This is a genomic window from Streptosporangium brasiliense, assembly GCF_030811595.1.
Lineage (GTDB): Bacteria > Actinomycetota > Actinomycetes > Streptosporangiales > Streptosporangiaceae > Streptosporangium > Streptosporangium brasiliense.
This window is the reverse complement of the sequence record NZ_JAUSRB010000002.1, coordinates 4841361-5070917: the sequence shown is the minus strand read 5'-3', so window position 1 is coordinate 5070917 and position 229557 is coordinate 4841361. Positions and strand designations below refer to the sequence as shown.

Below are 229557 nucleotides of genomic sequence, written 5' to 3'. Positions count from 1 at the left end.
TTGCGCTCGCCCTGGACGACGACCAGGCGCTCCAGGACCACGTCGGTGACCGCGTAGGCGGCCTGGATGACCAGCCAGGTGACGCATCCGATCATGGCCAGGCTGAGCATCTGGTCGATCACTCCGCCGACCTGCCCCTCGGCCATGCTCGGCCGGTAGAGCGTGTTGGCGGTCACCACGACCGCCGTGGCGAACCCGGGCCAGGTGCAGCGGCGCACGAGCGGAGCGGCGAGAACCCACTTCTCCCCGATCAACCTCCATCTCAGTGCCCGCCGCACCATCTCCACACACGCGGCGGCGGCCAGCATGGAACCGAGCAGGATGATCCATCTGGACACTGACGGCGTCCCCCTTTGTCGTCCGTTACCAGACGGCGTGCCCGGGGATCCATCGTGTAATCAGAACGCCTCGTCGAAAGTCACATTCCCCTCAACGGCTACCTGATAGGCAGAGACACGCCGTTCGAAGAAGTTGGCCAACTCCTGCACGTCCTGCAACTCCATGAACGCGAACGGGTTGGCGGTGCCGTACCGGACGGGGAGCCGGAGCCGGACCAGGCGCTGGTCGGCCACGTACTCCAGGTACTGCCGCATCTGGCCCACGCTCATCCCGGACAGGCCGTCGCCGCACAGGTCGGCCGCGAAGGCGAGCTCGGCCTCCACCGCCTCCTCGATCATCTGGGTGACCTGCGCGCCGAGCTTGTCGTCGAACAGCTCCGGCTCCTCGGCCCGCACGGTGTCCACCACGCTGAAGGCGAACTCCATGTGCATGGACTCGTCGCGGAAGACCCAGTTCGTCCCGGTGGCCAGGCCGCCCAGCAGGCCCCTGGAGCGGAACCAGTAGACATAGGCGAAGGCGCCGTAGAAGAACAGCCCCTCGATGCACGCGGCGAAGCAGATCAGGTTGAGCAGGAACGCCCGCCGGTCGTCCTGCGACTCCAGCCTGTCGAGCCCGCCGAGCGAGTCGATCCACCGGAAGCAGAACTCGGCCTTGTCCCGGATCGAGGGGATGTGCTCGACCGCGGCGAAGGCCTTGACCCGCTCGTCGTGGTCGGGCAGGTAGGTGTCCAGCAGGGTCAGGTAGAACTGGACGTGCACCGCCTCCTCGAAGAGCTGCCTGCTGAGATACAGGCGCGCCTCGGGCGCGTTGACGTGCTGGTAGAGGTTGAGCACCAGGTTGTTGGCCACGATCGAGTCGCCGGTCGCGAAGAACGCGACGAGGCGGTTGATCAGGTGGCGCTCCTCCGGCGTCATCTTCGCCAGGTCCGCCAGGTCGGAGTTGAGGTCCACCTCCTCGACGGTCCAGGTGTTGCGGATCGCGGCCCGGTAGCGCTCGTAGAACTCCGGGTAGCGCATGGGCCTCAGGGTGAGGTCCATGCCAGGGTCGAGCAGCATCAGGGAGTGCCTTTCGGGGAGGTGGCTACTGGCAGGCTTCGCAGTACTCGGGGTTCTCCAGCGAGCACGCGACGGCCTCCGCGTCGGGCGCGGCCTGGGCCACGGTGGTCTGCGCGATCCGGGTCGCCGGCCGGGAGCGCAGGTAGTAGGTGGTCTTGAGGCCGGACTTCCACGCGTAGGCGTACATCGAGGAGAGCTTGCCGATGGTCGGCGTGGCCATGAACAGGTTCAGCGACTGCGACTGGTCGATGTACGGCGTGCGCGCCGCGGCCAGGTCGATCAGCGCCTTCTGCGGCAGCTCCCAGGCGGTCCGGTAGAGCGCCTTGAGGTCGTCGGGCATGCCGGGGACGTCCTGGACGGAGCCGTCGGCCCGCTTGATCGCGTCCCGGATCTGCGGGGTCCACCGGCCCCGGGCCTGCAGGTCACGGACCAGATAGCGGTTGACCTGGAGGAACTCTCCCGACAGGGTCTCGCGCTTGAAGACGTTGGAGACCTGGGGCTCGATGCACTCGTAGCAGCCCGCGATGGAGGCGATGGTGGCCGTGGGCGCGATCGCGATCATCAACGAGTTGCGGAGGCCGGACTCGGCGATCCGCTCCCTGAGGCGCGTCCACTCCGGCGAGCCGCCGGCCCCGTAGTGGTCGGGGTGGAGCACGCCGCCGGCGGCCCTGGTCTCGTCGTAGGAGGGGTGGCGGCCCCGCTCGACGGCCAGGTCCGCGGAGGTGCCGTAGGCGGCCAGCGCGATCTCCTCGGAGATGCGGGTGGACAGCTCCAGCGCCTGCGGGGAGTCGAACGGCAGCCGCAGCGTGAAGAACACATCCGCCAGGCCCATCACGCCCAGGCCGATCGGCCGCCACTTCCGGTTGGCCGCCTCGGCCTCCGGGGTCGGGTAGAAGCCCAGGTCGATGGTCCGGTCCAGGAACCGCACGGCGGTGCGGACGGTCCGGCGCAGCCGCGGCCAGTCGACGTCCTGGCCGTCCAGGTGGGCGGCGAGATTGATCGAGCCCAGGTTGCAGACGGCCGTCTCGGCGTCGTTGGTGACCTCCAGGATCTCGGTGCAGAGGTTCGACAGGTGGATGACGTTCTCCGGGCGGGCCGTCTGGTTGGAGGTCCGGTTGGCGGCGTCCTTGAAGGTCATCCAGCCGTTGCCGGTCTGGGCCAGGGTGCGCATCATCCGGCCGTACAGGGACCGGGCCGGGATCTGCTTGACGGAGCGGCCCTCGGCCTCGGCGGCCCGGTAGGCCTCGTCGAAGGCGGCGCCGTACAGGTCGGTGAGGTGCGGGACCTCCTTGGGGTCGAACAGCGACCACATGCCGTCGGCCTCGACCCGGCGCATGAACTCGTCGGGGATCCAGTTGGCCAGGTTCAGGTTGTGCGTGCGGCGGGCCTCCTCGCCGGTGTTGTCGCGCAGTTCGAGGAACTCCTCGATGTCGGCGTGCCAGGTCTCCAGGTAGACGCAGGCCGCGCCCTTGCGGCGGCCGCCCTGGTTGACCGCGGCGACGCTGGAGTCCAGCGTGCGCAGCCACGGCACGATGCCGTTGGAGTGGCCGTTGGTGCCCCGGATCAGCGAGCCCCGCGAGCGGACCCGGGTCCAGGAGATGCCGATCCCGCCGGCGTACTTCGACAGCCGCGCGACCTGCCCGTAGCGCTCGTAGATCGCCTCCAGCTCGTCACGGGGCGAGTCGAGCAGGAAGCAGGACGACAGCTGGGGCCTGCGCGAGCCGGAGTTGAACAGGGTGGGCGAGCTCGGCAGGTAGGACAGGGTGGACATGAGCGCGTAGAGCTCGCCGGCCTCCTCCACCGTCTCCGACAGGCCGCAGGCCACCCGGAGGAAGAAGTGCTGCGGGCGCTCCAGGACCTTGCGGGTCTGCGGGTGGCGCAGCAGGTAGCGGTCGTAGACCGTGCGCAGCCCGAAGTATTCGAACCGGCCGTCGGCCGCCCCGTCCACCAGCGCGTCCAGCGCCGCGGCGTTGGCGGCCACGAAGGCGGCCAGCCCGTCCTGGATCAGCCCGGCCGCGTGGGTCGCGGCGACGGACTCGGAGAAGGTCCGGACGCCGTGCCCGGCGGCCTCCTCGGCGATCAGCTCCGCCAGCAGCCCAGCGGCGATCTTGGAGTTCTCCGGGTCGGCGATCACCCGGGCGGCGGCCTCCTCGATGGCCAGCCGGCGGTCGACCGGGCCGTTGCCGGTCTCCTTGGCGACGTCGACCAAGGTCTGTGTCACGTGCTACCCCTCGCGCGCTCGAATTCCCCGTACGGCTCTCGCCGGAAGGGCGCACGCGCAGAGAACGGCCCCGGGCACGCCGGACGCCTCATCACGCGGGCCCTCCCTCGAGGCCCTGAACGATCTCCGTGGTCGGGTCCGCCTCACCCGGCACGCTCCGGGCCGCTCCACGCGTCCCTCGGTGCCCGGCTCGGCTCCCTCTCCACACGTCGCCGGCAGGTCTTCGGACTCACGGGCGTCTGGCGCATGCCTACCGGCCGTCGCTTCCCAGGCAGGTGCGCCCAGTGCTCCATGACGGCTTTCGTTCCCGTTCACCGCTGCGGGGCAGTCCCGGAATCTCACCGGGTTCCCTCTTGCCTCACCCCCAGAGGGGCGAACCAGCAACGAGCAGGATCCTACATGTAGTGCTGCCGGACGCAACTACCCCAACAGCTTGTGCCGATGGTGCTCAGCAGTCCGAGCTCGTCGAGCACTTCCCGGGTCCGGCGCGTCTCCGTGACGAGCCACTGGCGGAAGTCGTCCCCGCTCAGATAGACCCGGTTCCAGCCGTTGGCCGCGCAGATCGCCCGCCAGCGGGACGAGGCGTCGACGCGGTCGCACAGGGCGACGGCCACGTCCCTGTCGTCGGAGCTCATGCCGCGGGGGCCGAGCACGCCGCACCAGTCGGTGTACTCCAGCCGGACGTCCAGCTCCATCAGCGTCGGGGCGTCGATCCCGTCGATCCGCTCGGCGGAGGAGACCACCAGCGGCCGCAGCCGGCCCTCGGCGATCTCGGGCACGAAGGAGCGGGCGGAGCCCAGCAGCGCGGCCACCCTGCCGTCGTGGAGGGCGTGCACGCCCTCGGCCCCGCTGGAGTAGCCGGCGTAGTCCAGCAGCCGGGTGTCCACCCCCAGGCATTTGCCGATCATGCCGTAGAGCACGTGGTCGGAGCCGCCCTCCATCCGGCCGCCCACCGTCAGCCCGGCCGGGTCGCGGCGGAGCACCGCGGCGAGGTTCTCGAAGGTGCGCAGGCGGGAGTTCTCCGGGACGACCAGGGCCGCCCAGTCGCCGACCAGGCGGGCCAGGGGGGTGGTGGACTCCACCACGGAGGCGGTGTTGGCGATCTCCGCGCCGGCCACCATCGGCATCCCGGTGAGCAGCAGCCTGCCCGCGTACGTGAACGGGTCGTGGGCGGCGGCGAACGCCCCCAGCGCGGCGGCGCCCAGGCTGCCCGGGTAGTTGCCCACCTCGACCTTCCGCGCCAGCCCGTCGCCGGTCAGCACCGCGGCCAGCGCGCGGGCGGCCCGGTCCCAGCCCTGCCCGCGGGCGGCGGGCGCGATGACGGTCAGCCGTCCCGCCAGCGGCACGCGGGGGTCCGCCGCCCCGCCGCAGCCACCGCAGCCGCCGGCGACCATGACCCCCAGGGCGAGCGCGAAGAACCGCCTACGGTACATAAGCGCCCCTTCCCCCAGACCCCCCAATACTTCAGGTTACAGACACGTCACTTTGTGTCACACATTGGGGGGTCTTACTGCCATCAGGCAGCTCAAGGGGGCTCTACTCCACCGTGACGCTCTTGGCCAGGTTGCGAGGCTTGTCCACATCCCGCTCCAGCGCCACGGCCGCGTGGTAGGCCAGGAGCTGGAGCGGGATCGACAGCAGGATCGGGTCCAGCTCCGTCTCGTTCCTGGGCACCACGACGCAGTCGTCGGCCAGCTTGGGGTCGGCCGTACGGTGACCGACCATGAGCACCCGACCGCCGCGCGCGCGGATCTCGCCGAGCGTGGTGAGGTTCTTGTCCAGCAGCTCGTCGTCGGGGACGATCGCCACGGTCGGCATCTCCGGGCCGATCAGGGCCAGCGGCCCGTGCTTGAGCTCGCTGGCCGGGTAGGCCTCGGCGTGCACGTAGGAGATCTCCTTGAGCTTCTGCGCGCCCTCGCGGGCCACCGGGTAGCCCCGGACCCGGCCGACGAACATCATGCTCGGCGAGTCGGCGTACTTGCGCGCCAGCTCCTTGATCTGCGGCTCCAGCGCGAGGATCTCCTTGATCTGGCCGGGCAGCCGGCGCAGGCCCTCGCAGATGCGGCGGCCGTCGGCCGGGGACAGGTCGCGCACCCGGCCCAGGTGGAGCGCCAGCAGCGCGAAGGCCACCGCGGTCGAGGTGAACGCCTTGGTGCTGGCCACCGAGACCTCGGGACCGGCGTGCAGGTAGACGCCGCCGTCGCACTCGCGGGCGATGGCGCTGCCGACGGTGTTGACGATGCCGAGCACCCGGCCGCCCTTGCGCTTGAGCTCCTGGACGGCGGCGAGGGTGTCGTAGGTCTCCCCCGACTGGCTGATCGCCACGTACAGGGTGTCGGGCTCCACGACCGGGCTGCGGTAGCGGAACTCGCTGGCCGGCTCGGCGTCGGCCGGGATCCGGGCCAGCTCCTCGATGAGCTGGGCGCCGATCTGGCCCGAGTAGTAGGCAGAGCCACAGCCGATGATCTTCACCCGGCGGAACGACCGGGTCTCGCGCGCGTCCATGTTGAGGCCGCCCAGGTGGGCGATGTGGAAGCGGTCGTCCAGCCGTCCGCGCAGCGTCCGGGCCACGGTGTCGGGCTGCTCGGAGATCTCCTTGAGCAGGTAGTGCTCGTAGCCGCCGGTGTCGTAGTGCCCGGCCTCCCAGTCGACGGTCAGCGGCTCCTTGGCCGTCTCGCGCGCGTCGCTGGCGAAGGTGTGGAAGCCGTCGGCCTTCAGCACCGCCAGCTCCCCGTCCTCCAGGTGGACCACCTGGCGGGTGTAGCGGACCAGCGCGGCCACGTCGGAGGCGGCGAACATCTCCTTCTCGCCGATGCCCAGCACGATCGGGCTGCCGTTGCGGGCCACCACCACCTCGCCGGGCCGCTGGGCGTCGATCACCGCGATGCCGTAGGTGCCGACGATCCGCTTGAGCGCCAGCCGGACCGCCTCCTCCAGCGAGTCGGTCTCCCCGACGGTCCGGGCGATCAGGTGCGCCAGCACCTCGGTGTCGGTCTCGGACAGGAAGACCACACCGTCGGCCTCCAGCTTGGCGCGCAGCTCGTCGGCGTTCTCGATGATGCCGTTGTGCACTACCGCGATGCGCTCGTCGGTGGACAGGTGGGGGTGGGCGTTGACGTCGCTGGGCGCGCCGTGGGTGGCCCAGCGGGTGTGCCCGATGCCCAGGGTGCCCTTGAACCGCGCCGGCACGGCCGCCGCCAGGTCGGCCACCCGGCCCTTGACCTTGCGCATCTTCAGGCCCTTGTTGGAGACCACCACGCCGGCCGAGTCGTAGCCCCGGTACTCAAGGCGCTGCAGGCCCTCCAGCAGGATCGGCGCCGCGTCCTTTGGTCCCACATAAGCCACGATTCCGCACATTTGACCGATCCTTACCCGTAGACGATCCGGCGCAACTGGCGCAGGGAGAGTTCAGGTGCCGCGACACGGCGGGAGGTGATCTCGGCGGCGATCCGGGGGAAGATCTCGTCGTTGACCAGCCCTTTGGCCTTGAGCTCGCCGTGGCGCCGCCGGACGAAGTCCTCGACGGGCTCGGAGAAGTAGGCCAGCACGTCCGCCACCACCCGCGCCGCCTCCCCGGGACCGAGCGCGCTCGTCCGGGTCAGGTGGGTAATCAGATCCTCATGCGGATGCCATGCCGTGGACACAGAGCAGGACCATACGCAGCATCGACGTCCTTCACCAAGTTTTCTGCCCGATTTCGGGCAAGGATCGTCCCGGACGATCTAAAGCCACCCCGATCACGAGACAGTCGGTAACCTCGAATAACTCTTCGTAGTCATGCGGTCGGGAGGAATCACTATGCGCCGTCTGCCGGGGATCACCGTCGTCGCCACCCTCACCGCGCTGGCCCCAGCCGCCGTGACGCCGCCGCCCGCCGTACCGGCTCCGCCCGCCGTACAGACCCCGCCCCTCGTGCCGGTTCCGCCCGCCGTACCGGCTCCAGCCGCCGTGACGCCGGCGCCCGCCGCCGGGGGGCCGGTCCCGGCCGGGCGGGCGTCGGAGGGCAGGCAGGCGGCCTTCGCCCGGGCGGCCCGGACCTACGGGGTGCCGGAGAGCGTGCTGCTCGCGGTCTCCTACCTGGAGTCCCGCTGGGACGCCAACGACGGGCTGCCCAGTGTCTCGGCCGGCTACGGTCCCATGCACCTGGTCGACGTCCGGGCCGATCCGGGACGCCGCGGCCACCGCGGGCAGGACCCGCGCGGCGACGGGGGCCGCCCCCACCCGCCCGTGACCCTCCCGGCCACCGCCGCGGTCCCGCCCCCGGACACCCTGCGCCGGGCGGCGGAGCTGACCGGGATCGCCCCCGCCCGGCTGCGCCGGGATCCGACGGCCAACATCCAGGGCGGCGCTGCCCTGCTGGCCGACCTCCAGCGGCGGGCCGGCGGACCGGCGGGCACCGACCCGGCGGACTGGTACGGCGCGGTGGCCCGCTACCCGGGGACCGCGGACGCCGGGGCGGGGCGCTTCTTCGCCGACGAGGTCTACGCGACGATCCGCGCCGGCGCGGCCCGCGTGACCGACGACGGCGAGCGGATGGTCCTGCCCGCCGTCCCGGGCCTGTCCCCGTGGCCGCCATCCGGCCCGGCCGGGCTGCGCCGCGCGCCGGCGCCCGCGCCCGACTGCCCGCCCACCGTCTCCTGCGAATGGATGCCGGCCGCCTACCAGCGGCTCAGGAAAGGCGGCTACGGCAACCACGACCGCTACGACGGCCCCCGCCGGATCGACTACATCGTCATCCACGACGGGGAGACCAGCTACGACGCCATAACCCGGCTGACCAAGGACCCCACCTACCTGAGCTGGCACTTCACCCTGCGCTCCAGCGACGGCCACATCGCCCAGCACCTGCGGGCCTCCGACATCGGCTGGCACGCGGGGAACTGGTACGTCAACACCCGCTCCATCGGCCTGGAGCACGAGGGCTACCTGGCCAAAGGCGCCTGGTACACCGAGGCGATGTATCTCGCCTCGGCCAAGCTGGTCGCCCACCTCGCGCGCGAATACGGCGTGCCCCTGGACCGCGCGCACATCATCGGCCACGACAACGTGCCGGGCACCACCCCGGCGACCGTGCGCGGCATGCACCAGGACCCCGGCCCCTACTGGGACTGGGGCCACTACTTCGAACTGCTCGGCAGCCCGCTGACCGGCTCCGCCGACCCCGCCGCGCGCTCGGTGCTGATCAAGCCGGACTACGCCCTCAACCAGCCGCGTTTCACCGGCTGCGGCAAGTCCGGCGAGTGTCCCCCGCGGGGCGCCTCCTCGGTCTGGCTGCACAGCCACCCCTCCGAGGAGGCCCCGCTGGTCAAGGACATCGGCAAACATCCGGCGGGCGCCTCCACCTACAGCGTCTACGACCACGCCGCCCGTGCCTCCACCGGTCAGCGCTACGCGCTCGCCGAGCGCAGGGGCGACTGGACGGCGATCTGGTATCTCGGGCAGAAGGCGTGGTTCCACGACCCCGCGGACGCCCGCACGTCCGTCCCCGCCTCCGGCCCGCTGGTGACGCCCAGGCCCGGTCACGCCCCCGTCAAGGTGTACGGCAGGGCCTACCCCGAGGCGTCGGCCTATCCCAGGGGCGTCCCGCGGCAGGAACTGGTCCCGCTGCAGTACTCCTTCCCGGCCGGACAGCTCTACAGCCTGGGCATGACGACCCGCGCCGCCTACCTGCGGGCGGGCACCTTCGACCCGGCCGCGCACCGGATCGTCAGGGGTGAGGCCCGCTACCGCCAGATCCAGTTCGGCCACCGGATCATGTTCGTGCGGGCCGCCGACGTGCAGGTGATCACCAAGGAAGACCTCCGGCAGGGAGCTCGGTTGCGCACATCCGCGTCCCGGAGGCGCTAGAGTTTTCTCGTGCCCCGGAGACGTTTCCGGGGATCACGCGGAAGTGGCTCAGTGGTAGAGCATCACCTTGCCAAGGTGAGGGTCGCGGGTTCGAATCCCGTCTTCCGCTCCGGCAGGTCCTCCGGGATCTGACTGGTGGAGTGGCCGAGAGGCGAGGCAACGGCCTGCAAAGCCGTGTACACGGGTTCAAATCCCGTCTCCACCTCAGTGCACGGACATCGGAGTCTCAAGGATCCGGTAAAGTAGCGCACGTGCCGCCGAGGGGAGACCCGACGCAGACACGCGGAAGTGGCTCAGTGGTAGAGCATCACCTTGCCAAGGTGAGGGTCGCGGGTTCGAATCCCGTCTTCCGCTCTGGTTCGCCCGAGGACGATTAGCTCAGCGGGAGAGCGCTTCCCTGACACGGAAGAGGTCACAGGTTCAATCCCTGTATCGTCCACCATCAAAGGTCCCCAGGTCTCCGGCCTGGGGACCTTTCTGTTCCGGCGTCCTCTCCGGCGGGCGGACCGGCCCGGTCCGGGGCGGCCCGCACACCACGGATCATCACGATCATTCTTTCGGCACACGACACATCGCCGTAAAGAGGCAACATAGAGGGACGCATGACGTGAAACCGGTTAATCGCTATGTTCGTTTGACCGTGTGGTGAAGGGGGCCAGCCTGTGCAGCGCGTGGTGGTCGATCCGGAGGTGCCCGCGGACGTCGCCGACCTCCTCCGGCGGAACGGACCACTGCTCTCCCGTTTCCGGGCCGGGTGGAGCCCGGCGCCGGAGAACGCCTCCCGGCTCCCCTCGGCCGTCGTGGCGCCCCTCGCCGTGACGGGGGGCATGGCGGCGATCGCCACGATCGCCGGCCTGCCGATCGCGTTCCTGCTGATCCTGGCCAGCATCTATCTCGTGGTCCTCACCTGCGTCTACGTCGCCAGGAAGCCCGCCCCGCACGACGCCGTCGAGCGCGTCCTGCACCGGCACGCGCAGTGGTACAAGGGCGGCTACCTGGTCCTGGAGGACTTCGACTATCCCGCCAGAGAGCTGCTGGGCCGGGTCCAGCGGGCCATCGACCACATCCTCGGCTCCCGGGTCAACGCCATGGGCATGCTCGACAGCGTGCGCAACTCGGTGATGCTGCCGGCCGAGGAGTGGGAGATCGCCCGGCTGCTGACCAAACTGTCGGCGCTGCGGGCCAAGCACCGCGGCCTGGCCCGCGGCGGGAGCACGCCGGAGGTGGTGGCCGCGATGGCGCCGCTGGAGCGGGCGCTGGCCGCCAGCGAGGCCGCCGTCGTCGCCCGGGTGGAGGCCCTGGAGCGCTACGCGCGACACGTCTCCGAGGCCGACCGCGCGCTGCGGTCCCAGGGCCAGATCGACGCCCTCCTCGCCCATCTGCCCGAATACGAGCAGCTCGTCGCCGAGACGGGCGCGGCGAGGTTCTCCGCGCCGGAGATCGGAAACCTGAGCGAGGACGCCGCCCAGCTCCGGCGGGCGCTGCGCGACAGCGTCCGCTCCGCCCACGAGGCCTTCCGCTACCTGGACGGGCGACCTGAACAGCTATGAACTGGAGAACATGGGAGACGACGGGCGCCCGTGGCGGGTGATCGTCGATCCGGAGGTGCCCGCTGACGTCGCCGACCTGTTCCACCGGCACTGGCGGGCGCTGTCGCGGATCCGCGCCGGTTGGCGGCCCGAGCCCCGGCCGGGCGGCTCGCGCCCGCTGGTCCGCGCACTGCGGATAGGCGGCGCGATCTCGGCGCTCTCCCTGGTGGGCGTGCTCCTCAGGGACGCCGGAGGGAAGCTCTTCTACGTGTTCGCGCTGATCGTCGTGGTGGTCCTCATCGGCCAGCTGGTCCTGCGCGAGCCGCTGGAGCCGGAGGGCCAGGAAGAGGCCGGCGACGAGCTCTACCAGCAGGCCCGGTGGCACGAGGGCCGCTATCTCCTGCCCGAGGACTTCGACCACGGCGCCGGCCCGCTCCTCGACCGGACCCGTCAGGCGGTCGGCCACATCCTCGGCTCCCGGGTCAACGCCATGGGCATGCTCGACGACGTGCGCAACTCGGTGATGCTGCCGGCGCAGGAGTGGGAGATCGCCCGGCTGCTGGCCAAGCTGTCGGCGCTGCGGACCGAGCACCACGACCTGGCCCACGGCGGGAGCACGCCGGAGGTGGCGGCCGCGATGGCGCCGCTGGAGCGGGCGCTGGCCGCCAGCGAGGCCGCCGTCGTCGCCCGGGTGGAGGCCCTGGAGCGCTACGCGCGACACGTCTCCGAGGCCGACCGCGCACTGCGCGCCCACGACCAGATCGAGCTGCTGCGGGCCCGGCTCCCCCGCTACGAGGAGCTCCTGGCCGAGAGCGGCGCCGACGCGGGGTCCGTGCCGGAGATCGGCCGCCTGGCCGAGGACGCCGACCAACTGGAGCGGGCGCTGCGCGACAGCGTCCGCTCCGCCCACGAGGCCTTCCGGCATCTGGACGGATGACGGCGATCATCCGGAGGTGAGCCGCGCGTCCGCCGGGGGTCCGTCCCCGCCGGGGCGCTCCGCGGCCGCCGAGTGCCGCCGGGCGCGTCCCGCCGTCCGGGCCGGGACCCCTGGCCGCCGCCGCGGGGGTTTCCGGGCCTTGCCACAGCCCCCCAAGGAAGCGAGGATGGCTCACATTCCTTGGAGGTGGCATGCGGATCCGCCTGGACGTCGCTCTCGGTGTGCTGGTGCTGGCCGACGTGCTCCGCGTCTTCCTGCCGTCGCTGATCACGCTGTTCGGCCGGGCGGGCAGCACGCCCGCGGAGATGATGGGCCTGTACGCCGTCTCCTGGTTCCTGGCGGCCTTCCTCGCGGTCCCGCTGGCCCGGTCCGTCCGGCCGCGGCTGCTGGCCACCGGGGCCGGCCTCCTGCTGCTCCTGGCCCGGCTGGCGCTGCAGCCGACCTCCGGCGGCGACGCGCAGCTCTACCTGGCGAGCGCGGGCCTGCTGGCCGGGCTGGTCTGGCTGGTGGCCACCGCGGCGGCCGCCCAGGACGCCCGGCCCGCGATGGCCGGGGTGATCACCGGGCTGGCGGCCGCCACGGTGACCCACGCGGCGCTGGACGGCATCGACCTGATGTGGCGGCCCGGCCCGCTCCCCTGGCTGCCGCTGGCGGCCGAGCTCGCACTGTTCGGGATCTTCCTGCTGCGGCCCCGGCCCGCCGAGGAGGAGCACTCGGGCGCTCCGCGCGCCTGGCTGACGATCGGCCCCGCGCTGCTGCTGTGGGGCCTGTACACGGGCAACACCGCGCACGCCCAGGCCGCGGCCGGCTCCTCCACGCCGCTCGCCGCCGCGGGCGTGGCCGCGGTCGTGGCGGGGTTCGCGGTGGTGTCGGTGGCACCCGCCGCGCAGCCGCTGCTCCGGCGCCCGCTGGTGCCCGCCGTCGCCCTGGCCGCCTCCGCCGTGGCGTTCGCGGCCGGCAGGGCCACGGTGGACGGCGTCCACGGCGTGGCCCCCGGCTGGACGATCGCCGCCCAGATCATCGGCCAGGTCGCGCTGGGGGCCTGCCTGGCGCACGCGGCGGCGACCTCCGGCCCCGACCGCCCGCTCCGGCGCGGCCTGGCCGCGGCCGGGGGCATGCTGCTGTTCGTCGTGCTCGTCTTCGGCTACTACGCCGCCTACGACCTCTACCTGCCCAACCGGTGGGTGCCCGGCTGCGCGGCACTCCTGGTCGCGCTGGGCACGGCCGGCAGCACCGGCCTGCCCCGGGGCTCCTACGGCCGGCGGCTGCCGGCCGCCGTCGCCGCCGCGGCCGCGCTGGTGGCGGCCGTCCCCCTCTGGCAGGGGACCGTGCCGAGATGGGAGCCGCCCGGCGACGGGCTGCGGGTGGCGGCCTACAACATCCGGATGGGGTACGGCCTGCCCGGCAGGCTGTCGCTGGAGCAGCAGGCCGACACCCTCAGGGCGCTGCGACCGCACGTGGTCGTGCTCGGCGAGGCCGACCGGGGCTGGCTGCTCAACGGCGGCCACGACGACGTCCGGTTGATCGCCGAGCGGCTCGGCATGCGCTATCTGTGGGCTCCGGCGGCCGACGAGGTGTGGGGCGACGCGCTCCTGACCGATCTGCCGGTCACCTCGGTCCGCAACCACGTGCTCGTCCAGGGCGGCCCGACCGGGGCGCAGGCACTGGAGGTCGGGTTGAGGTGGCGGAACCGGGACATCACCGTGATCGCCACCCATCTGCAGCCGCCGCCCGGCTGGCGCGAGCTCGACCAGGTGGCACAGCTCGGGCGGATCGTCGAGGACGCCGCGCGGGGAGGCCGCCCCGTGGTCGTGGCCGGCGATCTCAACCTCGAACCCGCCGGCCCCGCCTGGCGGGTGCTCATGAGCTCCGGCCTGACCGACCCCATCGCCCCGGCCAGGCCGTTGTCGACCGTCCCCGGGGTGGGCGTCCCGGCCGAGCAGATCGACCACGTGCTGGTCACCCCGGGCTTCGACGGCAAGGATCAGGCCAATCCGGACGTCCACCACTCCGACCACCGTCCCGTCGCCGTCACCCTGGTCCCGCGGTCGTGATCGGAGCGGCTGGGTAAGGTCTGTCCCATGAGGGAACAACCGGTGCTGCTCTACGACGGCGACTGCGGGTTCTGCACGGCGAGCGTCCGCTTCGCCGAGCGCCGGATCGGGCTGCGGGCCCGTGCCACGCCCTGGCAGCGCGCCGACCTGGCCGCGCTCGGCACCACGCGGGAGCGGGCCGACCGCGAGGTCCTCTGGGTCGAGCGCGGCCGGGTGTACGGCGGCGCGCAGGCGGTCGCCAGGCTCCTGATCGCCGCCGGCCCGCCGTGGAGCCTGCCGGGGCTCCTCCTGCGGATGCCGCCGTTGCGCTGGGCGGCCCAGGGGGTCTACCGGCTCGTCTCGGCCAACCGCCACCGCCTGCCCGGCGGCACCCCGGCCTGCGCCCTCCCGGCGGGCCGGCGATGACGGTCCTGCTCACCGGCTTCGAGCCGTTCGACGGCGCCGCGGTCAACCCCTCGTGGGAGGCCGTCGCGCTGGTGCCCGGGGTGCGGGCCGTACAGCTGCCGTGCGTGTTCGGCCAGGCGCTGGAGCACCTGCGCGCGGCGGTGCTGGAGCACGACCCCACGGTGGTCGTCTGCGTGGGGCAGGCCGGGGGGCGGCCCGACGTCACCGTCGAGCGGGTGGCCGTCAACCTCGACGACGCCCGCATCCCGGACAACGCCGGGCGGCAGCCGATCGACGAGCCGGTGGTGCGCGGCGGCCCCGCCGCCTACTTCGCCACGCTGCCGGTGAAGGCCTGTGTGGCGGCGGCCCGGGCGGCCGGGGTCCCGGCGAGCGTGTCGCAGAGCGCCGGGACGTTCGTGTGCAACCACGTCTTCTACGGCCTCATGCACCTGATCGCCACCGAGCGGCCCAAGGTCCGCGGCGGCTTCGTGCACGTGCCGTACGCCCCGGGGCAGGTGCTCGGCCAGGCCGGGCCGTCCATGCCGGTGGCCGTGGTCGCCGAGGCGCTGACGGCGATCGTGACCGCCGCCGTCTCGGTGGGCGACGATCTCCGCCTGGTCGGCGGGTCGCTGCACTGAGGCGCCCTACAGCGGCACGCCGTAGATCACGCGGCGGCCCGCGAACTCGGTGACGCTCCACAGCGTCCTGCTGTCGCGGACGCAGGTGAGGTCCTCGGGGCCCACCGGATAGGGGCGCTTGGCGAGCGTGTCGCCGACCACGATCAGGGTGCCGTTCTTGGAGGCGCCCGCCGCCTGGCTGAGATACCAGGTGCCCTCGTGGGAGAGCGCGCCCTGGATCTTGGCCGCGGGCAGGCGGTAGGCGTCCAGGGCGGAGGCGACGCCGCCGTCGGCGCGCAGCGAGCCGTCGGACTCCAGCGGCCAGCGGGCCACCCGGCCGGTCGCGCCGGGGGCGTCGACGTACTCGCCGGAGATCAGGGTGTCGGTCGGGGTCGTGCGGTCGATCGCGGCGAAGGAGAACAGGGCTCCTCCGGCCGAGGTCCAGGCGCCGGTCTGCGGCATCACGTAGCGGTAGCCGAAGGCGTTGTGCACCCCGCCCTTCCGGCCGATCGTGGTCTTGTCGTCCCCGTCCACCTCGAAGATGTGCCGGGTGTCGAAGACCCGCATGCCGCGGGTGGTGTCGGCGACGTAGAGCAGGCCGCCGTACCACGCGATGCCGCCGGCGTGGATGTTGATCGGGGCGATGTCGCCGTCGGCGCGGGCCCGCACCAGCAGGACGTGCCGGTAGCGGAGCGTCGCGGTGTCGAGGAAGGACAGGCGCACTCCCCGCTCGGCCCCCGTCTCGGGCTTGTAGTACCAGCTCACCACGTACACGCCCGCGCCGATCCCGGCGTCGGAGGCACAGGTCAGCCCCTGGGGGTACCACTCGCGGACGGCGTTGTCGGACGCCTCGAAGCAGTACCAGTCCACCGGCCGGGGCCTCATCGTCCCGAAGGCCCCGGCGCCGGTGGAGCCCTTCCGGACCGCGACGCGGTTGGCCTTGGCCAGCACGGTGTCGAGGGGCACGCGCTTGAGGTGTTTCTCCAGGGCCCGGACCCCGGCCCCGTAGTCGCCGCCGTCCCGCCTCAACTGGAAGGGCTCCGCCGCTACGGCCGTCATCCCGCTCATGGGGGGGGTTCTCCTTCTCCGGTCACGCCCGGGCGGGCGGATCAAGATGTGGAGTTCATGAGTATGCCGGGATTCGGATCCCTTTTCTGATCATATGGGCCAGGTGTGCACCGGCTCCCCGGTGAGCGACAGCTCCCGGTAGCGGGTCACCATGCGGGCCCGGGCCGCCGGGTCGCCGCCGAGGCCGCCCAGGACCTCGCGCTGCCAGATCGCGCCGGTACGGCGGAGCCTGACCCGCTCCCGGATGATGTCCAGCGTCCAGTCCGCCTCGGCCGGGTCGACGCCCATCCGTTCGAGCCCGGCCCTGGCGACGGGCAGCAGCTCCAGGGCCAGCCGCGCGGCCGGGATCTCCTCTCCCAGCCCCGGCCAGGCCATCGGCGCGTCCAGGCCGTGGATCGCGGCCCGGTAGAAGTTGCGGTAGGCCGCGGCGAAGGGGAACTCCTCCACCGGTCCGGCCGACATGGCCGAGGTGAGCCCCAGCAGGAAGGCGGCGTTGGCCGCCATGTCGGCGGGGGTCGGCCCGGCCGGCAGGGCGCGCATCTCCACCCGCAGGTGGCCGCCGTCCGCCGGGTCGTAGATCGGCCGGTTCCACTGCCAGACCGTGCCCTGGTGCAGCCGGAGCTCGGCCAGCTCCGGCGCCTCCCCCTCCGCCCGCGGGCCCGGCGGGGAGGTCATCGGCAGCACCGGCTCGTAGTCGCGGACACACGTCTCGAACATCTCCTCGGCGCTGCGCACCCATCCGGAGCCGAGGGCCACCCGCCGGTCCCTGCGTTCGGGCCGTTCCACGTCGCGGTCGTCGGCCGACTCCTCGAACAGCGCGATCCTGGTCTCCTCCCACAGCCGCCGGCCCAGGAAGCCCGGCGAGTTGCCGCTGACCGCGAGGACCGGGCCGGTGGCGAGCTGGGCGGCGTTGTAGACGCGGGCGAACTCGGCGGGGGCCGTGCGGAGGTGGACCTGCCAGGAGGTGTTGGCGCTCTCCAGGATCACCCCCTCGACCTCCAGCTCCAGCTCCTCGACCCCTTCGATCCGGACCCGGAACGGTTCGGTGCGCAGCCGCCGCATGCCCCGGGCCAGCGCCCGGTAGCGGCCCTCGTCGCTGAGCGCCTCGTGGGTGAAGTCGAACTCGCTCAGCGAGGGCAGGATGCCGATCGCCAGGGCCCGGCCGCCCTGCGTCGCCGCCGCCGCGTCCACCAGGGCCATCGTCTCGCGCAGCTCCCGGACCAGGGCGCTGAAGGGCCGCCCGGCGATCGGCAGCGGGGTCAGGTTGACCTCCAGGTTGAACCGGCCGAGCTCCGGCACGATCCGGCCGTCGTCGGCGGCGGCGCGCACCTCGTGATTGCGCGGCAGCGGCCGGCCCTCAGGGGTGATGAGGAACATCTCCAGCTCGGCCCCGACAGTCGCGGGCCCGGCACCGAAGCCCGGTCTGGCCAGCAGCTCGCGGAACGCGCCGAGCTGCTCCGCCAGCCGTTCCCCGAAGCGGGCGAAGTCCGCCTCGGAGAATCGGTCCTTGTCGAGTTGCTGACCCATCTCACCATCCGATCCATTGGCCTGCCTGCCCCCTCCCTCTGTCCCCAGCCGAGGGTTCTAATCAGCCCGTGCGTCAAGTGACGGCCCGGACGGCGTATCCGGCGCCCCTTCCCATGACGCTCCTTCCCATGACGCCCCGCGGATGCTGAGATGCTGCGGAGGTCGCCGAGACAGGCGGACCGTGCCGGTCAGAGGAGTGTGCGAGTGCGAGCGGTGGTCTTCGACGCCTTCGGAGCCGATCTGCGGGTCCGGGAGGTGCCCGCCCCCGGGCCGCCGCCCGGCGGGGCGGTGGTCCGGGTGGAGGCGACCGGGCTGTGCCGGAGCGACTGGCACGGCTGGCAGGGCCACGATCCGGACATCCGGGTCCTGCCGCACGTGCCCGGGCACGAGCTGGCCGGGGTCGTGGAGGCCGTGGGGGCGGGGGTCGGCGCCTGGCGGCCCGGCGACCGGGTGACGGTCCCGTTCGTCTGCGCCTGCGGGCGCTGCGCGGCGTGCGCGGCCGGCGACCAGCAGGTCTGCGAGCGCCAGACCCAGCCGGGGTTCACCCACTGGGGCTCCTTCGCCGAATACGTGGCGATCGAGAACGCCGACGTGAACCTGGTGGGGCTGCCGGAGGAGATGGCCTTCACCACCGCCGCGAGCCTGGGCTGCCGCTTCGCCACCGCCTTCCGCGCCGTGGTGACGGTCGGCCGCGTACGGCCCGGCGAGTGGGTGGCGGTGCACGGCTGCGGCGGCGTCGGCCTGTCCGCCGTGATGATCGCCGCCGCCGCGGGCGCCCGGGTGGTCGCCGTGGACGTCTCCCCCCAGGCCCTGGAGCTGGCCCGGCGGTTCGGCGCCACGGCCTGCGTCACCGCGGCCTCGCCCGGCGCCCCCGCCGTCCCGCCGGACGCCCCGGCCGGACGGGCCGGCGGCGCCGCGCCCGCTCCGCCCGCCCGGGACGCCGAGGAGGCCGGCGCCGGGGCCGACGTCGCCGCGCGCGTCCGGGACCTGACCGGCGGCGGGGCCCACGTCTCGGTCGACGCGCTCGGCAGCCCGCGGACGTGCGTGTCGTCGATCGAGAGCCTGCGCCGCCGGGGCCGCCACGTCCAGGTCGGCCTGCTCCCCGGCCTCACCTCGCTCCCGATGAACCGGGTGATCGGCCACGAGCTCGAACTCCTCGGCAGCCACGGCATGGCCGCCCACGCCTACCCGGCGATGCTGGAGATGGTCGCCGGCGGGCTGCTCCGCCCCGACCTGCTGGTCACCCGCACCATCGGCCTCGACGAGGCGGGTCCCGCGCTCGCCGCGCTCGGCTCCGCCCCCGGTGTCACGATGATCGTGCCGTCGAGGTGAGAGCGCGCCCTCCCGGCCTCACCCCCCGGCGGCCGGGGGGACCCGTGGGGGCGCGTGGCCGGCGGACGTCGCGGCGGCGTCCCGCGGGGGCTCCTCCAGGGGGACCCGCAGGGTGTTCAGGACCACGGCGAGCATGTCGTAGTGGGCGACGAGCATGACCAGTTCGATCCGGCCGGGCTCGTCGTAGCGGGCGCACAGGGCCTGCCACGTCCGGTCGGTGAGGTCTCCGGACCGGTGCATCTCCTCGGCCACGTCCAGCACCAGCCGGTCATCGGCTCCCCACTCGTGCCCGTGGCCTCGGACGGCCTCTATCTCGGCCTCGGAGAGCCCCGCCTCCCTGGCCAGCCGTACGTGGTGGGCCCACTCGTAGGCGCTCCCGCGCAGGTGCGCGGTGCGCAGGACGGCCAGCTCCCGGTCGCGGGCGGGCAGCGTGCCGTACAGCAGCGCCGCGCCGAACCCGATCCACGCCTGGAACAGCGCGGGGTGACGGGCCAGTGTGGTGAAGACGTTGTAGGGACCGGTGCCCTCGACCACGCGGGTGAGGAACCCGTCCCACTGCTCGGGGGGCAGGGGCTCGACTCGGGGATTCACAGATCAGAGGTTACTTACTACGATCACGCCTGTGAACGGTCGCTTGGTAGGTAGACGTGTGCTCGTCGTAGGGGCGGGCACCCGGCCGTCCTCCGACCCGGAGGCGCCGGTCGGGAACGGGCGGGCGATCGCGGTCGAGGCCGCCCGGCAGGGCGCCGCGGTGGTCTGCGCGGACGTGGACGAGGACGCGGCCGCCGAGACGGCCGGGTGGATCGGCCGCGAGGGCGGGCGGGCCGAGGTGGTCGCCGTGGACCTCGCCGACGGGGACGCCTGCGAGGCGCTGGCCGGCCGGGCGGGCGCGGTGGACGGCGTCGTGCTCAACGCCGCGATCGGCTCCGGGCTGGCCCTGGCGGGGACCGCCGCCGCCGACTGGGACCGGGTGTTCGCGGTCAACCTGCGCGGCCACTTCCTGGTCTGCAGGGGCGCGCTGCCGCTGCTCGGCCCCGGCTCCTCGATCGTGTTCATCGGCTCGGTGGCCGGGCTGCGGCCGGGCAGCCTGATCCCCGCCTACGACGCCTCCAAGGCAGGGCTGGTGGGCCTGGCCAGGCACGTCGCGCTGGAGGGCGCCGGCCGCGGGGTCCGGGCGAACCTGGTCGCCCCCGGCCTGATCGACACCCCGCTCGGCCGGGACGCGGCCAAGCTCTGGGAGCACCGCGGCCAGGTGATGATCCCGATGGGCCGCCAGGGCACCGCCTGGGAGGTGGCGAAGGTGACGGCCTTCCTGCTGTCGGACGAGGCGAGCTATGTCACCGGCCAGGTCCTCGCCGTGGACGGCGGGCTCACCCTCCTGTAGGCCCGCGGCGTCTTCTGTGTGGACAAACCATGCTTGCGTCCCATAAAAGACGATTAATACGGTGATAACGTCCCTGGGCATGCGTCCAGAAGATCTCGCCCTGCTGCACGTCCCCGGCAGCGTCACCCTTCACGAGGATCTCATCCTCGTCGACGTGGCCCGCCCCGACCTGGAGGCCGACGCCTACCGCGGGGGCCTGTGGCGGCTCCCCCAGGACGGCCCGCCCGTCCAGTTCACCTTCGGCGACCACGACAGCGCCCCCCGGATCTCCCCCGACGGAGCCTGGGTGGCCTTCCTGCGCGCGAGCGGCGGCGGCAGGCCGCAGCTCCACGTGATGCCCACCGGCGGCGGCGAGGCGCGCCCGGTCACCGACCTGCCGCTCGGCGCGGGCGCGCCGGTCTGGGCCCCCGACTCCCGCCGGATCGCCTTCGTCGCCCGGGTCCCCGAGAACGGCCGCTACGGCACCGAGGAGGACGTCAGCGCCGCGGCCGAGGCGCCGCGCCGCATCACCGGGTTCCGCTACCGGCACGACGGCGTCGGCTTCACCCTGGACCGCCGGCCGGCCCTGTTCGTGGTCAACGCCCTGGCCGACATCCCGCAGCCGGTGCAGCTCACCGACGGGCCCTACGACGTCAACTCCCCGAGCTGGACCCTCGACGGCGAGCACGTGCTGGTCTCGGCCGACCGCGACCTGGACGGCGAGTCCCTGCACACCGACCTGTACGCGGTGCCGGCCGCCGGCGGGACGCCGGTCCTGGTGGTGCGCAGCGCCGGATCGGCCGGCCACCCCGTGGCGCTGCCCGGCGGGGAGGTGCTCTACCTCGGCAGCGCCTTCTCCGGCATCCACGCGGTGGCCCGCAACACCGGCCTCTACCGCGCCCCCCTGGTGATCGGCGGCGAGCCGGCGGCCGGGGTGCGGCTGACCGAGGAGGAGTCGGTCGACATCGAGCCGATGACCCCCGTCGCGGTCGAGGACGGCGTCCTGGTCACGGTGCGGGTGCGCGGCGCGGTCGAACTCCGGCTGGTCCCCTCCGGCGTCCAGGACGGCCCGCTGGAGAAGCTCCCCCTCGTCCTGGGCGAGCGGGCGGCCGTCAAGGCGTTCACCTCCTACGGCGGGCAGGTCATCGCGGTGGTGTCCACCCCGGAGAGCCCCGGCGAGGTGGTCACCCCGGACGGGACGCTCACGGACTTCTGCGGGTCGCTGGCCGGGATCCGCCCGCTCCAGGAGATCACCGCCGTCTCCGCCGACGGCTACCCGGTCCACGGCTGGCTGGCCCTGCCGGAGGGCGAGGGGCCGCACCCGGTCCTGCTGAACGTGCACGGCGGCCCGTTCCACCAGCACGGCTGGGGCTTCCTGGACGAGACCCAGGTCTACGCCGCCGCCGGATACGCGGTGGTCCTGCCCAACCCGCGCGGCTCGGCGGGGTACGGCCAGGCCCACGGCCAGTCGGTGATCGGCGCCTTCGGCACCGTGGACGCCGACGACGTGCTGGCCCTGCTGGACGCGGCGCTGGCCCGGCCCGAGTGCGACGGCGAGCGGGTCGGCGTGATGGGCGGCTCCTACGGCGGGTTCATGACGAGCTGGCTGGCCGCCCACCACGGAGCGCGGTTCAGGGCGGCCTGGAGCGAGCGGGCGGTCAACGCCTGGGACTCCTTCACCGGCTCCTCCGACATCGGCTGGTTCTTCGCCGAGGCGTACTGCGGCCCCGACCCCGAGGTCCAGCGCGCGATGAGCCCGCTCCACCACGCCGACCGGATCAACCTGCCGTTCGCGGTGGTCCACTCCGAGGAGGACTGGCGCTGCCCGGTCGAGCAGGCCCAGCGCATGTTCGTCGCGCTGCGCCGCAACGGCGTGCCGGCCGAGTTCCTGCTGTTCCCCGGCGAGGGCCACGAGCTCAGCCGGAGCGGCCGTCCCCGGCACCGCCGCCAGCGTTTCGAGGCCGTCCTCGAATGGTGGGCGCGCCACCTGTCCTGAGCCCGGCGCCGGGCGGCCCGGGCGGGCCGCCCGGCCCGGAGGCGGCCAGGCCGGCACCGCCCGCGCCGTCGGGGCGACCGCCGTCAGGCCAGGCAGGTCAGCGGCCTGCCCCCGTTGAACTCGACCATCTCCAGCAGCGCGGCGCCGAGGTCGATCGGCTCCCCCGGGGGCAGGCCGTCCAGCTCGGCGTAGGCCCGGTGCAGGTTGCCGACGATGCGCTCGGGGTCGAGCAGCCCGGCGTACTCGCCGAGGTCGGCCTCGCGCGCCGCCTGCAGCGGCGACAGGCCGGCCGCCCGGCCGAGCTCGGCGGTGGCCATCACGAACCGCAGGTATCCCTGCACGCGGTCGATGACCTCGGGCCCGCACACCCCGCCGTGGCCGGGCACGATCGTCTCGGCGTTCAGCTCCCTGAGCCGGTCGAGGACCGCGATCGACCCCTGGACCGAGCCCATCATCACGAACGGCGTGCCGCCGTTGAACACCAGGTCGCCGGCGAACAGCAGCGACCGCTCGGGGATCCACACGATCGAGTCGTTGGTCGTGTGCGCCGGGCCGCCGACGTGGCGGACCTCGCAGCGCAGCTCGTCGGAGTGGACGGTCACCCCGTCGGTGTAGGTGAGGAACGGCGGGCAGGCCTCCAGGTCGCCCCAGTCGACCGGGGTCCAGGCCAGGGTGCGGTACTCCGGGATCCCCTCGGCCAGGATCATCTCCCGGGTCCGCTCGTGCCCGACGATCGTCGCCTCGGGGAAGGCGTAGTTGCCGAAGGTGTGGTCACCGTGGTGATGGGTGTTGATCAATGTCGTGACCGGCCGGTCGGTGACCGATCTGATGGCCTCGCGGTAGGCCAGGGTGCGCCGCTCGGTGGAGCAGGAGTCCACGCTGATCACTCCGCGCCGCCCCACCAGGAAGCCGGTGTTGTTGATCCACCAGCTCCCATCGGGCTGGATGTAGGCGTAGACGCCGTCGGCGACCTCCTGGACGCGGGAGGGGGGCAGGGCGTGGTCATGCCGAGATGAGCTCATAGCATGATTGTCGGTTCCCGGACATGAGTCATCACAGTGATCGGCCGATTCCACGACGGAACGGGGCACTCCGACTCCGGCGTGCGCGAAGGCACCCGTGACCCGCCCCCCGGCGTGACGGCCCTGATGATCTCGGACACGGCACCCGCCGAAGGTGTCGCGACGATCCTTCGGCATCCGCTCGACCGGTCACGTTGACGATCTTCATACGTCGGCTTCGAGGAGAGCCTGGACGTGCTCGGGGAAGACGCAGGCGTGCTCGGTGACGGTCCGGGTGAAGGCGGTGGTGAGGGCGTCGGGGCGGGTCCGGGTGTAGGCGGCCAGGGGCCGGCGGATGGCGGGCCGCGGGCGGAGGAGACGACCGTCGAATCCGGCGGGAACGCTGTTGGCGGGGACCAGGGCGGGCCCGAGACCGGCCGCGGCGAGCAGGGGCGCGGCCGCGCTCTGTTCGGTACGGATCGCGGCGCGCGGCTGGAATCCCGCCGCCGCGCACGCCTGGTCGAGAACTTCCGCCAGGCCGTTGCCGGGTGCGTAGTGCACCCAGGCGCAGTCGGCCAGCGCCACCAGGTCGAGATGGGCCTGACCGGTGGCGGCGAGCGGATCGTCGGCGGCGACCACGACGACGAACTCCTCGATGCCGATCTCCCGGATCGGTCCGTCCCAGTGCGCAGGCGGCGGCCCGATGGCCAGGTCGGCCTGCCCGGCGGCCATCGCGGCGGCGAGTTCGTCGGCGTGCCGGTGCTCGAACAGGCGTACCTGGTTGCTCGGATACTGCCGGCGCCAGGCGCGCAGCACGGCGGGCAGGACGCCAAGGGTGATCGAATAGAGCGTCGCGACGTGCAGTTCGGCTGCCTCCAAGCCGCCGGCCTGGCGGGCGGCGGTGCGGGCGCGGTCGGCGTCGGCGAGGGCGGCGCGGGCGTACGGCAACATCGCCCGACCCATCGGAGTCGGCCGGACCGAGCGAGGGAGGCGCTCGAGCAACGTCCCTCCGACGGACTTCTCGAGCGCGCGGATCTGGTGCGACAGCGCGGGCTGGGTGACGTGGAGCAGCTCAGCCGCATGGGTGAAGGAGCCGGCGTCGACCACCGTGATCAGGTACTCGAGCTGCCGCAGCGTTGCCATGAACAAATGTTATCGCAGTAATGAAAAGTAAGCCTTGGACTTATCGACGCGGGTCGAGCAGAGTCGATGTGTCGCCGTTCGAGCGACATATCCCTTTGAAGAACCAAGGAGAACCATCATGGCTGTCACAGATGTTCTTGCCGGGCAGCGGCTGGTGATCGTCGGGGCAGGCTCCCATACCGGCCGCGCCCTCGCCCGGGCGGCTTCAGCCGCGGGTGCCGACCTGGTGCTGGCCGGGCCGGACCCGCGCAAGCTCGAATGGACCGCCGGTGAGCTGGCGGGCCCGGCACAGGTGACGCCGGTCGATCTGACGGACGAGGGCTCCATCGCGAATCTGGCCGCCGAGGTCGGCAATTTCCAGCATCTGGTGTCCACCGCGGCGATGCACGCCAACGGGCCGGTGACGGAGCTCGATCTCCAGGACATCCAGCGGGCGTTCTCCGCGAAGGTGATCGGCCCGCTGCTGCTGGCCAAGCATCTGGCCCCGCGGGTACGCGAGGAGGGCTCGTTCACCTTCTTCTCGGGGGTGGCCGCCTGGCGGCCCGCTCCGGAGCGGACGGTGATGGCCACCACCAACGGGGCGCTGTCGTTCCTGGTGCAGGCGCTGGCCGTGGAGCTGGCGCCGGTGCGGGTGAACGCGATCTCCCCCGGCATCGTCGACACCGGATCCTGGGACCGCATGGGGTCGGAGAAGGCGGCGTTCCTGCGCGGCGTGGCCGAGCGCAACCCCGCCCGCCAGGTCGGAACCGTCGACGACCTGGTGCAGGCGGTCATCTACACGCTGACCAGCCCGTACGTCACCGGCACCGTTCTGCACGTCGACGGCGGCGGCCGTCTCGTCTGACCCACGCGAGGAGAGCACCCACCATGGATCTACAGCTCGACGATGCCGTCGTCATCGTGACAGGAGCCTCCGCGGGCATCGGCAGGGCGGCTGTGGCCCTGCTGGCAGCCGAAGGGGCCACGGTCGTCGGCGTCGCGCGTGACCCGCGAGGGCTGGAGCGGCTCGCGCCCACGGTCGTGGGGATCGCGGCCGACCTCACCGAACCGGAGTCCGCGCGGCGGATCGCCGATGCCGTGCTGGAACGGTACGGCCGCATCGACGGACTGATCAACAACCTCGGCGGTCTTGACGCCCGTACCGGGTTCCTGCAGGTGACCGACGAACAGTGGAAGGCCACCTTCGACCTCAACCTGCACACCGCGGTCCGGATGACCAAGGCCGTCCTGCCCGCCCTGCTGCGCCAGGGCGGCAGTCTGGTGCACGTGACCAGCGAGGCGGCCCGGCTGCCGGACGTGCCGCTGGTGGACTACGCGGCGGCCAAAGCCGCGCTGCTGTCGGTGTCGAAGACCCTGGCCGTCGAGTACGGCCGGGACGGGGTCCGCTCCAACGTCGTCTCCCCGGGGCCGACCCGCACCCGGCTGTGGGACGCTCCGGGCGGATTCGCCGACCAGCTCGCCGAGCAGTTCGGCCTGGACCGCGAGCAGGCGATCGAGCATTTCGTCGGCCAGGTACGGCGGCTGCCCACCGCGCGGCTCGGCACCCCCGAGGATGTCGCCCGCGTCATCGTCTTCCTGCTGTCACCGCTGATGGCGCAGGTCACCGGCGCCGAGTGGGCCGTCGACGGCGGAGCCCTCCGCCAGATCTGACCCCTACCCGTCAGCACCGGATCAGCCGATCCCGAACTCAGACCTCATCTCACTCATCTCGAAGGTGTGTTCACCATGTCCGTTCTCAAGCGTGTCATCGCAGTCGCCGCGACCACGGCCTGCCTCTCCATCGGAGTCGCCGCGGCAGCTCAGGCCGGCGTCTCCGTCTCTCCGCGGCCCCAATCCGCACATTCCGACCAGCGGTGGGCATGGAGCCTGGTCGACCGGTCCCACGGGCTCGTGCGCCCCGAGCACATCACCGTGGATCGCTCCATCGGCACCCGCCGGGCCCGTACCGCCGTGCACCTGGCCCAGCAGCTCTACACCTTCTGGAACACCGGCCAGGCCAAGTATCTGCACGCCGCCGTCAGCCCGAACTTCCGGGACAACACCCTGCCCGAGGGCCGCCCGCAGGGCCCGGCCGGACCGGCGTCCGCCTCCAAGAACTTCCGCGCCGCCGTACCCGACCTGACCTGCGAGCTGTCGGACCTGCTGGTGACCGGCGACAAGATCACCGCACGGCTGGTCTTCCGCGGTCACTTCACCGGCACCTTCGACGGCAAGGAGGGACAGGGCCAGAAGGTGGAGTTCAACGCCATCGACATCCAGCACGTCAGCGGCGATCGCATCGTCGAGGACTGGCACATCGAGGACAACCAGACCCTGATGGCCCAGCTGGACGCGCCCGCGGCACGCTGATGACCCTCGGTCCGGGCTTGTGTGAGGGGGTGCCGTCAGCGCCGGTAGAGGCGGAAGTAGTCGAACTCTGCCGTGGCTCCGGCACCCCCCAGGGAGATGAGCCCGACACGCAGGTCCGTCTCCGCGGGCATCGTCCACACGCCGCCGAAGATCCACGACTTCCCGTCGCGGCTGGTGGCCGCGCGCAGCTCGTGCTCGCCGTTGCGCGGGTCGACGCGGTGGACGAGGCGCAGCCACGTCGTATCGGCGGGCGGCCCGACGATCGTGCCGCCGTAGGCGATCCGACCGGCATAGGGCATCTCCTTGCCGAACTCGGTCTGGCGGGTGTTCCAGATGGCGGCATGCACGAGCTTGGCGTAGAGGTCGTCGCCGCCGTAGGCGATCAGACCGGCCTGCTGGTAGTTGCGGACCGTGTCCGTGCCCAGGTCGATGCGGAGCTTCGTTTCGGCGGTCCAGTTGCCTTCGGGCACCTCGCGTAGGAGCACCGAGGCGGAGTTGTCCTCCCGGTTGAGCTCGGCGGCCTGCGTCGGCCAGCGGAGCGCGCCGCCGCCGAGGCGTCCTTGCGGAGCGCGGACCCAGGTCCATCCCTGTCGCAGGTCCCCGCCGTCGAACTCGTCGCTCCGGGCACGGTCCAGCGGCCCCGGGCGCGGGTCGCGCACGGGCCTGTGCCTCGTGGCCACGCCCGGCGCCCGCTGCGGCTCCTCCGACGCCCACGCCCCGCCCCGGACGGTCGGCCACCCGCCGATCCAATCCAGCCGGTCGATCAGCATCGGCCGCTCGTTGATGCCGAACGGCTCGTCGAGATAGGGATCGTCTCGGTCGATGGCATGGTAGGCCAGCCAGTCCTGCCCGGTCGGGTCGGTCACCACGGCGTTGTGTCCGGTACCCACCCAGCGGTTGCCGTTCGGCGCGATGACGATCGTGCCGCCGGCCCGTGAGGTGTTGAGCGGCATGCCCTCGCGGTCGAGATAGGGCCCTGTGATGGCGCGGGAACGGCCGGCGTAGACGCTGTAGCCGGTGGTCGGGCCCGCGCAACAGTCAGCGGAGGAAGCGAACAGGTACCAGTAGCCGCCGCGGCGCAGGAGGTAGCCGCCCTCGAAGCGGTTGTCGATGGCGATCATGGTGGGGTCGCCCACCGCCCGGCCACCCGTGGCGTCGAGCCGTGTGATGTGGATCCCGCCGTAGTAGGAGCCGTAGACAAGGTATTCGGTCCCGTCGGTGTCGACGGCATGACTGGGATCGAAGGTCCATTTGAAGTCGTCGGGGCCCCCGCCCCTGCGCGGGCCGACGACGGGTGCCCCCGAGTCGGTCCAGGGGCCCGCAGGAGTGGGGGCGGTGGCCATCCCGATCGCGTTGTCGTTGCGCTCCGGAGTGACGGTGGTCTGGGTGACGACGTAGTACAGCCGGTAGCGGCCGTTCACGCGGCGGATGTCGGGCGCCCACAGACTCGCGCCCGCCGCCGTGTCGGCCCACGTGGGCAGGGTCCGGGCGGTGAAGGCGTCGCCGACGTGGCTCCAGGAGACCAGATCACGTGACCGGGAGATCGGCAGGTGGTGAGCACTCCTCTCCCCCTCGCGCAGGGGATCGCTGGTACCGAAGGCGTACCACCAGCCGTCCTCGCCCCGGATGATCGCGGGGTCGGCGAAGGTGTCGGCGAAACCGCCGCTGACCTGATTGGTGTAGGTCCCGCCCCCACTGCCACGTTCCGCCGGGGCGGCTCCCGGGACGCCGCCCGAGGCGCTCTGCCGTAGAGCGGCCGAGGCGGCCTCCCGCGGGGAGGACGCGGCCGGGGCTGCCGCGATGAGGCAGGCCAACCCCGCGCACAGCGCTGTCATGCGTTGGACGATTCCGGCGCGCATTCGGATCCCTCTCGCTAGGGTTCGCCTCTCGCCGACGCTCACCTCGGCATCCAGCCTGGGCGATCTCCATTACCAGCCGTTTGTACAACGTTGCATTCAACGTTGTAAACAGCCGTCGACGTATTCGGTGATGATCGAAGGGGGCCCGGCCGGGATTTGCAGGGCCGCCGTTTGCGGATACGGGTTCCGTCCGTCGACTGCCCCAACCTCAGGCGACACACCCTGATCTCCCCCTGGAAGGGGATCGGGCCGGCACGGCGGCCGGATGGCATGCGGGTGTACGGAAGGAGGCGACTACGGGGTGCACGACCCCTTGCCGTCGGCGACTCGCAGGCTCAGCGTCGTACCGTAGTGCTGGCGCATGCTCTGGCCGGCGGGCGGGTCCTGGGTGCAGACGGTGCGTTCGAGGTGCGAACCGTCGTCGTATCCCTCGGTCACGATGGACTGGCTGCTGACGAGCGGGAAGCCGAGCTGCAGGGCGGCCTGTTTCGCCTCATTGCCGGTCTTGCCGACGAAGTTCGGCACGACGGGCCAGGTGGTGACGCGGCCGTCGGGCGGGCAGGGCATCTGCGGGGGCAGGAAACCGAACTCCACTTTCTTCGCCTGAGCGTCCTCGACCTGCGTGCAGACGATCCAGGTACCGGAGTAGGACTCACCGTCGAACAGATGACCGTCCGGCAGGGCCCTGTAAGCGGTGGTGTAGGTGGGCCAGGAGCGCCCCAGCTCGCCACTGACGGCGTCGAGCGTCTTTCCTTTGAAGGAGGGCAATGCAGGTGACGGACGTTGCGATCGTGCGTCGCTTCCCCCACTCGCCCGGGTGGAGGAGTTGTCCTCGCCCCCGCCCGAGCAGGCTGCCAGGCTGAGCACGGGCACTGTCAATAGAGCGAGAACAAAAGGCCTGACCTCCACCATGTGCTGCTCCCGAGTGTGGTCGGACATACGCGACGATCATGGCCGTCTCCGCGCCGCAAGGCAACCGCGCTGGTGATTGTCCGGGGCGGGAAGGACACCGGCATGTCGGAGCAGGAAGACCCAGCGCACGGGTCGGCGTCACAGGGCGCAAGCAACTCTCTGTGACGACTGTTGAACGATGCGGCCAGGCCCTGTCCGCGTCCGGCCGTCGGCAGACTCCGCGACACCCTGGGCGGCGACCCCGACGCGGTCAACGGCAACACCGTCGAGCTCCACACCCACGTCGTCCACGGCGACCTCCTGCTCCACCCTGTCACCAGCGGCCTCTGGCTTGCGAAACGCCACAGACGACGGCTGGTGGGACCAGCCTTGCCGACAGTCCAAGACGCCGCCGCCCCGGCCCCCGCCTGCCGGCTGTCCTCCGCCTGACCCACCCGTGCCCGACATCACCCCGGCCCGCCGGGACACCTCAGTCGTCGGCCAGTGCGGCGGTGGCGTCGCGGCCGGCGCCGGTGGCGCGGCGCAGGAAGCCGGCCAGCAGGTCCAGCTCGGCTTCCGTGTATTCCGCGCAGATCTCGTCCATCGCGTGGTTCATGCCGGAGTAGAACCGGAACAGCTCCGCGTTACGCTCGGGCAGCGCCCTGATCAGCACGGCGCGGCGATCGGCGGTGTCGCGCTCGCGGGCCACCCACCCCGCCCTCTCCAGCCGGTCCAGGATGCCGGTCAGTGTGGCGGGATGCAGCCCGGCCTGCCGCGCCAAGGCCCTCGGACTGATCGGCCCGCACCTCCCGATGAGGTCGAGGCAGTCAAGATCCACGTCCTTCAGCTCGGCCCGGAGCCACAGGCACCATCGGCCGCCCCCTCGTGGACCTGCTCACCGGCGCGAACGCCAAGGTCCGCGCCGTCACCCGCACCACCGAGCCCACCTCCCTGCCTGCCGCGGCCGAGGTGGTGACCGGCGACCCGGCACAACCCGGCACCCTCGCCCGCCACCTCGACGGGGTCACCGCGCTGTTCCTCCACCCGCGGGCCGCGGGCGACGCGGCGGCGGAGCTCGTCGCGCTGGCCAAGGAGCACGGGGTACGGCGCGTGCTGGCACTGTCGGCCATCAACATCGACGAGCCTCTCGACCACCAGCCGTCGCGTTTCCGCGGCGACCGCAACGAGGAGACGGAGGATGCGGCCGTCGCCGGCGGCCTGGAGTGGACGAGCCTGCGCGCGTCGAGCTTCGCGGTCAACGCCCTGATCAGCTGGAGCGGCCAGATCACGGCGGGCGACGTGGTCCGCGGCCCGTACGCCGGCTTCGCCGAGACGCCGATCCACGAGCACGACATCGCGGCGGTGGCGGCCCACGCCCTGCTGACCGACGACCTGGTGAACCGGCGCACGTACCTGACCGGGCCGCAAGCGCTCACCCACACGGACATGGTGGAGATCATCGGCGAGGCCATCGGCAGGCCGCTGACCTACACGGAGATCCCGCCGGAGGCCGCAGCCCAGGGCCTGATCGCCCGCGGCCTGCCCGAGCCCTTCGTCACGGCGCTCATGGCACGGTACGCCCGGGACCTGGCCAGGCCGACCCGTCCCACGGACGACGTGGAGAAGATCCTCGGCCGTCCGGCTCACACCTTCGCCGCCTGGGCCGAAGAGCACGCATCGGGGTTCAGGGGCTGAAAACCGCGGACAGGGCCGGGGTGCGCCGTTGCGGCGCCCTGCCCTGTTCGGGGAGAAGCCCCCGACCCGGCCGCGCCCTGTTCGGCTTCTTCGCCGCCACGGCCGAACCCGGACGCGAGAACGTCCACGAAGCCACCTTGGAAGGGCTCGACACGGCCGCCCGCAAAGGCAAGCGCGGCGGCCGCCCGCAGGTCATCACCGATGACCTGCTGCACAGCGTGCACCGGGACCCCTCCCCCGGCGCTGACCGTTGTCGGGGTTCGGCCCGCATGGGCCCGAACTACATTCACCATTCACCAGGTGTTGCCGCCGGCCGGGAGCCCGGTGGGCGGCACGCGCCGAATTCCGGGCTGTCGGACAGTCCGGCGACGTCACTTTCGAGGGCGCGCACGGCTCCATCAAGCTCGACGAGGCCGCGACAGCGTCAGTCCTGGGCTCCGGCGTCGATGCTGTCGACGGTCAGGTCCGTCAGTGCCGCGATGGCCGCGGCTACGGTGGCACGCCCCCGGTTCAGCTCCGCGGCGATCGCCTCGGCCGCGCCCAGCACGCCGACGCAGCGGAGCCGGAGGGCTTCCTGCGTGAGCCCGGAGTACGGCCGCAGGGCGGTGGCCATCAGGTCGGTGTAGCCGTCGAGCAGCTCGCGCTCGATCGCCTCCATCTCCTGGCTCCCCTTGAGCGCGGCCGAGACGGCGGTCCACTCCGGCATGTCGGTGGCGCAGGCGAAGTAGGCGGCGCTCAGGACGCGGGCGATCTCGCGGGGGACGGCCGGGGCGTCACGCAGGGCCTCCTCCGAGGCGGCCCGGTGCCGCTCGTCGAGCCGCCGGTAGAGCGCGATCAGCAGGCCGGGGCGGGTGCCGAAGTGGTCGTAGACGACTGGCCTGCTCACTCCGGCGGCCTCCGCCAGGCTGAGCAGCGTGAGGCTGTCGGTGCCGTGGGCGCGCACGATCGCCATGGCGGTGTCGAGCAGCTGCTCCCGCCTGGCCGGCTTGGACAGGCGAGTCGATCCCGTGGCCATCGTCCTCCCTTGCGTCGCCTCCCAGCTTAAGCTACAAAATGTAAGTTACATAATGTAGGTCAGTGAGAGGACATCACCGTGGAGCACTCCGTACTGATCATGGGCGGATCCGGCCAGGCGGGCGTGGGGACCGCAACCCTCCTGCGCCGGTGGCACCCGGAGCTGCCGCTGACGATCGCGGGCCGCGATCTCGGCCGCGCCCGGCGGGTCGCCGACGAGCTCGGCGGCGCGACAGCCGCGACCATCGATCTGCGGCGAGGCGACCTCGGCCTCAAGGAGACCGACGGCTACTCGGCGGTCGTGGCAACGGTGCGGGACAGCCACCTGAACGGACTGCGTTACGCACAGGACCGCGGCCTGCCGTACGTCAGCATCTCCAGCGGCCTGGTCGACATCGGACCCGAGGTTGTCGCCGCCGGCCTGCGAGCCGGCGCGGCACCGATCCTGCTGGCCAGCCACTGGTACGCGGGGCTCGTCGTCCTCGCGGTGCTCGGCCTCGCCAAGGAGTTCGACCGGCTCGACACCGTCGAGGTCAGCGGCGTGCTGGACGGACAGGACAGCGGCGGGCCCGCGGCCACGGCGGACATGGAACGCCTGCTGGCCGCCACCTCAGCGGGGCACGTCCGCCGCGACGGCGTCTTCCACTGGGTCAGCGGCCCCGATGCGGAGGTGGAGGTCACCGCCGTCGACGGCACCGTGCTGCCCGGCCGGATCGTCCCCATCCTCGACGTGCCGAGCCTGGCCCTCGCGACGGGCGCGCCCAACGTCCGCTTCGCGTTCGCGATCGGTGAATCGGCGGGCAGGCGGCGCGGCGGGCCCGCGTCCACGGAGGTCAGGATCGACCTCGAAGGCGTGGACCGCGCGGGCGCGCCACTCAGGACGAGCCGCTACCTCTTCCACCCGGAGGGGCAGCGCCCCCTGACGGCGCTCGGCGTCGCCCTCGGCGTCGAGCGACTGCTCGGCCTGCGCGGCGCCCCCGTGCCGCCCGGCCTCCACACCCCCGAGGCGTTGATCGACCCCGGCTACGCGGCCGAGCGGATGGCGGAGATCGGCACCATCTTCACCGGCGCGCACGGCGATCGCTGACTCCGGCGATCGAGAATCGCGGGCGGCGTGCCCGTGACATCCGTTCCGCAGGGCCATCCGATCAGCCCACGACGCGAACGACTCGCCGTACGCCGGCGCCACGACCAACGCCGACCGCCGGGGCCAGACCGTCGTCATCCGGGGTTGAGGAACAGCGACGACGCCGGCCTGGAGCGCTTCTCCGCCCTGAAGCTCATGACGCCGACACGGCAGGTCCGCCGATCTCGGCATACGGCCGGATGCGCGAGGAAGCACGGCGATCCCCGACGGCGGCCTCGACCGACTGATGACCTACCCGATCAAGAACGAGATGTACGTCCTGGACCCGACCGGCGCCACCCGCTCCGCACCCGATCTCATCATGTTGAACGATAGTACAAGTTGTACTAGCGTTCAACATGATGGGAGCGAAGGGGACATGATGACGCAGCAACAGTTCACGCGGGCAGGGACGCGCCAGTGGGCGGGCCTGGGCCTGCTGGCCCTGCCGACGGTGCTGCTGGGACTGGACGTGACCGTCCTGTACCTGGTGGCGCCGAGCATGGCGGCCGATCTGTCCCCGTCAGCCACCCAACTGCTATGGATCATGGACGCCTACGGGTTCCTCGTCGCCGGGTTCCTCGTCACCATGGGCACGCTGGGTGACCGGATCGGGCGGCGCCGGTTGCTGAAGACCGGGATGATCGCCTTCGCGGCGGCCTCGGTGTTCGCCGCGTTCGCCCCCACGGCCGAGCTGTTGATCCTCGCGCGAGCCCTGCTGGGGGTGGCCGGGGCGACGCTCATGCCCTCCACGCTGTCGCTGATCTCGAACATGTTCCCCGACGCGCGTCAGCGCGCGGTCGCGATCGGGGTCTGGGCCACGATGTTCGCGCTCGGGATGGCCGCCGGGCCGATCGTGGGCGGATCGCTGGTGGACTCCTTCTGGTGGGGAGCGCCGTTCCTGACGGCGGTGCCCGTCGCCCTCGTCGTCCTGGCCGGGGCACGCGCCCTGCTCCCCGAGTACGCGGCCCCGTCCACCGGCCGGCTGGACCTGATCAGCGTGGGCCTGTCCCTGGCAGCGATCCTTCCGGTCATCTACGCCATCAAGCGCATCGCCTCCGACGGTCCCGGCGGCCCGACCCTCGTCTGCGCCGTGGCGGGCGTTCTGGCCGCAATCGTGTTCGTACGCCGCCAACGCCGCCTCCCCGACCCGCTGCTGGACGTGACACTGTTCGGCAACCGGGCCTTCACCGTGGCCTTGAGTGTGCTGCTCATCGGCCTGGTCGGAGTCGGGGGCTCGATGTACCTGGTCACGCAGTACCTCCAGCTCGTCGAAGGGCTCACGCCCTTCGACGCGGGGCTCTGGATGGGACCACCGGCGCTGGCGATGTTCGCCGCCGCCATCGGTGCTCCCCTGGTCGCCCGGCGCTTCCGCCCCGGCTCGGTCATGGGCGCCGCCCTCGGGGCGTCCCTCGCCGGCTACGCGCTGCTCGCCACCGCGGGACTCGACGACGAGGTCCCTGTGGCAGTCGGCTTCGCGTTCGTCTATCTCGGGCTGGGCGCCCTCGCCGCCCTGGGCACCGACATGGTGGTGGGGGCGGTGCCGGCAGCGCGATCCGGGTCGGCGGCGTCGCTCTCCGAGACGGTCCAGGAACTCGGCATCGCCGTCGGCGTCGCCCTGCTCGGCAGTCTCACCACCGCCGTCTACCGCACTCAGATGACGGTGCCCGAAGATCTGACGTCGGAGATCTCCGGCCCCCTCACCGACAGCCTGAACGCGACCGCGGCGATCACCGAGAGCCTTCCGCCCGGGACCGTCAAGGCGGCCCAGCAGGCCTTCACCAGCGGACTCAACATCGCTTCCCTGGTCGCGGGGGTCGCCGTCGCCGCTGCCACGGCGCTGTGCCTCGGGATGCTGCGTCACGTGCCCGCACTCGGGGAGGCGCAGAACCGCGACACCGACGTTTGAACGATGGTCCGACTATCCTGAGGGTCGTGCCGAGGAGCAGCAAGGACGACACCGCCGACGACAGCGAGCACGTCGACGGACGCCGCGCGCGTGGCGAGAAACGACGCGCGGAGATCATCGAGGCCACCCTCGCCGTGGTCACTCGCGACGGCGCGGCCGGCGTCACCCATCGCACGGTCGCCAAGCAGGCCGGCACCACGACGTCCCTGAGCACCTACTACTTCGCGACCCTCGACGACCTGCTCGTCGCCGCCCTCACGACTGTCGCCGACGCCTACACCGCCCGCATCCGCGACATCATCGACAACCCCGGCGACAAGCTCAGCGGCCTGGCCCACCTCATCGCCGAGTCCGCCGGCTCCGGACGTGAACGCGCCCTGGCCGAACGCGAGCTGGCAACCCTGGCCGCCCGCCGCCCCGCACTGCGACCCGTGGCACGACGCTGGCGGGAGAACATCGCCGAACTCGCCACTACGCTGACCGACGACCCTGCGGCCATCGCCGCCCTCGTCGCGGCCTCCGACGGACTGTGCACCGCGATCCTCCTCGACAACGCCCCCACCGAGCCCGATCACATCCAAGCCGTCCTGCAACGAGCCGTCGGTAACTGAGCCGACGGGGACCGTACGGCCCTCGGCCCGGGAACGGCCTGTCGTAAACGGAGCTGTCACCAGGTGAACGCGGCGGTGTTGGCTCTGGTCAGCCGGTAACTGGAAGTCCGACCGATGGGGCCGCTCGGCCGCTCACGTCCTGACCACTGTCAACGACCTGCGCCGTCGCGGCGTGAAGGCCGTCCACTGTGCTGCGACAGGAAACCTTGGGCTTGTGTCATCGAAGCTTGAGCGACCCGTGAAACCGGGCGTTCGGCGCCGCGCTACCGCCAAGGGGGGCTGCTCACCTCGCTGGGACGCCTCATCGCGACATCGGGATCAGCCGGACTCCGCGAGCAGATGCACGACACCGGCCGGGTTCTTGATCCAGTGGGTCCTGGAATCGAGACTCTCCAGGGGCTCGACCTCGTCACACGGGTGGATACCGCTGTCGGCCGGTTTGGCCGCCGCCGCGTCCAGGTCATCGGTGTGCAGCTGCAGCCACAGGTCGGACCGGCTGTAGTTGCCGACACAGTCGAGCCACAGCGTATTGGGGCCGAACCGCACCGAATGAGTTCTCGAGACGGTCGGAGCGTAGGAGACGTCGTCTTCCTTGACGTCGAAGCCCAGAGTGTCGCGGTAGAAGGCCATGGTGGCCTCGTACTGCGCCTTGGGGATCTTCATGGCGATGTTCAGGCCGGCGGTGAATTCAGGCTTGTTCATTGTTGCTCGACTCCTTCGTGCCGGTGGCGTCCAGTGCGAGTTCCAGCGCGGTCAGCCCGTCATCCCACCTGTTGGCGAACCTGGCCAGCCACACCTGGGCGGTGCGGATGGCGGCTGATCGGCAACCGTCGCGCCAGATCCGTGACGGTTGCGGGCCCGGCGCAGCCGACCTCCTCCAGCAGCGCCCCCCGCGTCGGATCGGCGAGCGCCGCGAACACCGCGACGGCCCGCACTTCTGCATCAGGCGGCCGCATCGAGGTAGGTCTCCAGGTCGACGAGCTCGGCGTCCCATCCCTGACTGTTGGCCTTGTGGGCAGCGTGGGCCACATCGGCGGCGGCCTGGGCGGACCCGCTCTCCACCAGGCGCAGCCGGGTACCGCCCGACACCGGCTCCAGGGTGAAGTCCACAAGCGTCTGGGGTGCGTCATCCTCCGGCAGGCCCTCGATTGCCCACCTGAACACGGAACGGTGCGGTGGGTCGACCACCACGATCGTGGCGACGGATTCCTCGTCCAGGTCGTCCCAACGGAAGAACGCGCGCCCACCGGGCCGCAGATCAATGGCCAGACGGATGGATCACTGTCCGTCCGGACGGCCGCACGCGTCGGGGCAACTGCCGGAGAGCGGGGGCGCAGGGTGCTCACCTGCACACCTCCCGGGAGACAGGTGAGCGGGGTGCCCTTCGCCGTCCCGGAGGCAGGCGGACAGCGGGCTTCCGCCACAGAAGGGCTTCACGCCATGCGGAGGATGACCTTGCCGGTGGTGCGGCGGGCGGTCAGGGCGGTGAGGGCGGTTGCGGCCTGGTCGAGAGGGTACTCGGCGCCCACCAAGGGGTGGACGCGTCCCGAGGCGGTCAGGGCGAGCAGGTCGTGGAGCGGCGCGGCGGCACGGCTGTCGGGGAGGCGCAGGTGGGCGCCCAGCCAGTAGCCGCCGACGGTGATGTTGCGCTCGCTGAGGATCCCGGGGTCGACGGGGGTGGGGTCGATCCCGCCGGAAGTGCCGTAGGTGATCAGGCGGCCGAAGGGGGCCAGCGCATGAGGGGCTGCCTCGAAGACGGGGCCGCCGACGGCGTCGAGGATCACGTCGGCGAGGGCGCCGCCGTTGGCTTCGCGGATGCGCTCGGCGTAGCCGTCGGCCTCGCCGGGGATAGCGGCGTCGGCGCCGAGCCGGAGGACCAGGGCACGTTTGTCGGGGGTGGAGGCGGTGCCGATGACCCGTCCGGCGCCGAACTCCTTGGCCAGCTGGATCGCCAGGTGGCCGACGCCTCCGGCTGCGGCGTTGACGACAACGGTTTCGCCGGGGAGGATCCGCGCAGCCGTACGCAGAAGGTGCCAGGCGGTCAAGCCCTGGACCAGGAGGGCGAGCGCGGCGCCCGCGGGGAGGTCTTCGGGGATCTCGACCGGATCCTTCACCAGCACCTTGGTGGCGAAGGCACTGCTGGCGAAGGCGAGCATGCGGCGACCGTCCGGGGCACGGCCGACGACCTCGCCGCCGGGGATGAACGGCAGTTGTGGCGGCAAGTAGGCGCCGCGCAGGCGTTCGGCGTCGGCGAAGTTGAGTCCGGCGGCCTCGACGTCGAGGAGGGTCTGGCCGGGGCCCGGCGCCGGGTCGGGAAGGTAGGCGGGGGTCAGGACATCGGGTCCGCCAAGGCGTTCTGCAACCATTGCTCTCATGCCGTAGACGCTAGGAGCCACACGGTTGCGCAGGTAGCGGGTGGGATTTGTGGATGAGACGGAATGTATGAGGATTTTTCATACGTTGTCGCCCTCGTGGATGACCTGAGTGTGGCCGAGCTGCGCGTGCTGGTGGCGGTGGACGGCGAAGGCAGCGTCTCGGCGGCGGGGGTCCGGCTGGGACTGACGCAGTCGGCGGTCTCGCATGCCCTGCGCGCGGCGGAGAAGAAGATGGGCGCGGTGCTCTTCCAGCGAGGGCGGGGCGGCGCCCGGGCCACGCCGGCCGGTAATGCTGCGGTCGGGCACGCACGGCGCATCTTGCGGCTGATCGAGGTCATGAAGGTCGACACTCATACTGCCGCGCGGGGCGAGGCCACGGGGACGATCCGGGTGGCGGCCTTTCGCAGTGCGGCCTTCCACCTGCTGCCCAGGGTGCTGGTGCGGTTCGGGCAGCGGTATCCGACGGTGACGGTGACCGTGCGAATCGTGCCTGATCTGGGGCGGGGGGTCGCGGGGGAGGTGGCGGACGGGCGCGCCGATGTGGGGGTGGTCTCGCTGCCGGTGTACGTGGACGGGCTGGTGACGAAGGAACTGTACGCGGAGCCGTACCTGCTGGCTTATCCGGAAGGGCATCCGGATCCGCGGTCGCTGCCCATGATCGATTGGCATGAGAACTGCGCGGGTGAGACCCGGCGCTGGCTGGCGCGGCAGGAGTGGATTCCACCCGGCGACATCACCGTCGAGGACGACGGGGTGGTGATGTCGATGGTGGGGCACGGACTCGGTGCGGCGATCGTGCCCAGGCTGTCCACGGTGGGTGCGCCCGCCAAGGTCGCGACGGCCGAGCTCGGCGACGGTGCGCCGCAGCGCCACGTGGGGTATGTGACCACGCCGGAGCTGGCCGGATCGGCGATCATCCGCGATCTGCTCGGCGAGTTGCGAGCGATGAAGGGCGTGGCCGGCCCCGCCGGCGGTTGAACCAGCGAGCGGCCTCAGGAGTGAGCAGCGGGGTGACGACGGCCTGGTCGAGGCGTGAGCGTCATATTGCCGACAAGGGCAGACAACAAGAGCACGAGGGGGGCAGGTCCCCGGGGTCGAGGAACCGGCGGACAGCCGTTGGCACTGAGAAGGATCATAACTGCGGTGAGCTGCGGCTGTTCCTGGCCGCGAAGCTTTCTTAACCCGTTGTCCGGCCCCGACGTCGGCGTGCGGCGCGGATCTCGGCGTCGGCAACCTTGTCGTCGAGCAACGCGTACAGCTGGGTGGTCTCGGTGGAGGCGTGGCCGAGGCGTCGGCGCACGGCCTCGATGGACACGCCGGCGTTGATGAGCTCGGTGGCGTGGGCGTGGCGCAGTCGACGGATGTCGATCTCGATGCGTGCGGCGGCGCAGCAGGTCTGCCGGCGGTGGTGGGCGGCGTCATAGGACAGCGGCCCGGCGGCGCCGTTGATGGAGGCGCGGAACAGTGGCCCGGCGGTGTAGCCGGCGCGAGCCAGGTAGAGCTTGAGCAGGGCGACGTAGCCGCGGTTGTCCAGCAGCCCGACGCCGCCTCGATGACGCGCTCGCGCGAGAGCACCTGCCTGCGCCTTCGTGACCGGGGTGCCGGTGTGGTCATGCCCTCATCCCACCAGGTTTGGTGCGCTGCTCCAACATGGAGTACGGTTCCAACATTGGAGCAATGCTCCAAGAGTATGGCTTCGAGCTTCACGGAGCACGGCCCCCACCCGACGAGCCCCGGCCGGCCCGGGGACTCGCGACTGGAGGAGAACCGACATGCACGACGTGGTGATCGTGGGAGCCGGGCCGGTGGGCCTGTTCCTCGCCGGCGAACTCGCCCTGGCCGACTGCTCGGTCCTGGTACTGGAGAAGAACCCGCAGGCGGCCTCGCCGTTCTGGGCGCTCCCGCTGGGGATGCGGGGCCTGAACGCCGGGTCCGTCGAGGCGTTCTACCGCCGCGGGATGCTCACCGCCCTCCTGGACGCCTCACGCGCCGACGCGCAGCAGGTCGGCGCGCACCCCGACGCGCACGAGGCGCCCGCCCCGCGCGACGTGAGCCACTTCGCGGGCCTGCGCCTGGACGCCGCCGACATCGATACCGGCGCCCTCCCGCCCCGGCTGCCCGGCCCGGCGATGGAAGGATCATGACCAGCCTCGAAGCGGTCACCGGCGTCCTGGAGGAGCGGGCGGTCGCGCTCGGCGCGCGGATCGTGCGCGACGCCCCGCTCGAAGCCGTCGACCAGGACGGCGACGGCGTCCTGGCCCGGGCCGGCGGGCGCGAGTACCGGGCGCGCCGGCTCGTGGGATGCGACGGCGGACGCAGCACGGTGCGCCGCCTGGCGGGCTTCGACTTCGTCGGCACCGAGCCGCTGTTCACCGGCTACGTCGCCCGCGTCGCCTTCGAGGACCCGGACAAGCTGCACCCGGGCTTCAACTCGACGCCGACCGGCATGTACCTGCGCACGCCCTTCGAAGGGCACCTGGGCATGATGGACTTCGACGGCGGCGCCTTCGACCGCTCCCAGCCGCTGACCCGCGACCACCTCCAGACGGTCCTGCGCCGCATCTCCGGCACCGACGTGACGATCAATGAGGTCCACCTCGCCTCCAGCTTCACCGACCGCGCCATGCAGACCAGCACCTACCGCAACGGCCGCGTCCTGCTCGCCGGCGACGCCGCCCACATCCACTCCCCGCTCGGCGGCCAAGGGCTCAACCTCGGCATCGGCGACGCCATGAACCTCGGCTGGAAGCTCGCCGCCACCCTCCACGGCACCGCCCCCGCGAACCTGCTCGACACCTACACCGCCGAACGCCACCCCGTCGGCGCCGCCGTCCTCGACTGGTCGCGCGCCCAGGTCGCCACGATGAACCCCGGCCCCAACACCCCAGCCCTGCGCCGGCTCGTCCACAACCTGCTGCGCACCATCGACGGCACCACCCACGTCTTCCGCACCACCTCCGGGCTCGCCCACCACCACGACCTGGGCGACAACCAGCCGACCGTCGGCTTCACCGCCCCGGACTTCCGCTTCGGCGACGGCACCCACCTCGGAGACCTGCTGCGCGAAGGACAGGGCGTCGCCCTCGACCTCACCGCCGCGCAGAGCCTGCGGGAGACCGCGGCCCACTGGCAGGACCGCATCCGCTACGCCCCCGGCCCGGTCGCCAACGACCTCGGACTCGGTGCCCTGCTGATCCGACCCGACGGCGTTGTGGCCTGGGCCGAGGGCCCCGGCCCCGACCCCGAGGCGTTCCGGCGCGCCGCCACCCGCTGGTTCGGCGCCCCCACCGCCTGAGCGGGCGCGCCCCGGCGGCCGGCGCACCAGCCCGGCGGCGCCCTCACATCAGAGCAGGTCAGGGGTATACCCGTTGGATTTTCCGCGATTACCACCGGGACCCCTCGAAGCGCGCGATGTCCCCCAAGGCGCAGAGCTCCGCGAGGCGTATCGAGGGCTGAGCAGCCTTGAGTGAGGGACGCTTTCGGCGGAAGCCACAGGACCGACCGCCCCTCCCGATGATCGTTTCCGGGCGATCCGCGAGCCGTGGCGATGCGTTGCCGGGATGAATCCGTGACTCGAATCACCGGCCGCCTGCTCCGCAGGATCTTCTCCGACCGGGACGACTACGTGCTGGCCACCAAGGTCTTCTTCCCGATGGGCAAGGATGTCAACGACCGCGGCCTGTCCCGCAAGCACATCCACTCCGCTTCACTCCAGGGCACACCGCCTCACCCACTCGCCGAAGCTCTGACGGTCATCACGCAAGAGCCGATCCGGCGAGGACTTTCATCACAGGGTGAACTACGCCGCGCTCCCGAATGATCAGCGAACAGCGAGGGCCTTCTCGATGAGTGTCACTGTGGCACGAGGATCAGCAACCTCCACGACCAGGCGCACGTAACGCTCATCAACCAATTCGATGACCACAGCCTTGGTCGCATCTCTGACGTCCCAGAACACCCGCTCGCCATCCACACGGAAGGTGCCGGCGGTAATGACTCCGGGGAGGTGCGTCCCGGGGCTCCGAATGCCTTTCGGGTCGTTGATGATTCCCGGGTCTGCAGTCACGCCACGGACGTTCTCCAACGGGATGGTCAACTGGCTCTTGAGTGCCCACAGCTTGTCGAGTCCTTCGATGTCCACGACGAGGCTGTCACCGTTAATGCTGATCCTTGCCATGTTCTACTCCTTGAGGTTGGGGCGTCAGGCCTGGGGAGTGAGTTGATCCACCAAAGCCGTTCTTGCCTGCTTGACGCTGGCTTCAGCCGCTCCCGATCGGGCGCGTAGGTGAAGTCCGAGAAGTGCCGCAGTGACTGCGAAAGCCAGATGCGTTTGCGGCTCGTGGGAGGAGTTCGATCGGATCGCCGCTTCTGCTGCCTGATCGAACCCGGTGAACACTTGGGCGAGCAAATCCGCCACCTCCGCGTCTACGGGTGCGCGTTCAACCGCAGCCAAGAGGAGCAGATCAAGTGCGGGTCTCACGGAGGGCGCGTTCAGCACCTCCGGCGAGACCTCGGTTAGAGCCCTCGCGTCCCTGATGTGATCGACAAGCGGGGCGATCTTGTGATCCAGCGACCACCGCAGAGCCGCCATATACAGCCCCCGCTTACTTCCAAAGGTCTTGTACAGGCTGTTGCGGTGCACTCCTAGGTGAGTTACCAGTTCATCGATGGAGATGCCGTCGTAAGTCCGGCTGCCGAAGAGCTCGGCTGCGGCTTGAACGACGGCGACCTCGTCGAACCCTCTCGGTCGGCCCATGGCAGAAGCGTAAGGGGTTTAGGAACATTCAGTCAAGAACAATCGTTCCTAAGTCTGAATCGCCACCTCAACGCGCCCGAGGCCGGTGATTCTCCGAGCCGGAACGCCTCGGCCGGAGGTGCTCCGGCTCCGGGATGATCGCCGTGCTGCCAGGAGGTCCGTAGGTGACTGAGGTGGAAGCCTGATCGCCCCGTCCGTCATCGACCCGGGACAAGCCGAGCAGACCAAGGCCGCCGGCTCCCCTTCGGGCGGGCCTGCGGCAGACGGGACGATCCGGCAGGGGCAGGTGTGCGTCCGCGCAGAGGTCAGAGGAGCACCTGACTGCCTAGGGGCACGGTCACGGTGGATCACCGCCGAGCACGATCCGGGGTACGTTCGCCTTACGGGGATTCCGGAACTCGCCGACCTCATCTGGCTTGTCGAGGGGGAGCCCGAGCGCCAGCATGGCGATCTTCATTGGCCGGTCGGTCCCCACCCCTTTCATCTCATCCGGGGCACGACAACGGTTCTCCTCTCGATCGACGCCGCAGCAGGCGAGGCGTACATCAGCCTTTACGCAGGCGAGGAAGAGATCACTTCCCTGGGAAGGCCGCGACTGCTGAGGCGGCTCTCCGTCGAGCGGCACAGCCCGGATTCCCTCCCCTGCGGCGTCCCACCGGCCGAGGCGGTGATCTCCGTCAGGGGGCCCGGTCGTAGGGTGGGCCTCCATAGTGGAAACGGGAGGTTTCACCATGGAGTACACGCGTCTGGGTTCCACCGGATTGAAGGTGTCGAGGGTCTGCCTCGGCATGATGAGCTACGGTGACCCCGCCAAGTGGAGCGAGTGGGTCCTCGACGAGGCCACGGCGGAGCCGATCGTGCGCCGCGCGGCCGACGCCGGGGTGACGTTCTTCGACACCGCCGACGTCTACTCGGCCGGTTCCAGCGAGGAGGTCACCGGCCGCCTGCTCCGCAGGATCTTCTCCGACCGGGACGACTACGTGCTGGCCACCAAGGTCTTCTTCCCGATGGGCAAGGGTGTCAACGACCGCGGCCTGTCCCGCAAGCACATCCACTCCGCCGTCGACAACTCGCTGCGCCGTCTCGGCACCGACCACGTGGACCTCTACCAGATCCACCGCTGGGACCCCGAGACGCCGATCGAGGAGACCATGCTGGCCCTGCACGACGTGGTCCGCGCGGGCAAGGCCCGCTACCTCGGCGCCTCCTCGATGAGCGCCTGGCAGTTCGCCAAGGCCCAGCACGTGGCCGAGGTCAACGGCTGGACCAAGTTCGTCACCATGCAGAGCCACTACAACAAGCGGTTCGCTTCATGCGGGAAGTCCGTCCTGGCCGCCTGAACCCGGCCACTTCTTGATCATTATGGCGACGAAGCCTCGTTGAACTGCTGATTCGCCCCAGGGCACACCGCCTCACCCACCGGCCGAAGATCTGACGGCCATCACGCAAGAGCCGATCCGGCGAGGACTTTCATTACAGGGTTAAAGCGGTCCGCCTGCGGCGGCCCGCGCGCGACGGGCGGTCGCTGGCCGCGCTGCGGCTCTTCGGCCGGTCGCAGCTCGCGCCGCCCACGCGCTCCCAAGCCGTCGATACGATGTAGTGCTAGCTATAAGACAATTGGTTGCCTGCTCAAATCCCTTAAGATGTGCAAGCGGCCGTCATTAGCTGTCGGAGTGTCAGGCGGGACGATGGCAGATATGCGTTCTAACTAATCGCGATGACTTGCCATAGACGCCTTTTTCATGCTCCACAGGAAATACATATCAGACAGCTCAATTTCCCGCTTTTCTTCAAAATATTTATGGAAGTGCGGCAATGCGGTTCCCGCCGCCGCCACTCCGCCCGCAATAATCAGCGGCAATGATCCGAGAAGACCTACGGACGTACCGGTCAAGCTCAAGACTGCGCTGCTGCCCGCCTTCAGGGAAAGTACGCGAGTATTGGCCTTTAGTCGCCTTTGGATGTCAGCAAGTGCTGGTTCCACGTATTCACGAACAACAGAGCGCGCAACTTCTTGAGGACTCGCAGATTCGAGCTGCTTAATTTGCTCTTGGATTGCCGTTCGGAGTGCCTTCCTGAATGCCACAAAGTGGGCCTGTTCGTCCTCTCTTAAGCTGATAATGTCCCGAACGGCCATCCCCTCAATAAAGGGAAGCTGTAAATGAAAAGCGACATCATCGACTTTAACTGAGTCTTCAGCCTTTGGGGTGACCCAAGAAGCCGTCACGCTCTTGGCGAGCGGAGCGTTCAGGACCTTGGCATATGCCATATCCGCGACGAGTCCTGTCGAATAGCTCCGGAATACTTGCCCAATCATCTCCTCTTTTGACGGCCTCTTCTTCTTTGCGCGAGTGATCGAACCAAGCGCAGGCTCCGAGAAGAAGGGATGAGTCACCCAGAAGTTCCACACCCCTTTAAACCATCGGGTACTAATTTCTGCCTCTGCCGCTAGACGCTCCACTACCGCATTAGCCGCCTGCTCATCGAGAAGCACATCTAAACCATGCTCGGCCGCATGTTGAGTAAAATGATGATTGCAGTATCCTAGCGGCTTCTCCCGATAGATGAGATATTTTTCTGCGCCTATTTCTCGGAGATATAGAAGAATCTTAACATCTTCTTTTACTTCATGAATAAGCCTAAAATGCTGACTCTTTGGAAGAGTTGATACTCGACGAAGAAATTGGCGAGGAGAGGCGCCTTCTACGATTATGCGATCGAAGTAGTGCCATATGCGAACGAAGGCATCGTTGATACCGCGCTGAACACATTCGAATTCCCCGCAGCTCAATTTGCCGCTTAGATCAAGGCCGCTTCCGGCAACGATTGAGGCGTCGGGAACTGACTTATTCGCCGTCTTATAATTGGGAGCGTCCTTGGCTAGCTCAACCAAACGGGCAATTGGGCCAGGGTAACGGATGAGGCGGTCTATATCCCCTGAACCTTGTACCTCATATTCATCTACCCATTGAGCCAGCCAATAAGGATCTTTGGTTGCAGTCATCCGCACCACACATTGTCTCAACAGAACCGGAGTATTCCTCCATACTCCTCCTGGTTTAGGATACTGGGACAACGACGACCATGTGGGTTTTCCCTTACGAATCTGGCGCCAATCTGCGTAGCCATGCAGTCACGGACCTCACGAAGCGAACGCGAGCCATGTTGCTTCCGGTCTCCCGAAGTAGTGCTCTTGCGGCTGCCGCGAGGCTTCCGCTCCTCGGGCCTGGGGCCCCCTGCGGTGCGGTTTATCTTGCCATCGGATGACGAGGCGGGTCGCCGGTCGGGGTGCTGGTACAGCAGCGGGATACAGCAACATCGCCTCACACGATCACACGCCACCGGCCTGCATCTACCACTTGGGCAGGGCGAGGAAGCCTCTACGTCGTGACTGGCTCCCGTTTGCAAGCAGGATGTCAGGAGATCAAGTACGGCAGCGCTTCGTGCCGTCGCACGGCGGGGCGTGCCCGCCCCCGCCGCGCGGACATCGGGACCGGGCATGCGGCCTGGGGGCCGGTCCCGGCCCGCGCCCGCCCGGCGGGGGCGGGCAGACCCCGCCGCCCGCCGCACCGAGCACCCGCCGTACCGAACCGCACCCGCCGCCCTTGGTACGCGCTGCCGCCGCTGCGACCGCTGGCCCAACCGCTACGCGGCCCCTTCGGGGTGCCTTCGGCATTGCGCCGGCCGTCTCCGCTCTGTGCGTTCAGCAGGCACACCGGATTTACAGGGAAGGACAGGGCTGCCGCCCCGCTTCCGGTGCTCGCGCCTGGCGGCACTGCGCTCCGGGTCGGGTTGCCATCGAATGACAGGATTACGTGGTCACGGTCATTGTTGGTCGGGTGCGGCGGCACGGCTACGGGGGAAGGCCGCACCGCCGCACCGGCTTCGAGGGGTCAGCGGTAGATGAGCTGAACCCAGACCGCGCGGCCTATCTCCGGGTCGTAGTCGGTGCCCCACCCGCTGGACAGGAAGTCCACCCACGCCAGGCCCCGCCCGCTGAGGCTGTCACCATCGACAGGCCGCATTTGGGGAACGTTGACCGTTGAGCCCTTGTCCATCACCTCGACGTGGACCAGGCGCTCCCCCAGGCCGACGCCGACGGTGATGATCTCGTCGGGATGGCCCGAGTCGCTGTGCAGGATCGAGTTGGTGACGACCTCGCTCACCAGGAGCTCCACCGTCTCCAAGACCTCCGCCGATGCCGCGATGTGCGCGCTCAGCACCTTCAGCACCCAGTGGCGCGCGTCTGACGCCGACTGCGGCACCCCATAGAAGTCCCGGTGATCCAGGAATCGGAGCCCGTTCCAGCGCTTGAGCATCGCCTCGAACGCCTCATGGACGGCTTCCCGGCTCACCGCGCCGCCGCCTTGCGGATCGTCTGCGCCGCCCGATGGTCAAGGGCGTCGATCCACTGGTTACGGCCCCGCCCCCACTGATAGATCCAGTCCTCACCGAGCCTGTGGGCGGTCACCCGAACCGGCCGCCGCGTCCCCTGCGCCGTCAGATACGGTTCCTCGGTCGGCGGAAGCTCAAGCTGCGTCGCCAGACCCAGCCCGCGCAGGTCCCACGCCAGCCGGACGAGATGGATGTACCGGTCTTCCTGCAACGTCCCCAAGACGGGGCGCCGCGTGAGAGGGGCCGGTTGCGCCTGGTCAGCCGGTGTCGCCTCATCCTGCGACATGGCTTTAGAGTGATCCACGGATCGCACCTCCAGAGTGCGGTCAAGGACCTGCCGGACGATGGCGTCGTTCCGGCAGGTCCGCCGTTACTGCCCTCGCTAACCTCGCGGGCGATGCGCCTGGCCCGGCTTCTGCAAGATCAGGGGTGGCAGGGTGCGACGTTTCGCGCTGTGCGCGCGTGATGGGGGCATGACCTGAACCTCTCCTGACGGTGACTTGCTACGGGTGGCGGCTGCACGCCAGGAGGAACCGTAAGTTCCTGTCAGGGGCCGGACCCGTACCGCAGTGAGGGTGAAGAACCCGCACTTTTGTGCGGGTCGGTGCGTCACCGCATCAGGCGATGCCCGCTCGCGTGGCCAGGCCCCGGAGTTGCGGTGTACTGGCCCGGTGCTCGCGTTTGAGGAGCTGAGTCAGCAGTTCACGGGTGCGCCCGCCGTAGCGGACGAGTTCGGGAGAGAGCTGTTCGGCCAGGAGGAGCATGTTCACCGACGCGGCGTCCTTGCGCTGGATGGCGTACGCCCGCGCGAGATCCAGATGGACCTGTGCACGACGCCCGACCAGGCCCGGGGCCATGACTTCGACATCGAGTGCTTCCGCCTTCGTGATGGCCTGACGTGCGTCTCCCGACTCCACCGCTGCGGACACCTCGTGAATGGTGACGTTGGTCAGCCCGAAGGCGTTCCAGAAGTCGTTGCGATCCTCGCCGAGGCGTTCGGCGACCTGGCGAGCCTGGGTGAGATAAGCGCCTACGGCCGTCTGGTCATGCTGGGCAGCGGCGGCCGTGACCGCGACCAGGTACAGCGCGCCGAGCATCGACAGCGATCGAGGGTCACTGTGGCGGACGGAGCGGTGTAGAGCGTCTGCCGCGCGGAGCACGAGCCCGAGCGCCGCGTCCGGCTCGCGGAGACGGACGAACACGTAGCCGAGACGATAGGCGCTCACGGCGGCCAGTAACGGTCGTTCGGCCTCTTCGGCTGCGGCCAGCGATCGATCAGCGGCCAGCCAGGCAAGGTCGGGCTCTCCGACGCGCCGCAGCGTGGTCGTGGCGCAGTGGTAGGTCAGCGAACGGAGTGTCTGGTAGGTCCGGCGCCGGTGCGCTGGAGCATGACGGCTGCCGAGTTCGGTCGCCACGATGAGCCCTGGCAGGCGTCTGCCCACCTCGTCATACTGGGTCGCCTGGTAGAGCCGGTTCACCCGGCGGATCTCGTGACGCAGCCAGACGAAGCTCTCCGGCGAGCCTTCCACCTGCCGTGGGTCGATCAGCGAGGACAGGCCGTCGTAACTCATCATGGCGTGACGGATGGCGGATGCTGCCTGATAGTGCATCGTGGTGTCCGTTTTCGCGGTGGTGAGGTCTTCGGCGGCCAAGCCCAGGATCTCACCCAGGGCGTTGATCACGCTGTGGCTGTCCACCTTGCGTTGCCCACGCTCGACCTGACTCAGCCAGCTCTCCGAACGACCGATCAGCCCCGCGAGGACGGCCTGTGACAGGCCACGGCGACGGCGTGCCCGAGCGATCCGCTGACCGATGTCCTTGCGGGCATCCACACCATCACCCCTGTGAGTGTCGTCCCCCGACAACGCTGCGCAGTTCTTGAATGATCTGTTCCCAGGATGGCATGCGGGCATGTGACGGCGCATCGGGATCGAACAGCACCCGGACGCCCATCTCCCGCAGCGTCTCCAGGCTCCGGCCGAAGGCAAGATGCTTGGCCAGTGCGTCCTTCAGTAGAGGCACAGCGACAATGGGGACGCCGAATCCCATCACCTCGCACAGCAGGCCGACCGCGAACGTGTCCGCGAGCCCACCGGCCCACTTGTTGATGGTGTTGAACGTCGCCGGAGCCACCACCACCGCATCGGCCGGAGGCAGCCCCTTCGGCTCACCCGGCATGCGGTACGTGCTGCGGACCCGATCCCCGGTCAGCCGCTCCAACTCGTCGGCATCGACGAAGCGGGCACCCATGGGCGTGGTGACCACGTGCACCTGCCAGCCGTCTGCCTGAGCGAGCATCACCAGGCGGGCGAGGTCAGCCGCCGCCGGAGCAGCACATGCGACCACGTACAGCACTCCGCGCGTCTCCATACCGCGTGATCCTAATCAGAGCCGGGCAGCCGTCGCGGCCGGTCAAGGTGTCGACGAAACCGGCCGTGATGCCGCCGGCCGAATTCGCTCCGCTCGCCCTTCGGGTGCCTTCGGCATTCCGCCGGCCGCACCACTCCGCCCGGGGACACGTCTCTCCGGTCAGCCGGGTTCCGGCTGTTCCTGTTCTCGGGCGATCCGGCGGGCGGTGGTGATGCGTTGCCGGGCGAGTTCGGCCCACAGGGCTTCCCCGTGCCGCAGGCCGTTTCCGGCGTAGCGCCACTGGGACAGGGTGACCGTCTCCTCTCCGTCCGGGGCAGGGAGACCGAGGATCGAGCGGGCTTGCTCGGCGCGGTAGTCAGCGCGTGCCTGCCGCAGCTCCCCCAGGGTGATGGAGTATCGGCGGCTCTTGGTCGAGAAGTGGCCCCGATAGCCGAGCATGTGAGCCCACTGCTTCAGAGGGACGTCCCGGTACTCGGGCAGGCGGCTCAGAGCGAAGCAGGTGAAGATCATGCGCCGGGCATGCTCGGTCACGGCCAGCCCGGCGACGTCTTCCACCCGGCGGATCGGACGGTCCACCGTCCCCGCGGACTCCGCCCCCTTGGTCGCGTACTTGGCGACGTAGGCCGCCACCCGTTGATCGCTGACCTCGTCCAGCTCAGCCGAGATGTACACCGGCCGGACGTCGAGCTGATCACCCCACCGCAGCAGAACCGGAGCAGGAACGTCCGACGCCGGGACGACGACCTGTCCGGCAGCCTCCCGGATCGCCCGATCGAGGAGCGCGACGGTCGCCCAGTCAGGCGGCCGGTCAGCCGGCCCTTCCGGACCGTCGAGGCGGATCACCGCGTGGAAGTGGACCAGGCCGCGCGCCTGGTACTCGGCGACCTTGGCGTACGACAGCCGCAGCGTACGGCGCAGCGCGGCCCGGCTCATGCCGAGCAGCCGGGCGAGAACGGACGGAAGCGCCTGGGTGAAGCGCCGCCACAGCTCCCCCGCGTGGGCGTTCCACAGCACCGCGCCCCGGTAGTCGTAGCAGCTTGCGCAGAGCGGTTGCCCGGCTTGAGGGTCATCACGTTCGTGACGCCTGCCGCACCCTTCCGGCTGCCCGTGCTCGCACACGGGACGGTCCCGCCGGGGACGACACGGCAGGGGCGTGCCGTTCCGCTCTCGGTGGGCATGGACCGCGCCGAAGGACGGAGCGGTGAACGTGGCGAACACGCGGGGATGCCCGCTGACGTCCTCGGGAACACCTTTGCCGCCCCGCAGTCCGGAGATGATCAGGTGATAGGTGTCGTCCCGGTAGGTCTCCGAGCAGGCCGGACACCGGGAGGCACGCCGGTTGCCGCAGGCGGTGAGCAGGAAGCCCGTGGGTTCGTCGGCGGTCCGGTAGACGTCCAGAACCTCCCCCGTCCGGACGTCCACGGTCAGCCGTTCGCCGTGGAGTCGGACGGGTTGGGCGCAGCCGCCGGTGGCGTAGATCATGCGTTGCCACCGGGCGAAGTCGGGCATGGCCGCGCGGTGCAGCGCGGCCAGCATGTCAGGGGCGAGGGAAGGCGCTTGGTTCACGCGGCGTCCCTCCCGCGCACCTCATCGGGTCGGGAACCGGCGTCCTGCGTCTCGGCGACGCTGACGCCGAACACGGTGGCGACGCGTCGCCACTTCTCATCAGTCCAGCGAGGGGACCGTGCCGCTTGTCGTCTGCCCCACTCCCGGGCAGACAGGGGTTCAGGGTTCAGGTGGACTCCTCACCTCATGGGTGGAGCCACCGCCACGCCTGACGGACAGGACGTCGCACGCCGTCGCCAGGGCAGCCCGAAGACAACCGTTGGCGTGTGGTGCGCAGCAGCGAGAGATCAGAATGGAGTGCGGCGAGGAAGTGGATGGCGCGTTCTGTGTGGACACCTACCGCCGGGCCGGGGCCCTCCGACGATCATCAGTGATCATGAGATGTGTCGTGCCCGGATGAAAAATGCGCCTGAGGTGATTCGCCGAGATGTTCGCTGTGTCGTGCCGTGGGGAGGTCGGTGGCTTCTTACGCGATCAGTTCTACATCGGGGTAGACGAGTTCGACCAGCTTCAAGTTCCTCCGTGAGCGTTGTGTGTAGACGTCCGTTGGCGTCCGTGAGTGTCCGTCAGCGTCCGTAGACGTCCGTCCGTCACCGGGAAATCGGCGGCGAAAGAAAGAGGGCTGTCGCCTTTCGGTAAGGCCGACAGCCCTCGGAAGAGGCTGAAGACGTCCAGGACGTCTCGCGCTCAGCCCTCTCGCCAGATGGGCTCCAGGAGGTCCGGGTTGAAGACCCGCTGGCCCTGTCCGGCCGGGTGGACGATCACCGCGTGCAGCGCTTCCCGGATGTAGGTGCGCTTGGTGGAGATGGGGAACCCGCCTTCCTTCTCCGGCAGGTACCAGCGCCGCCGGATCTCCGCCGCGTCCGTACCGGCCCGCGCCTGCCGCAGCTCTGCCGACGCGGCGAAGCCGGCGGCTTCCGCACGGAGTCGGGCGATCTCCTGTTCCAGGCCGGGGGCGAGCTTGAAGAACAGGTCATTGCTGATGTTGCCGGAGTTCCACTGCCGGGTCAGCTCGTCCAGGCGCGACTTCACCTCTTCCAACTCCTCTTCCCTCCCCCAGGAAGACTCCCCCGCCGAGGCGGTGAACGCGGCCTCCTCCAGCTTCGCCAGGACCGCTTCCGAGACGTACTCGTCCACCAGGTCACCGCGCCGGGAGGTTCCGCCGCAACCGCCTTCCGCCTTGCTCAGGCATGTGTAGGCGTGGTGCTTGGCATTCTTCTTACGGTTGGTACGGAGCGGGGCGTTGCAGGGTGTTCCGTCCGGCTTGATCCGGCCGCAGCGGAGGATTCCGGCGAGCAGGTACGTGGGGTCCCGGTAGTCGGGTTGGTGCGGCTTCATGATCTTCATGTCCCGGCCGATGAAGTAGCCCTTCCGGCTGTCGAAGACGGCCCGGATCGCTTCCCACTCCTCATCCGTGAGGATGGTCGCCCACTGTCCGCGTATCGGGTTGCCGTCCGCGTCCCGGACGAGTTCACCGTTCAGCTCCCGCAGGCCGCACATGCGCGGGTTGCGCAGTGCCACCTTCAAGGACTGCACGGTCCAGTCGTTGCCGAGCGAGGTCTTCGCCCCCGCTTCCTGCCACTCGCGGACGATCGAGTGCAGGGAACGGCCGGACAGGAAGTCGCGGGCCGCCTGCCGGATGAGGTCGGCTTCCTTCGTGTCGAGGGTCAGGCGATCCGGCTTCCAGCCGAAGGGGCGCGGGCCGCCGGAGGGCACGCCCAGTTCGGCACGCGACCGGTGCGAGCGTCGCATCCGGCGTTGCATCTTGCGGACCTCCATCCTGGAGATGACCGCGCCGAGCAGGCCCATGCTCTCCACGTCTTCGCTGTAGAGATCCTGAGCGCCCCGTGCGTCGGCGAACACGCGGCCGTCCTGGAAGGTGATCGCTTCCACGAACCGCTCGTAGTCGCCCGGCCGGCGAGCGAGGCGGTCGGCCGCCAGGATGACGATGCCCTGCACCGGCGTGCCGTTCGGCAGTTTTCCGGCGCGCAGCGCGCGTAGCATCGCCTCGAAGTCGTCGCGGACGACTCCCTCTTTGGCCGCCGACTTGTCGTTGTCGGTGAACTCGTGGACGACGGTCCAGCCGTACCGTTCGGCGGTCTTCCGGTTGACCCTGTGCTGGTCCTGCACACCGTGTTCGTCGCGCCTCAGGTCGGCGGAGATACGGGCGTAGGACACGACGGGGACGGGGGGATTCGACGGGCTCATGTGCACCTCCGGCCAACATCATGCCTGAGATGTAGAGCTAGAACCTGCTCTACCGCGAGGAGGAGCGGGAGATGAACCCGCTCTGCGCCGACCAGGGCGTGGGCCTGATCCCGTGGAGCCCGCTGGCCCGCGGCGTGCTCGCCCGGGCCGGCTCGGAGGAGGCCACCACCCGCGCCGGGAGCGACGAGCGCATCGGCACCCTCTACACCGACGCCGACAACGACCGCCAGATCCTCGACCGGGTCGCCCAGGTGGCCCGGGAGCGCCAGGTCCCCCCGGCCCAGGTGGCGCTGTCCTGGGTGCTCCGGCAGCCGGGGGTGTCGGCCCCGATCGTCGGCGCGACGAAGGAGAGGCACGTCGACGACGCCGTCGCCGCGGTGGACCTGGCCCTGACGGACAAGGAGCTCGCCTTCCTCGCCGAGCCGTACCGCCCGCGGGCCGTCGCCCACTGACGCGCCCGGCCCGGTCCCGCGCGCCGGCCCTCCCGGTGGAGGGCCGGCGCCGAGCGGCCGGGAAGTCAGCTCAGCCCAGGACGGTGTCCAGGAGCAGGGAGCCGGCGCCGAGCAGCGCCGCGTCGGGGCCCGAGCGGGTGACGGCGATCTCCAGGTCGCGGGTGGCCAGCGGCAGGCAGCGCTCGTAGACCGCGGCCCGGATCGACGCGATCAGCGGCTCGGCCGTGGACAGGCTGCCGCCGACCACGATGGCGTCGGGGTTGAGGAAGTTCACCAGGACGGTGAGCACCTCGCCGATGAGGCGGCCGGCGTTCCTGACCAGCGCGGTGGCCTCGGGCACCCCGTCGTTGACGGCCGCGACGACGTCGGCGGGCCGCCGTACGGCGATGCCCAGCTCGGTCAGGGCGCCCATCAGCGCCGCCCCGCTCGCGTATGCCTCCAGGCAGTCGGAGTGACCGCAGGAGCACACGACGGAGGAGTCGGAGCTGACCCGGACGTGGCTGATGTCGCCGGCCGCGCCCCTGCCCCGGTGCAGGCGGCCGTCGACGATCACGCCGCACCCTATGCCGCTGCCGGCTTTGAGCACCATGAGGTTGTCGCAGCCGGGCCACGCGCGGGCCTCGCCGACGGCCAGGAGGTTGGCGTCGTTCTCGACGAGCACCGGCAGGTCGTAGTGCGCGCCGAGATGCTCGGCGACGGGGAAGTTGTTCCATCCGGGCATGCGCGAGGGGGACACCACGCGGCCGCTGGCGGGGTCCACGGGGCCGGGGATGCCGGTGGCGATCCCGCGCAGAGGGACGCCGGGCGGGCCGTGGGCCAGCAGCAGCTCGTCGAAGGAGGCCGCCATCCAGTCGAGGGTCGCCTCCGGGCCCAGCGCGATGTCACAGGGGCGCTCCTCGACGACCAGCGGGGTGCCGCTGAGGTCGAGCAGGCCGAGCCGGACGTGATGGGCCCCGAGGTCGGCCACCGCGAGCAGCCCGGCAGTGGGACTGACCCGCAGCCGCCGTGGCCGCCGCCCGCCGCGGGAGGTGCCCGACCCCTCCTCCACGAGTAGCCCGGCCCCGATCAGCTCCTCCACCCGCAGGGAGACGCTTGACGCCGCCAGGCCGGAGAGGCGGGCCAGCTCGGCGCGTGACTCGGCGTGGCCGGTGGCGACGAGACGCATGAGATCGCCCTGGGCTCCCCGCACGAGCAACCTCTCTTTGCCTGACATGAACAGAGGAATACCACGTCTGTACTTACTACGGCAATGTGTTGACTTCGGCCGGAATCATCCATTACGTTCCGCTTTATCTTCGATTTCGAAGGAAGACGGCAATGATTCAGGTGCAAGGGCTGAACAAATGGTTCGGCGATCATCACGTGCTGCGCGACATCGACCTTGAGGTGGCGCAGGGCGAGGTCGTCGTGGTGATCGGCCCCTCCGGGTCGGGCAAGTCCACGCTGTGTCGTTGCCTGAACCGGCTGGAGAGCGCGGGTTCGGGCGACATCCTCATCGACGGCGTCCCCGCCCCGGTCGAGGGCCGCGAGCTGGCCAGGCTCCGGGCCGACGTCGGCATGGTCTTCCAGTCGTTCAACCTCTTCCAGCACAAGACCGTGCTGGAGAACGTCATGCTCGCCCCGGTGAAGGTGCGCGGCGTCGGCCGCGCCGAGGCGGAGCGGACCGCGCGGGAGCTGCTGGCGCGCGTCGGCATCGCCGAGCAGGCCGGCAAGCTCCCCGCGCAGTTGTCGGGCGGCCAGCAGCAGCGGGCGGCCATCGCCCGCGCGCTCGCCATGCGGCCCAAGGTGATGCTCTTCGACGAGCCCACCTCGGCGCTCGACCCCGAGATGGTCGGCGAGGTCCTGGACGTGATGGTCCAGCTCGCCGCCGACGGCATGACCATGGTCGTCGTCACCCACGAGATGGGCTTCGCCCGCCGGGCCGCCGACCGCGTGGTGTTCATGGACGGCGGCCAGATCGTCGAGACGGCCGAGCCGAACGCCTTCTTCGAAGCTCCCCAGACCGACCGGGCCAGGGACTTCCTGGCCAAGGTACTCACTCACTGATCGCAAAGGATGGTGGGCCCGATGGTGTCCATGAAGCGGATGGCCGCTGTCGCCGCCGTGTCGATGATCGGCCTCTCGGCCTGTTCCGGCACGGATTCGGGCAGCCCGGCGGTGCCGGGCGAGGCCAAGGGCGGTGATCTGCTCGCCAAGGCGCCGGTGGCGGCCGCCGCCGACATCCTGCCCGGCTCCACGATGGAGAAGATCAAGCAGCGCGGCGAGCTGATCGTCGGCGGGTCGCTCGACGCCCCGCTGCTGTCGCAGCAGAACCCGACGACCGGCGAGGTCGAGGGGTTCGACGCGGACATGGGCAAGGCTCTCGCCAAGTACATCATCGGCGAGCCCAAGGTGAAGATCGTCAACTCGGCGTCGGAGACCCGTGAGGCGCTGCTGAGCAACGGCACCGTCGACGTCGTCTTCCAGACCTACACGATCACGCCGGAGCGGGCCGAGCAGGTCGCCTTCGCCGGGCCGTACTACTCCTCCGGCCTGACCCTCGCGGTCCGGAAGGGCACCTCGGGCATCGCCAAGCCGGAGGACCTCAACGGCAAGACCGTCATCGCCGGGGCCAACACCCCGGCCATCCCGGCGATCAAGAAGCTCGCGCCGCAGGCGAAGATCGTGACCTTCGGCAGCGACCCCGAGTGCATGCAGGCGCTCAAGCAGGAACGCGGCGACGCCTACGTCCAGGACGAGACGCTCCTGATCGCCAACGCCCAGAAGGACCCCTCGATCCAGGTCGTCGGCCAGCCCTTCACGACCGACCCGTACGGCATCGGCCTCAAGCACGGTGACGACCAGTTCAAGAAGTTCGTCAACGACTGGCTGAAGAAGACCCAGGCCGCCGGTCTCTGGCAGCAGACCTGGAAGAACTCCATCGGCACGGTCGTGCAGGGCGAGGCTCCCGCCCCGCCGCAGATCGGCTCGGTGCCGGGCTCCTGATGTCGGCGATCCTGGATCACCTGCCCGAGTTCTGGCAGGGACTGATCGTGACCCTCCAGCTGACCGCGGCGTCGTTCGCCGGCGCCGCGGTCATGGGGCTCGTGATCACGGCCATGCGGGTCAGCCCGGTCGGCGTGCTGCGCGGGATCGGCACGGCCTACGTGGAGACCTTCCAGAACCTGCCCCTCCTGGTGCTGCTGGTGCTGGCCGTCTTCGGCCTGCCGGAGATCGGGATCAAGGCCGGCCTGCTGGAGACGGCCATCGTGGTCATCGCGCTCTACGAGGCCGCCTACATCGCCGAGGCGCTGCGCTCCGGCGTCAACGCCGTCTCCGCCGGGCAGGGCGAGGCGGCCCGCGCGCTCGGGCTGACCTTCAGCCAGTCCCTGCGCCACGTGATCCTGCCGCAGGCGCTGCGCACGGTGATCCAGCCGCTGGGCAACGTCTTCATCGCGCTGACGATGAACACCTCGCTCGCGGCCGCGGTCGGCGTGGTCGACCTGACCGCCGCGGCCAACCGGGTGAACCTCATGGAGGCCCAGCCCATCCCGATCTTCGTCGGGGCGGGCCTGGCCTACGCGCTGATCGCCGCCTGTGCCGGGTTCGTCACCGGGCGGCTCGAACGACGGCTGGTGATGGTCCGATGAGCAGCCTGCTCTTCGACGAGCCCGGGCCGCGCGCCCGCCGCAGGATCCGGATCGCGACCGTGGTGGGGGCGGTCGCGGTGCTCGCCCTGCTGGCGCTGGCCGTACGCCAGTTCGCCGCCAATGGCCAGCTCGACGCCGACCGCTGGCAGCCGTACGCGACGTGGCCGATGTGGCGCTACCTGCTCGACGGACTGTGGTCCACCGTGCTGGCGGCGGTCGTCTCGGCCGTGCTCGCGATGGCCGCCGGGCTGGCGCTGGCCCTCGGACGGCTGTCGCGGCGCCGGTGGGTGCGCGTGCCCTCCGCCACGTACGTGGAGGTCGTGCGGACCGTCCCGGCGCTGCTGCTGGTCTACGTCGTGCTGTTCGCGCTGCCCCGCTACGGGCTGGACCTGCCTCTGTTCTGGAAGCTCGTGGTGCCGCTGGCGGTGTCGAACGCGGCGGCGTTCGCGGAGATCTTCCGGGCCGGGATCCTGTCCGTCGAGCGCGGCCAGAGCGAGGCGGGTCTGGCCGTCGGGCTCACCCACGGCCAGACCATGCGCATGATCGTGCTCCCGCAGGCGGCCCGGCGTGTGCTGCCCTCGATCGTCAGCCAGTCGGTCGGCCTGCTGAAGGACACCTCGCTGGGCTTCGTGGTCAGCTACGCCGAGCTGCTCTACAGCGGCAAGGTCCTGGCGACCTACAACGGCCTGCTCATCCAGACCTACATCGTCGTCGCGCTGGTCTACCTGGTGGTCAACGCGTCGCTGTCCAAACTCGCCCGCACCCTCGAAGCCCGCCAACCGCGAGCCCGCCAACCGCGAAGGAGACTCTCCCGTGCCTGAACTCGTCCCGCCCGCCGGGGGAGCCTCCGGCTTCGTCCCGCTCGCCGAGGTGGTGCGTTCGGGATTCTCCGAAAGCGTGCACTTCGGCAGCGCGGTCGGCCTCGCGCCCGACGGCGGCACCGCCGTCGCCCGCGGCCTGGTCGGCGCCCCGGTGCTGCCGCGCTCGTCGGCCAAGCCGTTCCAGGCACTGGCGTGCCTGCTGTCCGGCGCCGACCTGCACGGCCCGCGCCTGGCCATCGCCGCCGGCAGCCACACGGGTGAGGATTTCCACGTACGGCTGGTCGCCGAGATGCTCGGCGAGGCGGGGCTGGGCTTCGAGGCCCTCGGCTGCCCCACCGACTGGCCGGAGGACGAGAGCACCCGGCACGGGCTGATCCGCGAGGGCCTGGCGGCCTCGCGCGAGCGGATGAACTGCTCGGGCAAGCACGCCGCGATGCTCACCGCGTCCGTGGCCTCGGGATGGGCCGTCGACTCCTACCTCGACCCCGACCACCCCGTGCAGCGGCGGGTCCGGAGTGTCGTCGAGGAGCTGTCCGGAGAGGAGACGGCCCACGTGGCCGTCGACGGGTGCGGCGCGCCGCTGTTCGGGCTGTCGCTGACCGGGCTGGCGCGGGCCGTGCAGGCCCTGGTCCTGACCGCGCCCGGGACGGCGCCGCGGGCGGTCGCCGACGCGATGCGCGAGTATCCCGAATACGTCGGCGGGACCGGCCACGTCAACACCTCCCTGATGCGGGCGCTGCCCGGGGCGGTGGCCAAGGGCGGGGCCGAGGGCGTGCTCGTCGTCGCGCTCGCCAGCGGGCACGCGGCGGCGGTCAAGGTCATCGACGGCAGCCCGCGGGCCACGACGGCGATCGCGCTGGCCACCCTCCGGGCGGCGGGCGGCGACGTCTCGACGGCCGGGGAGTTCGCGAGTGTTCCGGTGCTGGGCGGGGGCGTCCCGGTCGGCGAGATCCATGTTCTGGGGGAAGAAGAATGAGCCTCACCTACGAGATCTGCATCGACAGCACGGCGGGCGCGCTCGCGGCCGAGCAGGCCGGGGCCGACCGGGTCGAGCTGTGCTCGGCGCTCTTCGAGGGCGGCCTCACCCCGACCCTCGGCACCGTCGAGGCGACCCTCGCCGCGGTCTCGTCGATCCGCGTCCACGTGATCATCCGTCCCCGGGGCGGCGACTTCATCTACGACGAGCACGAGATCGCGGCCATGGAGCGCGACGTGGCCACCTTCCGGGAGGCGGGCGCGCACGGCGTGGTGATCGGGGTGCTGACGCCGGCGGGCGAGGTGGACGTCGAGGTGGCCAAGCGGCTCATCGGCGCGGCCGAGGGGCTCTCGGTCACCTTCCACCGGGCCTTCGACATGACCGCCGACCCGTTCGCCGCCCTCGGCGCGCTCACCTCGCTGGGCGTCGACCGGGTGCTCACCTCCGGTCAGGACACCACCGCGCTGGAGGGCGCGCCGCTGATCGCGTCCCTGGTCGAGCGGGCGGGCGACGATCTGATCATCATGCCCGGCGGCGGCATCACGCCCCGCAACGTGGGCCGGGTGGTGGCGGCGACGGGGGTCAAGGAGATCCACTTCGCCGCCCTCGTGGACGCGCCCAGCCCGGCCGTCCACCGCAACCCCCACCCGTTCATGGGCGGCGAGCTGCGCCAGCCGGAGTACGCCCGGCGGATCACCTCCCCTGGCCTGGTCTCCGAGGTGATCTCCGCCTCCGGGCGCTGAGGCACGGCCACACCGGGGTCCGGCTCCGGCCTCACACCCCGGTGGGCAGGGTCTCCAGCTCTCCCCGGCCCTCCCGCTCCAGGTGCAACGGCCGGAGCGCGGAGGTCCTGGCGATCCAGCACAGGGCGTCGTAACGGTCGCCCATCGTGCTGGGCACGTAGTTGCGCCACTCCCGTACCGGGTCGTAGACCACGCCGATGGCGCGGTGCCCCAGCCGGGCCCTCAGCCAGCGGGCGTCCGGCCGGTCGGCGAAGACGAACAGGGCGCGGTGCTCCGGGCCGGTCCCGGCGCCGCCCAGCAGCCCTTCGAGGGTGTCCGGAGGCGGCGGGGGCACCGGCATGACCTCCATGGGCGCCCCCCACCGCGGGGCGGCGACCACCTCGCCGTGGGCGGTGGCGGAGCCGACCAGCACGACGCCGTCCGCGCCGTGCCGCTCCCTGACGAGCCGGCCGAGGTTGACGATCCCGCCCCGCGCCATGTCTGTGGCCCTGGCATCGCCGATGTGGGTGTTGTGCGCCCACACGACCGCCTTCGCGCCGTCGCCGTGGAAGTGCAGCAGCCGGTCCAGGGTGTCGGCCATGTGGATGTCGCGGACGTTCCACGCCTCCGCCCCGCCGCTGATCATGGACCGGTAGTAGCGGTCGGCGGCCGCCGCGACCTCGGCGTTCTGCCAGATGTTGAGCCGCTCGACCGGGTCGGCGGCCTCGGCGGGCAGCGAGTGCCGTACCCGGCACAGCAGCTCGACCGTCTCCCGCTCGCACCCCTCCGGCACCAGCCGGAGGCTCCGGACGTAGGTCTGGGGGTCCTCGCCGCAGGGCTCGAAGCAGCGGTAGGCCTCCAACGCCGTCTCCACGTAGTCGGGATGATATTCGTGCAGGTAGAGGACGACGGACCGGAGGGAGTCCCACAGGCTGTAGACGTCCAGGCCGTAGAAGCCCACCCGCTCCCCGGTCGGCCGGAGCGCGTTGCGCTCCCGCAGCCACCGGCAGAAGTGCGCGGTCTCCGCGTTGGCCCACATCCAGGTCGGCCAGCGGCGGTAGGCGTCCAGGGCCCGCGTCGGATCCTCCGGGGAGCCGTCGGCCAGCGTGACCGAGCGGTGGACCTGCCAGCAGTCCGGCCAGTCTCCCTCCACCGCCACGAAGGAGAAGCCGCGCTCCTCGACGAGCCGGCGGGTCAGCGCCGCCCGCCAGATGTGGAACTCGTGGGTTCCGTGGCTGGCCTCGCCGGCCAGCACGCACCGGGCGTCGCCGATGCGATCCATGAGGGGGTCGAGGTCGGCCTCCTCCTCCAGCGGGAGGGCCATCCCCCGGATCTCGTCCGTCTCTTCCATGCGACATCCGTTCCAGCGGTCGGCCCGGCGGCCGGGGCGACCGGGTGCGTCCCGGCGGCGCGGGACCGCCGGGACCCCAGGGGCCGCCGGGCGCGGTCCGGGCCTCCTCCGCCGTGGCCGGAGGAGGGGGACCCGCCAGGTCTCCGTGTGGCTTTCGCCCTTCACCGGCCTTCCCTACCCGCCCGTCCATCCGCCTTGTCCCCGCGTTCGCCAACGGATGCTTGACCCTCTCGCTTGTCCCCGCGTTCGCCAACGGATGCTTGACCCTCCCGGGAGGGCGGGTGCGATCACTCGTCCATGACGTACGGGTGGGTGAGGAATTCGAGCGAGTGGCCGTCGGGGTCGTCGACGTACACGCCCCGGCCGCGGTGACGGTGGTTGATCTGCTGGGGCTCGGTATGGCCCGGATCTCCCCAGTGGGGCAGCCCGCGCTCGATGATGCGGGCGTAGATCTCGTCGAACTCCTCCTCCGAGACCAGGAACGCCAGGTGCTGCATGACGATCCGGTCGGCGCGGACGATGGAGTCCGCGTAGTCGACGGTCACGCCGTTGGCGAGCGGGACGGCGGCGAACGGCCCGTAGGCCCGGGGCTCGGGCGCGCCGAGCAGCCCGGTGAGGAAGCGGGCGGAGGCGGAACGGTCGCTGCTGTGCACGATCGTATGGTCGAGCTGCGCTGGCACGGGACCTCCTGGTGACGTCTCGGAAACGACTTGCTCCTACGACGTTACGGCCGGGGCCCGCGTCCGGCATCGGGCCTTCGGCCTACGTCCAACGGCCCCCCGGCGGGACGGCCGGCGCCCGGACCTGGACGCGGCGGCGTGAGCCCGGCCCGGCCGACGGACCCGGCCGGGCCGCCGGGACGGCCGGGAAAACGTCGGTGCGATCTTCTAGGCTGAGCCCCATGGCACGAGCTAATGACGCTGTGGCGGCCGCCCTGGAGGAATACGCCGAGCTGTTCGCGATGACGGGCGGCGACGCCTTCCGGGTGCGCAGCTACCAGAAGGCGGCCAAGGCGATCGCGGGCTTCCCCAACGACATCGCGGCCACGGCCGTGCGGAGCGTGCCGGGGGTGGGCGAGGCGATCGCCAAGAAGGTCGAGGAATACCTCGAAAGGGGGAGCTTCCGCCAGCTCGACGACCTGCGCGGGAAGGTCCCCGGCGGGGTGCGGAGGCTGACCCGGATCGCCTCGCTCGGGCCGAAGAAGGCGGTCTTCCTCTACCAGGAGCTCGGCATCGACTCCCCCGAGGCCCTCGCCGAGGCCATCGGGCAGGGGCGGCTCAAGGGCCTGAAGGGCTTCGGCGCCAAGACCGAGGAGAACCTGCTCAAGGGGATCGAGCAGCTCGAGCGGGACGGCGCCAGGGTGCACACCGGCGTGGCCATGCGCCTGGCCGAGCGGATCGTCGCCTCGCTGGCCGCCGAGCGGATCGCCCACGCCGGATCGCTGCGCCGGATGAAGGACACCATCGGCGACATCGACATCCTCGCCGTCGGCCCGGTGACCCTGATGGACGACTTCAAGGCCATGCCCTACACCGCGGAGGTCATCGCCTCGGGCGAGAAGAAGACCTCGATCCGCACCGTCGAGGGCGTCCAGGTGGACCTGCGCGTGGTCCCGGCCGGCTCGTGGGGCGCCGCGATGCAGTATTTCACCGGGTCCAAGGAGCACAACGTCCACCTGCGCGAGATCGCGGTGAAGAAGGGCTGGAAGCTCTCCGAATACGGCCTGTTCGACGGTGACCGGGTGATCGCGGCCGAGCACGAGGAGGACATCTACCAGGCGCTCGGCATGCCGTGGATCCCGCCGACGCTGCGCGAGGACGGCGGGGAGATCGCCGCCGCGCTCCGGGGCGAGCTGCCCGCCCTCGTCACCGTCGGCGACCTCCGGGGCGACCTGCACACCCACACCGACCTGACCGACGGCATCGCCTCGCTGGAGGACATGGTCGCGGCGGCCGGCGCGCGCGGCTACTCCTACTACGCGGTGACCGACCACGCCCCCGACCTGGCGATGCAGCGGATGACCCTGGACAAGGCCCTGGAGCAGCGCGAGCGGCTGCGCCGGCTCCAGGGAGACCACCCGGGCATGCGGCTGCTGCACGGCTCGGAGCTCAACATCGCCCCCGACGGCTCGGTCGACTGGCCCGCCGAGGTGCTGGCGGGCTTCGACGTGTGCGTGGCGAGCGTGCACTCGCACTTCAGCCAGCCGCGCGAGGAGATGACCCGCCGTTTCATCGCCGCGTGCGAGAACCCGCACGTGCACATCATCGGCCACCCCACCACTCGCAAGATCGGCGGGCGCCCGCCGGTCGACGCCGACTGGGACGCGGTGTTCCGCGCCGCCGCCCGCACCGGCACCGCGATGGAGATCGACTCCTTCCCCGACCGCTCCGACCTGCCCGCCGATCTCGTACGGCTGGCCCGCCACCACGGAGTGAAGTTCTCCATCGACAGCGACGCCCACGCGGTCCCCCACCTGGACAACCAGCGCTTCGGCGTCGGCCTCGCCCAGCGCGCCTGGCTGACCGCCGACGACGTGATCAACACCTGGCCGCTGGATCGGCTGCTAGCCTTTCTGGATCGCTGACAGTCACATGATCCTCACTCCCCCTTCGCAGATTACATGGTTTTTTGGTAGGAAATAGATGTAGGGGAAGGGGAGGCGCCGCATGCCGTACGAGGACCTGAACGACGAGGCCGTTCGCCACCGCACCCGCGCCGGGCAGCTCGCCCGGGGCGGGCGCGACGGGGGTGGGCACGACCGGGGCGGGCGCGACCGGCTCCGGCTCGCGGCCGTCGACGGGGAGCCGGTCCCCGCCGGCGGTGTCACGGGGATCGTCAAGCCGCTGCCGCCGGAGACGTTCATCGGGCACGGGACGAACGCCGAGATGCGCTGGGAGGCGATGCGCGGCGTCGGCTACCACGTCTCCAACGACCGGTTCTTCGTACGCAACCACACCTCGACCCCGATCATCGACGCGGCGACCTGGCGGCTGGAGCTGCACGGCACGGGGCTGCGCAACCCCAGGAGCTTCGGCTACGAGGAGCTGCTCGCGCTGCCCGCGGTGACGCGGGACGCGGCGATCGAGTGCGCGGGCAACGGCCGGAGCTTCTTCGCCACCCAGCAGGGCCAGGAGATCTCCGGCACCCCCTGGCGGCTGGGCGGCATCGGGGTGGCCCGCTGGCGCGGGGTGCCGCTGGCCACGGTGCTGGAGCGCGCCGGGATCACCCCTGACGCCGTCGACGTCATGCCGCGCGGGCTCGACGCCCCCTACGTGGCCGACGGGGTCGACCACGGCCGGGTGCGCCGCCCCATCCCGGTGTCCAAGGCGCTCAAGGACGTGATCCTGGCCTACGAGATGAACGACCGGCCCCTCCCGCCCGACCACGGCCACCCGGTGCGGCTGATCGTCCCCTCCTGGATCGGCCTGGCCTCGATCAAGTGGGTGGGCGACATCGAGGTCTCCACCTCACCGCTGACCTCGCCGTGGAACACCGAGTTCTACCGGATGTTCGGTGCCGCCTACCCGCCCGAGGGCAGCCCCCCGCTGACCACCCAGGGGGTCAGGAGCGCCTTCGAGCTGCCCTGGCACGCCACCCTGGCGGCCGGGCGGCCGTACGTGCTGCACGGACGCTCCTGGTCGGGCAACGGCCGGATCGCCGGGGTGGAGGTGAGCTTCGACGGCGGCGCCACCTGGCACCGCGCCCAGCTGCGCGGCCCGCACGCCGTGCCGGCCTGGACCCGCTGGCACATCACCTGGAACCCCCAGCAGGCCGGCCCGCACACCCTGCTCGCCCGGGCCACCGACGAGACCGGCGTGGTCCAGCCGGCCCGGACCACGCACAACGACTACGGATATCTCTTCGACGCCGTCGTTCATCATCCCGTGATCGTCGTGAACGGATAATCCAGAACCGCCCCGGCGCACCGGCCGCACCGATCACAGGGCAATTCAATACACAACTCTTACTCCTCCGGAAGGGCATTGAATTCTCCCTGCACGGCGCGCGTATCCGGTGATCGGCGGAGGTCCCGCACCGTAATTCACGGCCGGATCATCCGACTTCATCTGAAAGACTCCCAAGGTCGCCCAGACGAAACGAGGTGGTAACCGACCGGAGCGATGATGGCCATCCCCGTCCTTGTCCGCTCTCCATTCGGAGGCTCGATCAATGCGCCAGCTGACCGCACTCGACGCGCAGTTCCTGCACGCCGAATCGGCGACCACCGCGGCTCACGTCGCCGGGGTGGCGATCCTCGACCCGGCCTGGGCTCCCGCGGGCGCCGTCACGCGTGAGGCCCTGATCGAGCTGCTGCGCGGGCGGCTGCATCTCGCCCCGGCGCTGGGCCTGCGCCTGGCCGGCGTGCCGTTCGGCCTGGACCACCCCTACTGGACGGAGGCCGCCGGGCTCGACGTCGCCGACCACGTCTACGAGACGACCCTCCCCCTGCCCGGCAACGAGGCGCAGCTGGCCGAGGCGGTCGCCCGGATCCACGAGCGGCGGCTGGACCGCGGCCGCCCGCTCTGGGAGATGCACCTCATCCAGGGCCTGACCGGCGGCCGGGTGGCCCTCTACGCCAAGGTCCACCACTGCGCCGTCGACGGGGTGTCGGGCGCGGAGACCCTGGCCGCCCTGCTGGACCTCACCCCCGAGCCCCGCGTGGTCGAGCCGCCCGCGTCCCCGGCGGCGACCGCCGCCCCCGGGCCGGCCACGATGCTCGCCGCGGCCGTGACCCGGTCGGTGGCCCACCCGGCCAGAGCGCTGCGCTCGCTGGGCAGGATGGCGGCCGACCTCGACGCGATCCCGCTGGCCGGCGCCCTCCCGGGGGCCCGGGCGGTGGCCGCGGCGGCCCGGATGATCCGGGGCCGGACCGGGGAGCTGCCGGAGCTGCCCTCCCTGTCGGTCCCGCGCACGCCGTTCAACGGCCCGATCAGCGCCGAGCGGCGCTTCTCCTACGGCTCGATCCCGCTGGCCGAGGTCAGACGGATCGCCAAGACCTTCGGGATCAGCGTCAACGACGTGGTCATGACACTGTGCGCGGCGGCGCTGCGCTCCTGGCTGCGCGAGCGGGACGCCCTGCCGGACCAGCCGCTGGTCGCCGCCGTCCCGGTCGCGGTCCGCGCCCCGGGCGTCCAGGAGACGGTCGGCAACCGGCTCTCCGTCATGATCGTCCCGATGCCGACCGACGTCTCCTCCCCTCTCGACCGCCTGCGGATCACGGGGCGGACGATGCGCACGGCCAAGCGGCGCTTCGCCGGCTCCCCCGCGACCTGGCTGAGCGAGCTGCCGTCGATGCTGCCCGCGGCCGTCACCGCGCTGGCGACCTCCACGGTCTTCCGGCTGGCCTCGATCGTGCTGCCGCCGATCAACCTGATCGTCTCGAACGTGCCGGGGCCCCAGCTCCCGCTGTATCTGTGCGGGGCCCGGGTGCTCGCCTACTACCCGATGTCGGTGCTGACCGACGTGAGCGGCGGCGTCAACATCACCTGCTTCTCCTACGACGGCTCACTGAACTTCGGCATCCTCGCCTGCCCCGACCGGGTGGAGGACGTGTGGCGGCTGATGGGGCACCTGCAGGAGGCGATGGACGAGCTGACGGAGCTGGCCGGACCCCGTCCGGCCAGGGAGACGGAGATCGAGGCGGTCCCGGCCTGAGACGGCGGAGGCTCAGCCCAGGGCGTGGGCGATCAGCTCGGCGACCGCGTCGGGGTCGATGTGGTGGCCGGTGAGCTGGCAGAGGCTCTCCTGATAGAGCAGGACCGCGGCGAAGGTGACCGCGGCCACCTCCAGCCGGGCGGCGTCGCCGCGCGCCGTGGGCAGCGCCAGCTCCAGCGCGAACCGGGCCCGCCGGATGATCTCGCCGTTCAGCCGGCCGAGCCGGTCGCGGACCGAGCCGTGCGTGTCGGCCTCCCGGAACAGGATGCGGCGCATCGCCGGGGACGCGCTGAGCGGCAGCCGGCGGGCCAGCCGCGACAGGGCCCCGGCCGCGTCGCCGGGGACCGCCTCCACCTCCGGGGCCTCCTCCACGAGCGTGCGCTCGTCGACCAGGGCGACCAGCACGTCGATCTTCTTCGGGAAGTAATGGAAGACGAGCCCTTTGGGCACCCCGGCCAGCCGGGCGATCTCCGCGGTGGGCGTGGCCTCGTAACCGCCCCCGGCGAACAGCTCCTCCGCGGCGTCGAGAATGCGCGTGCGCGTGCCGGGATCCGAGGCGTCGCGCGGACGCCCGGCCCTGCCGGAGCGCTGTCTGAGGCTGCCCACAGCCCGACCATAGCCCCCGGCCAGGCCCGATTTCCATGCCGCCGGGGGGAGAGCGCCGTACGCGCGCCGCATGCCGCACGCCGTACGGAAGGGTCGGTACGGTCATGTAGTGTTTGAGACGAAATTGTCTCATATGAAACGGAGATGCATGGTGGCCGTGGGCCGCGACCAGATCATCGCCCTGGCGATACAGCACCTGAACGAGGATCCGACCGCCTCCATGGCCCAGATCGCCGAGGCCACCGGGGTCAGCCGCGCCACGCTCCACCGGCACTTCGCCAGCCGGGAGGAGCTGCTGGCCGTCCTCGGCCGCAAGGCGCTCGACAGCTGGGAGCGGGTGCAGCGGCGGGCCGCCATCGAGGAGGCCACCGCCTCCGCCGACCCCGAGCGCGTCACCGCCGCCCTGCGGGACCTGCTCGCCGGCATGGTCGACGACGTGCAGGAGTACGGCTTCGCGCTGACCGAGCACGTGATGACCAAGCTGCCCGGGCTGCGCGAGCGCGCCGACGAGCTGGAGGAGCGCGAGCTCGCGCTCTACCTGGCCGCGCAGCGGGCCGGTGTGCTCCGCCCCGATCTGCCGGTCAGGTGGATCAGCAACACCTCCTACGGCCTCATCATCGCCGTGCGGGAGAGCCTGCGGCGGGGCGACGTCGCGCGCAGGGACATCGAGCGGCTGCTGGTCGAGACCTTCCTGCGAGGGACCGCATGACGCGCGTGTCCGGACGGGGACCGGTGCTCGGCGCGCCGCACCCGCGTCGCTGGGCGGGGCTCGGCGTCCTGTCCGCGAGCCTGCTGCTGGTGGTCATGGACATGACCATCCTCAACGTGGCACTGCCGGCGATCTCCGCCGACCTGAAGCCGGACTCGGTGCAGCTGCTGTGGATGGTGGACGTCTACGCGCTCGTGCTGTCCGGCCTGCTCGTCACGGTCAGCGCGCTGGGCGACCGGTGGGGCCGCAAGAAGATGCTGCTCACCGGATTCGCGATCTTCGGCCTCGCCTCGACCGCGGTGCTGGTGGCCGACAGCCCCGGCGACGTGATCGTCGCACGGGCGTTCCTCGGCGTCGGCGGCGCCATGATCATGCCGTCCACCCTGTCGATGATCCGCACCCTGTTCACCGATCCGCGCGAGCGGGCCACCGCGCTGGGCGTCTGGTCGGCCATGGCCGCGCTCGGCGGCGCGCTGGGCCCGATCCTCGGCGGCGCGTTGCTGGAGAGGTTCAGCTGGCACGCCGCGTTCCTGGTCAACGTCCCGGTGATGGTCGCGGCGGTCGTCGCCGGCCTCCTCCTGCTGCCCGAGTCCCGCGATCCGCGCCCGGGCCGCTGGGACGCGCCGGCCACGGCGCTGTCCATCGTGGGGATGGTCGCCCTGGTGTGGGCGATCAAGCACTTCGGCAAGGAGGGGTTCGGCGATCCCAGCGCGCCGATCTCCCTGGCCGTCGCGGTGGTGACGCTGGTCTGGTTCGTCAGACGCTGCCTCGACCGGCCCGATCCGCTGCTGGACGTCCGCCTGTTCGGCCGCCCCTCCTTCACCGCGGGCACCGTCGCCGCGCTGACCACCTCCGTCGCGATGGCCGGGATGCTGCTGCTGATGGCCCAGTGGATGCAGCTCGTCCAGGGCTACTCACCCCTGGAGACCGGGGTGCGGCTGCTGCCGACCGCGGCCGGCGCGGGGCTGGTCTCGCCGCTGGCCCCTCGCCTGGCCGTCCGGGTCGGCACCAGGACGGTGCTCGCCGGCGGTCTGGCCGTCGCCGGGGCGGGGTTCCTGGTCCTCTTCGCCGCGCCGGCCCCGCTCTCCTACCCGGCCGTGGCCGTGGCGCTCCTGCTGATCGGCGTGGGCATGGGGTCGCTGGCGATCGCCTCGGCGGTCATCATGTCCAGCGCGCCGCCCGAGCGGGCCGGCAGCGCCGCCGCGATCGAGGAGACCAGCTACGAGCTGGGCGGGGCGCTGGGCGTGGCCGTTCTCGGCAGCGTCGCCGCGGCGGTCTACCGCGGCGGGCTCGCGCCGCCCGAGCCGGCCATGGCGGGCGTGACCGGCCGGGCCGCCGAGGTGGCCCGCGAGTCGCTGGGCGGGGCGCTGGAGGTGGCCGGAGGCGCCGGCCGGGCCGGGGCCGAGCTGGCCCGCCAGGCCCAGGCCGCCTTCACCGACTCGCTGGCCGTGACCGGCGCGGCCGGCGGCGGCCTCATGCTGGCCGCCGCCGTCGCGGTGTGGCTGCTCACCCCACGCGACATGGACCTGTCCGGCGGCCACTGACCGTCCCGGCAGCCCCCTGGCCACCCCGTACGGCACGCGCTGCGGGCCGGCCCCGCCGGGCGGGTCCGCCCGGCGGCTCATCCGGCGCCGATCGCGTCGAGCAGCATCGGCAGCGCGCGGCGGAGCTCCCCGTTCCAGTAGGTCATGTTGTGACGCCCGCTGTAGAAATGGGTCTCGACGGGGATGCCCAGCTCCTTGAGCCGGCCGGTGAAGGATCTGGCCGCCCGGTCGGCGAGCTCCTCGGTGATGTCACCGAAGAGCTCGCCCTCTCTCTTACGGCCGTCGCCGGCGGCCACGTAGAGCCGGACCCCGCGGAGCCTGCCCGCCAGGTGGTAGGGGTCGTGGGCCCGCCATATCCCGCGGTCGTCGTGGGGGTCGCCCCAGATGCGCTTCCAGTCGGTGCCGAAGCAGCCCGCGGTGGTGCCGAGCATGACGGCCAGGTCGACTCCCGGCATGAGGGTGTGCACGGCCCCGCTGAAGGAGGCCGCGGCCCGGAAGTTCCCGGTCGCGGCGTAGAGCATCGCCCCCTGACCGCCCATGGAGTATCCGGCGACGGCCCGCTCCCCGCTCGCGGCGTAGCGGCTCTCCAGCAGGGGCAGCAGCTCCTTCAGATGGTAGGTCGCCCACCGGGGCGGACCGCCGTCGCCGCCGTTGTACCAGTCGGAGTAGCTGCCGCACTTGCCTCCGTCCGGCATCACCACGATGACCTGCGCGTCCTCGGTCAGCTCTTCGATGTCCGACTTCGACCATGCCTGGTAGCCGTCCAGTCCCCCGTGGAGCAGCCAGAGCGTCGGCCAGCTCCGGCCGGAGTCCTTGGACCATCCCTCGGGCAGCAGCAGCCGGACCGTGGTGACGCCGTCGAGGGCCGGGGAGCGCAGGGTCAGCTCCATCCTGCGTCCGCCGAGCCGCCGCTCCTTGACCACCTCGGCGCCGCCGGAGGTCTTCAGCGGCTGGGCGGAGGTGGGAGAGGCGGCCGGCGCGGGGGCCGGGTGGCGCAGGTTGACGGCCAGGGCGATCGCGGCGGCCACGAGCAGGACGCAGAGCCCGCCCACGATCACAGCGCCGATGAGGAGTCCGCGTAGCCGTGAACCGGGTGCCATGAGAGCCTCCGACCGTCCTTATTGACGCCGGACATAATAATTGCCCGGCAGCCTGCCGGGATGCCCGCTGAGTGCGCGATTATTCAGCCAATAAGCTGACGGCCATGAGCATTTCTGAGCTGAACCTTTTCCCCCTCTGCCTGGGGGGCAACGTATTCGGCTGGACCGCCGACCGCGACGCCTCGTTCGCCGTCCTGGACGCCTACGCGGAAGCGGGCGGCAACTTCATCGACACCGCCGACGTCTACTCCGAATGGGTCCCCGGGCACTCCGGCGGGGAGTCGGAGACGATCATCGGTGAGTGGATGGCCTCTCGCGGCAACCGCGACCGGGTCGTGGTGGCCACCAAGGTCGGCTCGCTGAGCGGCCGTCGCGGCCTGTCGGCGGCCAACATCCGCGCGGCGGCCGAAGACTCCCTACGCCGCCTGCAGACCGACCACATCGATCTGTACTGGGCGCACATCGACGACGCCGAGACCCCGCTGGAGGAGACCCTCGGCGCGTTCGACTCCCTGATCCGCGAGGGCAAGGTGCGCAACATCGGCGCCTCCAACTACGGCGCCGAGCGGCTGGCCGAGGCTCTGGCGATCTCCGAGCGGGACGGCCTGGCCCGGTACGGGGTGCTGCAGCAGCACTACAACCTGCTGGAGCGCGACTACGAGGGCGCGCTACGCGAGGTGGTCGCCGCGGCGGGGCTGACCAGCACACCGTACTTCGGCCTGGCCCGCGGCTTCCTGACCGGCAAGTATCGGCCCGGGGTCGAGGTGGACAGCCCCCGCGCCGGTCAGGCGTCGGCCTACCTGGCGACCGAACGCGGGCCGCGGGTGCTGGAGGCCCTGAGCAAGGTGGCCGCCGCCCACGACGTCGCCCCGGCCGCCGTCGCGCTCGCCTGGCTGGCCGCCCAGCCCACGGTGGCCGCGCCGATCGCCAGCGCCCGCAGCGTCGAGCAGCTCAAGCCGCTGCTCGCGGTCGCCGGGCTGACCCTGCGGGACGACGAGCTGGCGATGCTGGACGAGGCCTCCCGCTAGCCGCCGCGGTGAGGATCGCCGGCCGGCGCCGCCGTACGGGGTGTCCGGCCGGCGCCGCCGCGTGATGTGGGCCCGGCCGTGGCACGGGTGAGGGGCCCGGCCGTGGCACGGCCGGACCCCTCACCCGCGTCCCCCGGATCGACCGGCCCGGCGCCGGCCGACCCGCTCAGTGCTGGACGGCCTTCTCGGCGCCGATGCCGGTGAGGGAACGGACCTCGATCTCGGCGTACTTTTCGGCGCTGTACTCCTTGCTGAGCCGGGTCCCGATGATCCCGGCCAGGAAGCCGAGCGGGATCGAGACGAGGCCGGGGTTGCTCAGCGGGAACCAGGCGAAGTCCGCGTCCGGGAACAGCGAGGTGGCGCTGCCCGACACGACCGGCGAGAAGATCACCAGGACCAGCGCGGAGACCAGGCCGCCGTAGATGGCCGAGACCGCGCCGGCGGTGTTGAACCGCTTCCAGAACAGGCTGAACAGGATCGCCGGCAGGTTGCCGGAGGCCGCCACCGCGAAGGCCAGCGCGACCAGGAAGGCCACGTTCTGCCCCTGGGCGAGGATACCGAGCCCGATGGCGACCGCGCCGATGACGAAGGAGGAGATCCGGGCGACCAGGATCTCCTCCTTCTCGGTGGCGCCGCCGCGCTTGAACACGTGGGCGTACAGGTCGTGGGCGAAGCTGGAGGAGGAGGCCAGCGTCAGACCGGCGACCACCGCCAGGATCGTGGCGAAGGCGACCGCCGCGATGAGCGCCAGCAGGATCGTGCCGCCGACCTCGCCGAAGATGGCCTGGCCGACCGCCTCGGCGAGCATCGGCGCGGCGGTGTTGCCCGCCTTGTCCTGTGCCGCGATGGCCTTGCCGCCGACCAGCGCCGCGGCGCCGAAGCCCAGCACGAGGGTGAGCAGGTAGAAGGCGCCGATGATGCCGATGCCCCACAGGACCGACTTGCGGGCCTCCTTGGCGGTGGGCACCGTGTAGAAGCGGATCAGGATGTGCGGCAGGCCCGCGGTGCCGAGCACCAGCGCCAGGCCCAGGCTGATCAGGTCGAGCTTGCCCGCCAGACCCTGCGCCTCGGTGCCGTACTTCCCGCCCGGGTTGAGGAACGCGTCGCCCTTGCCGCTCTGCGCGGCGGCCTCGCCGAGCAGAGCCGAGAGGTTGAAGCCGTACTTGCCGAGCACCAGCAGGGTGATCAGGGTCGCGCCGCCCATGAGCAGCACGGCCTTGACGATCTGCACCCAGGTGGTGCCTTTCATCCCGCCGACGACCACGTAGATGATCATGAGCAGGCCGACGCCGACGATGGTGAGCGCCTTGCCGCCGGGCGAGGTGACGCCGAGCAGCAGGCCGACGAGCGCGCCGGCGCCGACCATCTGGGCCAGCAGGTAGAAGATCGACACGACGATGGTGGAGACGCCCGCGGCGGTGCGGACCGGGCGCGGGCTCATCCGGAAGGCCAGGACGTCGGCCATGGTGAACTTGCCGGAGTTGCGCATCAGCTCGGCGACCAGCAGCAGCGCCACCAGCCAGGCGACCAGGAAGCCGATCGAGTAGAGGAAGCCGTCGTATCCGGACAGGGCGATCGTCCCGGCGATGCCCAGGAAGCTCGCGGCCGACATGTAGTCGCCGCCGATCGCCAGGCCGTTCTGGGCGCCGCTGAAGGACCGGCCGCCGGCGTAGTAGTCGGTGGCGCTCTTGGTGTTGCGGCTGGCCCAGAAGGTGATCACCAATGTCCCCGCGACGAAGAGCAGGAACAGGATCGTCGACAGTGTCTGGTGGCTCATACGACCTCTTCCTCCACGGTCTCTTCCTCCACCTCGTGACGGATCTCGTCGGCCACCGGGTCAAGCTTCTTCTCGGCGTATCGGGAGTAGGCCCAGGCGATCAGGAACGTCGACACGAACTGGAGCAGACCGAAGATCAGCGCCACGTTGATGTTGCCCAGCACCTTGGCGCCCATGAAGTCACGCGCCCAGGCGGACAGCACCACGTAGAGCAGGTACCACGCCAGGAACGCCGCGGTCATCGGGAAGGCCCACGACCGGAAGCGCCGCTTCAGCTCCTGGAACCTCGCGTCACCCTGAATCTGTTCGTAGACAGATGAATCATGTTGCCTGGCGGTCACATGACCTCCCATGAATGTGATCTGGATCACGGCCAACGTAGGAGGGACCGTACCCCGGGAGGAGACCCGGGGACGGACTCTTCGCCCAGGTGGCGCCGGGTCGCGGTCAGTTGGGCATGACTTGCGGTGAAAGGTCCATCCGGTGCGGTGAACGGTCCACCGGTCCAGGACGGCCTCCGTCGAGAACGGCGTGTCGCCGGGGTTCCGTGGGCGGGCTGGGGGGATGGTCTACCCATGGTCCATCGAGGGTGAAAGGGGACACCATGGAGGAGGAACTGGCCAGGTTGACGGGCCTGCTGTACGAGATGGGGCTGCTCAAGCGTTACCGGCGCACGGGGTGGCTGGTCGCGGGCGTGCGAGACCCCGAGAGCATCGCCGACCACTCCTTCCGGGCGGCCGTCATCGCGACCGTGATCGCGGCGATGGAGGGCGGCGACCCCGAGCGCGCGGCGTTCATGAGCCTGTTCCACGACTCCCAGGAGACGCGGATCACCGACATCCCCTACCTCGCCAAGCGCTACCTCAAGACGGCCTCCAACGAGGAGGTCACCGCCGACCAGACGCGCGGCGTCCCCTCGGCCGTCGCCGAGGTCATCGGCGGCGCGGTCGGCGAGTACGAGGAGAAGACCAGCCTCGAAGCCCGCTGCGCCCGCGACGCCGACAAGCTGGAATGCCTCATCCAGGCCGTCGAGTATCGGGAGCAGGGTCACCGGACCGTCCAGCCGTGGATCGACAGCTCGCTCGCCGCCCTGCAGACGGCCTCGGCGAAACGCCTCGCGGAGGAGGCGCTCCGTACCGGCCCGCTGGAATGGGTGACGCACGTCCTCAACGGAGACCCGGGCGCCTGAGCCGCGCGCGGCGACAGGCACGGACCGCCGGCGCCGCGGACGGCCGCTCCGCATCGGGCCGGATCCGGCGCCTGTCCGGGAGCGCGGGACCCCTCGTCCTCCCTTCCGGTGCCTGTCCGGGAGCGCAGGCCCCGGTGCCTGTCCGGAGCGCAGGCCCCCTCCTCCCTTCCGGTGCCGCCGCCGTCTCCGGCGGCGGTCCGGGCCAGGAGGGGCGGTCCGGGCCGGGAGGGGCGGTCCGGGGGCTAGGAGGGGCGGTCCGGGGGCTAGGAGAGCAGACGGCCCCAGTTCGGCAGGGAGGCGGTCATGCCCGCCGTTCTCAGGCTGTGCCAGAGCGCGGCCTGGTTGGAGGTGACGACCGGCAGGCCCAGGTCCCGCTCGAGCAGTTCGATGGCCTCGATGGAGCGCAGGCCGTTGCCCACGACGGCGATCCCGTCCACGTCGGCCGAGATCGACCGGCGGACCTGGTGGTAGAGGTCCTCGGGCCGGACGTGCCGCTGGCCCTGGCTGTCCCAGATCTCCCACGGCTGCAGCTCCCGCCACCCGATCCCCAGGTCGAAGGGGAGCGTCCCGGCGACGTGGAAGCCGGCCGCGGCGAAGTACCGCTCCGCCTCCTGAGCGATGGCCGCCTTGAACCAGGGAGGGATGACCAGCAGGGGGCGTTTGACGTCCAGCTCCCGCATGGCGGTCACCAGCGCCTGCGCCGCCGTGATGACGGGCGTGCCGTGCGCCTTGCGGGAGGCCTCCTGCGCGAACCGCTCGTCGAAGCCGGGTCCGCCCAGGAAGCTGCCGGTGACGAAGCAGAGGCAGATCGCGTCGAGGCCGATGTGACCGAGCTGGTCGAGGCCGCGGGCGATGTCCGGGGACTCCGCCACCGCCGTGCCGGGCCTGTCGTAGGCGTCGGTCCCGGCCTGGCGGGGGCTGGCGAAGCGGGCGGCGTGGACGGTCACCCCGGCCGGCGCCATCGCCCAGAACTCCGATTCGGGGACGGGGTCCTTGTCGATGACGAGGATGCCGAAGCGTGCCCGCCACCCCGAGCTGTCGGTGCGCTCCTTGGCCCGGTGCGGGCCGGCCAGGTCAGTCATCGCCGCCTCCCACCCGGACGGAGGGAAGGGAGGGCGCGCGCTCCGTGCTCGCCGGCGCCGGAGGGGGCGGCCCGGGGTCCGCCTCCGCCGGGGGACGCGGGCGGAGCGAGGCCAGGCGGTTCTCGGCGGCGGCCAGGCCGATCAGGACGGCCACGACGCCCACCACCATGTTCCAGGTCACCGTGTCGCCCAGGAGCAGGGTGCTGGTGAGCATGCCGACCACGGGGACCAGGTAGTTCACCGCGGAGGCGGAGGTGGCTCCGAGGTCGCTGATGAGCCGGAAGTAGAGCACGTAGGCCAGGCCGGTGCCGATGGCGCCCAGGATCACGATGCTCGTGACCACCGGCCAGCTGAGCGTGGGGGTCTGCCAGGGCGTGAAGGGCAGCACCGCCCCCTGCAGCAGGGTCGCGGCGACGAGCTGCGAGGCGGCGAGCGCGAGCGGGGCCAGGCCGTGCTGCAGGAGGAAGCGCCGGACGTAGACGGTCTGGGCGGCGTAGCAGGCCGCGGCCCCCAGCACCGCGAGCTGCCCGGTCAGGGATCCGGCGTCGCTGTTCCACGGGGCGATGATCAGGACCACTCCGGCGAATCCCAGCAGGAAGCCGGCGAGCTTCCGCCGGGTCGTCTTCTCCGACGGCAGCAGGATCCACACGGCCACGAGCGTGAGCAGCGGGAGCGCGGCGATGATCACACCGGCCATGGCGGCGCTGGTGTAGCGCTCCCCCCAGGCCAGCAGGAGGAAGGGGGCGACCATGCCGAGGATCGCGGCGACGGCGATGTGTCCCCAGATGGCGCCGAAGGCCGGGATCCGCACCCGGCGCAGGCCCACGAAGGCGAGCAGGACCACGGCCCCCAGGACGATCCGGACGAACACCAGCAGGGCCGGCGTCAGCCCGTCGAGCGAGATCTTGATAAAGGTATAGCTCCCTCCCCAGATGAGCCCGAGGAGGAGGAACTGCAAGACACTCGAACGTTTCATCTCAATTCTCTCTCTTGGTGGTGTCGGAGGCTCTGCCGCTCAGGGTGTGTCCCGTGGCCCCTGCCGCCTGCCGCGGCCGGCCGGACGGCCGCCCCGCCACGCCGTCCGCCCATGACCGCGTCATGAGCGCCCGCGCCCGGGTGGGGCGGCCGTCCGGCCGATCCGCGCTGGGGTGGAGATCCATGGAGCGCGTCCCTAGACGAGGGCCAGCTCGGGGATGCTCGCCAGGCCGTGGTCGAGGACGTCGTCGGAGAGGGCGTCGTCCGGCAGCGTGCCGGCGAAGTACCGCTCGTAGGCGGAGAGGTTGAAGTAGCCGTGGCCGGTCAGGCCGAACAGGATCGCCCGGGACTCGCCCTCCTCCCGGCACCGGATCGCCTCGTCGATCGCGACGCGGACCGCGTGCGTGGACTCCGGCGCCGGCAGGATGCCCTCGGCGTGCAGGAACTGCACGCCGGCCTCGAAGCAGCTGGTCTGGGTCACCGCGACCGCCTCGATGTGCCCCTCCTCCACCGCCCTGCTGACCAGCGGCGCGATGCCGTGGGCGCGCAGCCCTCCGGCGTGCACGGGCGGCGGGACGAACGTGTGGCCCAGCGTGTGCATGCGGTACAGCGGCGTCAGGCCACCGGAGTCCGCGTAGTCGTAGGCGATGCGGCCCCGGGTCAGCGTCGGGCAGGCGACCGGCTCGACGGCGACGATCCGCAGGTCCCGGCCACCGCGCAGTTTCGCGCCGAGGAAGGGGAACGACAGACCCGCGAGGTTGCTCCCGCCGCCCGAGCAGCCGATCACGATGTCGGGGTAGTCCTCGGCCAGCTCCATCTGGCGTATCGCCTCCTGCCCGATCACCGTCTGGTGCGCGCAGACGTGGTTGCTGGCGCTGCCGCGCGTGTAGGCCGCCTCGGGGTTGTCGAAGACCGTCTGCAGCGCCTCGGACTTGGCGACGCCCAGGCTCCCGGGATGGTCCGGGTTCTCGGCGAGGATCGCCCGGCCGGCCTCGGTCTCGGTGCTCGGGCTGGGCACGCAGGTGGCCCCGAAGGTCTCCATGAGGGCACGCCGGTGCGGGTTCTGCTGGTAGCTCACCTTCACCTGGTAGACCTTCGCGGACATGTCGAAGAGCTTGGCGGCGAAGGCCACCGCGCTCCCCCACTGACCGGCGCCGGTGTCGGCGACCAGCAGCGTCTTGCCGGCCTCCTTGTTGTAGTAGGCCTGGGCGATGGCACTGTTGGGCTTGAAGCTGCCGGTGGGCGCGTCGCCCTCGTACTTGTAGTAGATGCGCGCGGGGGTCCCCAGAGCCTGCTCGAGCCGGCGGGCGCGGAACATGGGGGTGGGCCGCCACTGCGCGTAAACCTGCCGGACGGGCTCGGGGATCTCGAACTCCCGCTCCTTGCTCAACTCCTGCTCGATGAGCGCATCGGGCATCGTCCGCTTCATGTCCTCCCGGGTGATCGGCTGACCGGTCCGCGGATTGATCGGCGGCGCCATGTCGGGCAGATCGGCGGCCAGGTTGTACCAGGTCTGCGGAATATCGGCCTCGGTGAGCTGGTACCTGACTCGATTAATCATCAAAAGCTCCAGTCATCTGAAACAAAATTACGAAAGGAAAAAACCGGTCTGCCGTGCCCTACCGCGCCGCGGCCTCCTCCACCAGGGAGCCCTCCTTGGTGGTGTGCGAGCTCTGGAAGAGCCGGGGATGAGCCTCACGGATCCCGTTGACGACGAGCTCGTAGGGGAAGTCGTCGAACTCGCCGTGCCAGTGCACGAATTCCATGTGCCGGCGGCCGTCCTCGTCGAAGGGGTGGTAAACGCTGTCGGCCGTGCCGTCGAATTCGAGCGGGGCGATGCGATACAGGCGGCACAGCGTCTTGTTGAACACCGGCGTGGCCTTGACCCAGCGCCCGTCCAGATTGACCTGGGTCAGGCTGTGGAAGCGGAAGAGGTCACCGCCGACGAGCTCCCTCAGCCGGTCCGACGCCAGGTGGTTGCGCACGTCGCCCATCACGATGCGGCTGGGGATCCCGACGGCCCGCAGCGCGGTCGCGTAGACCAGCGACTTGTGGACGCAGAACCCGCTCCCCCTGTCGATGATCGCGCTGGCCTTGAGGCCGGCCCGCGACAGGTCGCTCCCGTAGACCTCGTAGCGGATCCCGTCGCGGACCGCGTAGTACAGCTTGATGGCCTTCTCGTTGGGGCCGAGCTCGGCGTCGCCCAGAGCCCGTGAGACGAATTCGCGCACGGTGGAGGACTCGTGGTCGAGGAATTCGGTCGGCCGGCAGAGTTCGTCAAGCTGAAGAGTCATTTCGTCTTCGTCCTTGTCCTGTAGAATTGGTTGGCTGATTCTCAGAGGCCCATCATCGCGGCCACTCGATTGCGCTGGATGTCGGTCGTCCCGGAGTAGATGGTCCCGCCGACGGCGTTTCTCAGATCCCTTTCCAGGCCGAATTCCGCCATATATCCGTTGCCGCCGAAGATCTGCACCGCGGCCAGTGCGGAGGAGAGGTTGGCCTCGCTCGCGAGCAGCTTGCTGATGGCGACGTCGACGGTGACGTTCTCGTTGTTCATCAGGCGGGAGGCGGTTTCGTAGAGCCATCGGCGCGCGTTCTCCACGCCGATCTTCATGTCGACGATCTTGTTGGCGATCGACTGGAACGAGCCGATGGGCTTCCCGAACTGGGTCCGCTGCTTGGCGTAGTCCACGCACCGCTCCAGACGGTGCTGCATCTCCCCGACGTTCACGATGAAGGAGCAGAGGATCTCCCACTTCATCACGTGGTCGAGCACCAGGAATCCGGCCCCCGGGCGGCCGATCACGTTGGCCGCCGGGACCGCGCACTCGTCGAAGAAGAGCTCGGCGATCGGAGAGGTCTTCAGCCCCATCTTGTCGATGGGCTTGCCCACGGTGAGGCCCGGCGTGTCCCGCTCGACGAGGAAGGCTGTGATGCCCAGCGGCCCGCCGTCGGGATGGGTGCGGGCGTAGACCACGAACAGGTCGGCGACGGGGGCGTTGCTGACGAAGGTCTTGCTGCCCGACAGGATCCACCGGTCCCCCTCGCGCCTGGCGGTGGTCCGCATCTTCAGCGCGTCGGAACCGCTGTCCGGCTCGCTGATGGCGTGCGCGCCGATCGTGGTCCCGTCGCAGACGCCCGGCAGGTAGCGGGCCTTGAGGTCGGCCGATCCGAACCGCTGGAGGGGCACTCCGGTGCTCACCATGTGGGTGGTCACCGAGAAGCTGAGGCCGCCGTCACGGGAGCCGTGGCCGAGCCCCTCCAGGACGTACATGGTGGTGAGCAGATCCTGGCCGAGGCCGCCCCACTGCTCCTCGAACGGGAGCGACAGGATCCCCGACTCGCGGATGATCTTCCATTTGTCTCCGTCGAAGACGGCGTTCTTGTCCCGCTCCAGATGGCCGTCGTTGAGCGCCGTGAACCATTGGGCGAGTCCGTCGCGCAGGTCGCGCTGGTCTTCGGTCCACTTGACCATCGCTGCCTCCTTTCTTGCCGGGTAGGAGTGTCTTGCCGGGTACGGATAGGAGTGTCTTGCCGGGTAGCAGTGGGACCCCGGCGGTGACCGCCGGGAGTCCCACTGCGGGCGGGTCCTGGTAGGTGACCGCCGGGAGTCCCACCGCGGGCGGGTCCTGGTAGGTGACCGCCGGGAGTCCCACCGCGGGCGGGTCCTAGTAGTGGGAGAACTCCGCGGCGTCCAGGCTGTGCCGCTCGTCGCCTCTGAGCGCGGGAGAGAAGACGCAGACCAGCCGCAGGTCCTCGTGGGGAGAGGCGATGAGGTAGTGGGCGTCATGCAGGTCAAGGGCATAGATCGTCCCCGGTGTGATCGGGTAGGAGTTCCCCTGGAGGTCGATCACCTCTCCGCTGCCCTCGATGCAGTAGCACGCTTCCAGGTGGTTGCGATACTCAAGATGGGACTTCGTCCCGGCGTAGACGATGGTGTCGGTGAGGGTGTATCCCATTCCGTCCGACTCCAGCAGGAAACGCCGGCTCAGGCCGTTCCCCCAGTCGACGGTCTTCGACTCGTTGAGGTCTCGAACGATCATGATTTCTGCTCCTTAGTCTGTGCGTTCAATGTCCGTTCATTTGATCCGCGCGCCGATGTCCGCATTGATGGCGCGCCGTCCGTTCACCTGGTCTGCGGGCCGCCGCTCATCCGGGCCGCGGGGCGCCGCTCATTCGGATCGACTGTCGTGCCGGCCCGGATTCAGGCCCGGCCCGCCGTGTCGACGAGGGCCGATATCCTGTTGATCGTCCGGAAGTTGTCCGGGGTCAGTTCGATCGTGTCGGAATCCAGCTGGAACTGGATCTCCAGCCATTCGATGACCCGGAGCAGGCCGAGACTGTCGACTATCCCGCCGTTCAGCAGGTCGTAGTCGGAGTCGAGCTCGCCGGCCCCCACGTCGGGCAGAAATTCACTCAGAATGAATTTCTTGATGGTCGTCGCATTGTCCATTTCATGCCGCCTCTGTCTGGATGGATTTGATGTGGTTACGATCGATCTTTCCTGTGGAGGTCCTGGGGAGCGGACCGTCGACGATCTGCACCGTCGAGGGGATGCCCGCTCCGGGGAGCCGGCCGGCGCAGTGCCGGCGGATCTCCAGGCTGTTCAGCCCGCTGTCGGGACGCCGCCGGAGAGCGGCGTGCAGCCGGTGGCCCGCCCGGGGATCGGGGATGGCGACCACCGCCGCCTCCAGGACCTGGCCGTGTGCCAGGAGCGCCTGTTCGACCTCCTGCGTGTTGACCCGCTGACCCCGGATCTTCACCTGGAAGTCGTTGCGCCCCTCAAGCGTGAGCCGGCCGTCCGGGTGCCTGCGCACCAGGTCTCCGGAGCGGAAATAGCGCCGGCCGTCCGGCCGCCCGGGATGCTCGACGAACTTGTCGTCGAGTGAGGCGTTGAGGTATCCGGTGGTCTGGAACGGTGTGGTCACATACAGCTCACCCGTCCCCGGACCGGTCAGGACTCCGCCGTCATCGGTCACGAGCAGGGCCTCCACCCCGGGCAGCGGCTCCCCCAGGGGGAGCGGGGAGAGCCGCTCCGACTCGACGTCCACCCGGTGGATGAAACTGTCGTTGGTCTCCGTGCAGCCGTAGAGGTTGTAGAAATTCGCCTCCGGGAACAGCTTGGGCAGCTCCGCCAGGCATCCCGGCTGTATCGCGTCGCCGGTGAAGATGACGTGCTGGGTGGCGTACACCTGCTCGCCGGTCTGCCTGGCGGCGTCCGTCAGCAGCCCGTACAGCATGGGCACCGCCTGGATGACGTCCACCGGGTGGTCGGCCAGCAGGTCGAACAGCGAGCGGGCGTTCGTGGCCTGGTCCGGATCGACCAGCACCACGCAGCCGCCCTGCTTGAGCGTCGCCCAGATGTCGAGCAGGCACAGGTCGAAGTTGAGGGGGGCGTAGTTGAGCACGGAACGGCCGGGGCCGAGGTCGAACCGGTCGTGCGCCCAGTCGGCGAACCGGTCGACCGCCCCCACCGTCAACGGGACGATTTTGGGCAGTCCGGTGGAGCCCGAGGTGGTGAGCATGAACGAGACCTGGTCCGGGTCGTCCGGTCCCACCGGCGCCGCGGCGGAGCCCGGGGATCCCGGCTCCACCCGCATCACCTGCGCGACCATGCTCTCCCGGGCCGCGTCCCAGTTGTCGTCCGGCGACACCACATGCGTGCAACGGGCCTGCGTGAACAGCCCGCGCAGCGTGCTCTCCGGCAGACCGGGCGACGGGACGAGAAAGCTCCGGCGGTCCAGCATGGCACCGAGGAGCAGACCGATCGCCCTCGGCGACTTACGGGCGAGAATGCCCAGTGGACCAGAGCTCAACTCTCTTACCTCGGAATATGCTCCCCACATCATGTCGCACAACTCGGCGTAACTCGTCTCTTTCCCGCACCATATCAACGCGGGCGCGGTGGGACGTATCCGTGCGTGCTCGATCAGTTTCGTGATCACCGAAGCCGTTGGCTCCATGGACTCTCCAACCTCCTCACATAAATAGCCGGCGTCGCCTCGCGTCCGCGTAGCCGATGAATTTCCAACCTCGGGCTCCCAGAAATGCGGCGGCATCTCATAACGGGACCCGGTCCGACACCGCTCCGACATTGAAGTCGGCCGGGCAGGTGACTGAGATGTTCATTTTCAACTCCTCTCCTCGGGCTGTGGTTGTTTCTGTTCTCGCACAACCAACTCTGCGCCCACCGGCATTCACAGACCAGATATTCCGGTGTCAGCATGCTGTCCGCGGCTGACCGCTTCTTGCCAGGCGGCCGCGGAACGGCCCGTGACCTGCGCGGACAGGCAAAAAGCCGGGCGCGTTACGGTTATCCGCCATACGGCTCGGCGGCCCGCCCCCATGGTGGGCGGGCCCGCCGCTGCCTAGCGTTGGCCCACATGATCAGCCTCAGGGGATTGAGCAAGCGCTACGGCGACCGGACGGCCGTCGACGACCTGTCACTGGAGTTGAGACCGGGCACGGTCACCGGCTTCCTCGGGCCGAACGGGGCGGGCAAATCGACGACGATGCGCATGATCCTCGGCCTCGACCGCCCGACGGCGGGCGTGGCGCTGGTCGGGGGCCTGCCGTACCACGAGATCAGGGACCCGCTGCGGACGGTCGGCGCGCTGCTCGACGCGCGCGCGGTGCATCCGGGGCGGAGCGGGCGCGCGCACCTGCTGGCGCTGGCGCGCAGCAACGGCATCGCCAGGAGCCGGGTGGAGGAGGTCCTCGAAACGGTCGGGATGGCGGGCGCGGCGGGCAGGCGGGCCGGCGCGCTGTCGCTGGGCATGAGCCAGCGGCTCGGCATCGCGGCCGCGCTGCTGGGCGACCCCGAGGTACTGATGTTCGACGAACCGGTCAACGGCCTCGATCCCGACGGCGTGCGCTGGATCCGCCACCTGATGCGCTCGCTGGCCGACGAGGGCCGCACGGTCTTCGTCTCCAGCCACCTGATGAGCGAGATGCAGTTGACCGCCGACCACCTGGTGGTGATCGGCAGGGGCCGGCTCATCATGGACGCGCCGCTGGCAGAGGTGATCGCACGCAGTTCGCTGACCGCCGTGGTCGTCCGCAGCCCGCACGCGGGAGATCTCTCCGTACGGCTGAGCGCCGCCGGGATCACCGTGGAACGGCGCGGCGAGAACGAGCTGGTCGCCACCGGCACCGGCCTTGAGCAGGTCGGCGACCTGGCGCACGAGGCGGGCATCCGGCTGCACGAGCTGAGCGCGCGCGAGGCCTCGCTGGAGCAGGCGTACGAGGAACTGACCGCGGGCAGCGTGGAGTACGGCGCGCCGAGAGCGAGGGTGTGAACGATGGGCGCCAAGGAGTTGGGCCACGTGATCGGGGCCGAGTGGACGAAGCTGTGGTCGGTCCGCTCGACCTGGTGGTGCCTGGCCTGCGCGGCCGCGCTCATGGTTCTGAGCGCGGTGACGCTGGGCGGCGCCATGGCGACCGACAGGCTCCGCGACGGCGGGACACGCTTCCCCGCGAGCGAGCCGGTGATCTCGGCGACGGCGTTCACCCAGTTCGCACTGGTCACGCTGGCGATGCTGGTGATCACCTCGGAGTACGCCTCCGGCGGCATCCGCACCACGCTGCAGGCGACGCCGGTCCGCGGCCGGCTGCTCGCCGCGAAGGCGCTGGTGATGGCGCTGGCGATGTTCGCGACGGGGGTGGTGTCCGGCGGCGTGGCGACGGTGGTCACCTACGCGGTGCTGTCGGCGGGTCCGTTCGGCGGCTACGCGGCGCTGCCACCCGCCGAGACCGCGCTCGACCTGCTGCGCCTGGGCGTCTTCTCCGCCCTGGTGTCGGTGATGGCGCTCGGCGTGGGCACCGCGATGCGCAGCGCGGCGGGCACCCTGACCGTGGTGTTCATGCTGCTGATGGGCCTGCCGTTCATGCTCCTGATGGCCGGTGGCCAGGCGGCGCTGGAGGCGTCGCTGCGCATGCCGATGTTCGCGGGGCTGGCCTTCATGGGCAGCGCCGAGAACATGACCGGCGGCCCGATCCCCTACCCGGCCGGTGAGGGACTGGCCTGGCTGCTCGCGTGGGCGGCGGCCGCGGTGGCGGCGGGCTACGCGGTGCTGCGCCGGCGCGACGCCTAGACTTCGCAATCGTGTCGGACAACCGAGTCGCCCGCATGCTGGTGGGGGTCCTCGCGGGCATGGCCCTCGGCCTGGCCGAGCTGGCCTTCCTCTGCCTGGCCTGGCCGGCGTCCGTGGCTCCGGCCGTACGGCCCGCCGCCCGCCGGGTCGCGGACCGGCTGGTGCGGATGGAACGGGCCCGGCTGGCGGCCTGGTTCGACCACAAGACGGCGCGCCTGGACCGGCCCGGCCATGGATCGGCACCGTCCGACCGGTCCGACCGGCCCGACCGACCCGGCCACGAGACGGCGCACATGGACCGGCCCGGCCCCGGCACGGCGTGGGCCGACCCGTCCGACCGGCCCGATCGGCCTGACCGCGAGACGGCGCACATGGACCGGCCCGGCCCCGGCACGGCGTGGGCCGACGGCCGCGGCGTCCTCGGATTCCTCGCCGTCCGCGCCGTGCTCGGCGTGCTCGGCGGATACGTCTGCGTGTCGGGCCTGTTCGTCAGCGGCCTCTTCCTGTCCGGCGGGCTGTGGGGCCTGGTCTCGGGCGAGTCCGAACCGGTGCCGCTGGAGTTTCCGGGCGTCAGGCTGGTCACCAGCGGCTGGGCGCTCGGGCTGACCGGTGGGGTGGTCCTGTTGGCGCTGGTGACGCTCTGGATCCTCGCGCTCGGCACCGCCGAACGGCGCCTGGCCGCCCACTTCCTCGGACCGGGCAGGCAGGAGCTGATGCGCCGACGCATCGCCGAGCTGACCGCGACCCGTTCGGGCATCGTCCGGGCCGTCGACGACGAGCGGCGCAGGATCGAGCGCGACCTGCACGACGGCGTGCAGCAGCGGGGGGTGGCGCTGGCCATGCTGCTGGGCCGCGCCCGGCACAGCCCCGACCAGGCCAGGACCGCCGAGCTGGTGGGCCAGGCCTACACCGAGTCGCGCCAGCTGCTCGACGAGCTGCGCAGCGTGGCCTGGCGGATCTACCCGACCGCGCTCGACGAGCTGGGCCTGCGCGCCGCGCTCGCCGGGGCCGCCGAGCGTTCGAGCGTGCCGGTGACCGTGCACTACGGGCTGGCCGACCGGCCCGTCTCCGAGGTCGAGACGGCCCTCTACTTCGTGGCCCGTGAGGCGATCACCAACGCGGTCAAGCACGCGGGGGCACGTGACATCCTGGTCGTCCTGACCGAGGACGAGCGGACGGTGAGCGTGGCGATCTCAGACGACGGCGGCGGCGGCGCCGACCCGTCCGGAGGAGGGCTGTCCGGGCTGGGCAGACGCGTCCGGGCGCTCGACGGCGACTTCACCGTCGACAGCCCCGCAGGGGGCCCCACCAAGGTCTCCGCGACGCTGCCCAAGGCGGCGCCGTGCGACTGATCCTGGCAGACGACTCGGTGCTGCTCCGCGAGGGCCTGATCCGGCTGCTCGACGACGCCGGTCACGACGTCGTCGCCGCGGTCGGCGACTCGCGGGCCCTGCTCGACGCCGTCGAACGGCACCGGCCCGACGTGGCCGTCGTCGACGTGCGCATGCCCCCGACCCACACCGACGAGGGGCTGCGGGCCGCGCTGGAGATCCGCGAGCGCTGGCCGGGCGTCGGCGTGCTCGTCCTGTCGCAGTATGTCGAGAAGACCTACGCGGCCACGCTCCTGTCCGGAACCACCGAGGGCCTGGGCTACCTGCTCAAGGACCGGGTCTCGGAGGTGGCCGACTTCCTCGGCTCGCTGGAGCGCGTGCACGCCGGCGGCGCGGTCTTCGACCCCGAGGTGGTCCGCCAACTGCTGGCCCGCACCACGCACGCCGACCCGCTGAGCAGGCTGAGCGGGCGCGAGAGGGAGGTGCTGGAGCATCTCGCGCAGGGCTTCGTCAACGCGGCCATCGCCGAACGCCTGCACGTGTCGCTGAGCACCGTCGAAAAGCACGTCAACGCCATCCTGGACAAGCTCGACCTGCCCCGCGACCCCGGCTACAGCCGCAGGGTGCTGGCGATCCTGCGCTACCTCGACGGCTGACCGCGGACCGGGCCCACGCCCCCGAGCCGTCCTGTACGAGCTGAGTCCGATCAGCCGGTGCCTCGGACCGCCTCTGGCGACGGCACCGTCGTCCGTGACGCGGAGCGACGGCCCAGGTCCGTGGACGGGCCTGACGCAGGACACCGGCCACGACGCCCCTTTACGACCCTCGTGGCCAGGAACTACCGGAACCGCTGGTAGTCCTCGGTATGGAGATGCCGGACCGCTCGCACAACGCCGAGACGTCGGCCCGGGCGTCGGCGTCGACGGCATGTCAGACGAGCCCTCGCGCTTCCTCACGCAGGCGGGCGCCCCTTCTGAAGGTCGCCCCAGTGCGATCAAGAGCTCGAGCGCCGGATACCTCCGCCATTCGAATCCGCACAGCTTCTCGACCACCGCACATTTAAATCCGTACACCACTTGGATGGCGCTTCTGTCGGATCCACGCCAAGCAAGGCAATCCCGAATTCTAGCCATTAAGCATTTCCGCAGACTCGAGAAGATATTTGGGAAGTTTCGACTTCGCCCCCAATATTTCGATTCCTATGACGCGACCGTCTTCATCGAAATCAAGATTTATCATACCGTCGACTTCGATAGGATCGCACGGATACATGCGAGCCACGCGTGGGCGCGCCACCTGGGGATCGGACAGGTACACATAGGCTGCATCAACTACATCATCGTATGTGACTCGCACTACTGTCATTTTTCGACCTGCATTCTTATGAAGTAATCTCGGCAGGATGATTCGGACGGTTGAGACTTGATGGCGCCAGAATGGCGGTGGCAGACATGAAGCGGGATGGATCGCAATGCCGGTGAAATAGACGTGGAACTTTCGACAGAAGAGGTCTCACCACAAGTCTTCTTAAGCCAGAAAGCCCCGCGTGATCACCTATCGTGCCACGCGCGATGTCTCCCGGGAACTGGTTCACCATCTCTCCACGCTGCTGGCGGCCGAACGCCGGCGACTGAGGGCTCGCGCGGGTTCTCGGGCGCTGACCTCTTTACGCAGGCAGTGATGGGACTGCGCTGGTTTCGCGAGGGCACCGACGGGCGGCCCTCGGCCGCGACCACGGGGTTTCCCGCGCCACCGCCTACCGCTACATCGACGAGGTCATCGACGTCCTGGCCAACCAGGCGCCCGACCTGCACCAGGAATTGCAGGATGCCGCTGACGCGGGCCTCACCCACCTGATTCTGGATGGCACCCTCATCGCCACCGACCACTGCTGGGAAAGACCACCGGCGTCAAAGGCGAACCGATTGACCTGTGGTACTCCGGAAAGGCCCGCCACCACGGCGGCAACATCCAGGCGCTGTCGGTACCGCACGGCCTGCCGCTCTGGGTACCCGACGTCGAACCCGGGTCGGTCCACGACCTGGTCGCAGCCCGCGAACACGTCCTGGGAGCGCTGTACAGAGCCGCCGCCAACGGGCTCCCCACACTGGCCGATTCCGGCTACGACGGCGTCGGCATCGGTATTCTCACCCCGATCGAACAGCCTGCTGACGGCCAGCCCCTCGACATCGCCCCCCGCACCCGTAACGCACTCCTGCGCGCCCTGCGCTGTCTGGGAGAACGAGGTTTCGCCCTGCTCACCCAACGCTGGCGCACCCTCCAGCGCATCACTGCCAGCCCCAGCAAAATCGGCGACATCGTCAAAGCCGTGCTTGTCCTCACCCATTTCAAACACGGCCACTCAACAAAAAGCCGCTGAGATCACTTCAGTGAGGCGCCGTCCGTTCGGTGAACACTCCGAAGTGCATTATGTACTGAGGCAGCCAATCGGGGCTGAGCTCGTCGTGCCGGTGCGGGCCAGTGCCCTCCCAGCCGCAGCCAGCGCCGAGCCCCGCTTCCAGCGTCCCGAATTCTCCGGTGGCGACGAGCATTCCCCAGTCGCTGATGCCAGCGCCCATCACCGCAGCCTTGAACCGGTCGTCTGCCCGACAGCCCAGGCGGCCATGAAACCGCCGTGGCTCCATCCACCGATCCCGAGCCGATCCGGGTCCGCGACACCATCGGCGATCAGCAGGCCGATGCCGCTGATGATGTCGGTCCACTCGTCCATGCCGACCGCGCCTGCGACGGCCACCGCGAAGGCGTGTCCGTGGCCCTCACCGCCACGCGGGTTGGGCAGGGTGAGCCGACGATGATCCCCGCCCTCAGACAGCGGTGAAGGCGCTGGAAGGTGGCACCGAACCTTTCGTTGCCATGCGCTCAAGATCATCAGGGTTCGCCTGCATGTTCCATTGTCACGATGGAGCGAGGCGGAGGATCTGGTCGCGGACGGGGTCGTCCAGGTCGGCCTGGAGCAGGCCGTTGTTGATGGCGGGGGCGCAGTTCATCGAGATCGTTACCGCGGCGGCCGGTCCTTGCGGATAGTCGAATATGAGCCGGATGCCGCGTTCGTTGGCGCCTCCGAGTCCCTTGCAGGTGTTCTGGCTCGGCAAGGTGTCCAGAGAGTTCAGTGTCGCGGCCAGCGCGCGGGCGATGTCCCTGCCGTGCCGTTTCCGGTAGGGCGGCCTCACGGACGTGGCGTCCCTGCACACGGTGAGCCGACCGGGTCGTCCGGGAACCATCAACTCCTCCTGGCCCCGGCGGTCGCCGGGACTCCGGCAAGGGTCCTCCGGAGGTACAAGCCGCCAGATTCCGTCCTTATAGGCGATGGTGATGGCGGGCCCGGCGTACGAGTTACTGCTGGCCGTGCCGTTGGTGGTCCTCACGCAGCGGTTGACCTCCTCGGCGCTGCCCACCCACAGGGCGCGGCCATCGGGGTAGGCGAACCGGATGAGGTAGTTGGTCATCGGTCCCCCCATCAACGTGCATGAACGGCCTATGGGGGCGGTGCTCACCGGGAGGTAGGCGAGGTCCCGGGCCATCGCCGCCGCCTGATCCGTCAGCGTTCGCGAACCGGCCAGCCGCTCACCACCCGGACGTGTGTTGTCTCCGGGGTAGGCACAGATGAGAGCCTTCACCGGTGAGCCGGGGACAAGCGACTCCTCCACACCGTCGATGTCGGCGGCGGCGGGTACCCAACCGCCGATGTCGTCGCTGCCCCAGCGTTGCGGGCAGGTGGCCGGTACCGGCTGTGACTCGCTGATCGCTCCCGAGAGCGCCACGGCCGCCACACACACCCCGGCCGCCGCGAGGCCGAGACCGATCGAAGTGGAAAGCTTCACAGTTCATAGACGTCGATTCCCGGTCGATCGGTTCGCTTCGCTGGTCCCTGCCCAGGCACGGGGTGAATGGGATGAGACGTGAGGCTGCCTGTAAAGCATCAACCGAAGTGGAACATGGACGATCACCGCGTGGAACGCCTCTCGGAGGTAGGCTCGCTTGGTCGGCAGGGGGAACCCGCCCTCCCCCTCCGGCAGGTACGCGTCGCCGTACGAGATCGGCGCCGACCGACGCCCGCGCCCTGCGCTGCTGGACCTGCGCCGCGTACTTGCTCTTCTCCGTCGCAGCCCGGCTGTCTCCCGCTCCAGGTCAGGCGCGTTCCCGAAGAACAGTTCGCCGGTGATGTTCTCCGGCCGCCATTGCCCGTTCAGCTCATCGAGTTGCGTCTGAACGGCGTCGAGTCCGGCCTGTCGTGACGGTCGTCGGTGGGCACGACCTTGTTCACAGCTCGAAGCGGGCCACCCGCCTGAGCTTGTTCATCGCGTCCAAGGCGGCGACCTTGTAGGACTCGGCCAGGGTGGGGTAGTTGAAGACGGCGTCGACGAGATAGTCGATGGTGCCGCCGCAGCCCATCACGGCCTGGCCGATGTGCAGCAGCTCGGTGGCGCCGGTGCCGAAGACGTGCACGCCCAGAAGCACCCGGGTCTCCGGCGAGACCAGCAGCTTCAGCATGCCGTAGGTGTCGCCGATGATCTGCCCGCGGGCGAGCTCGCGGTAGCGGGAGATGCCGACCTCGAAGGGGACGTGGGAGTGGGTCAGCTCGTCCTCGGTGCGGCCGATGAAGCTGATCTCGGGGATGGTGTAGATGCCGATCGGCTGCAGGTGGTGGATGCCGGGCAGGGGGTCGCCGCAGGCGTGGTGGGCGGCGATGCGGCCCTGCTCCATGGAGGTGGCGGCCAGGGAGGGGAAGCCGATGACGTCGCCGACGGCGTAGATGTGCTCCACCGCGGTGCGGTAGTGCTCGTCGACACCGATGCGGCCGCGCCCGTCGGCGGCCAGGCCCGCCCGCTCCAGGGTGAGCCGGTCGGTCATGCCGTGCCGGCCGGCCGAGTACATCACGGTCTCGGCGGGGATCTTCTTGCCGCTCTCCAGGACCGTCAGCGCGCCGCGGGCGCGTTTCTCCACGGCGGCGACGGTCTCGTCGAAGCGGAAGGTCACAGCCAGATCCCGCAGGTGATACTTGAGCGCCTCGACGATCTCCAGGTCGCAGAAGTCGAGCATCCGCTCACGGCGTTCGACGACGGTGACCTTGGTGCCCAGGGCGGCGAACATGGAGGCGTACTCGATGCCGATCACCCCGGCGCCGACGACCACCATCGAGTCCGGCACGTCCCGCAGGTGCAGGATGCCGTCGGAGTCGATGATCGTGTGCTCGTCGAACTCCACGGTGTCGGGCCGGGCCGGGCGGGTGCCGGTCGCGATGATGATCTTCTCGGCGGTGATCGCGACCTCGTGCCCCTTGTCGTCGACCACGCCGACGGTGTGCGGATCCACGAAATGCCCCGTGCCGTGCAGGATCGCCACGTGGTTACGGGCCAGCTGGCTCCGGATCACATCGATCTCCCGGCCGATCACGTGCTGGGTGCGGATCCCCAGATCGGCCGCGGTGATCTCATCCTTGACCCGGTAACTCTGGCCGTACATGCCGCGCTGGTTGAGGCCGGTCAGGTGGATCACGGCTTCGCGCAGCGTCTTGGACGGGATCGTGCCGGTGTTGATGCAGACGCCGCCGATCATGTTACGGCGCTCGACCACCGCGACCCGCCGTTCGAGCTTCGCCGCGGCGATCGCGGCCTTCTGCCCACCCGGCCCGGACCCCAGGACGAGAACATCGAAGTCCCACATAAGGCTCAGTCTGCGCGCCGCAGGCGGTCGGAAGAAGACCTCGTGGACATCACCCGGAACCACCAGGGGAGATCAGGCCGGTCTCGTAGGCGACCACGACGGCCTGGACCCGGTCGCGGAGGCCGAGTTTGGACAGGATCCGCGCGACATGGGTCTTGACCGTCGTCGGGCTCAGGGTCAGCCGGTCGGCGAGTTCGGCGTTGCTCAGGCCGGTGGCGAGCAGGCGCAGCACCTCCAGCTCCCGTGGCGTCAGCTCGGACAGATCCCGATGGAGGGCGGCCCCGGTGTCGTCGCGAGGGGCGAAACGCTCGACCAGGCGGCGGGTGATCGTCGGCGCGAGCAGGGCGTCGCCGGAGCGCACCAGGCGCACCGCAGCCACCAGGTGTTCGGGGGTGACGTCCTTGAGCAGGAAGCCGCTGGCGCCGGCGGCGAGGGCCGTGTAGACGTAGTGGTCGAGATCGTAGGTGGTCAGGATGAGGACGCGGGTCTCGTCGGCCCCGCCGGTCAGGATCCGCCGGGTGGCCTCGATGCCGTCCATCTGCGGCATCCGGATGTCCATGAGCACGACGTCGGGCCTGGTACGCCGGACGGCGGCGACCGCCTCGGCGCCGTTGGCCGCCTCGGCCGCCACCTCGATGCCGTCGGCGGCGAGGATCATCCGGAACCCGGTGCGGACCAGCGCCTGGTCGTCGGCGATGACGGCGCGCAGCGGCCGGCGTCGTTCTTCTGTCTCCACAGGCACATTGTCACGCCTGCCCCCTTCTGCCGCATCCGCCCCGGTGGCCAGGACCGTGTCCTTGAGGAGTACGTCGCGGGGATGACACCGCGGCCGGATCCTCCCGGGAGGTGCCCGGCACCGGAGTGTCCGACATCGAGGCGTCCGACATCAAGGCGTCCGACATCAAGGCGTCCGACATCAAGGCGTCCGACATCGGGGTGACGGCAGGCGCGCGTTGGCGCCGGCCGCGGAGGGCGTGTGCCGCGGCGCAGCAGACGGTCAGCCCGACTACGGCCAGCAGGACGCGGTGGTCGACGAGTGAGACCAGTACCGCGCCCGCGACCAGGGACAGGAGTTGGGCGGCCCCGGCCGCGGCCTCGAAGGCGGTGGAGACCCGGCCGACGAGGTGGCCGGGGCTGCGGCGCTGCACGAGGGTCATCCTGGCCACACCGGCCAGGGTCAGGCCGGCGCCCGCCACCGTCATCGCGGCCAGCACGACCGCCTCGGTGGGGACCGTCCACAGCATGACCGCCACGCCGTACAGGGCGATGCCCGTGCCGATCGCGGCCGGCTCGCCCCGGCGCGCGATCACCGCGGCTCCGCACAGCCCGCCGACGACCGCCCCCACGCCCATCGCGGTGGAGGTGAGGGCGGTGAACTCCGGGGACCGGCCGAGGCCCCGGTCGATGACCGCGAAGATCAGCGACTCGGTCATCCCGGCCAGCGTGAACATCAGGCAGAACGCCCCGGCCGCGCGCCGCAGGGCCGGGTCCGCGACCAGGTGCCGGGCCCCGGCCCAGAACTCCTCGCGCCGGTGGCCGCGCGGCGCGGCCGGGACGGGGGGCGGCGCCGGCAGCGCCGCGAAGGCCGCCGCGGCGACGAGGAAGGTGACCGCGTCGAGCAGGACGACCGCGCCGATGCCGTAGCCGGTGTAGACGGCCACCCCCAGCAGCGGCCCGACCAGGCGCAGCCCCTGCCGGGCGGTCTGCAGCGCGCCGTTGGCCTCGGCGAGGAGGTCGTCGGGCAGGACGCTCTTCAGCAGCCCGCTGAGCGCCCCGGACACCGCCGCGTACGAGCAGCCCATGGCCGCCGACACCGGGTAGACCAGCCAGAAGGTGTCCCTGCCGGTCACCGCGGTCAGCGGGGCCAGGCTGACCGCCGACAGCAGGCACGTGGCGACGAGGAATCTCCTGCGGTCGACCCGGTCGATCACCTGGCCCAGGAGGGGGGACAGGCACAGGGGCAGCGTGAAGAAGAACAGGGTCAGCCCCGCCGCGCCGTCCGAGCCGGTGAACTTCTTGGCCAGGATCGCCGGGAGCAGCAGCAGCGAGGCGTCGCCCAGCAGGCTGGTGACCATGCCGAAGTAGATGATCCGGAACCGGCGACGGCGCAGGACCGCCCACATCACCGGTGACCGGCGAGCCGCCGTACGGCCCGGCCCGTCGGGAACACCGGGACGGCGCTGTGGACCATGGCGAACGTCTCCAGGCCGGGCACGATCACCGTCAGGACCGGGCACCTGTCGTGCGCGGGGTTCCAGCGGAAGGTGTAGGCGGCGAACCCGGCGCGCTCCAGCGTCTTCAGGATCGCGGTGATCTGCTCGTCGACGTCTCCGGCCCCTCGCCCGCAGCCGCCTTCCGGCCCGGGCCCGCCGACGCCTCCCCGCTCCCGCCCGCCATGGCTCTCCCGCCCGGACCCGGCGCCTTCCCGCTCCCGACCACCGTGACTTTCTCGCCCGGACCCGGCGCCTCGCCGCTCCCGCCCGCCATGCCCCTCCCACCCGGACCCGGCGCCCGCGGACCCCGGGCCGGGCAGCCGCGCGTCGAACACGAGGCGGTCGAGCAGCGGGGCCGGGTCGAGCCTGGCGCAGCGCTCCAGCAGCGGCCATCGCCGCAGGCTCTCCAGCCTGCGGTCAAGAGTGAGGTCCACCCCGAGCGACATGTTGAACGATGACTGGATCACCTCGCCGAGCGCGCGCTCCACGGCGTACTCGGGGTCGAGGGAGGCTCCGGAGCCGACCACCCCGGGGTAGGGGCCGACGCGCGAGGGGAGCGCGCAGTAGGCGGGGACGCCCAGATCGGAGGTGATGTCGATGATGAGCGGGGGTGCGCCGAGCCGGGCCGTCGCCTCGTCGTGGAGGCGGCGCAGATCGGGCGGGAGGAGATCGGGGCCGAGCCCGGACAGCGGCGACCGCCCGTCGAGATACCAGTCGAGGAGGGCGTGGGAGAGCGCGTCGCGCTCGATGACCTCCAGCAGGCCGTGCAGGACCGCCTCCGGCTCGGTGACCCCGCTGGCGGTGCCGCTGTCGTAGGCGTAGCGGAGGTAGGGCTCGTAGCGCAGGTCGTCGCCGGGGATCGGGTGGCTGCGGCAGGACGGCGACCGGGCGAAGGCCGGGTACCACAGCGCGGGCAGCTCCGGGTTGAGGGGTTCGGCCCGCAGGCAGGCGAGGTCGGCGTCCGGGTAGTCGCGGGCGAGCCGGTGGATCATCTCCTCCCCGCACAGCGCCTCCTGGGCCACCACGGTGGCGACGGGCACCACCCGGGCCCGCCGGTGGTCGCCGGCGAGCGCGGCCTGCCCCTTCTCGTGCTGGAGGTGCTGCCATGCCTCGAACAGCGCGCTGACCGTGCTCTGCGCTCCGGCCCCCTTGCCGAGGGAGGCGGTGAGCACGCGCCCGGCCGAGTCGCGGACGGTGCAGCGGTGCACGGGGAACTCCGGCGAGCCCGCGGAGAGGAAGTCCGCAGAGAGGCCGGCGGCGGCGAGCGCCGACTCGATGACCGACAGCGCTTCGGCCAGGCCGGCGCAGCGTTCGCGCTGGGCGCGTGTCACCACTGTCAGAACACGCCCGGCGCGGACCGCACGGTGAAGAACTGGTCGAGGAGCAGCAGCTCGGCGAGGGTGAACGAGAAGCCGTCCTCCAGCTGGAAGCCGTCCGGCCGGAGAAGCGACTGGCCGTTGGAGTTGCTGTTGCCCACCGCACACCCCTTCACGTCAGTAACGGAGACGCCCTTGATTACAGGACATTCCGACACATGTAATGGGATCACGTCAAGAGGATCTGGGCCGCCAGTCACCCCTGTCCAGGTCGAGGGTCTCAGGGGTGTGCAGGCGGACCATGGTGCGGGCCACACCGGCCGGGATGCGGGAGGGGGTCAGCAGCGAGACCACGACCATGACGGCGAAGGCGACCGGCACCGACCAGGCGGCGGGCTGGGCCAGCAGGGCCCCGGCCAGGCCGGTGTACGGCCCCCCGACGATGGTCGTCAGGACCGCGCCGCAGGCCAGTCCCCCGCCGGCGAGCAGCCCGGCCACCGCCCCGGTCGAGGTCAGCCGCCGCCACCAGATGCCCAGCACCAGCAGCGGGCAGAAGGAGGAGGCGGCCACCGCGAACGCCAGCCCGACCACGTCGGCGACCGGCAGCGACCGGGCCGAGGCGGCCAGGGCGAGCGGCACGGCCACGGCCAGCAGGGCCGCCACCCGGAACGAGCGCACCCCGCCGCTCTTGAAGATGTCCTGTCCGATGACGCCCGCGACCGAGACCGTCAGTCCGGAGGAGGTGGACAGGAACGCCGCGAACGCCCCCGCCGTCACCAGCGCGGTCAGCAGGTCGCCCGCCACTCCCCCGACCAGCCGCCCGGGCAGCGTCAGCACCACCATGTCACTGCCCCGCAGCTCCGGGACGTAGATGCGCCCCAGCGCGCCGTAGACGGCGGGCAGCAGGTAGAAGGCGCCGAGCAGCGACAGCACCACCAACGTCGTACGGCGCGCGGCCCGCCCCTCGGGGTTGGTGTAGAAGCGGACCAGCACGTGCGGCAGCCCCATGGTGCCCAGGAACGTCGCCAGGATCAGCGAGTAGGTCGAGTAGAGGCCGTACTCCTTGCCGCTGGACAGCGGCAGCGCCCAGGTCGCCGCGTCCTGCGCGCTCAGCCCGGGCGCGCCGCCCGACCGCCAGGCCAGCAGCAGGAACACCAGCGGCACCGCCAGCGCGGTGAGCTTGAGCCAGTACTGGAAGGCCTGCACGAACGTGATCGACCGCATGCCGCCCGACATCACGTTCACCGCGACCACGACCGCCACCAGCAGCCCCCCGGCCCACTCCGGGGCACCGGTGATGGCCCCCAGCACCAGGCCGGCGCTCTGGAACTGCGGCATCAGATACAGCCAGCCGATCAACACGACCAGCACCCCGGCCAGGCGGCGCACGGCCATCGACTCCAGCCGCGCCTCGGCGAAGTCGGGCAGCGTGTAGGCGCCCGAGCGGCGCAGCGGCGCGGAGACCAGGACGAGCAGCACCAGATAGCCGCCGGTCCAGCCGACCGGCAGCCAGAGCATGTCGGCGCCGTAGGCCAGGATCAGCCCGGCGATGCCCAGGAAACTCGCCGCCGACAGATACTCCCCGCCGATGGCGGAGGCGTTCCACAGCGGGGAGACCGTGCGGGAGGCGACGTAGAAGTCCGAGGTGGTGCGCGACAGCCGGATGCCGAACGCCCCGATCAGCACCGCCGCCAGCACCACCAGCACGACCGCGGTCACACCGTAGGCGGTGTTCACCGGGCCCGTTCCACCAGTTCCGCGAAGTGGCGCTCGTTCCGTTCGGCCTGCCGTACGTAGAGCCAGGCGCCGATCACGAACGCCGGATAGATCAGGCCGGCCAGCACCGCCCACGGCAGGGGGATCCCCAGCAGCTGGACCTCGCGCAGCTCCGGCACCAGCAGGAACAGCATCGGCAGGCCGCCGACCACGCAGCCCAGCACCGTGCAGACGAACAGGGCCAGCCGGAACTGGGTGCGGATCAGCGAGCGCATGTAGACCTCGCCCAGCCGGGTCTGCTCGTCGATCTCGCGGGTCACCGGATAGCGGGGATGGCGGGCGGCCGTGGTGCGGGGGCTGGTCACGACCTCGCGGCGCGGCCGGTCGGTCTCCCTGCGGGGCCGCTCCAGCGCGCGGGCGAGGCGCTCCACCTCCCTGCGCGGCCGGTCCGGCCGGTCGGCGTCCCTGCGCGGCCGGTCCGGCCGGTCGGCGTCCCTGCGCGGCCGCTCCACCGCGCGGGCGAGCCGGTCGGCCATCCGCCGCCGGGGCTCCGCCTCCTCGCGGGGCTCCGGCTCCCCGCCCTCCCGGCTCATTCGGACCGCCCCTTGCGCGCCCGGCGGACCAGCAGGTCGCGCAGCTCGCGGGTGTGGCGGCGGCTGACCGGGATCTCGGTCTCGCCGATGCGGACCACGCAGCGGCCCGAGTCGATGTGCAGCTCGTCGATGTGCTTGACCGCGACCAGATGGCTGCGGTGCACCCGGACGAACCCGGCCGAGGACCAGCGCTCCTCCAGCGTGGCCAGCGAGATGCGGACCAGATGGCTGCCCCCGGCGGTGTGCAGGCGCGCGTAGTCGCCCTGCGCCTCGACGTAGCGGACCTCGGTGCCGGCCACGAACCGGGTGACGCCGCCCAGCTCCACCGGGATGGTGCCGGGGTCGGTACGGCCGGCGGTGTCACTGTCGGGCAGCTCGGCCGAGACGCACACCCGCCGGATGGCCTCGGCCAGCCGCTCCGGCCGGACCGGTTTGAGCAGGTAGTCCTCCGCCTTGATCTCGAAGGCGTCCACCGCGTGCTCCTCGTAGGCCGTCACGAACACCACCCGGGGCGGGTTGGCGAACTGCGACAGCAGCCTGCCGAGCACCACCCCGTCCAGGCCGCGCATGCGGATGTCGAGGAAGACGGCGTCGATCGGCTTCCCGTCGGCGATCGCCCGGTCCAGGACCCGCAGCGCGGCGGCCCCGTCCCTGGCGAGGGAGACCTCCCCGATGCGGGGGTCGTCGCGCAGCAGGTAGGCCAGGTCCTCCAGGGCGGGGAGCTCGTCGTCCACCGCCAGGACACGCAGGCCGGTCACGGTCACTCCTCCAGATCGCTCACGTGGGAATCCCTAGAGGGTGATGAATCAGACATCACGTGTCAACAGTGGCGACGGGATCAGCGTCGAGACGAGAACGGCAACGGGGCCGGTGACGGGACCGGCGACGGGGATGAGATCGGCGACGGGGCCGGAGCGGGGGCCGGTCGCGTGCGGCGCGTCAGTGGGCGGACACGCCGGGGTGGTACTTCGGCAGGCGGACGCTGACCCTGGTGCCGGCGCCCTTGCCCGTCTCGGCCACCAGGCCGTACTCGTCGCCGTAGACCTGACGCAGCCGCTCGTCCACGTTGGCCAGGCCCACTCCCCCGGCACCGGAGCGCTCGTCGGCGTCACCGGCCAGGATGCGGCGCAGGCGGTCCGGCTCCATGCCGACACCGTCGTCCTCCACGCTGATCCGGCACTCGGCGCCCGCGTCCTCGGCGATGATCGAGATCCGGCCGGCGCCGGACTTGTTCTCCAGGCCGTGCCGGACGGCGTTCTCCACCAGCGGCTGCAGGCACAGGAACGGCACCGCGACCGGTAGCACCTCCGGAGCGATCCGCAGCGTGACCTGGAGCTGGTCGCCGAAGCGGGCCCGTTCCAGGGTGAGGTAGCGGTCGATGGAGCGCAGCTCCTCGGCCAGCGTGGTGAACTCGCCGTGCCGCCGGAAGGAGTAGCGGGTGAAGTCGGCGAAGTCCAGCAGGAGCTCGCGGGAGCGGTCGGGGTCGGATCGGACGAAGCTCGCTATGGTCGTCAGCGAGTTGTAGATGAAATGCGGGGAGATCTGCGCGCGCAGCGCCCGGACCTCGGCCTCCATCAGCCGTGTCCTGGACCGGTCGAGCTCGGCCAGCTCCAGCTGGGAGTCCACCCAGCTCGCCACCTCGTGGGTGGCCCGGACCAGGCCCGCCGAGGCGTGCCCGCCGTAGGCGGCCAGCGAGCCGACCACCCGGCCGTCGGTGGTGAGCGGCACCACGACCGCGAACCTGATCGGGCACTCGGGGATCTCGCACGAGACGACCTCCGGGCCGAGCACCTGGGTCCGGCCGCCGGCGAGGGTCTTGGCGGCATGCGTGAACGCCTCCCTGGCATGGTGGTCGCCCTCACCGTCGTAGACCAGCAGCCGCTCGCCGTCGGTGATCGCCAGCGCCGGGGAGCCGAGCAGCTCGCGCAGGTGCCGGGACGCCTTCTGGGTGCCCGCCTCGGTTAGCCCCGCCCGCAGCGGCGGCGCGGCCAGCGAGGCGGTGTGCAGGGTCTCGAACGTGGCCCGCTCGGCCGGGCTGCTGCCCAGCTCCCGCCGGCCACGCAGGACCCGCCACAGCACCAGGGCCGGGACACCGACCAGAGTGGCGATCAACAGCACGGCGACGACGGGTTCCACGTCCCGGACCCTATCCGCCCAGGTTCGTGAGCGCCTCCTCCGGCGGCCTGCCCGGCGCCGAGGATCGCGCACGGGGGCGGTACGGCCCGCGCCCTCCGTGGCCCGATCCCCGTCATGACCGGGCTCCACCGTCCCAGGGGTGACCGTTGACCGGCCCAACACCTTTACGTTGTAGATCATTAAATGCGTGGTCGGCCGGGCCGGTCCGCCGTGCGGTGGCGGAGATCGGACGTCGTTACGGAGCGGACATCCGGGTCCGCTTCCCGCCAGCCGCGCCCCGGAGCAGGTCGGCATCCTTTGGGAGCCCACCCGTCTCTGGGGCCCGTCTCGATCCTCCAATCCGGAAGGCTGTCCCGTGTCCACCGGCACCACCACCCCTCCTCCCGTCACCCGCGCGCCCACCGTGCGCCGCGACTTCGGCCTGCTCTGGACGGGCCAGTCGCTGTCCCTCTTCGGTGACCAGTTCATGACGCTGGCGCTGCCGCTGCTCGCGGTCACCGTGCTGGAGGCCACCCCCGCCCAGGCCGCGTTGCTGCCCTTCGCGCTGTTCCTGCCCTTCCTGCCGCTCGGCCTGCCCGCCGGGGCGATCGTGGACCGGCTGCCGCGCCGCGTCACCATGCTGGTCTGCGACGGCGTGCAGGTAGCCACCTTCGGCGGGATCTGGGCGCTGGCCGCCACCGACGCGCTGACCTTCCCCCTGCTGTTCTGCCTGGTACTGGTGAGCGGCTGCGCGGTGGTGTTCTTCCAGGTCGCCTACACCTCCTACCTGCCCGGCCTCTATCCCGATCCGCGTGATCTGCACCTGGGCAACACCCGTCTGGCCCTGTCGGAGTCGGCCTCCAGGGCCCTGGGCCCGATGGCCGCCGGGCCGTTGATCCACGCGCTGGGCCTGGTCGGCGCGCTCGCGGCCAACGTGCTCAGCTTCGCCGTCTCGGTCACCTCACTCGCGCTGATCCGGCACCGGGAGCCGCCGCGCGCGAGCGCCGTACGGGAGCGCGGCTGGCTCCGCCGCGACATCGCCACCGGGCTCCGTTTCGCGCTCGGCCACCCGATGGTGCAGCCGCTCCTGATGTGCGGCACCACCTATGTCCTGTTCCTCAGCATGGTCGAGACCAGCCTGGTGCTGTACTGCCGCAACGTGCTCGGCCTGACCCCGCAGTGGATCGGCGTCGTGATCGGGGCCGCCGCGGCCGGCTACCCGATCGGCAACCTGCTGTCGGCCCGGCTGATCCGCCGGTTCGGCACCCCGCGCACCCTCCTCGGCGCCGCCCTGGTATCGGTCCTGGGGATCGTCTCGATGCCGGTCCTCGGCTCTGTCGGCGGTACGGCCGGAGCGGCCGGGCTGGTCGCCGGCAGCATCGTGCACTGCGTGGGCGAGGGCGCCTTCAGCCCGACGTCGCTGACCCTCCGGCAGACCGAGACGCCCGCCGAGCTGCTCGGCCGGGTGGGCGCGGTCCACCGTTTCCTGATCTGGGGCGCGATGGCCCTCGGCAGCCTGCTCGCCGCCGGGGCCACCGCACTCGGCGGGCTGTCGGTCGCCGTGTGGATCGGCGCCCTGGGCACCGTCCTGTGCCTGCCCGCCCTCCTGCGGCGGGGCCTGCGCGCCGCCGTACTGGAACGGACCGCGTGACGGCGCTCCGTCCACCCCGGAGCGCGGTGACGCCGGGCGCCCCTGGCCGTCTCTTGGGCTCAGGGATCCGGTCCGAGGGCCTTGCGGATGCGGAGGGCGTAGGACTCGGCCTCGGCGGGCTCGTCGTATCTGGTGCGGGGCCAGAAGAAGCCGCGCAGGCCGTCCTTGGGGTTGCGGGGGACGACGTGGACGTGGAGGTGGGGGACGCTCTGGCTGATCCGGTTGTTCATCGCGACGAACGTGCCGCCCGCCTCCAGGCCCTGCTCGACGGCGGCGGCGACGGACTGGACCCGCCCGAAGAACGGCCCGGTCAGCGGGGCCGGCAGGTCGGTGAGGGTCTCGACGTGGGTCCTGGGCGCCACGAGGACATGGCCTTTGAAGACCGGTCGCGTGTCCAGGAAGGCCACGGCCACGTCGTCGGAGAGCACGACGTGGCCCGGCTGCTCCCCCGTCCCGATGGCGCAGAACAGGCATTCTCCGGCTGGCATCACATCAGGATAGGAGCCGGCGGGCGGCGCGGACGATCGCCTCGTCGACCATCCGGCCCTGGGCGTCGGTCACGACTCCGGTGCCCGCCTCCTCGAAGCGGGCGATCAGGTCGCGGGCCCGGACCAGCTCCTCCTCGGTGGGGGTGAAGACCTCGTTGACCACGGCGACCTGGGCGGGGTGGATGCAGGTGCGGCCGCGGAAGCCCAGGCGTTTCAGGGCGACGGTGGAGGCGCGCAGGGCGTCGAGGTCACGGAAGTCGGTGCTGATCGGGGCGAGGGGCGGGGCGAGCCGGGCCGCCGCCGAGGCCAGCACGACCTGGGAGCGGGCCCAGAGCAGCTCACGCTCGTCGGGGCCCGTCTCGACGCCGAGGTCGGCGCGGAGGTCGGCCTCGCCGATCTGCAGCCGGGAGACACGGGGCGCCCGGGCGATCTCCGGCGCAGCCAGGATCGCCCCGGCGCTCTCCAGCAGCGGGCAGACCTCGATCGAGCCCGCGGGCAGGCCCTCGGCGGCCTCGGCCTCGCTCAGCACGGCGTCCACGGCCGCCACCTCGGCGGCCGACTCGGTCTTCGCCACGCAGACGCCGCGCACCCCCGGCAGGGCCACCGCCCGCAGGTCCTCGTGGCCGTCCTGTCCCGGGTTCACCCGGACGTAGATCTCGGGGCCGCCGGGACCCAGCCCGCGCAGCCAACCGGCCACGGCGGTGCGGGCCGCGGCCTTGTGCGCGGGCAGGACGGCGTCCTCCAGGTCGACGATCAGGGAGTCGGAACCCCGGCCGAGGGCCTTGGCGAGCTTGTCGGGCTGGTCACCCGGGACGTACAGCGCGGATCGGATCACCACCCGACCCTAGCGTCACCGCGGATCGGCCCGCCGTGGCGGCACCGGGCTCACCAGCCCACCTTGGCGTCGCCGGAGATGAGGGATCTGGCGATGACCATCCGCTGGACGTCGTTGGTGCCCTCGCCGATGGCCATCAGGGGCGCGTCGCGGTAAAGGCGTTCGATGACGAACTCCTGGGAGTAGCCGTAGCCCCCGTGGATCCGCATGGCCTCCATGGTCGCCCGGAGCGCGACCTCCGAGGCGAAGTATTTGGCCATCGCGGCCTCGGAGGTCACCGCGCCGCTCTCCGAGCGGGTGGCCGCCCAGTAGGTGAGCAGCCTGGCCGCCTGGATGTCGGTGGCCATGTCGGCGAGCTTGAGCTGGACGGCCTGGAAGTCGGCGATGGGCCGGCCGAAGGCGTGGCGCTCACGCGAGTAGTTCAGCGCGGCGTCGTAGGCGCACTGGGAGATGCCGACCGCGCGGGCGGCGATGTTGACCCGGCCGAGTTCGAGGGCCGACAGCGCCTGCTGCATGCCCCGCCCCTCGACCCCGCCGAGCAGCCGCGACACCGGGACCCGGACGTCCTCCAGCACGATCTCGCAGGTCTCGGTGCCCTTGTAGCCGAGTTTGGGCAGGTCCCGGCTGACGGTGTAGCCGGGGGTGCCGGCCTCGACCAGGATCATGGACATGCCGCGGTGCGCGGGCTCGGTGACGGAGGTCTTGACCAGGACGGGCATCGGGTCGGCGTGGCGGGCGTTGGTGATCCACGTCTTGGTGCCGTTGATCACGTAGTGGTCGCCGTCGCGGACCGCCCGGGTCTGGATGCCCTGCAGGTCGGTGCCCGCGGCGGGTTCGGTCAGCGCGATGCCGGTACGGCGGGCGCCGGTGGCCAGGTCCGGGAGGTAGGCGGCGCGCTGCTCCTCGGTGCCGTGCCGGGCGATCATCCAGCAGGCCAGCGAGTGCGAGCCGAGCACCCCGGCCACCCCCATCCACCCGCGCGCGATCTCCTCGAAGACCAGCGCGAACGACACCCGGTCCAGCGCCAGCCCGCCGTACTCCTCGGGGACCGTCATCCCGAACAGGCCCAGCTGCCTGAACCGTTCGACGATCTCGGTGGGGTAGCGGCCCGTCCGCTCCCACTCCGAGGCGACCGGCACGATCTCCTTGTCCACGAACTCCCTGAGCGTCCGGCGGAACAGCCGCTGCTCGTCGTTCAGCTCGAAATCCATGGCGGGGTCCTTTCGAACACGGGGAAACCGGCGGCCGTGATCACGGGACCGCGGGTGCGGGGCCGAGGCTCCCCCACGGCCCGGACGCGGGCCTCATGCGGACGCGGGCCTCATGCGGACGCGGGCCTCATGCCGTCAGGGGCCCGTTCTTGGCCTGCGGGAAGTAGTTCTTGTCGTGCGGGGCGTCGCGGCGGTAGACCATCACCGCGCGGCGCCAGGACATGACCTCGTCCCCGTCCTGGTTGAGCCCGCGCGTGCGGCAGGTGACGATCCCGGCGTAGGGCCGCGACCCGGACTCCCGCTTGTCCACCACGATCGACTCGGCGTAGAGGGTGTCGCCCAGGAACACCGGGTGGGTCAGCTTGATCTCGTCCCAGCCGAGGTTCATCAGCGCGGTCTGGCTGACGTCGATCACCGAGATGCCCAGGACGATCGCCACGGTCAGCCCGGAGTTGACGATGACCTTGCCGACCGGGGCGCGTCCGGCGAAGTGGGCGTTGAAGTGGTTCTGGTTGGTGTTCATCGTCAGCAGGGTGAACCAGGTGTTGTCGGCCTCGCTGATCGTGCGGCCGAGCGGGTGCTGGTAGACGTCACCGACGACGAAGTCCTCGTAGTACCGGCCGAGGCCGGGTTCGTGCACGGTCACGGATCTCTCCCGGGACGACGGAACCCTGACGCTAATAGTCTGACGTTTTGATGGTCAATGGCTTGCTTGGTGGTTTCCACGCGGACGTCACACCGGCGGCCCGGCGGGCCCCGGCGGCGGGGGTGGGCACCGTCGGCGGGATGAGGCCTACTCCTGGGGCTCCACGCTGGGGTAGTAGGCGGTCCGGAGGTTGTCCAGGTGTTCCTGGGTGGCCCGCCGCGCCCCCTCGGCGTCGCCCGCCTCGATGCGGCGCAGGATGCCGCGGTGCTCGCGGTCGATGCCGTCGAGAGCGGCCCGCGGGGCGCGGTCACGGACGAAGCGGCCCTCCAGGACCTCGAAGACGGGCCGGGCGACGACCTCCAGCAGGGGGTTGCCGGCGGCGCGGAGCAGGACGATGTGGAAGTCGCGGTTGGGCTCGAAGACCTCGCCGGGCCCCCGGCCGCTCGCCCCGGCGATGCAGCCGCGCAGCCGCTCCAGGTCCGGCCCGGTACGGCGCAGCGCGGCCAGGCCCGCGGCCGGCACCTCCAGCAGTTCGCGGATCTCCATCAGCTCGTCGACGCCCACCCGCATCAGGTCGAAGCTGGTCTCCAGGTAGGCGCTGATGTGGTCGGGGTCGGGGAGGGCGACGTAGCTGCCCCCGGCCACCCCCCGGACGGTCCTGATCAGGTTCTGGCTGGCCAGCAGGCGCAGCGCCTCACGGACCGTGCTGCGGCTGACGCCGTACCGGACGCACAGGTCGGGCTCGACGGGCAACCTGTCCCCGGGCTGGAGCTCCCCGGAGACGATCCGGTCGCGCAGGTCGGCCGCGATTGCCTGGTAGGCGGTCACATCCAGTGATCGTAGGCGACACCGGGCGGCCCTCCGGCGCGGCACCGCCCCGGCCGGCCGGGGCGGGCGGGCATCCGGACGTCAGGACAGGCGACGCCACCCGGACCTCGGGACAGGCGGCACGGAAGGCCGCCGCCCGGCGCCGGGCCGGCCGGACTAGCATTCACAGCGATCGACATCCCCAGACCGCGAGGAGAAGCCCGGTGGACCCGGTCCCCTACGACGAGTGGCGCGCGGGCGCCGCCGACCCCGCGTTCAGCGAGTGGCTGCGCTCGCACAGCGAGCCGGGGTGGACCGCGGTGGTGACCCATCCGTTCGCCGCCTCGATCACCCGGGGCGACGTCTCCGACGACGACATGCGCCGCTACCTGGTCCAGGACTTCCAGTTCGTCGACTCCTTCACCGCGCTGCTCGGCGCGGCCGTGGCCAGCGCGGACAGCTTCGAGTCACGGGTGCCGTTCGGCCGCTTCCTCGGCGAGACCGCCACGGCCGAGGAGAAGACCTACTTCCACCGCGCGCTCGCGGCCCTCGGCGCCGCCCCGGAGGATCTGCTCTCCCCGCCGCTGGAGCCGGTGACGGCCGACTTCCGCGCTCTGATGGACGAGGCCAGGACCAGCCTGGACTATCCGCTCATCCTGGCGGTGCTGTGCGTGGCGGAGTGGAGCTATCTGGGCTGGGCGAGCCTCGCCGAGGAGCCGCTGCCGGAGAGGTTCGTCCACCGCGAGTGGATCGACCTGCACGAGGGGCCGGAGTTCCGGGCCTGGGTGGGCTTCCTCCGCGGCGAGCTCGACCGCCTCGGCCCCGGGCTCGCCGAGGACGGGCGGCTCCGCGTGCTCGACTTCTTCCGCCGCGCCGTACGGCTGGAGCTGCGCTTCTTCGACATGGCCGCGGGGGGCTGACCCCGTGGCCCCGCCGGGACGCGGGGCCGAGCCCACGCCCCCGCCGGGACCCGGAGGGCGCCGGTCTGCCTCAGGAGTCCACCGCCGTGGTGACGGTCCTGGTGAAGCGGTAGTTGCAGAACTTCTCGCGGGACTTCTGCCGGTTGAGGTGCCGGGCGAACTCCTGCTCGGTCAGCCCGTCGAAGCTGTCGAAGCCGACTCTGGCCACGGCCACGGCCGCGGCCGTTGCGCCGCGGGCCAGGCGGGCCGTGAGAACGATCCTGCCCCGGTCCGGGATCCGGCCGCCGGTGTCGCACCAGACGCCGTCGGAGTGCCCGCGGCACGGGAAGGCGGCCAGCCGCCTGCCCGTCTCGTCGAACAGGACGGCCCTGGCCGGGCCCCGGGCGCCCCGGGGGAACCTGCCGCCGACCCAGTAGGAGCCCCAGTAGGGGGCGAAGGACGGCGTTCTTGTCATGGAGTAGTCCAGGACGTAGGTGACCTGCCCGCCCGGATGGGCGCGGGGCGTGCCCTTGGCCCGCACGTCGATGGCGATCAGGGCGTCCCGCCCGCACTTCTTGACGGCGCCGAGGCAGGCGGCCTCGACGGGCGCGATCGGGGACAGGGCCGCCGCGATGAGGGTCAGGCCCACGGCGACGCCGAAAACACGGCAGGAACGGCGCATGAGACCTCCTGGGTGTCCTGCGGGGAACGTCACCTCCACGGCGACGTCTCCGCTCCGGGATCAGGGGTCACGCGGTCCCGGCACCGGTTACGACGTCCGGGCCGTCAGAACGGTTCACGGCCGCTCGGTCCGGACGCCTCCGAACTCCGCCCGGTCCGGACGCCTCCCACCTCCGCTCGACCGGTGCGGAGCCGCGGGCGATCGGCCCGCTCGGCCCGGCGGGTGTGCCCGGCCGGGAGGGAGATCCCGGGCGGGCGGAAAGGAGGGGGTCCGCCGCTCGCCCGGGAAACGGTCAGATTACCCCGGCGACCCTGGGCTTGGCTCGTCCCACCCGCTCCCCTGTCGAGCAAATCGTCATGGCACCGGCCGCGGCCCCGGCCGTCCCGCCCGGACCCGGCCGCCGCACCCTCCACACCCGGCCCCGGCCCGGCTGCCGGGGGCCGCCCGCCCGCGGCCGGAGCGTCTCGGTGCCCGCCATGCTCCCGGCGCCCTGTGGCCCGCCCGCCCGCGGCCGGAGCGCTCGGCCGGCGGACCGCCCCGGTAGCCGGGCCGGGCGACACCTGTCGTCGCCCGCCCGTGCCGAACCCTCCTGAGGGCGGGCAGGACCGCTCACAAGAGCGGTGCGCCTACCTCTTCCCCCGGCGGCCCCGCCGCAGCACCCGGAAGGCGACCAGGGCGAGCGCGGCCACCGCGGCGACGGTCATGACGGGGCGCTTGCCCGCCTCGGTCGTCACCTTCCCCGCCGCGTCCTTGAGCTCGACCGGGGTCATCTCCTTGACCCGGCCCACCATCTCCGGAGCGGCCTCCTTGACCCGCCCGACCATCTCGGGTGCGGCCTCCTTGACCCGGCCCACCATCTCGGTGGCGGTGCCGGCGGTGGCGGCCCCCATCCGGCGCAGATCCTCACCCACATGGGTGGCGGTCTCCTGGACACGGGCCTTCACATCGGTCTTGTGCACCAAAGCCTCCACGGTGTCGCCTAGTTCGCGGCGGTCCCTCTCGATGTCCCGCCGCACGGATTCCTTGCTGGGCTTACCGGCGCTCGTCCTGTCGGCGCCGGCCCTGTCGTCACGGGTCCCGCCGGCCACCGCCGTACCGACCTCGGCCCTGTCGTCGCGGGTCCCGCCGGCCACCGCCGTACCGGCGTCGGCCCTGCCCGCATCGGTCCTGTCGGGCTCGGCCGGACCGGGCCCGGTCCTGTCCACCGGCCGGGGCGTCCCGTCCCGCTCGGACGGCGGGAGGCCGAGATCCTCGGTGGGCCTCCCGTCGCGGCCGGGCGGCGGGACCTCCGACATCTCCGGCGCGTTGGGCGGGATGTTCAGCGATCCGCTCTCGTCGGGTGTCACGGGCTCGCCGACTTCCTTCCTGCGCGAGCCGGTGATCCCCGCCTCCTCGACATCGCGACCGGGCCTGCCCGGATCGGTCTCAGTCATCGGTGTGCCCTCTCCTTCACCGCGTCGAAGTCGTGCTTGAGGCTCTCGATGGTCCGTTCGGGGGCGGGCGGGCCGGCCTCGGTCACCTGCCGCTTGCCCAGGAGTCCGAGAACGGCGGCCACGGCCAGCAGGACCACGCCGACGACCGCCGCGGCGACCCACGCGGGCATCACCATGGCGAGCAGCAGGATCACCGCGGCCACCAGGGCGCCGCCTCCGTACAGGGCCACGACGCCGGCCCCGCCGAACAGTCCCGCGCCGATCCCCGCGTGTCTGCCCTTCTCGGCGAGCTCCAGCTTGGCGAGGCGGAGCTCGTCCCTGACGAGGCGTGAGACCTCCTCCGACAGCTGCCGGATCAGTTCGGCCGTGGACAGCGTGTCCTTGGGACTGCCGGTCATGACGTTCCTCCTCCCTGCAGACCTCTATAGGGGAAGGCGCTACCCTCTCCTGTCACGGCAAACCTCCGCCCGGCGACGGGTGATCACGGCTGGACCGGGTGCGGGCACGGGCATGGGACCGGTTCCGGCCGCCGCCCGCCGGCTCCCCGGCGGCGGCCGCCCCGCGCCGTCGCCCACGGACTCCCTCCACGAGGCGGACACGACCAAGAACACCGTCGTCGCCGGCGGCACCGGCTACGGCCTGGCCGGGGTCTTCCTGACGCGCGGCCACCCGGTCGCGCCGCGCGGCGGCCGTGGCGACCGGCGGATCAGCCGGGCAGCGGCCGCAGCATCCGGTGGGGGCGGCGCAGGGCCACGCTGACCGGGTCCTCGCGGGCGAGCTCGGCGCCGGGGCCGGGCCGCACCTCGATCTCCTCCAGCGGGGCGCGTCCCCCGCACACCGGGCAGAGCCCGTCGCGGTCGATCCGCGTGCCGCAGGAGGCGTGGAAGAAGATCCGGCGGGGGCCCGCCGAGGACAGGTTCCGCTCCCCCCACTGGGCGAGCAGGTAGACGGGGCCCCACAGCTCGCGCCCCATCGCGGTCAGGACGTATTCGTCGCGCGGCGGCGCGTCCTGGTAGCGGCGCCGCTCCAGCACGCCCGCCTCCACCAGGGCCTGCAGCCGCTGGGAGAGCACGGCGCGCGGCATGTCGAGGTGGGCGAGGAAGTCGCCGTAGCGGCGCACGCCGTACAGCGCGTCGCGGACCACCAGCAGCGTCCACCGCTCCCCGATCAGTTCCAGAGCGCGGGCCAGCGAGCAGTCCTGACCTTCGTAGTTCTTGCCGAGCGCCATGCTCCCCATGCTAGTTCATTCACTGAACTCACGTGTGTTACGGTAGTTGTGAGTTCAGTGAATGAACCATGAAAGGCTCCCCATGACGCTCACCGCGACCCGCCGTCCCCCGGATCTCACCCTCGCGCTCACCTGTGCCGCACCGCTGCTGGTGTTGATCAACTACACCGCCCCCATGGTCACGCTGCCCCAGGCCGCGCGGGCCCTTGGCTCGGGACCGGCGGGACCGGCCTGGCTGCTGAACGCGATCGCGCTGGGCCTGGCGGCGCTGCTGCTGATCGCCGGAGACCTGGCCGACAACTACGGGCGGCGGCGGATCTACCTGGCTGGGATGTGGGCGCTGGCCGCCGCGAGCGTCATGGCGGCCCTGTCGGTGAACACGGCGATGTTCGTGACGGCCCGGCTGGTGCAGGGAGCCGCCAGCGCGGGACTGCTCACCGCCAGCCTGGGCGCCCTCGGCCACGCCTTCCCCGAGGGCCGCGGGCGGCTGCACGCCACGGGCCGCTACGGGGCCATGCTCGGCCTGGGCATCGCCGTCGGCCCGCTGATCTCCGGCGGGCTGGCCGCCGTGGCGGGCTGGCGGGCGGTCTACTGGGTGGTCGCCGCGGCCGCGGTGCCGCTGGCGCTGCTGGGGGCCGGGCTGCTGCCCGAGTCACGCGCGGCCGAGCGCCGGCCGCTGGACCTGCCCGGCGTCCTGCTGCTGGCCTCCGGCCTGGCCGCGCTGGTCACCGCCGTCACCGAGGGCCGCGGCGGCTGGTCCCAGCCGGTCGTGGCCGTCGCGGCCGCCGCCGCGGCGCTGCTGCTGGGCTCCTTCGCCGTGGTCGAGCGGCGCCGCCCCGTCCCACTGCTCGACCTGGGGCTGTTCCGGCGCCCCCTCTTCGCCGTCGCCACCGGCGGAGCACTCGTGGTCGGGATGGTGGTGATCGGGCTGATGAGCTTCCTGCCGACCGTGCTGCAGCTCGCCCGGGGCCTGTCCCCGCTGGGCAGCGCCGCCCTGTTCGCCGTCTGGTCGGGGACGTCGTTCCTGACCGCGCTGCAGGCGCGCCGCCTGCCGCTGGCCGGGCGGGGCCGCCTCGCTCTCGGGCTGCTGCTGTCGGCCGCGGGCACGCTCCCCCTCCTGGATGTGGCCGGTCACGCCCCCTGGGTCCGGATCGTGCTCGGCCTGGCCGTCGCCGGGATCGGCAGCGGCCTGATCAACGCCTCCCTCACCCACCTGGCGATCGAGAGCGTGCCGCCGCACCGGGCCGGGATGGGGTCGGGGGCGAACAACACCGCCCGCTACGTCGGCTCGCCGCTGGGCGTGGCCCTCATGGCCGCGGTCGTCGGCACCGCCGGCCTGTCGGCGGGGACCGACGGCGCCCTGGTGGTCTGCGCCGTGGTGGCGGCCGCGGCGGGCGGTGGGGTCCTGCTCCTCAGCCGTCCCGCCGGAAGATGATCACCAGCACCCGCAGGGCCAGGATCGCGCTGATCACCAGCAGGTTGTAGCCGATGAGCTGGTACAGGCCCACGTCGGTGGTGACCGGGGGACCGTTGTCGGCGCCGAGCAGCAGCACGGCCATGATGCCCGTGGTGGCCGCCAGCACGGTGAGCAGCACCTGGTGGAGCAGGCCGGTGACGTGCCGCCGGTCGCGCTCGTCGGCGAACAGGCGCACGTTCAGGCTGAAGCGGCCGTGCTCGGCTGCCCCGGCGATCCGCTCGATCCGGCGGGGCAGGCGGCGCAGCATGGGCAGCAGGCTGAGCGCCTCCTGCTCGACCGCCTGCCGTACCCACCCGGGGCCGCTCTGCTCGCCGAGATGGCGGACCGAGAAGGCCCGCGCCTCGGCCACGATGTCGAACCCGGGAGCCAGCCGGGCGAGCGTGCCCTCGATCGTCGCCAGCGCCCGGAACACCGCGGCCACCTCGGGCGGGACGGACAGGCCGTGCGCGGAGACGATCCGGAACAGCCTGCCGAACATCTGCATGTCCGGGGTGACGCCGGTGACCAGGTGCCGGGCCATGAACCGGCCGAGCTCGCGCTCCAGCTCGCGCTCGTCGATCTCGTCGGGCCGCGGCACGACCTCCAGCAGCGCATCGCTCACCCCGAGCGGGTCCCCGCGGTCCATCGCTCCCAGCAGGCGCTGCAGGGCGCCGCGCAGCGAGCCGTCGAGCCGTCCCACCGAGCCGAAGTCGAGCAGGGCCAGCCGCCCGTCGGCCAGCAGCATGATGTTGCCCGGGTGCGGGTCGGCGTGGAACACCCCGTGCAGCATGATCTGGCGGAGCAGCGTGTCGAGCAGGGTCCTGGCCAGCTCCTGCCGGTCCAGCCCGTCGGGTACGGCGGAGCCGAACGCGGTGCCCTCCAGCCGCTCCATGACGAGCACCCGCCGCCCGGACAGCTCCGGGTACGGCACCGGCACGCGGACCGGCTCCCCGGCCGTGGCGGCGGCCACGGCGGCCATGTTGGCGGTCTCGATGCGGAAGTCGAGCTCCTCGCGCAGCGCCTCGGCGAACCCCCTGGACAGGTCGGCGACCCCGAACGCCCGGCCCCACCGGGTCCGCCGCTCCAGCGTCCGGGCCAGGCGGGCGACGATGTCGAGGTCCTGCTCGACCACGGCGGCGATCCCCGGGCGCTGGACCTTGACCACCACCTCCTCGCCCGTCTTCAGCCGGGCGCGGTAGACCTGGGCGATCGAGGCCGCGGCGAGCGGCTCCCGCTCGAACTCGGCGAACATCTCGGCCACCGGCCGGCCGAGCTCGGCCACCAGCACCGGCTCGATCTCCGGCCAGGGCGCGGAGGCCACCTTGTCCTGCAGCAGCCGCAGCTCCTCGACGAACTCCACCGGCAGCAGGTCGCCCCGGGTGGAGAGGATCTGGCCGAGCTTGACGAAGGTGACCCCGCCCTCGTCGAGGGCCTCACGCAGCGACGTGGCCAGCCGGGCCCGGCTGGAGGGGGCGCCGAGGTCGGGGTCGCGGCCGCGCAGGTAGGGGCCGAGGCCGTGCCGTACGAGGATCCGGGTGATCTGGAGGTAGCGGCGCGAGCGGGCCACCCGGCCGCGCAGCCCTCTGATCAGCTCCAGCGGCCCGGGCAGCGATCCCGGCGGCACCAGGGCCTCGGCGATCACCAGGAAGACCATCCCGCCGAGCAGCGTGCAGACCACGGCGAGGATGAGGAACCACAGCGGCGTGACACCCCCGTCGTCCGGGTCCACCAGGCCGACGAACGCTTTCGTGACCGGCCCGCCGATCACGAACACGAACACCCCGGCCAGCAGCGTGCGGACGACCCCGAACCGCAGGTCGAGCAGCCTCCGGGCGATCAGCGTGAACCCGGCCAGCACCACCAGCACGGTGATCACGATGATCCCGGTCGCCAGGAGATCCACCTCTGCCCCGTCCGTTCCGTCGGCGAATATGACGGCGGACAGACTAGATCATGTGGGTGAGAGCGTGTGAAGATGGACCTCGACGGTCCCCTCTCCCTCGTGCCAGGACGGCTCGGCGAGCAGCCTGGCCAGCGCGAACCCGCTCTTCTGCGCGACCCTGCAGGAAGGGGTGTTGCCGGCCGCGTGCCGCAGCTCCAGCCGCGACAGCTCCAGGAAGGCGAAGGCCCACCGCGCGACCGCGCCCACCGCGTGGCCGGCCACGCCCCTGCCGCGGGAGGCCGGCAGGACCCAGTAGCCGACCTCGCCGACCCCGTCACCGGTGATCTTGACCCTGGTGTGGCCCAGCACCTCCCCGGTCGTCGCGTCGGCGATCGCGAACGAGCCCGACGAACCGTCGGCCCAGCCCGCGGTCCGGTCGGCGATCCACGCCCGCCCGTCGGGCTCGGCCGGGGCGGCGGCCGCCCACCGGCGGATCTCCGGATCGCGCAGCGCCGCGGTCACCACCTCGGCGTCGGCCGGGCGCCACGGCCGGAGGTGGAGCGTCCCTGCGGTGATCTCCATGGGTTCCACGTCAGCCGAGCGTACTCCCCGCCGAACGGTTCAGCACTTGACCGCCATACCGGACATTTCGCCCGCTTCTCCGCGGCCGGGGCGCCCATGATCATAGATACTCGGGCACGTCAGAGTGGCGGAAAAGTAAAGATACGCGGGAGCATGAGACCCTTGCCCTACTTCGATGCACGGTGAGGTGGGAAGGACGGCGCGCTAGAGATGGCACAGATCGTCGGCGGCGGACAGCCGGTGAACGACGCCGAGCGGCGGGTCATCGCCCACCTGCGGGACAACGCGCCCGACGACTGGCTGCTGCTGCACAACATCGAGGTGCCGCGCGGCGACGACACCTTCGAGGTCGACGCGATCGTCCTGACCGGCCACTCGCTCTGCGTCATCGACGTCAAGGGCACGCGCGGCCGGATCGAGGTCTCCGGGACGCGCTGGTTCCCCGCCCGGCGGGACGCGTTCGGCTCCCCGGTGACCAAGCTCCGCGGCAACGGGCGCGCGCTCAAGGGGCTGCTCACCCAGGAGCGCCGCGAGCTGGAGCGGATCTACGTCGACAGCGTCGTCGTGCTGACCGGGCCCGACACCGAGCTGGTCGACCCGGCCGGCCGTGACTCGCGGCACGTCACCGACCTGCCCGGCCTGATCGGCACGCTGAGCGACGTCTCCCGCGTCAGGCGGGGCTACACCCCGGACGTGACGCCGTACCGCACCCCGATCATCGAGGCCCTCAACGGCACCGTGCGGCGGTCCACCGCGCCGCCGCGCTTCGGCAACTGGGAGGTGGAGGAGCAGCTCGGCGGGGACACCCGGGTCACCGAGTATCGCGCGTTCAACGCCACGGTCCCGGGGAGCGAGACGGTCCTGCTGCGGGTCTACCGGGCCGACCCGCTGGCCCAGGAGGAGCCGCGCGCGGCCGAGCGGCGGCTGATCGCCAACGCCTACCAGTCCCTCACCCGGATCCCGCCGCACCCGTGCGTGGTGCGCTCCCGCGACTTCTTCGCCATCGACGACGAGAGCCGGTTCGTGCTGGTCCTCGACGACGTGCACGGCCAGGCGCTGCACCTGCACCTGACCGCCTCCCGGCCGGAGCTGTCCACCGGCGCCATGCTCGACGTGGTCGACGACATGCTGCTGGGCCTGGCCCACGTCCACGCCAACAACGTCATCCACCGGGCGCTCAACCCGGCCTGCGTCCTGGTGACCGAGGACGGCCGGGCGATGCTGACCGGGTTCGACTACGCCAAGCCGGGCCCCCGGGCGCACACCGTCGCCAACGAGCTCCCCAACGTCCTCGACACCCACTACGTGGCCCCCGAGTGCCAGGGCAGGCCCGAGCGGATGACGGCCGCCTCCGACGTGTACGCGGCCGGGGTGATCGCCTTCCGGCTGCTGGCCGGCGAGCTGCCTCCGGCGAGCCCGGACGCCGAGACCGCCGTGAACGGCGTCCCGGCCGAGGTCATGGAGCTGCTGCGGCGCATGCGCGACCACTCGCCCGCCAAGCGGCCGGACGCGGTGGAGGCCCTGGGCGCCCTGCGGCGGGCGCGGGAGGGGATCGTGGCCGAGCGGGAGCCGCTGCTGCTCGACCGGCTCCGGAGCAGGTTCAAGCGCATGTCCGGGCGGTAGCGGCGCGGGCCGATCACGGAGACCGGCAGAACCCGGAGCAGGAACAGCGCGGGCCGATCACGGAGACCGGCAGAACCCGGAGCAGGAACAGCGCGGGCCGATCACGGAGACCGGCAGAACCCGGAGCAGGAACAGCGCGGGCCGATCACGGAGACCGGCGGAACGCGGAGCAGGAACGGCACGGATCGGCCCGGCCGCCGGGGATCTTCCTGAGCCGGCCATGCGGCGCGGCCGAGACGGCGGGCCCCGGGGTGGCGACCACCCCGGGGCTCGCCCCGCGTGCCGTTCTCCCGGCGCCGGGAGGCTCCTAGCGCCTGGGTCCGCCGGAGCGGAAACGGTTCATCAGCTCGCGGAGCCTGCGCTGGTTGCGCGGGTCGCGGGCCATCGTCTTGGCCTTCTCGACGTTTCTCCGCCCCTGCGGGCTGCTCAGATAACTCCGGATTCGGTCGACCAGAGATGCCATGTCATCCTCCAACCCTCTGATGACCGCCTACCCCCCAGACCCGGCCCCAATCAGCGGCCCGGCCCGGGAGCCCGGTCAGGGGCCGGATCGGGGGCCGGGCCGGGGCCGCCCGGTCAGGAGTCCACGAAGCCGTCGGGGACCATCACGCGCAGGCCGTTGGGGACGGTCCGGATCGTGATGGGGGTCATCAGGCGGACCTCGCCGTCGACGTCGGCGGCCATCGGGGGGTCGGTCTCCAGGAGCATCTCCCGGCCGACCACGAAGGGGCCGCCCGCCAGGCTGCTCCAGCGGCCCGTGGTGGCCCGGATGAGGGTCTCCACCAGCAGCCGCAGGCGCTTGCCCGAGCCGAGCTGGTAGGCGACCAGGCGGCCGTTGTCGATGCTGATGTCCTTGGCCACCTGCCAGCCGCCGTGGAAGCGGCCGTTGGCGATGTTGAGCTGGTGGGTGAGCAGCTCGTGGCGGTGGCCGTCCACCGTGATGAAGGCGCGGAAGGGCTGGTGGTGGGGGAGGATCGTCAGCGCGGTGAGCGGGTAGGCCGCACGGCCGAGGATGCGCTTGAGCCAGGGCTTGACCGTGCCCGCCACCTCGACCGAGACGCCGAAGCTGGCCAGGTTGGCGAACTCCCGGTCACCGGCGATCCCCAGGTCGATGTCGGCGACCTTGCCGGTGTGGAACACCCGGATCGCGCCGGGCAGGTCGAGCGGGAGGCCGAGGCTGCGGGCGAAGTTGTTGGTGGTGCCCAGGGGCAGCACGCCGAGGGCGACGTCACGGTGGGCCACGTGCTTGACGGCGGCGCTGAGCGTGCCGTCGCCGCCGCCCACGACGAGCAGGTCGGGCCCGGCGTCCAGAGCCGCCTCCAGCGTGGCGCGCAGGCGCCTGGGGTCGTCCAGGGAGTAGAGGCGGAGCGGCTCGAAGCCCTCGGCCCGGAGCGTGCGGACCACCTCCGGATAGAGCCGGCGGCCACGGCGCGAACGCGTGTTGACCACCACGCAGACCCGGCGCCCGGTCCGGACGGCCTCGGTGTGCTCGGCCTTGCTGCGAAGCTCTCCCACGCTGCCCCTCTTCGGTCGGATGTTCCCCTGCAAATCGTAGGGCCCCGCCGTCGGTGACGGCGGGGCCCCACGGCCGGCGGACCGGGGTTACTGCTTGGGCGGCGTCACATGGACGATCGCGCCGAGGTTACCCGGCAGCGGGGTGAGCAGCTTGAGCTTCACGCCCAGGGCCTTGCCCTCGTCGCCGGGGTTACCGGTGCCCAGGACGTGGCCGTTGCCGAGGTCGGTGCCGTACAGCTCGGTGGCCGGGGTGCCGTCGACGTTGACGACCCGCGTGCTGTAGGGCTGGTCGCCCTTGGACGGGACGACCACCGAGGCGTCGAAGTCGCGGTAGCCGAGCGCCCCGTCACGGACCTCCATGCCCGGGTACCAGGTCTTGGCGTCGGTGAACTCCGGGACCCCGCCCTGCGAGCCGATCTTGGTGCAGTACTCGCTGAACGGCTCGTCCGCGGCCTCCACGCACTCGGTGAAGGGGTAGGTCTTGCCGAAGGAGAAGGCCGCGTTGCCGGTCTGGACGCGTCCCTGCAGGTTGTCCCTGAGCTCGCCGTCCTTCTCCGCCGCCACACCGGTACGGCGGAGCGGCTCGTAGTGCGAGTCGACGACCATCAGACTGCCCTTGGAGCCGATGCTCGGCGCCAGCTGGAGGTTGTTGATCAGGGAGTTGTTGGTGAAGGTCGAGTCGCGGTACCAGACCAGCAGGCCCGGGGCGTTGTACTTGAACTTCTCGACCTTCCACGCGCCGTCGCGGGCGTAGTTGGTGTCGTAGGCGTACTGCAGGCCCTTGTCGAAGCCGTCGAAGTTACGCCACTCGGCAAGGTAGAACCGCGAGACCTCGCGCTCGCCGTTGTTGACGACCCAGCCCTGGCCGTGGGTGTTGGTGAAGGTGCCGCCGCTGGGCGTCCAGCCGTTCAGGCCGCCCTCGACGTCGTCGCTCCAGACGGTCTCGGCGCCGTTGGTGAGGGCGAAGTCGTCGGCGTGCCAGCCGCGGGGGGTGAAGGCCGCGTCGGTGTCGTAGGTCAGGCGGAGCTTGACGGTCTTGCCGGCGAACGGGGTCAGGTCGACGTAGTCGTGCCGCCAGCCGTCGGTGTTGCCGGTGAGGGCGTACTTCTTGTTGCCGAACTTGACGAGGTTCTTGTTCGGGTCGCCGTAGCCGTCGTCGGTCGAGACCAGGGCACCGCCCTCGGTGTAGACCTTCTGCTGGGCGTAGGTCGCGCCGCCGTCGACGGAGACCTCGACGAAGCCGAAGTCCCAGTCCTGCTCGATCTCGTAGTTGTTCCAGAGCCAGAACTTCACGTCGGTCCCGGCGGGCACCTGGACCTCGCGGGTGATCTTGGAGTCGGCCCACTCCTGGTCCAGGTTGGACCAGAGCATCTTGGTGCCGCTGTGCGGCTCGACCATCTTCAGGGGCGCGCTGGTCAGGTTGACCCGGACGCCGTCCTCGGTGAGCTTGGGCGTGCGCGAGGTCTGGCCCACCGTCACCGCGCGGGCGCGGTCACCGGGGTTGAAGACCTTGGGGCTGGCCCAGCCGAGGATCCACTTGTCCCACAGGCCCATGTGGGTCGGCATCGACTGGAAGATCGGGCCGCTGTGCGAGCCGCTGGACATCAGGTCCCAGAAGTCGACGGCCGAGGAGGCCTGGCCGCTGGTGTCGTAGAGGTCCGGCAGGCCGAGGTCGTGGCCGTACTCGTGGGCGAAGACGCCGACGCCGGAGTCCTCCGGCTGCACGATGTAGTTGGAGATCTTCACGTTCTTGCCGGGGACCTGGTAGCCGCCCGCCACCGCGCTGGAGTGCGCCCAGATCGCGTAGGTGCCCTCGGCGCCGCCGTCGGAGGACTTGTCCTTGCCGGCGTGGACCAGGACCAGGTGGTCGACCACCCCGTCGGGCTCGGCGAAGTTGCCGTCACCGTCGGAGTCGGCGACGTCCTCGACGTCGTAGTCGGCCCACGGGAAGTTCGGGTCGGCGGCGGCCAGGGTGTTCACCGCGTCGATGGCGAGCTGGCCAGGGCCGAGCGGGTTGCTCGGGTGGCCGCTCATGTCCTGGACCTCCTGGCCGCAGGCGCGCGCGCCGTAGTACGCCTCGGAGTGCGGGACCTTGATCCACGGGCTGGCCTGACCGGTGACGGTGTAGGCGCCCTTGGACATCTCCTCGTACATGTTCTTCATCGTGTACTTGGAGATGTCGATGCCCTTACGGCCGTCCCGGGGATCGGTCAGGTCGGGGCGGACGCGCTGGGTGATGCCGTCCTTGCTGTAAAGCATCTTGTTGAAGTGCTCGGGGCTGAAGTCCGGCACCCAGAAACTGTTGTTGTCCTTGCGCGGCAGCGACGCCGGGTCAGGGATCTTGTTGTGCAGCGGGCCGTTGAGCAGGGTGCCCGGCGGCTCGGTGACGCACTCGGCGGGGTCCTCGCTGTCGACGTTCGCCGGACGGCTGAAGCCGGAGAAGTCGTCGTTGGCCTTGTCGTTGAACTCCACCAGCAAGGTGAGGAGCTTGGCCGTCTTCGCGGTCTTCGCCTTCTTGAACAGGAAGTCCGCGGGGTTGAGCCCGGTCCGGATCGCCTCGGCCTCGCGGGCGGCCAGCACCCGGGCGGCGGCGGGGTTACCGCTGGAGAACTTCTGCTGGATCTTCTCCGAGGGGCTGACCTTGCGTGCCCTGGAGTCGGGCGCGGCCGGCTCGTCCGCCTCCGGCTCATCCCTGGGCGGTGCGTAGTTGATGTAGTAGTCGGCCGCGGTCGGCTGGTACCGCGCGACCGAGGTGTCGGCCTCCGCCGACGTTCCCCCCACCGCCAGTCCCGCGGCGGCCAGGCCGACCACGGGCACTATCGCGAGAAGGCGCCTGCGAGCGCCTCTGCCTCTGCTGGACAACGCATACCCTCCCTGCCCGGGTTCGCCGGGCGCGGACGTCCCCGGCGCGCCTTATGCACGCACCGAGCGGGAGGTTAGACGAGAAGGTAAAGCAGCAGTAAAAGCGCCAAATGATGTTGTCAAACTGCAATAAATCATCGTTTGTCAGAAATAGATGACGATTTCCACTCCAATTCGGCCATGCGTCACTGAACGGCAGGTCAGCGAGTCAGGCCGGGACGCGGGATTGGGCGCGGGCAGCGCCCCTGGCGCGGGACCGGTCCAACGGCGGCACCGGGCATCGGAGCGCGCCCGGTCTCCGCGCGGACCCGCCGTACGGCCCGCGGACCGGACGGCGGACGGACCGGACGGCGAGTAGACCGGACGGCGGACGGACCGGACGGGCCGGACGGCGGACAGGCCCGACGGCGGACAGGCCCGACGGCGGGCAGCCCATGCGACGGGCGGAGCCGAGCGCGGGCGGACCGACGGCGGGCAGCCGACGGGCGGAGCCGAGCGCGGACGGGCCGGCGTCAGAGCGTCAGGGCGCCCCGCGGGGCTCCGGCGGCCGGACGGTGGAGGCCCCGGGACGCCTTGACGGGCCCCTCAGATCTCTTCGCTCGGGGCGGTCGGGTCGAGCTGGCGGGGCTGGGCCTGGACCCGGGGATAGTGCAGGTCGAACGCCGGGCGCTCGGAGCGGATGCGCGGCAGCGAGGCGAAGTTGTGCCGCGGCGGCGGGCAGGAGGTCGCCCACTCCAGGGAGTTGCCGAAGCCCCAGGGATCGTCCACGGTGACCTTCGGCGCGATCTTGTGGGTCCTCCACACGTTGTAGAGGAACGGCAGCGTGGAGACGCCGAGGATGAGGGCGCCGACCGAGGAGAGCAGGTTCAGGCCGGTGAAGCCGTCGGACGCGCTGTAGTCGGCGTAGCGGCGGGGCATGCCCTCGGCGCCCAGCCAGTGCTGGACCAGGAAGGTGGTGTGGAAGCCGATGAACAGCAGCCAGAAGTGCACCTTGCCCAGGGTGTCGTTGAGCATCTTGCCGGTCATCTTCGGCCACCAGAAGTAGAAGCCGGCGAACATCGCGAACACCACGGTGCCGAAGACGACGTAGTGGAAGTGGGCCACGACGAAATAGCTGTCGGTCACCTGGAAGTCCAGCGGCGGCGAGGCGAGGATGACGCCGGTCAGGCCGCCGAACAGGAAGGTGACCAGGAAGCCGACGGCGAACAGCATCGGCGACTCGAAGGACAGGTGTCCCCGCCACATCGTGCCGATCCAGTTGAAGAACTTCACCCCGGTCGGGATCGCGATGAGGAAGGTCATGAACGAGAAGAACGGCAGCAGCACCCGGCCCGTCCCGAACATGTGGTGGGCCCACACAGTGATCGACAGCCCGGCGATGGCGATGGTCGCGCCGATCAGGCCGATGTAGCCGAACAGCGGCTTGCGGCTGAAGACCGGGATCACCTCGGTGATGATGCCGAAGAACGGCAGCGCGATGATGTAGACCTCGGGGTGGCCGAAGAACCAGAACAGGTGCTGCCAGAGCAGCGGGCCGCCGGTGGCCGAGTCGTAGACGTGCGCGCCGAGCTTGCGGTCGGCCTCCAGGACGAGCAGCGCGGCCGCCAGCACCGGGAAGGCGATCAGCACGAGCACACCGGTCAGCAGCACGTTCCAGGTGAACATCGGCATCCGGAACATGGTCATGCCGGGCGCGCGCATGCAGATGATCGTGGTGATGAAGTTGACCGAGCCGAGGATCGTGCCGAGGCCGGACATCGCCAGGCCGACGATCCACAGGTCGCCGCCGGCCTGCGGGGAGAACGTGGCGACCGACAGCGGGGTGTATCCCGTCCAGCCGAAGTCGGCGGCGCCCCCGTTGGTGGCGAAACCGCTCATCGCGATGAGCCCGCCGAACAGGAAGAGCCAGTAGCTGACCATGTTCATCCTGGGGAAGGCCACGTCGGGCGCCCCGATCTGCAACGGCATGACCACGTTGGCGAACCCGGCGAACAGCGGTGTGGCGAAGAACAGCAGCATCACGGTGCCGTGCATGGTGAACAGCTGGTTGTACTGCTGCTCGTTGACCATCTGGAGCCCGGGATGGGCGAGTTCGGCCCGGATGATCAGGGCCATGACCCCGGCGAGCAGGAAGAAAACGAACGAAGTGATCAGGTAGAGATATCCGATGATCTTGTGGTCGGTCGTGGAGAGCCACGACACGAGCAACGATCCCTTACTCCTAGGTGCAAGCGTGGGCCGCTGTTGCACAGTGGTCACAGCCGGCTCCCTCCCGTCGGCGGCAGCAGGGTGCGGCGGGGCTCCTCCTGTCCGTCCACCCATCTCCCCCTTGCCCGGCTTCCGCGAAACAGACACCCCATACAGAAAGCCACAAGCGCCTACAGAGATGCTCTTTCCAAGAAATTTCCCTTTTATCGCCCAAATGGGCGCTCGGCGTCCGTGCCTCGGCACGTCGGGGACCCCGCACCCCCGGCCGGGCCGGGGCGGCCGCTCCCGGCCGCGCGGCGGACGTCCTGTGACGGCCACGCGGACCCCAGGCCGTAAAGTCCCCCTGTGACCGCTATTGCCGAACTTGTTGCTGCGCTGGCACCGGAGAAGGTGCTGACGGATCCCGATGTGACCGATTCCTACGCGCGGGACCGGACCTTCCTCGAACCGGGCAGGCCGCTGGCCGTCGTGCTGGCCGAGAGCCGCGACGACGTCGTCGCCACCCTCAGGTGGGCCGGCGAGCACCGGGTGCCGGTGGTGCCCCGGGGGGCCGGGACGGGGCTGGCCGGCGGGGCGACGGCGGTCGAGGGCGGCGTCGTGCTGGCGCTGCACAAGATGACGGCGATCAGGGAGCTCTCCCCCGCCGACGAGATCGCCGTGGTGGAGCCGGGTGTCATCACCGCGGACCTGGACCGGGCCGCCCGCGCGCACGGGCTGATGTACGCCCCCGACCCCTCCTCCTACGAGATCTCCACGATCGGCGGCAACCTGGCCACCAACGCCGGCGGCCTGCGGTGCGTCAAGTACGGCGTGACCCGCGACTCGGCGCTGGGCCTGGAGGTCGTGCTGGCCGACGGGCGGGTCCTCAACACCGGCAGGCGCACGGTGAAGGGCGTGACGGGCTACGACCTGACCGGGCTGTTCGTCGGCTCCGAGGGGACGCTCGGCGTGATCACCGCGGCTACCGTACGGCTGCGCCGGGCCCCGGCGGTCTACCCCGCGACGATCGCGGCCGAGTTCACCTCCCTCCGGGACGCCGCCGCCGCGGTCGCGGCGATCATCGCGGCCGGCTGCCAGCCGTCACTGCTGGAGATGCTCGACCGGACCACGCTCAAGGCCATCGACGACTGGAAGAACATCGGGCTGGAGGAGTCGACCCGGGCGATGCTGATCGCGCAGTCGGACGCGGCCGACGGGCCGGCGGTCGCCGAGCGCATGGCCGAGCTGTGCACCGCCAACGGCTCCCCCTTCGTCGCGGTGTCGTCGTCGCCGCAGGAGGCCGAGGAGCTGATCGGGGTGCGGCGGATGGCCTACCAGGCCAAGGAACGGCTCGGCAAGTGCCTGGTGGAGGACGTCTGCGTGCCGCGCTCGGCGCTGCCCCAGATGATCGAGAAGATCGAGGCCATCGCGCTGGAGCACGACGTGCTGATCGCCACGGTGGCCCACGCGGGCGACGGCAACCTGCACCCCGTCTTCATCTTCGACCACGGGCTGGTGGAACCGCCCCCCAACGTGTGGGCGGCGGCCGACGAGATCTTCCGGGAGACCCTGGAGATCGGGGGCACCCTCACCGGCGAGCACGGCGTCGGGCTGCTGAAGCGGCGCTGGCTCTCCCTGGAGACCGGGCCGGTCACCGAGGAGCTCCACCACGGGATCAAGCAGCTCTTCGACCCGCTCGGCATTCTCAATCCCGGCAAGGCAATCTGAACCGTTATCCCCTGGCCATCAACCTCAACGAGGGGACGAATCTCAACAGATCGCCCGTACCCCTGCCCACACTGGTAGCGTTCTACACCACCTAACACAACTTTGCATGCTTTGTCGGGGGGTCATTGTGGTGCAGCCGCTCTCGGCGGAGGATCCTCAACGGCTGGGCCCCTTCGAGCTGACCAGTCGGCTCGGGGAGGGCGGCCAGGGGGTCGTCTACCTGGGGAAGGGGCCGACGGGGGAACAGGTCGCGGTCAAACTTCTCCACCACGGGCTGGCGGCCGATCCCGAGGCCCGGACACGGTTCCTGAGGGAGGTCTCGGTCGCCCAGCGGGTGGCGCGGTTCTGCACCGCCCCGGTGCTCCACGCCGACCTCGCGGGCAGCCAGCCCTACATCGTGAGCGAGTACGTGCCGGGGCCGTCCCTGCGCCAGCTCGTCGACAAGGAGGGCCCGCGGCGCGGCGCCTCGCTGGAGCGGCTCGCGATCAGCACGGCGACCGCGCTGTCGGCGATCCACCGTGCGGGGATCCTGCACCGCGACTTCAAGCCCGCCAACGTGCTGATGGGCCCCGAAGGCCCGGTGGTGATCGACTTCGGCATCGCCAGGGCCCTGGACTCCCCCGGGGTGACCGCGACCGGGACGGCGATGGGGACGCCGTCCTACCTCGCGCCCGAGCAGCTCAGCGAGGGCGAGATCACGCCCGCCGCGGACGTCTTCGCCTGGGGCGTCACGATGGTCTTCGCCGCGACGGGAAGGCCGGCCTTCGGCGCCGACTCCATCGCCGTGGTGATGAACCGGATCCTGACCACCGAGCCCGAGCTCGGCGGGCTGGAGGGACAGCTGCGCGACCTCGTGGCCGCGTGCCTGTCCAAGGACCCGTCGCTGCGTCCCACCGCCGAGGAGCTCGTCAGCCACCTGATGGGCGCGACGCTCGCCTCCCCGGTCTCCCCCCGGCGGCAGGCCCCCGCGCCCGCCGCTCCCTCGCCCGCCGGCCCGCCGCAGCACTCCGGTCCGCCGCAGCACTCCGGCCCGCCGCACATGACCCCTGGTGCGCCCGTGCCCGCCGGCCCGCCGCACGCGCCCGCCGGCCCGCCCCCTGGCCCGCCGCACGCCTCCGCGGCCACCGTCCCGCCGCAGGCCGCCCGCCCCACCGCCGCGCCGCGCGGCGGACGGAAGGGACGGTGGCCGGTCGGGCTCATGATCGCGGGAGTGGCCGCGCTGAGCGTGGCGACCGGGACCGTGGTGGTCCTGCAGGGCGACGAGAAGGCCGCGGCGGTGCGGCCCGTGACGTCGGCCTCCCCCTCCCAGGAGGCGGAGGAGTCGGATCCGGCGCTCACCCCGGACGAGCCGCCCGCGGTGTGGGAGTCCCCCAGACCCAAGAAGAGCCGTACCCCCGTGCCCTCGCCCCCCGTCCAGATCACAGGTGAACCGGTCGCCCAGCCGTCCCACCGGCCGACCGGGCAGTCGACCAAGAAGGCGGGCGGGGGCTCCGGGGACGGGAAGCCGGAGCCGGAGGAGACCGCGTCGGAGCCGCCGTCGGTGATCGAGCCGACGGACGCGGGCCAGGCGAGCCCGCCCCCGTCGGTCAAGCCCACGGCCAAGCCGTCCACGGCCAAGCCCACGCCGAAGCCGTCGCCGTCGCCGTCCAAGCAGACGGTCTCGCCGCCCAAGCCGAACCCCTACAGCCCGACCGTGGTCTGCGGCACGGGCTACAAGGTGATCGCCTCCCGGGCCCTGGGCAGCGCCGCGACCATCTATCTGCTCTACAACACCGGCGCGGGCAAGAACTGCGTCGTCACCATGGCCAAGTACGTGGCCCCCGCGAAGGTCAAGATGAACGCGACGCTCCAGGTGCAGGGCGGCTCGTCGGGGAGCAACCCGGGCTCCTTCACCGCCTACGCGGGCCCGGTACGGCTCGCCGCCGTCAAGAAGTGCGTCATCTGGGGCGGCTCGCACGGCTCGCTGTCGTGGAAGAGCGGCTGGAGCCACTGCGGCTGAGCCGAGCGGGTGGACAGGCCCGCGGCGACGAGTGGCAGGCATCGAGTGACAGGGACGGACCCGGACGGCGTGACGCCGCCCGGGTCCGTCCCTGTCATCCGGTCTTTCCTCCGGTCCCGCCGGTCTTCTCCTCCGGCTTTTCGGGCCTCCTCCGGTCCTCCGGTTCTCCGGTCCTCCGGCCCAGCCGGCCCGGCCCGCGTGCCGGGGCTCCAGCGACGGCCTGGCGGGAACGCGGGGGGTGGGTTACCTTAACTGACGTGATCGTCAAGTCCGAGGTGCTGACCAGCCGTGGCAGGCGGACGCGGGCGGCCCTCATCCAGGCCGGGCGGGAGGCGTTCGAGGAGCAGGGGTTCGAGGCCGTGCGCGTCGATGACGTCTGTGCCCGAGCCGGGGTCTCGCACGGCACCTTCTACACCTACTTCGGTTCGCGGGAGGAGCTGTTCCGCGAGGTGGCGGGCACGGTGGTGGGCGAGATGTTCGCCGCCAGCGTGGTCGGCCCCGCCGCGCCCGGCGACCCCTACGCCCGCATCGAGGCGGCCAACCTGCTCTACCTGCGCGCCTGGGCCTCCAACTCCCGGCTGGTGCGGATGCTGGAGCAGGCCGCGGCCACCGACGAGAGCTTCCGTGGGCTCCTGCTCGAACTGCGCGAGGTCTTCGTGCGGCGGGGCGCCGAGGGGCTGCGCCGCCTTCAGGAGCAGGGCCTGGCCGACCCGGGGCTGGACCCCCGGCTGACCGCCGTGATGCTGGGCGGGATGGTGGAGCACTTCGCCCGTGTCTGGCTCGATCTCGGCGAACAGGCCGACGAGCGGACCGCCGTCGCGATGCTCACCACGCTCTGGGCGCGGGCCATCGGCCTGACATCGGCGTCAACCACGCCCGTCCCGATCACGTCCGCCCCGACCGCGCCCGGCTCCGCCGCGCCCGCCCCGGCCGGGGCCGCGCCTGCGGAGACGTCACCGGCCGCGTCCGCGTCAACCCAGGGAGAGGGCACATGAGCCGGCTGGACACCTCCGCGGACGACTACCTGGCGCGGCGCGAGGCGATGCTGGCCAAGCTCGCCGAGCTCGACGCCGAGCACGCCAAGGCCGTGGCGGGCGGCGGGGAGAAATACGTCGAACGGCACCGCAGGCGGGGCAAGCTGCTCGCCCGGGAGCGGATCGAGCTGCTGATCGACCCGGCCTCGGCCTTCCTGGAGCTGTCGCCGCTGGCCGGCTGGGGCAGCGACTTCCCCGTCGGGGCCAGCGTGGTCACCGGGATCGGCGTGATCGAGGGCGTCGAGTGCGTGATCAGCGCCAACGACCCGACCGTGCGGGGCGGCTCGTCCAATCCGTGGACCCTGCGCAAGACGCTCCGGGCCGCCGACATCGCCTTCCAGAACCGGCTGCCGCTGGTCAACCTCGTGGAGTCCGGCGGCGCCGACCTGCCGACGCAGAAGGAGATCTTCATTCCGGGCGGCCGGGTGTTCCGGGACCTGACCCGGCTGTCGGCCGCCGGGATCCCGACGATCGCCCTGGTGTTCGGCAACTCCACGGCCGGCGGGGCCTACGTCCCCGGGATGAGCGACCACGTGGTCATGGTGAAGGAGCGCGCGAAGGTCTTCCTCGGCGGGCCGCCGCTGGTCAAGATGGCCACCGGGGAGGAGTCCGACGACGAGTCGCTGGGCGGCGCCGAGATGCACGCCCGCGTCAGCGGCCTGGCCGACTACCTGGCCGCCGACGAGCACGACGCGCTGCGGATCGGGCGGCAGATCGTCAGGGGACTGAACTGGCGCAGGCTCGGGACCCCGGCGGGGGCGGTGCGCGACCCGCTGCACGACGAGGACGAGCTGCTGGGGATCGTGCCGGAGGACCTGAAGATCCCCTTCGATCCGCGTGAGGTGATCGCGCGGATCGTCGACGGCAGCGACTTCGACGAGTTCAAGCCCCTGTACGGCGGGAGCCTGGTGACGGGCTGGGCCCGGCTGCACGGCTACCCGGTCGGGATCCTGGCCAACGCCAGGGGCGTGCTGTTCAGCGAGGAGGCGCAGAAGGCCGCCCAGTTCATCCAGCTCGCCAACCAGGCGCGGACCCCGCTGGTCTTCCTGCAGAACACCACCGGCTACATGGTCGGCAAGGACTACGAACAGGGCGGCATCATCAAGCACGGCGCCATGATGATCAACGCGGTCTCCAACTCGACCGTCCCGCACATCACGATCGTCATGGGCGCCTCCTACGGCGCGGGCAACTACGGCATGTGCGGCCGCGCCTACGACCCCCGTTTCCTGTTCGCCTGGCCGAGCGCCAAGTCCGCCGTCATGGGCCCCGCCCAGCTGGCCGGGGTGCTGTCCATCGTCGCCCGGAGCGCCGCCCAGGCCAGGGGGCAGGTCTACGACGAGGAGGGCGACGCGGCGATGCGCCAGCTGGTCGAGGCGCAGATCGAGGCCGAGTCGCTGCCGTTCTTCCTGTCCGGGCGGCTCTACGACGACGGGGTCATCGATCCCCGCGACACCCGGACCGTCCTGGGCCTGTGCCTGTCGGCCGTCAACAACGCCCCCGTCCCGGAGCCCGCCGGCTTCGGCGTCTTCCGGATGTGACCACGCCCATGATCAGCCGTCTTCTCGTCGCCAACCGGGGTGAGATCGCCCGGCGCGTCTTCCGCACCTGCCGCGACCTCGGCATCGAGACCGTCGCGGTCTTCTCCGACGCCGACGCCGGGGCGCCTCACGCGGCGGAGGCCGACCACGCAGTGCGGCTCGCCGGCGTCAAGCCCGCCGACACCTACCTGTCCGTGGACAGGGTCGTCGGCGCGGCCCTCACGGCCGGGGCCGACGCGGTCCATCCCGGTTACGGCTTCCTGTCGGAGAACGAGGCGTTCGCGCAGGCCGTGCTCGACGCGGGTCTGACATGGGTCGGCCCCTCCCCCGAGGCCATCGCCGCGATGGGCTCCAAGATCAGGGCGAAGGCCCTGATGGCCGAGGCCGGGGTCCCGGTGCTCCCGGGCTTCACCGCCAGGCCCGGCTACTCGATGGACGATCTCGAACACGACCTCGACACCGTGTTCACCCGGATGAGCGGATCGGCGTCCGGATGGCGGGTCCCCCTGCTGGTGAAGGCGTCGGCCGGCGGCGGCGGGCGCGGGATGCGGATCGTGGCGCTGACCGACGACCTGCCCGGCGCGGTCGAGTCGGCCCGCCGGGAGGCCGAGTCGGCGTTCGGGGACGGGACGGTCTTCGTCGAGCCCCTGCTGGAGAACGCCCGGCACATCGAGGTCCAGATCCTGGCCGACCGGCACGGGACGGTGTGGACGCTGGGCGAGCGGGAGTGCTCCATCCAGCGGCGGCACCAGAAGGTGATCGAGGAGACCCCCTCCCCGGCGGTCTCCCCCGCGATGCGGGCACGGCTGTGCGGCGCGGCGGTCAAGGCGGCGCAGGCCATCGGATACGTCGGGGCGGGGACCGTCGAGTTCCTCGTCAAGGACGACACGGTCGCGTTCCTGGAGATGAACACCAGGCTCCAGGTCGAGCACCCGGTCACCGAGTGCGTCTACGGCGTCGACCTGGTCGAGCTCCAGCTCCGGATCGCCGAGGGCGCCCGGCTCCCCGGGGCCGCACCGGCGCCCTCCGGCCACGCCGTCGAGGCGCGGCTGTACGCCGAGGACCCCGCGCGCGACTGGCTCCCGCAGACCGGGACCCTGCACCGCTTCGACGTCCCCGGCGTGACCTCCCGCTTCTCCCCCGTGCCGCGTGGCGCCTCCGGCGGCCTCCGGCTGGACTCCGGTGTGGAGGACGGCTCCGAGATCGGCGTCCACTACGACCCGATGCTCGCCAAGGTCGTCTCCTACGGGGCCAGCCGCGCCGACGCCGTGCGGAGACTCGCCACCGCCCTGTCGAGGGCGACGATCCACGGCCCCGTCACCAACCGGGACCTGCTGGTCGCGGTCCTGCGCAGCCCGGCCTTCCTGGCCGGCGACACCCACACCGGCTTCCTCGCCGAGCACGGGTCCGTCCCGGCCGCCGGGGAGCGCGCCGTGGGCCTGTCCGCGCTCGCCGCCGCCCTCGCCCAGGCCGCGGCGGAAAGGCGGGCGGCGACCGTGCAGGCCGCGCTGCCCAGCGGGTGGCGCAACGTGGTCTCGCAGCCGCAGCGCGCGGCCTTCGAGGAGGCGGAGGTCGCCTACCGGATCACCCGGGACGGCCTGCGGGCGGAGGGTTTCCCCGACACGGTCCTGGTCGGCGCCACGCCCGGCCTGGTCGTCCTGGAGACCTCCGGCGTCCGGCACCGCTTCGCCGTCGCCCGCTACGACGGCGTGACCCACGTCGACTCCCCCCTCGGCGCGGTACGGCTGACGCCGCTGGCCCGGCTCCCCGAGCCGGTCGAACACGTGGCCCCGGGCTCCCTGCTGGCGCCGATGCCCGGTACCGTGCTCCGCGTCGAGGTGAAGTCCGGCGAGCCCGTCGTGGCGGGCCAGGTGGTCGTGGTGCTGGAGGCCATGAAGATGGAACATCAGATCACCGCCCCGGTGGCGGGCACGGTGTCCGCGCTGAACGTCGCGCCGGGCCGGCAGGTCGAGGCGGAGGCCGTACTGGCCGTGATCGAGGAGCAGGCATGAACACCGATGGGGGCTGGCCGATGGAGCGCCTGGTGCACAAGGAGCTGTCCGGAGGGGTCGCGACGATCACCCTGGACTCCCCGCGCAACCGGAACGCGCTGTCCGTGCGGCTGCTGGGCGACCTGGAGGACCGGCTCAACTGGGCGCTCGCCGAGGAGCGCGTGCGGGTCATCGTGCTCACCGGCACCGGACCGGTGTTCTGCGCCGGGGCGGACCTCAAGGAGCAGCGGATCGAGCCGGGCAACGCGCACGAGGCGCCGGTGACCGCCTCGTTCCCGGAGATCATGAACCTGATCTGGGAGAGCCCCAAGCCGGTCGTCTGCCGGTTGAACGGCACCGCGCGCGCCGGAGGGCTGGGCCTGGTGGCGGCCTGCGACTTCGCGATCGCGCCGGACACGGCGTCGTTCGCCTTCACCGAGGTGCGGCTCGGCGTGGTCCCCGCGATGATCTCGGTGACCGTGCTGCGGCGGCTCGAACCTCGGGCCGCGGCCGAATACCTCCTCACCGGAGAGGTCTTCGACGCCGCCCGCGCCCAGGAGATCGGCCTGCTCACCCGCGCCGTCCCGGAGGAAGATCTGGACAGCGCGGTCGCCCACTACACCGGCATGCTGCTGCGCGGCGGCCCCGAGTCCCTGGCGCTCACCAAACAGCTCGTGCGGACCGTGCCCACGCTGCCGGTGGAGGAGGGCCTGCGTCAGATGGCCGAGCTGTCGGCCCAGCGCTTCACCTCCGCCGAGGGCCAGGAGGGCATCGCCTCCTTCATGGAGAAGCGGCCGGCCTCCTGGATCCCCCGGTCCTAGCCGCCCCGGCGGCCCCAGGGATCCCGGCGCCGCGCGCCGGGATCCGCCGTCCCGGCCGCTCGTCCCGGATCCCCAGCCCTAGGAGGCTCGATGCTGCGCATCGCCAACTGCTCCGGCTTCTACGGCGACCGGCTGTCGGCCGCCCGGGAGATGGTCGAGGGCGGTCCGATCGACGTGCTCACCGGCGACTGGCTCGCCGAGCTGACCATGCTGATCCTGGCCGGCAACCGGTTGAAGGGCCGCCCCGGCTACGCGCCGACCTTTCTCCGGCAGCTTGAGCAGGTCCTGGGGACGTGCCTGGAGCGGGGCATCAAGATCGTGTCCAACGCGGGCGGCCTCGATCCGGCCGGGTGCGCCGGGGCGGTGGCCGAGCTGGCCGGCCGGCTCGGGCTGCCGGTGAAGGTGGCGCACGTCACCGGCGACGACCTGTCGGGGCACGATCTGGGCGGCGCGCCGAACCTCGACACCGGGGAGAGGCTGCCCGCCGCCCCGCTGACCGCCAACGCCTACCTGGGGGGCAGGCCGATCGCCGCCGCCCTGTCGGCCGGGGCGGATGTGGTGGTGACCGGCCGGGTCACGGACGCCGCGCTGGTCACCGGGCCGGGGATCTGGCGGTACGGCTGGCGGCCCGGCGACTACGACGCGCTGGCCGGATCGGTGGTGGCCGGGCACGTCATCGAGTGCGGCTGCCAGGCGACCGGCGGGAACTACGCCTTCTTCGGCGAGGTGCCGGACCTGGCGCACTGCGGGTTCCCGCTCGTGGAGCTGGACTCCGACGGGTCCAGCGTGGTCACCAAGCATCCGGGGACCGGCGGGCTGGTCTCGGTGGGCACGGTCACCGCTCAGCTGCTGTACGAGATCGCCTCGCCGCGCTACCCGGGGCCCGACGTGGTGGCGCGCTTCGACACGATCGAGCTGCGCCAGCAGGGCCCGGACCGGGTCCGGATCTCGGGGGTGCGGGGCGAGGCCCCGCCGGACACCCTCAAGGTCGCCGTCAACTATGTGGGCGGCTACCGCAACACCATGACCATGGTCCTGACCGGCCTGGACATCGAGGCCAAGGCCCGGCTCGCGCAGGAGGCCATCTGGTCCCGCGTCCCCAGGGAGTCCTTCGACCAGGTCCACGTCGAGCTGACCCCGCTCACCGGCACCGCCCCGCCCACGGGCCCGGTCCCCGGCGCGGGCGACGCCTCGGGTGACGACACGGCGGGCGCGGGCGACGGTGCGGCGGGCGCGGCCCCGGCCGCCGGCACCGCCCTGCTCCGCGTCACCGTGATGGACGCCGACCGGAAGAAGGCCGGGCGCGCCTTCTCCTCCGCCGTGGTGGAGACGGGCCTGGCCAGCTACCCCGGTTTCTACGGCCTCACCCCTCCGGGCGACGCCTCCCCCTACGGCGTCTACTGGCCGACCCTCGTCCCGGCGGAGACGGTCCGGGCGCGTGTCTGGCTCGACGGCCGGGAGCTCGACACCCTGGAGACCGACGGCGCGCGGTCCGGCGGCCGGGAGGCCGGCGGCGGGGAGGCCGGGGCCCCGGAGACCGGAGACCGGGCGCCGGAACGGGCGGGGCCGGGACAGGGCGGGGCGGGTCCCGCGGCCGACGGCGGGGCGGAGCAGGCGGCCGACGGCGGGGAGACCGTGCGGGCCGCGCTGGGCACGATCATGGGCGCCCGCTCGGGGGACAAGGGCGGCAACGTCAACCTGGGCGTCTGGGTCCGCACGGCCGAGCAGTTCCGGTGGCTGTCGGACCATCTGACGGCCGGACGTCTCCGGGAGCTGCTGCCGGCCACCGCCGGCCTGGAGATCGAACGCTTCGACCTCCCCAACCTCCACGCCCTCAACTTCGTCGTCCACGGCCTCCTCGGCCGGGGCGTGGCCGCCAGCCCCCGCCTCGACGCCCAGGCCAAGGCCCTCGGCGAGGAGCTCCGCGCCGCGCACACCGACATCCCCCGGTCCCTCCTCCCCTCCCGAGACGCCGGTTGACGCGACAGGGCCGGGCGGCGGCGGGCGGGGCGCCGGGATGAGGGGGCGGTGCTATTGACCCCCGCGCAGGGGGATCATAGATTCGTCACGAACAGAACATCATTCGGTTAGGGTGGGCACATGGTCTCCGCGCACATCGACCTCAACGCGATCGACTTCGGCGCGCTGGGGACGTGGATGGACGGCCAGGGGCTGCCGGGCGGGACGTTCGAGCACGTCGGGCCGGTGACCGGCGGGACGCAGAACATCATGGTCCGGTTCGAGCGGGGCGGGGCGTCCTACGTGCTGCGCAGGCCGCCGCTGCACCCCCGGGCGGCGAGCAACGAGGTGCTCAGGCGGGAGGCCCGGGTGCTGGCGGCGCTGCGGGACACCCCGGTGGCGGCGCCCCGCCTCGTCGCGGCCTGCGCGGACGAGACCGTCATGGGGGACGCCGTCTTCTACCTGATGGAGCCGGTCCGGGGGTTCAACGCCACCGTCGGCCTGCCCGAGCCGCACGCCGGCGATCCGGCGATCCGGCACCGGATGGGGTTCGAGGCGACCTCGGCCCTGGCCGAGCTGGGCCGGGTGGACCATCGCGGCCTCGACGGCTTCGGGCGACCCGAGGGGTTCCTGGAACGGCAGGTGCCCCGGTGGATGGGCGAGCTGGAGACCTACGCCGCGCTCGACGGCTATCCGGGGCCCGAGATCCCCGGCCTGGAGGAGACCGCCGCCTGGCTGGAGCGGAACAGGCCGCGGAGCTTCTCCCCCGGGATCATGCACGGGGACTACCACCTGGCCAACCTGATGTTCGCCTACGACGGGCCCAGGGTCGCCGCGATCGTGGACTGGGAGATGTGCACGGTCGGGGACCCGCTGCTGGATCTGGGGTGGCTGCTGGCCACCTGGCCGGCCCCGGACGGCGGCGGCATGCTCACCGGCCACGTCGCCGGGCTGCCCACCGCCGGGGAGATCACCGCCTGCTACACGGCCCTGTCGGACCGGGACACCTCGGCCGTCGACTGGTACGCGGTGCTGGCCTGCTTCAAGCTCGGCATCGTCCTTGAGGGCACCCACGCCCGCGCGTGCGCCGGGAAGGCCCCCAAGGACATCGGGGACCTGCTGCACGCCACCACGCTCAGCCTGTTCGCCCGCGCCCGGAGCTTCATGTGAGGGCGCGCCCAGAGCCTCGCGTGAGGGCGCACCCGAGAGCGGGCCGTACGGGCCTCACGGCCGGGCGGATCCCCGCCATCCCTTACCGGATGGGCGAAATATGCGTAATTTGGTGATTGAAACCACCCTGCAACCTTCCAAACTCTAGGATTGCCCGCAATTGCACCATGCGGTTGGCTCGGGGAAGGATTCAGTCATGCGTTTGCGGTTCCTTGGCTCCACTTCGGAGGCGGGCGCCTGTCCGTCCCTCTACGAGACCGACCGCGGCACCATCGTCGTCCAGGGCCTCCACCTGACCGATGCCGAGGCCCTGTCCGACCTCCGCCACGTCCTGGACGGCGAGAGCGCCGTGGAGGTCCCCCGAGAGCTGCTCGTGGACATCGCCCGCCGGGTGGTTCTGTAAATATTGATCACGATTGGGGAGACTCCTATGGCATGAGCCGCCCACCCGGGTCTAGCCTCATGCGCACCATAACGGGAGGTCGCGTGAGCGAGCGGGCCGGCGGGCACCGCCGCACCCTGCCCCCGCGGCCGGCGAAGGAGAACGGGTGAGCGGGTTCCAGCAGGTCAGGAGCGATCTGGGCATGCAGCTCAGGCAGCTGCGCGAGGCGGCCCACCTGTCCGGCAAGGAGCTGGCCGAGCGGCTGCGGTGGCAGCCCTCGAAGGTCTCCCGGATCGAGAACGCCCGCCAGACCGCCACCGAGGACGACATCACCCAGTGGGGGCGGGCCGTGCAGGCCGCCCCCGAGGTCGTCGAGGAGCTGATCGACCAGGCCTCCGGACTGCTGGAGCGGCAGGACTCCTGGCGGCAGCGGCACCGCAGCGGGCTGGCCGCGCTCCAGGAGGACATCCGCGACCTGGAGATGCGGACCACGCTGTTCCGGGTGTTCGAGCCGGGGGTGGTCATCGGCCTGCTGCAGACCACCGAGTACGCCCGGAGCATCTTCACCCGGATCAAACGCCTCTACAACGCGCCCGACGAGATCGACGCCGCCATCCGGGTGCGGATGCAGCGCCAGGAGATCCTCTACGACCAGACCAAGAAGTTCCGCTTCATCCTGCCCGAGGCCGTGCTCCGCTACCGGCTGGCCCCGCTGGACGTGCTCCGCGGCCAGCTGGACCGGCTGCTGGCCGTGACCGCGCTGCCGAACGTGGAGTTCGGCGTGGTCCCCTTCGAGGCCCCCCTCCCCTCCGCGCTGCTCAACGGCTTCTGGATCTACGACGGCGACCAGGTCGCGGTGCCCACCAGGACCCGGGACCTGATCCTGCGCGACCCCGATGACATCGCCTTCTACGAGCGGGCTTTCGAGGAGTTCGGTGAGGTCGCGGCCTTCCGGGAGGAGGCCCGGGCGGTGATCGTCCGGGTCCTGGAGGACTTCGCACGACAATCCTCGGATTAATCCCCGCAATTGCTTGATTAACCTCCCAAGATCGTGCAATTCTCTGTCCAGACGGAGGTGAAGCACGATGCTGGACACGCTGTCTTGTCTGGAGAGGTTCGCCACTGCCACGCGGCGGCACGCCGACCTCTGCGTGCAGAGGATGTCGTTGGGGGACCCCGCTTACGTGAGCGTCCGCAACCGGTTCAGCAGCACGCTCGTCGAGACCGTGACATGCTCGCCGGACGGGGGCTTCATCACCTCGTGGGGCTACCGGCTGGGCAGCACAGACAACATCGAGGGCGCCGCCGCGCGTCTGGCCTTCCTGCTCGCCGCGATGCCGGCCTGAGCACCGCCGCGGCACGCCGCCCGGCCGAGGCGGCGCCGGCCCGGACAGGCGCGGGGCCGGTGAGGCGTCACGGGAGACCGGGGAGCGGCCCGCCCGCTGACCGCGGACGGGGTCAGGGCTCCGAGGGGGCCGGCTGGTCGGCGAGCGGCTCGGCGGGGAAGATCGCGGGGTCGAGACCGACCTCGCGGGCGGCGGCGACCCGGGCGTGGTGCAGGAGCCGGGAGCGGGACATGTTCCCCGCGTGCAGGGTGTAACGGACGACCAGGCCGTCGAGCATGCCGTCGATCCGCTCGGCCGCCCCCTGAGGGTCGTCGCAGACGAACTCGCCCCCCGCCACACCGCCCGCGATCACCTCGGCGAGGATCTCGATCCAGGCGCCCTCCAGCTCCAGCAGGATGGCCCGGATGTGCGCCTCGCGGACCCCGACGGCCCAGGCGTCGAGCCAGAGGATCCAGCTCTGGTCGGACCGGGAGGCCGGGATGTAGAAGCGCAGGACCCGGTCCAGCCGCTCGACGGCGGTCCCCGGGTCGGCGGCGATCTCCCTCAGCCGCTGGACCTCCGACTCGCTGGTGCTGCGGAGCATCTCGGTGATGAGATCGTCCTTGGTGGCGAAGTGGTAGTGGATCAGCCCACCGCTCACGTTGGTCGCCTTGGCGATGTCGGCGACGCGGGTGCTCGCCAGCCCCCGTTCGAGCACGACCCGCCGGGCGGCTTCGAGCAGCTCCGCGCGACGCTGGTCCGCCTGGTCTGCGCGGCTGCCGCGCGCCCCTCCGCTGTGCACGGCGCAAGACTACAGGCGTCCGGGCGCGCCGGTGCGGCACCGCGGGCCCCTGCCACCACTGACCGGCCATCCGGCCGTCCCCCGCCTGCGGCGCCGGGGCCGCAGACGGGCCCCGCCGCGCAGGGTTCCCCGCCACTGGCACGCGAAGCTTCCGGCCACACGGGACTCCCGGCCGGCACCGCGGGTCCGGGCGGAGCCCCGTAGCGGCGTGGGCGGAGTCCCGGATGGCCGGGGGCGGACCTCAGCCGCAGCGGTAGAGGGTCTGGCCCCCCTCCGCGCCGCCGTACTCGGAGGGGGCGACGGCGGTGCAGTTGGCCTGCGCCCACGCGGTCACCTCGGAGCCACCGCCACCGCCACCGCCGGGGCCGGGGCCGGGGCCGCCGGGGCCGCCCCGGTCGCCGCCCGGCAGCAGATATTTGAGCCGCCCGGAGGAGACGAGATCCTTGAGCCGGTCCACGGTCATGGCCGGGTCGCTGCCGGTGAAGCCGCCCATGGCGATGACGGGCAGGCCGGTGGACAGGATGACCGACGAAGCGCTCTGCGCGCTGCCCACCGCCACCAGCCAGGTCGCGCTACCCCGGTTGTCCGTCAGATACTCGGTCAGCTCCCGGTCCACGGCCCCGCCGGGGCCGCCCCGCGTCCCGGCCGGCGGGCCCTGCTGCCCGTCCCGCCGGTACCCGTCGGGCAGGCCCGTCCCGGGGCCGCCGGGCAGACCTTCCGGGAGATCGGCGGGCAGCCCCCCGGGGAGCACGCCCCGGCCGCCCGCCTGGCCTCCTCCGGGGAACCCACCCGGGAACCCGCCCGGGAAACCACCCGGTCCCCGCATGCCGGCGGCCCCTGCGGGCCCTGCGGTGGGGTTGGTGCCGTTGACGGACGAGCCGAGCGGGGTCAGGGCGTAGGCGGCGGGCCCGGCCAGGCCCGCGGCCAGCCCGGCGAGCAGGGCGACCGCGGCGACCCGCCGCCGGAGCCGCCGGCCGAGCCGGGCCAGGAGCAGTCCGGCCGCCGCGGCCGCCGCCACCGCGGCCACCGCCCAGGCCAGCCAGGGCACGAAGTCCGGCGTACGGCGGAGCACCGTGAAGGCCCAGGCCCCGGTGACCGCGACGCCCGTCGGCAGCGCCCACGCCCAGGCCCGGGACTCCTGGTAGGCGCGCCACAGCAGCACCCCGCCGAGCCCGGTCAGGGCGGCGACGGCCGGCGCCATGGCGGTGGAGTAGTAGGGGTGGAAGGTGCCGCTGGAGAAGCTGAAGACCACGTAGTGGACCGCGAGCCAGCCACCCCACAGCAGCAGGGCCACGCGGGTGCCGCGCAGGCGGTGGCGGCCGGCCAGGATCAGCCCGGCGGCCAGGGCGGCCGCGGCGAAGGGCAGGAGCCAGGAGATCTGCCCGGCCATGATGTCGTTGAACAGGCGCCCGGCCCCCGGCTCGCCGCCGAACCCGCCCCCTCCCCCGCCGCGCCCGCCGCCACCGCCGAAGACGCGGCCGAGACCGTTGTAGCCGATGACCAGGTCCCAGACGGAGTTGTCGGTGCTGCCGCCGATGTAGGGGCGGTCGGAGGCGGGCCACAGGTCCACGATCGCCATCCACCAGGCGCTGGAGACCACCAGGGCGACGCCCGCCGCGAGCAGGCGGCCGAGCCGCCGGGGCACCGAGCCGGGGGCCATGGCCAGGTAGACCGGGGCGAAGGCCGGCAGCACCAGGTATGCCTGGAGCATCTTGGTGTTGAAGGCCAGGCCGACGAGGGCGGCCGACACGACGAGCGTGCGCGTGCGGCCGGTGCGGACCGCCTCCTGGCAGAACCAGCCGGCCAGGACCAGGAGCAGGACGAGGACGGTGTCGGGGTTGTTGTCCCGGTTGATGGCGACCGTGATCGGGGTCAGCGCCATCACCAGGGCCGCGAGCAGGCCTGCGGCGTGGCCCGGCGGGCCGGGCAGCGCCCGCCGTACGGCCGAGTGGACCACGCCGACGGCGGCGACGCCCGCCAGGGCCTGGGGCAGGAGCATGCTCCACGTCCCGAACCCGAAGATCCGCGCCGGCAGCCCCATCACCCACAGCGCGAGCGGGGGCTTGTCGACGGTGATGAACGATCCGGCGTCCAGGGCGCCGAAGAAGAACGCCTTCCAACTCTGGGTGCCCGACAGGATCGCGGCGGAGTAGTAGCCGTTGGCGTGGCCGTTGCGGCCGAGGGCCCACAGGTGCAGGACGGCGGCCAGCGCGAGCACGCCCCACAGGCCGGGCCGGGCCCAGCGCGGGTCGCCGGGGGCGCCGAGAAGCGCCCGCCGCACGGCGGCGCCGGATCCCGCCGCACGGCTCCCGGCCGGGCCGGAGGTGCGGGAGGTCATCGGGCGGCCTCCTTCGTGCGCCGGGGGTTGAAGACCCACGCGCGGAGCAGGAGGAAGCGGACCAGGGTGGCGAGGGCGTTGGCGGCGACGACCGCGGCGATCTCGGTGGTGGCCGAGGCTCCGGGGATGAGGTGGCCGAGCAGGGTCAGGCCGCCGGTGCTCAGCAGGAGACCGATCAGGAAGGCCAGGCCGCCTTCGAGCTGCTGGCGGAGGGCTCCGGCGCGGCCGGTGACGCCGAAGGTGAAGCGGCGGTTGGCGGCGGTGTTGGCCACGGCGGTGACGAGCAGGGCCACGGCGTTGGCGACCACGGCGGGCACCACCAGCCGCAGGGTGACGAACAGGGCGAGGTGCGCCAGCGTGCTGATCACCCCGATGAGGGCGAAGCTGGGCAGCTGCCGGGCCATGCCGGCGGGGAGCCGGGCCTTCTGGACCCGTGGCGGCACCGGGATGCGGGCCGCTCCCGACAGGGTCTTCCGCGCCACCCTGGCCATCCCCCGCAGGTCGTCCATGGCCGTCCTGGCGATGTCCACCCGGCTGTCGGGGTCGTCCACCCAGTCGACGGGCACCTCGTGGATGCGCAGGCCGTGCCGTTCGGCCAGGAGCAGCAGCTCGGTGTCGAAGAACCACTCCTCGTCCTCGACGGCGGGCAGCAGCGCCTGGGCGATCTCGGTGCGGGCGGCCTTGAAGCCGCACTGGGCGTCGGAGAAGCCGGCGCCCATCGCCGAGCGCAGCAGCAGGTTGTAGCTCCTTGAGATGAACTCCCGCTTCGGCCCGCGGACCACGTTGGCGCCCTTGGACAGCCGGGTCCCGATGGCCAGGTCGCTGTGGCCCGACAGCAGCGGGGCCACCAGAGGCAGGAAGGCGTCCAGGTCGGTGGACAGGTCCACGTCCATGTAGCTGACCACGTCGGCGTCGCTGCCGGACCAGACCCGGCGCAGCGCCCGTCCCCGTCCCTTGGCGTCAAGGTGGACGGCGCGCACGTGGGGCAGCTCGCGGCCGAGGCCGGCGGCTATCGTCCAGGTGGCGTCGGTGCTGGCGTTGTCGGCGATCGTGATGCGGAAGCCGTACGGGAAGGTGCCCGTGAGGTAGGCGTGCAGGCGGCGGACGCTCTCGGCGAGCACCCGCTGCTCGTTGTGCACGGGGACCACGATCTCGACCAGCCGGGTGCGTGGCGGTGCCGTCAACTGCTTCACGCTTCCCCCCATGAGTAGCGACTCGGATCTCTCATGGGCTCAGGCTCCTGAAGTGATCTTGACTGGACCTGAGGCGACCATTAAGGCCCCGTGAGAAAACCGAAGGGACCCCAGGATGATCGGAGGCTCTTGGAAACGACTGGTATACGGGGATTTCAGGGGAGGGGCGGTCAGCTCCGGCCGGCGGAGCCGGGCAGCCGCATCCGGGCGAGGGTCCCGCCGCCGGCGGCGTTCTCCAGGGCGACCTCTCCGCCGGCCTCCCGTACGGCCTGCGCCACGATGGCCAGCCCCAGCCCGGAGCCGGGCATGCTCCGGGCCGAGGAGGACCGCCAGAACCGGTCGAACACGTAGGGCAGCTCGTCATGCGGGATGCCGGGGCCGTGGTCCCGCACGGTCAGCTCGCCGTCGCGCAGCCGTACGGTCACCGGGCCGGTGGCGAACTTCACCGCGTTGTCCAGCAGGTTCACCACCGCCCGCTCCAGCGCGGCCTGGTCCCCGTGGACGTACCAGGGCCCGAGGCCGACCTCCATCGGGGTGTCGGGGGCGCGGAGCCGGGCCCGGCGCACGGCCGACTCGACCACGTCGTGGAAGGCGACCTCGACGTGCGGCTCGTGCTCGTCCTCCGGCCGGGAGAGCTGCAGCAGGTCCCCGACCAGGGTGGACATCTCCTCGAACTGGGCCTTGAGGCTGGCCAGCAGCCTGCGCTTGGGCTCCGGGGCGAGCGGGCGGCCGGTGTTCTCGCTGCGCAGCAGCAGGTCGACGTTGGTGCGCAGGCTGGTGAGCGGGGTGCGCAGCTCGTGCCCGGCGTCGGCGATCAGCCGCCGCTGGCGCTCCCGGGACCCGGCCAGCGCGCTGGTCATCGCGTTGAACGAGGTGCCGAGCCGGGCGATCTCGTCGGTGCCCTCGACCGGGATCCTGGTGCCCAGGTCCTCGGTCCTGGCGACGTGCTCGACGGCCTCGGTCAGGCGGCCGACCGGGCGCAGCGCCGTGCGGGAGATGAGCAGGCCGGCCAGGGCCGCGCCCAGGACGCCGAGCGCGGCGACCCCCGACAGGACGCCCGCCAGCCAGGTCAGGGTCGACTCGATCTGGGCCAGCGACCGTGACTCCATCATCGCGACGCCGGGCGCGACGTTCTCGGTCCGCACCAGCACCGGCTCTCCGGTGTCGGTGACGCCGTCGCGCAGCCTGGGCCGCTCCGGCCCGCCGGCGGCCACCTCCCGGTCCGCCCCGGTCACGGCGACCGCCGTCTGGCCCAGCACGCACCGCCGGCCGTCCGAATAGACGAGCTGCACCAGGGGCACGAAGGGCCTTAGCCCGTCGCCGCCGACGGGGGAGGTCCGCCCCGCGGCGCACATCTCGAGAATCCTGGACGCGTCCCGGTCCTTCGGCCCCTGTCCGGGCGGGCCTCCCCTCGGGGGGCCCTGGAGCGTCCGCTCCACCTGGGTGTGGAGCTGGTCGCGGACGACGAGCCAGCACGTCCCGGCGCAGGCCGCGATGGCCAGGGCCACGGCCACGGTGATCAGTACGGTGAGCCGGGAGCGCAGGGAGCGGCGGCGTCCGCTCACGGGGAGGTCCGCAGCACGTAGCCGACGCCCCGGACGGTGTGGATCAGCCGGGGACGCCCGGCGGTCTCGGTCTTGCGGCGCAGGTACATGACATAGACGTCGAGGGAGTTGGAGGACGGCTCGAAGTCGAAGCCCCACACCTCGCTGAGGATCTGCTCGCGGGTGAGCACCTGGCGGGGGTGGACCATGAACAGCTCCAGCAGGAGATACTCGGTCCGGGTCAGCTCCAGCCGCTCGCCCGCGCGGGTGACCTCACGGCTGGCGGTGTCCATCCGCAGGTCGCCGTGGGCCAGCACGCCGTCGTCGCCGGCGGCGGCGGGCGCGGACAGGGCGCCGCGCCGCAGCAGCGCCCTGACCCGGGCCAGCAGCTCGTCCAGCTCGAACGGCTTGACCAGGTAGTCGTCGGCCCCCGCGTCCAGCCCCGACACCCGGTCGCCCACGGCGTCACGGGCGGTGAGCATGAGCACCGGCACGTGGTTGCCGGAGGCCCGGAGCCTGCGGCAGGCGGTCAGCCCGTCGAGACGGGGCATCATCACGTCGAGCAGGACCAGGTCGTACGGCTCACGCTCCAGGATCTCCAGCGCGGCCTGCCCGTCGCAGGCCAGGCCGGCCCGGTATCCCTCGTACTCAAGGCTGCTCTGCAGCGCCTCCCTGAGCGCGGGCTCGTCGTCCACGACCAGCACGCGTGCCGCCTCACCGTCACCCATGCCCCCACGCTAGAGGCTCATCATGAGAGCCCCATGAACGCCCTCGGCGGAGTCCGTCCGGTGGGGACGCCGCCGCGCCGCACGCTCACCAGGCCACCGGGAGCGCGTGCAGGCCGAAGATCGGGCCGCCGTACTTGAACGGCAGCTCCTCGACGTCCCCCACGACGCGCAGGCCGGGGATCCGCTCGAAGAGCGTCCGATACGCGATCTCCAGCTCGGCACGGGCCAGGTTCTGGCCCAGGCACTGGTGCACGCCGTACCCGAACGCCACGTGGTTGCGGGCGCCACGCCGCAGGTCGAGCTCGTCGGGGCGCTCGAAGGCCCGCGGGTCGCGGTTGGCCGAGGCGCCGAGCACGAAGATGCCCTCCCCCGCCCGTACGGCCTGGCCGCCGATCTCCAGGTCCTCGGTCGCGACCCGGTCGAAGGCGATCCAGTCCACGATCGAGTGGAAGCGCAGCAGCTCCTCCACCGCGAGCGGCCAGCCGCCGGGGTCGGCGCACAGCCCGGCGAGCTGCCCGGGGTGGCGCAGCAGCGACAGGACGCCCAGCGGGATCATGTTCGCGGTGGTCTCGTGCCCGGCCACCAGCAGCAGGAACGTCATGCCGACCAGGGCGTCGTGGGAGAGCTCGCCGCTCTCCCGCCGGGCGGTCACCAGCCGCCCGACGAGGTTGTCGCCGGGCTCGCGTTCGGCCGCGGCGATCAGGCCGTCGAGGTAGTCCCAGATCTCCATGGCCGCGTGCATGGAGTCCTGCGGGGCCTCCGGGGCGGCGCCGACCATCCTGCGGGTCCTGGACTGGAAGAAGTCGCGGTCGGCGTACGGCACGCCGAGCAGCCGGCAGATCACCATCGACGGCACGGCCAGCCCGAACGTCTCGACGAGATCGGCGGAGGTGCCCTGCTTGAGCATGTCGTCGAGGAGCCGGTCGACGATCTCCTGGATGACCGGGCGCATCTCCCTGATCCGCCGGACGCTGAACTCGGGGATGAGCATCCGCCGGTAGACGCCGTGCAGGGGCGGGTCCATGTCGATGAACTGGCCCTGCTGGAACCTCGCCCGCGCCCGCCGTTCCTCCTCGGAGACGGGCGCGGGCGACAGCGCGGCCATCGGATGGCCAGGGGTGGCGGGGTCGGTGCTGATCCTGGGGTCGGACAGCACCTGCTGCGCCTCGGCGTGCCGGGTGACCAGCCAGACCCGGCTGCCGGGGAGATCCGCCCGGACCAGCGGCGCTTCCTCGCGGAGCCCTTCGTACTCCGGTGGGGGCGCGAACGGGCAGCTGCGCGTTGCGGGAAAGCTCTGAGCCATAGTCTTGCTCCTCACAGACCGGCCGCTTTGCTTACTTACACGAAAGTAAGTAAAGTTCGAGCGGTCGTCAAGCACTGCGCGACACAGGAGTGGCGGAACGGCGATGAGTGCCCGGCGTAGCGACACCAGGGAACGGATCCAGCAGGTCGCGCTGGAGCTGTTCGCCGAGCGGGGATACGAGAAGACCTCACTGCGGGAGGTGGCGGAGCGGCTGGAGATCACCAGACCGGCGCTCTACTACCACTTCAAGGCCAAGGAGGAGATCCTCTCCAGCGTCATCGAGGACCTGAACGCCTCGATCGGCGAGCTCGTCGAGTGGGCCGCCGCCCAGCCGCACACCCGGGAGGCCCGCGAGGAGATCCTGGGCAGGATCGCGGCGCTGCTGAACGACCAGTGGCGGCCGCTCATCCGTTTCGCCCAGGTCAACCAGGCCGCGATGGCCGAGCTGCCGGCCGGGGCGCAGATGCAGGAACGCATACTGACGATGGTGTCGGTGCTGAGCTCGCCCGAGGACGGGGCCGTCGAGCAGTTCGAGGCCCGGCTCGCGGTGATCGCGCTCATCCTGGGCAGCGTCCCGCTCATGGGCGGGCCCGAGCTGACCGAGGAGGAGCGGGCCGCGACGGCGATGACCGTGGCGACCCGGCTGATCTCAGGCCTGCGGGGCTCAGGCCAGTAGGGCCATGGCGGCGTTGTGGCCGGGGATGCCGCTGACGCCGCCACCGCGCCGGGCGCCCGCGCCGCAGAGCAGGACACGCTCGGAACCGGTCTCCACGCCCCACCGGCCCGGCTCACCGTAGGGCCAGGACAGGTCGCGGTGGAAGATGTGGCCGCCGGGCAGGCCCGCCTCGTTCTCCAGGTCGACCGGGGTCTTGACCTCCAGGCAGGGCGTTCCGTCGGGGGCGCGCAGCAGGCAGTCCTCGATCGGCTCGGCGAGCACCCGGTCGATCGAGGCGATCGTGGCCCGCAGCGCGGCCTCGCGCGCCCCGGCCGGGTCCGCGCGGAACAGCCGGGCGGGCATGTGGAGGCCGAACAGGGTCATCGTCTGGGCCCCGGCGGCCCGCAGACCGGGGCCGAGGATGGACGGGTCGGTGAGCGAGTGGCAGTAGACCTCGGCCGGGGGCAGCTCCGGGATCCGCCCGGCCGCCGCCTGCGCGTAGGCGCGGGCGAGCTGGTCGCGGCCCTCGTTGATGTGGAAGGTGCCGCTGAAGGCCGCCGCGGGGTCCACGTCGGCGTCCTTGAGCCGGGGCAGCCTGGACAGCACCATGTTGACCTTGAGCTGGGCGCCCTCGGGCGCGGGCCCGTCGGCCGTGCCCAGCAGGCGGGCGAGCACCGCGGGCGGCACGTTGGCCAGGATCCGCCCGCCCCGGACCGTGTGCTCGCCGCCCGCGTCGCGGAAGGTGACCTCGCCCGCCGGGTCGACGGCGACGACCTCGGCCCCGGTCAGGATCTCGGCCCCGGCGGCGCGGGCGGCGCCGGCCAGGGCGCCGGAGACCGCGCCCATGCCGCCGACCGGGACGTTCCAGTCGCCGGTCCCGTCCCCGATCACGTGGTAGAGCAGGCAGCGGTTGGCCAGCAGGTCCGGACCGTGGGGGTCGGTGAAGGTGCCGATCAGGGCGTCGGTGAGCACCACGCCGCGCACGATGTCGTCGGCGAACCGCTCGTCCACGACCTCGCCGATCGGCCGCTCGAACAGGTCCCGCCACGCCTGCGGGCCGACGAGGTCCCGCATCGCCGCGCGGTCCATGAGGGGTTCCAGCAGGGTCGGCGCGACCCGCCCGGCCACCTCGGCGGTCATCGCGTAGAAGCGCCGCCACGCCTCCAGCTCGGCCGTGCCGCCGGTGACCCGGGCGAAGGAGGCGGCGGTGCGGCCGGCGTCGCCGCCGTCCACCAGCAGGCCGGTGTCCCCGGCGGGCGTGTAGGAGGCGTAGCGGCGGCGGCGCAGCTCGACACCGATCCCGAGGTCGGACACGATCTTGGCGGGCAGCAGGCTGACCAGGTAGGAGTAGCGCGAGAGCCGGGCGTCGACCCCGGGGAACGCCTGCGCCGACACGGCGAGGCCGCCGACGTGGTCGAGGCGTTCCAGGACGAGGACCCTGCGGCCGGCCCGGGCGAGGTAGGCGGCGGCGACCAGGCCGTTGTGGCCGCCTCCGGCGATCACGACGTCATAGCGAGAACGGAACACGGGACATCCCGGGGTTGTGGTGAGGGGACGACGGGGCGGGGCGGGCACCCGCCGGTCAGAGACCGGTCTGCCAGTGCGGCTCGGGACGGAGCACGCCCGGTACGTCGATCGACACCATGTTCCGCACCATATAGCGGGACCGGCGGATCGGTCTACGGCGCCGGCCGGGCCGTGGACTCCGCGGCCCGGGCCGCGGACAGCGTGATCTTCAGGAGGGTCGCGGCGGGCCCGGTGGGGGTGCGGCCCCGCCGCCAGACCGCGCGCAGGCGGCGTTCGAGGTCGATGCCGCGGGTGGCCACCTCCGCCAGCCGGCCGGTGGCCAGCTCGGCCTCGACGGCGTAGCCGCTGAGCACGGCCGGGGCGGCGCCCTCGCGGGCGGCGCCCTTGACGGCGGCGTTGGAGCCGAGCTCCAGCCGGGGCACGGCGGCGGCGTGGCCGGCCAGCGCGAGGTCCAGGGTCTCGCGGGTGCCGGAGCCGCGCTCGCGGACGACCAGCGGGGTGGCGGCGAGCTCGGCGGCCAGCAGCGCGGTCCGGCGGCGCGTCCAGGGATGGCCGGGGGCGACCACCACGACGAGCCGGTCGGTGGCCACCACCCGGGAGGCGAGCCCCGGCGGGACCGAGGGCCCCTCGACGAAGCCGAGCTCGATCCCCCCGCTGACGAGCCTGGCCACCTCGGCGGAGTTCTGCACGTCCAGCCCCACCTGGACCTGGGGCTCGCGGTTCTGCAGCTCCCCCAGCCAGCGCGGCAGCAGGTATTCGGCCACGGTCATGCTGGCCGCGATGTGCAGGTGGGCCGCCCGGCCGTGCCGTACGGCCTCGGCGCCGCGCATCAGCTCCTCGGCGGCCGCCAGCACCTGCGCCGCCCAGGCCGTGACCATCACGCCCTGCGGGGTGAGGGTGGAGCCGCGCGGGGTCCGCTCCAGCAGGGGCAGCCCGAGACGGCGCTCCAGCAGCGCGATCCGCTTGCTCGCCGACGGCTGGGCGATCCCCGCCGCCCGGGCCGCCTGGCCCAGACTGCCCAGGCGGTCGACGTCGACGAGCAGCCGCAGGGACCCGAGATCGGGCAACTCGCTCATAGCCCTAGGCTATGACCTTCCAGGGAGATGACGGCTACTGGCCGCGCCCACCTGCGTCAACACTCGGATCATGGCCTTCTCCCCATTTGCTGATTCTTCCGGACATATCACGAACAGGAATGTCTCGGTGGGGAGCGCACCCGCCCACCGGGATCCGGGCCCGGGCCCCTCCCCCGGCGGCCCACCGGCCTCCGGCCCCCGGCCGGTACGGCGGGCGGCGGCCGGGATCGGCGCCCTCCTGCCCGGCCTGGGCGTGACGGCCGTCGCGGTGGCCGCCTCGGTGTCCCTGAGCCGGGCCCTCCCCGGGGTGAGCGCCGCGGTCGTCGCGGTGGCCTGCGGGGTCGTGCTCACCAACCTCGGGGGGCTGCGCCCGTCGTTCCGCCCCGGGCTGCGGTTCGCCGCCCGCCGGCTGCTCCGCGTGGCGATCGTGCTGCTCGGGCTGCAGATCGCCCTGCCGGAGGTGCTCGCCCTCGGCTGGCGGGCGCTCATGGTGATCGCCGCCGCCACCGGCGGCACGTTCCTCGCCACCCGGTGGATCGGAGGACGGATCGGGGTGAGCCCGCGCAGGTCGCTGCTCATCGCGACCGGGGTCTCCGTGTGCGGGGCCGCGGCCGTGGCCGCCATGCACGAGGTCGCCGACAGTGACGACGACGACGTGGCGAGCGCGCTCAGCGTGGTGGTCCTGTACGGCAGCGCCATGATCGTCGTGCTGCCGCTGCTCGCGCGGCTGCTCGGCCTGACGACGTACCAGTTCGGCATCTGGGCCGGCGCGTCGGTCCACGAGGTCGCCCAGGTGGCGGCCATCGGCGCGGCGGCCGGGGCGGGGGTGCTGGCCAGCGCGGTGGTGGTCAAGCTGGCCCGGGTCGTGCTGCTGGCCCCGATCGTGGGGCTGACCTCCCTGGCCCTGCGCCGCGGCGCGGCGGCCCGCCCCGCCGGGGAGCCGGAGAACGGGACGGCGGAGGCCGGCGCGGCGGGCACGGCGCGGGGCGCGGGCGGCGCCGCCGGGGACGGCGCGCGGGACCGGGCGGGTGCGGCGGGTACGGGCGCGGAGGCCGCGCCGGGGGGTCCGGCGCGGGCGGGGCGGCGTCCGCCGGTGATCCCCCTGTTCGTGGCGGGGTTCCTGGCGATGGTGATCGCGCGGAGCACGGGCGTGGTGCCCGCCGGAGTAACCCGGACGCTACCGGAGGTGACAGGAGTGTTACTCGCGGCGGCACTCTTCGGGCTGGGGACAGGCGTCAATCTCAGGGAGCTGGCACGCGGCGGGCGATCCCTGCTGCTGGGCGGGATGGCCACGGCGGTCATCGGCGTGATCTCACTGCTCGGCGTGGTCATCATCGGCTGATCTTCAAGTGGACGTCTCCCGACAACCCCCGTAACGTGCACCTTTGGAACAGGGAACCCCATTTACATCGTTCCAACAGGGCGGCCATCCGGCCCGGACGAGGAGACAGAACCAGCTCATGCGTACCACCCAGCAGCCCATCGACAGCGTGCTCCGTCCCTCCCCGGAGGTGGCCGAAGCACTGGCGCAGGGCGCCCCGGTCGTGGCACTCGAGTCCACGATCATCTCGCACGGCCTGCCCCAGCCCCGCAACCTGGAGGTCGCGGTGGAGCTGGAGGAGATCGTCCGCGAGGCGGGGGCCGTACCGGCCACGATCGCGGTGCTGGACGGCGTCGCCCACGTCGGCCTGGGGCCGGACGAGCTGAAGCGGATCGCCACCGAGCCGGGCCTGCGCAAGCTGGGCTTCCGTGACCTCCCCGCGGCCGTCGCGCTGCGGGCCAGCGGGGCGACCACGGTCTCCGCGACCTCGTTCCTGGCCGCCCGGGCGGGTGTCCGGATCTTCGCCACCGGCGGTCTCGGCGGCGTGCACCGCGGGTGGACCGACAGCCAGGACGAGTCCGCCGACCTCGACATGCTGAGCCGTACCCGCATCACCGTCGTCTGCGCGGGCGTGAAGTCGATCCTGGACGTCCCCGCCACCCTGCAGCGGCTGGAGACCCGGGGCGTCAGCGTCGCCGGGTTCCGCACCGACGAGTTCCCCGGCTTCTACCTGCACACCTCCGGCGAGCCGGTCGACTGGCGGATCGAGACCCCGGCCGAGGCCGCCGGCATCATGCGGGCCCAGGACGCCCTCGGCGGCCCGGAGACCGCGCTGATCGTGGCCAACCCGGTGCCGCGGGCCGAGCAGCTCGACCCCGCCCTGCACGACCGGGTCCTCGCCGAGGCCCTGGCCGCGGCCGACCGGCAGGGTGTCACCGGCCAGGCCATCACCCCGTTCCTCCTGGAATACCTGGTCCGGGGCACCGACGGCGCCTCGCTTGAGGCGAATCTGGCCGCCGTGCGGGGCAACGCCCGCGTCGCCGGGCAGATCGCGGCGTCGTGGAGCCGGGGAAACTGAGGACGCCGTGACCCGAACAGGCCTGCTGGTCATCGGCGACGTGGTCACCGACGTCGTCGCACTCCACGGGGGGCCAGCCCTGGCCGGGCTGGCCCTCGGCACCGACACCGACGCCGACATCGTGCTGCGCCCGGGCGGCTCGGGGGCCAACACGGCCTCCTGGGCCGCCCATCTGGGCGCCGACGCCCGGTTCCTGACCCGGGTCGGCTTCGACACCGGCGAGTGGCACGCCGCCGAGCTGCGGCGTGTCGGGGTCCGGCCCCACCTTCGGGTGGACTCCGACCGCCCGACCGCGGTGGTGATCGCCATGGTCGACGCGAGCGGGGAGCGTTCCATGCTCACCAACCGGGGCGCGGGCGGGCACATCGGCATCGACGACTGGGACGAGAGCCTGCTCGACGGGGTGCGCCACCTGCACCTGTCCGGATACACGCTGTTCGCCGAACCGGGGCTGCAGCTGTCCCGGCTGGCGCTGTCCCAGGCCGCCCAGCGCGGCGTCACGATCAGTGTCGACCCGGCCTCGACCGGCCCGCTGCGCTCCTTCGGCCCCGAGCGGTTCATCCAGGAGACCCTGGCCGCCCAGCTGATCATCCCCAACCTGGACGAGGCGCTGCTGCTCACCGGTGAGAGCTCCGCCGAGCGGGCCGCCGAGCGGCTGAGCCTCCGGTACGGCGCGGCGGCCGTGAAGCTCGGTTCCCAGGGCGCGCTGATGGCGAAGAACGGAAAGTTGACCGCTCGGGTTCCCGGAATCGCCACGGAGGTGGTTGACTCGACCGGAGCGGGGGACGCGTTCGCCGCGGGCCTGTTGACCGCCATGCTGAGAGGGGCGGACGACGAGACCGCACTGGACGCGGGACGCCGGGCCGGAGCCGAGGCCGTTACAGCCGTAGGCGGCCGGCCCCGTATCCTCGCGTCTGATTTGGGTACGAACCAGCTTTACCCTCTTAACACCAATTGATAGCTTGCGGCGTAGGCTGCACCATTAGCCACATGCGTCACTTTGGGGAGGTTGCGGTCCGCCGATGGATGCCGAGTCATCGATCTGCCTGAGTGATCTGGTCCCGGCCCTGCGCTGGAGCCGGCCACAGCAGATCGCCGAAGCCCTGGCCGATCCCCGCCTGCCTGCGGGCTGGTGGTCCTCGGTCACCCTGCCCAAGGCCCTCGGCGCCGCCGGGCTCGACTGGATCTGCGACCGGCTGGCCCGGCTCTCGGTCTCCCGCTGGGACCACCTGCCGCTGAGCGACGTGCTGCCCGCGCTGCACGTGCACACGGTCGACCCCACCCTGCCCGGCTGGTCCGAGCCCGCCCGCTCGGCCATCGCCGGGCTGGGCGGCTGGTCCCGGCTGCGCCGCCTGACCACCGGAGACCTGAGCGGCCCCTCGGCGCCCGCCGCGCCGGAGGTCGTGGTGACCGCCATGTTCCGCGAGGTGCTCAGCCGGATCCCGGTGGTCACCGAGCAGCCCGCGGCGGCCGCCGCGGCGGCCCCGGCGCAGCAGCAGGCCCCGTCCGCGCAGCAGGCGCCCCAGGCGCCCTCCGTGCCGCAGGCACCCTCGATGCCGCAGCAGCCGTCGATGCCGTCGCAAACGCCCGTGCCGCCGCCCTCCGCGCCGCAACAGCCGTCCATGCCGCAGCAGGCGCCGCCGGTGCCGCAGCAGGCGCCGGCTCCCGAGCCCCAGGTCAACCTCAGCGACTACCCGCTGGTCCGCCTGGTGGACAACATGTTCCGCGACTGGGGCCCGCTGGAGCGCGCGGTCGCCGTGGAGCGCCTGTTCGCCGTCGACCCGATCAGCCTGCGCGCGCTGGCGCACAAGCTGAACGCCGACCGCGACGCGCTGTCCATGGCCCAGCGCGCCGCCGAGGAGCGCGTCCTGCTCTGGCTGCGCTCCTCGGAGTCCGCCCCGCTCACCGGTCACATGTTCGGGCTCACCGAGTGGCTGGGCGCCGCCGCCACGCAGGAACAGCTCATCGGCGCCGATCCCGCGCACCCCGTCGAGGTCCCCGCGCTCCGCGCTCCGCTCTGGCGGGTGCTGGTCACCCTCATGCCCGACCGGCGGCTCCAGGACGGCTGGCTCGTCGTCGGCGACCTGGGGGGCCTGCGCGACCGCACCCGGCAGCTGCTGGCGGGCAAACCCGCCGACGCCGACGTGGTGGCGCTCATGGAGCACCAGCTCGGCATCCGCACCCACTCCGCGCAGGCCTGGCTGGACGCGCTGGCCAGCACCGCCACCCGTGAGGAGGAGACCTCCTCCCAGGAGGCCGCCTCCGAGGGCGGCAAGCAGCTCCCCCGCCGCACACCGGGGGCCAACGGCCACCACCACCGCGGCGGCCAGCCCATCCCGCAGGTGAGCGCCGGCTCCATCGACCCCCGCGCCGCCCTGGCCACGCTGTCGGCCCTGTCCGGCGGCAACACCCGGCCCCACCTGATCACCAGCCAGCGCGCCCCGCTGCACCCGCAGACCACCCCGGCCACCGATCCCAGCCGCTGGCAGCGGATCGAGGTGACCAGCGAGCACCTGCGGGGCGGTCCGGTGGCGGTCCCGGAGGGGTATGCCACCCAGCTCGGCATGCGTCCCGGCACGCTGCTGTCGGTGACCGGCCCCGGCGACAACGCGGTGGTGCTGGTCTGGCGCGACCACCCGGTCTTCGACTCCCTCCAACCGGTGCTGATGCGCCTGAACGCCCGGCCGGGCGACCAGGTCTACGTCACCGTGGACGGCTACCGCCTGGACGCCCAGCTCCCCAGCTGACCACGGGAGCCGCCCGCGGGGCGCGCGCCGAGGTTCCCCGCCCGCCGGGGCCGGGGAGCCTGACGGCCCGGCCCCGGGCGCGCGCCGAGGTTCCCCGCCCGCCGGGGCCGGGAGACCTGACGGCGCGGACCGGCCGGGCACACCTCGCGGACGCACGTCCGGCCCCGGCCCGTCGCGGCCCGGGGAGCCGATGACGCGGTGCGGCCGGCCCGGCCACCGGTCCGCGCCGGGTGCCGCCTAGGCCGCGGACACGGGGACGGGGGCCGAGCGCCGCTGCCAGAGGCTGTCGACGGCGAGGGCGCCGCCGCCGCTGAAGGCGATGGCCAGGGTGGCGGCGGCCAGGGCGAGGACGAACTCGTAGCCGCCCTTGTCCACCGCGAACCCGTTCGCGCCGTGGACGAACACGATCGCGCCGATCATGTTCAGCACGAGCAGGGAGCCGAAGACCGGCAGCCCCGCGCCCAGGATGAGCGCGATCCCGCCGACGACCTCGAGCACGGCCACCGCCGGCGCCGCCACGCCCGCCAGCGGGATCCCCAGCGAGTCGAAGAAGGCCGTCACCCCGCCCAGCCCCATCGTCGTGAACTTCTGCCAACCGTGGACGAAGAAGATCACTCCGATGCCGATCCGTCCCACCAGCAGGGCAATGGACCGTAGCCGGTCAAGCATGGCGACTCCTTCTGTTTGTTTGAATTTGAACCACACCCTAGCCGTCAGTTCAAATTTGAACAACCCGTAGAATGAGGCGGTGAAGGACACGAGATGGCTCAGCGAGGTCGAACTGGAGGCCTGGATTGCGTACGTCACCGCGACGCATCTGCTGGAGCGGCGCGTCGAGGAGCAGCTGAAGGCCGACTCCGGGCTCACCCACGCCCAGTACGAGATCCTCGCCAAACTCTCGGCCGCCCCCGAGCGGCGCTTGCGGATGACCGAGCTCGCGCGTAAGACGGTCGTGTCCAAAAGCGGGCTCACCTATCAGATCGGCCAGCTGGAGAAGCTCGGGCTCGTCGAGCGGACGACCTGCCCCTCCGACGAACGCGGGGTCCTCGCCGTGCTCACCGAGGAGGGCGTGCGCTGCCTGGAGCGGACGGCGCCGGGTCACGTGGCCGTCGTCCGCGCCTTCCTGATCGACCAGCTCACCCCCGAGGAGCTCCGGGCCATGGCGCGGATCATGTCGAAGGCCGCGGCGGTGATGAGGGCGGCCGACGAGCCGCCGGGGCGTCCGGCGTCCCTCAGCCGACGTGGACCCGCGGCCGGCGGTCCGGACGCGGTTCGGCCCTCCTGAGGATCTCCCGGGTCAGCGCGGGGACGTCGCCCTCGCCGAGGACGAGATAGCCGAGCAGGGCGACCACCGGGTTGCCCTCGGTCCAGTGGAAGAAGATCTGCGGGATGAGGCCGGTGCGGTCCCGCAGGTGGAGCAGGACTGCGGCGATCGCGTTGGGGACCGCCGGGCTCCGGGTGGCCAGGACGCGGTGGCCCTCCCGCTCCTCGCCCCTGACCACGAGCCTGGCGGTGAACTCCGAGGCGTCGGTCACCGTCACCTCCAGGAAGAGCACCGGGACGTCCCAGGGCAGGTGGTGCAGCTCGCGCGCCCGCCGTTCCTTCTCCCGGTAGCCCAGGTGGTCCCTGTCGTCCGGGTTGTCGGCGATCAGCAGCAGCCGGCCCGACGCGGCCGCCTTCTCGACGTACGGCCGGGCGCCGGGATCGAGCGTCACCTCCTCCACCCGCAGCTCCAGCGACCGGCTGGCCCGCGAGACGAAGGACGTGACGATGATCGCCGCGATGAAGAACGACGCGATCTTGATGCCTTCGGGGCGCTCGAAAACGTTGGCGACGGTGGTGTAGGCCAGCACCAGCGTGATCGCGCCGAAGGCGACCGCTCCGCCGCGCTCGCCCCGGGAACGGGCCGACAGGGTGACGGCCAGGGCCGCGGAGAGGATCACCACGAGCACGCCCGTGGCGTACGCGCCGCCCTGGGCGTCGACGTCGGCCCTGAAAATGATCGTGATGGCGGCCGCGACGGCGGTGAGGACCAGCACCAGGGGACGGGCCGCGGCCGTCCACTGCGGCGCCATGCCGTACCGGGGCAGGTAACGCGGCACGATCGACAGCAGGCCCGCCATGGCCGAGGCGCCGGCGAACCACAGGATCGTGATCGTGCTGACGTCGTAGCAGGTGCCGAAGACCGCTCCGAGGTGTTCGTGGGCGAGATAGGCCAGGGCGCGGCCGTTGGCCCTGCCGCCCGGCTGGAACTCCTCCGGCGGGATGAGGAGCGCCGTGATGACGCTGCTGGAGACGAGGAAGAAACTCATGATCAGCGCGGCGGCGGTGAGCAGCCGCCTGGTCCCCCGGATCCGGCCCGCCGGACGCTCGGGATCGTCGCCCTCCGAGCCCCGCACCAGGGGCATCACCGCGACGCCGGTCTCGAAGCCCGACAGCCCCAGCGCCAGCTTCGGGAAGACCAGCAGCGCCACCCCGATCATGGCCAGCGGGCTGGAGTAGTGCGCGGTCAGCAGGTTCTCCCAGCCGGCGACGGTCTCGGGCCGGGCGAGGACGCGCTGCGCGGACGCCACCACGATGACCAGGTTGAGCAGCAGGTAGACGCCGACCAGGCCCACCGCGATGCCGATGGCCTCGCCGAAGCCGCCGAGGAAGACCCCGCCGAGCAGCGCGACCGACAGCAGCGTGAGACCGATCCGGTGCCCCTGCAGGAGGTGCGGGGTGAAGGGGTTCTCGATGACGTGGGCGGTGGCGTCCGCCGCCGACAGCGTGATGGTGATGATGAAGTCGGTCGCCATGAAGCCCAGCAGGACCAGCACCAGGAGCTTGCCCCGCCACCGGGGCAGATGGCGCTGGAGCATGGCGATGGAGCCCTGCCCGTGCGGGCTCTCGGCCGCGACGCGGCGGTAGACCGGCAGCGCGCCCAGCAGCGTCACCGCGACCAGGACCAGCGTGGCGACCGGCGACAGCACGCCCGCGGCCAGGAAGGCGATCCCCGGCTGGTAGCCCAGGGTCGAGAAGTAGTCCACCCCGGTGAGGCACATGACGCGCCACCACGGGTGCTCCTCGCGCGCGGTCGCGTGCGCCCTCGGGGAGGGCTCCGCCAGCAGCCACCGCGACAGCCGTCCCCACGCGCTCGCGCCCTCCGGCCCCGCCCCGTCCGGGCTCCCACCCAATGCCGCCACTCCCCGTCGAAGCCCCGCTCGCCGGCGGGGGTCTCGGCCCGCCCCTCCCCCGAGGCCAGGACACCGAGGTCATACCCGCAGGTGGGCGCCTGGCCACCCCGATCCCGGGCCGGCGGCGCCGGCTCCGCCCCGCCCTCGCTCCCCGGAGCCGTCCCCCGGCTTCCGGACCTCGCTCCCCCGGTATCCGCGGCCGCGGGCGGTGGTCCCCCCGGTCCCCGGTCAGGCCGCCGGGCCCCGGATCTCCCGGATCCGGATCTCCCGGAGACGGGGACAGCCGGTACGGCTCACGCGGGGAGCACGTTCCACGCGAGCCGTACCGGGCCCCGACCGCGCCACCGGGTCAGGCGGCGGCGCAGTTCACCGAGGTCGGCACACCGTTGGTCCCGGACCAGCTACCGGTGAAGCCGAAGGACGTCGAGGCGCCCGGGGAGAGAGCGCCGTTGTGGGAGGCGTTCCGCACCGAGACGGCGGCGCCGCTCTGGGTGTGCTGGCCGTTCCAGAGCTGGGTGACGCTCTGGCCGTTCGGGAAGGACCAACCGGCCGTCCAGCCCGCGATGGCCGCCTCGCCGGTGCTCTTGACCGTCACCTCCGCCTGGAAGCCGCCCTGCCAGGAGTTGACCACCTTGTAGGTGGCCGTGCACGCCTTGCCGCCGGTCGGCGTCGGTGTGGGGGTAGGCGTGGGGGTCACGGTCGGGGTGGGCGTCGGGGTGGAGGTGGGCGGGGCCGCCATGGCCAGCTCGTAGGCCCGCTGCGGCACGAACTGCCCGGCGCCGGCGATGCAGCCGTCGGCCTCGCCGGGCAGCTTGACCCAGAGGAACGCGTCGATCACCGAGTCGCCGGTGGCGGTCGTGCTCGGCGTGCCGATCGCCCGCCCGCCCGGGTCGCACCACTCGCTGCCCTGCGGGCCGTTGCCGTTGCGGCTGGTGTCGATCACCGCGCGGAGCCGGGAGACGCCGCTGGCGGAGATGACATTCTTGGCGTAGGCCACCTCGGTGGAGCTCCAGCGGTAGTTGGAGACGTTGAGGGAGATGCCGTCGGCGCTGTTGGCGACGTCCGCGGCCCGCAGCCGGGCTCCGGCCTCGGCGGCCGACAGCCATCCGGAGTGCCCGATGTCGAAGTACACCTTCGCCGCCGGCGAGCCCGCCTTGAGCTTCTTGCCGGCGTAGGCCATGGAGGCGTTGGTCTCCTGCTGCTGGGAGGGGCTCATGCAGCCGGTCATGATCGGGAGCACGTCGGGCTCCAGGACGATCGTCGCGGGACGCCCCTGAAGACCCGCCGCGAGCTCGTCGATCCACTGCCGGTAGGCCGTGTGGTTGGGGGCTCCGCCGGTGCTTGCCCCGCTGCAGTCGCGGTTGGGGATGTTGTAGACGACCAGGATGGGGATCTTGCCCGCGCCCGCTGCGGCGCCGACGAACGCCGACACCTGACCGCGCACGGCCGAGGTATTGGTCGTGGTGAACCAGCGCGCCTGCGGGACGGCGGCGATACGGTCACGGATGACCGGCGTGCGGGAGTCGCCCGGGTTGGCGGCGACCCATCTTGCCGCGCTGGTCTCCGGGTCGACGTAGAACGGGGAGTCGGCCGCGGACGCTCCGGAGGCCACGGACACCGCGGCGCCGGTCGCGACGACCAGGGCCGCGCAGAGCGCGGCCAGAACGGACCTTCTTGACATGGATCGGCTCCTTCGAGGGAGATATGGGAGCGCTCCCACCATAGCGGCGCGCCCACCCCCGGCCACAGCCCCGGCCGTCACCCGCTCACCGCCCACGTCGCTGAGCTGTGAGAGCACCGTCCGGCACCGTTGAAAGTTTCACACCCCGGCCTGGCACGGGGACTCGCGTCCACGGACGCGGCGTAGAGGATACGGCTCCCGGCCCGGCACGGAGGCTCACGGCCACGGACGCGGCATAGAGAGTACGGCTCCCGGCCCGGGACGGACGCGTGGCCACGGCAGCCCCTGAGCTGTGGCGGCCCCGCCGGCGTGGCCGCGCCTTCCCCTCCGGGCTCCCCCGGGCTCCCCCGGGCGGGGGAAGCGGCTGGCCCGCGTGGGGGAGGTGACCGCCATGGGCGCTGGGCGATCTTGGGGTCAATGGTCGTGGAACATCTGGAGGTCATGATGACTGCCCCTGCGGACTCTCAGGCGCCGGGTGGCCCCTGGCCACTGTCCGGGGACCCGGGGTGGACGGCGCGCTGGCGCCGGTGGCCGTTGTGGGCGCCCTACGCCGCGGCGGCGTGGGGGGTGCTGTACGCCGCCGTCCAGGTCGCCTGGGTGGTGACCGGAACAGCCTTGCCGTTCGCAAACCGTCCGTTGCCGCCCGCCGCTCAGCTCGCCCTGGCGGGCCTGGCGGTCCTGGCCGCCGGGGCCTGCCTGGCCGGCACCCGTGTCCGCGGTGGGCCCGGCCGGGTGGCGGTGGGGGCGGCGCTGAGCGCCGTGATCCCGGTGTTCGTCCTGGGCACCTTCGGCGCGCCGGTCGAGTTCGTGTTCCTGATCTCGGGATCCGGAGTGGAGTCGGGCGGCGCCGGCCTGACCCACCTGCTGCTGGACACCGCCGGCGCCGGGCTGCTGCTGGTCACCGGCCTGTCCTTCCGGCGGCGGCTGCGCGGCCGGTGCCCGCGGTGCGGCCGGGCGCATTCCGGCGGCATCGACGGCCCGCTGGCCCACCCGGCCGCCTCCACGGCGTCGGTGAGGGTCCGCGTGGCCGTATACGCCGGCATGTGCGGGCTCCTTCCGTGGGCGATCACCAAGACCGTCTGGACGCTGGGCGGTGACGCCCTCGGCATCACCGCCCGGCAGTGGCGGGAGTCGAGCGCCGGCGGGTCGGGGCTGGTGAGGGCGCTGGCGTCGGTGGGCGTCGACTTCACCGTGCTGGCGGCGATGCTCGCCTGGTTCCTGATGCTGGGCCTGATGTACCCGTGGGGGCAGGTGTTCCCCCGGTGGACCCTGCCGCTGTCCGGGCGGCGGGTGCCGCGCCTGCTGCCGTTGATCCCGGCCTGGCTGACCGGCGTCACGCTGGCCCTGTACGGGACGGCGCTCACCGTCACCGGCGCCGTGCTCCTCGCCGGGGGGAAGGGGCTCTCGTCCGGCGGCGGCACCGTCAGCCCGTGGATGATCGAATTCGGTGGCCTGGCCTTCGCCGGCCTGGGCATCGGTCTCCTCGTGGCCGCACGCTCCTACGCCGCCCGGACCCGCCCGGTCTGCGCCGTCGCCGGCACACCGGATCGCACGCGGACGGCCCCGGAGGCCGGGTGAGCGCCCGTCCGGCGCGCGGGGACGGCCACGAGGAGGCGATCCGGTCCGCCGGCGGCCCGCCAGAAACCCTCGACCTGCCCGGCATGCCACCCGTGGCCGGCGCGGGCCCGGATCACGGGCGGCACGCCGACGCGCGGAGCGTCGACCTCCGAGGGACTCCCGGCGACGGCCACCGAGTCTCCCGGCATTCCGGCATTCCGGCATTCCGGCGTCCTGGCATTCCGGCACGGGGTCAGGAGGCGGAGGACGCCGCGGGAGCGACGGTCCACCCGGTATCGGAGCCACCGGAGCGAGGACCTACCGTATGGCCATGGAACTCGTCGGGAGAATCACCGCTGACCGCCCACTGCTCGTGCTCGCGGTCAGGGAAGAGGCACAGTTCCTTGACCTGGACCTACCGGTGCTGCTCACCGGCATGGGCAAGGTCAACGCCGCGGTCGCGCTGGCCACGGTCCTCGCCCGCAGGCCCCACCCCTCCCACATCGTCAACCTGGGCACCGCGGGGGCACTGCGCCCGGGGTGGACGGGCACCCACGTCATCGGCACCGTCATCCAGCACGACCTGGACACCGACCTGCTGCGCACCCTCACCGGCGAGACCTACGGGGCGGCGCTGACGCTGAACGCGGACGGCGGCCCGGTCCTGGCGACCGGCGACGCCTTCATCGCGGAGGAGGCCGCGCGCGAGCGCCTCGCGGCCCGGGCGGACCTGGTCGACATGGAGGGCTACGCCCTGGCCGCGGCCGCCGCCCGGGCCGACGTCCCGATCCGCGTCGTCAAGCACGTCAGTGACGACGCGGGGGACGGCGCGGCGAGGAGCTGGCGCGAGTCGGTGTCCGACTGCGCCCGGGTCCTGGCCGACTGGGCCGACCGGCACCTGGCCCGTCAGTCCTGATCCCCCCGTCCTGAGCGGAGAGCGTTCAGGACGGGAGACGGGCGACGGCGCCTCCTTCGAGCCCCGTCCCGCCAGGGCGGGCGTTTGCGCGGCGCAACGGCTTCCGGACCGTCCGGCGGCGCATGGGCCGTCCGGCGGCGCATGGACCATCCGGCCGCGCGTGACAGCCGGCCCCGCCCGGTCCCGGCCGCCTCGGACGGCGTTTCTCGTGCACCGCCTGTCCGGAATGCGCCCATGACACCACGGTGCGCGTGCTCGCCCCATCTGCGCTAAGGTTGTGCCGTCCCGCCCGAGAGCGCGGGACGACCGGGACGTAGCGCAGCTTGGTAGCGCACTTGACTGGGGGTCAAGGGGTCGCAGGTTCAAATCCTGTCGTCCCGACGCATGCACGGAACGGCCGGACCGCCGGCACTCCGGCAAGGGCGGCGGCCGAGACCGGGGCGATGTCACAGCACAGTCTCTTACCTCCGCTCCGGCCCCTCATCACCTTCGACCGAGCACCGGGCGCCCGCCGGGGCGGAGCGCCGGTGCCCGGTGCGTCAGCGGCTCAGAGGTCGGACAGTCCCAGCTCGCGGGCGATCAGCATGCGCTGCACCTCGCTGGTGCCCTCGCCGATCTCCAGGATCTTGGCGTCGCGGTAGAAACGGCCGACGGGGTATTCGTTCATGAACCCGTAGCCGCCGAAGATCTGGGTGGCGTCCCGGGCGTTGTCCATGGCCGCGTCGCCGGCGACGAGCTTGGCGATGGCCGCCTCCTTCTTGAACGGCTCCCCGGCCAGCATCTTCTCCGCCGCGTGGTAGTAGGCCAGGCGGGCGGTGTGGGTGCGGACCTCCATGTCGGCGACCTTGAACTGGATGGCCTGGTAGTGGCCGATCGGGTGGCCGAACGCATGGCGCTCGCGCACGTAGCGCAGGCACTCGTCCACGCATCCCTGGGCCAGGCCGACCGAGAGGGCGGCGATCGCGACGCGGCCCTCGTCGAGGGTCTGCAGGAACTGCGCGTAGCCGCGGCCCCGCTCGCCGAGCAGGTTCTCCGCCGGGACCCGGCAGTCGGTGAAGGCCAGTTCGCGGGTGTCGGAGCAGTTCCAGCCGACTTTGGAGTATTTCTTCGAGACGGTGAAGCCCGGCGTCCCGGACGGCACCAGGATCGTGGAGATCTCCGGCCTGCCGTCGGCGCGCTCGCCGGTGATGGCGGCCACTCCGACGAAACCGGTGATGTCGGTGCCGGAGTTGGTGATGAACGCCTTGGAACCGTTGATCACCCACTCGTCGCCGTCCAGCACGGCCGTGGTCCGCATGCCGCCGGGCACGTCGGAGCCGCCGCCCGGCTCGGTCAGGCCGAACGCGCCCAGCGTCTCGCCCGACGTCAGCCGGGGCAGCCACTGGGCCCGCTGCTCCGCCGTACCGAACCGGTAGATCGGCATCGCACCCAGCGACACCGCGGCCTCCACCGTGATGGAGACGCTGGAGTCGACCCTGGCCAGCTCCTCCAGGGCCAGGCAGAGCGCGAAGTAGTCTCCGCCCATGCCGCCGTACTCCTCGGGGATCGGCAGCCCGAACAGGCCCATCGCGCCCATCTGCCGCACGATGTCGTAGGGGAACTCCGCACGCTCGTAGAGGTCCCCGATCACCGGGGCCACCACGTCGTGGGCGAACGCCTCGACGGTCTTGCGGAGGTCCTCGTAGTCCTCGTTGAGCTTGGGCATCGTCACTCCTTGACGTTTCGGTCGGTCGTCGGGCGGGCCGGGCCGGTGCCCATGGCCTGGACGACCCGTGAAGGGCTGGGCCGGCCGAGCTCGGCGGCCAGCCAGGTGCTGGTCTCCACCAGCGATTCGAGGTTCAGTCCGGTCTCGACGCCGAGGCCGTGCAGCATCCACACCAGGTCCTCGGTGGCGAGGTTGCCGGTGGCGCTCTCGGCGTACGGGCAGCCGCCGATGCCTCCGGTGGAGGCGTCCACCACGGTCACGCCCTCGCGGAGGGCGGCGAGGGTGTTGGCCAGCGCCTGGCCGTAGGTGTCGTGGAAGTGCACCGCCAGGCGGGAGGGTCCGCCGAAGGCTCCGATCAGCGCGGCCACGTGCCCCGGGGTGCCGACGCCGACGGTGTCGCCCAGCGACAGCTCGGCGCAGCCGAGGTCGAGCAGCCTGCGGCCGACGGCGACCACCTGGCCGATCGGCGTGGGCCCCTCCCACGGGTCGCCGAAGCACATCGAGACGTACGCCCTGACCTTCAGGCCGTGCTCCAGCGCCCGCGCGACCACGGGCTCGAACATCTCGAACTGCGACTCCAGCGTCCGGTTGAGGTTCTTGCGGGCGAACGTCTCGGTGGCGCTGGCGAAGACCGCGATCTCCTGGACGCCGTGCTCCAGCGCCCGGTCGAGGCCGCGCTCGTTCGGCACCAGCACCGGGTAGCGCACCCCGGGCACCCGCTCCATGCCCGCCAGCAGCTCCGAGGCGTCGGCGAGCTGGGGCACCCACTTGGGGTGCACGAAGCTGGTCGTCTCGATGACACGGTGCCCGGCGGCGGCCAGCCGGGCGACGAACTCGGCCTTGACCTCGACGGGGACGACCATCGGCTCGTTCTGCAGCCCGTCCCTGGGCCCGACCTCGTAGACCGTGACCCGCTCCGGCAGCCCCGCCGCCCGGACCATGTACGGCTCCCGCATCATGACTCCTCCGGCTCCGCCGGGAACCCGTACGGCTCCCGTGTCACGCCCGTCCGCCCCGCCGTCGCGGCCCCGTACGGCTCCCGCATCACGCCTCCCCGTCCCGCCGGACGACCGCCAGCACCGCGTCCATGTCGACCGCCTGCCCGGCACGGGCCGGCAGTTCGGCGATCACTCCGTCGACCGGCGCGGTCACGGTGTGCTCCATCTTCATGGCCTCGACGATGAGCAGCGGCTGCCCCTCGGCGACCCGCTCCCCGGCCGTCACCTTGACCACGAGGACCGTGCCGGGCATCGGGCTGCGGACCACCCCGTCCCCGGTGCCGGACGCGCCCGCCCGGTCGCCGGGGTCGCCGAGGTGGTGCCGGGTGAGCGCCCAGGCGTTCCCGTCGCGGCCCAGCCAGACGGTGTCGCCGTCCCGGGCGACGGCGTAGCGCCGCCGGGTCCCGCCGAGGGTGACCAGCAGCTCGTCGCCGTCTCCCGACAGGCTCGCCCGTACGGCCTCCCGGTCCGCGGGCAGGCGGACCTCGGCTCCGGCCGCGGACCCGGGCAGCCCCCGCACCAGCACCTCGGCCACGCCGTCACGGCTCTCCAGCCGCCAGGTGGTCCACGCCGCCTCGCCCAGCCGCCAGCCGTCGGGCACCTCCCACGGGTCGGCCGGCGCCGCGGGCACGCGCTCGCGGTGCAGGACCAGGGCCGCCGCGGCCAGGACGTCGGCGGGGACGGCCTCGTGGGGGACCAGCGCGTCGAGGTGCCGCTCGACCAGACCGGTGTCGAGCTCTCCGGCGGCCACCCGCGGATGGGTGACCAGCGCGCGCAGGAAGGCGATGTTGGTCGGCACGCCCAGCACGGTCGTCGCGGCGAGCGCCCCGTCCAGCCGGCGCAGCGCGCTCGCCCGGTCCGGCCCCCAGGCGATGACCTTCGACAGCATCGGGTCGTAGTCACTGCCGATCACGCCGCCGGCCATCAGGCTGGAGTCCACCCGGACGTCGCCGGGCTCGCGCAGCGCCAGGATCCGGCCGCCGGTCGGCAGGAAGCCGCGGGAGGGGTCTTCGGCGTAGACGCGGGCCTCGACGGCGTGGCCGCGCAGCCGTACCTCGTCCTGGGTGAACGGGAGCGGTTCCCCGGCGGCGACCCTGATCTGGAGCTCGACCAGATCCAGGCCGGTGACCAGTTCGGTGACCGGGTGCTCGACCTGGAGGCGGGTGTTCATCTCCATGAAGTAGTAGTCACCGCTCGCGCCCTCGACGATGAACTCCACCGTCCCGGCGCCGACGTAGCCGACGGATCTGGCGGCCTCGACCGCCGCCGCGCCCATGGCCGCCCGGGCCGCGGCGTCGAGCAGCGGGGAGGGCGCCTCTTCGATGATCTTCTGGTGGCGGCGCTGGAGGCTGCACTCGCGCTCGCCCAGATGGACGACGTTGCCGTGCGCGTCGGCCAGCACCTGGATCTCGATGTGGCGGGGGTTGTCCACATACCGCTCGATCAGCAGGGTCGCGTCGCCGAACGCGGCGGCCGCCGTACGGCGGGCGGAGTCCAGCGCCTCCGGCAGCTCCGCGGCCGCGCGCACCAGCACCATGCCCTTGCCGCCGCCGCCCGCCGAGGGCTTGATCAGCGCGGGGAAGCCGATCCGTCCGGCGGCGTCGATCAGGTCGTCGCCGGGTTCGGCGCCGCCGGGGACGACCGGGACCCCGGCCGCCGAGACGGTGGCCTTGGCACGGATCTTGTCGCCCATGGCCTCGATGGCCGACGGCGGCGGGCCGATGAACACCAGCCCGGCCTCGGCGCACCGCCGGGCGAAGGCCGTGTTCTCGGCCAGGAAGCCGTATCCGGGGTGCACGGCCTGGGCCCCGGAGGCCGCGGCGGCCTCCAGGATCCGGTCCGCGTCGAGGTAGCCGCCGCCGAGCCGGAGCGCGACGTCGGCCTCACGGACGTGCCGCGCGCCGGCGTCGGCGTCGCTGTGGACGGCGACGGAGCGGATGCCCATCTCCCGGAGCGTGCGGATGATCCGCAGGGCGATCTCGCCCCGGTTGGCGATGAGGACGGTGTCGAACATCATGAGCGGCCCCCGCGAGGCGGTTGGGGAGCGGGTGAGTGGGTCATGGGGCGGTCACATCCGGAAGACGCCGTAGCCGACGGGGTCGAGAGGGGCGTTGGCCGAGGCCGACAGGGCCAGGCCGAGGACGGTGCGGGTGTCGAGGGGGTCGATGACGCCGTCGTCCCAGAGGCGGGCGGTGGAGTAGTAGGGGTTGCCCTGGTCCTCGTACTGCCTGCGGATGGCGTCGGGGTCGGCGTTGCCGACCGTGGAGAGCACGTTCGCGGCCTGCTCGCCGCCCATCACGGAGATGCGCGCGTTGGGCCACATCCACAGGAACCGGGGGGAGTAGGCGCGCCCGGCCATCGCGTAGTTGCCCGCGCCGAACGAGCCGCCGACGACCACGGTGAACTTGGGCACCCGGGCGCAGGCGACGGCGGTGACCATCTTGGCGCCGTGCTTGGCGATGCCCCCGGCCTCGTAGGCCTTGCCGACCATGAACCCGCTGATGTTCTGCAGGAACACCAGGGGGACGGCGCGGCGGTCGCACAGCTCGATGAAGTGCGCGCCCTTGAGCGCGGACTCGCCGAACAGGATGCCGTTGTTGGCCACGATCCCGACCGGGTGGCCGTGGATGTGGGCGAAGCCGGTGACGAGCGTGGCACCGTACTCGGCCTTGAACTCCAGGAACCGGCTGCCGTCCACGACGCGGGCGATGATCTCACGCACGTCGTACGGCGTGCGGGTGTCGGCGGGGACGATCCCGTAGAGGTCGCGGGGATCGTGGGCCGGCTCCTCGGTGGGGACGCGCTGCCAGGGCGCCGGGGAGCGCGGGGCGAGGGTGGCCACGATGTCGCGGACGATCCGCAGCGCGTGGGGGTCGTCCTCGGCGAGGTGGTCGGTGACGCCGCTGACCCGGGCGTGCAGGTCGCCGCCGCCCAGCTCCTCGGCGGTGACCTCCTCTCCGGTCGCCGCCTTCACCAGCGGCGGGCCGCCCAGGAAGATCGTGCCCTGGTTGCGGACGATCACCGCCTCGTCGCTCATCGCCGGGACGTAGGCGCCGCCCGCGGTGCAGGAGCCGAGCACCGCGGCGATCTGCGGGATGCCGCGCGCCGACATGGTGGCCTGGTTGTAGAAGATGCGGCCGAAGTGCTCGCGGTCGGGGAAGACCTCGTCCTGCTTGGGCAGGAACGCACCGCCGGAGTCGACGAGGTAGACGCATGGCAGGTTGTTGTGGAGGGCGACCTCCTGGGCCCGTAGGTGCTTCTTGACCGTGATCGGGTAGTAGGTGCCGCCCTTGACCGTGGCGTCGTTGGCGACGACCACGCACTCGCGGCCGGAGACGCGGCCTACGCCGGTGATGATCCCGGCCGCGGGGGCCTCGTCGCCGTACAGTCCGTTGGCGGCGAGCTGGGAGAGCTCCAGGAAACGCGAGCCCGGGTCGAGCAGGGTGTCCACCCGGTCGCGGGGCAGCAGCTTGCCCCGCGAGACGTGCCTGGCCCGTGACTTCTCCGGACCTCCCAGCCCCGCGGCCGCGAGCCGTTCTCGCAGGTCGGCGGCCAGGCGCTCGTTGACTTCCGCGTTGCCCTTGAACTCCTCGCCGCCCGGGTCGCAGGTGCTTCGCAGCACCGGCCAGCCACTCATGCGAGCCTCCTGTCCGGCTCCGTCGCCGTGAGTTAGCGGTCACTAACTTCACTATCGATGTTAGTCATCATTAACGTCACCGTCTACCATGCGAGATGTGACGACTGCCCAGACCTCCTCCCGCAACCGAGGGTCCCGGCGCGCGGAGATCCTGGAGGCCGCCGCCGAGCTGTTCGCGGCCCGCGGCTTCCACGGCACCTCCATCGAGGACATCGGCGGCGCGGTCGGCACCTCGGGCCCCGCCCTCTACCGGCACTTCAGCGGCAAGGAGGCCCTGCTGGCGGAGATGCTGCTGGACATCAGCGAGCGTCTGCACACCTCGGCGGCGGGCCGCGTGACCGGGGCCCCCGACGCCGAGCACGCCCTCGACTCGCTGCTGACCGGCCAGATCGAGTTCGCGCTCAGCCATCCCGCGCTGATCACCGTGCACGACCGCGAACTGGGCAACGTCCCCGAGCCCGCCCGCCGCCAGATCCGCCGCCTGCAGCGCCTCTACGTGGAGGAGTGGGTCACCGTGCTGAGCGAGCTCTACCCGGCCTGCCCCCCGCCGCGCCTGCGCGCCGCGACCCACGCCGTCTTCGGCCTGCTCAACTCCACCCCGCACAGCGCGGGCGAGCTCACGTCCGAGGCGATGGCCCAGCTGCTGCGGGGCATGGCCCGCACCGCGCTCGCCGCGGTGCAAAGTTAGCGCCTATTAACATCAAGGGATCTCCAACGGGCGGGTCCCCCGGGTGACGCCCGTGGCCGCCGGGCGGGCGGCCACGGGCGTCACCGTCTCAGCCGCTCTCGTGGCGGCGCTGGCACTCCATGCAGAAACGGGCCAGGGGCCGGGCCTTCAGCCGTTCGAAGGGGATGCCCAGGCCGCAGCCGTCGCACCGGCCGTAGGTCAGCTCGGCGATGTCCTGCAGGGCGTGGCGCACGACGGCGGTGCTCCGCTCGGCGGAGACGATGTCGGCCAGGAGCTCCGGCTTCGCCGAGACCTCCAGCGCGTCGTCGTTCACCGCGGCCTCCAGCTCGGCGAGCTGCTTGGTCCAGCGGAACAGCTGCTCTTCGAGCTCCTCACGGAGGATGCCGAGCTGGACGGCGCTGAGGTGGATGTCGACAGACATGATGTTCGGGTCCTTTCGGAAGACGCGTGAAGCGAAGAAGACACGTGAAGCGGTGAAGGTGAAGAGGCGCGCGCGAGTGTCGGAGCGCGCCGAGGACGACGTCCGGTCCGGCCACGGGCGTGCCGGCCGGCCCCGGTCACCGGACGTGACAGCCCGGCCGACTCACCGGATGTGACAGCCCGGCCGACTCACCGGATGTGACAGCCCGGTCCGGCCGCGGGCACGGCCCGGCTCCGGGATCGCGCCCCGCGCCGCCGCCCCGGAGGACGGCGTGGCATACGCGGACGGCACGGCAGGCGCAGGCAGCACGGACGGCGCAGGCAGCACGGACAGCCCGGCGCGCGGACGGCACCGCGCCGGGTACGGCAGGCCCGTCACGGCCACCGCGGCGCGACGGACGCCCCGCGCGCCGGCAGAGGCCGGCCGCCCGGAGTCCGGCCGTCCGGCCGTCCGGCCGGCATGCCGATCCCGGTGGCCCGCCCGGCATGTCCGCGGCGAGGACGGGTCCGGCCCGCCCGCCGCCGCGGACCCCGGCATGTGGCCGCCCCGGCGGGGCGGTCCCGGCGGGGCGGTCCCGGACGGCGAGCCGCCCGCACCACATGGTCCGGGACCCCTGCCGGGCCCGCGGCCCGGTGGAGGCCGGAGAAGCCCGGTGAGACCGGAGAAGAGGAGGGTCTAGGAGAGTGGAGGACTGCGCAGGGTGACGATCCGCTGGACCGTACGCCGGGGATTGGCCGCCGGGCCCGCGTTCAGCCAGGCGAGCAGCAGCAGGACGGGGGACGCCACGGCGGCGACCACGGCCAGGAGGTGACGGAGCTGCCCCGGCGTCGGCAGGTGCTCCGTCCCGCTCGGCGTGAGCCTCGGCGCGGTCGACTGGTGCGCGCCGGCGGGCGGCGGGACCCAGAGACCGGTGTCGGCCCCGGTGGGACGCCATCCGCCGGACCACGGGGAAGGGGCGACGGCGGACAGGACGACGGCAAGAACGAGGCCCACCACGGCCGCTGCGGCAGTGGGCCTGGGTGTGACCCACCGCGGTTCCCTCATCGTCTCGACCATAGCCCACTCCCCGTGAAAGGGCACTTCACGCGGAGGGTCACATGGGCAGGGGCGCGGAGGCGGCCGCCGGGGGGCCCGTCACCATCGGCCGGGGGGCCGGGACGCGTTCCATGGGGAGCGGGATCACCGACACGCAGTCGTACTGGGGACACGGCGCGGTGACGCACTTCTTGGGGGAGGGCACGCAGATCCGGCCGGCGCCGCAGCGGGCGGTCGCGCACGAGGATGTGGGCGGGCAGGCGACGGCCGCCCGGACGGCCGGCGCGGCGACCGTCAGTCCGGCCGCGACGGCCGCGGCCAGGGTCAGTTCTCGAAGCATCTCTCCCCCGTTGGCATGATCGGCTCCGGCTCTCAGACGATGCTCGCACCGGCCGTGTCTGCTACCGGCAAAGCGACGCCCCGCAATCGGAGCGCTTGTCCCCCGTCTCCTGTGTCCCCCCGGAGCGCCTGTCCCCGGAGCGTTGTCCTTTCGGAGCGCCTACCCCCGGGCGTTGTCCCTTCGAGCGTCTCTTCCCTGAGGCGTTGTCCCTTCAGAGCGTCTGCCCCCGGAGCGCTTGTCCCCTGCCCCCCGGAGAGCGCGGATCCCTCTGAAGTGCCTGTCCCCCGGAGCGCTTGTCTCCTGGAGCGTGCGGACCCCTTCTGGAGCATGCGAGCGGCCCGGGTGCTCGAGCACCCGGGCCGCCGTCTGTCAGGTCCGCTCACGGGGAGTGGACCCCGATCTCACCTCAGCGCCTGACGACCTTGACGTAGTCGCTCTGGCTGGAGTCACCGTAGAAGTCGCCGTCACCCTTGAAGACGAACTTCCAGTAACCGGACTTGTAGGCCTTGGTCTTGGTGTAGAGGTTGCCGCTGCCGTTGGACCGCGTGGTCTTGACGTAGCTCCACGTGTGCGAGCCCTTGGCCTTGAAGTACAGGGCGACCTTGGCGCGGTAGCCCTCCCAGCCCGAGGTGTCGTCGACCTGGAGCTTGCCGGTGAACTTCAGGTAGCGGCCGTAGCGGATGGGCTCCGGCGAGGCGTTGAACTTGATGACGCGGCTGGCCTCGCGCTCCGGCTCCGGCTGGTTCCTGCGGACCGTCACGTGGTCGGCGTAGCTGCTGCTGCCCTTGACTCCGCCGTTGCCGGCGAACTCGGCACGCCAGTGACCGGAACGCTTGGCGGTCACGTCGGCGCCGAAGCGGCCGTAGCGGTCGGTCCAGTCACTGGCCACGTGGTCCCAGCGGGTGGAACCGTTGGCGCGGAACAGGATGGCGACCTTCTTGCCGGAGTAGCCGTCCCAGCCGTGCCGGGTGTCGAGCTGCAGGCGTCCGCGGACGCTCAGCCGGTCACCCTCGTCCACCGGGTCGGGCCGGGCGCCGAAGTCGACGATCCGGCTGTCGACGGCCCTGGGGGCGTTCCTGACGTCGACGCGGTCGGTATCGCTGACCGATGAGGTGGCGCCGCCGTTACCGGCGAACTCCGCGCGCCACCAGCCGGTGGCCTCGGCCTTGACCCTGGCCTTGAACCAGCCGCTGCGGCCGGTCTCGACCTTGGCGACGTGCCGGAAGGCGTCGGTGCCCTGCTCCCGGAAGGTGATCGTCACGGGCTGGTCGCCGTAGCCGCTCCAGCCGCCGCTGTCACGCAGCAGCTTGCCGGTGACCTCGATGGCGTCGCCCTTGGCGACGTCGTCGGGAGAGGCGTCGAAGTTGACGATCTTGGTGTCGAGTGCCTTCCTGACGTCGACGGTGAACTTGCCGCGCGTCGAGTCCTCCTTGCCGTCGCCGCTGTGGGCGATCGCGAGGAAGCTCCACTGCCCGGCGGTGCTCTTGGCGTCGAACGTCCTGGAGGCGGTCCACTTGGTCTCGGTGCCGTGCGGGCTGGGCTTGACGTCGAGCGAGGTCCACGCGCCGACGCCCGGCGCCTTGATCTGGAACTCGGCCTTGCCCGCGGCGGTCGTGGTGAAGCTGAACTTCGCCGTGACCGGCGATCCGGTCACCACGACCGGGCTCGGATCGATCTCCACATTGGAGACGACGGGGTCCGCTGAGGTCCCCGCCACAGCCGTCGCGGAAGGAGCGAGAGCGACTGCTCCGGCTCCCATGGCCACCGCGACGATGATGGCTCGGGTGCGTTGCAACATTCGGGTTGTCCATCCTCCCCGTTGGCTGAACGCGGCATGAGGGTGCCACGTTGCTTCTCTCAAGTAGACGTACAAGAAAGGCAATTGGTTGATAGATCTGACAAGTTGTTATTAATAACTGTCGAATAGGACCGGTCCACAGCCCTCCGAGGGCCCAAAGACGCCAAGCTCCGGGACGGCGACCATCGATGGGGACATAATCAAGCTGTGGCGCGTGACACTGTTGAGACCCACTTCACCGAGGCGCTGGCCGCCCTGACCCCGGGGCCTCCGCGTGATCCCGGCATGCCCGTGCGGGAGGGGACCACCCTGACCGGGGCCCGCTGCCGCGAGCTGTTCGAGTTCCAGCTGGGCAGCAGGCTCCTCGACGTCACCGCGCGCTGGCTGCGCGAGCACGGCGAGGGTTTCTACACCATCGGCTCGGCCGGGCACGAGGGCAACGTCGCCGTCGCCGCAGCGGTGCGCGCCACCGACCCCGCGCTGCTGCACTACCGCTCCGGGGCCTTCTACCTGGCCCGGTCCGCGATGGCCGGGCGCCTGCCGGAGGAGGGGCTGCGCGATGTGCTGCTCGGCCTGACCGCCTCGGCGGAGGAGCCGATCGCGGGCGGCCGCCACAAGGTGTTCGGCCACCCCGACCTGGCGGTGATCCCGCAGACCTCCACGATCGCCAGCCACCTGCCGCGCGCGGTGGGCGTGGCCTTCGCCGTCGAGCGCGCCCGCCAGCTCGGCCTCACGGGCGCGTGGCCCGGCGACGCGATAGCGGTGTGCGGCTTCGGCGACGCCTCCGCCAACCACGCCAGCGCCCTGTCCGGCCTCAACACCGCCGCCTACGCCTCCTACCAGGGGCTGGCCATGCCGCTGCTGTTCGTCTGCGAGGACAACGGCCTGGGCATCAGCGTGCGGACCCCGAACGGCTGGGTGGAGGCCGCCCGCCACCGACTGCTGGAATACTTCGCGGCCGACGGCTGCGACCTGGCCGACGTCCACGACGTGGCGGCGGCCGCCGCCGAGCACGTCCGCAGGCACCGCTCCCCCGCCCTGCTGCACATCAGCACCGTCCGGCTGATGGGTCACGCCGGCTCCGACGTGGAGCTGTCCTACCGGACCAAGCGGGAGATCAACGCCGACCTGGAGCGCGACCCGCTCGTCACCACCGCCCGGCTCATCGTGGAGGCGGGCCTGGCCACCCCCGACGAGCTGCTGCTGCGTTACGAGACGACGCGGGAGCACCTGCTCAAGATGGCCATGGAGAGCTCCCGGCGGCCCCGGCTGACCTCGGCCGCCGACATCACCGCGCCGCTGGCCCCCCGCACCCCCAAGGCCGTCGCCCCGGCCAGCGCGGTGTCGGCGACCGCCAGGGAGCGGGCCTTCGGCGGCAGGTTGCCCGAGCAGGAGGGCCCGCTGACCCTCTCCCAGGCGATCAACCGGACGCTGGCCGACACCCTGGCCGCCCACCCCGACGTGCTGGTCTTCGGCGAGGACGTGGCCCGCAAGGGCGGCGTCTACGGCGTCACCCGCGGCCTGCAGAAGCGCTTCGGCGCGGGCCGGGTGTTCGACACCCTCCTCGACGAGCAGGCCGTGCTCGGCCTGGCCCTCGGATCGGGCGTCTCCGGGCTGCTGCCGGTGCCCGAGATCCAATATCTCGCCTACCTGCACAACGCGCTGGACCAGATCCGGGGCGAGGCCGCGACGCTGCCCTTCTTCTCCCGTGGGGCCTTCCGCAACCCGATGGTGGTCCGCGTCGCCTCCTACGCCTACCAGAAGGGCTTCGGCGGCCACTTCCACAACGACAACTCCGTCGCCGCGCTGCGCGACATCCCCGGCCTGGTCGTGGCCTCCCCCGCGCGGCCCGACGACGCGGCCTCCATGCTGCGCACCTGCCTGGCCGCCGCCCGCACCGACGGCAGCGTCTGCGTCTTCCTGGAGCCGATCGCCCTCTACAACACCCGTGACCTGTTCGACGACGGCGACGGCGGCTGGCTGTCGCCATACGTGCCGCCGGCCCGCTGGGCCGAGACGCACATCCCGATCGGCCGCGCCCGCAGTTACGGCGACGGCCGCGACCTGACCATCGTGACCTTCGGCAATGGCCTGCGGATGAGCCTGCGCGCCGCGGTCAGGCTCACCGCGGAAGACTACAGCTGCCGGGTGCTGGACCTGCGCTGGCTGTCGCCGCTCCCGATCGACGACCTGCTGCGCGCGGCGGAGCTGACCGGCAAGGTGCTGATCGCCGACGAGACCCGCCGCACCGGCGGTGTCTCGGAGAGCATCGTCGCCGAGCTGCTCGACGCCGGCTTCACCGGCAAGATCGCCCGGGTGACCTCGGCCGACAGCTTCATCCCCCTGGGCGACGCCGCCCAGCACGTGCTGCTGTCGGAGAGCGACATCGAGGACGCCGCCCGCAAGCTGCTGGGCTGAGCCCGCCGCGGGAGGCCGGCGCCGGACCGCACGGCGACACGGACCTTCTCATATTCAGCATGGCCGGATATCGCGAATATCGCCGGATAATTCCCCCGCCCATCCGGCGTCACCATAGCAAAATGTCCAAACAATCCCTTTTATCGCATTCGAATACCTATCGAGATGGAGACTATTTCCAGCCCTTATAGCTCGCGACGGGAACTCACTGGCGGAATCCACCGCACTGCTTTACCGTCTCATAGCGCAGCATGCGTCACGGAAATCATTCTTTTCACGCATGGAGGGTCGATCGATGGTCTCCGTCAATCAGGGCGCCTGGGTTCCCGGAACCGACACCTACCGGTACGGCTACAACTCGGTCCCCAACATCCCGATCACCGGCGCGCCGGCCGACGCCAACTTCCGGCGCTGGTCGATGTCGCACGACGGCAGCGCCTACCGCCTCTATGTCTTCAAGGGCAGTAGCCGCGACACCCTCTACCAGTTCGCCTGGAACGGGACGTCATACGCCTACGGCCACAACTCGATCCCGGTGCTCACCCTGACGAACGCGCCCGCCGACGCCGACAGCAGCAGTATCTCGCTGCTGCACAGCGGTGAGGCCTACCACGCCTACCTGCGCCGACTCGGCGACCCCACCACCCTCTACCAGTTCGTCTGGGTGCCGGGAACGTCGACCTACCAGTGGTCGTACGGCAACTACATCCCCACCCTCAAGGTCACCGGTTTCCCGGCCGACACCGACTGGTCGCGCTGGACGATGCTGCACGACGGCACCGCCTACCGCCTCTACACCTTCCAGTACGGGCACAACGACATGATCTCCCAGGGTTCGTGGAACGCCGCCGCGAACGAATACCAGTACGGCCACAACTCCGTCCCCCACCTGAAACTGGAGGGCTATCCGGCCAACAGCGATGTCGGCCGGGTGGCGATGCTGCACGACGGCACCGCCTACCGCTTCTATTTCCAGACGCTTTAAACGCCGCCGCCCCGCCGGTCCGTCCGGCGGGGCGTTCCCGGCGCACGAGAAGAGAAATGCCCCGGACGCCTGACGGCCGGGGCATTTCAGCGCCGGAAAGAGCCGGACCGCCATCTCCTGTATCACTTACAGCTTGTTTCGAGAGGGGTGCGATATTTCACCCTCCGCGCGGATCAGCGGTCCGGCGGGAGGCGATAAACGGACACGTGAGAACGCGACTCCGCGGTGAAGTCGGCCCCGGACCAGTCGGCGTGCCTGGTCTCCAACTCGAACCCGGCCAGCTGAGCCATGAGGTCGAGCTCGGCCGGCCAGATGTAGCGGTGCGGGCTGCGGAACAGCTGAGCCCGCCCGCTCTCGTCGAACCTGAAGTGGTGCGACACGACGTGCTGGCGCAGCACGTCGTAGGTGTCCAAGCCGATGTAGCCGGGCTCGCAGTGCCAGACCGTGGCCTGCTGACCCGGTGGGAGCTTGCGCAGTTCGGGCACCCAGAGCTCGATCACGAACCGGCCGCCGGGGGTGAGGTGGCGGGCGGCGTTGCGGAAGCAGGCGACCTGCTCGGCCTGGGTGGGCAGGTTGGAGATCGTGTTGTAGACGAGATAGACGAGTGCGTATTTCCCCGGAGCGGTGGCGGTCGCCATGTCGCCGACGATCACCGGGATCGTCGCTCCGTCCGCCTTCACCCGCAGTTGGTCGATCATCGGGGGCGACAGCTCGATGCCGGTGACGGACACTCCTCGCCCGGCGAGCGGCACAGCCACGCGGCCGGTCCCGATGGCGAACTCGAGCGCCCGTCCGTCGCCCGCGAGTCCGGCGAGGCGGTCCACGGCCGGTTCCAGGACTTCGGGCGCGAACATGCCGGTGCCCGGCGTGTCATAGCGCTGGGCGGCATCGACGTCCCAGATCTCTTCCTGTCGCATGTCGGCAACGATGGCCGTGGCCACAGGCGTTGTCCAATGTTTTTGCGGCCCCGCGGTCGCGGACGCGTTCACGACGCCGGCCGTGCGCGGCCCTGCCGCCGGCCGGGGAGCACGGCCGCACCGGCTCGGGACATCGGCCTCTAGGATGCAACGCCGGCGCGTTCGAGCCGGACGGGGCCGACATCCTGGCCGAAGATGTCATTCCGCGCCTGCTCGGCAAGTGGCGTGACGACGGCCGGCGGCGCCTCGAAGACGCGCTGGCCCTGGAACCGGTCCCGGACTGTCTCGTCCACGGCGATCTCGGCGGGGACAACATCCACTGGAGTGCCGACGGCAAGCTGATCGGCGTCCTGGACTGGGACCGGGCCCAGCTGTTCGACCCGGCGGTCGACGCCGCCACCATCGGCTGGGTGCACGGCTGGGACAACCTCCGTGAAGCCGTCGACAGCGCCACTTACCGGCGTGCCCAGGTCTGGGACCGGACGTTCGGTGTCACTCATCTCGTCGCGGCGCTCGACGGCAGACCCTTGGCGCACGTCGACAGCTATGTACGGCACATCGTCGCGTGGCTGGAACAGAGCGCCGACCAGCGACTGCCCTGACCCGTCGGCCGCACGGGACGCGGCGGGGCCTGAACTCCGGGAAACGCCGTCGCGGCCCACGGCGGACCGGGAGCCGCGGAACCCACCCCCACTCCCGGCGGAATCGTGTTGAATTGGCCACGCAGTGTCACGGACCCCCGGACCGGTTCGCGCACCGACGATCCTCCGTCGATTCCCAAGCAGGAGACACCATGCCCGACGTGGCGATGAAGAGCACCGGTCAGCGCGTGACAGACCTCGAGTCCTGGGCGTTCAGGGCAGGTTGGGACCTGGCCGGCATCAAGGAGACGCTGGACGATCTCCCCGCGACCGTCCGGGAGGAGGTCATGGCGTACGCCTCTCCGATGTTCGAAGAGGTCATGAACAGGATGGCCACCAAAGAGGACCTCTCGGCGCTCGCCGCCGAAGTGAGCGGTCTGGGGACCAGGATCGACACTCTGGATGCCAAGGTCGACACCCTGACCGACCGGATGACCTCCATGGAGGGCCGGGTGGACTCCATGGACGGGAAGCTCGACCTCATCCTGGCCAAGCTCGGCTGATCTTCCGTGCAGGAGCGCCGAGCCCTGCCCCGGCGCTCCTGCACGTCCCCGCGCGGGAGTGGTCACCTGCCCGGGACCTCCCGGCCCGCCGAGAGCTCCCGGCGCTCCGGCGCACGGCGTGCGGGCTTCACAGCCAGTCGCGGCGTTTGAAGACCAGATACAGGGTCGTGCAGACGCCGGCCATCAGCAGCACGGCGAACGGGTAGCCCAGGGCCCAGTGGATCTCGGGCATCACCTCGAAGTTCATGCCGTAGATGGTGCCGACGAGGGTGGGGGCGAACAGGATGGCGGCCCAGGCGGAGATCTTCTTGACCTCCTCGTTCTGGGCGTTGCTGGCCTCGGTGAGGTTGGTCATGTGCTCGTTCTGGGCCTGGGCGACCATGGTCGAGTTGACCACGAGGATGTCGTGGAGCATCTGGCGGAAGCCGCTGACCCGCTCCGCCACGGTGATCGCGTGATCGGCGACGTCGCGCAGATATCTCTGCAGCTCCTGGTCCACCCCGTATTTGTCCGCCCCCGCGACGAACCCCTCGATCATGCCGAGCAGCGGCCGGGTGGCCCGCTGGAACTCGATCACCTCGCGCGAGAGCTCGTAGATGCGGCGGGAGACGCCGGGCTCGTTGCCGAAGACCTGGACCTCGATCTCGTCGATGTCGTTCTGCAGGCCGGCGACCACGGGCGCGTAGCCGTCCACGACCGCGTCCATGACGGCGTAGAGCACCGCCTGCGGGCCCTGGCGGAGCAGTTCGGGATCGCTCTCCATCCGGCGGCGGACCTGCGACAGGTCGGGGGCCTCGCTGTGCCGTACGGTGATCACGAAGTTCTGGCCGATGAACAGGTGCAGCTCGCCGAAGTCGACCTCCTCGGCCTCGTCGACGTATCTGGCCGGACGGAGCACCACGAACAGCGTGTCGCCGTAGCGGTCGGCCTTGGGCCGCTGGTGGGCGACGATGGCGTCCTCGACGGCCAGCTCGTGCAGGTCGAACTCCTCGGCCACGTTGAAGATCACCGCGTCCGCCGGCCGGTAGAAGCCGATCCAGGCCATGCTGTCGGGGGTGTTCTTCAGGCACTCGAAGGCCTCGGGCAGTGATCCGGGCGTGGCGGTCCGCCGGCCGTTCACATAGACGGCGTTGTCGATGACGCGCGAGTGGGGCGCGGGCGGCTCGTCACCGGCCGGACGCGGATCCATCGACCGCTCGGGAGAGTCCCGCACGGCTCCGGGACGCCCACGCGTCAGACTCCGCAGTCCCCGAACCCGCCGATCAGTCACATCCGTCTCCTCATCCGGCCGCCATGAACTCCTCCAGCGACCGCAACGCCCTACCCCGGATCGTCGCCCGGAACATCGGGGTCCAGCCGAGGAAGAGACCGACCGGCCTGCCCAGGGCCATTTTGGACCAGTGCTTGAAGTCGAAGGCGTCATGGTGCCGGACGATCAGACCGTCCTCGAACCGGAACAGGGCGTCGATCTCGTTGACGACCTCCCTGCCCGTCGTGCCGAAGGTGTAACGGGCCGTCCAGTGCGCCGCGCCGTCGTGGTCGCGCGCGCTGACGTCGCCGACGGTCACGCCGACGTCGCGGTTGCGCCCGAGCAGCATCCGCCACATGCCCATGACCCTGTCGCGTCCTTCCAGGTCCTGGAAGACGGGGTCGCCGAAGGTGGCGTCGGGGTGGTAGCAGCGCTCCATCGCGTCGGTGTCGCGACGTCCGAAGGCACCGTAGAAGGTCCTGATGAGCGCTGCGTTCTGGTCGTTCACTCGGGTCTCCCGATCATCGATTTCCCGTTGACCGAGTGTAATCGGGGGTGAGACCGAGCAGGTGGGCGGCGTTGTCCCAGCACACCGCCCGCAGCCAGTCGTCGCCGAGGTCCAGGCGCTCCAGCGCGTGGAGCTGGTGGGCGTAGGGGTGGGGGATGGTCGGGAAGTCGCTGCCGAGCAGGACCTTGCCGGCCAGGCCCAGCTCGCGCAGGCGCGGCCTGAGGCGGTCGGGGAAGGGCGTGCCGCGCTCGGCGAAGTCGGTGAAGGTCATCGTGGTGTCGAGCCGCACATCCGGGTACGCCTCGGCCAGTTGGAAGAACTCGTCGTATTCCGGCATGCCGAGGTGGGCGATGACCACCGCCAGGCGGGGGTGGCGGGCCAGCACCCCGGCGATCGGCACCGGGCCGGTGCAGCGGCCCGGGAGCGGGATCGAGCTGGCGTGGACCACGACCGGGACGCCCCGGTCGGCCAGCAGCCCCCACACCTCGTCGATCTCCTTGAGCCTGGGGTCGAAGTCCCCCACCTGCAGATGGACCTTGAAGACGCGCGCCCCCCGGTCGAGCGCGTCCCGCACGTAGCCAAGGACTCCAGGTTCGGGGTAGAAGGTGGCCGAGGGGAGACATCCGGGGGTACGCCGTGCGAAGTCGAGGGTCCAGGCGTTGAGGTCGGCCGCCATGCCGGGCCGGTGCGCGTAGGCCAGGGCGGGGAAGACCCGTACCCCGAGCTCCCGCAGCCGGGCGACCCGTTCCTCGGCGGGCAGCCGGTAGCGGATCGGCCACCCCTCCCCCATCAGCGGGCCACCGTGGTCGAAGTGGTGCCAGACCCGGCGCTCCATGCGCTCGGGCAGGAAGTGGACATGCACGTCCACCAGACCGGGCAGGCCCAGTCTCCGCCACCAGGCGGGGACGTCGGCGTCGGCGGGTTCCGGAATCATGTTCTGCACGTCCCGACTTTATCGCCGACACACCGGATGTCATGGGACGCTCTTGTCCCGACGCCGTTAAGGAGAAGTGATCGTTGTCCGAGGTCTGGGTGACTCTGACCACGCCCCAGGCGGGGCCTCCCCTGTGGATCGTGCTGCTGGCCGCGCTGGCCGCGCTGGCCGCGGTGACGTGGTCCGCCTCGTGGCAGCTCTCCCGGGGCCTGATCACGATCGCGCACGAGGGCGGGCACGCGCTGACGGCGCTGCTCACCCGGCGCAAGCTGCAGGGCATCCGGCTGCACTCCGACACCTCGGGCGTCACGCTGACCCGGGGCAGGCCCACCGGCCCGGGGATGATCCTGACCGCCGCCGCCGGATACGTCGCCCCGTCCCTGCTGGGGCTCGGCGGGGCGTGGCTGACCGCCTCGGGTTACGTCGCGATCCTGATCACGATCGTGATCGCGCTGCTCTGCTGCATGCTGCTGCTGATCCGCAACCTGTTCGGCGTGGTGAGCCTGCTGGCCACCGGCGGGGCGATAGCCGCCTTCACCTGGTACGCGCCGCCCAACGTCGACGCCGTCCTCGCCTACCTGGCCGTCTGGTTCCTGCTGTTCGGCGGCGTCCGGCCGATCGTGGAGCTGCAGCGCAAGCGGCGGCGCGGCCGCGCCCCCGACTCCGACGCCGACCAGCTCGCCCGGCTGACCTTCCTGCCCGGCGGGTTCTGGGTGCTGCTGTTCCTGCTGGTGGCCGCGGCGGCCCTGTTCGGCGGCACCTACCTGCTGGTCCCGCTGCCGCTCGCCCTCCACTGAGCTCAACCGACGGGCCTCGGCCACGCCGGGTCTCCCGCCCGGTCATATGGGGTTATGACAGCCTGTTATGGATTAGGACTGTCGCCATTCTTCCGATCACCTCTGCGACCAGAGTATTGTTCTTCTTTATTGACAGTTAAACAATTTCTTGAGTTTATGTCCAGGTATGCCGTCCCTTCCAGTGAGAGCCGGTCGATGCCACCCCAGCTATACGTCGCCGTAGCCGTCATAGCCGGAACCGTCCTGATATCACTGGGCGTCACGGTCGTCCTGGCGCTGCGGATCAGACGGCTCCGCGCCGAGCAGGAGAGGGCCGTCACGCGGGCGCACGAGGAGTTCGCCCGGGACATGCACGACCTGGTGGGCCACTGGCTCTGGCTGGCCTCGATCAAAAGCGAGCTGGCCTACCGGCGGGCGGCCGGCGACGCACGCCTGCGTGGGGAGCTGGGCGAGGCGCTCCAGGCCGTACGGCACGCCGCGCACGCCGTGCGCAACGTCTCCAAGGCCCACCGCCACCTGTCCCTCCAGGGCGAGAGCATGCGGGCCCAGGCCCTTCTCGCGAGCTTCGGCGCCGACTGCTCGGTCCGGGTGGACGCCACCGCGCTGCCCCGGGAGGTGAGCGCCGCGCTGGGGACCGTGGTCCGCGAGGGCGTCACCAACATGCTCCGGCACAGCACGGTCAGGACATGCGTGATCGAGCTGGCCGAGCACGACGGCCTGCTCCGCCTGACCGTCGCCAACGACGGCGTCCCCGGGCGGAGCCCCCGGCCGCCCGCCGGCGACGGCCTGGGGAATCTGCGCGACCGCCTGGCCCGGCTTGGGGGCACGGTGCGCGTGAGCGCCGGCGAGGGCGGCTGGTTCAACCTGGTCGCCGAAGTTCCCCGGAATTTTTCCGAATAAGTTTCACTTTTAATGCGTAAGCCCAGGTGGCGCACATCTTCATGATTAAGGCTGTGAAGTTCGCACGTATGAGTAGTTGAGTTTGTAACTGGTGATTTCTCGGGTTATCCGTAATTCTCTCTTCTGGAAGACAGCAGGGAGATTGCCGTGAATGACCAGTATGAGCTTTATTGCCTCGCGGACCGGCTCTTTTACGACACCCTTGACGGCCGCCGGGGCGACCACCCCGACTTCCCGCTCGTGGCCCGGCAGGTCCCCGAGGGCTGGGAGCACCAGGCGACCGACACCTGGATGCACTACGCGCCCCTGGCCACGCGGAGGCCGGCCCAGGGCTGGAAGATCCACGTGTCGGCGTGCCTGGAGGACGCCGAGCGCGCCCTGGAGGCCGTCTGGGACTACTGCGTGCCGCGCGACATCGCGTTCAAGTTCCTGCGCAACCGGCCGGTCATGACCATGCTGAACTCCAAGGCGGCCGCCCGCGGCTCCAGCGGCAAGCTCGTGACGATCTACCCCCTGGACGAGGGCCAGCTCGAACTCACGCTGAAGGAGCTCAACGGACTGCTCCACGGAGTGAGAGGCCCCTACATCCTCAGCGATCTCCGCTACGCCGAGGGCCCCCTCTACGTGCGCTACGGCGGCTTCACGCCCCGGCGCTGCCTGGGCGGCAACGGCGAGCTGGTGCTGGCCGTCGAGGACGGCGAGGGACGGCTGGTCCCCGACGTGCGGGAGCCCGCCTTCAGCCTGCCGTCCTGGGTGACGCTGCCGGAGTTCCTGGAGCCCCACCTGGCGGCCCGCAACGCTGTCACGACCAACGGCCTGCCGTACACGATCGAGAGCGTCATGCAGTTCTCCAACGGCGGGGGCGTGTATCTCGGCCGGGACCTGCGCAGCGGCGAGAGGGTGGTGCTGAAGGAGGCCCGCCCGTACGCCGGGCTCGACGCCGCCGACCGCGACGCCGTGGCGCGGCTGGCGCACGAGCGGGACATGCTGGAGCGCCTGTCGGGGCTGGAGGCGGTACCGGCGCTGCTCGACTACTTCACGCTCGGCGAGCACCACTTCCTGGTCCAGGAGTTCGTCGACGGCAACCCGCTGCAGCGGCTCCTCGTGCAGCGATACCCGCTGACCCGGGCCGACTGCGACCAGGAGGCCGTCGCCGGATACACCTCCTGGGTGCTGGAGGTGCTCCCCAAGGTCCGGCGGGCGGTCGAGTCCCTGCACGGGCGGGGGGTGGTCTTCGGCGACCTGCACCCCAACAACATCCTCATCACCGAGCAGGGGCGGCTGGTCCTGATCGACTACGAGGTCGCGACCCTCGCCGCGGACCGCGACCGGGCCGCCCTCGCCCACCCCGCCTTCGGCGCGCCGGCCGACCGGCAGGGCGTCGAGGTCGACGTCTACGCCCTGGCCTGCCTCTGCCTCGGACTGTTCGCCCCCCAGCTCACGATCATGCTGCCGCTCGACCGGGCCAAGGTGGTCCAGCTCGCCGGGCTCATCACGGAGACCTTCCCCGTGGCGCCCGCGGTGATCGAGGAGGCCGTCCGGACCATCATGGGGACCGCTCCGGTGACGGCCCGGCCGATCCCCGCACCGGGCCGGGACGGCTGGCCCCAGGTCAGGGCCGCGATGTGCCGGGCCATCCTGGCCAGCGCCACCCCCGAGCGCGAGGACCGGCTCTTCCCCGGCGACGTGGCCCAGTTCCAGCCCGGCGGAGGCATCAGCCTCGCCTACGGCGCGGCGGGCGTGCTCTACGCGCTGGCGGCGACCGGGGCGGGCCGCTTCCCCGAGCACGAGGACTGGCTGCGCGGCAGGGCCCTGGCCCCCGGCCGGGGGACGGGCATCGGCTTCTACGACGGCCTGCACGGCGTGGCCCACGTCCTGGACCTGCTCGGGCACCGCCAGGACGCGCTCGACACGGTCGAGCTGTGCCTGCGGGAGAAGTGGGAGTCGCTGGAGCTCGGCCTGTTCGGCGGGCTCGCCGGGGCCGGCCTGAACCTGCTCCACCTGGGCGCGGCCGCCGGGGAGCCGGCCCTCACCGACCTGGCGCTGCGGACCGTCGACGTCTGCGCCGACCGGCTCGGCGGTCCCGACGACGTGCCGGAGACCAGCGGCGGGAGCAGCCCCCGCGCGGGGCTGATGTACGGCTCCTCCGGCCCCGCCCTGCTGTTCCTGCACGCCTACGAGCGGACCGGCGACACGTCGCTGCTCGACCGGGCGGCCGTGGCGCTCCGCCAGGACCTGCGGCGCTGCACCTCCGGCGAGGACGGCACGCTTCAGGTCAACCAGGGCTGGCGCACCCTCCCCTACCTGGACGAGGGCTCCGTGGGCATCGGCCTGGTCCTCGCCCGATATCTGGCCCACCGTGACGACGACGACTTCCGCGCCGCGCTCGACGGCTGCCGGCTCGTCACCCGGGGCCGCTACTTCGTCCAGCCGGGGCTGTTCACCGGCCGGAGCGGCATGGTCGCGGCCCTCGCCACGGGCCTGGGACCGGCATCGCACGGCTCCGACACCGACCTGGCCGAGCAGATCCGCGGACTGAGCTGGCACGCGCTGCCCTATGGCGGCGGGCTGGCCTTCCCCGGCGACCAACTGCTCAGGCTCTCGATGGACTTCGCGACCGGCACGGCCGGAGTCCTGTTCGCGATGGGCGCCGCGCTGCACGGGCAGCCGGTGTCCCTCCCCTTTACCGGGCCGCCCGGCGGCACAGGCGCCTTGACAGGGGCACTGCCTGTGCGTGGATCCGCCGAGCGGCTCCGCTCCGACGACGAGTCACCGAAGGAGGTGTAACCACATGGTACTTCTCGACCTCCAGAGCCTGGAAGCCCCTACCGGGGGCGGCCACGGCGGCGGCGGCAGCACGCTCACCGTCCTCGGCTGTGAGTCGGCCAAGCCGAGCAACCTCAGCCTCCTGCTCTGCCACTAGTCGTCCCCGGTTCCCATCACCAAGAAGCGAGGTAATCCCATGATCCTTCTCGACCTCCAGACCATGGAAGCCCCCGGCGGCGGCCACGGCGGCGGCGGCGGCAGCACCCTGACGGTGCTCGGCTGTGAGTCGGCCAAGCCGAGCAACCTCAGCCTCCTGCTCTGCCACTAGTCGTCCCCGGTTCCCATCACCAAGAAGCGAGGTAATCCCATGATCCTTCTCGACCTCCAGACCATGGAAGCCCCCGGCGGCGGCCACGGCGGCGGCGGCGGCAGCACCCTGACGGTGCTCGGCTGCGAGTCGGCCAAGCCGAGCAACCTCAGCCTCCTGCTCTGCCACTAGTGAGTCAGGTGCCCGGGACGGCCGGCGACGGCAGCCGTCCCGGGCATCGCCCTTTCCCGAAGGAGGACCGACCGGTGCGGACGGCAGATCGGCTGGCGGATCGGCTGGTGGCCCAGACCGTCCGGCGGGGCGGCCCCTGGCTGGGCGTCCTCGCCCTCACCTCCGTCTTCGGCGCGCTCGCGGAGCTGGCGCTGCCCGCTCTCCTGGGCAGGACGGTCGACAGCCTGGTCGCGGCCGAGCCCGCGAGCGGACTCTGGCTGGGCGCCTGCGCCACGGTCGTGGCCGTGGCGGTGCTCTGCGACACCCTCGGTGTCTGGGGCGCCGGGGCGAGCGGCGCCCAGGTCTCGGCCTGGCTCCGGCACCGGATCGTGCGGCACGTCCTCGGGGCCGGCCCCGCGATGACCCGCCGGTTCCCCGAGGGCGACCTGGTCACCCGGACAGGCGTGAACGCCGAGGAGGCCGGGCGCGCGCCGGAGGCGATCGTCACCGGGGCGGCACTGGTCATCCCCACCGCGGGCGGCGTCGTGGCGCTCTCCCTCATCGACTTCTGGCTGACCCTGACCCTGGTCACCGCCCTCGTCCTCATCGCGCTCGTGCTCCGGGCGTTCTTCCGCACGACCACCTCGATCGCCGGCGACTACCAGCGGGCCCAGGGCGACATCGCCGCCCGCCTGGTCGACGCCCTCGCCGGGGCCCGGACGATCGCCGCGGCCGGCACCGCCGCGCAGGAGAAGTCACGGGTGCTGACCGCGCTCCCCCGGCTGCGCGCGCACGCCATGGACATGTGGCGGGCCAACGCCCGGGCCGGCGTCCAGGCGGGCGCGGTGGTGCCGCTGCTGGAGGTGGCCGTGCTGGGAGTGGGCGGCCTGCGCCTGGCGGCCGGTGACCTCACGGCCGGTGAGCTCTACTCCGCCGCCCGTTACGCCGTGCTGGGAGCCGGCCTCGGCGCCGCGCTCGGCTACGTCAACCGCCTGGCCCGGGCGCGCGCGGCCGCCGGCCGGGTGGTCGAGCTGATCGCCGAGGGACCCCGGACGTACGGCGGGCGGCCGCTGCCCGCCGGTCCCGGCACGCTGGAGCTGCGCGGCGTCGCCGCCGACGGCCTCCGCGACGTCCACCTCGTCGTCCCCGGCGGATGCGCGGTGGCCGTGGTCGGCCGGTCGGGCGCCGGCAAGTCGCTGCTGGCCGCCCTCGCCGGACGCCTGGTGGACCCCCTCCGCGGGACCGTCCGCCTCGACGGCGTGCCACTGCCCGACCTCTCCCGTGAGGCGCTGCGCCGGGCCGTCGGGCACGCCTTCGAACGCCCCGTCCTGGTCGGGGAGACCGTCGCCGACGCCATCGGCCTCGGCCTCGACGGCCCCGCCCCGGAGACCGTGCGCGCGGCCGCCCGCGCGGCGCGCGCCGACGCCTTCGTCCGGCGGCTCCCGCTGGGATACGACACCCCGCTGCGGGAGGCTCCGATGTCCGGCGGGGAGCGGCAGCGGATCGGCCTGGCCCGCGCCTTCGCGCAGGGGGAGCGCCTGCTCGTCCTGGACGACGCCACCTCCAGCCTGGACACCGTCACCGAACGGCAGGTCGGCAGGGCGCTCGCCGGCGAGCTGCGCGGCCGTACCCGCCTGATCGTGACCCACCGGGTGGCGACCGCGGCGGCCGCCGACCGGGTGATCTGGCTGGACGGCGGCCGGGTGCGCGCCTACGACACGCACCGGGCGCTGTGGGACGACCCCGGATACCGGGCCGTCTTCCAGGCGGACGCCCCGTGAGCCGCGGCCACCGCCCCCCGCCCCGGACGGCCCCCGCCGACGGCCACCGCGCCCGCCCCGCGACCGGTCCTGCGGGCGGCAGCCACCGCGCCCGCCCCGCGACCGGCCCCACGGGCGGCGGCCACCGCGCCCCCGCCCAGGCCGGCCCGGTCGACCGCCCGATCCGCCGGGCGCTCCGGCGGGACCCCCGCCTGCTTGTCAGGCTCGGCCTCTGGTCGGTCGCGGAGACCGCGCCCGCCCTCGTCATCGGCCTCGCCATCGCGCGGGCCGTCGACGAGGGGTTCGCCGCCGGCCGGCCCGGCACCGGGGCCGCCTGGCTGGCCGTCCTCGCCGGCGCCTGGCTGCTGGCCGCGGCGGGCGCGCGGCAGGTCGTGCTGGCCGTCGCCGCCATCGTGGAGCCGTTCCGGGAGGAGCTGCTCGGCCACGTCGTCGAGAGCACGCTGGAGCGGTCGGCGGCAGCCGGGCACGGGGCGGACACCGCGGCGGTGGCCCGGTCGAACCTGCAGGTCGAGCTGGCCCGCGACGCCCTGGCCTCGGTCATCACCGTCGTCAGGTCCTTCGTCTTCACCGTGGCCGGCGTCGTGCTCGGCCTGATGACGTTGATCCCCCAGGTGCTCGTGCTGGTCCTGCCGCCCTTCGTCGCCGGCCTGGGCCTCTTCCTGCTCTCGCTGCCGGCCATGGCCCGGCGGCAGCGGGCGTTCCTGCTGGCCGACGAGCGCACCGCCGAGGCGGTCACCGCCGTGACCGGCGGGCTGCGCGACGTCGCCGCCTGCGTGGCGGACGACCGGGTGGCCGCCGGGGTCGGCCGGCAGGTGGCGGAGCAGGCCGCCGCCGGGCGCTCGCTCGCCAGGGTCACCGCCGTGCGGACGCTGTCGCTGGCGGTGGGCGGCCGGCTGCCGGTCCTGCTCGTGCTGGCCGGCACCCCCTGGCTGCTGGGCCAGGGGGCCGGGGCCGGGGTGATCCTCGGCGCCCTGGCCTACGTCACGCAGTCACTGGCGCCGGCGCTCGGCAACCTCGTGGAGGGCCTGGGCATCAGCGGGGTCCGGCTGCGCGTGTCGCTCGACCGCATCCTCCGCTCCGGCGCGCCCGCCCGCCCGGCGACCGCGCGGAGCGCGGCCCGGGACGTGGAGGTGCGGCTGAGCGGCGTGAGGTTCGCCTACGGCCCGCACGCCGAACCGGTCATCTCCGATCTCGACCTGTCCGTCCCCGAGGGGGACCACATCGCCGTGGTGGGGCCCAGCGGCATCGGCAAGTCCACCCTCGCCGCGCTCGTCACCGGCGTGCTCCGGCCGGACGCGGGGCAGGTCACCGTCGGCGGCGTCCCGGCCGACCGGCTCGACCCGGCCCAGCGGGTGCTCATCCCCCAGGAGGCCTACGTCTTCCGGGGCACGCTCCTGGAGAACCTGACCTACCTGACGCAGGCGCCGCGGCAGGCCGTCGACGACGCCGTGGCGGCGGTCGGCCTGACCGCCCTGGTGGCCCGGCTGGGCGGCCACCACGCCGAGATCCACTCCGGTCTGCTGTCGCCGGCCGAGCGCCAGCTGGTGGCCCTGGCCCGGGCCTACCTGACCCCGGCCCGCCTGGTCATCCTCGACGAGGCGACCTGCCATCTGGACCCGGCGGCCGAGGCCCGCGCGGAGGAGGCGTTCGCCCGCCGCGGGGGCACCCTCCTCGTCATCGCCCACCGGCTGACCTCCGCGCGGCGCGCCCGGCGGATCCTCGTCATGGACGGCACGAGCGTCCGGCTGGGAGGGCACGAGGAGATGCTCGCCACCTCGCCGCTCTACGCCGACCTGGTCGGCCACTGGAACCCCTCGGACACCCAGGAGCTGGTGCCATGATCTACCCACCCGCCGGGCGGCAGCCGATCGTCGACCACCTCCACGGTCACGCCGTACCCGACCCCTACCGGTGGCTGGAGGATCCGGCGAGCGCCGCGACCCGGGACTGGCTGGCCGCCCAGGACGGGCTGTGGCGCGACCACGCCGCCACGCTCGCCGGGCGCGACGCGTGGCACGCCCGGGTGGCCGAGCTCTCCGGCGCCGGGACGGTCAGCCCGCCGGTCTGGCGCGGGCAGCGCCGCTTCCTGCTGCGCCGTACGGCCCGGCAGGAGCACGCGGTGCTCTACACCGCCGGGCCGGGACAGGCCGAACAGGCGCTGGTCGACCCGGCGGAGCTCGACCCCAGCGGCCTGACCACGCTCGACCACTGGCAGCCCGACCTCGACGGCCGGCTGCTGGCCTACCAGCTGTCCAGGAGCGGCGACGAGCGGTCGGAGCTGTACGTCATGGACGTCGGCACCCGGCAGGTCGTCGACGGTCCCATCGACCGCTGCCGCTACGCGCCGGTGGCCTGGCTGCCGGGCGGGAAGGCGTTCTTCTACGTCCGCTCTCGCCAGGTCTTCCTGCACCGGCTCGGCACCCCGGTCGGCGACGACGTGGTGATCTGCCCCGCCGACCGCTCCTACGGCCTGGGGATCAGCCACGACGGCCGCTGGCTGACGGTGGCGGCGGCGGCCGACGGCGGCGGCAACGACCTGTGGCTGGCCGACCTGTCCGCCGCCCCTCCCGACCGCCCCGAACTGCGGGTGGTCCAGGAGGGGACGGGCGCGGTGACGGCGCCCGCCGTCGGCCGCGACGGGCGCCTGTACCTCCTCACCACCCTGGGCGCGCCCCGGGGCCGCCTGTGCGTCGCCGACCCGGCGCGTCCCGGACCCGAGCACTGGCGCGAGCTGGTCGGCCCGGATCCGGAGGCGGTGATCGGCGACTTCGCGGTCCTCGACGGCTCGGTGCTCCTGGTCGGCTGGACCCGGCACGCGATCAGTGAGATCAGCGTCCACGACCTGGCGACCGGCGAGCCGCTTGGCCAGGTGCCGCTGCCCGGCCTCGGGACGGCCGGGCGGATGTCCACCCGGCCCGAGGGCGGCCACGAGGTCTGGTTCACCTACACCGACAGCGTCACCCCCGGGAGCGTGCACCGCTACGACGCGCGCACCGGCCGCAGCTCGCTCTGGGCCGCCGCGCCCGGCACGGTCGAGGTGCCGGAGCTGTCGGCCCGCCGGCTCGTCTACACCTCGGCGGACGGCACACCGGTGCGGATGGTCGTGCTGGCCCGGCCCGGGACCGGCCCCCGCCCGACGATCCTGTACGGCTACGGCGGGTTCGGCCTCTCGCTCACCCCCTCCTACTCCAGCTACGTCCTGCCCTGGGTCGAGGCCGGCGGGGTCTTCGCCTTCGCCCAGCTGCGCGGCGGCGGCGAGCAGGGCGCGCAGTGGCACCGCGACGGAATGCTCGACCGCAAGCAGAACGTCTTCGACGACTTCGTGGCGGCGGCCGAACGGCTCATCGCCGACGGCTGGACCAGCGCCGACCGGCTGGGCATCTGCGGCGAGTCGAACGGCGGGCTGCTGGTCGGAGCCGCCCTGACGCAGCGGCCGGACCTGTTCGCCGCGGCGGTCTGCTCGGCCCCGCTGCTCGACATGGTCCGCTACGAGCGCTCCGGGCTCGGCCCCTCCTGGCGCTCGGAGTACGGCACGGCCGCCGACCCCGAGCAGCTCGGCTGGCTGCTGGGCTACTCCCCCTATCACCGGGTCAGGGACGGGGTGGACTACCCGGCAACGCTGCTGACCGCCTTCGACGGCGACTCCCGAGTGGACCCCTGCCACGCCCGCAAGATGTGCGCGGCGCTGCAGGGGGCGGCCTCGGGCTCCCGGCCGATCCTGCTGCGCCACGAGAGCGGCGTCGGGCACGGGCCCCGGGCGGTCAGCCGGTCGGTCGGACTGGCGGGCGACATGCTCGCCTTCCTCGCCGCGCACACCGGCCTCGAACGGCCCCGCTAGCCGGTCTCCGCCGGCGCGCGCCGGCGGCCGGCCTCAGTTGACGTCCCGGTAGCGGATCAGCCCGATCTCCCGCACGTCGTCCGGCCACAGCCAGCCGGCCTCCCGGGCCATGGTGACCGCCTCCACCCGCGTCCGGGCACCGATCTTGGACAGGATCCGCGACAGGTAGTTGCGGACCGTGCCGCCGGACAGGAAGAGCCGGTCGGCGATCTCGCTGACCGGCGCCCCCTCGGCCGCGGCCTTGAGGACCTCCAGTTCCCGGGTGGTGAGCGGGTTCTGCCTGGCGTTGAGCGCGGCGACGGCGAGGTCGGGGTCGATGACCCGCTCGCCGGCGGCCACCCGGCGCACGCACTCGGCGAGCTGCCCGGCCGGGGTGTCCTTGACGACGAACCCGCGCGCCCCGGCGTCCAGCGCCCGGCGCAGCGCGGCCGGCGTCGCCAGCCCGGTCAGGATCACCGCCTTGCACGAGGGGAGCCTGCGGTTCAGCTCCGCCGTGGCGGCCAGGCCGTCGGTGCCGGGCAGGCCGATGTCGACGAGCGCGATGTCGGGCCTGTGGACCAGGCAGGAGGGCACCACGTCGTCGCCGTGCCCGACGTCGTCGACCACTTTGATGTCGTGCTCGGCGGAGAGCAGGGCGACCATCGCTCCACGGATGAGATGCATGTCCTCGGCGATCAGGACGCTTATCACCGGTTTTTCCCCTTTTCGGTGACCCAGTGGTGTCTCCCGGAGCATGACTGCTACCCCAGGCAGTCAGCCGACTACCCTGGATAGCCGAGTTAAGCACCGGATCATCGATTCCGGGTGGGAAATCATGACCTTCCCGGAGGCGGCCCGCCGCACACCCCCGCCCCTCGGACCGGAACGACAGGCAGTCATGACCGTATTGCCCTTATCGTCCGGTCCGCTGATGATGAAGGTCGTGTCCGCCGCGCCGGAATGAGGGCCTGTTGCTCTACAACCCGTTCGACCACGCGCTGCAAGAGAACCCCTACCCCACCTACGCGCGGCTCCGTGAGGAGGCGCCGCTGTACCACAACGCCGAGCTGGACTTCTGGGCGCTGTCACGGCACGCCGACGTCAACGCGGCCTTCCGGGACCCGGCCCTGTTCTCCAGCGCGCACGGCGTCACCCTGGAGATGTGGGACGCCGGCGCGTCCGAGCTGGTGGGGTTCCTGGCGATGGACCCGCCCCGCCACACCCGGATGCGGGCCCTCGTCTCCCGGGGCTTCACCCCCGCCCGGGTGGCCGGCCTGGAGCCCGCCGTACGGGCGCTCACCCGCGAGCTCCTGGCCCCGGCGCTGGAGGCGGGCAGGTTCGACTTCGCCGGGGTGGTCTCGGCGGTCCCGGTGTACGTCATCTCCGAGCTGCTCGGCGTCCCGCGGGAGGACCGGGCGGAGATGCTGCGCCTGTCCGAGATCATCATCACCCGCTACGACGGGGACACCGGGATACCGCAGACGTTCTGGGACGCCGCCACCGCCCTGACCGCCTTCTACAAGGAGCTGATCGCCGAACGGCGGGCCCGGCCGCGCGAGGACCTCGTCAGCGCGCTCGTCCTGGCCGAGATCGACGGGGACCGGCTCGGCGACGACGAGATCGCCGCCGTGCTGTCGCTGATCGGCGTCGCGGGCAACGAGTCGGTGACCAAGCTGGCGGCCAACGCCTGGTACCAGGGCTGGCTCCATCCCGGCCAGCGCGCGATCGCCTGGGCGGGCGCCGTCGCGGCGTGGGTGGAGGAGACGCTCCGCTACGACGGGTCCGCCCAGATGGTCGCCCGCCGCCTCACCCGCGACACCGTCCTGCACGGCACGACGGTCCCGGCCGGCGCCCGCATGGTGCTGCTCGGCGCGTCCGCCAACCGCGACCCCCGGGCCTTCCCGCACGCCGACCGCTACGACCTGACCCGCGACACCGGTCAGGCCATCGCGTTCGGGTCCGGCCCGCACTTCTGCCTCGGAGCGGCCCTGGCCCGCCTCCAGCTCAGGGTCGTCCTGGAGGAGCTCGTCGCCGCGGTGGAGGGCTACGACGTCGACGAGACGGGCATCGAGTTCGTGCACTCACCGAACCTGCGCGGCTTCCGCGCGCTGCCCACCTCGGTCAAACTCCGCTAGGGAGCCTGCCGACCCCGCCGTACAGCCCCGTGGGCGCGGGGGCGGGGTCGGTGGGACGCCAGAACGCCAGATCCACCATGCCCGGCTCCAGCAGCTCGAACCCGGCGAACAGGTCGGCGACCTCGTCGCGGGTGCGCACGTAGGCCTGCGACGCCTTGCGGATCTGCTCCTTGCGGTCCTCCCAGCCCTCCACCACGCCGTGGGAGATCGCCAGGAAGCTCCCGTCGGGGAGGGCGTCGCGGAAGGTGCGCACGATCCGCGCGGGGTCGGCCTCGTCGGGGACGAAGTGCAGCAGCGCCACCATCAGCAGGCCGACCGGCTGGGACCAGTCGATGAAGTCCCGCACCACCGGCTCGTCCAGGATCTCCCGCGGCCTCGTGGCGTCGCCGCCGACGATGCGCACCCGGTCGGAGCCGGCCATGAGCGCGCGGGCGTGCGCCAGCACGATCTCGTCGTGGTCGACGTAGACGACGCGGGTGTCGGGCGCGACGGCGTGGGCGATCTCATGGACGTTGCCGCTGGCCGGCAGGCCCGCCCCGATGTCGAGGAACTGGCGGACCCCCTGGTCCACGAGGTGGCCGATCACCCGGCCGAGGAAGCGGCGGTTCTCCACGAACGACCTGCGCGCGTCCGGGTTGAGCTCCAGGATCCGCTGCGCGGCCTCGCGGTCCGCGGGGAAGTTCTCCCTGCCGCCGATCATCCAGTCGTAGACGCGCGCCGGGTGCGGTCTGGCCGTGTCGAAGTTCACGCGTGATCACCTTCGCTGTCGGGGGGCGGTGCGCGCCGCCACAGTAGGCCCTCCACTCGGGTCGGCGCCACCAGGGGCAAAGTAGCTGTCAGTAATCAGCTTCCGCGGTCCGGCAGGGTCTCCCCACGACTCGGCGCCGTAGACCTCAGCCAGGTGCGTGGAGATCTCTCCGCCGGTCAGGCCCTTGGCGGCCGGCGAGATGACCATCTCATCAACGCCGGACAGACGCCGCTGCCGCTTGCGCACGATCTTCGGCTCGAAGCTGCCGTCCCGATCGCGTGGGACGGTGATCTCCACCGGTCCCACGTCGGTGATGACGGTCTTCGAACGGCTGCTGTTACGGGAATTGCCCGCCTGGCTGCCGGAGCGCTCGTGCCTGTCCTGGCCGAGGTGGCCGGTGATCTCGTCTTCGAGGGCGGACTCCAGCACCAGCTTGGCCAGCCTGCCCAGCAGCCCGTTCTCGCCGACCAACTCCACGCCCTCGGCGCGAGCCTGGTCGACCAGCCTGGCCACCAGCTCCCGACCCGTCGAGTTCTCGGGCCTCTCGCGCGCCACCGCGGCGTCCTCCAGGTCGATCTCCGTCGACTCCTGGATCACAGGACTCATCAGTGCGTTCTCCATGATCAGGAGTTACACCGTTGTTCTCACCCCCTATTCAGTGTTGCTAGGTACGGGTAGTCAGTGTTACTTTGTACTGGTAGTCAGCAACACCAAGTAGCTGAAAGGAGGCGCCCCATGGGCAAGCTCGCCACCGAGATGCTCAAGGGAACGCTGGAGGGCATCGTCCTGGCGATCCTGTCCAGCCGGCCCGCGTACGGCTACGAGATCACCGCGCAGCTGCGGGATCAGGGCTTCTCCGACATCGCCGAGGGCACCGTCTACGCGCTGCTGGTCAGGATCGAGCAGCGCGGCCTGGTCGACGTGGAGAAGGTCCCGTCGGAGAAGGGGCCGCCACGCAAGGTGTACTCCCTCAACGACCAGGGACGGGAGTACCTCGAAGAGTTCTGGCGAACCTGGAGCTTCCTGGCCGAGAGGCTCGAACAGCTCCGCGAAGGAGGCAATTAGCCATGGCCACAGGGTCGAACGAGCCGAAAAGCCGCTACCTGCAGTATCTGGAGGTGGTCACCGGGTCGCTGGAGGAGAAGAAGCGCTACCGGCACTACAAGGCGCGTATCAAGCAGCTTCCCGAGAACTACCGCATCGCGGTCGAAGCCGTGGAGCGCTACCTGATGCACTTCGGGCCGGCCGACGGCGCCGGCGCGATGGCGATGTACGAGGACCTCGCCGACCTGTTCGAGCAGGGCGCGGCCGACGGAACCCCGATCCGCGACATCGTCGGCGACGACCCCATCGAGTTCGTCGAGGCGTTCATGGCCAACTACCCCCTCGGCCAGTACCGGGCCCGCGAACGCAACCGCTTCACCAACGCCATCGCCCGCGCCGCCGGCGAAACCACCCCACCACAAGACAGGACAGAGTGATGACGACCCAGCAAGCCCCGGCGATCCAGGTGCGGGGTCTGGAGAAGTCCTACAAGGAGCTGCGCGTGCTGCGCGGCGTGGACTTCGAGGTGGCGCGGGGCAGCATCTTCGCCCTGCTCGGCTCCAACGGGGCGGGCAAGACCACCGCCGTGAAGATCCTGCCCTTCCTCAGCTCGGCGTTCGTGCCCACCGCCACCATGCCCGGCCCGGTGCGCGCCTTCGCCGAGACCAGCCGGTGACCTCCATCGTCAACGCCATCCGCGCCCTGTTCATCGGGCAGCCGGTCGGCACCGACGTCTGGGTCGCCCTCGCCTGGTGTGTCGGCATCCTCGTCGTCGCCTACGCCTTCGCCATGAGGACCTACCACCGCAAGATCTCCTAGGGCCGTGTCGGTCGGGCTTGTCTTGATCCCGATGAGCATGGCGGACAGGCAGATCGCGGCGCGGTTGCCCTGAACAAGACACGTCCTGTCGCGAGACAAGGAAGATCATGACTGAATCCCTTCACACCCTCACGGCGATGCCGACCGCGCGTCAGTCCGGCTGCCCCTTCGACCCGCCCAAGGAGCTGATCGAGGCCCGTGAGCACGGCCCGATCAGCCGCTTCCCCTTCCCCAGCGGTCACCAGGGCTGGCTGGTCACCGGATACGACCTGGTCCGGTCGGTCCTGGCCGACCAGCGCTTCAGCTCCCGCAAGGAGCTCATGCTCCACCACCCGCTGGTCGACTACGGCGACATCGAGGTCCCCCCGGCGCCGCCCGGCGAGTTCCTCCTCATGGACGAGCCGCAGCACAGCCGCTACCGCAAACCCCTGGTCGGCAAGTTCACCGTCCGACGGATGCGGCTGCTCACCGAACGCGTCGAGCAGATCACCGCCGACCACCTGGACGCCATGGACAAGGCCGGCCCGACGGCCGACCTGGTGACCGCGTTCGCCAAGCCCATCCCCTCCATCGTGATCTGCGAGCTGCTGGGCGTGCCGTACGAGGACCGGGGCCGCTTCCAGGAGAACATCGACACCTTCCTCGGCGGAGAAGTCAGCGACGAGGAGCTGATCGCGGCCTACCTGGCAACCCAGGAGTATCTCGCCGAGCTGGTGGCCGCCAAGCGCGCCAACCCCACCGACGACGTGCTCAGCGACCTGCTCGACAGCGACCTGACCGACGAGGAGCTCAAGGGCATCGCCCTGATCCTGCTGGCAGCCGGGTTCGACACCACCGCCAACATGCTGGCGCTGGGCACCTTCGCCCTCCTGCGGAACCCCGACCAGCTCGCCGCGCTGCGCACCGACCCCGCGCTCACCGACCAGGCCGTCGAAGAGCTGCTGCGGTATCTGAGCGTCGCCAAGCAGTTCCACCGGGTCGCGCTGGAGGACGTCGAGCTGGGCGGCCACACCATCGAGGCCGGCACGACGGTCATCCTGTCCCTCAACACCGCCAACCGCGACCCCGAACGCTTCCCCGACCCCCACACGCTCGACCTGCGCCGGCAGAACGGCGGCCACCTGGCCTTCAGCCACGGCATCCACCAGTGCCTGGGCCAGCAGCTCGCCCGCGTCGAGCTGCGCGTCGCGCTCCCCGCCCTGATCAACCGCTTCCCCACGCTACGCCTGGCCGTACCCGCCGAGGAGGTCAGCCTGCGCCCGGAGACCGCGGACATCTACGGAGTCAAGAGCCTCCCCGTCACCTGGGACGCCTGACCACGAGCCGGTGGCGGACGAGGTCGCGTACGGCCGCCCGCCACCGCTGTGGTCGCTTGCCTACGGCGATCGCATCCGCGGTCCGTTTCCGCCCGTGTCTCGGTGGTACCCGGACGAGGAGCGTCTCGGTCACCGAAGCCGCCATCCGTCCGTTCAACCGGCAAGCCCCACCGGGCCGCCGTCGACGGCTCCATCGCCCTGGGCTCCGGGACCGGTCTGGTCGGGCACGTGCTCGCCACGTACCCCAAGGTCCTGAACCTGAGCAGCAAGTCCGTAGCCGAACTCGCCGACCACGTACTGCCGGCCCTGGCGGCAACAGCTTGTCTCGGGGCCCTTTCCGGACCCCAGGCTCCTCACCGCCGACAAGGATTTCGAGCTCGACCGACCCCGAATCGCCGGGCGAGCGCTTCGCCTGAGCGCGACAACAGAGACAAGGAACTATGAAAACCCAATCCCCATCAGCGATCACGGCGACCAAGGCGCGCGTCTTCGGCGTGCACCAACACCCGGTCATCCGCGGCAAGGTCTTCCGGCGAGTGGCGGTCACGGCGCTGGCGGCCGCGCTGCTCGCCGGGGCGTCCACCCCCGGGATGGCCGCCGCCGACAGCAGGGCCGTGTCGAAGGCCGCTGCTGTCGGGCAGGATCGTCCGGAGCTGCGGAAGGCCATCCAGGCGTTCGTCGATTCCGGTCTCGCCGCCGGGATGCAGATGCGCGTGAACGATGAGCGAGGCGAGTGGGTCGGCAGCGCCGGGGTGCGCAAGCTGGGCACGAGCGCCAAGCCGCCGACGGGCGGGCACTTCCGGATCGGCAGCACCACCAAGAACTTCACCGCGACCCTGGCGCTGAAACTGGTGGACGCCGGCGAGGTCAAGCTGGACGCCCCGGTGGCCGACTACCTGCCCCAGTACGAGCTGGACCGGCGGATCACGGTGCGGATGCTGCTGCAGCACACCAGCGGGCTGTTCGACTACAGCTTCGACGTCGGCCCCGACGGGAAGCCGGTGTCATTGATCTCCTGGCAGGGCAAGGAGTGGGTGGCCAAGCGGTTCCACACCTACACCGACGACGAGCTGGTACGGCTGGCGCTGTCCAAGCCGTCGAAGTTCGATCCGGGGACGGGCTGGAGCTATTCCAACACCAACTACGTGCTGGTCAAGCTGCTGATCGAGAAGGTCACCGGCCACTCCTACGCCGTGGAGATGAAGCGGCGGATCCTGGGGCCGCTCAAGCTGCAGCACACCGTGGTACCGGGCGTCCGCTCGGGTATGCCCGCGCCGTACGCCCACGCCTACTACCGCTACCAGGACGCCGCCGGCCGGTGGAAGGTGATCGACGTCACCCGCCAGAACCCCTCTTGGATCTCTGCCGCGGGCGAGATCATCTCGACCACCGAGGATCTCCACACGTTCTTCTCCGCGCTGAATGACGGCACGCTCATCTCGGCCGAGCTGCTGGCCGAGATGCGCAGGCCGCACCCGAACAGCGCCGGCCTCTTCGGCAGCTACGGCCTCGGGCTGTACGTGCAGGACACCGGTCCGAAGTGCGACGGCATCATCCTCAACCACAACGGCAGCAGCAACGGCTACGGGGCGCTGATGTTCAGCACGCCCGACGGCAAGAAGACCCTGACCGCCTCGATCACCACTGGCGACGCCGCCGTGGACGTGGCGACGGAGTTCCCGAAGGCGTTGAACAACCTCGTCATGACGGTGTTCTGCGACGGGCAGGCCAGGTCGGCTGACGCGGCCGAGCCGGCTCATTAGACGGGACCGCATCCCCCTATCCGTCCACGCAGGTGGACTTCACAACAGATCCAGGAAGCACACCGGCTCGCTCACCCCGGCCGACGCCCGCCGCCGGACATCGCGCCGTGATCAAACCCGCGCCGCTGTGCCGGACCGTGCCCGGCGGGCTCGACTTCTCGATGCCTTCGCCATCGACACCGCTGACAGCACCGTGACCTGCCCGGCTGGGCCGACGCCGGTCACACCCTCACCATTCGCCCGCGCCACGATGAGCTTGGCGCTGCCCGTCGGCGCACCCGCCGCCGCCTCCGTGTGCTCCGGCGGCCGCCGCCGATCCCGCTGATCTGGCCGGCACATCCGCACTGACAAGCGGAAACGCTCCCTGGTCCCACCACGACCTCGCCATGGCACCTTCTTGGCGCGCCATGACGATGCCACCGACAGCAGCAACCAGCCCAAGGAGGGCACATGTCCAACTCCCGACGCCGGGGGTTCCTCGCCGCAGTCGTAATCGCGATCCCGCTCGTGATCGCCGCTGCTCCCGCCGCGTCCGCGACGGCGGAGCCGAAGATTGAAGTCTCCGGCGGAGTGACGCAGCCGGTCTTCTCCTACAAGGACGCCATCCGCGAGCACGTCCGGGTGCAGTCGCCGGTCGACAGTGACGGCGATGGCAAGAAGGATCTGGTCCGGGTGGACATCATCCGGCCGAAGGAGTCCGATTCCGGGCTCAAGGTCCCGGTGATCATGCACGAAAGCCCGTACTACGACGTACCAGGCGTCGGCTACGAGAACGAACACAAGAAATACGACGTGAACGGGAACGTGACGAAGTTCCCGATGTATTGGGACAACTACTTCGTGCCGCGCGGATACGCGTTCGTGTCCGTCGACATGCTCGGCACCAGGCTGTCCGATGGTTGCCCGACCACCTACGGCGCCTCCGACGTGCTGGGCGGCAAGGCGGTCGTCGACTGGCTGAACGGCCGGGCGACCGCCTATGACGACAAGGGCGATCCGGTCGAAGCCACCTGGACCACCGGACGCACCGGGATGATCGGCCATTCCTATGAGGGAGCGCTCGGCGCCGGCGTGGCCGGCACCGGCGTGCAAGGGCTGGAGACGATCGTGAACATCGCGGGCTATACCAGCGGATACGAGACATCGCGCAACAATGGCACCCTCACCTGGTACAAGGGCGGCCAGGAAGAGCTGGCCCAGCGGGTCGACCTCGATCCGGACGAGAAATGCGCGGCGGTGCACCAGCGCCTGCGCGAGGGCGCGGACGACGCCACCGGCAACTACAACGCCTACTGGCACGAACGCAACTACCGGACCGGGCCGATCTCGAAGGCGCGCAACGTCCGCGCCAGCGTCTTCTCGGTGATGGGCATGCAGGACCGGAACGTTGTGGGCAGCCAGTTCTCCGAGTGGTGGGCCAAGCTGCCCCGCACCGTGCAGCGCAAGGCGTGGGTGACCCAGTACGGGCACCTCGACCCGTTCTGGGCCCGCCGCGAGGTGTGGCTCGACACCCTGCACCAGTGGTTCGACCACGAACTCATGGGTGTCCCCAACGACATCATGCGCCGGCCCCGCGTCGACGTGCAGCTCGGCCCGGACCGGTGGATCACCCAGGCCGACTGGCCTGCACCAACGCGGACGACGACCTTGCGGCCGCAGCAGGACGGCTCCCTGGGCCGCAAGCCCTCGACCGGCACCGGCAGCTACCTCGACACCGCCCAGACCGAGATCGCGATGGCCACCGACCCCGCCACCACCAACCCCAACCGGCTGGCCTTCCTGACCCCGCCGCTGAAGAGCGCGATGCGGCTGTCCGGAACACCGTCGGTGAGCCTGCGCCTCAAGCTGGACAAGCCGACCGCCAACCTGGGCGTCCTGCTCGTCGACTACGGCACCGACACCCGCATCAACTACCGCGAACGCGGCGCGACGTCCGCGGAAGGCCTCAAGTTCATCGGCGGCGAAGACTGCGTCGGCCAGAGCACGGCCGATGACGACGGCTGCTACCTCAGGGCCGGCGACAACACGGCGACCTCCGGCTTCAACGTGGTCACCCGCGGAATCCTGGACGCGCAGAACCACAAGTCGCTCAGCCGCCAGGCACCGCTGACGCCGGGCAAGTCCTACCAGATCACCTGGAAGATGCTGCCGCAGGACTACGAGTTCAAGGTCGGACACCGGCTGGGCCTGATACTGACCGGCGCAAACGACGACTTCAACCTCGACGTGACCGGCAATGGCACCGGCGACGATGTCGAACCCGGCACCGGGGCCGAGGTCACCGCCGACCTGGCTGGCACGTCGATTTCGCTGCCGCTGGTCACCGGCACGTCCATCGAGTAACGACAAGATCAATGTTCGCCTACGGTCGCGGCCATGCCGGCCGCGACCGTAGGCATGACGTCGCGGACGCTATGTGCGGGCACCTGCCACCGCAGGGGTCCCGGTTGGTAATCGCGGAAAATCCAACGGATATATTCCTGACCTGCCCTGATGTGCGGACACCGCAGGGCTGGCGTGCCGGTTGGTGGGTGCGGCGGGCCGGGCCGAGGATGCCGCTGCCCTTGCCCGGGTCCTCCACGTCGACGCTGATCAGCGGTATCCGTTGGATTTTCTGCGATCCGGAAGGTAAAGCAGGGTGTTCATGCGGCTGGGCAACATCAATCCGCTTTGTGTAGGACTGCGGCGACGAAGTGGCCGACTGCAGCGATTGCGCCACTGCTGAAAGAATCTTGGACGTTGCCGGACCGCCGATCCCCAGGAGGCCCTGCCCATGGACACCGAGGACCTGACCCGCTTCAGCGAGCTCTCGCACGCCGCATCCGAGCAGCGCCCCTTGGAGCTGGCCGAACTGCACGAGATCGGCGGGCTGCTGAGCGCGGTGATCCAGGCCGCCGCCACCCTGGCCGGCCACATGGGAGCCGAGGTCATAACTCTGACGACGCGCTATACCCTGCGCGATGACACCAGAGACCCCGACCCGGAGGCCCGCCTGGCCGAGGTCCGCCAGAGGATGGAGTGGATGACGGACTTCCTGGAGAAGGCCGATCGGCACGCCCACCGCGCTCACACTGCGATCGGTCACATCGTGGAGGCCGACTAGGAGCACGGGTCGGTCGGCTCGATCTCGGCGGCCCCGGTGTGCGGGCACGCCTCGGTGGGCATCCTGATCGCCGACGCGCCCGGTCGGTACCTGATGATCGAGCGCGCCAAGCCGCCGTACGGCATCGCCCTGATGGCCGGCCACGTCGACGGGCACGGCGACCCCGATCTCGCCGCCCGCATCGAGGAGGGCCGGGGCCTGTCCTCGATGAGCGGCATCCTGGCCGACACCGTCTACCTGAACGGCCGATCCATCGCCGCTCTGGCCCGCGAGCACGGCGTCAGCCGCGGCGCCGTCCGCAGGGCGATCGCCGACCTCATGCCCGAAAACACCGTCGCCGACAACGAGGACGCCCCGGCCCCGGAGCTGCCGGTCACCCTCGACATGCCGGGCAAGATTGCCGATTTCCTCCGTGCCGCCGAGCTGGAGCCCGACGAGCGGTCCGCGCTCGACCACGGCGTGACCGTACGGCGCGGCCAGGGCTACACCCTGCGCGTCAGCGCCGCGCCCGCAGTTCACCGCCAGCTCCTCGAGCGCTGCCAGCCCCTCGACGGCACCCAGGGCACCCCGGCGATCCCGGCACAGCGCATGGCACGCACAGCGGCCTGGCCCTTCTAGCGTCAAGATCCCAACAGGGAGCGCCCGGTACGCGTAGGGCTTCCATCAGGACCGCCCCGTGCCAGGGCGTTAGCGGCGAGGCTGGAGAGATCACTGCCCATACGGACGAAAGCGAAAGATGTCAGACTATCCGCAGCCAGAGCCGGCCAGTCCTTGCGAGGTCGAGATCGAGAGGGATCGCATCAGGGAGATCGCCACGCGATTCCCCACGGCCGCCCAGCCGCTCGACCAAGTGGTGCCCAGCCTCGTCGGCCTTGCCGTGGCAGAGGCCGCGTTCACGTCGTTCACCTATTCGCTGGCGGTGGCCTACAACGAGGTCGAGGCGTTCACCATCGCGGAGCTGCGCCGCGTGACCGACGACACCACGCGGATCCAGGACGGCGTGGCCGTATCCGCTGCCACCTGGCAGCACGCCGAGGACGCCAGCCGTGTGAGAGCGGTATGACCTTCAAGGAGCTGGGGCTTGGCGGGCTGGCGACGGGCACGGGCGCGGCGGTGACACTCTCGGCGCTGGGCGTCCCGGCGGCGTGGCCGTTCGTCGGGCGGATGTACGTCCACCAGTACGACCCGCAGGCGTTCTTCGACGCGGCGAAGACCTGGCTGGAGGTGCACGACAATGTCACGACCGCCAGGCAGAACGTCGAGCGCCTGGTGGACGGGGCGGCCGTGACCGCCTGGCGGAGCGAGGACGGCCGGGCCTTCCAGCGGCGCATGGACGCCTATCTGGCCGACCTGCGCAGCATCGAGATCCGCGCCATGGTCACCGCCCTCGTCCTGTACACCGTCGGCGGGGCTCTGGCGGCGATGATCTTCTTCCAGTGCCTGGTCGCGGCGGCTCTGGCCGCGGTGGCGGCATGGGTCCTTGTCGCGGCCATCACGCCGTTCAGTCTGGCGGCCGCCGGGGCCTCGGCCACGCAGGCCCTGACCAGGCTCTACGCCGGGTACGCGAAGACGGAGCAGCTGCTCGACGCCCTCCTGCACGGGTGCGCCGGTGCCCTGGCCACGACCATTACCGCCGACGTCGGCTACGAGGCGCTGCGCGGCGACTCCAGTGCCCTGCGTGACCTGGGGTACGCGACCATGGCCCAGGGCCCGCTGCTGATCTGGGGCACCGCCAATCGGATCGAACGCGACCTGACCGCGCGCGCCCTCGGCGGCGTCCATCCGGCCGGACGTCTCTGGCCGCAGGCGAAGGCCGGCCTGCCGTTGCCACAGGGCCTGCCGCAGATCGCCGGAGCCAAGGCGTTCCACGACATCCTCGGTGGCCAGCAGACGATCACCGGGCAGATCACGCCGGAGCAGGCCGCCGACGGCTCTTACTCGTTCCCCTGGGAGTGACGACCAATGGAAGACTTCCGTCAGGCGCTCGGCATCGACCCCGAGCGCCTCGCGGCCGACGCCACCACTTCTTCAGCCGGCTGAGCGACCTGCCCACCCCCATGGCGACCGCCCACGCCGAGTCCAAGGACGGCTGGGTGAGCGTCGAATACAACACTGCGGTCGGCGTACAGGACCTCCGGCTCGACCCACGTGCCATGCGCATGGACTCGGCCGGGCTCGCCGCCACGATCCTCGCCCTGATCCGCCAGGCCAGGGAGCAGGCTGAGGCCGAAGACCGCAGGAGGGCCGAGGAGCTCCTGGGCACCGACAATGGGCTCTTCGCCGACCGGCAGTTCATCGGCGACCAGCTCCGCCACGCCACCGGCACGCTCCAGCAGAACCTGGAACAGGCGAGCGCGACGATCGATCGGATACGCGCGCTGCTGCGTCCCTGAGCCCGGTCAACCGGGCTCGGAGCCGTCGGCGAGCACCGCGTGCTCGCCGACGTCGGACACAACGCTTCATCTCACCGACGAGGCCGCCGTCGTCCAAGCGGTACGGGGCCCTGCTCGGCAGGATCGCCACAGCCTGGCTCAGATGGATCCCAAGGCAGCCGGCCGCCGGTCGCTTCCGGCTTCCCCGGACACTCGGAAACGCATCCGGCACACCACCGCGTCGGTGCGCCTGCGTAGCGTCCTGGCCAGCACGGCACCGCGCTGGTTCTGCAGCATCCGCTGCCAGGCGTGTTCCGGCTCGACCTCGGCGATGAGCACGAACACGTGCGGCTCGGGCACCTGTGCCAGGTAGGTCAGCAACGGCACGTCCAGCCGCCGGTGGGCGTCGAAGAGCTGCACCAGCTCCACGCCGGGGTCCCAGCGGTCCCACTCCTCGACGAACGCCCGCGCCTGCCGCTCGTCCTCGGGGTGGGTGACGTTCACGGCCACCACCCGATCCCCGAGTGACAGCGCAGCCGACAGAGCGTCACGGGTCAGCCGGGTGACCGCGTGGACCGGCACCACCGCCAGCGAGCGCCGCGGCCGCGGCGGCATCGGCGTCTTGCCCAGCTCCAGCCGCTCCCCGATGCGCGCGTACGACCGGTTGATCCACCCCATGCCCGTCACCAGCAGCGGCAGCGCCACCACGATCAGCCAGCCGCCCTCGCTGAACTTCGACACCGTCACCACGACCGCCGCCACGAACGTCAGCAGCGCGCCGAACCCGTTCAGCGCCGCCCGCCACCGCCACCCGGCGGGCCGGTCGGCCAGCCAGTGCCGGACCATGCCCACCTGCGACAGCGTGAACCCGACGAACACCCCGATCGCGAACAACGGCACCAGCAGGTTCATCTCCCCACGGGCCACGACCAGCAGCACCGCGCTGGTCACAGCCAGGAACAGGATGCCGTAGCGGTGCACCTGCCGATCGGCGCGCAGGGCGAAGAAATGCGGCAGGTTATTGTCGCGGGCCAGCAGCTGGGCCAGCACCGGCAGCCCACCGAAGGAGGTGTTGGCGGCCAGCGCCAGCAGCACCACGGTGGCGAACTGCACCAGGTAGAACAGCGGCCCGTCGCCCAACGACGCCCGAGTGACCTGTGCCAGCACGGTCCCCCCGTCCGCCGGGACGATGGCGAACTTCTCGATCAGTGCGGCGATGCCCAGCAACATGACCGCCAGCAAGCCGCCGAGCGCGACCTCGGCGTGCTGCGCCCGCCGTACCCGGGGCTTCTTGAACGACGGCACGGCGTTGGCGATCGCCTCCACGCCGGTCAGGGAGGCGCAGCCGTTCGCGAACGCCTTCAGCAGCAACAGCACCCCGACCGTCTCCAGGTTGCTCACCTGGTGCTGGAGGTCGACGGCCGGCTCGCTGCGCACCAGCCCGACCACGATGACGAGCAGGATCGCACCGACGTAGACGGCGGTGGGGACGATGAACGCGCGGGCGCTGTGCGCGATCCCGCGCAGGTTGACCGCGGTCACCAGCGCCAGCACGGCCAGGCACACCCACACCGTGTACGGCAGCAGCTCCGGGAAGGCCGACGTCAGCGCGGCCACGCCCGCGGCCACCGAGACGGCGACGTTGAGCACGTAGTCGATGACCAGCGAGGCCCCGGCGACCAGGCCGGCCCGCCGCCCGAGGTAGGCCTTGGCCACCCCGTATGCGCCGCCGCCCGCGGGGAAGGCGGCGATGACCTGCCGGTAGGAGAAGGTCAGCACGCCCAGCAGGGCGGCGATGGTGAGCGTGACCGGGATGGTGAACCCGAGACCAGCACCGCCCGCGACGGCGAGCACGAGGACGATCGCCTCCGGGCCGTAAGCCACCGACGCCATCGCGTCCAGCGACAGCGCGGCCAGGCCGCCGGTGACGGTCAGCCGATGCCGCTCACCGCCGCTATCCGGAGGCTCCTTGGACGTGGCTGGAGATTTCACAATGGACATGGAGAATGCTCCTGAATAGGGGATTCGTCCATATATTGCCCATCGGGCAAGCCCGGCCAGGTCCGTTCATACGCACTCTTGATGCGAACAGCGTGAATAACTACGCGAAATGTACGCCCGCTCAGCTGACGTGGACGTGAGGGCGTCGTTCGAGGTCGGGTTCGGCCTGGCGGAGTACCTCGTGGGTGAGCGGGGGCACGTCGCCGCCGCCGAAGACGAGGTAGCGCAGCATGGCCGCGACGGGGTTGCCTTCGGTCCGGTGGAAGTAGATGTGCGGCACCGAGCCGGTGCGGTCGCACAGGTAAAGCAGGAGCGTGGCGAGGGTGTTGGGCACGGCAGAGCTCTCGATGTCGGCATCGAAGATGATGGTGATGGCGAACGGTGCTCGATCTACTTACGGTCGGTCTGCAGCCCCTGAAACAGCCAGGTACGCAGCGTCCCTTCCGTGGTAACTGGCCGTTTCGCCAGCACCATAACGGTCACCCTTCATCAAAACTCTTTAAAAACGCATCAAACCCTACTCAGGCCAACAGAGCAGTTGACGGGGAGAGGGCGTCAAGAAAACGTATAAATCGAAGACTGATGAGTACTCATCCGTTGCAGGCGTAGTCACGCCATCGCTCGTCGAGATCTCCGGCCGCCCTTCTGGCCACCCACCAGCGCCGCAGCCGGAAGGCCCGCCGCAATGCCGGCCAGGTGACCCCGCTCGCCGAAACACCGGCCGGCAGGAGGCAGAAGACGATCTCCACGGGCCGAACGGGCGCGGCGCCGGGCACGCTGATCCGGCCGGCGAAGGTGGCCACCACGGTCGCCGACGCGACCAGGAAAGCACCACCTGGACACTCTGCACCACGTCTCCTCGGTCATCCGTTGCCGAATGCCGGCCAGACTTCCCGGGGCACCAGGCCATCAACGTGCCGGAGGGACGGCGCGGGCGGCGAGGCCGTCGGAGAGCGTCAAGGGGCGCGACCACGATGACGTGTGATTCCTGCCGGTCGTGACGGAACTGTTCGAGGGCGGATACCTGCGTGCCCAAGACCAACCACAGAAAGGGCCGCAAAGCCGCGACGTAGAGATCGCGTCAATATTCAGGCTCCGGCCGTATGGATGCCGTCAAGAACGGCGAAAGCCCACAAAGCTCGCGATTTGCTGGGTTTGCAGACATCCGGACAGTGGTGGCTGCAACACCTATTCGCAGACTGAGGAGTGGGGATGGCTGACGTCATCTTCGTCGCCCTGACGATCGTGATCTTCGTGATCTTCGGGCTTGTCGTGAAGGCGGTGGAGCGCCTGTGAGCGCGATCAACGCCACCGGTCTCGCAGTGGCCGTCGGCCTGGTGATCTTCATGGTCGCGGCCCTGCTCTTCCCGGAGCGTTTCTGATGAGTACGACCGCGGCCGGGGCCGTCTTCATCGTCTCTTTGATCGCCGCGCTGGCCCTGGTGCACAGGCCCTTCGGCGACTACATGCACCGGACTTACACGACCACCAGGCACAACATCGTCGAACGCGGCATCTACCGGCTGCTCGGCGTGCGTGCCGACGCCGAGCAGAGCTGGCCGGTATACGCGCGCAGCCTGCTGGCCTTCTCGGTCATCTCGGTCCTGTCGGTGTACGGCATGCAGCGGCTGCAGGACAAACTGCCGCTGAGCGTGGGCATGGAGCCGGTGACCGACCACATCGCGTGGAACACCGCGATCAGCTTCGTCACCAACACCAACTGGCAGGCCTATTCCGGCGAGAGCACCATGGGCCACCTGGTCCAGATGGGTGCCCTGGCCGTGCAGAACTTCGTGTCCGCGGCGGTCGGCATGGCGGTGGCGATCGCGCTGGTGCGCGGGTTCGCGCGGCGCAGGTCCGACACCATCGGCAACTTCTGGGTGGACCTGGTCCGCGGCACCGTCCGGATCCTGCTGCCGATCGCCTTCGTCGGCGCGCTGGTGCTGGTGGCCGGCGGGCTGATCCAGAACTTCTCCGGTCTGCACGAGGTGACCACACTGACCGGCGGCACGCAGTCGATCACCGGCGGTCCCGTGGCCAGCCAGGAGGTCATCAAGGAGCTGGGCACCAACGGCGGCGGCTTCTACAACACCAACTCGGCCCACCCGTTCGAGAACGCCACGGCGTGGACGAACTGGTTCGAGATCTTCCTGATCCTCGTCATCCCGTTCTCGCTGACGCGCACCTTCGGCAGGATGGTCGGCCAGGTCCGCCAGGGCTACGCGATCCTCGCCGTGATGGCCACGATCGCCGTCGTCAGCGTCACGCTCACCAACGTCTTCGAGCTGCAGGGCGCGGCCACCGTCCCGCAGGCGGTCGGCGCGGCCATGGAGGGCAAGGAGGTCCGCTTCGGCGTCGCCAACTCGGCCACCTTCGCCGCCTCGACCACGCTCACCAGCACCGGCGCCGTGAACTCCTTCCACGACTCCTACACCCCGTTCGGCGGCATGATGACGCTGTTCAACATGATGCTGGGCGAGGTCGCCCCCGGCGGTGTCGGCGCCGGCCTGTACGGCATGCTCGTCCTGGCCACGATCACCGTGTTCGTCGCCGGACTCATGGTCGGCCGGACCCCGGAGTACCTCGGCAAGAAGATCGGCGCCCGCGAGATCAAGCTGGCCTCGCTGTACTTCCTGGTCACCCCCGTCCTGGTGCTGGTCGGCACGGCCGTCGCGATGGGCAACGAGGCGGGCCTGGCGGCCATGCTGAACAGCGGGCCGCACGGTTTCTCCGAGATCCTCTACGCCTTCACCAGCGCTTCCAACAACAACGGCTCGGCCTTCGGCGGGGTCACCGTCAACACCCCGTGGTATGACGTGGCGCTCGGCCTGTGCATGGCGTTCGGCCGGTTCCTGCCGATCGTCTTCGTACTCGCCCTGGCCGGCTCGCTGGCCGGGCAGACACCCGTGCCCGAGTCGGCGGGCACGCTGCCGACCCACCGGCCGCAGTTCGTCGGCATGGTCGTCGGCGTGACGATCATCCTGGTCGCGCTCACGTTCCTCCCGGCGCTCGCGCTCGGCCCCATCGCAGAAGGACTGTCCTGATATGTCAACCCCCGTGCTCGAAGCGCCGGGTCAGACCCCCGCACCAAAGCGCAACGACCGCGTGGGCGGCGGCCTGCTTGACCCGAAACAAATGATCAGGTCGCTGCCGGACGCGCTGGTCAAACTGAACCCGGTCACGCTGTGGCGTAACCCGGTCATGCTGATCGTGGAGATCGGCGCGCTGTTCACCACCGTGCTCGCGGTCCTCAGTCCGTCCTTCTTCGCCTGGGCCATCGTGGTGTGGCTCTGGCTGACGGTGATCTTCGCCAATCTGGCCGAGGCCGTGGCCGAGGGCCGGGGCAAGGCGCAGGCGGCGACGCTGCGCGCCGCCAAGCGCGACACCACCGCCCGCCGCCTCAAGAACCGGGACGACCACTCCCGATGGGATGTCGTCGGGGCGCCCGAGCTGAGGCAGGGCGACCACGTGATCGTCGAGGCCGGAGAGACCATTCCCGGTGACGGCGACGTGGTCGAGGGCATCGCGTCCGTGGACGAGTCGGCCATCACCGGTGAGTCCGCCCCCGTCATCCGCGAGTCGGGCGGTGACCGGTCCGCGGTGACCGGCGGCACCAAGGTGCTGTCCGACAAGATCATCGTGCGGATCACCCAGAAGCCCGGCGAGAGCTTCATCGACCGGATGATCGCCCTGGTCGAGGGCGCCGACCGGCAGAAGACGCCGAACGAGATCGCGCTGAACATCCTGCTGGCCGCGCTGACGGTCATCTTCCTGGTCGCCACCGTCACCATGCAGCCGTTCGCGATCTACGCCAAGGCGACGAACCCGGGCGTGCCCGACTCGCTCGCGCTCACCGGAGACGGCGTCACGGGCATCGTGCTGGCCTCCCTGCTGGTCTGCCTCATCCCGACCACGATCGGCGCGCTGCTGTCGGCCATCGGCATCGCCGGCATGGACCGCCTGGTCCAGCGCAACGTGCTCGCCATGTCCGGCCGCGCGGTCGAGGCCGCAGGTGACGTCAGCACGCTGCTGCTGGACAAGACCGGCACCATCACGCTGGGCAACCGGCAGGCGTCGGAGTTCGTCCCGGTGGACGGGGTGAGCGAGGCCGAGCTGGCCGAGGCGGCGCAGCTGTCCAGCCTGGCCGACGAGACGCCGGAGGGCCGCTCGATCGTGGTGTTCGCCAAGCAGGCGTACGGCCTGCGCGAGCGCCAGCCGGGCGAGCTGGCGCACGCCCAATGGGTGCCCTTCACCGCGCAGACCCGCATGTCGGGGGTGAACCTGGACGGCCGCGAGGTCCGCAAGGGCGCCGCGACCGCGGTGATGAAGTGGGTGCGCGACCACGGCGGTCATCCGACGGACGAGGTGGGCCACCTGGTGGACGGGATCTCCGGCTCCGGCGGCACCCCGCTGGTGGTGGCGGAGAAGGGACGCGTGCTCGGTGTCGTCCACCTCAAGGACGTCGTCAAGGAGGGCATGCGCGAGCGGTTCGACGAGATGCGCCGGATGGGCATCCGCACCGTCATGATCACCGGGGACAACCCGCTGACCGCCAAGGCCATCGCCGACGAGGCCGGGGTGGACGACTTCCTGGCCGAGGCCACGCCCGAGGACAAGCTCGCCCTGATCAGGAAGGAGCAGGAAGGCGGCCGGCTGGTCGCGATGACCGGCGACGGCACCAACGACGCCCCCGCGCTGGCCCAGTCCGACGTCGGGGTGGCGATGAACACCGGCACGTCGGCCGCCAAGGAGGCCGGCAACATGGTCGACCTCGACTCCAACCCGACCAAGCTCATCGAGATCGTCGAGATCGGCAAGCAACTGCTGATCACCCGCGGGGCTTTGACGACCTTCTCGATCGCCAACGACATCGCCAAGTACTTCGCGATCATTCCCGCGATGTTCGCCGCGGTCTACCCGGGGCTCGACGCGCTGAACGTCATGCGCCTGACCAGCCCGCAGTCGGCGATCCTGTCCGCGGTCGTCTTCAACGCGATCATCATCGTGGCGCTGATCCCACTGGCCCTGCGCGGCGTGCGCTACCGGCCGTCCAGTGCCTCCAAGCTGCTGTCACGCAACCTGTACGTCTACGGTCTGGGCGGCGTCATCGCCCCCTTCATCGGCATCAAGATCATCGACCTCATCGTCCAGTTCCTCCCGGGGATGTCGTAATGGAACGTCTGCCAAGCTGGCTGCGCCAGCACCTGACCGCCCTCCGCGCGGTCGCCGTTCTGACCGTTCTGCTCGGCCTGGTCTATCCACTGGTCACCACCGGTGTCGCCCAGGCACTGTTCACCGACAAGGCCAACGGGTCGATCATCCAGAAGGACGGCAAGGACGTGGGCAGCGCGCTCATCGGCCAGTCCTTCACCGACGCCGACGGCAACCCGGTCAGGAAGTACTTCCAGTCCCGCCCATCGGCCGCCGGAGACGGCTACGACCCGACCTCCACCAGCGCCAGCAACCTCGGCCCCGAGGACATCATCGACACGCTGCCGGTGCCGGGCGCCAAGGACGACGAGGGCAAGCAGTCCCTGCTCACCCAGGTCTGCACCCGGTCCAGGGCGGTCGGCGAGCTGGAGGGCGTCTCCGGGGCCCGGCCGTACTGCACCCCGGACGGCGTGGGCGCGGCACTGAAGGTCTTCCCCGACCGCGCCGTCAGCGTCAACCAGGCCTGCCCCACGACTCCGTTCATTGCGGAGTACCAGGGCCTGAAGGTGGAGTGCGCCAAGCCGGGCGAGGACTACGCGGCCGGCCGCACCGTCCCCGTCCGCGGCGACGCCGGGACGCCGGCCGTGCCGGCCGATGCGGTGACGGCCAGCGGCTCCGGCCTCGACCCGCACATCTCCCTCGCCTACGCCGAACTCCAGGCGCCCCGCGTGGCCAAAGAACGCGGACTTCCGCTTGAGCAGGTCAAGACCCTGATCGACGAGCACACCACCGGCCGGGCGCTCGGCTTCATGGGGGAACCGTCGGTGAACGTGCTCGAGCTCAACCTCGCCCTCGACGGAGCCTGAGATGAGGGGGCGGCTGCGGGTCTACCTCGGGGCGGCGCCCGGAGTCGGCAAGACGTACGCGATGCTCGGCGAGGGCCGCCGGGCGTGCGAGCGCGGCCGGGACGTGGTCGTGGGCCTGGTCGAGACCCACGGGCGCCCCCGTACCGCCGCCCTGCTGGAGGGCATGGAGATGGTCCCGCGCAAGACCGTCGTCTACCGCGGCACCACATTTACCGAGCTCGACGTTGAGGCCGTCATCGCCCGCGCGCCGAAGGTGGTGCTGATCGACGAGCTGGCCCACACCAACGTGCCCGGCTCCAAGAACGTCAAGCGCTGGCAGGACATCGACGAGATCCTCGACGCCGGCATCGACGTCATCACCACGGTCAACATCCAGCACCTGGAATCGGTCAACGACGTCGTCCAGGAGATCACCGGCGTGCCACAGCGCGAGACCGTACCGGATGAGGTGGTGCGGCGGGCGGACCAGATCGAGCTGGTCGACATGTCGCCCGAGGCGCTGCGCCGCCGCATGGCGCACGGCAACGTGTACGCCCCCGAGAAGGTCAGCGCGGCCATGTCGAACTACTTCCGCGTCGGTAACCTCACCGCCCTGCGCGAACTCGCCCTGCTCTGGGTGGTCGGCAAGGTCGACGAGCAGCTCGACCGCTACCGCGCCGACCACGGCATCGCCGCCACCTGGGAGACCCGCGAACGCGTCGTCGTCGCGCTGACCGGCGGCCCTGAGTGCGACACCCTGGTACGCCGGGCCGCCCGCATCGCCGCCCGCACCAAAGGCGCCGATCTGCTGGCCGTGCACGTCACCAGCGCCGACGGGCTGGCCGGCGCCGCCCCGGCCAACCTGGCCCGCCAGCGCACCCTGGTCGAGAGCATGGGCGGCACCTACCACCAGGTCGTCGGTGACGACATCCCGCGCGCCCTGCTCGACTTCGCCCGCGGCGTCAACGCCACCCAACTGGTGCTCGGCGCGTCCCGCAGAGGTCGTTTCGCGCAGATTCTCTCGCGGGGCGTCGGCGTGGAGACCACCTCCCTGTCCGGCTCCATCGACGTGCACCTGGTCACCCACGAGGAGGCCAAGAAGGGCCGCCGTCGGCCCGAACGCTCCCGGGCCGCGCTGACCCGGAAACGGCGGCTGACCGGATGGGCCGTGGCGGTGGCGGGCATGCCGGCGCTGACCGCCACGCTTGCCCCGTTCCGGGACATGATCTCGCTGCCCAGCGAGATCCTGCTGTTCCTGTGCCTGGTCATCGGCGTCGCGCTGATCGGCGGCATGTGGCCGGCGATCGCCGCGGCCGTGGGCGGCTCGCTGCTGCTCAACTGGTTCTTCACCCCGCCCATCGGCCAGCTGACCATCGCCGATCCGGAGAACCTGCTCGCGTTGATCGTGTTCATCCTGGTCGCGGCGGCCGTCAGCACAATCGTGGACCTGGCCGCCCGGCGTACCCGTCAGGCTGCCCAGGCGAGTGCGGACGCCGAGGCGCTGTCCACGCTGGCCGGACACGTGCTGCGGGGCGAGGCCGCGCTGCCGTCGCTGCTGGGTCGGCTGCGCGAGACGTTCGGCCTGGACTCGGTCACCCTGCTCGAACGCATCGGCGAACCCCTCCCCGACGACCAGGCCGAACCCGAAGCCTGGCGCATCATCGCCACCTCCGGCGCCGCCCCCTGCACCGCGCCCGCCGCCGCCGACACCGACGTCGTGATCAGCGACAAGCTGGTTCTCGCCGCCCGCGGGCGACTGCTGGACGCCAGCGACCGGCGGTTGCTGGAGGCCTTCGCCGCCGAGGCCGCCGTCGCACTGCGCCAGGAACGCCTCCAGGAAGAGGCCGAACTGGCCAGACCCCTCGCCGAGGCGGACAAGATGCGCACCGCGCTGCTCGCGGCCGTCAGCCACGACCTGCGCACCCCGCTCTCGGCCGCCAAAGCCGCCGTCGAAAGCCTGCGCAACGCGGACATCAGCTGGACGGACGAGGACCGCGACGAGTTGCTCGCCACCGCCGACGAGTCCCTGGCCGGACTGGACCGGCTGGTGGAGAACCTGCTCGACATGAGCCGCCTGCAAGCCGGTGTCCTCGGCCTGTCGTTGCAACCTGTCGCCCTGGAGGAGGTCGTGCCCCGCGCCGTCGACAACCTAGGACCCTTGCGCGACCGCATCGAGGGCGACATCTCCGTCGAGCTGCCCGACATCGTCGCCGACCCGGCCCTGCTCGAACGGGTGCTGGTCAACCTGATGACCAATGCCGTCCGCTACAGCCCGCCCGGCCACAAGGTGCTGATCACTGGCAGTCGGCACGACGACGAAGTCGAGATCCGGGTGATCGACCGCGGCCCCGGCATCCCGCCCCAGGACCACGAACGTGTCTTCCTGCCCTTCCAGCGACTCGGCGACCGGCCCAACGGCACCGGCGTCGGCCTGGGGCTCGCGCTCTCGCGTGGGCTGACCGAAGCCATGGGCGGCACTCTCATACCCGAGGAGACACCAGGGGGAGGTCTCACCATGATCGTCATCATGCCCGTATCGTCCCGGGCGACGACAGGATGACCAAGATCCTCGTCGTGGACGACGAGCCACAGATCCTGCGCGCCCTCCGCATCAACCTGACCGCCCGTCACTACGAGGTTTCGGTCGCCGCCGACGGCTCGTCCGCGCTGCGCCAGGCCGCCGAATGGCACCCCGACCTCGTCGTGCTCGACCTCGGCCTGCCCGACATCGACGGCGTGGACGTCATCCACGGTCTGCGCGGCTGGACCCAGACCCCCATCGTCGTGTTGTCCGGGCGCGCCGGAAACCAGGACAAGATCGACGCCTTGGACGCCGGCGCCGACGACTACGTGACCAAGCCATTCAGCATCGAGGAGTTCCTCGCCCGCATCCGCGCCGTCTCCCGCCGCGCCGCCATCCAGGAGGCCGAACTGGCCAGCATCCAGATCGGCGACCACACGGTGGACCTGACCCGCAAGACCGTCTCGGGGGGTCTGCGGCTCACCCCCACCGAATGGCACATCCTGGAGATCCTGCTGCGCAGCCCGGGCAAGCTCATCTCGCAGCGCTATCTGCTGGCCGAGGTCTGGGGCAGCAAACACGTCAAGGAAACCCACTACCTACGCCAGTACATGGCCCAGCTCCGCAAGAAACTGGAACGCGACCCCGCCCGCCCGCAACACCTGATCACCGAGCCGGGCATGGGCTACCGCTACACCCCATGACGCCCAGGCTCCAGCTCGGCGCCGGGCCCCTCCTGTCGACGGCGAGTCGTGGCGTGTCAGCCATCCTGACAGCCCATGGAGAGCTGCGATCAGAGCGGAGTCATCAGGCTCTCCGCCGGCGTCACCATCGGATTGCCGGAACGCTGGTGCTCGTAGAACCGAAGCTCACCGCGGGGCGCCGGCACCCGCCGCACTTCCCGCAGCGTCTCCCGCACCCGCGCGGCACAGCACAACACCAACGAGCACACCACGGCATCACAGGAGCCGTCCGCAACAGGCAGGCGCCGTAAATCCCCCCGAGCATCAGGATCTTGGTCGCGAGGTGCGCCGCGACGCCTGATCAGGACGGTTCCAGTCGGCCCCACTTGGCGGTCTGACTTGGCCCCACTTGTTGATCACAGTGTGAATTCGTGACGGCTTGAAATGACCCGACCTGGAACAAGGCCCAGTACTCCCGAACACCACCTGCGCTGGCCGTCAACCGCCCGAGTCGCTTGCGGCGATGTCCAGCGCCGACCCTGCTTGATCGGCCAGGGTGACGGCGACCAGGCGTGCCTGCAACGGCGGGACCCTGCCCGGAGTGGGCTTGAGCATGAACCGGCCGTAGAAGCGGCCGTTGCCGAAGGTGCGCAGCTCGACCTCGGTATCGGGCCATCCGAGCCGGTCGGCGTCCCAGCGTCTGCGGCCCCAGGTCACGCTGCCGTCTTGCTCCAGCCGGGGCGGGTGGCCGGTCAGCGTGCCGTACTCGAAACGGCAGCCGCGCAGGTGCAGCACCTCGGTGAGCTGGGCGGTGACGTGATCGACCACCGTTCCGGGCGCCCTGGTGTTCTGCGCCAGAGCGGCGGTGTCGTGGATGCGGGCCAGGTAGTCGGCGTCGGTGATGGTCACCACCTTCAGCTTCCGGGCGCGGGCGGCCAACTGCGAGACCGCCAGGCCCACGATGAGCAGCAGCAGCGCGCTCTGGATGTCGGCGGGCCGGGTGATGGTGAAGCGCTGGTAGGGCTGGGTGAAGAAGAAGTTGAACCACACCGCGGCCGAGATGGCCGCCAACGCGCCGGCCAGGCGGTTGCCCAGGGCGGCGACCGCGACCACGATCACGACCAGGACGAGCGCGACGCTGGTGTTGGGCAGGCTGTCGCGAAACGGCACCAGCACCCCCGCAACGGCCGGTGGCGCCACCAGCGCGACCAGGAACGCGACGTGATCTGCGGATAAATGCCTCATGCGGCCACTCATCACTGCATCACCCCCACCCATTTTGCGTTTATGCAGGTCAACGCCCTAGATCTACCCCGTCGTGCGTGATGATCCACGTATCGCTGCCCGCTTGGCGCGCCCACTCGCCCACCCGCCATCGGTTGGCGCCCAGGCCTCCGGGACCAGTGCCATGGAAACGGCCCTTCACCAAGGCGGAGTTCGGTCTGTGGGCTCGGGGGCTGCAGCCCCCGAGCCTCTGCCCCGCGAGGGCCTCACCCGCCCGCCGGGCGCGTGGGCGGGCCGGGCGGGGTGGCGGGCGAGGTCGAAATACATACGTGTTTTGATAAAGGCGGTGTTGGGGGTCGGGCCGGACAGCAATCCGGCAAGCATTTTCCCTGCATCCTGCTCCGGCATCACGACGCGGTGGGCGCCGACCCGTTCGAGGATCTTCGCGTGGCGGTGCGTCGTCGCCCTGCCCCAGATCTCCTGAACTCCGAGTCCGGCGAGCAACGAGGTGGTGAGAGCGCTGGCCACGACATCCCCCATGGCCACCACCGCCTGCCCGGCCTCGGCCATCCCGAGTCGCCGCAACTCGTCCAGGTCGGTCGCATCCGCCACTGCGGCATGGTCAAGGCGGCCGGCCAGAGCAAGCACCGCCTCAGGCTCACGATCGATCCCGAGAGCTCGCTCACCGTTCGCGGCCAGGCTCAGCGCGACCGAACTGCCGAAGCGCCCCAATCCCAATACCGCGATGAAATTACTGTGCATCAAGATGATCACGCTTCCGGCCGAACATTCCCCGATTCCATGATGGCGTGGCAGCGACAAGGCGGACCGTAGGGAATTCATCAAGCCGCGTGATTTTTCGGGACCACAGTGGAGACCCGCGGCCGTCCCCGCACCGCCGCACTCCTGGACGGCATGGAGGTTCTCCCGCGCAAGACGCTGGTCTACCGCGGGACCGCCTTCACCGAGCTCGACGTGGACTCCGTCCTGGCTCGCAACCCGAAGATCGTGCTCATCGACGAACTCGTCCACATCAACGTGCCCGGCTCTCCCAACGCCAAGCGCTGGCAGGACATCGAGGAAGGCCTTTCACTCGGGTCGGCGTCACCAGCCTCAAAGTAGCGAGAAAGACCAGGTCAAAGCCTTCCGGCATAATTCTTGATCAGGATGCGAAGTCATAGCGCTCCGCGGTCGTCTGGGATGGCGGTCTTCTCGCGAGGCCGGTGAACAGCCATGATGCAGCCCGGACTCTCGGTTGGATGATGGGAGCCGATCACTCACAGCTACTTTTCCCCTGGTGACGCCGGCCCGAGTGGAGGGCCCAGTAGTCCCCCGGCGCGGGCCGGGCGGCCGGGGCACCGGTCACGTCAGCGCGCAGAGCCTGTCGCGGATCTCCGTGAGCACGTCGGGCGTCTCCTGCGGCATGCACGCCGCCACCGTCAGCCTGGCGAACGCCTCGTGGTAGCCGTCCACGTCCGTGCCGTCCAGCACGAAGTCGTTGTCGAACTGGTGGACCGAGACCACCGGGTCCATGTCGGGGAAGCGGAACATCGTGAACGGTGCCGACCTCGGCACGTACGACGACACCAGCCGCGTCACCTGCAGCGTGACGTGCGGCAGCTTCGACACTCCGATCAGGTGGCTCAGCTGGTCGGCCTGGACCTGCGGCCCGGCGATGCAACGCATCAGCGCCGCCTCGTCGACGACCGCCCACAGCGCCGGGCCGCCCTCCCGGGCCAGCGCGTCCTGCCGGCGCGCCGTCGTCTCCACCGCCCCCGTGATCAGCTCGGGTGACGGGAACGGGTTCTGGGAGACGCGGACCGCGGCCGTCGCGTATTCGGCGGTCTGCAGCAGCGGGGGGACGAACTGGAGCTGGTAGGTGCGGATCAGCTCCGCGCGCTGTTCCAGCCCGAACGTCGCCGACACCCACAGCGGGATGGCGGGCATGTCCCACCATCCCGGCTCGCGCTCGCCACGGGCGATCGACAGGATCGCCTCCCGCTGGAAGCGGGCGGTCACGCCGTAGAGGGTGAGCAGCGCTTCGACGTCGTCGAGTGGGGTCTCAGCCTCGGCGGCGCCGTTCTCCACGGACATGACCACCCGCTCATCGACGTCGACCATGTCCCCGGCTTGCGCCGGAGACAGCCCGCGCGCCTCCCGCAGGAGCCGCAGCCGCTCGCCCAGAACAGCGCGCTGGCCGGCGTCGAGCTTTCCGACGAGGCGCGGCGGGTTCTCCTCGATGTCGGGGAGAACCGGACCGCTGTCGCCGGAAGAGAAAGGGCTAGGGATGTCATCCCCCACAAGCCATCCCACAGGCACCTGCAACAGCACGGCGAGCGCCGTGAGCTGCTCCAGGGTCGGATTGGTCCGCTGGCCCTTGCTCAGCTGGTGAATGTAGACGTGAGTGGTCTGTACTCCCGCGTCGGTGACGGCTCTCGCTGCCCTCCGGGTGGAGTAGCCGCGATGACGCAGCGCCTCCCCCAGCCGGTCGGCGAGGTTCGCCACACATACCTCCTGTCCGGAACAGCCTGTACATGACGCGAGAAGGTCAGAATACGCGCGTTAACCCTCAGTTAACAAGGGTCGGTTTGGCACTCGACAAACGCTCTGATCTGCTGATATAGGCATCACGCCTAATCAAAACCCGGTGCATGTAGTCGACAGTCCCGATAATCGCCGTCTCCGCCGGTAACTCAGATCCGCACCGGCCCGACCAGAAGACGCCCATGCCCGACAGCCGACCGGTGACGGTGACATGCGGAATCGACCGGGCGGAAAAACACCATGACGTCGCCCTGGTCGACAAGACCGGCAAACCGGTGGCCGAACGGCGCATCAGCGACGCCGACGGCTGGCGGGTTCCGGTCGAACTGCTGACCGAACACGGCGGCCGAACTCATGCGCCGCGCCGAGACCGCCTCCGACGAGACCCTCGTCCGGCTCCTGCATCCCGGCTGGATGACACAAAGATTCAGGCCGAGGTGGACCAGATCTCCGATGCGCGGCCGGCGCCGATGCTGGATCCGTACGCGTCGCCTGGGGAAATGACCGAGCCCGGCCAGGACAGCGGGGATCCGGCCGCGTACGAACAGCAGGACGGGCCCCGATCAGAAGTCGACAGGTAGGGAATCGCCGGCCGCTTACGCCTTATCTCGTTCATGAAGGAACTGAGCAATGGCCACCCACGAGTCAGCGAGACGTTCAAGTCGCTCCATCAGCGCCAGATCAGTGATCGTTTCTGCGTTGTAGAGCAGACGAGCAGCATTCGCGATCGCGATATCCACCGTTGTGGTGATGTCTGGCTGGTTCACCGTAGGTTCCATCCATCTTGCTGGCAAAGGGGCCCGGCGGCGCGCCGCAGCACGAGGAGCCTAAGGCACGACGACATGCCCGGTCGCCAGGGTTTTGACCGTCGCGAGGAGGCCTTCTCCTGGCTGTCGAACAGGACCTCCTCCACCAGGCGGAAGATCCGCGCTGAGAAGGAGAAGGCGCTCGGTGCCCTTACCCCTGAGGCGAAGGAGGCTGCGAACGCTCGCGTGCGCGCCGCCCAGGCCCAGCTACGCGACCACCTCGCCGCGCATCCCAAGCTCACGCGCCTGCCGTACCGGGAGCAGATCGACGCCGGCAGCGTCCAGGGCCCCGCGGACCCGAGGGAGGCCCCGTCAGCGACCTACAACCGCCCGTGGCCCAGACACTGCCCTAGCTGGGAATCTTGTCCTGGTGACGCGGGCACAGGGTGACGACAGCCGCGCCTGCCACGTATCCGGAAGTCTCAGCGCCAAGCTCATCGGCGTTGCTCACTGCAACATCGATCAAGCTCTGCCCTCCGTCCATGGCTTTGCATACCGCTCGGCCGAGCCGTATGAGGTCAGCCGCGCTCTTGTCCTTCAGATCAGCCCGCTGCCGCATGGTGGCCATGAACGCAGTCTGGTTCTCCTTGTCCTTCCCACGCGGCAGATCAGTCGAGGTGTTCTTCCCACCCGGCAGATCAGTCGAGGTCGTCGTCGGCTTCTCGCCCGGCTCAGCCTCGGCCGTACTGGACGGCTTGGCGCTCACTGATGCGCTCGTCGACGCGACCGGCTTCTCATCCCTGCCCAGCAGGGCGACCAGTCCCCCCAGCAAGGCAAGGACACCCACCACCGCGATGACCACACCGATCACCGCTCCCTTCCCGCTCTTCTTCGGCGGCCGGTGCTGGCCTGGACCCGGCTGCCATCCGGGCGGCGGCCCCATCGGGGGCTGTTGCTGCCAGCCCGGCGGTGGCCCAGGCTGCGGGTACTGCTGAGTCGGCTGCCCGTATTGCTGGGGCTGCCCGTACTGCTGAGTCGGCTGTTCGTACTGCTGGGGGTGCCCGTACTGCTGAGGCTGCCCATATTGCTGAGGCTGCCCGTACTGCTGGGGCTGAGTCGGGTACGGCTGCTGCGGAGGCTGGCCCGGCCACTGCTGGGGCTGCTGGGGCTGCTGCGGAGGATGCACCCGCGCACCATACGCCCCACCCCTGACATTTCACCCCAAAACGCCGGGATGGATACCCAAAAGGAGCGTCGGAGCGGTCCAAAACACTCCGGTCGGCCAGGCACGGCCGTCCACCACCGCGCCCCCAAGGAGCTTCGCCGGGCAGGACCCCGAAGCCCCCAGCGGCGAACAGACCGAATAAGTCTTGTTAATCGTTGACTACGCAGTCCAAACGCGAACTCGCTGTCCGGCCTTTCCATGTAGTCATTCGGTGCGTAACCCTCAGGTGACAGCCCTGATCTCAGATGTTCGGCGGGCGGCGGTCCTTCTCCGGACGCGTCAGCGACCGGGGTGCGGGGAGGCGTCCCGGCCGGGCTCCGCGAGGGCGAGGGGACGGCCGAGGAAGCGGGCGACGTCCTCGACCTCGGCCGCGAGCAGGGGCCCCGCCCCGGCGGGGAGCGTCTCGAACGGGCAGACCGCGAGCCTGGCGCCGGTGAGGCTCCAGGTGCCCCGCAGGACCCCGTCGACGAGCACGGTGGAACGCAGGACGCCTCCGCCGGGGTGGACCGCGCGGGCGTGGGCGTCGGCCAGGACGGCGGAGCGGGTATGCCAGCCCAGGAGATACTCGTCGAAGGCGGGCAGGAGCCGCACGGCGTACGGCGCGGGTCCAGGTTCGGGGCCAAGGCCAGGGCCGGACTCGGACCCGGGCTCGGACCCAGGGCCGGGCCCGGGGCCGCTCCCCCGCAGGCGCCAGCCGCCCCCGGGCGCCTGCTCCAGCGAGCCGGCGATCAACCGCCAGCCGATCCGGGCGTCCCCGAGCGGCAGGCCGGACCAGGCGGCGAGGTCGGCGGGGGTCGCGGGGGCGTGCGCGCGCAGATAGCGGCGGGCGAGTTCGGCCAGGGAGCGGTCCCGGTCGAACGGGGAGAGCACCGGGGCGCCGAGCCAGTCGGCCGCGTGCACGTAGGTCGGCTTCCCCGCGCCCGGCGCGCCGCCCCGCCCGGAGCTCCCCGTCCCCGGGGCGGGAGCGGCCGGCCCGCGGGCCCCGTCCGGCCGCCTGCCGGGACCGAGGACGGCCAGGCCGTGGGCCGCGGCCAGCGCGGCCAGGTGGACGATCGCCTGGCCCGTGGCGGGGACGCCGCGGGAGGCCAGCCGCTCCCCCAGCTCGGCCTTGGTCAGCGGCCCCTGCCCTTCGAGGGCCCGGGTGACGGCGGCCAGCAGCGCCTCGGGAGACCCGCTCACCCCCTCCTGGCCGATCCGGCGGACCGCCTGGCGCGCCAGCGCCGGGCCGGACAGGGACGTCAGCCAGCCCAGGTCCTCGGGCAGGACGTAGTGCAGGGTGCCGCGCGGCCCCCAGGCGCGGACGATCGAGCGGTCTTGATGGGCGCTCTCGACGTCCGCCCGGGTCAGGGCGGTCGAGCGGGCACGGAAGGCCAGAGCCGCCGCGGCGACGTCCTGGGCCTGTACGGCCAGCAGCCGCCCGACGAGTTCGGGCACGCTCACGGGGCCGGGCCGGTACAGCGACTGCGCCGCGAGCCGTTCCCTCCGAAGGTCGTCCATGTCGCCCCCTACCCGTGCCGTCCGGCCGCGGCGCGGGCGGCGAGGGCCCGGCCGGCCCCGTGCCCGAGTGCCGCGGCACGGGAGGCGGGCGCCGCCACCACGGCGGACGCGGCTGCGATCCCGGCGGCCGTCCGATCGCCCCGCGACGGGGGGATACTCATCGGTAACTCACCCTGTATGCCACTATTAATTGACCTTCGTCCCCGTTTACCGGGGTTACCCTAGCGTGTCGGTGACGGCGGCCGCAGCGTGGACGCTCACCCGGCGTACGGGCCTGGATTGTCGGGCGAAAGCCTTACGGTAGGGCGCGTGCCAGACACCAACCACGAGATCACGCTCGACTCGGCCCTCACCGAGGAGGCCGTGCTCGCGACCTACCGCCGGATGTTCGCCGCGCTGGCGCGCGACAGCGGCGCGGTGGTCGACGAGCCCGCGCTGGTCGACATCGCCGAGACGCTGTTCGCGGCGTTCGCCGAGGCCGGCGAGGAGTGGCTGACCCACGAGCAGATGCGCCACGTCTGCCGGGCCTACCCGCTCGACCAGTTCGAGAACCGGCTGCGGGTGCTCAGGGGTCTCGGCGCGATCCGCGAGGTGTTCCCCAAGCCCAACCAGCTCCGCTACCGCGCGTCGTTCACCAGCGTGGTGGGGCTGATGTTCATCCGGCGGATGATGGACGACGGCGGCCAGTCGGAGATGCACCGGCTGCTCGCGCTGGAGGACCTCAACGTCGCCGACCCCCGCACGACCATGGAGGAGGCGCGGCTCAGCGCGCAGAACCTGTCGCGGGCCTTCCGGCTCTGGGCGCTGGAGCTGATCACGCTGACCAGCGGCACCATCGAGGAGCTGCGCGAGCAGGCCCCCAAGCTCTGGGGCACCGAGGAGATCGCCCGCAGGGCGCAGAGCCTGCACGGCACGATCCTCACCCGCTGGCCGGATCTCGACCGCACCTGCACCGAGCTGCGCGCGGCGATCTACGCCTACAGCGACGCCTCCCGCCGGGCCGCCGGGCGGCTGGCCGACTCGGCCGGCACGACCAGGAACCTGACGCTGCTGCCCGCGGAGACCTGGCGCACCTTCGCGCAGACCGCCACCAAGGAGCGCCTGGCCGCCGTGCTCGACGGATTCGTCTTCGACGCCCCCGCCCCCTGGCACGACCCGGCGGCGATCGTCCGGGCGGTGGACGAGAGTCCCCGGCCGGCGCCCGCCCAGCCCACTCCCCCGCGCTCGGCCCTGCCCGATCCCGGGCCCGCCGACTCCTACGACCCCGGCACCGGAGGTCTCGACCATCTGAGCGCCGTCGCCGAGGCCGCGCTCGCCGGACGCGACTCCGCCCGGCTGGAGGAGCTGCTCACCGCCGACGGCGAGTGGGTCTCCGCCCGTCGCCTGCTGGCCGATCTCGTCTCGGCCGACCTGCGCCCCGAGTCCCCCTACCGCCTGCGCTGGTCCGACTCGCTCACCGCCGCCCCCGACGCCGAACCCACCTGGCTGTCGCACGGCCGCCTGGAGAGGACCGGACATGACGCCTGAGCTGGCACACGCGCGGGCCAGGGCGGCCGGCCCGCTCCCGCTCGGCGCGGGCGAGCCCGCTCCCCCGGGCATGGCCCGGCTGGCGCACGGCGACGGGACGGGCCTGGCGCTGCCGGCCTGGCCGGACGGGGCGACCCCCTCGCTGCTGGAGGAATACCAGGTCGCACCGGTGAACGTGGAGCGGTCGGGTGAGACCCGGCGGGTGCTGGCCGCGGCGCTGAAGTGCTGCTGGCGCGACCTGACCGCCGACCCGTGGCCGGGCGTCCCCGCGCCGGTGGATGACGTGCTGGCGGCCTACCGGGCCCTGATCGGGCGCGGCGACGACCTCATGCGCAACTGGGCGGTCGGCGCGCTGCGCCGTCTGCACGACTCGGCCTGGCTGGAGGTGGACGGCGGTGTCGTACGGCTCGGCCCCCGCTGCGCCTGCTGGCCCGCCGGCTCCCACGCCCAGCTCAGGGAGCTGATGCGCCGCCTGCCCACCGGCGAGGAGGAGCTCACCGGGTTGGACGTGCTCCCGGCGGCCGAGCCCGCTCCCGCCGGGGCGGCCGCGAGCGTCGTGGTCCCCGAGAGCGTGGACGAGGACCTGCTCGGCCCGTTCGACGAGCGGCGCAGGGCCGAGATCGTGGCGGCGTTCATGGCGGTCGAGCACGCCGCCGAGCCGGTCCACGAGGCGCGCCTGCCCGCGCTGCGCGACCCGGTGCTCCGCCGTACTCTCGCGGAGATGCTGCAGCGGCGCGGCCGGGTCCTGATCCAGGACCGTGAGGCGTGGACCTCGGGCTACACCCCCGAGACGGCCGCCGAGACGGGCACGACGGTGGGCGAGGCCGAGCGGGCGGTGCTGGTGCTGGTGCTGATCCACTCGGTGGCGATCCCGCGGGCCGACGGCCTGCTGCCCGCCGACAGCTGGCTGTCGCCGTTCCCCGCCCAGCTGGAGGAGCTGCGCCGGCACACCAGGCTGCCGATCGGCGAGCTGGAGGCCGCGCTCCGGACCCTGCGCCACGCGGGTCTGGTGACCCAGGTCAAGGCGGGCGAGGAGGCCGGGGGATACACCCCCGGCCCGCAGTTCCACCGACTGACCCCGCAGGCCAGACGCCGCCTGCAGGAAGAGCTGATCCTCGCCGCGGGGCCGCACACCCCGCTGGCGGCGGCAGTGAGAGCGAACCGCAGATGAAGGGAACGACGGGGTTGACCGGACAGCCGGGCCAGGCCGCCAGGAGCTCGCGCAAGCGCGGAGCGGACGCGGCCCAGGACGAGGAGAGCGCCAAGCGGACGCACGGGAGCCAGGCCAGCCTGGTGCCGGTGGAGGTCCGGGCCGACGCTCCGAGCGAGAACGTGGTCGGCGACCGCGTGCTGATCGCCGTGCAGGCGGTCAACATCTCCCGGCTGTCGACCCATCCGGTGCCGACCGTGCCGGGCACGCTGATCGTGGTCGCGGGCGCGGGGCCGAAGGACTCCAACGGCGCGGGCAAGTCCTCGTTCATCGCGATGATCACCGCGCTGCTCGGCGACGAGCAGTGGCGTTTCGCCTCCGGCGCCAAGTCGGTGTCGGAGCTGCTGTTCAACGCCGAGCTCGCCGCGGGCGGCGGCGGCAGGTCGTGGGCCAGTGCCGACCACGGCTACATCGTCGGCGTCTTCGCCGGGGCCGGATCCGTGGACGACGCGGTGACGGTGTGGCTGCGGGTCAACCAGGAGGCGCCGCACCTGGAGATCAGATGGGTCCCGGGGGTGCGCGTGGCGGCGGCCGCCTCGGAGGCGGAGCGGGTGGCGCGGGCCGACGAGGTGTGGGCGGCGCTGCCCCGCTCGGCGGGGCGCCGCGACGTGGTGGCGCGCGACCTCACCAGGTTCCTCTACGGCGACCGGGTCAGGTGCGTGTCGTTCCTGTCCACCTCGGTGCGGAGCAAGGTCGCCACGAACCTGCTCTCCCAGCCGCTCAACGAGATCTCCCCGGAGCGGGTCTTCGAGGCGATCGCCGCGCTGACCGGGCTGGACACCGAGCTCGACCAGGAGCGGGAGGCCCGGCGCGACGAGCACGTCAAGCGGGGGCGGGCGGCACAGGCCGTGGAGCTGCTCAAGGAGTTCGAAGACGAGTCCCGGACGCTGCTGGAGACCTTCGACCGGCGCGACCGGGCCCGGACGCGGCTGGCGGAGGCGCTGCGCTGCTGGCGGGGACGGCTGGCGCGCAGGCTCGCCGACGCGGCGCAGCGGGACGGGGCGCTCGCCGCCGACCTGGAGCGCTCCCGCGCGGCGGGCGAGCGGGCGGTGGAGGCGATCGGCGTGGTCAAGGCGGAGATCGCCACGCTCAAGGACGACACTCTGGAGCGGGCCCTGTCCGAGGCGCGCAGGGAGCTGGCCGCCCTGCAGTCCCGGGCGGCCAAGCTCGACGCCGACCGGGCCGTCGCGGAGAACTCGGCCGACGAGCTGCGCGGCTGGATCCCCGGGCTGGAGGAGCAGCGGCGGCTGGCCGACGGCCGCGACGTGAAGACCGCCGACGCCGAGCTGGCCCAGGCCAGGCTCCGGCTCAACGAGGCGCTGAAGGCGCTGGGCGTGGCCGACCGGGAGGTCGAGAGGGCCAGGGCCGCGCTCGACGACGCCGAGGGCGGCCCGGCGGCGGCCCAGCTCAACGCGCTCGCCGAGGCCGGTGTCGGGGCGACCGGGCTGCTCGACGCGGTCGACGTGGCCGAGCACGCCCGCGACGAGGAGTCGGCGTCCGGCCGCGCGGGACAGGCGGCGACGGCCCTGGGAGCCCGCGGCTGGCCGCAGGAGCACGCGGTGATCGTGGACGCGTCCGACTTGGCGGCGGCGGCCCGGGCACTGGCCGCCCTGCCCGGATCGGTGCTGGTCAGCGCGGCGGGCGTCACCGTCGTGGGCTCCTTCGAGGCGGTGGCCACCGGCCGGGAGGCCCGGATCAAGGCCGCCGAGCAGCGGCTGCACCGGGCCCGTGACGCGCAGGAGACGGCCGCCGCGGCCGTGCGGGGCGCCGAGGACGGGGTGGCCGAGGCCGGCCGGCGGCTGGAGGGCGCCCGGGCCGCCGTGCAGCTGGCCGACATCGAGCGGCGGATGGCCGAGCGGCGGGCCACGCTCACCGAGCTGACCGAGGCGCTGGCCGAGGTCGGGCCGAAGGTGGGCGAGGCGGAGCGGCGGGCGAGCGCGCTGGACTTCCGCGCCCGGACCAGGAACATGGAGGTCGAACGGCTGGAGGGCCGCCGGGCCCGGCACGAGGCCGAGCGCGACCAGGCCAGGGACCAGGCGGCGAAGGTCACCGCGGACCGCGACGCGCTGGGGATGGACGCGCTGGCCGGCGACTGGGGCGGCACGGTCGACGGGGCCCGCGAGTGGCTGGAGGCGCTGGGCGAGCAGGAGCGCCCGCTGACGGCCGAGGAGTGGTGGCGGGCCGCCGAGCGCCGCCTCGACGAGGCGCTGCGCGACACCTTCCCGGGTGAGGACGGGGAGATGCCCGAGGAGCTGCGCTTCCTGGTCAGGGAGCGGACCGAGCCCGGCGCCGGGCGCACGGCGCGCGAGCAGGCGACCTTCCCCGGCGTCTGCGCGGCGCTCTCGTCCTACCTACGCGGCCAGGAGGAGTACGAACGGCACCAGCGCCGCCAGATCCAGACCCAGATCGCCACCCGGCAGCGTGACCTGACCGCCGCGGCCAAGGGCGCCGAGGAGGCCGCGCAGTCCACCGCCGTGCACCGGGCCGCGCTGACCGCGGCGATCAAGGCGCGGCTGACCCGGGTCGCCGAGGAGTTCGACAAGCTCGACACCTCCTACGGCGGCTACGGCGCGACGCTGGAGTTCCCGGTGCCGGCCGCGCCCGCCGACCCGGAGCAGCGCTGGGCGTGGCGGGTCACGCCCAAGTGGCGCCGGGGAGAGGGCCAGGGTTACGTGCCCTACAACCGGCGGGCCAACACCGCGCTGATGGACGAGAAGGCGGTGAAGCTGGTCTGCGCGGCGGCGATCGCCTCCTCCGGCGGCGGGCACCTGTGCCTGGTCCTCGACGAGCTGGGCCGCAACCTCGGCAAGGAGCACCGCCGGGAGGCGGTGGCACTGTTCCGGCGGATCGGCGAGACCTACGGGATCACGGTGATCGGCGCGCTCCAGGACGACATGGAGCCCTACGCCGTCGACGCCTGCGGGCAGTACATCAAGCTGCGCCGCTCCTCCGACGCCATGCCGTACAACGAGCCGCCGGTGATCATCGGTCACGACGACCATGCCGAGCGCGTACGTGTTCTGGCCTCCGCGGTGAGCAGATAACCTCAGCGGAGGTTGGTCTCGGAGAGGATCGAGGGAGATCGGTGTCGGCGTCTTCGCTGGAGCAGTCCCCTCCCCGGCCCGACCTCTACCGGGCCATGGTGCTGGCCCTGCGCGTGGGCGAGCTGCTGCTCGGCAGCGGGGAGGGCACCGAGACGGTGTCCGGCAGCATGCGCAGGATCACCAACGCCTACGGCGTGCCGCACTGCGAGGCCGACGTCAACCTGTCGGCCATCACGCTGTCGCACGTCCCCTCGGACGGCAGCGCGCCGGTCACCGCCGAGCGGCGGGTCCGCCGGCGCCTGCCCGACTACGACCGGCTGATCGCGGTCCACGACATGGTCAAGGAGGCCTCCGGCGGCTCACTGCCGCTCGACGACGCCGAGACCCGGCTGCGGGAGATCACCCGGCGGGTCCCGGTCTACCCGAACTGGGTCCTGATCACGGCGCTCGCGCTGATCGCCTCCTCGGCGAGCATCCTGGTCGGCGGCGGCGTGCCCGTCGCGGTGGCCGCCTTCTGCGCCACCGTGCTGGGCGACCGGGCCGGCGCCTGGCTGGCCCGGCGGGGTGTGGCGGAGTTCTTCCAGCTCGCGGTGGCGGCGATGCTCGGCTCGCTGGTCGCGGTGCTCATGATCTGGCTCGACGCACCGGTGCAGGCCGCCGCCGTGGTGGTGGGCGCGGTCGTCGCGCTGCTGCCCGGACGTCCCATGGTGGCCTGCGTGCAGGACGGCATCGCCGGCGAATACGTCACGGCGACCGGTCGGCTGTTCGAGATCTTCTTCATGCTGACCGCGATCATCTCCGGGATCGGCGTCACCCTCTACGCGGCGGTCCGCCTCGGCGTGCCGCTCAGCGTGGAGAACGTGCCCGCCGCGCCCCTGGTGATCAGGCCCGAGCAGCTGCTCGGCGCCATCGGCCTGACGCTGTCGTTCGCCGTCGCCCTGCTGGTGCCGCCCCGTCACCTGGTCCCCGCCGCGATCGGCGGCGGGATGGTCTGGGTGGTCTTCGTACAGCTCTACAGCTGGCAGGTCCCGGTCATCCTGGCGACGGCCGTCGCGGCGGCGGTCGTCGGCCTGTTCGGCAGCGCCTACGCCGGCCGCGCCCGGGTGCCCTCGATGGTGGTCACGATCCCGGCGATCGGCTCGCTGCTGCCCGGCACCGCGCTCTACCGGGGCATGCTCGAGGCCAGCCTCGGCCACACCGACGAGGGGCTGGTCAGCCTGTTGCAGGCCCTGTCGACCGCTCTCGCCCTGGGCGCCGGGGTGATGCTCGGCTCGGAGATCCTGCGCGCGGTCACCGGCTCCGACCTGACCAGGCGCGTGCGGCGCCCGGCCGGCCGGCGCAGACCGTTCATCACCCGCCCGGCCGCCCGCCGCACCCGCGGCTTCTGACCCGCGCCACCGTCACCGGTCACGCGTCCGCAGGCCGTCCGTCAGCAGGTCGAGGAGGCGGTCGGCGTCGCCCCCGCCGTGCTCGCCCGCCCAGGCGATCGCGTTGACCAGCTTGACGAGGTCGGCGCCGGTGACCTCCGGACGGATCGCGCCGGCGCGCTGGGCGTTGGCGAGCAGCCGGTCGCCGTTGCGCTGCATCGTCTCGCACGAGCCGTGCAGCTCGGAGCTGGGGTCGCGGATGCTGCTCATCAGCGTGGCGGCCAGGCCCCGATAGGTGGTCGCGTGGGCCACCAGGTGGCGCAGCCACACCAGGAGCGCCTCCTCCGGTGACGGAGACTCCAGCAGCTCGCGGGCCCGGGCGTCGATGGTGGCGATGCCGTCGTGGAGCACCGCCTCCAGCAGTGCCCGGCGGGTGGGGAAATGCCGGTAAAGGGTGCCGATGCCTACCTCGGCCGAGCGCGCGATGTCCTCCAGGGACGCCTCGGTGCCGTGTTCGGCGAAGGCGTCCCGGGCCGCGGCGAGCAGCCGTCCGTAGTTGCGGCGCGCGTCGGCGCGCATGGGGCGCTGAGTGGTCGTCACCACGACTCCCTGCTGATCGGGGCTCCCCCCGCAGATGCGGCGGAGTCGGCCTCCGAAAGGCTACCGCGCCACCGGCGCGCCCCACTCCCGTCTCTTTCCGGACCTGTACGGACTCTTTCCGGACCTGTACGGAGGCCGCCCCCGCCTGGAGACCGCCCCGGCCCCTGGTTTCCGAACCTGTACGGAGACCGCCCTGGCGTCCACCCCGCCGGGCAGGCCCGGGCCACGAGACGGCTGCGGGAGACGGGACGGCCGCAGGCCACGAGACGGCCGCAGGACATGGGACGGCCGCGGGCGCTAGACGGTCACCGAGAGGGTGGAGCCGCGACGGTCCTTGCGGACCCGCAGCTGTGCGGGGACGCGGGTGCGCAGCTCGGCGACGTGGCTGACGATGCCGACGGCCCTGCCGCCGTCACGCAGGCCGTCGAGGATGTCGAGCACTCCGTCGAGGGTGTCCTCGTCCAGGGTGCCGAAGCCCTCGTCGACGAAGAGCGTGCCGAGCTCCACTCCCCCGGCCTCGGCGGTGACCACGTCGGCCAGGCCGAGCGCGAGCGCCAGCGAGGTGATGAAGCTCTCGCCGCCGGACAGGGTGGCCGGGTCGCGGTCCACTCCGGTCCAGCCGTCCAGGATCCGCAGGCCGAGCCCACCGCCCGACCTGCTCCGGTCTCCGGCCGAGCGGCTGAGGTTGTGTTCGAGGAGGTAGCGGCCGCCCGACATGTGGTCGAGCCGCTCGTTGGCCGACTCGACCACCTGGCGCAGGCGCTCGCCCAGCACGTAGGACGACAGCCGCATGTTCCACTGGTTGTCGGTGGAGTTCCCCCCGGTCAGGGCCGCGAGCCGGTCGGCGAGGCGGTGCCGCTCCGCGGCGGGCAGCCAGCTCTCCAGGCACCGGGTCAGCTCGGCGCGGAGCTCGGCCAGCCGCGCCTGGCGGGTCTCGGCCCGGTGCCGGGCGGAGAGCAGGCC

Annotated in this window: 208 protein-coding genes, 5 tRNA genes, 4 pseudogenes and 1 riboswitch (2 of these 218 running past the window's edge); of the genes and pseudogenes, 108 read left to right on the top strand and 109 right to left on the bottom strand. The window is 71.5% G+C overall.

What is annotated here, in order from left to right:
* The 6 genes from J2S55_RS31735 to J2S55_RS31710 form a co-directional block, all read right to left on the bottom strand.
* Positions 1 to 338, bottom strand: partial view of a mechanosensitive ion channel family protein gene (locus tag J2S55_RS31735; protein WP_306868440.1) — the start only. Its footprint begins 718 nt before the window's first position; the window shows 338 of its 1056 coding nt (coding positions 1-338); its start codon is at positions 336 to 338; the stop codon falls past the left edge of the window.
* A 60-nt stretch (positions 339 to 398) separates the two neighbouring features.
* A complete protein-coding gene (locus tag J2S55_RS31730; RefSeq protein ID WP_306868438.1) occupies positions 399 to 1394 on the bottom strand; it encodes a ribonucleotide-diphosphate reductase subunit beta in 996 nt (331 codons plus the stop codon).
* A 25-nt stretch (positions 1395 to 1419) separates the two neighbouring features.
* On the bottom strand, positions 1420 to 3615 hold the full coding sequence (locus J2S55_RS31725) for a ribonucleoside-diphosphate reductase subunit alpha (RefSeq protein ID WP_306868435.1): 2196 nt from the start codon (positions 3613 to 3615) through the stop codon (positions 1420 to 1422).
* Positions 3616 to 3812: 197 nt separating this feature from the next.
* Positions 3813 to 4012: riboswitch (cobalamin riboswitch) on the bottom strand.
* Positions 4011 to 5048 carry a Bug family tripartite tricarboxylate transporter substrate binding protein gene (locus J2S55_RS31720; RefSeq protein WP_306868433.1) on the bottom strand — a complete coding sequence of 346 codons (1038 nt, stop codon included), beginning with the start codon at positions 5046 to 5048 and terminating at the stop codon, positions 4011 to 4013. It overlaps the preceding riboswitch by 2 nt.
* 103 nt (positions 5049 to 5151) lie before the next feature.
* Positions 5152 to 6972: a glutamine--fructose-6-phosphate transaminase (isomerizing) gene (gene glmS / locus J2S55_RS31715; protein ID WP_306868432.1), complete on the bottom strand. Its 1821-nt coding sequence runs from the start codon at positions 6970 to 6972 to the stop codon at positions 5152 to 5154.
* An 11-nt stretch (positions 6973 to 6983) separates the two neighbouring features.
* Positions 6984 to 7259: a hypothetical protein gene (locus J2S55_RS31710; RefSeq protein WP_306868430.1), complete on the bottom strand. Its 276-nt coding sequence runs from the start codon at positions 7257 to 7259 to the stop codon at positions 6984 to 6986.
* A gap of 154 nt (positions 7260 to 7413) precedes the next feature.
* Between J2S55_RS31710 and J2S55_RS31705 the strand changes: the two genes are divergently transcribed.
* The 10 genes from J2S55_RS31705 (at position 7414) to pcp (ending at position 15004) form a co-directional block, all read left to right on the top strand.
* Complete coding sequence (locus J2S55_RS31705) at positions 7414 to 9462, top strand: N-acetylmuramoyl-L-alanine amidase (protein WP_306868428.1); 2049 nt, start codon at positions 7414 to 7416, stop codon at positions 9460 to 9462.
* A gap of 37 nt (positions 9463 to 9499) precedes the next feature.
* Positions 9500 to 9571: transfer RNA gene (locus tag J2S55_RS31700), tRNA-Gly, on the top strand.
* Between the two features lie 25 nt (positions 9572 to 9596).
* Positions 9597 to 9667 (top strand) — tRNA-Cys (locus tag J2S55_RS31695).
* Positions 9668 to 9744: 77 nt separating this feature from the next.
* A tRNA-Gly gene (locus J2S55_RS31690) sits at positions 9745 to 9816 on the top strand.
* A 13-nt stretch (positions 9817 to 9829) separates the two neighbouring features.
* A tRNA-Val gene (locus J2S55_RS31685) sits at positions 9830 to 9904 on the top strand.
* A 220-nt stretch (positions 9905 to 10124) separates the two neighbouring features.
* Complete coding sequence (locus tag J2S55_RS31680) at positions 10125 to 11012, top strand: hypothetical protein (protein WP_306868426.1); 888 nt, start codon at positions 10125 to 10127, stop codon at positions 11010 to 11012.
* A gap of 10 nt (positions 11013 to 11022) precedes the next feature.
* The gene (locus J2S55_RS31675) at positions 11023 to 11928 is read left to right on the top strand and encodes a hypothetical protein (RefSeq protein WP_306868424.1); all 906 of its coding nucleotides are present in this window, start codon (positions 11023 to 11025) and stop codon (positions 11926 to 11928) included.
* A gap of 191 nt (positions 11929 to 12119) precedes the next feature.
* On the top strand, positions 12120 to 13982 hold the full coding sequence (locus J2S55_RS31670; protein WP_306868422.1) for an endonuclease/exonuclease/phosphatase family protein: 1863 nt from the start codon (positions 12120 to 12122) through the stop codon (positions 13980 to 13982).
* A gap of 27 nt (positions 13983 to 14009) precedes the next feature.
* Positions 14010 to 14387: a thiol-disulfide oxidoreductase DCC family protein gene (locus tag J2S55_RS31665; RefSeq protein ID WP_306868421.1), complete on the top strand. Its 378-nt coding sequence runs from the start codon at positions 14010 to 14012 to the stop codon at positions 14385 to 14387.
* Entirely contained in the window at positions 14384 to 15004 is a 621-nt protein-coding gene (gene pcp / locus J2S55_RS31660) for a pyroglutamyl-peptidase I (RefSeq protein WP_306868419.1), read from the top strand. Before J2S55_RS31665 ends, pcp begins: the two co-directional genes overlap by 4 nt.
* Positions 15005 to 15010: 6 nt before the next feature.
* Here the strand turns inward: pcp and J2S55_RS31655 are convergent, their stop codons facing one another.
* Both J2S55_RS31655 and J2S55_RS31650 read right to left on the bottom strand, forming a co-directional pair.
* On the bottom strand, positions 15011 to 16051 hold the full coding sequence (locus J2S55_RS31655) for a hypothetical protein (RefSeq protein ID WP_306868417.1): 1041 nt from the start codon (positions 16049 to 16051) through the stop codon (positions 15011 to 15013).
* 90 nt (positions 16052 to 16141) lie between these two features.
* Complete coding sequence (locus tag J2S55_RS31650; RefSeq protein WP_306868415.1) at positions 16142 to 17578, bottom strand: glutamate-cysteine ligase family protein; 1437 nt, start codon at positions 17576 to 17578, stop codon at positions 16142 to 16144.
* A 204-nt stretch (positions 17579 to 17782) separates the two neighbouring features.
* On the opposite strand from J2S55_RS31650, the gene J2S55_RS31645 reads away from it, so the two are divergent.
* Positions 17783 to 18910 (top strand): zinc-binding dehydrogenase, encoded by a 1128-nt coding sequence (locus J2S55_RS31645; protein WP_306868413.1) that lies wholly within the window; start codon positions 17783 to 17785, stop codon positions 18908 to 18910.
* Between the two features lie 18 nt (positions 18911 to 18928).
* On the opposite strand, the gene J2S55_RS31640 is transcribed toward J2S55_RS31645, so the two are convergent.
* Positions 18929 to 19501 carry a carboxymuconolactone decarboxylase family protein gene (locus J2S55_RS31640; RefSeq protein ID WP_306868411.1) on the bottom strand — a complete coding sequence of 191 codons (573 nt, stop codon included), beginning with the start codon at positions 19499 to 19501 and terminating at the stop codon, positions 18929 to 18931.
* Positions 19502 to 19559: 58 nt separating this feature from the next.
* On the opposite strand from J2S55_RS31640, the gene J2S55_RS31635 reads away from it, so the two are divergent.
* Entirely contained in the window at positions 19560 to 20294 is a 735-nt protein-coding gene (locus J2S55_RS31635; RefSeq protein WP_306868410.1) for an SDR family NAD(P)-dependent oxidoreductase, read from the top strand.
* Between the two features lie 79 nt (positions 20295 to 20373).
* Positions 20374 to 22269: a S9 family peptidase gene (locus tag J2S55_RS31630; RefSeq protein WP_306868408.1), complete on the top strand. Its 1896-nt coding sequence runs from the start codon at positions 20374 to 20376 to the stop codon at positions 22267 to 22269.
* An 83-nt stretch (positions 22270 to 22352) separates the two neighbouring features.
* Here the strand turns inward: J2S55_RS31630 and J2S55_RS31625 are convergent, their stop codons facing one another.
* Both J2S55_RS31625 and J2S55_RS31620 read right to left on the bottom strand, forming a co-directional pair.
* A complete protein-coding gene (locus tag J2S55_RS31625; protein ID WP_306868406.1) occupies positions 22353 to 23291 on the bottom strand; it encodes an MBL fold metallo-hydrolase in 939 nt (312 codons plus the stop codon).
* Between the two features lie 204 nt (positions 23292 to 23495).
* Positions 23496 to 24413, bottom strand: coding sequence for a LysR family transcriptional regulator (locus J2S55_RS31620; RefSeq protein ID WP_306868404.1), 918 nt, complete (start codon positions 24411 to 24413; stop codon positions 23496 to 23498).
* Positions 24414 to 24531: 118 nt separating this feature from the next.
* Here J2S55_RS31620 and J2S55_RS31615 point away from each other — a divergent pair, with 118 nt between their 5' ends.
* The 3 genes from J2S55_RS31615 (at position 24532) to J2S55_RS31605 (ending at position 26762) form a co-directional block, all read left to right on the top strand.
* On the top strand, positions 24532 to 25257 hold the full coding sequence (locus J2S55_RS31615) for an SDR family oxidoreductase (protein ID WP_306868402.1): 726 nt from the start codon (positions 24532 to 24534) through the stop codon (positions 25255 to 25257).
* A gap of 23 nt (positions 25258 to 25280) precedes the next feature.
* Positions 25281 to 26063, top strand: a complete 783-nt coding sequence (locus J2S55_RS31610) for an SDR family NAD(P)-dependent oxidoreductase (protein ID WP_306868400.1) — start codon at positions 25281 to 25283, stop codon at positions 26061 to 26063.
* A 75-nt stretch (positions 26064 to 26138) separates the two neighbouring features.
* Positions 26139 to 26762, top strand: coding sequence for an ester cyclase (locus J2S55_RS31605; RefSeq protein ID WP_306868398.1), 624 nt, complete (start codon positions 26139 to 26141; stop codon positions 26760 to 26762).
* Positions 26763 to 26797: 35 nt separating this feature from the next.
* Here J2S55_RS31605 and J2S55_RS31600 read toward each other — a convergent pair whose 3' ends face one another.
* Positions 26798 to 28597: a glycoside hydrolase family 43 protein gene (locus J2S55_RS31600; protein ID WP_306868396.1), complete on the bottom strand. Its 1800-nt coding sequence runs from the start codon at positions 28595 to 28597 to the stop codon at positions 26798 to 26800.
* A 318-nt stretch (positions 28598 to 28915) separates the two neighbouring features.
* Positions 28916 to 29389: a PASTA domain-containing protein gene (locus J2S55_RS31595; RefSeq protein WP_306868394.1), complete on the bottom strand. Its 474-nt coding sequence runs from the start codon at positions 29387 to 29389 to the stop codon at positions 28916 to 28918.
* Between the two features lie 315 nt (positions 29390 to 29704).
* Between J2S55_RS31595 and J2S55_RS31590 the strand changes: the two genes are divergently transcribed.
* Positions 29705 to 29962: a hypothetical protein gene (locus J2S55_RS31590; protein WP_306868392.1), complete on the top strand. Its 258-nt coding sequence runs from the start codon at positions 29705 to 29707 to the stop codon at positions 29960 to 29962.
* Positions 29963 to 30002: 40 nt separating this feature from the next.
* On the opposite strand, the gene J2S55_RS31585 is transcribed toward J2S55_RS31590, so the two are convergent.
* On the bottom strand, positions 30003 to 30350 hold the full coding sequence (locus J2S55_RS31585) for a MarR family transcriptional regulator (RefSeq protein WP_306868391.1): 348 nt from the start codon (positions 30348 to 30350) through the stop codon (positions 30003 to 30005).
* Positions 30351 to 30379: 29 nt separating this feature from the next.
* On the opposite strand from J2S55_RS31585, the pseudogene J2S55_RS31580 reads away from it, so the two are divergent.
* Positions 30380 to 31207 (top strand): annotated as a pseudogene (locus J2S55_RS31580) (NAD(P)H-binding protein); the annotation flags it as partial.
* A gap of 424 nt (positions 31208 to 31631) precedes the next feature.
* Here J2S55_RS31580 and J2S55_RS31575 read toward each other — a convergent pair.
* Positions 31632 to 32222, bottom strand: coding sequence for a TetR/AcrR family transcriptional regulator (locus J2S55_RS31575; protein WP_306868387.1), 591 nt, complete (start codon positions 32220 to 32222; stop codon positions 31632 to 31634).
* A 78-nt stretch (positions 32223 to 32300) separates the two neighbouring features.
* Here J2S55_RS31575 and J2S55_RS31570 point away from each other — a divergent pair, with 78 nt between their 5' ends.
* The 3 genes from J2S55_RS31570 (at position 32301) to J2S55_RS31560 (ending at position 35867) form a co-directional block, all read left to right on the top strand.
* Complete coding sequence (locus J2S55_RS31570; RefSeq protein ID WP_306868386.1) at positions 32301 to 33308, top strand: saccharopine dehydrogenase family protein; 1008 nt, start codon at positions 32301 to 32303, stop codon at positions 33306 to 33308.
* Between the two features lie 418 nt (positions 33309 to 33726).
* Complete coding sequence (locus tag J2S55_RS31565) at positions 33727 to 35256, top strand: MFS transporter (protein WP_306868384.1); 1530 nt, start codon at positions 33727 to 33729, stop codon at positions 35254 to 35256.
* Between the two features lie 26 nt (positions 35257 to 35282).
* Complete coding sequence (locus tag J2S55_RS31560) at positions 35283 to 35867, top strand: TetR/AcrR family transcriptional regulator (protein ID WP_306868383.1); 585 nt, start codon at positions 35283 to 35285, stop codon at positions 35865 to 35867.
* A 318-nt stretch (positions 35868 to 36185) separates the two neighbouring features.
* Here the strand turns inward: J2S55_RS31560 and J2S55_RS31555 are convergent, their stop codons facing one another.
* From J2S55_RS31555 to J2S55_RS31545, 3 genes are all read right to left on the bottom strand, one after another.
* Positions 36186 to 36569, bottom strand: coding sequence for a VOC family protein (locus tag J2S55_RS31555; RefSeq protein ID WP_306868381.1), 384 nt, complete (start codon positions 36567 to 36569; stop codon positions 36186 to 36188).
* A gap of 240 nt (positions 36570 to 36809) precedes the next feature.
* A complete protein-coding gene (locus J2S55_RS31550; RefSeq protein WP_306875639.1) occupies positions 36810 to 37124 on the bottom strand; it encodes an SRPBCC domain-containing protein in 315 nt (104 codons plus the stop codon).
* Positions 37125 to 37300: 176 nt separating this feature from the next.
* Positions 37301 to 38242, bottom strand: coding sequence for a quinone oxidoreductase family protein (locus J2S55_RS31545; RefSeq protein ID WP_306868379.1), 942 nt, complete (start codon positions 38240 to 38242; stop codon positions 37301 to 37303).
* A 63-nt stretch (positions 38243 to 38305) separates the two neighbouring features.
* On the opposite strand from J2S55_RS31545, the gene J2S55_RS31540 reads away from it, so the two are divergent.
* On the top strand, positions 38306 to 39220 hold the full coding sequence (locus J2S55_RS31540; RefSeq protein WP_306868377.1) for a LysR family transcriptional regulator: 915 nt from the start codon (positions 38306 to 38308) through the stop codon (positions 39218 to 39220).
* Positions 39221 to 39419: 199 nt separating this feature from the next.
* Here the strand turns inward: J2S55_RS31540 and J2S55_RS31535 are convergent, their stop codons facing one another.
* Positions 39420 to 39671, bottom strand: coding sequence for a tyrosine-type recombinase/integrase (locus tag J2S55_RS31535; protein ID WP_306875637.1), 252 nt, complete (start codon positions 39669 to 39671; stop codon positions 39420 to 39422).
* A gap of 343 nt (positions 39672 to 40014) precedes the next feature.
* On the opposite strand from J2S55_RS31535, the gene J2S55_RS31530 reads away from it, so the two are divergent.
* The 3 genes from J2S55_RS31530 (at position 40015) to J2S55_RS31520 (ending at position 42062) form a co-directional block, all read left to right on the top strand.
* Entirely contained in the window at positions 40015 to 40386 is a 372-nt protein-coding gene (locus tag J2S55_RS31530; RefSeq protein WP_306868375.1) for an FAD-dependent oxidoreductase, read from the top strand.
* Entirely contained in the window at positions 40383 to 41537 is a 1155-nt protein-coding gene (locus J2S55_RS31525) for an FAD-dependent monooxygenase (protein WP_306868373.1), read from the top strand. The genes J2S55_RS31530 and J2S55_RS31525 overlap by 4 nt, the downstream gene beginning before the upstream one ends.
* A gap of 273 nt (positions 41538 to 41810) precedes the next feature.
* Positions 41811 to 42062: a hypothetical protein gene (locus J2S55_RS31520; RefSeq protein ID WP_306868372.1), complete on the top strand. Its 252-nt coding sequence runs from the start codon at positions 41811 to 41813 to the stop codon at positions 42060 to 42062.
* Here the strand turns inward: J2S55_RS31520 and J2S55_RS31515 are convergent, their stop codons facing one another.
* The 3 genes from J2S55_RS31515 to J2S55_RS31505 form a co-directional block, all read right to left on the bottom strand.
* Entirely contained in the window at positions 42063 to 42419 is a 357-nt protein-coding gene (locus J2S55_RS31515; RefSeq protein WP_306868370.1) for a hypothetical protein, read from the bottom strand.
* Positions 42420 to 42443: 24 nt separating this feature from the next.
* Positions 42444 to 42998: a TetR/AcrR family transcriptional regulator gene (locus tag J2S55_RS31510; protein WP_306868368.1), complete on the bottom strand. Its 555-nt coding sequence runs from the start codon at positions 42996 to 42998 to the stop codon at positions 42444 to 42446.
* Positions 42999 to 43335: 337 nt separating this feature from the next.
* On the bottom strand, positions 43336 to 43623 hold the full coding sequence (locus J2S55_RS31505) for a hypothetical protein (RefSeq protein WP_306868367.1): 288 nt from the start codon (positions 43621 to 43623) through the stop codon (positions 43336 to 43338).
* A gap of 106 nt (positions 43624 to 43729) precedes the next feature.
* On the opposite strand from J2S55_RS31505, the pseudogene J2S55_RS31500 reads away from it, so the two are divergent.
* A pseudogene (locus tag J2S55_RS31500) lies at positions 43730 to 44296 on the top strand (aldo/keto reductase); the annotation flags it as partial.
* Positions 44297 to 44706: 410 nt separating this feature from the next.
* On the opposite strand, the gene J2S55_RS31495 reads toward J2S55_RS31500, so the two are convergent.
* From J2S55_RS31495 to J2S55_RS31465, 7 genes are all read right to left on the bottom strand, one after another.
* On the bottom strand, positions 44707 to 46002 hold the full coding sequence (locus tag J2S55_RS31495; RefSeq protein WP_306868365.1) for a hypothetical protein: 1296 nt from the start codon (positions 46000 to 46002) through the stop codon (positions 44707 to 44709).
* Between the two features lie 889 nt (positions 46003 to 46891).
* Positions 46892 to 47353, bottom strand: a complete 462-nt coding sequence (locus tag J2S55_RS31490) for an ATP-binding protein (RefSeq protein WP_306868363.1) — start codon at positions 47351 to 47353, stop codon at positions 46892 to 46894.
* Positions 47350 to 47679 carry a hypothetical protein gene (locus J2S55_RS31485; protein ID WP_306868362.1) on the bottom strand — a complete coding sequence of 110 codons (330 nt, stop codon included), beginning with the start codon at positions 47677 to 47679 and terminating at the stop codon, positions 47350 to 47352. Before J2S55_RS31485 ends, J2S55_RS31490 begins: the two co-directional genes overlap by 4 nt.
* A 331-nt stretch (positions 47680 to 48010) precedes the next feature.
* On the bottom strand, positions 48011 to 49225 hold the full coding sequence (locus J2S55_RS31480) for a helix-turn-helix domain-containing protein (protein ID WP_306868361.1): 1215 nt from the start codon (positions 49223 to 49225) through the stop codon (positions 48011 to 48013).
* 4 nt (positions 49226 to 49229) lie between these two features.
* Positions 49230 to 49763 carry a flavoprotein gene (locus tag J2S55_RS31475; RefSeq protein ID WP_306868359.1) on the bottom strand — a complete coding sequence of 178 codons (534 nt, stop codon included), beginning with the start codon at positions 49761 to 49763 and terminating at the stop codon, positions 49230 to 49232.
* Between the two features lie 159 nt (positions 49764 to 49922).
* A complete protein-coding gene (locus J2S55_RS31470) occupies positions 49923 to 51329 on the bottom strand; it encodes a replication initiator (protein WP_306868357.1) in 1407 nt (468 codons plus the stop codon).
* 687 nt (positions 51330 to 52016) lie between these two features.
* Positions 52017 to 53537: a recombinase family protein gene (locus J2S55_RS31465; protein ID WP_086567953.1), complete on the bottom strand. Its 1521-nt coding sequence runs from the start codon at positions 53535 to 53537 to the stop codon at positions 52017 to 52019.
* Between the two features lie 44 nt (positions 53538 to 53581).
* Between J2S55_RS31465 and J2S55_RS31460 the strand changes: the two genes are divergently transcribed.
* Positions 53582 to 53989: an aldo/keto reductase gene (locus tag J2S55_RS31460; RefSeq protein WP_306875635.1), complete on the top strand. Its 408-nt coding sequence runs from the start codon at positions 53582 to 53584 to the stop codon at positions 53987 to 53989.
* Between the two features lie 70 nt (positions 53990 to 54059).
* On the opposite strand, the gene J2S55_RS31455 is transcribed toward J2S55_RS31460, so the two are convergent.
* Complete coding sequence (locus J2S55_RS31455) at positions 54060 to 55202, bottom strand: ROK family protein (RefSeq protein ID WP_306868355.1); 1143 nt, start codon at positions 55200 to 55202, stop codon at positions 54060 to 54062.
* Between the two features lie 104 nt (positions 55203 to 55306).
* Between J2S55_RS31455 and J2S55_RS31450 the strand changes: the two genes are divergently transcribed.
* The 6 genes from J2S55_RS31450 to J2S55_RS31425 are packed head-to-tail and all read left to right on the top strand — an operon-like array spanning position 55307 to position 60158.
* The gene (locus tag J2S55_RS31450; protein ID WP_306868353.1) at positions 55307 to 56035 is read left to right on the top strand and encodes an amino acid ABC transporter ATP-binding protein; all 729 of its coding nucleotides are present in this window, start codon (positions 55307 to 55309) and stop codon (positions 56033 to 56035) included.
* Positions 56036 to 56056: 21 nt separating this feature from the next.
* A complete protein-coding gene (locus J2S55_RS31445; RefSeq protein ID WP_306868351.1) occupies positions 56057 to 56974 on the top strand; it encodes a glutamate ABC transporter substrate-binding protein in 918 nt (305 codons plus the stop codon).
* A complete protein-coding gene (locus J2S55_RS31440; protein ID WP_306868349.1) occupies positions 56974 to 57618 on the top strand; it encodes an amino acid ABC transporter permease in 645 nt (214 codons plus the stop codon). The genes J2S55_RS31445 and J2S55_RS31440 overlap by 1 nt, the downstream gene beginning before the upstream one ends.
* Positions 57615 to 58439 carry an amino acid ABC transporter permease gene (locus J2S55_RS31435; RefSeq protein ID WP_306868347.1) on the top strand — a complete coding sequence of 275 codons (825 nt, stop codon included), beginning with the start codon at positions 57615 to 57617 and terminating at the stop codon, positions 58437 to 58439. Before J2S55_RS31440 ends, J2S55_RS31435 begins: the two co-directional genes overlap by 4 nt.
* On the top strand, positions 58432 to 59415 hold the full coding sequence (locus J2S55_RS31430; RefSeq protein ID WP_306868345.1) for an asparaginase: 984 nt from the start codon (positions 58432 to 58434) through the stop codon (positions 59413 to 59415). The genes J2S55_RS31435 and J2S55_RS31430 overlap by 8 nt, the downstream gene beginning before the upstream one ends.
* Positions 59412 to 60158 (top strand): copper homeostasis protein CutC, encoded by a 747-nt coding sequence (locus J2S55_RS31425; protein WP_306868343.1) that lies wholly within the window; start codon positions 59412 to 59414, stop codon positions 60156 to 60158. The genes J2S55_RS31430 and J2S55_RS31425 overlap by 4 nt, the downstream gene beginning before the upstream one ends.
* Before the next feature lie 31 nt (positions 60159 to 60189).
* Here J2S55_RS31425 and J2S55_RS31420 read toward each other — a convergent pair whose 3' ends face one another.
* Both J2S55_RS31420 and J2S55_RS31415 read right to left on the bottom strand, forming a co-directional pair.
* Positions 60190 to 61488 carry an erythromycin esterase family protein gene (locus J2S55_RS31420; RefSeq protein WP_306868341.1) on the bottom strand — a complete coding sequence of 433 codons (1299 nt, stop codon included), beginning with the start codon at positions 61486 to 61488 and terminating at the stop codon, positions 60190 to 60192.
* A gap of 287 nt (positions 61489 to 61775) precedes the next feature.
* Positions 61776 to 62168 (bottom strand): VOC family protein, encoded by a 393-nt coding sequence (locus J2S55_RS31415; protein WP_306868339.1) that lies wholly within the window; start codon positions 62166 to 62168, stop codon positions 61776 to 61778.
* Between the two features lie 221 nt (positions 62169 to 62389).
* Between J2S55_RS31415 and polX the strand changes: the two genes are divergently transcribed.
* From polX to J2S55_RS31400, 3 genes are all read left to right on the top strand, one after another.
* Complete coding sequence (gene polX / locus J2S55_RS31410; RefSeq protein ID WP_306868337.1) at positions 62390 to 64072, top strand: DNA polymerase/3'-5' exonuclease PolX; 1683 nt, start codon at positions 62390 to 62392, stop codon at positions 64070 to 64072.
* 82 nt (positions 64073 to 64154) lie between these two features.
* Positions 64155 to 65393 (top strand): sulfite oxidase, encoded by a 1239-nt coding sequence (locus J2S55_RS31405; RefSeq protein ID WP_306868335.1) that lies wholly within the window; start codon positions 64155 to 64157, stop codon positions 65391 to 65393.
* A 265-nt stretch (positions 65394 to 65658) separates the two neighbouring features.
* On the top strand, positions 65659 to 67143 hold the full coding sequence (locus J2S55_RS31400; RefSeq protein ID WP_306868333.1) for a WS/DGAT/MGAT family O-acyltransferase: 1485 nt from the start codon (positions 65659 to 65661) through the stop codon (positions 67141 to 67143).
* A 12-nt stretch (positions 67144 to 67155) separates the two neighbouring features.
* Here J2S55_RS31400 and J2S55_RS31395 read toward each other — a convergent pair whose 3' ends face one another.
* Complete coding sequence (locus J2S55_RS31395; protein WP_306868332.1) at positions 67156 to 67749, bottom strand: TetR/AcrR family transcriptional regulator; 594 nt, start codon at positions 67747 to 67749, stop codon at positions 67156 to 67158.
* A gap of 133 nt (positions 67750 to 67882) precedes the next feature.
* Here J2S55_RS31395 and J2S55_RS31390 point away from each other — a divergent pair, with 133 nt between their 5' ends.
* Positions 67883 to 68458 carry a TetR/AcrR family transcriptional regulator gene (locus J2S55_RS31390; RefSeq protein ID WP_306868330.1) on the top strand — a complete coding sequence of 192 codons (576 nt, stop codon included), beginning with the start codon at positions 67883 to 67885 and terminating at the stop codon, positions 68456 to 68458.
* Complete coding sequence (locus tag J2S55_RS31385; RefSeq protein WP_306868327.1) at positions 68455 to 70002, top strand: MFS transporter; 1548 nt, start codon at positions 68455 to 68457, stop codon at positions 70000 to 70002. Before J2S55_RS31390 ends, J2S55_RS31385 begins: the two co-directional genes overlap by 4 nt.
* Positions 70003 to 70079: 77 nt before the next feature.
* Here the strand turns inward: J2S55_RS31385 and J2S55_RS31380 are convergent, their stop codons facing one another.
* Positions 70080 to 71102 (bottom strand): alpha/beta hydrolase, encoded by a 1023-nt coding sequence (locus tag J2S55_RS31380; protein ID WP_306868325.1) that lies wholly within the window; start codon positions 71100 to 71102, stop codon positions 70080 to 70082.
* A 104-nt stretch (positions 71103 to 71206) separates the two neighbouring features.
* On the opposite strand from J2S55_RS31380, the gene J2S55_RS31375 reads away from it, so the two are divergent.
* Entirely contained in the window at positions 71207 to 72130 is a 924-nt protein-coding gene (locus J2S55_RS31375) for an aldo/keto reductase (RefSeq protein WP_306868324.1), read from the top strand.
* 166 nt (positions 72131 to 72296) lie between these two features.
* Here J2S55_RS31375 and J2S55_RS31370 read toward each other — a convergent pair whose 3' ends face one another.
* The gene (locus J2S55_RS31370; protein WP_306868321.1) at positions 72297 to 73907 is read right to left on the bottom strand and encodes a monocarboxylic acid transporter; all 1611 of its coding nucleotides are present in this window, start codon (positions 73905 to 73907) and stop codon (positions 72297 to 72299) included.
* Complete coding sequence (locus J2S55_RS31365) at positions 73904 to 74248, bottom strand: DUF485 domain-containing protein (protein ID WP_306868319.1); 345 nt, start codon at positions 74246 to 74248, stop codon at positions 73904 to 73906. Before J2S55_RS31365 ends, J2S55_RS31370 begins: the two co-directional genes overlap by 4 nt.
* 263 nt (positions 74249 to 74511) lie before the next feature.
* Between J2S55_RS31365 and J2S55_RS31360 the strand changes: the two genes are divergently transcribed.
* Positions 74512 to 75096, top strand: coding sequence for an HD domain-containing protein (locus tag J2S55_RS31360; protein ID WP_306868318.1), 585 nt, complete (start codon positions 74512 to 74514; stop codon positions 75094 to 75096).
* 263 nt (positions 75097 to 75359) lie between these two features.
* Here the strand turns inward: J2S55_RS31360 and J2S55_RS31355 are convergent, their stop codons facing one another.
* From J2S55_RS31355 to J2S55_RS31320, 8 genes are all read right to left on the bottom strand, one after another.
* Positions 75360 to 76178: a maleate cis-trans isomerase family protein gene (locus tag J2S55_RS31355; protein WP_306868316.1), complete on the bottom strand. Its 819-nt coding sequence runs from the start codon at positions 76176 to 76178 to the stop codon at positions 75360 to 75362.
* Entirely contained in the window at positions 76171 to 77154 is a 984-nt protein-coding gene (locus J2S55_RS31350) for a DMT family transporter (RefSeq protein WP_306868314.1), read from the bottom strand. Before J2S55_RS31350 ends, J2S55_RS31355 begins: the two co-directional genes overlap by 8 nt.
* Positions 77155 to 77349: 195 nt before the next feature.
* Complete coding sequence (locus J2S55_RS31345; RefSeq protein WP_306868312.1) at positions 77350 to 78714, bottom strand: TrpB-like pyridoxal phosphate-dependent enzyme; 1365 nt, start codon at positions 78712 to 78714, stop codon at positions 77350 to 77352.
* A gap of 58 nt (positions 78715 to 78772) precedes the next feature.
* Complete coding sequence (locus J2S55_RS31340; RefSeq protein ID WP_306868311.1) at positions 78773 to 79447, bottom strand: transglutaminase-like domain-containing protein; 675 nt, start codon at positions 79445 to 79447, stop codon at positions 78773 to 78775.
* A 41-nt stretch (positions 79448 to 79488) separates the two neighbouring features.
* Positions 79489 to 80628, bottom strand: a complete 1140-nt coding sequence (locus tag J2S55_RS31335) for an acyl-CoA dehydrogenase family protein (protein ID WP_306868309.1) — start codon at positions 80626 to 80628, stop codon at positions 79489 to 79491.
* Between the two features lie 193 nt (positions 80629 to 80821).
* On the bottom strand, positions 80822 to 81196 hold the full coding sequence (locus J2S55_RS31330) for an ectoine synthase (RefSeq protein WP_306868307.1): 375 nt from the start codon (positions 81194 to 81196) through the stop codon (positions 80822 to 80824).
* A 161-nt stretch (positions 81197 to 81357) separates the two neighbouring features.
* Positions 81358 to 81606: an acyl carrier protein gene (locus J2S55_RS31325; protein WP_306868305.1), complete on the bottom strand. Its 249-nt coding sequence runs from the start codon at positions 81604 to 81606 to the stop codon at positions 81358 to 81360.
* 1 nt (position 81607) lies between these two features.
* Entirely contained in the window at positions 81608 to 83116 is a 1509-nt protein-coding gene (locus tag J2S55_RS31320; RefSeq protein ID WP_306868303.1) for an AMP-binding protein, read from the bottom strand.
* Positions 83117 to 83536: 420 nt separating this feature from the next.
* Here J2S55_RS31320 and J2S55_RS31315 point away from each other — a divergent pair, with 420 nt between their 5' ends.
* The 4 genes from J2S55_RS31315 to J2S55_RS31300 are packed head-to-tail and all read left to right on the top strand — an operon-like array spanning position 83537 to position 87233.
* Positions 83537 to 84451 (top strand): ATP-binding cassette domain-containing protein, encoded by a 915-nt coding sequence (locus J2S55_RS31315; protein WP_306868301.1) that lies wholly within the window; start codon positions 83537 to 83539, stop codon positions 84449 to 84451.
* Between the two features lie 3 nt (positions 84452 to 84454).
* Complete coding sequence (locus J2S55_RS31310; RefSeq protein ID WP_306868299.1) at positions 84455 to 85246, top strand: ABC transporter permease; 792 nt, start codon at positions 84455 to 84457, stop codon at positions 85244 to 85246.
* 11 nt (positions 85247 to 85257) lie between these two features.
* Positions 85258 to 86598 carry a sensor histidine kinase gene (locus J2S55_RS31305; protein ID WP_306868297.1) on the top strand — a complete coding sequence of 447 codons (1341 nt, stop codon included), beginning with the start codon at positions 85258 to 85260 and terminating at the stop codon, positions 86596 to 86598.
* Positions 86589 to 87233: a response regulator gene (locus J2S55_RS31300; RefSeq protein WP_306868295.1), complete on the top strand. Its 645-nt coding sequence runs from the start codon at positions 86589 to 86591 to the stop codon at positions 87231 to 87233. Before J2S55_RS31305 ends, J2S55_RS31300 begins: the two co-directional genes overlap by 10 nt.
* 469 nt (positions 87234 to 87702) lie before the next feature.
* On the opposite strand, the gene J2S55_RS31295 is transcribed toward J2S55_RS31300, so the two are convergent.
* The gene (locus tag J2S55_RS31295) at positions 87703 to 87942 is read right to left on the bottom strand and encodes a DUF2283 domain-containing protein (RefSeq protein WP_306868293.1); all 240 of its coding nucleotides are present in this window, start codon (positions 87940 to 87942) and stop codon (positions 87703 to 87705) included.
* Positions 87943 to 88123: 181 nt separating this feature from the next.
* Between J2S55_RS31295 and J2S55_RS31290 the strand changes: the two are divergent.
* Positions 88124 to 88957, top strand: a pseudogene (locus J2S55_RS31290) (transposase family protein).
* Between the two features lie 198 nt (positions 88958 to 89155).
* Here J2S55_RS31290 and J2S55_RS31285 read toward each other — a convergent pair.
* The 11 genes from J2S55_RS31285 to J2S55_RS31235 form a co-directional block, all read right to left on the bottom strand.
* On the bottom strand, positions 89156 to 89467 hold the full coding sequence (locus tag J2S55_RS31285; protein WP_306868292.1) for a prolyl oligopeptidase family serine peptidase: 312 nt from the start codon (positions 89465 to 89467) through the stop codon (positions 89156 to 89158).
* 25 nt (positions 89468 to 89492) lie between these two features.
* Positions 89493 to 90419: a hypothetical protein gene (locus J2S55_RS31280; RefSeq protein WP_306868291.1), complete on the bottom strand. Its 927-nt coding sequence runs from the start codon at positions 90417 to 90419 to the stop codon at positions 89493 to 89495.
* A gap of 439 nt (positions 90420 to 90858) precedes the next feature.
* Positions 90859 to 92262: a Si-specific NAD(P)(+) transhydrogenase gene (gene sthA / locus J2S55_RS31275; protein WP_306868289.1), complete on the bottom strand. Its 1404-nt coding sequence runs from the start codon at positions 92260 to 92262 to the stop codon at positions 90859 to 90861.
* Between the two features lie 49 nt (positions 92263 to 92311).
* Positions 92312 to 92998 carry a response regulator gene (locus J2S55_RS31270; protein WP_306868287.1) on the bottom strand — a complete coding sequence of 229 codons (687 nt, stop codon included), beginning with the start codon at positions 92996 to 92998 and terminating at the stop codon, positions 92312 to 92314.
* 10 nt (positions 92999 to 93008) lie between these two features.
* A complete protein-coding gene (locus tag J2S55_RS31265) occupies positions 93009 to 94385 on the bottom strand; it encodes an MFS transporter (protein ID WP_306875633.1) in 1377 nt (458 codons plus the stop codon).
* Positions 94385 to 95806 (bottom strand): YcaO-like family protein, encoded by a 1422-nt coding sequence (locus J2S55_RS31260; protein ID WP_306868285.1) that lies wholly within the window; start codon positions 95804 to 95806, stop codon positions 94385 to 94387. The genes J2S55_RS31265 and J2S55_RS31260 overlap by 1 nt, the downstream gene beginning before the upstream one ends.
* A 5-nt stretch (positions 95807 to 95811) precedes the next feature.
* Complete coding sequence (locus tag J2S55_RS31255; protein ID WP_306868283.1) at positions 95812 to 95952, bottom strand: hypothetical protein; 141 nt, start codon at positions 95950 to 95952, stop codon at positions 95812 to 95814.
* Positions 95953 to 96025: 73 nt separating this feature from the next.
* Positions 96026 to 97528 (bottom strand): sodium/solute symporter, encoded by a 1503-nt coding sequence (locus tag J2S55_RS31250; protein WP_306868281.1) that lies wholly within the window; start codon positions 97526 to 97528, stop codon positions 96026 to 96028.
* Entirely contained in the window at positions 97525 to 98100 is a 576-nt protein-coding gene (locus tag J2S55_RS31245) for a hypothetical protein (RefSeq protein ID WP_306868279.1), read from the bottom strand. The genes J2S55_RS31250 and J2S55_RS31245 overlap by 4 nt, the downstream gene beginning before the upstream one ends.
* Positions 98097 to 98858: a LytR/AlgR family response regulator transcription factor gene (locus J2S55_RS31240; protein WP_306868278.1), complete on the bottom strand. Its 762-nt coding sequence runs from the start codon at positions 98856 to 98858 to the stop codon at positions 98097 to 98099. Before J2S55_RS31240 ends, J2S55_RS31245 begins: the two co-directional genes overlap by 4 nt.
* Before the next feature lie 181 nt (positions 98859 to 99039).
* Positions 99040 to 100236, bottom strand: a complete 1197-nt coding sequence (locus tag J2S55_RS31235; RefSeq protein ID WP_306868276.1) for a sensor histidine kinase — start codon at positions 100234 to 100236, stop codon at positions 99040 to 99042.
* A 355-nt stretch (positions 100237 to 100591) separates the two neighbouring features.
* On the opposite strand from J2S55_RS31235, the gene J2S55_RS31230 reads away from it, so the two are divergent.
* On the top strand, positions 100592 to 101866 hold the full coding sequence (locus J2S55_RS31230; RefSeq protein ID WP_306868274.1) for an MFS transporter: 1275 nt from the start codon (positions 100592 to 100594) through the stop codon (positions 101864 to 101866).
* Between the two features lie 59 nt (positions 101867 to 101925).
* On the opposite strand, the gene J2S55_RS31225 is transcribed toward J2S55_RS31230, so the two are convergent.
* The 5 genes from J2S55_RS31225 to J2S55_RS31205 all read right to left on the bottom strand — a co-directional run bounded on the left by J2S55_RS31225 (position 101926) and on the right by J2S55_RS31205 (position 105874).
* A complete protein-coding gene (locus J2S55_RS31225) occupies positions 101926 to 102354 on the bottom strand; it encodes an HIT family protein (protein WP_306868272.1) in 429 nt (142 codons plus the stop codon).
* Positions 102355 to 102358: 4 nt separating this feature from the next.
* On the bottom strand, positions 102359 to 103189 hold the full coding sequence (locus J2S55_RS31220; protein WP_306868270.1) for an HpcH/HpaI aldolase/citrate lyase family protein: 831 nt from the start codon (positions 103187 to 103189) through the stop codon (positions 102359 to 102361).
* A gap of 50 nt (positions 103190 to 103239) precedes the next feature.
* Positions 103240 to 104400 (bottom strand): acyl-CoA dehydrogenase family protein, encoded by a 1161-nt coding sequence (locus J2S55_RS31215; protein WP_306868268.1) that lies wholly within the window; start codon positions 104398 to 104400, stop codon positions 103240 to 103242.
* Between the two features lie 127 nt (positions 104401 to 104527).
* The gene (locus J2S55_RS31210; RefSeq protein WP_306868266.1) at positions 104528 to 105046 is read right to left on the bottom strand and encodes a MaoC family dehydratase; all 519 of its coding nucleotides are present in this window, start codon (positions 105044 to 105046) and stop codon (positions 104528 to 104530) included.
* Between the two features lie 147 nt (positions 105047 to 105193).
* Entirely contained in the window at positions 105194 to 105874 is a 681-nt protein-coding gene (locus J2S55_RS31205; RefSeq protein ID WP_306868264.1) for a FadR/GntR family transcriptional regulator, read from the bottom strand.
* Positions 105875 to 106077: 203 nt separating this feature from the next.
* On the opposite strand from J2S55_RS31205, the gene J2S55_RS31200 reads away from it, so the two are divergent.
* Positions 106078 to 106773: a TenA family protein gene (locus tag J2S55_RS31200; RefSeq protein WP_306868262.1), complete on the top strand. Its 696-nt coding sequence runs from the start codon at positions 106078 to 106080 to the stop codon at positions 106771 to 106773.
* A 70-nt stretch (positions 106774 to 106843) separates the two neighbouring features.
* Here the strand turns inward: J2S55_RS31200 and J2S55_RS31195 are convergent, their stop codons facing one another.
* The 4 genes from J2S55_RS31195 to J2S55_RS31180 form a co-directional block, all read right to left on the bottom strand.
* Positions 106844 to 107434, bottom strand: a complete 591-nt coding sequence (locus J2S55_RS31195; protein WP_306868261.1) for a hypothetical protein — start codon at positions 107432 to 107434, stop codon at positions 106844 to 106846.
* A 626-nt stretch (positions 107435 to 108060) separates the two neighbouring features.
* Positions 108061 to 108867, bottom strand: a complete 807-nt coding sequence (locus J2S55_RS31190) for a DUF3618 domain-containing protein (protein WP_306868259.1) — start codon at positions 108865 to 108867, stop codon at positions 108061 to 108063.
* Positions 108864 to 109265 carry a phage holin family protein gene (locus J2S55_RS31185; protein ID WP_306868258.1) on the bottom strand — a complete coding sequence of 134 codons (402 nt, stop codon included), beginning with the start codon at positions 109263 to 109265 and terminating at the stop codon, positions 108864 to 108866. Before J2S55_RS31185 ends, J2S55_RS31190 begins: the two co-directional genes overlap by 4 nt.
* 308 nt (positions 109266 to 109573) lie before the next feature.
* Positions 109574 to 110095 (bottom strand): winged helix-turn-helix transcriptional regulator, encoded by a 522-nt coding sequence (locus J2S55_RS31180; protein WP_306868257.1) that lies wholly within the window; start codon positions 110093 to 110095, stop codon positions 109574 to 109576.
* Between the two features lie 61 nt (positions 110096 to 110156).
* Between J2S55_RS31180 and J2S55_RS31175 the strand changes: the two genes are divergently transcribed.
* Positions 110157 to 111530 carry an MFS transporter gene (locus J2S55_RS31175; RefSeq protein WP_306868256.1) on the top strand — a complete coding sequence of 458 codons (1374 nt, stop codon included), beginning with the start codon at positions 110157 to 110159 and terminating at the stop codon, positions 111528 to 111530.
* On the opposite strand, the gene J2S55_RS31170 is transcribed toward J2S55_RS31175, so the two are convergent.
* Entirely contained in the window at positions 111508 to 113454 is a 1947-nt protein-coding gene (locus tag J2S55_RS31170) for an ABC1 kinase family protein (RefSeq protein WP_306868254.1), read from the bottom strand. The two genes, J2S55_RS31175 and J2S55_RS31170, sit on opposite strands and share 23 nt — an antisense overlap.
* A 48-nt stretch (positions 113455 to 113502) precedes the next feature.
* Positions 113503 to 114015: a GNAT family N-acetyltransferase gene (locus J2S55_RS31165; RefSeq protein ID WP_306868252.1), complete on the bottom strand. Its 513-nt coding sequence runs from the start codon at positions 114013 to 114015 to the stop codon at positions 113503 to 113505.
* 210 nt (positions 114016 to 114225) lie between these two features.
* Here J2S55_RS31165 and mads6 point away from each other — a divergent pair, with 210 nt between their 5' ends.
* On the top strand, positions 114226 to 115638 hold the full coding sequence (gene mads6, locus J2S55_RS31160; RefSeq protein WP_306868251.1) for a methylation-associated defense system protein kinase MAD6: 1413 nt from the start codon (positions 114226 to 114228) through the stop codon (positions 115636 to 115638).
* Positions 115639 to 115945: 307 nt separating this feature from the next.
* Here the strand turns inward: mads6 and J2S55_RS31155 are convergent, their stop codons facing one another.
* The 4 genes from J2S55_RS31155 to ctaD all read right to left on the bottom strand — a co-directional run bounded on the left by J2S55_RS31155 (position 115946) and on the right by ctaD (position 122274).
* On the bottom strand, positions 115946 to 116101 hold the full coding sequence (locus J2S55_RS31155) for a hypothetical protein (RefSeq protein WP_306868249.1): 156 nt from the start codon (positions 116099 to 116101) through the stop codon (positions 115946 to 115948).
* Positions 116102 to 116214: 113 nt separating this feature from the next.
* Positions 116215 to 117153, bottom strand: a complete 939-nt coding sequence (locus J2S55_RS31150) for a diacylglycerol/lipid kinase family protein (protein WP_306868247.1) — start codon at positions 117151 to 117153, stop codon at positions 116215 to 116217.
* Between the two features lie 87 nt (positions 117154 to 117240).
* Positions 117241 to 119970 carry an immune inhibitor A domain-containing protein gene (locus J2S55_RS31145; RefSeq protein WP_306868245.1) on the bottom strand — a complete coding sequence of 910 codons (2730 nt, stop codon included), beginning with the start codon at positions 119968 to 119970 and terminating at the stop codon, positions 117241 to 117243.
* 630 nt (positions 119971 to 120600) lie between these two features.
* On the bottom strand, positions 120601 to 122274 hold the full coding sequence (gene ctaD, locus J2S55_RS31140; protein WP_306868243.1) for an aa3-type cytochrome oxidase subunit I: 1674 nt from the start codon (positions 122272 to 122274) through the stop codon (positions 120601 to 120603).
* A 294-nt stretch (positions 122275 to 122568) separates the two neighbouring features.
* Between ctaD and J2S55_RS31135 the strand changes: the two genes are divergently transcribed.
* The 11 genes from J2S55_RS31135 (at position 122569) to J2S55_RS31085 (ending at position 136173) form a co-directional block, all read left to right on the top strand.
* Positions 122569 to 123930, top strand: coding sequence for an FAD-binding oxidoreductase (locus J2S55_RS31135; protein WP_306868241.1), 1362 nt, complete (start codon positions 122569 to 122571; stop codon positions 123928 to 123930).
* Positions 123931 to 124057: 127 nt separating this feature from the next.
* Positions 124058 to 125929 carry a serine/threonine-protein kinase gene (locus J2S55_RS31130; protein ID WP_306868239.1) on the top strand — a complete coding sequence of 624 codons (1872 nt, stop codon included), beginning with the start codon at positions 124058 to 124060 and terminating at the stop codon, positions 125927 to 125929.
* 257 nt (positions 125930 to 126186) lie between these two features.
* Positions 126187 to 126924 carry a TetR/AcrR family transcriptional regulator gene (locus J2S55_RS31125; protein ID WP_306868237.1) on the top strand — a complete coding sequence of 246 codons (738 nt, stop codon included), beginning with the start codon at positions 126187 to 126189 and terminating at the stop codon, positions 126922 to 126924.
* Entirely contained in the window at positions 126921 to 128504 is a 1584-nt protein-coding gene (locus J2S55_RS31120) for an acyl-CoA carboxylase subunit beta (RefSeq protein ID WP_306868236.1), read from the top strand. Before J2S55_RS31125 ends, J2S55_RS31120 begins: the two co-directional genes overlap by 4 nt.
* An 8-nt stretch (positions 128505 to 128512) precedes the next feature.
* The gene (locus tag J2S55_RS31115; RefSeq protein ID WP_306868234.1) at positions 128513 to 130516 is read left to right on the top strand and encodes an acetyl/propionyl/methylcrotonyl-CoA carboxylase subunit alpha; all 2004 of its coding nucleotides are present in this window, start codon (positions 128513 to 128515) and stop codon (positions 130514 to 130516) included.
* The gene (locus J2S55_RS31110; protein WP_306868232.1) at positions 130513 to 131316 is read left to right on the top strand and encodes an enoyl-CoA hydratase-related protein; all 804 of its coding nucleotides are present in this window, start codon (positions 130513 to 130515) and stop codon (positions 131314 to 131316) included. Before J2S55_RS31115 ends, J2S55_RS31110 begins: the two co-directional genes overlap by 4 nt.
* Before the next feature lie 90 nt (positions 131317 to 131406).
* A complete protein-coding gene (locus J2S55_RS31105; protein ID WP_306868231.1) occupies positions 131407 to 133296 on the top strand; it encodes an acyclic terpene utilization AtuA family protein in 1890 nt (629 codons plus the stop codon).
* Between the two features lie 120 nt (positions 133297 to 133416).
* On the top strand, positions 133417 to 134445 hold the full coding sequence (locus J2S55_RS31100) for a phosphotransferase family protein (protein WP_306868229.1): 1029 nt from the start codon (positions 133417 to 133419) through the stop codon (positions 134443 to 134445).
* A 196-nt stretch (positions 134446 to 134641) separates the two neighbouring features.
* Positions 134642 to 134848, top strand: coding sequence for a hypothetical protein (locus tag J2S55_RS31095; protein ID WP_306868227.1), 207 nt, complete (start codon positions 134642 to 134644; stop codon positions 134846 to 134848).
* Positions 134849 to 134993: 145 nt separating this feature from the next.
* Entirely contained in the window at positions 134994 to 135845 is an 852-nt protein-coding gene (locus J2S55_RS31090; protein ID WP_306868225.1) for a helix-turn-helix domain-containing protein, read from the top strand.
* A 67-nt stretch (positions 135846 to 135912) separates the two neighbouring features.
* Positions 135913 to 136173: a hypothetical protein gene (locus J2S55_RS31085; RefSeq protein WP_306868223.1), complete on the top strand. Its 261-nt coding sequence runs from the start codon at positions 135913 to 135915 to the stop codon at positions 136171 to 136173.
* Positions 136174 to 136285: 112 nt separating this feature from the next.
* Here J2S55_RS31085 and J2S55_RS31080 read toward each other — a convergent pair whose 3' ends face one another.
* From J2S55_RS31080 to J2S55_RS31055, 6 genes are all read right to left on the bottom strand, one after another.
* Positions 136286 to 136954, bottom strand: a complete 669-nt coding sequence (locus J2S55_RS31080) for a TetR/AcrR family transcriptional regulator (RefSeq protein WP_306868221.1) — start codon at positions 136952 to 136954, stop codon at positions 136286 to 136288.
* Between the two features lie 241 nt (positions 136955 to 137195).
* Positions 137196 to 139292, bottom strand: coding sequence for an ArnT family glycosyltransferase (locus tag J2S55_RS31075; protein ID WP_306868220.1), 2097 nt, complete (start codon positions 139290 to 139292; stop codon positions 137196 to 137198).
* Positions 139289 to 140497: a glycosyltransferase gene (locus J2S55_RS31070; RefSeq protein WP_306868217.1), complete on the bottom strand. Its 1209-nt coding sequence runs from the start codon at positions 140495 to 140497 to the stop codon at positions 139289 to 139291. The genes J2S55_RS31075 and J2S55_RS31070 overlap by 4 nt, the downstream gene beginning before the upstream one ends.
* A 158-nt stretch (positions 140498 to 140655) precedes the next feature.
* A complete protein-coding gene (locus J2S55_RS31065; protein ID WP_306868215.1) occupies positions 140656 to 142050 on the bottom strand; it encodes a sensor histidine kinase in 1395 nt (464 codons plus the stop codon).
* On the bottom strand, positions 142047 to 142757 hold the full coding sequence (locus tag J2S55_RS31060) for a response regulator transcription factor (protein ID WP_306868213.1): 711 nt from the start codon (positions 142755 to 142757) through the stop codon (positions 142047 to 142049). The genes J2S55_RS31065 and J2S55_RS31060 overlap by 4 nt, the downstream gene beginning before the upstream one ends.
* 85 nt (positions 142758 to 142842) lie before the next feature.
* Positions 142843 to 144060, bottom strand: a complete 1218-nt coding sequence (locus J2S55_RS31055; RefSeq protein ID WP_306868211.1) for a cytochrome P450 — start codon at positions 144058 to 144060, stop codon at positions 142843 to 142845.
* 103 nt (positions 144061 to 144163) lie between these two features.
* Between J2S55_RS31055 and J2S55_RS31050 the strand changes: the two genes are divergently transcribed.
* Positions 144164 to 144736 (top strand): TetR/AcrR family transcriptional regulator, encoded by a 573-nt coding sequence (locus tag J2S55_RS31050; RefSeq protein WP_306868209.1) that lies wholly within the window; start codon positions 144164 to 144166, stop codon positions 144734 to 144736.
* Here J2S55_RS31050 and J2S55_RS31045 read toward each other — a convergent pair.
* Together J2S55_RS31045 and J2S55_RS31040 are read right to left on the bottom strand one after the other, a co-directional pair.
* The gene (locus J2S55_RS31045; protein ID WP_306868207.1) at positions 144725 to 146242 is read right to left on the bottom strand and encodes a phytoene desaturase family protein; all 1518 of its coding nucleotides are present in this window, start codon (positions 146240 to 146242) and stop codon (positions 144725 to 144727) included. The two genes, J2S55_RS31050 and J2S55_RS31045, sit on opposite strands and share 12 nt — an antisense overlap.
* Positions 146243 to 146394: 152 nt before the next feature.
* The gene (locus tag J2S55_RS31040; protein WP_306868205.1) at positions 146395 to 147318 is read right to left on the bottom strand and encodes a LysR family transcriptional regulator; all 924 of its coding nucleotides are present in this window, start codon (positions 147316 to 147318) and stop codon (positions 146395 to 146397) included.
* Between the two features lie 127 nt (positions 147319 to 147445).
* Between J2S55_RS31040 and J2S55_RS31035 the strand changes: the two genes are divergently transcribed.
* From J2S55_RS31035 to J2S55_RS31020, 4 genes are all read left to right on the top strand, one after another.
* The gene (locus J2S55_RS31035) at positions 147446 to 148660 is read left to right on the top strand and encodes a YeiH family protein (protein WP_306868203.1); all 1215 of its coding nucleotides are present in this window, start codon (positions 147446 to 147448) and stop codon (positions 148658 to 148660) included.
* Positions 148661 to 148778: 118 nt separating this feature from the next.
* Positions 148779 to 149717 (top strand): pseudouridine-5'-phosphate glycosidase, encoded by a 939-nt coding sequence (locus J2S55_RS31030; RefSeq protein WP_306868201.1) that lies wholly within the window; start codon positions 148779 to 148781, stop codon positions 149715 to 149717.
* Positions 149718 to 149724: 7 nt separating this feature from the next.
* Positions 149725 to 150675, top strand: coding sequence for a carbohydrate kinase family protein (locus J2S55_RS31025; RefSeq protein ID WP_306868199.1), 951 nt, complete (start codon positions 149725 to 149727; stop codon positions 150673 to 150675).
* 64 nt (positions 150676 to 150739) lie between these two features.
* Positions 150740 to 152464 carry a hypothetical protein gene (locus J2S55_RS31020; RefSeq protein ID WP_306868198.1) on the top strand — a complete coding sequence of 575 codons (1725 nt, stop codon included), beginning with the start codon at positions 150740 to 150742 and terminating at the stop codon, positions 152462 to 152464.
* Between the two features lie 237 nt (positions 152465 to 152701).
* Here the strand turns inward: J2S55_RS31020 and J2S55_RS31015 are convergent, their stop codons facing one another.
* Complete coding sequence (locus J2S55_RS31015; RefSeq protein ID WP_306868196.1) at positions 152702 to 153133, bottom strand: DoxX family protein; 432 nt, start codon at positions 153131 to 153133, stop codon at positions 152702 to 152704.
* A gap of 79 nt (positions 153134 to 153212) precedes the next feature.
* Between J2S55_RS31015 and J2S55_RS31010 the strand changes: the two genes are divergently transcribed.
* Complete coding sequence (locus J2S55_RS31010; protein WP_306868194.1) at positions 153213 to 153749, top strand: MarR family winged helix-turn-helix transcriptional regulator; 537 nt, start codon at positions 153213 to 153215, stop codon at positions 153747 to 153749.
* On the opposite strand, the gene J2S55_RS31005 is transcribed toward J2S55_RS31010, so the two are convergent.
* Positions 153697 to 155649, bottom strand: a complete 1953-nt coding sequence (locus J2S55_RS31005) for an APC family permease (protein WP_370879718.1) — start codon at positions 155647 to 155649, stop codon at positions 153697 to 153699. The two genes, J2S55_RS31010 and J2S55_RS31005, sit on opposite strands and share 53 nt — an antisense overlap.
* A 340-nt stretch (positions 155650 to 155989) precedes the next feature.
* Positions 155990 to 157321 (bottom strand): glycoside hydrolase family 6 protein, encoded by a 1332-nt coding sequence (locus J2S55_RS31000; protein ID WP_306868190.1) that lies wholly within the window; start codon positions 157319 to 157321, stop codon positions 155990 to 155992.
* A gap of 417 nt (positions 157322 to 157738) precedes the next feature.
* Between J2S55_RS31000 and J2S55_RS30995 the strand changes: the two genes are divergently transcribed.
* The 3 genes from J2S55_RS30995 (at position 157739) to J2S55_RS30985 (ending at position 160175) form a co-directional block, all read left to right on the top strand.
* Positions 157739 to 158899, top strand: a complete 1161-nt coding sequence (locus J2S55_RS30995) for a hypothetical protein (protein ID WP_306868188.1) — start codon at positions 157739 to 157741, stop codon at positions 158897 to 158899.
* Between the two features lie 310 nt (positions 158900 to 159209).
* Positions 159210 to 159794 carry a nucleosidase gene (locus tag J2S55_RS30990; RefSeq protein WP_306868186.1) on the top strand — a complete coding sequence of 195 codons (585 nt, stop codon included), beginning with the start codon at positions 159210 to 159212 and terminating at the stop codon, positions 159792 to 159794.
* A gap of 307 nt (positions 159795 to 160101) precedes the next feature.
* A tRNA-Pro gene (locus J2S55_RS30985) sits at positions 160102 to 160175 on the top strand.
* A gap of 166 nt (positions 160176 to 160341) precedes the next feature.
* On the opposite strand, the gene J2S55_RS30980 is transcribed toward J2S55_RS30985, so the two are convergent.
* The 4 genes from J2S55_RS30980 to J2S55_RS30965 form a co-directional block, all read right to left on the bottom strand.
* Positions 160342 to 161499: an acyl-CoA dehydrogenase family protein gene (locus tag J2S55_RS30980; RefSeq protein ID WP_370879717.1), complete on the bottom strand. Its 1158-nt coding sequence runs from the start codon at positions 161497 to 161499 to the stop codon at positions 160342 to 160344.
* 2 nt (positions 161500 to 161501) lie between these two features.
* Positions 161502 to 162458: a hydroxymethylglutaryl-CoA lyase gene (locus J2S55_RS30975; protein ID WP_306868182.1), complete on the bottom strand. Its 957-nt coding sequence runs from the start codon at positions 162456 to 162458 to the stop codon at positions 161502 to 161504.
* Positions 162459 to 162543: 85 nt separating this feature from the next.
* A complete protein-coding gene (locus J2S55_RS30970) occupies positions 162544 to 164511 on the bottom strand; it encodes an acetyl/propionyl/methylcrotonyl-CoA carboxylase subunit alpha (RefSeq protein ID WP_306875631.1) in 1968 nt (655 codons plus the stop codon).
* Between the two features lie 54 nt (positions 164512 to 164565).
* Entirely contained in the window at positions 164566 to 166134 is a 1569-nt protein-coding gene (locus tag J2S55_RS30965; protein WP_306868181.1) for a carboxyl transferase domain-containing protein, read from the bottom strand.
* An 88-nt stretch (positions 166135 to 166222) separates the two neighbouring features.
* Here J2S55_RS30965 and J2S55_RS30960 point away from each other — a divergent pair, with 88 nt between their 5' ends.
* Complete coding sequence (locus tag J2S55_RS30960) at positions 166223 to 166822, top strand: SACE_7040 family transcriptional regulator (RefSeq protein ID WP_306868179.1); 600 nt, start codon at positions 166223 to 166225, stop codon at positions 166820 to 166822.
* A gap of 88 nt (positions 166823 to 166910) precedes the next feature.
* Here J2S55_RS30960 and J2S55_RS30955 read toward each other — a convergent pair whose 3' ends face one another.
* From J2S55_RS30955 to J2S55_RS30940, 4 genes are all read right to left on the bottom strand, one after another.
* Positions 166911 to 167243: a TraR/DksA family transcriptional regulator gene (locus tag J2S55_RS30955; RefSeq protein WP_306868177.1), complete on the bottom strand. Its 333-nt coding sequence runs from the start codon at positions 167241 to 167243 to the stop codon at positions 166911 to 166913.
* Positions 167244 to 167918: 675 nt separating this feature from the next.
* Positions 167919 to 168287 (bottom strand): hypothetical protein, encoded by a 369-nt coding sequence (locus J2S55_RS30950; RefSeq protein WP_306868175.1) that lies wholly within the window; start codon positions 168285 to 168287, stop codon positions 167919 to 167921.
* A 49-nt stretch (positions 168288 to 168336) separates the two neighbouring features.
* On the bottom strand, positions 168337 to 168618 hold the full coding sequence (locus J2S55_RS30945; RefSeq protein ID WP_306868173.1) for a hypothetical protein: 282 nt from the start codon (positions 168616 to 168618) through the stop codon (positions 168337 to 168339).
* Positions 168619 to 169024: 406 nt separating this feature from the next.
* Positions 169025 to 170416: a hypothetical protein gene (locus J2S55_RS30940; RefSeq protein WP_306868171.1), complete on the bottom strand. Its 1392-nt coding sequence runs from the start codon at positions 170414 to 170416 to the stop codon at positions 169025 to 169027.
* Between the two features lie 207 nt (positions 170417 to 170623).
* Here J2S55_RS30940 and J2S55_RS30935 point away from each other — a divergent pair, with 207 nt between their 5' ends.
* Together J2S55_RS30935 and J2S55_RS30930 are read left to right on the top strand one after the other, a co-directional pair.
* Positions 170624 to 172834 carry a thiamine pyrophosphate-dependent enzyme gene (locus tag J2S55_RS30935; RefSeq protein WP_306868169.1) on the top strand — a complete coding sequence of 737 codons (2211 nt, stop codon included), beginning with the start codon at positions 170624 to 170626 and terminating at the stop codon, positions 172832 to 172834.
* Between the two features lie 295 nt (positions 172835 to 173129).
* Positions 173130 to 173819 carry a hypothetical protein gene (locus tag J2S55_RS30930; RefSeq protein ID WP_306868168.1) on the top strand — a complete coding sequence of 230 codons (690 nt, stop codon included), beginning with the start codon at positions 173130 to 173132 and terminating at the stop codon, positions 173817 to 173819.
* A 173-nt stretch (positions 173820 to 173992) separates the two neighbouring features.
* Here J2S55_RS30930 and J2S55_RS30925 read toward each other — a convergent pair whose 3' ends face one another.
* Positions 173993 to 174736 (bottom strand): class I SAM-dependent DNA methyltransferase, encoded by a 744-nt coding sequence (locus J2S55_RS30925; protein WP_306868167.1) that lies wholly within the window; start codon positions 174734 to 174736, stop codon positions 173993 to 173995.
* Between the two features lie 29 nt (positions 174737 to 174765).
* On the opposite strand from J2S55_RS30925, the gene J2S55_RS30920 reads away from it, so the two are divergent.
* Together J2S55_RS30920 and J2S55_RS30915 are read left to right on the top strand one after the other, a co-directional pair.
* The gene (locus J2S55_RS30920; protein ID WP_306868165.1) at positions 174766 to 175338 is read left to right on the top strand and encodes a phosphotransferase family protein; all 573 of its coding nucleotides are present in this window, start codon (positions 174766 to 174768) and stop codon (positions 175336 to 175338) included.
* Between the two features lie 191 nt (positions 175339 to 175529).
* Positions 175530 to 175880, top strand: a complete 351-nt coding sequence (locus tag J2S55_RS30915) for a hypothetical protein (protein WP_306868164.1) — start codon at positions 175530 to 175532, stop codon at positions 175878 to 175880.
* A 127-nt stretch (positions 175881 to 176007) separates the two neighbouring features.
* On the opposite strand, the gene J2S55_RS30910 is transcribed toward J2S55_RS30915, so the two are convergent.
* The 3 genes from J2S55_RS30910 to J2S55_RS30900 all read right to left on the bottom strand — a co-directional run bounded on the left by J2S55_RS30910 (position 176008) and on the right by J2S55_RS30900 (position 178571).
* Positions 176008 to 177069 (bottom strand): magnesium and cobalt transport protein CorA, encoded by a 1062-nt coding sequence (locus tag J2S55_RS30910; RefSeq protein ID WP_306868163.1) that lies wholly within the window; start codon positions 177067 to 177069, stop codon positions 176008 to 176010.
* A gap of 91 nt (positions 177070 to 177160) precedes the next feature.
* Positions 177161 to 177637: a nuclear transport factor 2 family protein gene (locus J2S55_RS30905; RefSeq protein WP_306868162.1), complete on the bottom strand. Its 477-nt coding sequence runs from the start codon at positions 177635 to 177637 to the stop codon at positions 177161 to 177163.
* Positions 177638 to 177650: 13 nt separating this feature from the next.
* Complete coding sequence (locus tag J2S55_RS30900; RefSeq protein ID WP_306875628.1) at positions 177651 to 178571, bottom strand: amidohydrolase family protein; 921 nt, start codon at positions 178569 to 178571, stop codon at positions 177651 to 177653.
* Positions 178572 to 178654: 83 nt separating this feature from the next.
* Between J2S55_RS30900 and J2S55_RS30895 the strand changes: the two genes are divergently transcribed.
* The 9 genes from J2S55_RS30895 (at position 178655) to J2S55_RS30855 (ending at position 189131) form a co-directional block, all read left to right on the top strand.
* Positions 178655 to 179368, top strand: a complete 714-nt coding sequence (locus tag J2S55_RS30895; protein WP_306868160.1) for a M50 family metallopeptidase — start codon at positions 178655 to 178657, stop codon at positions 179366 to 179368.
* Positions 179369 to 179563: 195 nt separating this feature from the next.
* Positions 179564 to 180268, top strand: a complete 705-nt coding sequence (locus J2S55_RS30890) for a sensor histidine kinase (RefSeq protein ID WP_306868158.1) — start codon at positions 179564 to 179566, stop codon at positions 180266 to 180268.
* Positions 180269 to 180415: 147 nt separating this feature from the next.
* Entirely contained in the window at positions 180416 to 183055 is a 2640-nt protein-coding gene (lanKC, locus tag J2S55_RS30885) for a class III lanthionine synthetase LanKC (protein WP_306868156.1), read from the top strand.
* A 4-nt stretch (positions 183056 to 183059) separates the two neighbouring features.
* On the top strand, positions 183060 to 183191 hold the full coding sequence (locus tag J2S55_RS30880; protein WP_306868154.1) for a SapB/AmfS family lanthipeptide: 132 nt from the start codon (positions 183060 to 183062) through the stop codon (positions 183189 to 183191).
* Between the two features lie 39 nt (positions 183192 to 183230).
* Positions 183231 to 183362 (top strand): SapB/AmfS family lanthipeptide, encoded by a 132-nt coding sequence (locus J2S55_RS30875; RefSeq protein ID WP_306868152.1) that lies wholly within the window; start codon positions 183231 to 183233, stop codon positions 183360 to 183362.
* A 39-nt stretch (positions 183363 to 183401) separates the two neighbouring features.
* The gene (locus J2S55_RS30870) at positions 183402 to 183533 is read left to right on the top strand and encodes a SapB/AmfS family lanthipeptide (RefSeq protein ID WP_306868152.1); all 132 of its coding nucleotides are present in this window, start codon (positions 183402 to 183404) and stop codon (positions 183531 to 183533) included.
* 74 nt (positions 183534 to 183607) lie between these two features.
* Positions 183608 to 185293 carry an ABC transporter ATP-binding protein gene (locus tag J2S55_RS30865; RefSeq protein WP_306868150.1) on the top strand — a complete coding sequence of 562 codons (1686 nt, stop codon included), beginning with the start codon at positions 183608 to 183610 and terminating at the stop codon, positions 185291 to 185293.
* Complete coding sequence (locus tag J2S55_RS30860; RefSeq protein WP_306868148.1) at positions 185290 to 187134, top strand: ATP-binding cassette domain-containing protein; 1845 nt, start codon at positions 185290 to 185292, stop codon at positions 187132 to 187134. The genes J2S55_RS30865 and J2S55_RS30860 overlap by 4 nt, the downstream gene beginning before the upstream one ends.
* Positions 187131 to 189131 carry a prolyl oligopeptidase family serine peptidase gene (locus J2S55_RS30855; protein ID WP_306868146.1) on the top strand — a complete coding sequence of 667 codons (2001 nt, stop codon included), beginning with the start codon at positions 187131 to 187133 and terminating at the stop codon, positions 189129 to 189131. Before J2S55_RS30860 ends, J2S55_RS30855 begins: the two co-directional genes overlap by 4 nt.
* A gap of 33 nt (positions 189132 to 189164) precedes the next feature.
* Here J2S55_RS30855 and J2S55_RS30850 read toward each other — a convergent pair whose 3' ends face one another.
* On the bottom strand, positions 189165 to 189821 hold the full coding sequence (locus J2S55_RS30850; protein WP_306868144.1) for a response regulator transcription factor: 657 nt from the start codon (positions 189819 to 189821) through the stop codon (positions 189165 to 189167).
* Positions 189822 to 190081: 260 nt separating this feature from the next.
* Between J2S55_RS30850 and J2S55_RS30845 the strand changes: the two genes are divergently transcribed.
* Positions 190082 to 191245 (top strand): cytochrome P450, encoded by a 1164-nt coding sequence (locus J2S55_RS30845; RefSeq protein WP_306868143.1) that lies wholly within the window; start codon positions 190082 to 190084, stop codon positions 191243 to 191245.
* Here the strand turns inward: J2S55_RS30845 and J2S55_RS30840 are convergent.
* Positions 191232 to 191993 carry an SAM-dependent methyltransferase gene (locus J2S55_RS30840; RefSeq protein ID WP_306868141.1) on the bottom strand — a complete coding sequence of 254 codons (762 nt, stop codon included), beginning with the start codon at positions 191991 to 191993 and terminating at the stop codon, positions 191232 to 191234. The two genes, J2S55_RS30845 and J2S55_RS30840, sit on opposite strands and share 14 nt — an antisense overlap.
* A 132-nt stretch (positions 191994 to 192125) precedes the next feature.
* Positions 192126 to 192599 (bottom strand): annotated as a pseudogene (locus J2S55_RS30835) (transposase); the annotation flags it as partial.
* A 129-nt stretch (positions 192600 to 192728) separates the two neighbouring features.
* On the opposite strand from J2S55_RS30835, the gene J2S55_RS30830 reads away from it, so the two are divergent.
* From J2S55_RS30830 to J2S55_RS30775, 12 genes are all read left to right on the top strand, one after another.
* Positions 192729 to 193058: a PadR family transcriptional regulator gene (locus J2S55_RS30830; protein ID WP_306868140.1), complete on the top strand. Its 330-nt coding sequence runs from the start codon at positions 192729 to 192731 to the stop codon at positions 193056 to 193058.
* Positions 193059 to 193060: 2 nt separating this feature from the next.
* A complete protein-coding gene (locus J2S55_RS30825) occupies positions 193061 to 193474 on the top strand; it encodes a DUF1048 domain-containing protein (protein ID WP_306868138.1) in 414 nt (137 codons plus the stop codon).
* Positions 193474 to 193713, top strand: coding sequence for an ATP-binding cassette domain-containing protein (locus tag J2S55_RS30820; RefSeq protein ID WP_306868136.1), 240 nt, complete (start codon positions 193474 to 193476; stop codon positions 193711 to 193713). The genes J2S55_RS30825 and J2S55_RS30820 overlap by 1 nt, the downstream gene beginning before the upstream one ends.
* Positions 193710 to 193856, top strand: coding sequence for a hypothetical protein (locus tag J2S55_RS30815; RefSeq protein ID WP_306868134.1), 147 nt, complete (start codon positions 193710 to 193712; stop codon positions 193854 to 193856). Before J2S55_RS30820 ends, J2S55_RS30815 begins: the two co-directional genes overlap by 4 nt.
* 107 nt (positions 193857 to 193963) lie before the next feature.
* On the top strand, positions 193964 to 195172 hold the full coding sequence (locus J2S55_RS30810) for a cytochrome P450 (RefSeq protein WP_306868133.1): 1209 nt from the start codon (positions 193964 to 193966) through the stop codon (positions 195170 to 195172).
* 440 nt (positions 195173 to 195612) lie between these two features.
* Entirely contained in the window at positions 195613 to 196935 is a 1323-nt protein-coding gene (locus J2S55_RS30805) for a serine hydrolase domain-containing protein (protein WP_306868130.1), read from the top strand.
* Between the two features lie 450 nt (positions 196936 to 197385).
* Positions 197386 to 199278: a CocE/NonD family hydrolase gene (locus J2S55_RS30800; RefSeq protein WP_306868128.1), complete on the top strand. Its 1893-nt coding sequence runs from the start codon at positions 197386 to 197388 to the stop codon at positions 199276 to 199278.
* A gap of 430 nt (positions 199279 to 199708) precedes the next feature.
* The gene (locus J2S55_RS30795; protein ID WP_306868126.1) at positions 199709 to 200038 is read left to right on the top strand and encodes a hypothetical protein; all 330 of its coding nucleotides are present in this window, start codon (positions 199709 to 199711) and stop codon (positions 200036 to 200038) included.
* Positions 200039 to 200092: 54 nt separating this feature from the next.
* Entirely contained in the window at positions 200093 to 200656 is a 564-nt protein-coding gene (locus tag J2S55_RS30790) for a helix-turn-helix domain-containing protein (RefSeq protein WP_306868124.1), read from the top strand.
* 118 nt (positions 200657 to 200774) lie between these two features.
* Positions 200775 to 201101 (top strand): hypothetical protein, encoded by a 327-nt coding sequence (locus J2S55_RS30785; protein ID WP_306868122.1) that lies wholly within the window; start codon positions 200775 to 200777, stop codon positions 201099 to 201101.
* Complete coding sequence (locus tag J2S55_RS30780) at positions 201098 to 201994, top strand: hypothetical protein (RefSeq protein WP_306868120.1); 897 nt, start codon at positions 201098 to 201100, stop codon at positions 201992 to 201994. The genes J2S55_RS30785 and J2S55_RS30780 overlap by 4 nt, the downstream gene beginning before the upstream one ends.
* Positions 201995 to 202095: 101 nt before the next feature.
* Positions 202096 to 202431: a YbaB/EbfC family nucleoid-associated protein gene (locus J2S55_RS30775; protein ID WP_306868118.1), complete on the top strand. Its 336-nt coding sequence runs from the start codon at positions 202096 to 202098 to the stop codon at positions 202429 to 202431.
* A 138-nt stretch (positions 202432 to 202569) separates the two neighbouring features.
* Here J2S55_RS30775 and J2S55_RS30770 read toward each other — a convergent pair whose 3' ends face one another.
* The 3 genes from J2S55_RS30770 to J2S55_RS30760 form a co-directional block, all read right to left on the bottom strand.
* Positions 202570 to 204411 (bottom strand): APC family permease, encoded by a 1842-nt coding sequence (locus J2S55_RS30770; protein ID WP_306868116.1) that lies wholly within the window; start codon positions 204409 to 204411, stop codon positions 202570 to 202572.
* Between the two features lie 121 nt (positions 204412 to 204532).
* Complete coding sequence (locus tag J2S55_RS30765) at positions 204533 to 204745, bottom strand: hypothetical protein (protein ID WP_306868115.1); 213 nt, start codon at positions 204743 to 204745, stop codon at positions 204533 to 204535.
* 256 nt (positions 204746 to 205001) lie between these two features.
* A complete protein-coding gene (locus J2S55_RS30760; protein ID WP_306868113.1) occupies positions 205002 to 205217 on the bottom strand; it encodes a hypothetical protein in 216 nt (71 codons plus the stop codon).
* Between the two features lie 486 nt (positions 205218 to 205703).
* Between J2S55_RS30760 and kdpF the strand changes: the two genes are divergently transcribed.
* The 6 genes from kdpF to J2S55_RS30730 are packed head-to-tail and all read left to right on the top strand — an operon-like array spanning position 205704 to position 213631.
* The gene (kdpF, locus tag J2S55_RS30755; RefSeq protein ID WP_306861668.1) at positions 205704 to 205793 is read left to right on the top strand and encodes a K(+)-transporting ATPase subunit F; all 90 of its coding nucleotides are present in this window, start codon (positions 205704 to 205706) and stop codon (positions 205791 to 205793) included.
* Positions 205793 to 207454, top strand: coding sequence for a potassium-transporting ATPase subunit KdpA (gene kdpA / locus J2S55_RS30750; RefSeq protein WP_306868112.1), 1662 nt, complete (start codon positions 205793 to 205795; stop codon positions 207452 to 207454). Before kdpF ends, kdpA begins: the two co-directional genes overlap by 1 nt.
* 1 nt (position 207455) lies before the next feature.
* Entirely contained in the window at positions 207456 to 209582 is a 2127-nt protein-coding gene (kdpB, locus tag J2S55_RS30745; RefSeq protein ID WP_370879716.1) for a potassium-transporting ATPase subunit KdpB, read from the top strand.
* Entirely contained in the window at positions 209582 to 210427 is an 846-nt protein-coding gene (locus tag J2S55_RS30740) for a potassium-transporting ATPase subunit C (protein ID WP_306868110.1), read from the top strand. Before kdpB ends, J2S55_RS30740 begins: the two co-directional genes overlap by 1 nt.
* Before the next feature lies 1 nt (position 210428).
* Positions 210429 to 212966 carry a DUF4118 domain-containing protein gene (locus J2S55_RS30735; RefSeq protein WP_306868109.1) on the top strand — a complete coding sequence of 846 codons (2538 nt, stop codon included), beginning with the start codon at positions 210429 to 210431 and terminating at the stop codon, positions 212964 to 212966.
* Complete coding sequence (locus J2S55_RS30730; protein WP_306868107.1) at positions 212963 to 213631, top strand: response regulator; 669 nt, start codon at positions 212963 to 212965, stop codon at positions 213629 to 213631. Before J2S55_RS30735 ends, J2S55_RS30730 begins: the two co-directional genes overlap by 4 nt.
* A gap of 89 nt (positions 213632 to 213720) precedes the next feature.
* On the opposite strand, the gene J2S55_RS48395 is transcribed toward J2S55_RS30730, so the two are convergent.
* The 3 genes from J2S55_RS48395 to J2S55_RS30720 all read right to left on the bottom strand — a co-directional run bounded on the left by J2S55_RS48395 (position 213721) and on the right by J2S55_RS30720 (position 215608).
* On the bottom strand, positions 213721 to 213996 hold the full coding sequence (locus tag J2S55_RS48395; protein ID WP_370879715.1) for a methyltransferase domain-containing protein: 276 nt from the start codon (positions 213994 to 213996) through the stop codon (positions 213721 to 213723).
* 112 nt (positions 213997 to 214108) lie between these two features.
* Positions 214109 to 214855 carry a DUF4118 domain-containing protein gene (locus J2S55_RS30725; RefSeq protein ID WP_306868106.1) on the bottom strand — a complete coding sequence of 249 codons (747 nt, stop codon included), beginning with the start codon at positions 214853 to 214855 and terminating at the stop codon, positions 214109 to 214111.
* Positions 214856 to 215032: 177 nt separating this feature from the next.
* Positions 215033 to 215608 carry a potassium channel family protein gene (locus J2S55_RS30720; RefSeq protein ID WP_306868105.1) on the bottom strand — a complete coding sequence of 192 codons (576 nt, stop codon included), beginning with the start codon at positions 215606 to 215608 and terminating at the stop codon, positions 215033 to 215035.
* Positions 215609 to 215704: 96 nt separating this feature from the next.
* On the opposite strand from J2S55_RS30720, the gene J2S55_RS30715 reads away from it, so the two are divergent.
* Positions 215705 to 215956: a hypothetical protein gene (locus tag J2S55_RS30715; RefSeq protein WP_306868104.1), complete on the top strand. Its 252-nt coding sequence runs from the start codon at positions 215705 to 215707 to the stop codon at positions 215954 to 215956.
* A 240-nt stretch (positions 215957 to 216196) separates the two neighbouring features.
* Here the strand turns inward: J2S55_RS30715 and J2S55_RS30710 are convergent, their stop codons facing one another.
* Positions 216197 to 217339, bottom strand: coding sequence for a Scr1 family TA system antitoxin-like transcriptional regulator (locus J2S55_RS30710; RefSeq protein WP_306868103.1), 1143 nt, complete (start codon positions 217337 to 217339; stop codon positions 216197 to 216199).
* Between the two features lie 221 nt (positions 217340 to 217560).
* Between J2S55_RS30710 and J2S55_RS30705 the strand changes: the two genes are divergently transcribed.
* A complete protein-coding gene (locus tag J2S55_RS30705) occupies positions 217561 to 217959 on the top strand; it encodes a hypothetical protein (RefSeq protein ID WP_306868100.1) in 399 nt (132 codons plus the stop codon).
* Positions 217960 to 217974: 15 nt separating this feature from the next.
* Here J2S55_RS30705 and J2S55_RS30700 read toward each other — a convergent pair whose 3' ends face one another.
* The 3 genes from J2S55_RS30700 to J2S55_RS30690 all read right to left on the bottom strand — a co-directional run bounded on the left by J2S55_RS30700 (position 217975) and on the right by J2S55_RS30690 (position 220846).
* Positions 217975 to 218145 (bottom strand): hypothetical protein, encoded by a 171-nt coding sequence (locus J2S55_RS30700; RefSeq protein WP_306868099.1) that lies wholly within the window; start codon positions 218143 to 218145, stop codon positions 217975 to 217977.
* Positions 218146 to 218533: 388 nt separating this feature from the next.
* Positions 218534 to 218995: a DUF732 domain-containing protein gene (locus J2S55_RS30695; RefSeq protein ID WP_306868097.1), complete on the bottom strand. Its 462-nt coding sequence runs from the start codon at positions 218993 to 218995 to the stop codon at positions 218534 to 218536.
* A gap of 633 nt (positions 218996 to 219628) precedes the next feature.
* The gene (locus tag J2S55_RS30690) at positions 219629 to 220846 is read right to left on the bottom strand and encodes a winged helix DNA-binding domain-containing protein (protein ID WP_306868095.1); all 1218 of its coding nucleotides are present in this window, start codon (positions 220844 to 220846) and stop codon (positions 219629 to 219631) included.
* Between the two features lie 309 nt (positions 220847 to 221155).
* On the opposite strand from J2S55_RS30690, the gene J2S55_RS30685 reads away from it, so the two are divergent.
* From J2S55_RS30685 to J2S55_RS30670, 4 genes are read left to right on the top strand one after another with little or no spacing between them, the layout of a single operon-like run.
* Positions 221156 to 222373 carry a hypothetical protein gene (locus J2S55_RS30685; RefSeq protein WP_306868093.1) on the top strand — a complete coding sequence of 406 codons (1218 nt, stop codon included), beginning with the start codon at positions 221156 to 221158 and terminating at the stop codon, positions 222371 to 222373.
* Positions 222363 to 223544: a hypothetical protein gene (locus tag J2S55_RS30680; protein ID WP_306868091.1), complete on the top strand. Its 1182-nt coding sequence runs from the start codon at positions 222363 to 222365 to the stop codon at positions 223542 to 223544. Before J2S55_RS30685 ends, J2S55_RS30680 begins: the two co-directional genes overlap by 11 nt.
* Positions 223545 to 223558: 14 nt before the next feature.
* The gene (locus J2S55_RS30675) at positions 223559 to 226627 is read left to right on the top strand and encodes a coiled-coil domain-containing protein (protein WP_306868090.1); all 3069 of its coding nucleotides are present in this window, start codon (positions 223559 to 223561) and stop codon (positions 226625 to 226627) included.
* Positions 226628 to 226668: 41 nt separating this feature from the next.
* Complete coding sequence (locus J2S55_RS30670; protein WP_306868089.1) at positions 226669 to 228015, top strand: threonine/serine exporter family protein; 1347 nt, start codon at positions 226669 to 226671, stop codon at positions 228013 to 228015.
* Positions 228016 to 228027: 12 nt separating this feature from the next.
* Here J2S55_RS30670 and J2S55_RS30665 read toward each other — a convergent pair whose 3' ends face one another.
* A complete protein-coding gene (locus tag J2S55_RS30665; protein WP_306868087.1) occupies positions 228028 to 228594 on the bottom strand; it encodes a TetR/AcrR family transcriptional regulator in 567 nt (188 codons plus the stop codon).
* Positions 228595 to 228891: 297 nt separating this feature from the next.
* A protein-coding gene (locus tag J2S55_RS30660; RefSeq protein ID WP_306868085.1) for an AAA family ATPase crosses the window boundary here: on the bottom strand, positions 228892 to 229557 show its 3' portion. Its footprint extends 3315 nt past the window's final position; 666 of the gene's 3981 nt are visible here — the last part of the coding sequence; its start codon lies off the right edge, out of view; the stop codon is at positions 228892 to 228894.

Bases quoted from the DNA above. Each gene is read 5' to 3' on its own strand.
- J2S55_RS31730 (WP_306868438.1), bottom strand. From the start codon at position 1,394: ATGCTGCTCGACCCTGGCATGGACCTCACCCTGAGGCCCATGCGCTAC.
- J2S55_RS31720 (WP_306868433.1), bottom strand. From the start codon at position 5,048: ATGTACCGTAGGCGGTTCTTCGCGCTCGCCCTGGGGGTCATGGTCGCC.
- glmS (WP_306868432.1), bottom strand. From the start codon at position 6,972: ATGTGCGGAATCGTGGCTTATGTGGGACCAAAGGACGCGGCGCCGATC.
- J2S55_RS31705 (WP_306868428.1), top strand. From the start codon at position 7,414: ATGCGCCGTCTGCCGGGGATCACCGTCGTCGCCACCCTCACCGCGCTG.
- J2S55_RS31675 (WP_306868424.1), top strand. From the start codon at position 11,023: ATGGGAGACGACGGGCGCCCGTGGCGGGTGATCGTCGATCCGGAGGTG.
- J2S55_RS31670 (WP_306868422.1), top strand. From the start codon at position 12,120: ATGCGGATCCGCCTGGACGTCGCTCTCGGTGTGCTGGTGCTGGCCGAC.
- J2S55_RS31665 (WP_306868421.1), top strand. From the start codon at position 14,010: ATGAGGGAACAACCGGTGCTGCTCTACGACGGCGACTGCGGGTTCTGC.
- pcp (WP_306868419.1), top strand. From the start codon at position 14,384: ATGACGGTCCTGCTCACCGGCTTCGAGCCGTTCGACGGCGCCGCGGTC.
- J2S55_RS31655 (WP_306868417.1), bottom strand. From the start codon at position 16,051: ATGAGCGGGATGACGGCCGTAGCGGCGGAGCCCTTCCAGTTGAGGCGG.
- J2S55_RS31650 (WP_306868415.1), bottom strand. From the start codon at position 17,578: ATGGGTCAGCAACTCGACAAGGACCGATTCTCCGAGGCGGACTTCGCC.
- J2S55_RS31630 (WP_306868408.1), top strand. From the start codon at position 20,374: ATGCGTCCAGAAGATCTCGCCCTGCTGCACGTCCCCGGCAGCGTCACC.
- J2S55_RS31625 (WP_306868406.1), bottom strand. From the start codon at position 23,291: ATGAGCTCATCTCGGCATGACCACGCCCTGCCCCCCTCCCGCGTCCAG.
- J2S55_RS31620 (WP_306868404.1), bottom strand. From the start codon at position 24,413: ATGGCAACGCTGCGGCAGCTCGAGTACCTGATCACGGTGGTCGACGCC.
- J2S55_RS31615 (WP_306868402.1), top strand. From the start codon at position 24,532: ATGGCTGTCACAGATGTTCTTGCCGGGCAGCGGCTGGTGATCGTCGGG.
- J2S55_RS31610 (WP_306868400.1), top strand. From the start codon at position 25,281: ATGGATCTACAGCTCGACGATGCCGTCGTCATCGTGACAGGAGCCTCC.
- J2S55_RS31605 (WP_306868398.1), top strand. From the start codon at position 26,139: ATGTCCGTTCTCAAGCGTGTCATCGCAGTCGCCGCGACCACGGCCTGC.
- J2S55_RS31600 (WP_306868396.1), bottom strand. From the start codon at position 28,597: ATGACAGCGCTGTGCGCGGGGTTGGCCTGCCTCATCGCGGCAGCCCCG.
- J2S55_RS31575 (WP_306868387.1), bottom strand. From the start codon at position 32,222: ATGGCCACGGGATCGACTCGCCTGTCCAAGCCGGCCAGGCGGGAGCAG.
- J2S55_RS31565 (WP_306868384.1), top strand. From the start codon at position 33,727: ATGATGACGCAGCAACAGTTCACGCGGGCAGGGACGCGCCAGTGGGCG.
- J2S55_RS31555 (WP_306868381.1), bottom strand. From the start codon at position 36,569: ATGAACAAGCCTGAATTCACCGCCGGCCTGAACATCGCCATGAAGATC.
- J2S55_RS31545 (WP_306868379.1), bottom strand. From the start codon at position 38,242: ATGAGAGCAATGGTTGCAGAACGCCTTGGCGGACCCGATGTCCTGACC.
- J2S55_RS31540 (WP_306868377.1), top strand. From the start codon at position 38,306: ATGTATGAGGATTTTTCATACGTTGTCGCCCTCGTGGATGACCTGAGT.
- J2S55_RS31530 (WP_306868375.1), top strand. From the start codon at position 40,015: ATGCACGACGTGGTGATCGTGGGAGCCGGGCCGGTGGGCCTGTTCCTC.
- J2S55_RS31525 (WP_306868373.1), top strand. From the start codon at position 40,383: ATGACCAGCCTCGAAGCGGTCACCGGCGTCCTGGAGGAGCGGGCGGTC.
- J2S55_RS31515 (WP_306868370.1), bottom strand. From the start codon at position 42,419: ATGGCAAGGATCAGCATTAACGGTGACAGCCTCGTCGTGGACATCGAA.
- J2S55_RS31510 (WP_306868368.1), bottom strand. From the start codon at position 42,998: ATGGGCCGACCGAGAGGGTTCGACGAGGTCGCCGTCGTTCAAGCCGCA.
- J2S55_RS31495 (WP_306868365.1), bottom strand. From the start codon at position 46,002: ATGACTGCAACCAAAGATCCTTATTGGCTGGCTCAATGGGTAGATGAA.
- J2S55_RS31485 (WP_306868362.1), bottom strand. From the start codon at position 47,679: ATGTCGCAGGATGAGGCGACACCGGCTGACCAGGCGCAACCGGCCCCT.
- J2S55_RS31475 (WP_306868359.1), bottom strand. From the start codon at position 49,763: ATGGAGACGCGCGGAGTGCTGTACGTGGTCGCATGTGCTGCTCCGGCG.
- J2S55_RS31465 (WP_086567953.1), bottom strand. From the start codon at position 53,537: ATGAGCCCGTCGAATCCCCCCGTCCCCGTCGTGTCCTACGCCCGTATC.
- J2S55_RS31455 (WP_306868355.1), bottom strand. From the start codon at position 55,202: ATGTCAGGCAAAGAGAGGTTGCTCGTGCGGGGAGCCCAGGGCGATCTC.
- J2S55_RS31450 (WP_306868353.1), top strand. From the start codon at position 55,307: ATGATTCAGGTGCAAGGGCTGAACAAATGGTTCGGCGATCATCACGTG.
- J2S55_RS31445 (WP_306868351.1), top strand. From the start codon at position 56,057: ATGGTGTCCATGAAGCGGATGGCCGCTGTCGCCGCCGTGTCGATGATC.
- J2S55_RS31440 (WP_306868349.1), top strand. From the start codon at position 56,974: ATGTCGGCGATCCTGGATCACCTGCCCGAGTTCTGGCAGGGACTGATC.
- J2S55_RS31435 (WP_306868347.1), top strand. From the start codon at position 57,615: ATGAGCAGCCTGCTCTTCGACGAGCCCGGGCCGCGCGCCCGCCGCAGG.
- J2S55_RS31425 (WP_306868343.1), top strand. From the start codon at position 59,412: ATGAGCCTCACCTACGAGATCTGCATCGACAGCACGGCGGGCGCGCTC.
- J2S55_RS31420 (WP_306868341.1), bottom strand. From the start codon at position 61,488: ATGGAAGAGACGGACGAGATCCGGGGGATGGCCCTCCCGCTGGAGGAG.
- polX (WP_306868337.1), top strand. From the start codon at position 62,390: ATGGCACGAGCTAATGACGCTGTGGCGGCCGCCCTGGAGGAATACGCC.
- J2S55_RS31405 (WP_306868335.1), top strand. From the start codon at position 64,155: ATGCCGTACGAGGACCTGAACGACGAGGCCGTTCGCCACCGCACCCGC.
- J2S55_RS31400 (WP_306868333.1), top strand. From the start codon at position 65,659: ATGCGCCAGCTGACCGCACTCGACGCGCAGTTCCTGCACGCCGAATCG.
- J2S55_RS31390 (WP_306868330.1), top strand. From the start codon at position 67,883: ATGAAACGGAGATGCATGGTGGCCGTGGGCCGCGACCAGATCATCGCC.
- J2S55_RS31385 (WP_306868327.1), top strand. From the start codon at position 68,455: ATGACGCGCGTGTCCGGACGGGGACCGGTGCTCGGCGCGCCGCACCCG.
- J2S55_RS31380 (WP_306868325.1), bottom strand. From the start codon at position 71,102: ATGGCACCCGGTTCACGGCTACGCGGACTCCTCATCGGCGCTGTGATC.
- J2S55_RS31375 (WP_306868324.1), top strand. From the start codon at position 71,207: ATGAGCATTTCTGAGCTGAACCTTTTCCCCCTCTGCCTGGGGGGCAAC.
- J2S55_RS31370 (WP_306868321.1), bottom strand. From the start codon at position 73,907: ATGAGCCACCAGACACTGTCGACGATCCTGTTCCTGCTCTTCGTCGCG.
- J2S55_RS31360 (WP_306868318.1), top strand. From the start codon at position 74,512: ATGGAGGAGGAACTGGCCAGGTTGACGGGCCTGCTGTACGAGATGGGG.
- J2S55_RS31355 (WP_306868316.1), bottom strand. From the start codon at position 76,178: ATGACTGACCTGGCCGGCCCGCACCGGGCCAAGGAGCGCACCGACAGC.
- J2S55_RS31350 (WP_306868314.1), bottom strand. From the start codon at position 77,154: ATGAAACGTTCGAGTGTCTTGCAGTTCCTCCTCCTCGGGCTCATCTGG.
- J2S55_RS31345 (WP_306868312.1), bottom strand. From the start codon at position 78,714: ATGATTAATCGAGTCAGGTACCAGCTCACCGAGGCCGATATTCCGCAG.
- J2S55_RS31340 (WP_306868311.1), bottom strand. From the start codon at position 79,447: ATGACTCTTCAGCTTGACGAACTCTGCCGGCCGACCGAATTCCTCGAC.
- J2S55_RS31335 (WP_306868309.1), bottom strand. From the start codon at position 80,628: ATGGTCAAGTGGACCGAAGACCAGCGCGACCTGCGCGACGGACTCGCC.
- J2S55_RS31330 (WP_306868307.1), bottom strand. From the start codon at position 81,196: ATGATCGTTCGAGACCTCAACGAGTCGAAGACCGTCGACTGGGGGAAC.
- J2S55_RS31325 (WP_306868305.1), bottom strand. From the start codon at position 81,606: ATGGACAATGCGACGACCATCAAGAAATTCATTCTGAGTGAATTTCTG.
- J2S55_RS31320 (WP_306868303.1), bottom strand. From the start codon at position 83,116: ATGGAGCCAACGGCTTCGGTGATCACGAAACTGATCGAGCACGCACGG.
- J2S55_RS31315 (WP_306868301.1), top strand. From the start codon at position 83,537: ATGATCAGCCTCAGGGGATTGAGCAAGCGCTACGGCGACCGGACGGCC.
- J2S55_RS31310 (WP_306868299.1), top strand. From the start codon at position 84,455: ATGGGCGCCAAGGAGTTGGGCCACGTGATCGGGGCCGAGTGGACGAAG.
- J2S55_RS31295 (WP_306868293.1), bottom strand. From the start codon at position 87,942: ATGACAGTAGTGCGAGTCACATACGATGATGTAGTTGATGCAGCCTAT.
- J2S55_RS31285 (WP_306868292.1), bottom strand. From the start codon at position 89,467: ATGATCTTGAGCGCATGGCAACGAAAGGTTCGGTGCCACCTTCCAGCG.
- sthA (WP_306868289.1), bottom strand. From the start codon at position 92,262: ATGTGGGACTTCGATGTTCTCGTCCTGGGGTCCGGGCCGGGTGGGCAG.
- J2S55_RS31265 (WP_306875633.1), bottom strand. From the start codon at position 94,385: ATGTGGGCGGTCCTGCGCCGTCGCCGGTTCCGGATCATCTACTTCGGC.
- J2S55_RS31245 (WP_306868279.1), bottom strand. From the start codon at position 98,100: ATGAGCCGGGAGGGCGGGGAGCCGGAGCCCCGCGAGGAGGCGGAGCCC.
- J2S55_RS31225 (WP_306868272.1), bottom strand. From the start codon at position 102,354: ATGCCAGCCGGAGAATGCCTGTTCTGCGCCATCGGGACGGGGGAGCAG.
- J2S55_RS31215 (WP_306868268.1), bottom strand. From the start codon at position 104,400: ATGGATTTCGAGCTGAACGACGAGCAGCGGCTGTTCCGCCGGACGCTC.
- J2S55_RS31195 (WP_306868261.1), bottom strand. From the start codon at position 107,434: ATGCGCCGTTCCTGCCGTGTTTTCGGCGTCGCCGTGGGCCTGACCCTC.
- J2S55_RS31190 (WP_306868259.1), bottom strand. From the start codon at position 108,867: ATGACTGAGACCGATCCGGGCAGGCCCGGTCGCGATGTCGAGGAGGCG.
- J2S55_RS31185 (WP_306868258.1), bottom strand. From the start codon at position 109,265: ATGACCGGCAGTCCCAAGGACACGCTGTCCACGGCCGAACTGATCCGG.
- J2S55_RS31180 (WP_306868257.1), bottom strand. From the start codon at position 110,095: ATGGCGCTCGGCAAGAACTACGAAGGTCAGGACTGCTCGCTGGCCCGC.
- J2S55_RS31175 (WP_306868256.1), top strand. From the start codon at position 110,157: ATGAACCATGAAAGGCTCCCCATGACGCTCACCGCGACCCGCCGTCCC.
- J2S55_RS31165 (WP_306868252.1), bottom strand. From the start codon at position 114,015: ATGGAGATCACCGCAGGGACGCTCCACCTCCGGCCGTGGCGCCCGGCC.
- mads6 (WP_306868251.1), top strand. From the start codon at position 114,226: ATGGCACAGATCGTCGGCGGCGGACAGCCGGTGAACGACGCCGAGCGG.
- J2S55_RS31155 (WP_306868249.1), bottom strand. From the start codon at position 116,101: ATGGCATCTCTGGTCGACCGAATCCGGAGTTATCTGAGCAGCCCGCAG.
- J2S55_RS31120 (WP_306868236.1), top strand. From the start codon at position 126,921: ATGAGCCGGCTGGACACCTCCGCGGACGACTACCTGGCGCGGCGCGAG.
- J2S55_RS31115 (WP_306868234.1), top strand. From the start codon at position 128,513: ATGATCAGCCGTCTTCTCGTCGCCAACCGGGGTGAGATCGCCCGGCGC.
- J2S55_RS31110 (WP_306868232.1), top strand. From the start codon at position 130,513: ATGAACACCGATGGGGGCTGGCCGATGGAGCGCCTGGTGCACAAGGAG.
- J2S55_RS31105 (WP_306868231.1), top strand. From the start codon at position 131,407: ATGCTGCGCATCGCCAACTGCTCCGGCTTCTACGGCGACCGGCTGTCG.
- J2S55_RS31100 (WP_306868229.1), top strand. From the start codon at position 133,417: ATGGTCTCCGCGCACATCGACCTCAACGCGATCGACTTCGGCGCGCTG.
- J2S55_RS31095 (WP_306868227.1), top strand. From the start codon at position 134,642: ATGCGTTTGCGGTTCCTTGGCTCCACTTCGGAGGCGGGCGCCTGTCCG.
- J2S55_RS31085 (WP_306868223.1), top strand. From the start codon at position 135,913: ATGCTGGACACGCTGTCTTGTCTGGAGAGGTTCGCCACTGCCACGCGG.
- J2S55_RS31075 (WP_306868220.1), bottom strand. From the start codon at position 139,292: ATGACCTCCCGCACCTCCGGCCCGGCCGGGAGCCGTGCGGCGGGATCC.
- J2S55_RS31070 (WP_306868217.1), bottom strand. From the start codon at position 140,497: ATGGGGGGAAGCGTGAAGCAGTTGACGGCACCGCCACGCACCCGGCTG.
- J2S55_RS31060 (WP_306868213.1), bottom strand. From the start codon at position 142,757: ATGGGTGACGGTGAGGCGGCACGCGTGCTGGTCGTGGACGACGAGCCC.
- J2S55_RS31055 (WP_306868211.1), bottom strand. From the start codon at position 144,060: ATGGCTCAGAGCTTTCCCGCAACGCGCAGCTGCCCGTTCGCGCCCCCA.
- J2S55_RS31050 (WP_306868209.1), top strand. From the start codon at position 144,164: ATGAGTGCCCGGCGTAGCGACACCAGGGAACGGATCCAGCAGGTCGCG.
- J2S55_RS31040 (WP_306868205.1), bottom strand. From the start codon at position 147,318: ATGAGCGAGTTGCCCGATCTCGGGTCCCTGCGGCTGCTCGTCGACGTC.
- J2S55_RS31030 (WP_306868201.1), top strand. From the start codon at position 148,779: ATGCGTACCACCCAGCAGCCCATCGACAGCGTGCTCCGTCCCTCCCCG.
- J2S55_RS31020 (WP_306868198.1), top strand. From the start codon at position 150,740: ATGGATGCCGAGTCATCGATCTGCCTGAGTGATCTGGTCCCGGCCCTG.
- J2S55_RS31015 (WP_306868196.1), bottom strand. From the start codon at position 153,133: ATGCTTGACCGGCTACGGTCCATTGCCCTGCTGGTGGGACGGATCGGC.
- J2S55_RS31000 (WP_306868190.1), bottom strand. From the start codon at position 157,321: ATGTCAAGAAGGTCCGTTCTGGCCGCGCTCTGCGCGGCCCTGGTCGTC.
- J2S55_RS30995 (WP_306868188.1), top strand. From the start codon at position 157,739: ATGGTCGTGGAACATCTGGAGGTCATGATGACTGCCCCTGCGGACTCT.
- J2S55_RS30990 (WP_306868186.1), top strand. From the start codon at position 159,210: ATGGAACTCGTCGGGAGAATCACCGCTGACCGCCCACTGCTCGTGCTC.
- J2S55_RS30980 (WP_370879717.1), bottom strand. From the start codon at position 161,499: ATGCCCAAGCTCAACGAGGACTACGAGGACCTCCGCAAGACCGTCGAG.
- J2S55_RS30975 (WP_306868182.1), bottom strand. From the start codon at position 162,458: ATGATGCGGGAGCCGTACATGGTCCGGGCGGCGGGGCTGCCGGAGCGG.
- J2S55_RS30970 (WP_306875631.1), bottom strand. From the start codon at position 164,511: ATGTTCGACACCGTCCTCATCGCCAACCGGGGCGAGATCGCCCTGCGG.
- J2S55_RS30965 (WP_306868181.1), bottom strand. From the start codon at position 166,134: ATGAGTGGCTGGCCGGTGCTGCGAAGCACCTGCGACCCGGGCGGCGAG.
- J2S55_RS30960 (WP_306868179.1), top strand. From the start codon at position 166,223: ATGCGAGATGTGACGACTGCCCAGACCTCCTCCCGCAACCGAGGGTCC.
- J2S55_RS30955 (WP_306868177.1), bottom strand. From the start codon at position 167,243: ATGTCTGTCGACATCCACCTCAGCGCCGTCCAGCTCGGCATCCTCCGT.
- J2S55_RS30950 (WP_306868175.1), bottom strand. From the start codon at position 168,287: ATGAGGGAACCGCGGTGGGTCACACCCAGGCCCACTGCCGCAGCGGCC.
- J2S55_RS30945 (WP_306868173.1), bottom strand. From the start codon at position 168,618: ATGCTTCGAGAACTGACCCTGGCCGCGGCCGTCGCGGCCGGACTGACG.
- J2S55_RS30940 (WP_306868171.1), bottom strand. From the start codon at position 170,416: ATGTTGCAACGCACCCGAGCCATCATCGTCGCGGTGGCCATGGGAGCC.
- J2S55_RS30930 (WP_306868168.1), top strand. From the start codon at position 173,130: ATGGTCTCCGTCAATCAGGGCGCCTGGGTTCCCGGAACCGACACCTAC.
- J2S55_RS30925 (WP_306868167.1), bottom strand. From the start codon at position 174,736: ATGCGACAGGAAGAGATCTGGGACGTCGATGCCGCCCAGCGCTATGAC.
- J2S55_RS30915 (WP_306868164.1), top strand. From the start codon at position 175,530: ATGCCCGACGTGGCGATGAAGAGCACCGGTCAGCGCGTGACAGACCTC.
- J2S55_RS30910 (WP_306868163.1), bottom strand. From the start codon at position 177,069: ATGGATCCGCGTCCGGCCGGTGACGAGCCGCCCGCGCCCCACTCGCGC.
- J2S55_RS30900 (WP_306875628.1), bottom strand. From the start codon at position 178,571: ATGATTCCGGAACCCGCCGACGCCGACGTCCCCGCCTGGTGGCGGAGA.
- J2S55_RS30890 (WP_306868158.1), top strand. From the start codon at position 179,564: ATGCCACCCCAGCTATACGTCGCCGTAGCCGTCATAGCCGGAACCGTC.
- J2S55_RS30880 (WP_306868154.1), top strand. From the start codon at position 183,060: ATGGTACTTCTCGACCTCCAGAGCCTGGAAGCCCCTACCGGGGGCGGC.
- J2S55_RS30875 (WP_306868152.1), top strand. From the start codon at position 183,231: ATGATCCTTCTCGACCTCCAGACCATGGAAGCCCCCGGCGGCGGCCAC.
- J2S55_RS30870 (WP_306868152.1), top strand. From the start codon at position 183,402: ATGATCCTTCTCGACCTCCAGACCATGGAAGCCCCCGGCGGCGGCCAC.
- J2S55_RS30855 (WP_306868146.1), top strand. From the start codon at position 187,131: ATGATCTACCCACCCGCCGGGCGGCAGCCGATCGTCGACCACCTCCAC.
- J2S55_RS30830 (WP_306868140.1), top strand. From the start codon at position 192,729: ATGGGCAAGCTCGCCACCGAGATGCTCAAGGGAACGCTGGAGGGCATC.
- J2S55_RS30825 (WP_306868138.1), top strand. From the start codon at position 193,061: ATGGCCACAGGGTCGAACGAGCCGAAAAGCCGCTACCTGCAGTATCTG.
- J2S55_RS30820 (WP_306868136.1), top strand. From the start codon at position 193,474: ATGACGACCCAGCAAGCCCCGGCGATCCAGGTGCGGGGTCTGGAGAAG.
- J2S55_RS30810 (WP_306868133.1), top strand. From the start codon at position 193,964: ATGACTGAATCCCTTCACACCCTCACGGCGATGCCGACCGCGCGTCAG.
- J2S55_RS30805 (WP_306868130.1), top strand. From the start codon at position 195,613: ATGAAAACCCAATCCCCATCAGCGATCACGGCGACCAAGGCGCGCGTC.
- J2S55_RS30800 (WP_306868128.1), top strand. From the start codon at position 197,386: ATGTCCAACTCCCGACGCCGGGGGTTCCTCGCCGCAGTCGTAATCGCG.
- J2S55_RS30795 (WP_306868126.1), top strand. From the start codon at position 199,709: ATGGACACCGAGGACCTGACCCGCTTCAGCGAGCTCTCGCACGCCGCA.
- J2S55_RS30785 (WP_306868122.1), top strand. From the start codon at position 200,775: ATGTCAGACTATCCGCAGCCAGAGCCGGCCAGTCCTTGCGAGGTCGAG.
- J2S55_RS30780 (WP_306868120.1), top strand. From the start codon at position 201,098: ATGACCTTCAAGGAGCTGGGGCTTGGCGGGCTGGCGACGGGCACGGGC.
- J2S55_RS30775 (WP_306868118.1), top strand. From the start codon at position 202,096: ATGGCGACCGCCCACGCCGAGTCCAAGGACGGCTGGGTGAGCGTCGAA.
- J2S55_RS30770 (WP_306868116.1), bottom strand. From the start codon at position 204,411: ATGTCCATTGTGAAATCTCCAGCCACGTCCAAGGAGCCTCCGGATAGC.
- kdpA (WP_306868112.1), top strand. From the start codon at position 205,793: ATGAGTACGACCGCGGCCGGGGCCGTCTTCATCGTCTCTTTGATCGCC.
- kdpB (WP_370879716.1), top strand. From the start codon at position 207,456: ATGTCAACCCCCGTGCTCGAAGCGCCGGGTCAGACCCCCGCACCAAAG.
- J2S55_RS30740 (WP_306868110.1), top strand. From the start codon at position 209,582: ATGGAACGTCTGCCAAGCTGGCTGCGCCAGCACCTGACCGCCCTCCGC.
- J2S55_RS30735 (WP_306868109.1), top strand. From the start codon at position 210,429: ATGAGGGGGCGGCTGCGGGTCTACCTCGGGGCGGCGCCCGGAGTCGGC.
- J2S55_RS30730 (WP_306868107.1), top strand. From the start codon at position 212,963: ATGACCAAGATCCTCGTCGTGGACGACGAGCCACAGATCCTGCGCGCC.
- J2S55_RS30725 (WP_306868106.1), bottom strand. From the start codon at position 214,855: ATGAGGCATTTATCCGCAGATCACGTCGCGTTCCTGGTCGCGCTGGTG.
- J2S55_RS30705 (WP_306868100.1), top strand. From the start codon at position 217,561: ATGCCCGACAGCCGACCGGTGACGGTGACATGCGGAATCGACCGGGCG.
- J2S55_RS30690 (WP_306868095.1), bottom strand. From the start codon at position 220,846: ATGGACGACCTTCGGAGGGAACGGCTCGCGGCGCAGTCGCTGTACCGG.
- J2S55_RS30680 (WP_306868091.1), top strand. From the start codon at position 222,363: ATGACGCCTGAGCTGGCACACGCGCGGGCCAGGGCGGCCGGCCCGCTC.